The organism is Streptomyces sp. NBC_00986 (genome assembly GCF_045162565.1).
Lineage (GTDB): Bacteria > Actinomycetota > Actinomycetes > Streptomycetales > Streptomycetaceae > Streptomyces.
The window spans coordinates 11024093-11250909 of sequence record NZ_CP108733.1 but is presented as its reverse complement, the minus strand read 5'-3'; the positions used below and the strand labels follow the sequence as shown (position 1 = coordinate 11250909).

Genomic DNA, 226817 nt, shown 5'->3' with positions numbered 1-226817 from the left:
CTCTTCGACATCCAGGCCAAGTACGGCGACGTGATCGACCTCAAGGACGCCGTCGGCTATCTCGACGGAGTGCCGAGGACAGCCCCGTAACCCCGACTACTGCTCTGCCCCCTTGGAGAACCCATGCCCCCACCCACCCGCCTGCTGGCCCAGTCCGCGCTCGCCGATCTCGCCGACGTCCCCGCCACCAGCCGCTGGGTCCGCTCCGGCGGCACACGCCTGCACGTCCTGGACTACGGGGGTGACGGCGTCCCGCTGCTCGTGCTGCCCGGCATCACCAGCCCGGCCGTCACGATGGACTTCGTGGCCCGTGAACTGACGTCTCTCGTACGGCCGTTGGTGGTCGATGTCCGTGGGCGCGGGTTGTCCGACGGCGGTGGTTCGTACGGGCTGGAGGAGTACGCCGAGGACACTGAGGCGGTCGTCGCGGGCCTCGGCCTGCACCGGCCGGTCCTCCTCGGGCACTCCATGGGTGCGCGGATCGCGGCCGTGACCGCCGTCCGGGCCAAGGTGGCTCTGCGGGGCACCGCACTGGGCGATCCGCCGATGAGCGGCCCCGGACGCGGGCCGTATCCCACACCCTTGGACGTCTTCCTCGACCAGCTGGCACAGGCGCGGCGCGGAACCGACGCGGACGAGGTGGCCCGGTCCTGGCCGCGCTGGCCGCGCCGTGAGCAGGAGCTGCGGGCCCGCTGGCTGGCGAGTTGCGACACGGAGGCCGTCACCGCCACGCACCGCGGCTTCGAGAGCGAGGACTTCTTCGACTGGTGGCCGTCCGTTCCCGGGCCCACGGCACTTCTCTACGGCGCGGACAGCCCGGTCGTCACCGCGGAGGGCGCTGCGGAGGCGGCCCGGCTGTTGCCGTCGGCCGTACTGGCGGAGATCCCGGACGCCGGTCACATGCTGTTCTGGGACAACCCGTCCGCCGCGCTCGCGGCCCTGCGCCAGGTGCTGCGGCCGATGCTGGTGTGACGCCGACGCGCGGGTTCCCGAAGATCGCCGGTCCGGCTGCCGACTCGGTCAAGTGCCGTGCTTAAGTGGGCTCCATGGGTGACGAAACCGCAACCCCGACGTCCACGCCCGCCGGGCCTCCCCCGGCGCTCACCGCCGCGCCCGGCTACCAGGTCCGCCGTCTGTACCAGGCGTATCTCGTGGCCTGGATCCGTGCCGTCGACCCGACACTCACCGGGCCCCAGTTCGCGGTACTCCAGGCTGTGGAGGCGGCACCCGGGAGCGACCAGCGGTCCATGGCGGCGGCCGTCTCCCTGGACACGTCGACGATGGCGGACGTCGCACGGCGGCTGGAGAACCGCGGACTCATCGTGCGCAGGACGGCCGCGGACGACGGCCGGCGCAAGCTCCTCCATCTCACGGAGGAGGGCGAGCGGACCCTCCACGACGCGAACCTCCGCGCCCGCCGACTCGACGAACGGCTTCTCGCGCCGTTCGGACCGGAACGGCGCGAGGAAATCATGCATCTGTTCACGTCCCTCGCCGATCACTGGGAGGGACTGGCCGAGGACTCCTGACCCCGCGGTGGCGGTCGGCGGGCCCTCGGCCGCCGACAAACGCGGGTACCTCACCCGCCCCGCACCCCCGGAGGACTCCATGGCCGACCACCACATCGGCATGATCGTGCCCAGCTCGAACCTGACGATGGAGACGGAGCTGCCGCGCATGATGCGGCAGCGCGAGTCCCTCATCCCGGAGGACCGGTTCGTCTTCCACAGCAGCCGGATGCGCATGCGGCACGTGACGCCCGAGCAGTTGCGCGCCATGAACGCGCAGACCGGGCGCGCGGCACTGGAACTCGCCGACGCCAGGCCCGACGTGGTCGTCACGGCCTGCCTCGTGGCGATCATGGCGCAGGGGCCGGGCTATCACTGCACCGCCGAGGAGGAGATCACCGGAGTGCTGCGCGCCGAGGGCTCCCGGTCCCCGGTGGCGTCGAGCGCGGGCGCCCTCCTCGACGGCATTCACGCCCTGGGGGCCCGGCGGGTCGCGATCGTCACGCCGTACATGAAGCCGCTCACGCGGTTGGTGGCGGACTACATCGAGGACGCGGGCGTCGAGGTGGTGGACGCGCTGAGTCTGGAGGTGGCGGACAACCTGGCCGTCGCCCGCCTCGACCCGGTCGACCTGCGCGAGCACTGGCGGCGCCTGGACCTGTCCCGGGCCGACGCGCTCGTCCTGTCCGCCTGTGTCCAGATGCCCTCGCTGCCGTCGATCCAGCCGGTGGAGGACGCATCCGGGCTGCCGGTGCTCTCGGCGGCGACCGCCACGGCGTACCGCATTCTTGTCGAACTGGGCCTGCCCACGGTCGTTCCCGGCGCGGGCAGGCTGCTCAGCGGCCAGGTCGGGGCCGCCGGGCGGACAGGGGAAGATCCGGTGCCTCCGCGACGGACGACAGAACGTCGGTGAACTGTTCGCACATCGTGCGGACTTCAGCCTCGTTGAGTTGCTTCGGCTGATAGCGCACCACCATCGTGTAGGGCGATCCGGGGTAGATCAGCGCCGAGGTGAAGAGGACCAAGGAGCATGCCGGTACTCACCCTCACCGAGAAGCCCCTCAACCGGGCCCTGGCCACGGCACAGGCTGCGGACAGTGAGCACTTTCCAACCTCAGGCCGGGCAGAGGGTGGGGTGACTGGGCTGCACAGAGCCTTGGAACTCCAGGTAGTTGGGTCTATCGCCGAGTAGGTCCATGGAGGCGGCGTGCGGCCGGACGTTTACGTCAGGAACGATCGATCTGGCGGTGGGGCAGCGTGGCCGGCGCAGTCGCATCCAGCGCCTGCTGCAGCACTTGGTGCGCAACGCGGTCGTAGTCGCCGTCGTGGAGCGCACTGGGGTGGAGCTCGACGCGAACGTCATCGGCCAGAAACTCGCCCATTGACTCGTGCATGATCATCAGGAAGTGCCGCTTGGGCGTCCAGCGGAAATTCGGGAAGCAGACACGGTTCTGCTGCTCCAGTCGCTGCGCCCAGTCAGAACCGAACACCTCGTGGACTCCGTAGACCAGGCCACGGGCCAGCGGATGTCCCTCCTGCGCTTCATCGTTCGGGTAGCCGAAGATGCTCTGAGTGCACGCGACGAAGGTGACGTCGAGCACGCCGAGGCGTTCCCGGTCGGGCAGGAGCACGTGGCAGCCATTCTCATCCATCAGGAGCAGGCCGCCTCCGGTGGTCGTGAACTCATGCCCGAGGTCGAGTTCGACGGTGCGCGGGCCTTCTTCCTGGAACATGTATGCCTCCCTGGCACTCACGGCCGGATCGGACGCCAGTATGCGGCCAGGGCGATCACGCTGTGATTACTGAGCCCCTCTGTCCTCGCTCTGAGCTGGTCAGATGAAGGGTGAGGACGGCCTGGACGAGTTCGGAGATCCGGAGCGTCGAACACCGCAGTGTGCGAAGGAGCCTCCAGGACTTGAGAGTTGCGATGGCCCGCTCGACGAGTGCTCGGATCTTCGCGTGGCACCGGTTCACCGCCTTCTGGCCTGCGGAAAGGGTCTCCCACCGACCCCAGTACGGGATGCCGACCGTGCCGCCGGCGCCCCAGTGGCCTTTGTCGGCCCGACACGTGGTGTCGGCCTCGGAGAGGGCGTCGACGATGCCGTGTTCACCGGCCACGCGGACATCGTGGACGCCCCCGGGCAGTGCCGGTGAGGCCCACAGCATCTGGCCGAAGGGGTCTGCAATGACCTGTCGGTTCATCCCGTGCTTCTTGCGCTTGCCGGAGCAGAACGGGCGGTCAGCTGCGATGCGGTCGATCGGCAGGAGCGTGCCGTCCAGGATCACGAAAGCCTTCACCGACGCGGTTCGTACTGCGACGGCCAAGCCGGGGGCGAGGGCGGCCAGGAGCTCGACAGCTTCGGTGGGATAACGGTGGGTCGTAGTGGTTCCGACTCCGAACCCTGCTGCGAGTTGGGCATACGTGTGTCCCACCCGCAGGTGGGCTAGCGTGAGCAGGGCTTGGCGCCCGGCACTCGGACGCCGCCGGCGTGAGCCGATCCCGCGACGATGCCGGCACAACTGCTGCGTGAGGAAGCGCAAGGCAGACCTGGACACGTCAACGCCCGACGGGTGGACAAACACATGAAGCCTCTGATGGAGACGGTTCTCTTGGTCGAAAACCCACCTACCAGGAGCTTCGCCCCGTTCCCAGCCCAACTGCCAGACTCCCAGCCACAGGTTGGAAAAGGCTCAGTGCGCGGTTGACGGACTGTTGGGTGGGTGTGAGGTCGCGGCCCGGCGGGCGTCCAAGGGCTGTCGTCACCCATGGGCCGGCGCCCATGCAGGCGTGGTCGGCGGGGACCGGAATGCCCTGGCGCTCACAGATCCTGATGATCCGGTGGGCGCGGGTCGCAGTGAGGTCGTGTGCGCGGCCGGGCAGTGCGGGCGAGATCCACAGCAGCAGCCCGGCCGGGTCGGTCACCGCCTGCACGTTCACCCCGTGCCGACGGTGCCTGTGGGAGAGGCCGGCCCGTCTGTCACCGACCCGGTCGCATTCCAGCAGGGTGCCGTCGGGCAGGACGTAGTCCGGGGCGGCCCCGCACAGGGTCCGCAGCAGGCCGGGCGCGGTCGGCGAACAGGTGGACCGTGTCGACCCGGACGAGCAGCCTGCGTGCATGGTCCGGGTCGACGCGGTCCACCGGGACGTCCTGTGCACCACGGCGATGACGGCCGCGGTGGACCGCGAGTCAGGGACCTGGCGCGTCGGCCCTCACTGGGGTTGCAGGATGCCGCTCAGGTCGCGGCGCGGTGAGAGGGCGGGGGTCCGGGTGTGCCCGACGCGGACCAGCATCTGGAGCTTCGCGGGCGGGGTGACGTCGGCGAGGGAGTCCATCCGGGCGCGCAGCCGGTCCATCTGCGGGAACTCCTGCAGGGTCTGGCTGAGCGGCTGGAAGCGCAGGTCGTATCCGGCTGCGGTGAGCTGTGCGCGCACGTAGGAACGCCCGGTGGTGATCCAGTCCGCCATGGTGTTCGCCGGGGTCGTCAGGGTGAGCAGCGCCCTGGTGTCCCGGACGGTTTTGGTGAAGGTCCTGAGGTAACCGGACCGGTTGATCCAGCTGTGCCAGTTGCTCGGCCGGGTCGTCAAGCGGGCCGCGGCCAGGGGCAGGCCGGTCATGCCGGCGGTGTCGAGGTTGAGCCCGTCGCCCTTCGTCGCGATCTCGGCGTCGGTGAACCGGAACCACTGGTTGGTCTCCTCGAACGTGCCGTGATCGTCGGCCTCGACGGTCATGCCCTGCACGGCACACTCGATGGCGTCGGCCATCCGCTGCGCGCCGATCCAGCCCGGTTGTAAGCCGGGACGGGTGGCGGCAGCCGATATCGCGGCGCGCTCCTCGTCGGTGAGCGGCTGCGGCGTGTGCGGCAGGCGGCTGCTGCGCCGGTGCAGGATCTGTGCGAACAGCGGGTCCTCGCTCACCTGGGAGTCGGCGACGAGGCTCAGGCGCGCGGTGGGTTTCGTACCGTACTCCGCGAGGGTCATCCCGCCCTCGGGCAGCACGTCGACGTCCGTGCGGTATCCCAGATGGGTGGCGGCGATCGAGGTCATCTCCACCAGAGTGCCGTGGCTGATGTGTACCTGTCGACCGGGCGGGTCGGTGACGGGAAGCAGCCGGGCCGGGTCGAAGTAGACCCGCGCCTCGGTGTCCGACACCACCTCGATCCGCCACGGCTGGGTGTTGTGCGCGCTCGGCGCGGTGATCCCGTAACGCAGCGCCTGCACGATCGGCGGGCTGTCCTGGGCCACCGTCGACAGCGGACGGTCTCCCTCGGCGCCGAGGCGGTAGAGGGTCATCCCAGCTCCCCACTCGGTGCCGAGCCGCCCTGCCCTGGTGGGCTCGTCTTGTGGATGCCTTCGTTCATGCGCCGCCCCCTCAGATCTCTTTCCAGGAAGTATCTTGCGCGGAAGATATTCCGTTCTGCAGGTAAGGTCAATGCCCGTGGGAAACTCTGAGATCGCGCCGACCGCGTTGGCCGCGCAGGTGGAGCGGGTGCTCGCGGAATGGCGGGTGGCCCGGCCCGACCTCGACCCCACGCCGTTCCGCCTGTTCAGCGCCCTCGCCATCGCCGGCCGCCAGGTCCAGGAGTTCTACGACGCCAGCACCGCCCAGCACGGCCTGTCGGGCCCGGATTTCTTCCTGCTCGCCGAGCTGCGTCGCCGCGGCGAGCCCTTCCAGGCCACGCCCGGAGAGCTCACCCAGGTGCTGGTCCGCTCCTCGGGCGGCACGACGAAGCTGCTCGACAGGCTCGTCGCCGTCGGGCACATCACCCGTGTCGCCAACCCTGACGACCGCCGCTCGACCCTGGTCCAGCTGACCGACGACGGCCGCCGCCTGATCGACGTCGCCCTCCAGGACCACCTCGCCGCGGAGGCGACGTTCCTGCAGGACCTCGACCCCGCCGACACGAGTCTGGTCATCGACCTGCTGTGGGCCCTGACCAGCCGCCTACGCGCCTGGACCCATCCGGACTAGGTGTTCTCGTACGCACAAGCCGCGAACGCGACCTCCGTGCGAAGGCGTTCGGGGTTGTCGTCGGCCGTGACCAAGAGCTGACCGGCGAGCTCGCGGCCCACACCGAACAGTGAGCGTTTTCAGCGTGGCCACTGATCAGGCGCCGACGTCGGCGTCCGCAACGGACAAGGCTCCTACGCCGTTGAGGGGTTCGAAGTCTCAACCCACAGGCACAGGAGCCGCGTTGGTTCCGTATTCGGCCGCACTCGACCTGCCCCATGCCCTGGTCGAGGGGGCCACGATGTTCATCGCCAACCGCGAGGGGAACCGCCGCTGCAAGCTTCCGCCGCACCGACGTGCTCTCGTCGGCCTGGTGTGCCTGCGTCGGCACGACACCCTTGCCCAACTCTCGGCCCGCTTCGGCATTTCCGTCGGCACCACCCACCCCTGCACGGCAGCCGCCGTCGACCTGTTCGCCGACCGCGCGCCCGTCCTGCTGCGCGCCCTGCGCGAGGCCGCCCCGGACTACGTCCTCCTCGACGGCGCCCCGGCGGAATGCGACCGGGTCGGTGACAGCCGGGCCGTGACCTCACACCCACCCGACAGTCCGTCAACCGTGCGCTGTCCGCAGCCCGGGCACCGGTCGAGCGCGGCATCGCACGACTGACGTCATGGCGGATCTTCCGCAAAGCCCGGTGCAGCCCGAACCGAATGACGTCCAGCGCGGCCGCCGTCCTCACCCTGGAACCGCACTACCGAAAAAGGTCACAGCTTCACCACCGGACTCCGTCGTCCGAAAGACAACGCCGACGCAACGCCAACCTGTGCGCAACATGAGAATTTGTGTGATCCGCGCAGGCGTGGGCAGACGCCGCCGTTATGAGCACCCTCCATCGGAGCACGGTAGACAAGGCCACGGAGCAGAGCCCTGATGTGCGGGCGGCGGCGCCGCCGCTCGTGCCCGCGTCCGCGGAACGGGGCAGAGGTGGCGGGCGGGGATTTTCGTCGGCGCCGCATGGTGGTGGGCGGGTCGCGGGGCTGGACGGACTGCGGACGGTCGCGGTGCTGCTGGTGATCGTCTACCACGTGGAGCCGGACCTGGTGCCGGGCGGTTCGGTGGGCGTGGACGTGTTCTTCACGATCAGCGGTTTCGTCATCACGCGGCTGCTGGTCGGCGAGTACGCCCGTACCGGCGGCATCGGACTGTGGTCGTTCTACCGGCGTCGGTGGGTGCGCCTGATGCCGGCCCTGCTGCTGATGTGCGCGGTAACCGCCCTGCTGTCCGTGACCTTCGCTCTGCCGCTCTTCCGCGGGGCATGGGTGGCCGCCGCCCTGGCCGCGGGGTCGGTGGTCAATCTCGTACGGGCCGGGAACGACGGGGCGTACTCCGATCTCACCGCGCCCCTCAGCCACACCTGGTCGCTCGGGGTGGAGGAGCAGTTCTATCTCGCCTGGCCGCTCCTGCTCCTCGTACTGCTGCGGCACGCGACGGCACGCGCGGTGCTGGCCTGCGTCGCGGTGCTGTGCGTGCTGCCGGTGCTCTGGCGGACGGTGCTCTGGGACCCGACAGCGGCACACCGTATCTACAACGGCCCCGACACCCGCGCCGACCAACTCCTCATCGGTGCCCTGCTCGCCCTCGTCCTGGCCCGGCTGCGCGCCGACGATCCCCGCCTCGCGTCGCTGCGCCGCTGGGCCGGCCGGCTCTGCTGGCCCGCGATCGCGGTGCTGGGGCTGATCGCCTGGCAGATCCCGATCACCGAGGTGAGCGGGTGGAATCCCGTCTGGTACACGGTCGGTTTCCTGGCCGCCGCCCTGCTGACGGCCTGTGTCGTGGCCGCGCTGGCACTGTGCCCCCGCTCGTGGCCCACCCGCCTGCTGTCGCTGTCCACGCCGGTCTGGATCGGCCGCAACCTCAGTTACGGGATGTACCTGTGGCACTACCCCGTCATCCGGCTGCTGCACGACCTCGGTGTGCGCGGTGACGCCCTGCTCCAGACCGGCCTCGCGGCCACGTTCGCCGCGGCCCTCGCCTCGTACGCCCTCGTCGAACGGCCTCTGCTACGACGCGACCGGCCCCGTGCGCGCCGGCTGGAGCCGGTTGTCGCCGCGGAACCACGGTCATCGGTCCTGTGACCGACGACCGGCCGCCCTCTGTACGCGCCGCCGGCGTTACACCGGATCCGCCGCCGCAGGGCTCGGCGCCTGCGTGTCCGTGCCGCCGAACCTGATCCCCTTGGCCTCCTTGCCGACCGCGCTCAGCACAATCACCAGGACCAGGGCGGGAGTTACGGTCCACGCCATCGCCGTCGGATAGCCGTGGTGCTCGGCGATGGCCTCCTGGATCGGCAGGTTGAGGGCCGCGATCAGGTTGCCGAGTTGATACGTCACGCCGGGATAGAAGCCCCGGATCGTGTCCGGGCTCATCTCGGTCAGGTGCGCGGGGATGACGCCCCAGGCTCCCTGCACGCACAGTTGCATCAGGAACGAGGAGAGCATCAGCCAGCCCACGGCGGAGGACAGCACGAAGAAGGGCACCACGACCAGGCCCGCGGCCGCCGCGATCATGATCGTGCGCCGGCGCCCCAGCCGCTCGGAGTACGCCCCGAGGACCATGCCGCCGATGATTGCGCCGATGTTGTAGACGACGGCGATGGCGATCGCGGTGTCCGGGGACAGGCCCAGGCCCTTCTTGACGAAGGTCGGGTAGATGTCCTGGGTGCCGTGCGACATCCAGTTGAAAGCGGTCATCAGCGCGACCAGATACACGAACCGCCGTAGGACAGCAGGGTTCTTGAACACCTGGTAGGCGGGCGTGCGGTTGAGCTTGACGCTCTTCTCCCACACCTCGCTCTCCTCCACCCGGGCACGCACCCACAGCGAGACCAGGGCGGGCACCAGGCTGAAGGCGAACAACCCCCGCCAGCCGAAGGCGGGTTCGATGACGAAGAACGCCACCGCGGCGAGCAGATAGCCGAGCGAGTAGCCGCTCTGCAGCAGGCCCGACCAGAAACCGCGTCGCTCGGCCGGGATCTTCTCCATGGCCAGCGCCGCGCCCAGGCCCCACTCGCCGCCCATGCCGATTCCGTACAGCAGGCGCAGCACCAGCAGCACGGCGTAGTTCGGCGCGAAGGCGCACGCGAAGCCGATGACCGAGTAGAAGGCCACGTCGACCATGAGCGGGGTACGTCGGCCCTTGCGGTCCGCCCACAGGCCGAAGAGGAGGGCGCCGACCGGTCGCATCACCAGCGTGGCCGTGGTGAGGAAGGCCATGTCGGTGAGGGAGACATGGAAGTCGTCGGCGATCTCGCTGTAGACGAGTACGACGAGGAAGTAGTCGAAGGCGTCCATCGCCCAGCCCAAGTAGGCGGCGACGAAGGCGTTGCGCTGATCCTTGGTGAGTCCCGCTGCCTGCTCCCGGACGGTCTTCAGCATGCCGGCCCTCCCTTGGTCCGCAGGTCAGGGTAGGTGCGCTCGGTGGGGTGGGCAACGCAAGGACCGGCAAAACACCCGCCACAATTAGCCAAAGGGAACGCCGTGACGCGCCCACGCAAAGCGAACGCGTCACGGCGTCACACGGGCAAGGTCAGTTGCCGCGCCGCTCGCTCGCGAAACTGTGGTCGCCCGGGCCCAGGTTCGACACGGTGACCGTTCCGTCGACCACGCTCACGTCACGGCTCGACGCCCGCCGCCCGTCCCACAGCGTCCGCCGGCCGGCGCTCACGCGCAGACCGCGCGCGTCACCGGGGAGGACGACCGAGCCCCGGGTGTGCCGAGGCACATGGACAGTGAGCCGGAAGACACGACTGCTGTTCTCCCACTCGACGCCCAAGGGACCGTGCGGCGTGGGGAGTTGACCCGTCGCCCAGTCGACACCGGCGGGCTGCGGGCGTACCTCCCAGGTGGCGTACCCGGGTGAGGTCGGGCGGGCACCCAGCAGGTTGTTGGTCAGCGCCGGCAGGACACCGGTCGACCAGCCGTGGGCCATGCTCGTGTAGGCGTCCTCGTACAGCGAACCGCCCGGGCCGATGCCCTCCCAGTGGGTGATACCAGGGTCGTTCTTGTCCATCCAGCCGTACGTACGGCGGATCTGGTCGAGCGCGGACCCGGCCTGGCCGCTGAGGAAGCGGGCCTCGATCTCCGGGTACGAGGTGAAGGCGTAGACCCGCTGCGACGCCTGGTCGAAGAGGGTGTCGTTGTCCATGAAGGCGTTCCCGTACGGCCGTTGCGTCGTCGCGTCGAGATGCGCGAGGGCCGAGGTGGCGCGGGCCGCGTCGGCGATACCGGTGACGACGGCCAGGGAGTTGCCGTCCTGCGCGTGCCGTACCGCGCCCGTCCCCGAGTCGAGGTAGGCACCCGCATCCGCGTCCCACAGAAGGGAGTTGACGGCCTGCGCGACCTTGTCGGCCCGTGTGCTCCAGCGGGCGGCGTCGGCCTTCTGGCCCAGCAGAAGGGCCAACTGGGCCGCGTTCTGGAGGGCTTGGACGTAGAGCGCGTTGTAGTAGGTGACGCGGCCCGTGCGGCCCAGGAAGGCGTAGTCGCCGTATCCGCCGGTGCCGTTGAGGCCCTTGCTCAGCAGGCCGGCGTCGTCCGTGACGCTCGGGTACCAGGTGTCCAGCACCTTCAGCAGGTTGGGGTAGTAGCGCGTCGCGTACTCGCGGTCGCCGGTGTACAGGACGTAGTCCCAGCTGCAAGTGACCCAGTACAGCGGGTAGTCGAAGAGCGGGAGGGTGTAGTTGCCGATGGAGGCGGGCGGTATCCAGCCGTCGGCGCGCTGGTGGTCGGCGAGGTCCGCGAGGACGTTGCGGGCCGCGGCGGCCGCGTCGTCGTGGGTGAGGTAGAGGGTGCGCGCGGAGACGGCGAGGTCGCCGACGTACGGGTCGCGGTCACGCTTGGCGCCGTCCTGGAGGACCAACTTCCCTTCCAGCGTGGCGCTCCACGCGTTGCGGGGGTCGACGTCGTCCTGGCGGAAGGTGTCGGTGACGAGTTCGTTGGTGTACGCGGCGCCGTACCAGTAACGATTCAACTCGTCGTCGGAGCACAGGAACCAGCCGCGGTAGGTGCTCGGGGTGCCCACGTACGCGGTGAACTGGAGTGCCACGGAGTCGATTTCGACCGTGCCCCAGGGCTGGGCTGCGGGGCTGTCCGTGGCGAGTGCGTCGAGGCTGATCTTGAGGTAGCGGAATCCGTGCAGGCCGTCCGCGAAGACCTTGTCGCCGGCCTGGAAGCCTTTGCGGTCGGTCCAGTTGGCGCCCTTGGCGGGTACGGCGAACTGGTCGGTGCCCCCTCCGGCGCCGCCCGCCTGATCGGCGCGGGTGAAGTCCGAGCGGTCGGTGAGGAATTGGCGGGTCTCGGAGAACGCCACCCGCACGCCTGGGGAGTTGGTGGAGGCGGAGGTGAACTTGATCTGCGGGTATCCGACCACGACCTTGCCGAAGTCCACGGTGATGGTCGGTATCGGGATCGGCTCGACCGGCGCGGGCCAGACCTCGTTGATCCGGGTGAAGTTGCCGTGCGAGGTGTCCTGGGCGTGGGTCACCGTGATGCGCACGCGGTCGGTGCTGACCTTCTCCGTGAACGGAACGGCCTTCTGTACCGCGTCGTTGCCGGTGACCGTGGCGGCCGTGTGCCAGTCGCCGTCGCTCCACACGTCGACGGTGTAGTCGGTCGGCACGCCGTCGCTGTTGGAGATCACCGTGATGCCCTGCAAGGACGTGACCTGCGGCGCGGTGATGGTCAGGACGTCGGGGAACACGCCCAGCGTGTCGTCGTTCCAGAACGTGTCCGGGTTGCCGTCGATCGCGTTGGTGGCGTCGTAGGTGCGCGGCTGGCCGTCGTTGCCGTTGTTGCCCGCGTGGGCCGAGGAGGCCTCGGCGGTGGTGCCGGCGGGCCAGGCCGGCGCCGCCGCGGGCTGCGGGCGCCGCAGGACGGATCTGGCTCCGCCGGGCTTGAGCAGCGCGTCGGGGTTCTTCACGTCTCCGGTCGACGTGGTGATCCGTACCGGGCGGACCGTGCGCGAGGACGGTCCCTGGACGTAGCGGTGCCAACCGCCGGACCGGCGCGGCGAGTTGCCGGTGACGGAAGCGGAGGCGCCCACCACGGGGAGTGCCTCAGCCGAGGGAAGTCCGGTGGAGAGGGACACCGCGGTGAGCCCGACGGTGCCGGCTGCTGCGAGAGCCACGCGACGGGAAATGCCTTTGCCCGGTGTGCTGTTCGACGCCATGCTGTCCCCTTGAGCGCAATGGATTGAATCGTTTCACTCGGCAGCTGCGTGGTGACGCTATCTCGAACACCGGATTCCCGTACAGCGTTGGGACAGAAGTAGTTCCCGATGCGTTCCGTCCGGAATGAGGTGTCGCACAACGGGCGGACGACCGGACAGGACCCTGATCGGACGCTGACAGGATCTTCATACGTGGACGGCACGTTGACGGCATGTCCTCCTCCAGCCTTTCCCTCCGCCGCCGCGTCACCGCTCCCCTGCTGACCGTGGTCGCCTCGGGTGCGACCCTCGTGCTGCTCGCGGCCTGCGGTGGTGGCGGCACTCATGACGAAGGTGTCGCCTCCATCGCCACCCCTCCGCACATGCGGCGACCACGGCCGACCCGGACGCCGGGCACGTGCGGATCCGTCTCGACGACAGCCAGGAAGACGTCAACAGGCTCTGGGACGCCTGGACTCACTGCCTTGAGGCCCATGGCGTGCCGTCCGGCACGAAGGCTCCGGCCAACAGCCCCGCGCTCAAGGCCTGCGACTCGAAATACCCGCTGCAGCCGCTGGAAATGGACCCGTCCAAGAACCCGCGCTACAGCGACGGCGTCCGCGCCATGGTGCGGTGCATGAACAGCCATGGCATCAAGAGCGTTGTCTCCGACGGGAATTGGGCCATGGTCAGCGGGGACAGCATGAATCTGCCCGACTTCGACAAGTACCGGGTCCAGTGCCAGGTCAAGTCCTTCAAGAACGGCGGCTGACGAACGGGGAAACAGTGCGGGGGAGGCGAACCCGCGTGAGGTGCGGGCCGTACGACTTTGGTCGTTCGTGGATGCGACGAACGGATGCTGTGCGCGCGGGCATCCGTGCATACCGTGGGCGCGTGAACGCGAAGACGATGGCCCTCGGTGTCCGGAGCCGGCTGGGCGCGGCAGGTATGTGGTCCCGGCGGCAGATCGTCGGCGAGACGGTGCTGGCCGTCGTCCTGGCCCTGTCCATGGCCATGACCCAGACGAGCGAGGGCGCTCTGCGGATGGTCGCCGTCGGGGTCGTCGCGGCGGTGATCTCTCTGCTGCGGCGGGCATTCCCCGGCGGCGCGCTGCTCGCCACCGGCGCGGTCTCCGGTGTGCTCGGTGGTTTCGGGTTCGTGCTGATCGTGGTGAGCTGGTCGGCGGGCGCGCGGATCGAGGCACCGCGTCGGGCACTCGCGTTCTTCACGGCCGCCTACGTCCTCTACGTCGGGCTGTCCGTCCCCCGTACCTCGCAGCCCCTGTCCGCCCTACAGGCGCTGGTGTTCATCACGCTCGCGTTCCTGGCGATGGGGGTCGTGCCCGGCCTGGCCAGTCGCAACCGTGCCCAACGTCGCACGCTGCTGCGCGCGTTGCACGAGCACAATGCCCAACTCCTGCGCGAGCGCGAGATGATCGCGTCCCACTCCCGCCTGCGCGAACGCCAGCGCATAGCGCAGGACATGCACGACAGCCTAGGACACCAACTGGCCCTGATCGCCGTGCACACGGGCGCGTTGGAGGTCGACCGCGAGCTGACGGGCGGACAGCGCGAGGTGGTCGGTGTGCTGCGGGAGGCGTCCGTGTCCGCGATGCACGAACTGCGCGAGGCGGTCGGCATCCTGCGTGACGGGACCCCCGATCAACTGCGGGACAACGAGGGTGAGTTGGAGACCCAGGCCCGGGGCGTGGCGGGGATCGACGGCCTGGTGGAGGCATCACGGGGCGCGGGGACGGTCGTAGCGCTACGGCGTACGGGCCGGCCGCGTCCGCTGGCTCCCGCGGCCGACCACGCGGCGTTCCGGATCGTGCAGGAGGCGCTGACCAACGCCCTGAAGCACGCGCAGGGCGCCGCGATCGCCGTCGAACTCCGTTACGAGCCGGACTCGTTGGTCGTCGAGATCGCCAACGGGCCGGTGCCCGCCCTGACTTCGGCCGTACGGCGGCCCGTGGTGAGCGGCGGGCAGGGGCTGACGGGACTGCAGGAACGGGCCCGGCTGGTCGGCGGCATGGTGCACGCGGGGCCAGCGACGGACGGCGGGTTCCGTATCGCGGGCGTGCTGCCCTACGGTCCCGGGTCGCCGCGCGCGGCGGAGAGCGGCCGGTGGCCGGCGGACCCGGGGTCGGACGGAGCGACCTTCGTCGACGCGGCGAACGACTTCCGGGGGCAGAGCGAGGGGGCGGCGCCCGGCGACGGTGGTGCGGACATCGACTGGTCCGGTGCGCCGGACAGGCAGAAGGAGTTCGACATCGCCATGGGACGCAAGAAGAAGGGCTTCATGATCGGATGCGGCAGCGCTGTGCTGGCCTTCGTGGTTCTCGGTGTGCTCGCCGTCGTACTGATCGTCAACCTGGTGGGCAAGGAGGGCGACAAGATCATGCTCGATCCGAAGGTCTACGAGTCGGTCAAGGTCGGGGATTCCGAGACGGCCGTACGGGACAAGCTGCCGCACGGAAAGGCGTACCTGGGCCCGGCCCTGAACGACCAGGCGCCCGCCAAGCCGCGGGGGGCGACCTGCTCGTCGTATCTCTCCAAGAAGAACTGGCCGACAGAAGGAGGGCACATGCCCGCCTTCCGCTTCTGCTTCAAGGACGGCAAACTGATCGAGAAGCGAGCCTTCGCGACCAAGTCGTAGTCTTGGGCCGCCCGTCGCCCCCGTCGCACGTCCAGCAGGAGAATCGTGATCAGAGTCCTCGTCGCGGATGACGAACCCCTCATCCGGGCGGGCATCAGGATGATCCTCACCTCCGCCGACGACATCGATGTCGTGGCGGAGGCGGCCAACGGCCGTGAGGCGGTCGATCTGGTCCGCGCCCACGCCGTCGACGTGGCCCTGCTCGACATCCAGATGCCCGTGCTGGACGGGCTCTCCGCGCTGGCGGAGGTGCGGCGGGTGGCACCGGCCGTACGTCCGTTGATCCTGACGACCTTCGGCGAGCGGGAGAACGTCCTGCGGGCGCTGAGTCAGGGCGGCGCCGGCTTCCTGCTCAAGGACTCGGCGCCCGCCGAACTCATCCAGGCGGTACGGGCGGCCGCGGCCGGGGACGCGTATCTGTCACCGGCCGCCACACGTCACGTGGTCGACCAGCTCGCCTCGGGCCAGGCGGCCGCGCGGGGCGAGGAGGCGCGCCGGCGCCTGGAGTCGCTCAGCATCCGGGAGCTGGAGGTGCTCGCCCTGCTCGGCGAGGGTCTGTCGAACGCCGACGCTGGCGAGCGGATCCATGTGAGCGAGGCGACGGTGAAGACGTACGTCAGCCGGATCCTGACAAAGCTGCGGTGCGAGAACCGGGTCCAGGCGGCCCTGTTGGCGCGGGACGCGGGGCTGGGACCGAGCTGACCGGCGGATCGTCAGCCGCCGGGCCTGGCACCCAACTGCTCCATGAGGGAGAAGAGGTTGGCCACGCCCCAGTGCTCGGTGATCCTCCCGTCGACCACGCGCATCGCGTCGACGGTCTCGAACCGGATCGCCTTGCCGGTGGGGGCGATGCCGAGGAACTCCCCCTCGTGCGTGCCGTGGTAGGTCTTGTACGTGGTGACGAGGTTCCCGTCGGCCGCCTGCCAGTGGATCACCGCGTGGAAGTCGGGGAACGCGCCCCGCAGCACCTTGTACAGCTCCAGGGCACCCGCCTTGTCGGCGGTACGGCCGGGCTGCGGGGTGTGGTCGACGAAGTCGTCGGCGAACAACTCGTCGTACAGCGCGTAGTCACCGCTTCCCTGGACCTCCTCGGTGTTGCGCCGGACCAACTGCTTTGGCGGCCTCGCTCACGTCGGTCGCAGTCATGGGTCTCTCCTTGTCGTGCGGGGAGTTGAGGGGGGGGTGAGGTGCTACCGCTTGCCGACGGTGTACGCCAGGTGGGTCACCCGGGACGACGAGTCCGTGCCGGTCTGGCTCAGCGCGAGGCGGTCGGGGTCCACGCGGTCGAACAGCCGGATGCCGGTGCCGAACAGCACGGGCGCGAGCGCGATGGAGAACTCGTCGATCAGGCCGCTGTCCAGGTACTGCTGGATCGTCTCGGCGCCGCCGGCGATGCGCACGTCCCGGTCGCCCGCGGCCTCGCGGGCCCGGTCGAGGGCGCTCCCGATGCCGTCGTCGACGAAGTGGAAGGTGGTGCCGCCCGGCCGCTCCCACGGGTCACGCCGGGTATGGGTGACGACGAACACCGGGGTGTGGAACGGCGCTTCCTCCGGCCAGGCCAGCTCGCCGCCGTCGAACATGCGCCTGCCCATGACGCTCGCGCCGGTGCACTCGAAGGTCTCCCGCGCGATGTCGTTGTCGCGGCCCTCCTCGCCTCCCTCGCCCACCTTCACGTTCTCCCGGAAGAACCGCAGCGGGAACACCCACGCCTACAGCTCCGACCACTTCGCCATCCAGCGCCGGACCCTCGGATCGTTCTGGCCCTCGGGCGAGAAGACGTCCTCGACGGACACGGCGTCCGGCGCCATGAAGCCGTCCAGGGACATCGTCACGCTGAAGAACACCTTTCCGGCCATCAGCCCTCAGCTCCCGTCAAGTCGGTCTCGTTCCGGGTGAGTTCGGCGACGTAGGCCGCGAGGTTGCTCAGCGTCTGCTCGCCGCCCTCGATCGCGTGGTACTTCTCCGCGGCCTCGTCGCGGAGTTCCTTGGTGGGGAACAGCGTGCGCATCACGATCCGGGTCCCGTCGCCGGTCGGCTCGACACGCTGCGGTGGCTCGTCGGGCAACCCTGGTGCGGCAAGGCGGTCGTGCTCTACGGCGGCAGCTATCTGGGGTTCGCCCAATGGTCGGTGGCAGGCCAACTGCCGCCGCAGGTCAAGGCGTTGATCCCCTCGGTCTCCGAATCCGCCTTCACGCTGGAGTTCTTCCGCAAGGAGTCGTACTGCCTGGAGGCGACCTTCGGCTGGGGCCTCCAGGTCGCGGGCCAGGAACGCCGGGGAGCGATGCTCCGCCAAGCACTACGGCTGCGGAAGGAGCGGCGCGCCTGGCACACGTTGCCTCTCAACGAGGCCGACACCGCCGTTATCGGGCGCCGCTCCGACTACTTCCAGAACACCCTCGACCACGACGCCGACTCCCCGTTCTGGTCCGTGCTCGAACACAGCTCCCGGGTCGCCGATCTCACCGTGCCGGTCAGCACGGTCGGCGGCTGGTACGACATCTTCCTGCCCGGCCAACTCCGCGACTTCCAGGCGCTGCAGGGCTCAGGACGTGAGGCCCGGCTGGCCGTCGGACCGTGGGCGCACATCTCCATGGGCGTCGGCGTGACGGCGACCGCCGAGGCCCTCGACTTCGGTCTGGCCCACGCCCGCGGCGAGAAGCCGTCCGGCCGCGCTCCGGTGCGCCTGTTCGTGATGGGCGAGGAGACCTGGCGCGACTTCCCGTCCTGGCCCCCGCCGGGATACGCCCCGCAGCGCCTCCACCTCCACCCCGCCGGCGCCCTGGCCACCGACCCGCCGGACGAGTCCGCTCCGGACACCTACCGTTACGACCCGGCCGACCCCACCCCTGCCGTCGGCGGCGTCCGCATGGCCGTCGGCGTCAAGTCGGGCCGCGTGGACAACACCGGTCTGGAGACCCGCCCGGACGTCCTCACCTACTCGACTCCCGCCCTGGACAAGGACGTCGAGGTCGTCGGAGAGGTGAGCGCCGAGATCTGGTTCCGCTCCAGCCTGCCGTCCGCCGACGTGTTCGTCCGCCTCTGTGACGTGGACGAGAAGGGCCGCTCCACGAACGTCTGCGACGGTCTGATCAGCCTCACCGACGCCGAGGGGACGACATGCGCGAAGGTCCGGCTCTGGCCGACGGCCTACCGTTTCCAGCGCGGCCACCGCATCCGCGTCCAGATCTCCAGCGGCGCCTTCCCCCGCTACAACCGCAACCTCGGCACCGGCGAACCCCGGGCGACCGCCACCGCGCTCCGCGCCGCCGACCAACAGGTACTCCACACCCCGGCCCACCCCTCCGCGGTGATCCTGCCGATGGGACGACCGAACTGACCTGACCTGGCGGGCCGTTGGCGTATTGGGTGACATCCCGTAGAACCATTCCGGGCATCCCTTACGACCTCAGGCCGATGTGGCTCATGGGACCGGCGGGCTTCAATGGCCACCTCGTCAGAAAGTGACCAACTCCCCGAACAGGTCTGGAACATGCCCGAACTACAGCCACTCCGCGCCGACCACGCCCCGGCGGTCCTGGCCTTCGAGGTGGCCAACCGCGCTTACTTCGCCACCTCGATCTCCGACCGCGGCGACGCCTACTTCGACGAGTTCACGGCCCGCTTCGACGCCCTGCTGGCCGAGCAGAAGGCCGGCGTCTGCGCCTTCTACGTGCTCGTCGCCGAGGACGGCTCGATCCTCGGCAGGTTCAACCTGTTCGACCTCACCGAGGAACACACGGCGGTACTCGGCTACCGCGTCGCGCAGCACGTCACCGGCCGGGGCGTGGCGACCGCGACCGTCGAGGAACTGTGCCGACTGGCAGCCTCCGAGCACGCCCTGCGCACGATCAGAGCGGCCACCTCCCACGGGAACATCGCGTCCCAGAAGGTACTGACCAAGGCCGGCTTCACGCCGGCCGGCCCCGCTCACCCGTCCGACCTCGGCGGCAAGCAGGGCACTTGGTACCGGCGCGACCTGTAGACGACTGTGGTCAGCCCGCGGCGAGGAGTTCGAGCGTGTCGATCACGCGGTTCGAGAAGCCCCACTCGTTGTCGTACCAGGCGACGACCTTCACATGGCGGCCGTCGACACGGGTGAGCGCGGAGTCGAAGATCGACGAGGCCGGGTTGCCGGTGATGTCGGAGGAGACGAGCGCGTCGTCGGAGTACTCGAGGATGCCGGCAAGGGGGCCCTCGGCCGCGGTGCGGTAGGCGGCGAGCACGTCCTCGCGGGTCACGTCGCGGGAGACGGTGGTGTTGAGTTCGACGATCGAGCCCACGGGTACGGGCACGCGGATCGAGTCGCCCGACAACTTGCCGTCCAGGTTGGGCAGTACGTGGCCGATCGCCTTGGCGGCGCCCGTCGTGGTCGGCACGATGTTGACCGCGGCGGCACGGGCACGGCGGGCATCACGGTGCGGCCCGTCCTGGAGGTTCTGCTCCTGCGTGTAGGCGTGCACCGTGGTCATGAAGCCGTGCTCGATACCGGCGAGTCCGTCGAGCACCGCGGCGAGGGGTGCCAGCGCGTTGGTCGTGCAGGAGGCGTTCGACACGATCGTGTGCGTGGCCGGGTCGTAGGCGTCGTTGTTGACCCCGAACGCGAGGGTGACGTCGGCGCCGTCCGAGGGCGCGCTGACGAGTACCTTCCGCGCGCCCGCGTCGAGGTGGACGCGGGCGGCCTTGGCAGAAGTGAAACGGCCGGTGGCCTCCAGCACGAGGTCGACTTCGAGCTCGGCCCAGGGCAGGTCCGCCGGTTCGCGCTCGGCGAGCACCTTGATGCGCCGGCCGTCGACGACAAGGGTGTCCCCGTCGACGGTCACGGGGCGACCGAGCCGGCCGGACGTCGTGTCGAAGGCGAGCAGCCGCGCCAAAGTTGCGGGCTCCGTAAGGTCGTTGACGGCGACGACCTCGAGGTCGGTGTCGCGTTCGAGCAGGGCACGCAGCACATTGCGTCCGATGCGGCCGAATCCATTGATGGCAATGCGAGTCATGAGGTAAGTCCCTTCGGTTCCCCACCAGGCTCGCGCGCGGCAACCGTCGCGGACAGTGGCGCGATCGCCACGGTTCAAAAGGATCCCGCCACACCCCGGGACAGGTCCGGGCTACTCCCCCTGCGCGAAGGTCCGCCGGTACTCGCTCGGCGTCGTACCGAGAAGACGGTGGAAGTGCAGCCGGAGGTTCGCGCCGGTGCCGAGACCGACGTCGGCGGCGATCTGCTCGACACTGCGCTCGGACCGTTCGAGCAGCTCACGGGCCATGTCGATGCGGGCGCGCATGACCCACTGCATCGGCGTGTAGCCGGTCTCGTCCACGAAGCGCCGCGAGAACGTGCGCGGTGAGACCGCGGCCTGCCGGGCGAGCGTCTCCAGGGTGATGGGCTCGCCGAGCCGGTGCAGCGCCCACTCGCGGGTCGCGGCGAACCGTTCACCGAGTGGCTCGGGCACACTGCGCGGCACGTACTGCGCCTGACCGCCGCTGCGGTAGGGGGCCGCGACCAGGCGCCGGGCCGCGTGGTTGGACGCGGCCACCCCGAGATCACCGCGCAGGATGTGCAGACACAGGTCGATACCGGAGGCGGCTCCCGCAGACGTCAGCACACTGCCCTCGTCGACGAACAGCACGTTCTCGTCGACCTGGACGAGCGGGTACTTCGTCGCGAGCGCCCGCGTGTAGTGCCAGTGCGTCGTGGCGCGCTTCCCGTCGAGCAGCCCTGTCGCGGCGAGCGCGAAGGCCCCGGTCGAGATCGCGGCGAGCCGCGCTCCCCGGTCGTGCGCGGCGATCAGCGCATCGAGGACGGCCGTCGGCGGATCCTCCCGGTCCGGAAAGCGGTACCCGGGGAGGAAGACGATGTCGGCCCAGGTCAGCGCATCGAGACCATCGGCGACGTGGTACGACAGCCCGTCGCCACCGGTCACCAGCCCGGGCGCCGCACCGCACAGCCGCACCTCGTACGGCATGCTCGCCCGCGTCGTGAACACCTGGGCGGGGATGCCGACGTCGAGCGGCTTGGCGCCTTCGAGCACGAGGACGGCGACGCGACGCAGACGGGCGGTGGACACGGAGACAGCCTACGCAGGTGAACGATCGCGGTATCGGCTCGCCGCAGGTCAGACCTTCCAGGAACGCAACTGGTCGGCCACGGCGAGGACCCCGACCCGGGTGTCGCGGATCTTGCGGACGAGGTCGGAGAGGGCGCCGTAGGGCGGGTCGATCCCCTCACCGGACTGGCCCATGTACTGGGCGGCGACGAACGCGGCGTAGAGGCTGTTGCGGTGCGGCAGCGGCTCCAGGCGCACGATGGTGTGCATGAGCGCGGCCGCCCGCCAGGCGGCGTCCGGGTCGGCCGCGGCGAGGGTCGGCAGCTTGGTCTTGTGCCGGGACACGGCGGCCACGAGCGCGGAGTAGTCGGAGACCGACATGTCCTCGTGGCCGAGGGCGGCCTCCTGGACGTCGAGCAGCCAGGAGACGTCGATGTACAGGTGCATCAGGCGGCCGCGGCCCCGTCACGCTCGGAAGGCGGCACCTCGTCGGGGAAGGCGTCGTCGAACTCCCCGCGCAGCCGCTCGGCCCACACGGACGCGCCGGTGACGAACTGACCGCGCTGCATCTCACGGACACCGAGGTCGTGCAGATACTGCTTGAGGCTCTTCCCCTCGGCCGCGGCGGCCGCGCGCACTCCCTCGAGTTCCTCTTCGGTGAAGGACACATTCAGTGATGGCATGCTGCGATGGTACCTAGTTGGTGCCATCGGTGCGAGGGGCATGCCACCAATGCCGATACGGCAGGGTTACGAAGCTGTCCACCCGCGTCCGACAGGGGCCCGTCCTGCCCGCCCGGGCCCGGCGCCTAGGCTGCGGTAATGATCTCCAGCGACTACCTCTCCGAACTGTTCTCCCTGGACGGCCGAGTCGCCGTCGTCACCGGCGGCAGCTCCGGCATCGGCCGGGCCGCCGCCGGGGCACTCGCGCGGGCGGGGGCCGCAGTGGTCGTAGTGGCACGCAAGGAGCCGGAACTGGCCGCCACGGTCGACGAGTTGACGGCGGAGGGCTGCCGGGCGGCGTGGGTGAGCGGCGATCTGGGCACCCGGGACGGCGTCCGGGCCGCGGCGGAAGCGGCGGCCGAGGTGTTCGGCGAGCCGGACATCCTCGTGAACAGCGCCGGCGTCAACTTGCGCCCGCCGATGGGTGAGTTGAGCGAGGAGGTGTGGGACACCACGATGGCCCTGAACCTGGAGGCGCCCCACCTCCTGGGCCGGCGCTTCGGCCCCGGCATGGCCGAGCGGGGTTTCGGCCGGATCATCCACATCACCTCCCAGCAGGCCCACCGGGCGTTCGCGCAGAGCGGCGCCTACGGGGTCTCCAAGGGCGCGTTGGAGTCCCTGGCCCGCTCACAGGCCGAGGCGTGGTCCCCGCACGGCGTCACCTGCAACACCCTGGTCCCGGGTTTCGTGATGACCCCGCTCAACGAACGGCTGTCGTCCGACCCGGAGATGGTGGCGGCCCTGGCCGCGCGCACCCTGATCGGGCGCAACGGCCTTGCCGAGGACTTCGCGGGCGCGACGGTGTTCCTGGCGAGCCGCGCCTCGGCCTATGTCACCGGTCAGTCGGTCTTCGTGGACGGCGGATTCTCCGCCCACTAGCCCGACACCGGCTGGACGTCGGCCAGTTGGGAAGCCACCCACCGCTACGACGCCCCGCTCCCCCGCCGCAGAAACCGGATCACGGGATGCCCAGGCTCGTGGCCGATCTCGGCGCGGACACCGTAGACATCCTTGATGAGGGCCGGGGTCAGGACCTCGGTCGGGGTCCCCTCGGCCACCGTGCGGCCGGTGTCGAGGACGAGCAGGCGGTCGCAGTACATCGCCGCGAGGTTCAGGTCGTGCAGGGCGATCACGGTGGTGACCGGGAGGTCGGCGACCAGGTCGAGGAGGTCCAACTGGTGCTGGATGTCGAGGTGGTTGGTCGGCTCGTCCAGCAGGAGTTCGCGGGGTTCCTGGGCCAACGCGCGGGCGATCTGGGCGCGTTGGCGTTCGCCGCCGGAGAGGGTGTGCCAGGACTGGGCGGCCCGGTCGGTCAGTCCGGCGCGTTCGAGGGCCTCGGTGACGGCTCGGGCGTCGGCGGCCGACGCCGGTGACCAGGCGCGGCGGTGCGGGATGCGGCCGAGGGCGACGACCTCGCGGACGGTCAACTCGGTCTGGGTGTGCGTGTGTTGCTCGACGGTGGCGATACGGCGGGCGGTCGCGCGGCGCCCGACTTCGGGGAGCGGGCGCCCGTCCAGCGTGACGACTCCGGTGGAGGTGGGGAGGACCCCGGCCAGCAGCCGCAACAGGGTTGATTTTCCTGATCCGTTGGGGCCGAGCAGGCCGACGGTCTCTCCCGGTCGCAGGACGAGCGTGACGCCGTCGACGATGAGTTGGCCGTCGGTGCGGCGGGCGACCCGGTCCGCGTGCAGGCCGGACTCCGGGGCGGGGGTGCTCATGTCTTCCTCCGGCCCCGGTGCAGCACGACCACGAACGCGGGTACGCCGATCAGTGACGTCACCACCCCCACCGGTACCTCCTGGGGATCGACGACGGTACGGGCGAGGGTGTCCACCCACACCAGGAAGACGGCTCCGGTCAGCGCGGTGACCGGCAGCAGTCGTACATGCCCGGAACCGGTCAACGCGCGGGTGACGTGCGGCAGGACCAGGCCGACGAAGCCGATCGCCCCGGCGCAGCTGACGAGGACGGCGGTGAGCAGGGCCGTGGCGCACAGCAGGATCAGCCGGGCGCGGGCCACGTTCACGCCGAGGCCGGCTGCCGCCTCCTCGCCGAAGGCGAACGCGTCCAACGTGGTGGCATGGCCGAGGCATACGACCAGGACGAGGGCCAACGCGCCCGCGCACAGCACCACTTGACCCCAGTCGGCGCCGGAGAGCGAGCCGAGCAGCCAGAACAGCACGCCCTTGGTGGTCTCGGCGTCGGCCGACGTCAGCACCGTGAACGACGTGAGCGCGGAGAAGAGTTGCATGGCCGCCACGCCGGACAGCACCACCCGGTCCATGCTCGCGCCGAGGCTGTGGCTGAGCAGCATCACCAGCCCGAAGGAGAGCAGCGCACCGACGAACGCGCCCGCCGACAGCGACACGGCCCCGCCGCCCACGCCGAGCACGACGACAGCGACCGCCCCCGTGGACGCCCCGGAGGACACGCCGAGCACGAACGGGTCCGCCAGCGGATTGCGCAGCAGGGACTGCATGACCGCACCGCACAGCGCGAGCCCGGCTCCGCAGACGGCCGCGAGCAGTGTGCGGGGCATGCGCAGGTCCCAGACGATGCCGTCCCGGAGCGGGGCGAGCGAGCTGTCGCCGCCGCCGAGGTGGGCCGCGACCGACGCCCACACGTCGGCCGTGGAGATGTCGGCCGGACCGATGGTCACCGCGAAGGCCACGGAGACCAGCAGCGCGACCAGCCCGCCGCCCGTCAACATCAGGGTGCGGAGAGTCACTTGGCGAGTCCGAAGTCGCGCAGGCCGGCGGCGACCTGCTCGATCCCTTCGACGGTGCGGACGGAGGGGTTCATCGCCTGGCCGCTGAGCAGGATGTACCGCTTCTTCTTGACGGCGGTGAGGTTGCGGGTGGCGGCGTTGGTCTCCAGGAAGTGGATCTTCGCGTTGGCGGTCTCGGCCGTCTGCGACTTACGGGTCAGATCGCCGAGGACGATGACGTCGGGGTCGCGGTCGGCGACGGTCTCCCAGTTGATCTGGGGCCACTCGTCGTGGGTGTCGGAGAAGGCGTTCTCGGCGCCGACGGTGCGGGTGATGGCGCCGGGGGCGCCGCAGCAGCCGGCCAGGTAGGGCGACTGGGAGTTGGCGAACCAGTACATGAGGGAGGTGCCGGAGGCGTCGAGGCCGGCGGTGGCCTTGGTCACCCGCGCCTTCAGCTGGGCCACGAGCTGGTCGCCGCGCGCCTGCACGCCCATCGCGCGTGACAGGTCGCGTATCTCGCCGTAGACGCTGTCGAGGGTGAGCGGTGTGCTGCGCGAACCGTCGCCGCCGCTGTCGTTGTCCTTGCCCGCGCAGTCGGACGGCGAGACGTACGTCGGCACGCCCAGCTTCTCGAACTGTTCGCGGGTCGCGACTCCGCCCTTGCCGAGCGTCGAGACGAAGGAGGCGGTGACGAAGTCGGGTTCGGCGTCGAGGACCTTCTCGAAGGAGGGCGCGTTGTCGGCGAGGCGCGGCACGGTCGCGTTCGCCTTCTCCAGGCCCTTGAGCACCGGGTCGGTCCAGGTGGCGGTACCGACGATGCGGTCGGCGAGGCCGAGGGAGAGCAGGATCTCGGTGGTGCCCTGGTTGAGGGAGACGACCCGATCGGGGGCCGACTTCAGGGTGACCTTCTGCCCGCAGTCGGTGAGGGTGAGCGGGAAGCCCGCGGCGGACTTCTCCGTCTCGCCGTCGGCACGGTCGCCGTCCGATCCGCCGCACGCGGTGAGCAGCAGGGCGGGCGCGACGAGGAGTGCCGCGGTGCGGCGGCGCAGCGGGACGGGGGCGGTACGGATCACGGGCATGCCTTGCCTGTCGGGGCTCGAACGCGGAGCCTGGCCTACGAACTCCCCCTCGCCGAGGGCGAGAAGGCGCCAGCAGGTCTTCGGACTCGGGTTCGTCCGGACGGGGCGCCTTCCCGGCGCGTCACACACCGGCTCCTTCGGCCGGCCCGCGTCGCCCCAGTGGCGTCTGATGCCCCGCCCGTCCCCCTCACCGCTGCGCGTCAGTTCCGGATTTTCACCGGATTCCCTGGCCTCGGTTGTGGCACGACTGGCCCGCACAACCTATCAAGATCGGCGGTCGGCTCCCGCTGCGGGGTGCGGTGGGAAGGTGCCGCCGTACGGACCGCGACGCAGAAGGCGGCGCACGGCAGAATCAGCGCGGCGACGAAGTGGCGGGCGATGCCGATGCGGTCACGTCGCGGTGCGTACGTCCTTGCCCGGTGCGGTGTTGTGCCGCGCCGCACGAAGCCCGACGGCCTCACGGCGGAGCGCCTCCACCGTGGCCGTCACTTCGGGAGCACGGTCGCGGACCGTGACGGCGACGGTGGCGCGGCCGAGCCAGGCGGGGTCGTCGACCTGGACGGTACGCACGCCCGTGGGGACGGCCGGGGCGGTGAGTTCGGGCAGTACGGCGATGCCGAGACCGGCGGCGACAAGTCCCAGGCGGGTGGGCCATTCGCGGGCGGCGTAGGCGATCCGCGGGTGGTCGAGCGTCGGCCAGGCGCCGAACTGGGGGTCGTCGCGCAGGCCCTTGCCGACGATCCAGGCTTCGTCCCTCAGGCCGGTCACGGGGACGGTTCCCCGGCCGGCGAACCGATGGTCGGCGGGCACGGCGAGCAACAGGCCGCCGTCCAGGAGCAGTTCGCGGGAGAGTCCCTCGAAGTCGTAGGCGGGCAGGTCCGGTCCCACGCCGATCACCGCGATGTCGATGCGGTGGGCGCGGAGTTGGCGGAGCTGCGTGGGAGAGGAGGCCTCGCCCAACTCGACGATCAGGCCCGGGTGTTCGTCGCGGAGGCGGGCCAACGCCCTGGGGACGAGCACGGCGGCGGCCGCCGGGAACGCGGCGACGGCGACGCGTCCGGTGAGGTGGTCCTGCAGCCCGGCGAGGTCCGTACCGACCGCGTCGATCTCGTTGAGGACCGTCGCGGCTCGGCGGGCGAGCACCGTGCCCGCCGGCGATGGGGCAACCCCGCGGGCGCCCCGGACGAACAACGGCGCGCCCGCGGCAGTTTCCATCGCCGCCACCTGACGGGACACCGCCGACTGCGTGTATCCGAGCGCGTCGGCCGCGGCGGTGAACGATCCGGTGTCGACCACGGCCTGGACGACACGCAGACCGATGAGGGTGAATTCGGCCATGCCGACATCCTGACACATTCCAGGAACGCATGTCTCATGTGCGAGATCATCGCTGGTGGAATGGCTGGCACGGCAGCACGATGGAGTGGCAGGAGCAAGTGATCCACCACCCACAGGGAGCACTGATCATGGCGAAGACCTGGTTCATCACGGGGAGTTCAAGGGGGTTCGGCCGCGAGTGGGCGGAGGCCGCGCTCGAACGCGGCGATCGTGTCGCGGCGACAGCTCGGGACGTCAGCCGACTGACTCCTCTGGTCGAGCGGTACGGGGACGCCGTACTGCCGATGCCCCTCGACGTCACCGACCGTGCCGCGGTGCATGCGGCGGTGGGGCGTACCCACGCGCGTTTCGGTTCGCTGGACGTCGCCGTCAACAATGCCGGCTACGGGCATTTCGGCATGGTCGAGGAATTGGAGGAGGACGAACTCCGGGCTCAGATGGAGACCAACTTCTTCGGCGCGGTCTGGGTCACTCAGGCCGTACTGCCCTTCATGCGGGCCCAACGATCGGGCAGGATCCTGCAGGTCACCAGTGAGGGCGGCGTACGCGCGTTCCCAGGCATCGGTGCGTACCACGCTTCCAAGTGGGCTCTTGAGGGATTGTCGGAGTCCCTGGCGCAGGAGGTGGCAGCCTTCGGCATCCACCTCACCAATGTCGAGCCCGGCCCCTACGCCACCGACTGGCTGGACCGCGGCGCCCGGCACAGCGAGCCGCACCCGGACTACGCCGAGGTCCGCACGGCCACCGCACCGGATTTCGAGGTCGGCGACCCCCACGCGACCCGCGACGCGATCCTCCGGATCGTCGACGCGGACAAACCCCCACTGAGGATCTTCCTCGGCAGGTCCTTCACCGATGTCGCCGCGCTGTACGAGGAGCGGTTGAGCACTTGGCGCCAGTGGCAGCCGGTCTCCCTGGCCGCTTTCGGCTGAGCAATGGCTCAAGCCCATTCACCGAACAGGCCGTTCGGCTTCTCTCCGGTTCCGTCCGACCCCTGTGCGGCACGCCCCGTGCGGCGGATCGTAGGGTGCCTCGACTCGTACGCGTGGAGGTCCAACGGCCATGTCCCAAACGATCGTTGTCGGTGTCGACGGTTCCCCGGACGGTCGCGTCGCGGCCGACTGGGCAGCGACGGAAGCCGAGTTGCGTGACCTTCCCCTGCGGGTCGTACACGTCTCGACGCTCCCCGACGATCAACTCCTCACCACCTGGCCCTACTTCCGCGAGCCCTCTCCCGACGCTCTCGTCACGTCGCTCACGAAGGACCACCCCGAACTTCGGGCCGAGGTGGTCACCCTCACCGGGGAGGCCGTGCCGACGTTGCTCCCCCTGACCGCCGAGGCCGACTGCACGGTCCTCGGGCTGCGCGGTACGGGCGGTTTCGCGGGCCTGGCCCTCGGTTCCGTGGCCCACGGGGTCGCCGAGCGCTCCGAGCGGCCGGTGGTGCTGGTGCCGAGCGGGTTCGTCCACAGCCGCCGCGGGCGGTCACCGTACGGTGTGACGCTGGGCGTCGACGGCGGCGAACTGCCGGGCGCCGTCGTCGACTTCGCCTTCGACGCCGCCTGCCGGCGCGACACCGGCCTGCACGTCGTACACGCCTGGCGGCTGCCCTCGCCCGCCGAACACTGGATGCCGTACGCGCCGCCCGAGAAGGACCGGGGCCGCTGGGAGGACCAGGAGACGCAACGCTTCTCGGACGCGTTGCGGCCCTGGCGGGAGAAGTATCCGCATGTGGGTGTCTACGAGGATCTCCGCCTCCAGAGCCCGGCGGCCGCCCTGGTCCAGGCGTCGGCCACTGCCTCGGCGGAACTGCTGGTGACCGGCCGCGCGGGCCGGACCCTCGGGCCCACCCTGCACGCCGTACTGGAACACACCGCGTGCCCGGTGGCCGTAGTCCCGCACCGCACATGAGAACAGCTCCGCCCGTTACACTCGCGGGCCTGAACTCGCCTCGTGAAAAAGGCCGTTGGGCAACAGGAGAACCGAAGTGACGGACGCAGGATTCAGCGCGGACGACGTGGACACCGGCAGACCCCAGTCGGCCCGCATGTACGACTACTTCCTCGGCGGCAAGGACAACTACCCCGTCGACTGGGAAGCCGCCGAGAAGGTCATCTCCTTGTTCCCCGCCGTCAAGCAGATGGCGCGGGTGAACCGCGATTTCATGCACCGGGCCTCGCGGCTGCTGGCGGAGCGGGGAATCAGCCAGTTCCTGGACATCGGCACCGGAATACCCACCCGGCCGAACCTTCACCAGGTGGTCCAGGCGATCAACCCCCGTGCGCGCGTGGTCTACGCGGACAACGACCCGATAGTCCTCAGGCACGCCGAGGCGCTTCTTCACAGCACGCCGGAGGGCAGCACCACCTACATCCAGGCCGACGTGCGCGAGCCGGGAAAGATCCTCGCGGCGGCGAAGGAGCAGCTGGACTTCGAGCAGCCGATCGCCCTGTCGCTGGTCGCGCTCCTGCACCTGGTGGCGGACGAGGACGACCCCCATCGCATCGTGGGTGAACTGCTCAACTCCCTTACGTCCGGGAGCTACCTGGCTCTGTCCCACGCGACGGGCGACTTCGATCCGGAGACCTGGGAGCGCGTCGTCGAGGTCTACCGCAGGGGCGGCACGCCCGCCCAAGTGCGGTCACGTGCCGAATTCACCGGTTTCTTCGAGGGACTTGAGCTTGTCGCCCCCGGCATTGAACTCGCCGCAGGCTGGCACCCCGAGCCCGGAGCACAGTCCGGCGAAGCCGACCGGATCCCGCTGTACGTCGGAGTCGCCCGCAAACCGTGAGACCCAAGTCATAGAACGAGCGCGGTGATCGCATCGATCACCGCGCTCGCCGTGGAAGAGGTGGCAGAAGCCGTTACGCCGCGACGGGGTCCGGCTCCTGCGTCGGCGTGGTGGCGTCCGGGCGCGCCGGGTTGAGGAGGCGTTCGGCGAGGGGGGCGAAGATCAGGCCGAGGGCCGTCCAGAGGATGAGCTGCGCCGCGACCGAGTAGAAGCGGAAGTTGAAGAGCACGTCGGCGGGGAAGCCCGGGTAGACGATGTTGCCCTTGTCGTCCTTCAGCGGCAGTGGTGTCTCGGTGGCCTGGTTGCCGAAGTTGGCCTTGTTGTACGAGAGATGGCCCAGCTGCGGCAGGAGCAACATGACGATCCCGATCGCGACGACGAACGCGGCGCCGGCGAGGAGGGTCGCGTTCCAGTTGCCGAAGCGTGCCTGGAGGTGCTTGCCGAGGTAGACGGCGCCCGCGAGGAAGGCGACGGAGCACACGACCATGATCAGGTACAGGGCGCTGCGCTGCTGGATGGTCTCTTCGTGACCGATCGCGGGCGGGTTGGCCGGGTACTTCAGGAACGGCACCAGGTACATGCCGAGGAACCCGCCGCCGGCGACGAGGAGCGCCAGGTTGCGTGCCCGCAGCCCGCCGGTGCGGCCCAGGCAGACGGCGTAGGCGACGGCGAACAGGGCGCCCATCGCCATGCCGAAGAAGATCATGCCGACACCGATGCCGACGTTGGCCTGGATGGTCCGGCTGAACAGGTCGGGGTCGGCGGCCTCGACGGGCAGGCCGGCCGCCTTGTCCAGGGCGTTCTGGGCGGCGTCACGGCCGCTCTCGTAGTCGATGGCCTTGGCGATCTGCGGCTCGGCGAAGATGCGCGCGAACACGAAGGCGAGCAGGCCCGCGACTGCGCCGGCGAGTATGCCGCGCAGTATGAGCTTCTTTTCCATGTCGAGTTGTCCGTACGTCCGGGTGCCGGCGGAGGGTCAGTGGCAGGGGAAGCCGAGGAAGTGGCGGGCGTCGTGGACGAACTCGTGGACGTGCATGTCGTTCCCGAACACCGACACGGCGCCCTGGTCGACACCGACGAAGTAGTAGACGGCCAGCGCGATCAGCGCGGTGCCGACCAGCCAGACGATCGACTTCGAGACCGGCAGGACAACCGGCGTGGACACCGGACGGGAAGTGGAAATGCTGCTGCTCAAGGTGAGCCCTCCTTCGGGATCGTGCGTCCCTTGCGTGTACGGGCGAGTGAAGGTTCAGTGTCTGACTCGCCCTCCACCTACCGGCGGCGGGCTCACAGTGGCGCGACCGTGCTGGATTTCCACCAGCTTCCTTATGCCATCACTACAGGGGGAGAGTACGGCGCGTCTCTCCAGGGCGTCAATCAGGCCCGTTGGCCGTACTGCTCCTGACAGGACCGTCCCCACGCGAGGAGTTGCCCGGCAACACCCCCTCCCGTCACCGCTTCGACGTGAGCCTCAGGTCGACCTCCTGTTCCTGGTCCCCGGACGCCGTGCCCTGCTCGTCCACGCCGAACGCGACGCTCAGCGCTTCACGCAGCTGGCCGACGGCGACGTAGCCGCCCTGGAGCGTGGCGGAGACCGAGCCCTCCAGGGGGATGGGGTCGGTCGGGATCCATTCCTGCGTCGGTTCGAACTCGGCGGTCCATACGGCGGCGCGGTCGCCCGGCTGTTCCTGGGGCACGTCGTCGGCGGGCCGGTCGGTGGGGAACGCCGTCCGCAGGACGCCGAAGACGGTGGCGGCGTCCTCCTTGGACGCTCCGGTGAGGGACACGGTGGCCATCGGGGTCACTCTCCTCGGGGTCATTGGGCAGGGCGAGGGTCGGCCGGATTCAGTAGCCGAGGGCCTTCGCGAGTTGCTGCTTGTTCATCGACGAACGGCCGTCGACACCGCGCTTCTTGGCCTCCGCGTAGAGCTGGTCCCTCGTCGGTCCCTGCGCTCCACGGTGGGAACGCTCGCCGCCGCGCTGCGGGGCGGACTTCGGGTCCCGGGTGGACGTCCTGCTCGCGGTCGCGGACTCGCCGGCGCGGGCACGCTCCTTGTTCACGGTGCGCGCGGCGATCTCCTTCGCCCTGCCTTCGGAGACCCCTCGTTTCTCGGCGCCTTCCTTGATGTGCTCGTACTGACGCTCGCGCTTCGCGCTGGAACCTCGCGGCACGGCGCTCACCTTCCTTTCCTCGCGGACGGGGCTCGGCTCGGCGGGACCCGACCCGTTTTCCGGCGATTTCCCAGGTACCCGCCGTCCGGTGCTTCTCACGCGGGCCCCGGAACACGCTGCTCCCATCTGATGTGCGGCCCGCGCGCGGTGCGAGCAGACAGCCACCGAACGGATGAGCGTGCGGGCCCCGCGGAGGTTCCGGGCGGCGGGCCGGGGTCACACGGGTGGCGTACTCGCGTGGCGTGGTGGCGGGCGGCCGCCTAGTAATGGACTGGATCAGCTTGTTCATCGCGCATCGGGGGGCGATAGCAGCATCACCCTCTTCATGGAGCCGAGCATGACCATCCGCTCTTTCTCGCCCAGCCCGGACCGACCCGACATACCTCACGGCACCGCGGCCCACGCGCTCACGCCCTCCGACGGAGGGCCGGCCGACCGAACGCCGCCGACGTCACGTCCGTCACAAGAGGGTTCCGCCCAGACCGGCCCCGAGGGCGAGAACGTCGATCCGATGCACCGCCTGGTGCAAGCCGCCATCGCCGACCGGCCGCTCGACGAGGTCCTCCAGCTCATCACCTTGCTGGAGCAGTCACCGAAGTACGCGCAGGCCACCGTCGACGCCCTGCGGGCGGTCGGTGAGAGCCGGTCGGTGGAGGACGTCACGCGTCTCGTGACGCTGCTGACCCAGCCGCCGCGCAGTCCCGACTGTGCCGACGAGGCGATCCGCGCGGCCGCCGAGAACCGGCCCGTGGAGGACGTCACCCGGCTGATGGCCCTGTTGCAGCGGGCTCCGCTGGAGCCGCACTGCGGCGAGGAGGCGGTACGGGCCGCGGCCGGCCGGCCCGTCGAGGAACTCGTCCAGTTGATCGGCCGCCTGGCCGAGGAACAGGACGCGTCCGCCCCGGGCCCGGCGGCCGAAAGGTCCACGGCTGCACTGCACGAGTCGCCCGGACAGACCCCGGCGGACACCCACGAGCCGGAACCCGCGGGTGACCGTCCGGCCGCTCGTCAGCGCCGGGCACGACGTCCGCGTACGACGACCCGCCGCGGCGCTCCCCCGGTCTGGCCGAGGCTGATCGCGTCGGCGGCGCTCATCCTGTGCGGGCTGTCGTACTTCCCGCTGCACCGTGACGGAGCCTCCGCCACTGCCTACGGGTTCGCGCTCGGGGTCTCGATCCTGTGTGTGCTGCTGGCACCGGCGCTGGTCCTCCAGGGCGGCCTGTTCGTGCTGGCCGTGTCCGTGGTGGTGCCTGCCGCGCTGGCCGCCCTCCAGTTGTTCGACGGGCGGTTCCACTCCTCACGCCTCTCCCAGGCCTTGCGGATCACCGCCGCGCCGCCCTGGTTCGCGGGGCTGATCGCAGTATTCGCCGCGTTGGCGGCGCTCACGGCGCTGCTCGCACTGCTCGCCTCGCGGAGGTTCGGCCGGCAGCTGGACCTTCCCGGTCCTCCCGATCACCGGGCGCTGGCCGACGCGAACCAGGCGCCTCAGTAGGGTCGGTCCCGCTCAATTCGCGGTGGCGTCGGAGCTGTTCTCGGCGTCACCGCTCGCTGACGGCACGCTCGACGCCGAGGCCACGGGGCTGGAGGCGGCGCTGTGGCTCGGTTTGGCACCGGAGCCGGCGCTGGTCTCCGGCTCCGCGCTCGCCGACGGCGAGGCGGTGCCGCCCGAGTACGACCCCGAACTGCTGGACGTGAGCGGCGTGGGCGTCGGACTGTGTGCGGGTGAGCTCTTTCCGGCCGACCCGCCGCCCAACGACGTTCCGTTGCCGGACTCGTTTCTGACCGCGGCCGCTATCGGCTTGCCCAGGATGAGTTCGCCCGCGGTCACGGTGACCATCGCCAGGGCGAACACCAGGCCTGTGGCGAGGGCGTACTTCTTCCACCCGATGGACTTCCAGAAGGATCCGGACGTGGTCCGGTAAGTGGTCACCGACTCGTCGTCGGCTGAGGCGTCGGCGGGATCATCGGAGGGGGCGTCGGACGGTGACGCGGCACTGGCCGAGGTGCCGTCCCGTAACGCGAACGCCGCCCGGGCGTCGGCGCGTTGGACCTCCCGCTCCTCACTCGGTGTCAGGGCCATCGCCACCGACGGCACCCTTCTGCGGATCCCCTCCCCCGTCCGTCGGAAGGCGTGCTGGAAGACCGCCGCGCCGGTGGTGGCGCTGGCGCTGACGACGGCGGCGCCGATGATCGTCCCGGCCACCCCCAACAGGGACGCGATCACCGCGCCCACCACGGTGGCAAGCGCACTCGCCACCACCTGCACAGCGGTCAGATCGAGCACCTTGCGCTTCGGCTCCTGCTTCTTGTCATCCTTTTTGTGACTCTCCATCAATGTCCTTCAATATCCTTTGACAGTTCCGGAGCACGACAGCCATCGAAGAGGCATGTGCAAGGTGTCGACTGCCCTGTCGGCGGTGTTTCACCTCAACTGGAAGCAACAGGGCTGGACTTCACCGGTGCCGTCAGTCCGACGACTGCCCCGAGAGCGCCTCGGTGAACGGCGTGACCGGGCGTTCCACGGCCTCCCCGTCCACGAAGATGTCCACCGCCTCGTTGTAGAAGGCGAGCAGATCCTTCACGGCGCCGACCGCGGGCAGCGGTTCCGGATAGCTCCAGACGATGTTCGGCGGGACACCGGGAACGCCGGCCTCGCCGCGCCACGACCAGTACGCGGCGGTGCCCTTGTAGGGGCACCCGGTGCTGTGGTCGGTCGGCTCGAACAGGCCGAGGCGGACGTCTTCGCGCGGGATGTAGTACCGGGTCGGCAGGCCGGTCTCGAAGAGCAGGACCGGGCGGTGGGTGTCGGCGACGACCGTGCCGCCGATCTCCACCTTGACGTGACGGCTGCTGAGGATGGCGTCGACCCGTTTGTGCGGGTCGCGGGGATGGATGAAGATCTCTTCCTCCTCCTCGTACCAGTGGTCCAGGCCCCGCCCGACCCGCCGGAACCACTCGAAGGCGATGTACCCGGCCAGGTCGTCGGCCGGGTAGGTCCAGGCCGCGTTCTCCACCAACTGGCCGGCGATCTCAAGGTCGTAGAAGACGCGTGATCCGGTGTGCGCGCCGGTCGGGGGGTTCTGAGCCGGGCGGAGCAGGTCCTCGCGGACCTCGTCGCGCGGGAAGGCGTACGTCGGTACGGGTACGGCCGGCTCCCATACGAGGACGGGGTGCCTGCTGTCCACGACGGTGGTGTCGCCCTTGAGGCCGCGTACCCAGCGTGGGCTCGGCTCCCAGAGGAGGCCTTCGGGGGTGGTCCTGACGTCTCGTGCGGTGGGGAAGGTGCTCATGACCGTTGCTCCCTGATCCGTAGGTCGTGCGGCCGGCCAGGAGGCCGGTGCGGCTGACCACTGCTTGCCAGTTTGCGGTGGCGGAGGGTTCACTGGGCGGGTGCAGACCTTCGCCACCACGCTGACGGGCTTCTGGCCCTCGCGTCGTGTCCACGTCTTCGACGTGTTCTGTTGCCGTGCGCTGTCGTCCCCGACTCCCGCACAGCACGTCTAAGAACACACGAGACGAGAACCGAGGTCCACCATGTCCGTGACCGATGAACTGCTCGCCAACAACGCCCGTTACGCCGAGACCTTCGAGGGCCCGCTTCCTCTTCCGCCCGCCAGGCACCTCGCCGTCGTGGCCTGCATGGACGCCCGGCTCAACGTGTACGCGCTCCTCGGCCTGAACGAGGGCGAGGCCCACGTCATCCGCAACGCGGGCGGTGTCATCACCCAGGACGAGATCCGCTCGCTCGCCATCAGCCAACGGCTCCTGGGCACCGAGGAGATCATCCTCATCCACCACACGGACTGCGGCATGCTGACCTTCACGGACGACGGCTTCAAGGCCGCGGTCGAGGAGGACACCGGCATCCGCCCGTCCTGGGCGGCGGAGGCCTTCACCGATCTGGATGCCGACGTACGGCAGTCGATCGCCCGTATCAAGGCCGACCCCTCCATCGTGCACAAAGACAACATCAGGGGATTCGTCTTCGACGTGGCCACCGGGAAACTCAACGAGGTCGGCTGAGAACCATCCGGCCGAGCTGATCGAAAATGATCGAAGGAGATATAAGACGCCCCTTTAGTCGCTGAATCGGATCGATCCGCGTCGGAATTGGGCGCCCTCTGACCGCGATGTTCAGTACGCAGAATGACTTTGCATGGAGGGCCGGGACAGCTCAACTGCCCGGCCCTGCGCGGTAGTTTCCTTTCGGGCCCATAGAGGACCCGTCCGGGAAAGCGCTCTATCACATCCCGGGGGACGAAGCAGATCGACAAGGAAACAACCAAATGGACCAGCCGATTTGTCGAGGGTGTGACTTTCCCCCTTTCCGCACCCGAAATCGCGGCATTGCGCACCGGGATCGACTCCCCGTCATCGGCGGTTGATCCGGTGATCGCGGATCTCGGCTTCGCGGCCTTCGCCGAACGGAACCGCCCCCGCTACACGCTCTACGCCAGGGCTCGGCTGTCCGCGGTCGCACGTTCCACGGCGGTCGTGGAAGCCACGCTGGTGTCCGCCCACGAACGCTGGCAGTGGCTGATGTGTCAGCCCTGCCCCGCGGCCGAGGTCTGGGAAGAACTCCGCCGTCAGGTCGAGCGACGGGGCGAACGTGCCGCAGTGCAGGACCCGGTCCTGACCATGCTCTATCAGCGACTCCCCAACGCGTGCGCGGACAGTGTGGTGTTGTGCCGCCGACTGGGATTCTCCCTCGCCGAGGCGGCCGAGTTGATGGGCGTCGAGCCGTCCGCGGTCGAAGCTGCTCTCGCCGCCGCGCGGCGGACCTTCCCCCAACTCATCGATGCGGAGGCCCCCTTGAGGCATCGCTGACCCCTCCGGCGTCCCTCCCGGCGTACGCGGTCTCCTTGCGGACGCTCCGATCCGCCACCTTTCGCCAACCTGCGCCACGGTTCACCCGAACCAGCGGTGGTGTGGCCGCGTGCCGCCCTCCTAGGATGGGCAACTCCACTTCGGATGGGGCGGATTCGGCGAAGGGACGGACCGTTGGTGGAGCACAATCATGTCGATCTGTCGTTGCCCAGCGCGGCGCGGATGTACGACTGGCTGCTCGGCGGCAGCAACAACTTCGAAGCAGACCGGAATGCCTGCGAGTTATTGCTGGAGGTGGCGCCCACCTCGCGTGAGATCGCGCTGAACAACCGGTGGTTCCTCCAGCGTGTGGTCCGGGTGCTGGCCGAGCAGCACGGGATAAGGCAGTTCATCGATTTCGGGTCGGGCCTTCCGACGCAGCGCAATGTGCACCAGATCGCGCAGGAGGTCGACCCCGAGTCCTACGTCGTCTATATCGACAACGATCCCGTCGTCCTGTCGCTGGGCCAGTCCCTGCTCGACGAGAACGACAACACGGCGATCCTGTCGGTCGACATGACGGACACCGACACCATCTTCGGCCACCCGGACTTCACCCGGCTCATCGACTTCACCGAGCCGACGGCCGCCCTGTTCATCTCCGTACTGCACTGCCTGCCGGACAGCGCCGGGCCTAAGGCCTTTGTGGAGCGGGTGGTTGACCAGCTCGCGCCGGGCAGCTTCGTCGTCCTGTGCCAGCTCGTGAGCGACGACGCCAAGGTCCGCGACGACGTCACCGAGCTCATGCGGGTCCAGACCGGGGGCAATTGGGGCAGGGTCCGGGAGAAGGCGGACGTCGACGAGATCTTCGACAGGCTCGTTGTGGAGGACCCGGGGCTCGTCGACGTGACCGACTGGCGGCCCGACTCCGAGCTCCAGCAGCGCCGGCGCAGCATCGAGTGGACGGAGTACGGCGGGCTGGGAAAAGTGCCGCCCCGGCAATAGGCCCGACTCACGGACAGCGACAGCAGCTAGGAGTACCGCGCTACGGCCTCGTCCAGCATCCGCCGGCTCTCCATGGGTGAGGCACACGCCTCGCCCTGGATACGCAGCAGGAGTTGGAGGTGCCGCTCGAAGTCGTTCTCCTTCGTCGGCCAGGGTTTCGCCCGCTCCTCGGCGCTCAGCGCGGGCTTGTTGTAGTAGTCGGCCTTGCGGTAGCCCTCGACGTAGACGAGGTCGGGCAGGCCGCCGCGGCCGAACTGGAGGTGGGCCATGCCGCCCGCCATCGACGCCTCGTTGCCCGCGATCATCCGGTCGAGGAGCACGAACCGGACGGTGATGTGCGGGAGTCGGGCCATCTCCCGGAGGTGGAGCATCTGGTCGCGCATCACCTGGTCCGAGCCGGCCCGCCGCAGGAGGACGGACTCGTCCATGAGAAACACGCAGCGGGGCGGCTCGGCCTGGCCGAACACCCGCTCCTGCCGCTCCCGGCGCATGGCGACCCGCAGCGCCATCTCGGGGCTGTCCCACTCCGTGAGGTGCAGGCCCGTGCGGAGGATGCAGCTCGCGTACTCGGGAGTCTGCAACAGGCCCGACACCAGGCGTACGTCGTACGTGGTGAGCCCGATGGCGACGGATTCGAGGCCGAGGAGCCGCCGCAGGTAGTCGGGGGTGCAGTCGTCGAACCTGTTCTGGAACCATTCCGGTTCCTGGGCGCGGGAGAACAACATAGACAACTTTTCCCGTGCCGGACCGTCGAGTTTCAGATAGGCCATCACCGCTTCGACCGTGCGCCTCTCGGGCGTGGAATCGGCATTCTCCAGGCGGCTGATGGTCGAGTTCGAAACGTGGGTGGCCTTCGCCAGTTCTTTCTGCGTCAGACCGACCTCGTCGCGCAAATCCTTGACGGCGAGACCGAACATGATGGTGGCCGCCGTCTTTGTCGTGTCCGGCCCGGCGGTATGCCGGGCCGGACGATTGATCGAAATAGGATCCGGGTACACGCCTTCTCCTCGCAACAGGCAGTCACCTTCACATGATGACACGCCCGGGCCGGAGGCGTTGCCCGAACTTATGTACTCCGAGGCCTAGTTGGGAGTACCGAGGGCATCGAACTCCCCCTTCTTCGCACCGTCGAGGAAAGCGCCCATCTCCTCAGCGGTAAAGATAAGTGCGGGTCCGCCGGGGTCGGTCGAGTTTCGTACGGCCACTCCGCCCCGGGGCAGTGCGGCCAGCTCAAGGCACATGCCGTTCGCTTCGGACATGCGGCTCTTCACCCACGTTCCCGGGATGAGGTTGGCGGCCATTCCGTTCGTGAAGTTCTCCATCAGGGACGAACCCTCTCCGTTCGACAGACCCACTTTTCCGGCCTTTTCCGTCGCGGCCCCGAAACCGCACAGGTGGAAGCCCCATGAAATCCCGTCATGCAATTTCATGGCTCGACGTGAAGGAAATGCTAGCGGCTGGAAATCGAACAATGCCGTCCCACGTACGGGTGGATGGTGTCCCGCCGGGTGGTACGGGTGGCGAAGGAGCGCGCGCTGGTCCGCTCCCGGTCCGACGTGACATGAAGAGGTGACATGAAGCTGTCACACGCGGACCGGAATCCTCCGCCGGGCGGCCGGGGTTGGCACGGGTACGACCCCGCTTCGAGGCCGGGCCTCGCACGACGAAGGAGCGACGACCATGACCGTTGACCTGACCACGACCGACCTCCAGGCCTTCACCCAGGACTGGCTGGAGTGGTACCGCGGGCAGGAGGAACGACTCGCCGCTCCGCACGGTTTCCTGGCGATCACCGGGCTGCACTGGCTCGACGACCGGCCGCAGCGCTTCCCGGACGCGCCCGGCACCTGGTGGACCGACGCCGACGGGGTCTCCGTGGCCCTCGGCGAAGGGGAGGAACTCGTCGTGGAGGGAACGCCGGTGCGAGGTGAGCACCGCTTCGGCGTGCTGCCCGAGCGGGGTGGGGTGAACGCGGTCTGGGGTGATGCCGTGATCGAGGTGGCCAAGCGGGGCGGGAACGACATCGTGCGGCCCCGGCATCCGGACGCGCCGCTGCGCACCGCCTTCGCCGGTACGCCTGCCTACGCGCCGGATCCCCGTTGGGTGGTCCGGGGGCGGTACACCGCCTTCGAGACGCCGCGTCCGACGACCGTGGGCGCGGCGGTCGAGGGGCTGGAGCACGTGTACGACGCGCCGGGCCGGGTCGAGTTCGAGCTGGACGGGCAGTCGTTGGCCCTGACCGCGTTCCCCGGGCGGGGGCCGGGCGGACTGCTGGTGCTCTTCACCGACGCGACCTCCGGGGTGACCACGTACGCCGCGAACCGGGCCCTCGCGCCGGCCCCGCCGGACGCCGACGGCACGGTCGTCCTGGACTTCAACCGTGCGACGAACCTGCCGTGCGCCTACACCGACCTGGCCACCTGCCCGTTGCCGCCGGCGGAGAACCGGCTGCCGGTGTCCATCGAGGCCGGGCAGAAGACGCCCCGTGAGCGGGGAGGACTGGTCTGACCGTCGCCCCGGCCGCGTCCACGGCACCGCCGGGCCGCAGCCGGGCTCACTGAGCCCGGCTGCTCGCCGACACGCGGTACCACCATCCGTTTCCACCTTCGACAACCATGCGCACCCCTCAGTCGTCCCCCTTAATGACGCGCTGGTTCTCGCGCGGCCGTACCCCCCACCGACACTGCACACGGACGACGCGCAGGAAAGAGGCCGCATGCTCCGTATCCACTTCACCTCGCAGGACCTGCAGAGCATCCGGGTGGCCCGCCGGCCCCACGCTCTCTGGGAACTCGTGTGCGGAGTCTGCCGGCTGGACACGCGGCAGGGGGCGCTGGAGTTCGGGCACTGGCGCCGGTCGGTGCGCGAGGGGCTGGCGAAGGATCCACGGGCCCGACGGGCCCTGTTGCCCTTGCAGACGCTGATTCCCCCGGTCGGCTACATCCCCGACTTCCTCACGCCGTCGGTCACGGGCGGCGGTCTGGCCGTCGGCCTCGACCAGGTGCGGGGCACCTCCCGCGCCCGGCTGACCCGTGAGCTGTCCCGGCTCGCCGAGTCGCGTCCGCTGCCGTCCTGGGTGTCCACCCTCAACAGACCGGGCGCCAAGGCCTTGGGGACGCTGACGCACGCCCTGGAACTGTCCTGCAAGACGCTGCTCGAACCGTACTGGCCCCGCATCCAGACCGCCGTCGGCAACGATGTCGAGCTCCGGTCGCGCGCACTCCTCGACGGCGGCACGTCCGCGCTGCTCAACGCCCTTCGCCCACACGCCCGTTGGCACGCTCCGGTGCTCGAGGTGGACTATCCCGTCGACCGCGAGCTGTACCTGGAGGGGCGCGGCCTGCTGCTCATCCCGTCGTACTTCTGCTGGCGCAGGCCGACCGCGCTCGCGGATCCGACGCTCGGGCCGGTGCTCGTCTACCCGGTCGCGAAACAGCCCCTGGAGATCGTCCGGGCGAGCAGGGACGGGCTGGAGCGGCTGCTGGGCCGTACCCGGACGGTCGTCCTGGCGGATCTGGTCCGCCATGGGGCGCGTACGACGTCCGAGGTGGCCACGGCGGCCAACATCGCGCTGCCCAGCGCCAGTTACCAGCTCGGCGTGCTGCGCGACGGAGGCCTGATCGCCAGTCACCGGGAGGGCCAGTTCGTACGGCACTCGGCAACTCCCTTGGGCCTGCGCTTACTTGACGAGCGGTGACCGGACAAACCTCGCCGGTGCCGATTAGAAGGGTTTCGAATTCATTGCTGCCATGTGCCCCGCACCGCCATCGTTTGTGACGGTCGCCGTGGGGGTCACGGCGGCGCGGGGCCGGGACGACCCGGGCGCGGTGGCCACCGGACACAGGGGGACGGTGGGCACCGCGCCCGCGGTGTCGGGGGTCAGCCCGCCCGGCGGCGGTCCGTCGTGGTGCGGTGGGTGAGGGGAGCGCGCAGGTCCAGGTGCTCGCGCAGGGTCGTACCGGTGTACTCGGTGCGGTAGACGCCGCGTTCCTGGAGTGCGGGGACGAGGTGGTCGACGATGTCGTCGAGGCCGTCGGGGATCAGGTATGGCGTGACGTTGAAGCCGTCGACGGCGCCGTGCCGGACGAAGTGGGCGAACTTGTCGGCCAGGCCCTCCGGGGTGCCGACGTGGCCGCGCTGGGGGCCCAGCGCGATGACGGTCTCGCGCAGCGACCACCGATTCGCGTCGGCCTTCTCCCGCCATTCGGCGACGACTTGACGGGGATCGGCGATCCGCCGTGCGCCGAAGGAACCGTCGTTCTCGGCGACGACCGGGTCCTCCTTGGGCAACGGCCCGTCGGCGTCGCGGCCGGAGAGGTCGATGCCCCAGAGGAGTCCGGCGATGCCCAACGCGGTTGCGGGGGTGACCTGTTGGAGGCGGATCCAGCGCTTCTTCTCCAAAGCCTCCTCCTCCGTGGTGCCGATGATGATCTCGGTACCCGGGAGGATGCGCAGGTCGTCGTCGGGGCGGCCGACGGCCCGAAGCCGGCGTCGCAGATCGTCGGCGAAGGCGAGCGCGTCGTCGAAGTCGTTGCCGTGCGCGGAGAAGATGACGTCGGCGTTGCGGGCGGCGAAGTCCCGGCCCTCGCCGGAGTCCCCGGCCTGGAAGATCACCGGGTGTCCCTGGGTGCTGCGCGGCAGGGTGGGTGCCAGGTCGACGTCGAACTGCGGTCCCTGGTGGCGGACTTGGCTTACGGCGCCAGGCGCCGCCCAGGCCGGAGCGTCCGTGGAGCCGGACACGGCCGTGTTCTCCCAGCTGTCCCAGATCGCGCGGGCGACGGTGAGGAACTCCTCGGCGCGGTGGTAGCGGTCGGCGTGGTCGAGATAGCCGCCGCGGCGGAAGTTGGCGCCGGTCCAGGCGTTGTCGGTGGTCACCACGTTCCAGCCGGCCCGCCCCTCGGAGAGCAGGTCGAGGCCGGACAGGCGGCGGGCGAGGTCGGCGACTTCGTTGAAGGTGGTGTTGGACGTGCTCACCAGGCCGATGCGGTCCGTCACGGCTGCCAGCGCGGCGAGTTGGGTGATGGCGTCGGGCCGTCCGGCGACGTCGAGGTCGTGGATCTGGCCGTCGACCTCGCGCAGCCGCAACCCCTCCCCCAGGAAGAACGCGTCGAACAGGCCCCGCTCGGCGGTCTGCGCGACGCGCCGGAAGTTGGCGGGGTCGATCTGGGAACCGCTCGCCGGATCCGACCAGACCGTCCAGTGGTTGACGCCCTGGAAGAAGACACCGAAGTGGAGTTGGGCATCCGGACGGGGGACGTCGAGGGGGTCGGTGCGGGTCATCGGACATCCTCCTGCGCGGCCGCGGCGGCATAGCGGTTGGCGGGCCGGTCGAGACCCAGGTGGGTGCGCAGGGACGCGCCGGGCAACGGGCGTACGGCGTGACGGCGTTCGAAGAGGTGCGGCAGGACGAGCCGGGACAACTCCGGGAGGTCCTCGTCCAACACCAGGGGATGCAGGCGTACTCCGTCCACCACGTCCCTCAACTCCCGCAACAGCGCGGCGAGTCCGGCGGCGGAGCCGATGTGGCGCAGGCGTCCCCGGTCGCTCCAGGTCCCATGCTGCTCGAGGTCGGCGACGCGTTCCTCGGCCGCGGCGTGGGCAGTGTCGAGGGCGACTTCGACCTCGGCGAAGGTGCGCGGCGTTCCGGCACCGGACGCGCTCGCGGTGACGGCTGCGAGGTCGCGGCCCGTGACGAGGGCGACATCGAGTTGACCGCCGGGGACGCGCTCCGGGCTGCCGAGCACGACGAGTTGGCCCTGCGGCGGACGCGGCACGATCGCCGGGCCCTTCACCGTGTAGGTGTCGCCGGTGAAGTCGACGTAGTGCAGCCGGTCGCGGTCGAGGTAGCGGCTGGTGGCGACGGAGCGGATGACCGCGTCGTCCTCCCAGGAGTCCCACAGATCGCGGACGACCTCGACACCGTCACGGGACTCGCGGGCTCGTGCCGCGGCCCCGTCGACGAGCGGGCGCCCCCAGACGGAGGCCGCCTCGGGCCGTGCCTCCTCGCTCACCACCCACCCGGCGCGCCCGACGGAGATGTGGTCCAGGGACGCCAACTGGCTTGATACGTGGAAGGGTTCGGCGTACGTGAGCGGCACGACCGGCGCGATGCCGACGACGCTCGTCGACGCGGCGATGAACGCGGCCCGCTCCACCGCACCGATCCGGCCGACCACGTCGGTGCCGTTACCGGGCGGGAGCACGCCGTCGTCCAGGGTGAGCAGGGTGAACCCGGCGTTCTCCGCCGCGGCGGCGACACCGGCCACCCGGCGTGGGCTCAGCAACTGGTCGGGAGAGTGGGCGGCGCGGCGCCAGGCCGCGGGATGGGCGCCGTCACCGTCGATTTCGAGGGCGAGCCGCAGGGCGGGGCCGGACATGGGAGTTCCTTCCGAGAACACGTCGAGACGGTCGGCCCGAGGGGACCGACAGGGGTCAGGGGCGTGCGGAAGGACAGACGGCGGAGGCGGTGCGGCAGTAGTCGACATGCCGCCGGATGATCAGCCACGCGCCCGGGACGGCACCGTGGGGTGCGGCGTCGCGTACGCGCATCGGGGCCTCCACCCGTCCGGGAACGATCGCCTCAACCTTGGGCGTCGGCCCGGGAAGATGTCAAGAACATTAGATGTACGCGCATGCAGCAGAGCCGAGGCGGAAAAGCGTTGGCCGCGACGACAACCGTCTTGCTACCTTGCCGTTGGCCGTGAACACCGCACGAGGAGGTGAGACCCATGAACGCAGTTTCCAGGTGGGTGCTCCCCCTCTTTTCCACGGTTGGGCCAGCGGCATAGGTGTCGCCGGGAGCGCCTCACAACAAGGCGATCCCGAAAGGCAACACCATGAAACTCACACACCATTCCGTGCAGTTCACCTCAGAGACATCGTCGAACGGTGTCCTCGTCCGCGACTTCACCGTCGGCGGGCTGACCGGCGCGCTCTGGTCCCCCGCCGCCTCCCCCTCCGAACGCGCTCCCCTGGTCCTGATGGGCCACGGCGGCGGCACCGACAGCAAGGCACCGGCCATGGCGGGCCGTGCCGAGCGCCTCGTGAACGGCGGCGGCTTCCACGTCGCCACCATCGACGCACCCGGCCACGGCGGCCGCCCGCGCACACCGCACGACGAACGCGAAATCGCCCTGATGCAAAGGAAGATGGCGGCGGGCGAACCGGTCGGCGACATCGTCGTCCGCTACAACGCCCACCTGGCCGAGCGTGCCGTACCGGAGTGGCTGGCGACCCTGGACGCCCTTCAGGAACTCCCGGAGATCGGCACCGAAGGACCCGTCGGCTACTACGGCCTCAACATGGGCACCGCGATCGGCGTACCGCTGACGGCCGCCGAACCCCGCATCACCGCCGCGGTGTTGGGCCTCTTCTGGTACGACGAGTCGCTCGCCGAGTCGGCGCGGCGGATCACCGTTCCGATCGAGTTCGCGCTCCAGTGGGACGACGAACACATCCCCCGCCCGTCCGGTCTCGCGCTGTTCGACGCCTTCGCCTCGAAGGAGAAGTCGTTGCACATCAACTCGGGCAGCCACAAGGAACTGCCCAGGTTCGAGGCGGACAGCGCGGTCCGCTTTTTCGCCCGGCACCTGACCGTCAACGGCCTTACGGAGTAACCCCTCAACGCGGCTGCGGCCCGGTGCCCTCTCCGAAATCCATGCCCGTCATGAGTTCGGAGAAGGCGCCGGCCGCGGCAGCGGACGTGAAGAGCCGGTCGAGTCGGGCGCGGGCCAAACTGCGGTGAAAGGGACCGGAGTCGGTGGCGTCGCCTGCGTCATGGAGCATGCGGGTCATCCAGTGCGAGAACTCCTGATCGCTCCAGACGCGGCGCAGACACCGCTCCGAGTAGGTGCGCAGGGCGGTGTCGTCGTGGTCGTGGACGGCGTCCCGGGCGGCTCGGGCGAAGAGATCGGCGTCGTAGAGAGCGAGGTTCATGCCCTTGCCGCCCATCGGCGAGACGATGTGCGCCGCGTCGCCGACGAGAAAGAGACGGCCGTACTGCATCGGATCGTGGACCAGGCTGCGGAGCCGGAAGATCTCGCGGTCGGTGATCGGGCCGGAGACGAGGTCCGGGTCGCCGAGCCGGGTGCGCAGCGCGTCCCAGACGCGGGCGTCGGACCACGCGTCGGGGTGGTCGTCCGGCGGACACTGGAGGTAGTAGCGGCTGGCGTACGGGCCGCGCGGGAAGTGCGCGGCGAAGCCCTGCGGGCTGACGGCCAGGAGCGGGTGGGCGGGCGGCGGCGCGTCGGCCATGACCGTCAGCCATCCGATCCCGTGATCGAAGGCGTACGGCGTGAGGGCACCGTCGGGGACCGCGCTGCGGCTGATGCCGTGGTCGCCGTCGCAGCCCGCGACGAAGGAGCAGGTGATCGTACGGAGGTCGCCGTCAGCGGTGCGGTAGCGGACGGCGGGGCGGTCGCCGGTCAGGTCGTGCAGGGAGACGTCGGCGGCCTCGAAGCGCAGGTCGCCGCCGTCCTCCAGGTACGCGGCGGTGAGTTTCTGGACCAGCATCTGCTGGGGGCAGAGGCGGGCCGTGGGGCCCTCGGAGCCGTCGTAGTCGTTCACGAGATGTGTCTCGCCGTCGACGCGGAGCTCCAGGATGCCGTCGTGCGGGACGCCGCCCAGGACGCGGTCGGCCAGCCCCCAGGAGTCGAACATGCGGACGGCGTGGGTCTCGACGATGCCGGCCCGTTGGCGTTGTGCCACGTACTCGCGGGTCTGCCGTTCCAGGACCACGCAGTCGATCCCGCTGCGCCGCAACAGGTTCGCGACGGTGAGCCCGGCCGGGCCCGCGCCGATCACCACCACGGTCGCGGATTCCGGCGGCTCGCTCAACTCCCGTGTGCTGTCAGCCACTTGACCACCTCCGGAATCACCCTACCGACGATCGGGGCCAAGCCGACCGGCCACCGGGTCACTTCACCTCGATCGTCACCTTCCAGGTCTCGACGAGCAGGGGGCAGAGACTGCCGGGGTCGGGGACGCAGCGGCGTTGCGCGGTGACGGTGGCGGCGCCGGCGGATGCCGCGTGGAAGACGGCGGTGGCGTCTCCGGACGGGTAGGTGGCGTCGGAAGCATGCCCGAGCACCGCGGAGTTACCGGACTCCGGAGCGGTCCAGGTATAGGTGAATCCGCGCTCACGGGAGTGGGTGAGCCGGATCTCGACATCGCCACCCGAACTCGCGGGCACCGTCCGGCCGTTGTCCGTGTTGGTGAGGACGACGCGTCCGGCCAGGTGTGCGTGCGGCGTCTGCACCTGGGCGGTGGCCGATGCCGCGACGGCCACGAGGACCAGCCCCGCGGCTCCAAAAGCCGTGGACCACTTCGTTGCTCCCATGATTTCCTCTCCTCGCACCCGCCGGGTGGGCGGTCTCCGGAAGCGGCGAGCGCGCCGCCCAGCGGCACAACGTGGTGGAGGAGGGCGGGTCACAGACAACCACCCGTTCGTGCGGACCTGTGCCCAGACAATGCGTGTGTTATGAATCTTCACGCGTGACCGATATGACAAGACCACAGACAACCGTTCGACCGGCCCCACGGGTGAGGACCGGTCGGGGTCGCCGATGCCGGGGTCCGCTCCCCGGGCTGCGGTGATCTTCCTTCCCAGGAGGACCTCCCGCATGTTTCGACGTATAGGCAACGGGGTCGTCAGACATCCCGTCTGGACCATCGTGGGCTGGCTGATCGCCGCGGTGGCGATTGTCGCCACCGCGCCCGGTCTGCCCTCCAACAGCGACGAGAGCAGTTTCCTGCCCAAGAGTTACGAGTCGATCAAAGCCGCGGATCTGCAGGTGAAGGCGTTCCCCAGCGCCTTCACGCCGTCCGCGATCGCGCTGTACCAGCGCACCGACGGCGGCAAACTGACCGCCGCCGACAAGAAGGACGTCGCCCGGATCACCACCGAGCTGGGCAAGAAGCACATCGACCAGGTGCAGAAGGTGGTCCCCGGCCCGCCGTCCACGGACGGCCGGTACACCATGACCCTGGTCCAGATGGACAGCAAGAACGCCGGTCAGCCGGTGCAGGCGGACGCCGCGAAGGTGCTGCGCGACGACGTCAAACAGCTGACCAAGGGCACGGACCTCGACGTGAAGCTGGGCGGTTCCGCCGCGCAGGCCCTCGACCAGCAGGACTCCTCGAAGCGCGGCGAGGCGCTGATCGGCATCGGTACCTTCCTCATCATCCTGGTGACCCTGCTGATCATCTTCCGGGCGCCGATCCTCGCCTTCCTCCCGCTGGTCCTGATCGGTGTGGTGGCGTCCATCGCCAACGGGCTGATCGCGTACGCCACCAAGCTGTTCGGCCTCCAGGCCAACAGTTCCGTCTCGTCGATCCTGATCGTCGTGCTGTTCGGCGTTGGCACGGACTACTTCCTGTTCCTGATGTTCCGGTACCGGGAACGGCTGCGGGCGGGTGACGAGCCGAAGCAGGCCATGGTCAACGCGGTCGCCCGGGTCGGCGAGGCCATCGCCTCGGCCGCCGGCGCGGTCATCATCGCGTTCCTCGCGCTGGTGCTCTCCACGTTGGGCTTCCTCAAGCAGATGGGTCCGGCGCTGGCCATCTCGGTCACCGTCACCCTGATCGCGGGCCTGACCCTGATCCCGGCCGTGGTGTCGCTGATCGGGCCGAAGGTCTTCTGGCCCTCCAAGTCCTGGCAACAGGAGCCGCAGAACGCCCGGTTCGCCGCCCTCGGCCGCGGTGTGCAGCGCCGGCCCGCGCTGACGGCCGCGCTCTCCGGGCTCGTCCTCGTCGCGCTGTCGCTGGGCACCCTCGGCTACAAGGCCACCTTCGACCTGGCCTCGGGTTCCATGCCCAAGACCAAGGAGTCGATGGTCGTCCAGGACGAGATGCAGAAGGCGTACTCGGCGGGTGCCGCCGCCCCCACCGACGTCTATCTCTCCAGCACCGACGGCAAGCCGCTCGACAGGTCCGCCTTCACCGCCTACGCGGAGAAGCTCGGGGCCGTCGACGGTGTCGCCAACGCGCGGATGAGCCAGGTCAACAAGGACGGCACCACGGCGGACTTCACCGTCACGCTGAAGTACGAGGCGTCCACGGAGAAGGCGATCGACGCCGTGGGCCGGGTGCGGGACGTCGCGCACTCCGCCGCGCCCGACGGCACCGAGGCCCTGGTCGGCGGCATGTCCTCGATCTACAAGGACATCAACAGCGCGGTCAACCACGACTACCGGACCGTGTTCCCCGTGGCCGCCCTGCTGATCATGCTGATCCTGGGACTGCTCCTGCGCAGTGTGGTCGCACCGTGGTACCTCATCGCCTCGGTGGGACTCGGCTTCGGCGCCACCCTCGGCGCGACCGTCTGGATCTTCCAGGACGCGCAGGGACACCCGGGGCTGATGTTCATGCTCCCGGTGATCATGTATCTCTTCGTGGTCGCCATCGGCACGGACTACAACATCCTCATGATCGCCCGGCTCCGCGAGGAGGCCCGCGAGGGCCGCGATCCGCGCGAGGCGGCGAGCATGGCGCTACGGCACGCGGGACCGACCGTGGCCGCGGCCGGTTTCATCCTCGCGGCGACCTTCGCCACGATGATGCTGGCCGGCAACGCGCTGCTCACGGAGATGGGCTTCGCCGTCTCCTTCGGCATCGCCGTCGCCGCCTTCGTGATGGCGATGTTCTTCACGCCGAGCCTCACCGCCCTGATCGGCCACGCCGCCTGGTGGCCGGGCCATGCCGACCGCGCCCAGGAAAGCGCGGGCGCCACGGACACCGGTTCCGACACCTCCGGGACGGTCTCCGGCGGAGGGGACCAGGACTCGGTCAGCCAGGGTCCGGCGGGCCGTCGCAACTAGCAACCAGCAACAATGCGGGGCCTGTTCACCGATCCGTACGACCGGTGAACAGGCCCCGTACCCACATCAACGGTCGGCGTGCCCGCGCAAGCAGTCGATCAGCGTGTTGAGCGACGCTTCAAGGGCGACGGTGTCCCGGCGGGCCTGGGAGAGCAGCAACCCGCCCTGGACGGCGGCGAGCAGCGCCAGGGCGAAGCGGTCGGGGTCGATCCGCTCGGGCAGTTCGCCGCGGGCCCGCATCGCGCGCAGCCCGTCCCGCAGCGCCCCCTCCCAACGGCTGAACCCGGCCAGCAGCTCGGCCCGCGCCTCCGGGGTGGACAGGGACAGTTCGCTGCTCAACCTGCCCATCGGACAGCCCTGTTGCTTCCGCTCGTCCCGGTGGATGCTCAGGACGACGTCGCGCCACGCCTCCAGCGCCCCGATGCTGTCGAGGTCGGCGAGCAGCGGCGCGTGCACCCCGAGCACGCTCTCGCACTGGTGGTTGATGACCGCGCGGACGAGGCCGTGCTTGTCGCCGAAGTAGTAGTAGATCTGCGAGGCGCTCACTCCGGCGGCGGCCTGGACGTCCTCGATCCTCGTGCTCACGACACCCTGGTCGTACATCAGGGCGGCGGCCTCCGAGACGATGCGCCGGCACGTCTCCTGCCCCTTGCGGGTGAGCCGCTGACCGCTTGCCGGTGCCACGACGGGTGCAGTTGCCATGGAATGAAGCTAGCACCGGTTTTGTAGTTGTGACTCCATTTTTTGCCAGGCAGCATTTGGAGGCATCACTCCAAACGCCGGCCCGCCGAGCGGGTCACGGACACGGAACGCAGGTGACCGCCATGGCTCAGCACAAGAGCGAGGTCCGGGACGGGATGCGCGTCGACTGGGACGTGCCGATCGCCATGGACGACGGCATGGTGCTGCGCGCGGACGTCTTCCGTCCGGTGGCCGAGGGGACGTATCCGGTGATCATGAATCACGGCCCCTACGCCAAGGGAATGGCGTTCCAGGAAGGCTTCTCGATGCTGTGGGAGCCGCTCGTCGAGGAGTATCCGGAGATCCTGGACGGCTCCACCAACGCGTACCAGAACTGGGAGACCGTCGACCCCGAGCGCTGGGTGCCGGACGGGTACGCGGTGGTGCGGGTCGACTCGCGCGGGGCGGGACGCTCACCGGGGTTCATGGACATCTTCTCGCCGCGCGAGACCCTCGACCACGCGGCCTGCGTCGAGTGGGCGGGCACGCGGTCCTGGAGCAACGGCAAGGTCGGTCTGCTCGGTGTCTCCTACTACGCGGTCAGCCAGTGGCTCGTCGCGGCCAGGCGGCCGCCGCACCTCGCCGCGATCATCCCCTGGGAGGGCGCGACGGACTACTACCGCGAGTTCACCCACCACGCCGGTCTGCTCAACACCTTTGTGTCCAAGTGGTATCCGGGCCAGGTACGCGTCGCCCAGCACGGGGTCGGAGAGCGCGGTCTGCGCAACCCGAACACCGGGGAGACGATCGCCGGCCCCGACACCCTGACCGACGAGGGACTGGCCGCCAACCGCCGTGACTCCACAGCCGACTTGCTGGCCCACCCGCTCAACGGCCCGTTCTACAGGGAGCGTTCGGCGGACCTTCCGAAGATCACCGTTCCGCTGCTGTCGGCCGCCAACTGGGCGCACGGGCTGCACAGTCGGGGCGGCTTCGAGGGCTGGGCGCAGGCGTCGTCGGAGCAGAAGTGGCTGGAGGTGCACGGCCTCGGGCACGTCACCGAGTTCTACACCGCGCACGGGCTGGACCTGCAACGCCGGTTCTTCGGGCACTTCCTGAAGGGCGAGGACACCGGCTGGGACCGGCAGCCGCCCGTCGAGCTCAACGTCCGTCACGTGGACGGCAGTTTCGAGCAACGCGCCGAGCGGGAATGGCCGTTGGCGCGCACCGAATGGACGAGGTTCCATCTGCACACCGGTGACGGCTCACTGTCCACCGAGTCTCCCGCCGACCGGCGTACAGCCCGATTCGACGCCCTGGGCGAGGGGTTGACCTTCACCACCGAACCCTTCGCCGAGCCGACGGAGATCACCGGCCCGGCGGCGGCACGGCTCGTGGTCTCGTCCAGCACCACCGACGCCGACCTCTTCCTCACCGTGCGCGTCATCGATCCGGAGGGCCGTGACATCCACTTCGTCAGCGCGCTCGACCCGGCCGGTGTCGTCGCGCACGGCTGGCTGCGTGCCTCGCACCGGGCTCTCGACGCCGAGCGGAGTCTGCCGTACCGCCCCTGGCACCCGCACGACCGCCTCGACCCGCTCACTCCGGGGGTGGCCGTCCCGCTGGACATCGAGATCTGGCCGACCTCGGTGGTCGTCCCGGCGGGGTACCGCCTCGCGGTGACCGTCCAGGGCCGCGACTTCGAGTTCCCCGGGGACGGCCCCTGGCCCCGGTCGTACGGCGTGGAGATGAAAGGGCACGCCATCTTTCTGCACAACGATCCCGACGACCGTCCGACCGATCTCTTCGGCGGCGTGACGACCCTGGTCTCCGGCGGCGACGAGCCCTCCTATCTGCTCCTGCCGGTGGTCCCGCGGAGCCCGGACCGCATCGAGGGTGTGCGTCGCGGCCCGGTCCCCGAACGCGCCTGAACTCCTGGACGGGACAAGGCACATCACGCGCGGAACGGATCCGTCTCGGCCCCGACGCCGGATCTGTTTCGGACCCTACGGACGGGGCACAAGCGTGCGCAGTCCAGTGCTTCGGCAAGCAGGCACGCTTTCTTTCCGTGCGAGGAGTGTCATCGTGCCCTTTCCCTCTTGTCGCGACCGTGTGTCGACGAGTCCGGGTTCCACCGAGAACGTGGAGGCCTGACGTGATCGTGCCGAACCCGGCCGTACTGCAGCAGGCGGTCGACCGTTATCTGGCGCTCGCGGCCGACGGGGAGATGGCCGTCGCCGTCCCCCTGCAGAACGCCGCCTACACCCTGTGCGTGCTGACCGGCACCCGCACGGTGGAGGAGGCCATGGCCGCCGTACGCCTGCTGGACTCCCCCGGTGCCTCACGCGGGCGGCGGACGGCCACCGTCACCTCGGGCTCCTCGGGCGAAAGCGCGCCGGGGGAACGGGAGTTGGTCTCGTGACGGAGCGCTCGGGCGGTGTTCCGCTGAGGGTCGGCACGACCGGGTTCGTAGCGCTGGCGGACGACGAAGGGGCCATCGTCGCCGCGGAGTTGGTGTACCGGCCGGACGACTGCCTCGCGGTGCGCCTGGTGTTGCTCGGGCCCGACGGTATGGAGGTCACCTGGACCTTCGCCTGGGAACTGCTCGCGCTGGGCCTGATGTTCCCGGCGGGCGACGGGGACATCGCCGTACGGCCCGCGCCGGGGCGGATCGCGGGCGTCGAGGTGGCCCTCGAGTCACCGTCGGTCGCACGGGTGTGGCTGCCCGCGGAGAAGGCCGCGGACTTCGTGCGGAAGGTGCGGAAAAGAGTCGGCCGCGACCTCGGCGGTATAGCCCCGGCGCTCGACCTCGAACTGGCCGCGATCACGAGCGGGGCGTAGAGCGCGGCCCGCGTCGACATGCCCTACGCGCTCGGGTCCCAGGCCAGGAGCAGGTCGAAGAGGCGTGGATCGCCGTCCACATTCAGGGAGTTCACCGGGATGCGGGCGTACAGAGCCAGGACCAGCTCACCGGCCGTGCCCCGGAGGGCGGCGCCCGCCGCGTCCTCTCCGGTGCCGGTGGCGGGCACGGGGAGTTCGGTGACCCGTGCGCCGTCGGCGGAGAGCGCGAGGCGCCAGGAACGGCCCTCCGTGGCGTGGTACTCGACGGCGGCGGGCTCGTGCGGCCAGGGGTCCGTCCCGGCGCAACAGGTGGACAGGAACTCGTCGACGCCGTCGAGTGCCGCCTCGTCCGGCAGCGGATGCGGGGCACCGAGGGTGATCTGGGCGTCGTAGGTGTGCACCATGGCCTCCTGGACCTGGTGCCGGGCCACGGCTCCGGAGGTCTGCGGAGACCGCGAACCGCCCCACCAGGTCCAGCAGCCGCGATCCGGGCCGAACTCCCCCAGCGCGCCCAGGAGTTGCTCCGTGGACTCGGCCGACCACGCCAGCAGCGCGGCATGTTCCTGCGGCGCTTCCGAGACAGTCACTTGGGGGCGGGCGTCGGCGGGCCCCGCGGCGACGATTCCGGCCCAGCTGCGCTGCACCCCGCCCAGGTGCCGCACGAGGTCCCGCAGCGTCCACTCCGGGCAGGTCGGCACCGGCGCGTCGAGGCTCGGCGCGGAGGCGACCGCGGCCCGGAACGCGTCCGACCGTTCGTCGATCAGCCGCAGCAGGACGGGGAACTCCAAGATCTCTGTCACCCGAAGTGTCTACCACCGTGTTTCGACGACCCGCCAGCGGATTTCCCGGCCGCCCCGACGGTCAGCTCTCTCCCCTCCAACAGTCAACCTTCCAGGGCCAGTTGGACCGTCGGGTGGCAGGCGATGAATCCGTCGATACCGACGAGCTGGATGATGCGCAGCACGGGTGGGGCGGCACCGGCAAGCCGCAGCCAGCCGCCCGCTTCGCCGAGAGTGGTCTGCACGGCGATGAGAATGTTGATGCCGCTGGAGTCCATGAAGGTGACCTGGCGCAGGTCGATGACAACGCGCGGTGCGGCGCCCTCCGGCAGCTCCAGAGCCTCCCTCAGTGAGCCGCCTGTCTCCTGGTCGATCTCTCCGGCAACAGCCACGACCAAGGTGCCGTCGACGATGTCGGTCCTGACCGACAACCGCCCCGGCTGCCCCGCGTGTTCGGTGTCCACCATCTGTCCTCATACACAAGTCGGTGAGCGCTACGGATCAGGAATTTCATCCGAAGTGCTGCCCCGCATCGTACGGTTGATGCTTGTGTCCGGTGGAGCTGTCCGACGGAGCCGGCAGAGATTGACGGAGTGCGCGTTGCTTCACGGGGTATGCGCCGGGCACGCGGAAGGCGGTGAAACGATCCGGATGGAACCAGATTCATCGGAGGACGACGACACAGCGCCGCAGGCCCGGGCCCTGCGGTCCACCGTGGCATTGGACGGGGACGGCTCCTGCATCGCCGAGGCCCGTCGGCTGGCCGCGATGTTCCTCGCCCGGGCCCAGGCCGAATACGGGCTACCGGTGTCGGCCCGTGCCATGGACCTCACGCAGCTGGTCGTCAGCGAGTTGGTCACCAACGCCCGTAAGTACGCACCCGGACCGGTGCTGATGGATCTGCGGATCGTCGACGCCCTGGTCGAGGTGGAGGTGTGGGACTCCGACCCGGTGCTCCCGGTCGCCCGTGCCGCCGACGCCCAACGGGTGGGGCAGCACGGCCTGGAGATCGTACGGGCCGTGGCGCGAGGCTTCGAGGCACAGCGCGAACCCGTCGGCAAACGGATCACCGCCCGCATCCCTCTGACGGACACCCCGGACGGCGAGCCGCAGACGTGACCACTCCGGATCGCCAACGTGCGGGACACAAGTGCCGTATCGCATCGCCGACTTGAGATGCCTACGGCGTCGACGGCACGCGGTAGACGGAGACGTGGTCGCGCGACTCGGCCGTGAACTCGGCGCCGGACCAGTCCTCGTGCCTGCTCTCCAGCTCGAACCCGGCCAGCTGGGCCATGAGATCGAGTTCGGCCGGCCAGATGTAACGGTGAGGGCTGCGGTACAGCCGCGCCTGCTCGGTCTCGCCGATCCGGAAGTGGTGCGACACGGCGTGCTGTAGCAGGACGTCGTAGGTGTCCAGGCCGATGTAGTCGGTGTCGGTCCGCCAGACGGTGGCCTGCTGCCCCGGCGGGAGTCTGCGCAACTCGGGCACCCAGAGCTCGATCACGAACCGTCCGCCGGGCGTGAGATGCCGGGCGGCGTTGCGGAAACACTCGACCTGCTCGGCCTGGGTGAGCAGGTTCGAGATCGTGTTGTAGACGAGATAGACCAGGCCGTACGTCCCGGGCGCGACGGTGGTCGCCATGTCCCCGATGACGACGGGGATCGTCGCTTCGTCGGCCTTTGTGCGCAGTTGCTCCACCATGGGTACCGACAACTCGATCCCGGTGACCGGGACTCCACGCTCGGCGAGCGGCACAGCGACCCGGCCGGTCCCGATGGCGAACTCCAACGCGGCCCCGCCGCCGGTGAGATGCGCGAGGCGATCCACGGTCGGCCCCAGCGTGCCGGGCGCGAACATGCCGGTACCGGGGGTGTCGTACCGCTGGGCAACGTCAGCGCCCCAAAGCGTCTCCTGTCCCATTCCGCCAACGCTCGCCGTCGCCCGAAGCGTTGTCCAACGAATTTCCCCACCGTGTGTCACGGCCCAAGTCCGCAACTACGTTGCCTGGAGCGCCAGTTGAAGACGCATCCCGTCGGCGACCGTGATCATCCTCCGTTGCATACTGGCGCCCATGCAGACAACGGAGCACACACTCAAACGCGCGTGGCAGACCATAGCGGCGGGCTCCGACCTGCTCGACGACGCCATGTTCCCGCCCACCGGCACATCGCGGGACCAGTACATGCAGCGGGTGAGCCGCGCCGGTGACCTCTTCCTCGTGGTGGACGAGGACGGCACCGTGCGCGGTCACCGCGGCTCCGGCCGGGAGGACTTCGCCACCCGGGACCACGACCAGGTGCTGTACTTCGTCGCGGAGCAGGCGGTCCATGATCTCGCCGAACACATCGTGGCCCACTCCCCCGGCCGCGGGCCCGCCGTCAATCTGGTCAGCGGGCAGGCCGAGTTGCTGGACCGGATCAACCCCGCGTGGGGAAGCAGATACCGCGACGGCGGGACGAACGACCTGGACGGTACGCGGACGGACCGGCCGTGCGGACATGACCCGCTGGAGCGCTTCGCCTGGGTCGCCCGCAAATGGCGCGACCAGGACCCCTACACCACCCTCGCCTTCTTCCGCGGTGAGAACGTCAGCGCCGAGCAGGTCGCTCTGCTCCACGGAGCCGATCCGGAACAAGTCGCCGCTGGGACAAGGCTGTTGGATCTGCGCGACAGGGACGACCCCGACCTCGAACGCTGGGAGATCGGCTGGCAGACCTTCTGCTTCGGAGAGGCAGGCGGTTGGGCGTTTCTGATGTACCACGACACACCGGACGGCATCCGGGCCGACAGCGCCGCTCTCGCCCGACTCGGAGTCGCGGAGACCGTGCGGATGACCGCCACCTCCGCGAAGGCCATCTACACCTTCGACTACGTACGCGACGGCCGTCGCATCGACGACGACCGGGGCGTGCTGGAGCTGATCTGGTACAAGCGGGGCCGATCCCCCTACTACCGGGGCGGCCAACTCGACTTCCTCAACCGGGCGTTGCGCCACGCCGAACTGGACCACCCCGAGCTGCTCCACGACTTCGAGCTGTACTTCCACGCTCTGGAGGTCTCACTCGGCCTGCAACTCCCCCAGCAGGACATCGAAGAGGGGACGGCCCGGGCCGCGCAGTGGGCACGCGGCGACGCAGACCGGGGTTGACGATCAGGCTGTCACCGCCTCCACGTGATGGACGAACTCGCCGATGCGGTCGGCGAGTTCGGGCCACAGCTCCCGCGGAAGGCCGTGGCCCATTCCGCCCAGGATCACCAGGTCGGCACCCGGGACGGCGGCGGCCGTGGCGCGGCCGCCGCTGACATCGCACACGATGTCGTCGGCGCCGTGCACCACCAGTGTGGGCACCCGCAGTGACCGCAGCCGTTCGGTACGGTCGCCCGTGGCCACCACCGCGAGGCCCTGGCGCTGGATGCCGAGGGCGTCGTAGCCCCGGTCGAAGACGCGTCCGGCCCGCTCGGCCGCGGCGGTCGCGTCGAGCGGGAAGCCCGGGGACGCGGCAAGCCGCAGGGCGCGCACCTGCCACTCGACGAAGGCCTCCCGGTCCTGCGGCGGTGCCCCCAGTCCGGCGAACACGGAGAAGTCGGCCTCGCCCACGCCGGGCTCGCCGGTCGTGGACATCATCGAGGTGAGCGAGCGGGCCCGCTCCGGGTACTCGATCGCGATCATCTGGGCGATCATCCCGCCCATCGAGGAGCCGACGAGGTGTGCCCCGGTGAGGCCCAGCGCGTCGAGCAGGCCCACCGTGTCGGCCGCGAGGTCGGAGAGTGTGTAGGACGCCGTGGAGAGGTCGCCTGCCAGGGCCGCCGGGAAGTCCGGTACGGGTGCGTCGGGGAAGTGGGTCGAGCGGCCGGCGTCGCGGGTGTCGAAGCGGATGACGTGCAGACCCCGGTCGACCAGTGCCTGGCAGAATTCCTCCGGCCAATTGATCATCTGGGCGCCCGCTCCCATGATCAGCAGGACCGGCGGTGCCTCCGGGTCACCGAAACGTTCGTAGGCGATCTCGATTCCGGACGGGCCGACGTTCCGTGCTGTCAGTTCTGGCATGGCCGAAACGGTAGCCATCGCACGGGCGCGAGAGATCGAACCACGGACTGACGTTTTTCGCCCGACCCCCGGGTTACGGTGGAAACGGCCGGGAATTCGCTCGACACGCGGAAGTGCCTCCCCTCCCCTAGAGTGTTGTGGTCGACGTGCTCATTCCGGTCGCCTCTCACCGCTGACCCGTTGCCGTCGGTTCTCCGTATGACGTACTCAAACAGTCCGATCATTTCGGGAGGAACACACCATGCCCTTCGCCACCAGCTCGGACGGCACGCAGATCTTCTACAAGGACTGGGGATCGGGTCAGCCGGTCGTCTTCTCCCACGGCTGGCCGCTGACCGCCGACGCCTGGGATCCCCAACTGAAGGTGATGGCCGACAACGGCTTCCGTGCCGTGGCCCACGACCGGCGTGGAGGCGGGCGTTCCGGTCAGCCCTGGGCCGGCAACGACCTCGACACGTACGCCGACGATCTCGCGTCGGTCATCGAAGCCCTGGATCTCCGTGACGTGATCCTGGTGGGGCACTCGACCGGCGGCGGTGAGGTCACCCGCTACATCGGCCGGCACGGTTCCGGCCGGGTCGCCAAGGCTGTCCTCCTTGGCGCGATCCCGCCGCTCATGCTCAAGACGGACGCGAACCCGGAAGGGCTGCCGATCGACGTCTTCGACGAGATCCGTAAGGGCGTGGAGACGGACCGTTCGCAGTTCTACAAAGATCTCAGCGCCGCGTTCTACGGCGCCAACCGGGACGACTCGACCGTCACCCAGGGAACCCGTGACGAGTTCTGGCTCTGGAGCATGACCGTGGGAATCAAGGGTGCTTATGACTGCGTGAAGGCATTCTCCGAGACCGACCTCACCGAAGACCTCAAGAAGATCGACGTCCCGACGTTGATCGTGCACGGCGACGACGACCAGATCGTGCCCATCGTGGCCTCCGGCGACAAATCGTCGAAGCTCGTCAAGGACGCGATCTACAAGGTCTATCCGGGCGCTCCGCACGGCCTGGCGATGGTGCCGAAATTCGCCGAGCGGTTCAACGCCGATCTTCTGGAATTCGCCCGGAGTTGATCGCACGGTCCCGGTGCCGAGTCGGCCCGGCGGAGTTTGATTTCGTGCCCGGCGGGGACCCGAACGGTTGGCTCAAGGCACCGCACATTCCACGCAGAGAGAGAAGTTGAAGCGCTGTGACCGCGCGCACCGTCAAGAAGGAAGACCTGCATCTGCCGCCCGAGACCGGTTGGGCGAAGGCCCGTCGCCGCGGCGGGAAGGCCGTACGCACCTGCGTACCGCCCGTCGACGACAACAGCGTGACACCGCCTCCGCAGACACTCACCGAGGGCAACATCGTCAGAGGAGACGACTGACGAGTCGGGGACACAGGGGCCGGAGAACGGGCCGGAGGCCAAGGCTTCCGGCCCGCGGCATGTCGTCGGGGCGACTTCCGGGGTACCCGTAGGCCCGTACCGGAAGGACACCCCCCCGGAAGGACCCCGCCCATGTCCACCAAAGTCTCCGACCACCTCCTCCAGCGCTTGCGCGAGTGGGACGTCACCCACGTCTTCGCCTACCCGGGCGACGGCATCAACGGTCTGCTCGCCGCCTGGGGCCGCGCGGACGACAACCCCCGCTTCGTCCAGGCACGGCACGAGGAGATGTCCGCGCTCGAGGCAGTCGGCTACGCCAAGTTCTCCGGCAAGGCCGGTGTCTGCGTGGCCACTTCGGGCCCGGGCGCCATCCATCTCCTCAACGGTCTCTACGACGCGAAGCTCGACCACGTGCCCGTCGTGGCGATCGTCGGGCAGACCAACCGCAGTGCCATGGGCGGCAGTTACCAGCAGGAGGTAGATCTGCTGAGCCTGTACAAGGACGTGGCCTCCGACTTCTGCGAGATGGTCACCGTCCCCGAGCAACTGCCCAACGTCATCGACCGCGCCATGCGGACCGCCATGGCGCGCCGCTCGGTGACCGCAGTGATCATCCCGTTGGACGTCCAGGAACTCGACTACTCGCCGCCCGAGCACGCCTTCAAGATGGTGCCCTCCAGTCTGGGCATGCCGCACTACACGGCGGTGCCGGACGACGACGATCTGCGGCGGGCCGCCGATGTGCTCAACTCCGGCGGAAAGACGGCCATCTTGATCGGGCAGGGTGCGCGGGGTGCCCGTGACGAGGTGAAGGCGGTCGCCGACCGGCTCGGTGCCGGGGTCGCCAAAGCCCTGTTGGGCAAGGACGCGTTGGACGACGACCTGCCCTATGTCACCGGCTCCATCGGGCTGTTGGGCACCAAACCGTCGTACGAGATGATGCGCGAGTGCGACTCGCTGCTGGTGATCGGGTCGTCGTTCCCCTACTCGCAGTTCCTGCCGAAGTTCGGGAAGGCGCGGGGCGTGCAGATCGACATCGATCCGCACATGGTGGGACTGCGCTATCCCTTCGAGGTGAATCTCGTCGGTGACGCCGCCGCGACCCTGCGCCGGCTGCTGCCGTTGCTGGAGCAGATGGAGGACCCGTCGTGGCGGGTCAAGATCGAGGCCAATGTGGCCCGTTGGTGGGAGGTCATGGAGCGGCGGGCCGCCGTCGAGGCCGATCCGGTCAACCCCGAGTACGTCGTGCACGCGCTCAGCGGGCTGCTCCCGGACGATGTGATCCTGTCCGCCGACTCCGGCTCGGCCGCCAACTGGTATGCCCGGCACCTGAAGTTGAGCGGTGCGATGCGCGGCTCGCTGTCGGGGACGCTCGCCACGATGGGTGCGGGGGTGCCGTATGCCATCGGTGCGAAGTTCGCGCACGGTGACCGGCCGGCCATCGCGCTGGTCGGGGACGGGGCGATGCAGATGAACGGCATGGCCGAGCTGATCACCGTCGCCAAGTACTGGCAGGAATGGGCGGATCCGCGGCTGATCGTCGCCGTGCTGAACAACCGGGACCTGAATCAGGTGACGTGGGAGATGCGGGCCATGGAGGGCGCCCCGCAGTTCCTGCCCTCGCAGTCGATCCCGGACGTCGCCTACGCCGACTTCGCCCGCTCCCTGGGGCTGACCGGCATCCGGGTGGAGAAGCCGGACGAGGTGACCGGCGCCTGGGAGAGCGCCCTCTCCGCCGACCGGCCGTGCGTGCTGGACTTCGTGACCGACCCCGCCGTACCGCCCATCCCGCCGCACTCCTCCCTGGAGCAGATCGAGGCCGCCGCGTCCTCCGTCCTCAAGGGCGACAGCGATCGCGCCGCCATGGTCAGGCAGGGGTTCAAGGCGAAGATCCAGGATCTGCTGCCCGGCGGACGGCCCACATCCCGTTCGTGACGTATCACGCACAAACGGGATGTCTGACCTCGCCGGACAGGGGCACCCGTGACCAGGTAAGGAACCGCACGCCCTACCGAACGACCAGAGGTGAACCATGACCAGGGAGATCAAGGACCTGACCCCGAAGTACACCGTTCCCGGCATCCAGCGCGAGGCCGCGGGCCGACTGATCGGCGTGCTGCGGCTGCGGCTCCACTCGCTGAACGATCTCCACCTGACGTTGAAGCACGTGCACTGGAACGTCGTCGGACCGCACTTCATCGCCGTGCACGAGATGATCGACCCGCAGGTCGACCAGGTGCGCGAGATGGCCGACGACGTGGCGGAGCGCATCGCCGCGCTCGGCGGCGTCGCACCGGGCACCCCGGGCACGCTGATCGCCGAGCGCACGTGGGACGACTACTCCATCGGGCGGGCCGACGCCATCGCCCACCTCGGCGCGCTCAACCTCGTCTACACGGGGCTGATCGAAGACGTCCGGGCCGCGGTCAAGGAGGCGGGCGACATCGATCCCGCGACCGAGGACCTGCTGATCGGGCAGCTGCGCGACCTGGAGCAGTTCCAGTGGTTCGTGCGGGCGCACCTGGAGAGCGCGGGCGGCACGCTCGCCACCGGTGACGCGCACTCCGAGTCCGAGGCCGCCGCGAAGGGCGCCGAACTCGGCTGACCGGCCCCGCAACCTGCACCGAACTTCCCCCGCTCGACCACACGTCGGCACCGACACCCGTGAAACTTGCCGTTTGACAACTATGGCCATGAGGCAAGAAAGTAGCGGGTGTTGTCGCTGCAGGGGGAAGGATCTGGGATGTCCCGGTCGGCGGGGGCCACTCCGTGCACCGGCCACGAACAGCAGACAGCCGCCCGGTGGGCGGCTGTCGGGCGGCTCGGTCAGGCGGTACGGCTGCCGGCGGAGTCGTCGTGGTCGTGTATCTGCGCCGCGGCCACCGCACAGAACGCCTCGAGGCCGGTGAGAAGCGCGCTGCGCCCGGCGGCCGGCATCTGCTCCAGCACCGCTCCGAGCGCCTCCTCGCGCCGGGCCCGCAGGTCCGACAGGAAGGACCGCCCCAGGCTGCTGAGGTACAGACGCACCTCGCGCCGGTCCGTGGGGCTCACCTCGCGGTCGACGAACCCGGCGGCCTGCAGACGGTCGCACAGCCGACTGGTCGAGGGCGGGGTCGAGGCGAGGTGGTCGGCGAGGGTGCGCAGGTTGATGCCCTCGTGGTGTTCCAGGATGAACAGGACCCGCAGCTGGGAGGCGGACGCGGGCGCCGTCGAGGCGCGCCCCCACAGGACTTCCAGCAGTTCCGCGGCCGTGGACGTGACGCGCGCGACCTCGTCGGGTTCGGGGCGGGGGTGGAAGGACGTCACGGTCACACTCTCGCAGGCACAGGGACGGGCCCCAGCCTACTAGGCACGCGCAACGAACACGGATGGACGAGACGACACGCGTCGCCGGGGCCGTACGGCCCACCGCAGAGCGGGCGACGCGTACCTCGGGTGAGAGATTGGCATACCTACGATCGTGAACAGATTCCTGGCTGTCGAGCGCGCCCTGCGCACGGCGGCCCCTCATGAGCTGCCCGACGTCGTCGGCCGCGAGCTGGGCAGGCTGTACGGGGCGGACTCCGTGGACCTGCTCATGGCCGACTACGGCCTGACCGTCCTGCAGCCCGTGACCGAACTGCCGCACACTCTGGCGCCGGTCTCCGTGCACAACACCCCGGCGGGCCGGGCCTTCGGTGCCCAAGAGCCGTTCGTGGAGGGCAACTTGGGCGACGGCAGCGTGCGCGTGCACCTGCCGATCAGCGTGCGCGGGGACCGTCTCGGCGTGCTCTCGGTGACGCTGCCCGGCGGTGACCACGCGCGCGAGTGCCTGCCCGAACTGACCGAGCTGGCCGAGGTGTTGGGGCACGAGGTGCTGGTCGCCGAGCGCGACACGGACCTGTATCTGCGGGCCCGGCGCAAGGACCGGCTCACGCTGGCGGCGGAGATGCAGTGGCAGCTGCTGCCCGGCCGCTCGTGCTCGCGCTCCGAGTTCGACCTGGGCGCACAGCTGGAGCCCGCGTACGCGATCCACGGCGACAACTTCGACTGGTCCGCCACGGCCGACCATCTCACCCTCTACGTCTCCAACGGCATGGGCGAGGGCATAGAGGCATCGCTCCTCACGAACCTCGCGGTCAACGCCCTGCGCAACGCGCGCCGGGCAGGCATCCCGCTCGCCGACCAGGCGGCCCTCGCGGACCAGGCGGTGTACGCGCACTACCAGGGCCGTAGCCATATGTCGGTGTTGATGTTCGACTTCGACCTCACCACCGGGCGGGCGCGGGTGGTGGACGCCGGCTCGCCGCAGACGATGCGGCTGCGGGACGGAGTGGTGGAGCGGATCGCCTTCGACGCGCAGTTGCCGCTGGGCATGTTCGAGGAGACCGACTACATCGAGCAGGACTTTCTCATCGAGCCCGGAGACAGGCTCCTCTTCGTCAGCGACGGGGTGTACGCGGTCGCCTCGCCCAAGGGTGAGGCGTACGGGGACGCGGCGCTGGCGCGGGCGATCCAGCACACGAGGCTGCTGCCGGCCGCCGAGGTACCGAGGGCCGTGCTGCGCGAGCTGACCGGGCACCGCGGCACGCCGACCCCCGATGACGACGCCTTGGTGGTGTGCCTGGACTGGCGGGGGCGGTGAGGTGCGCCCTGTCGTAACCCGCACCCACCGGCGTGGCGCTAGTGTGAAGACACTGAGCCGGAAGGGTGAACGCCGTGAGCACCTCTGAGTCGCTCCCGTCCATGGAGAGCGAGTTGCGATCGGCCCCGCCCAACGCTCTCGTGGAAACGGCCCGCCGCCTCCTCGGTGACCGGGCCGGAGCCCGGGACGTCGCCCTCCTCCTCGCCGACTACGGCCTGCGCGTGCTGCGTCCGGTCGCCCCGCTGCCGGACTCCGGCGAACCGCTGTCGGCCTACGACGGCCCGGCGGGCCGGGCGTTCACCATGCAGACGCCCGTCGTCGAGCCGGCCGAGGACGCGACGGCCACCGCGTACGTGCCCGTCACCGTGCGCGGCGACCGGCTCGGTGTTCTCTCCGCGCTGCTGCCCGCCGCCGGTGCCGACACCGCCGGGGTGCGCGAGCTCGCCGAGTTCGCGACCGCGCTGGGCCACGAGATCGCGACGGCGGAGCGCGACACCGACCTGTACCTTCTGGCCCGCCGCACGCGGCGCCTCACGCTTGCCGCCGAGATGCAGTGGCAGCTCCTGCCGGGGCGCGGCTGCGGTCGCCCCGAGTTCGTGATCGGCGCCCACCTGGAGCCCGCGTACACCGTCGGCGGCGACAACTTCGACTGGAGCACCGACGGCAGCCGCCTCACCGTGACGGTCACCGACGGCATGGGCCGCGGCATCGACGCCTCCCTGCTGACCAGCGTCACGGTGGGCGCCCTGCGCAACGCCCGCCGGGCCGGCGTGAGCCTCTCCGACCAGGCCCGGCTGGCCGACCAGGCGGTCTACGCCCAGTTCGGCGGCAAGGTGTACGCCTCGACCCTGCTGCTCCGCTTCGACCTCGCGACGGGCACGGTCCAGGCCGTCGACGCGGGCTCGCCCCGGCTCTACCGCCGCCGCGGTGACACGGTGAAGCAGATCGAACTGGAGGCACAGCTCCCGCTCGGCATGTTCGAGGAGACGGCCTACGAGGAGCAGATCTTCTCCGTACGGCCCGGTGACCGGCTCGTGGCGGTGAGCACCGGCGTCCACGGGGCCCGTTCCCCGGAGGGCGCCCTGTTCGGCGAGGACGCGCTGCGCCGGGCCCTCGACACGGCGCCGACGCAGGCTCCGCAGGAGGTCGCGCGCTCGGTGGTGGCGAGCCTGGTCGAGCACTTCGGCAGCACGGACCTGACCGCCGACGCGGCGGTGGTCTGCCTGGACTGGAACGGGCGCGGCGCCGACGCATCGTGAAGCGCGGGGTCAGCCGTCCTCGTCGGCCGGCGGATCCCGGAGCGTCGCGACGAACGCCCGCAGGCCCTGCTCCAGAGCCGCGCGGTCGTCCGGTTCCATGCCCCGTACGACCTCGGTCAGCGCCCGGGACCTCAGCTCGGCCACCTCGGCCAGCACGTCCCGCCCGTGCGTGGTGAGAAGCAGTTGTATTTCCCTCCTGTTGTGCGGTGCGGCCTCCCTGAGCAGCAGCCCGGCCGCCTCCAGCCGGTCGCACAGTCTGCTCACCGTGGGCAGTCCGGCGTCGAGCCGTTCCGCCAGCATGGTCAGGTTCGCGCGCGGGGTGGCCTCCAGGGCGTGCAGGGCGCGCAGTTGGTGCGGGGAGAGCCGTACGGACGCCTCGGCCGCCGCCGTGGTCCACAGGTCGGCCAGGTTGTCCACGGCATCGGCGATCCGGCCCGCGAGGACGTCCGTGTCGTCGTCCTGCGCCGGTTTCCGGTCCGCCTCCCCGTGCGCTGCCACGCGTTCGACACCTCAGGGAAGTCGGCAGTGTGGTGATTCGCCGCTCATGGGGTTGGCCTACCCGAGATTCCCACCCCCAAGCGGCCTCGTCGCCGGGAGCTTGGCCGCCCGCTCAGTCGCGGTCGGGGTACAGCACGGCCGAGATCCGCTGGTGCAGGTCGTGCTGGGGCCGGCCGGGTGCCGTGGGGGCGGCCTCGCGCACGGACTGGGCCAGCGTGCGGAGTTTGACGTTGGCGTACTGGGAGTGGCGGCGCAGGACGCGCATCGCGACGTCCGCGTCGATGCCGTAGAGGCCCATGAGCACACCGCGCGCGAGGTCGATGTCCTCCTGTGAGACGCGGGCCCGCTCGATGTCGGAGTCGGCGGCTCGCCGTGCCTCCTCCCGTACGGACTTCGTCACGTCGACGGCGAACCCGCGCAGCACGACCACCTTGCCGTCGTCTCCGGTACGGCCGTCGCCGACCAGGACGACGCTGCGTTCCTCGTCCGGCGTGCCGACCACGCGGAGGTAGCAGCTGAAGGGGAGGCCGGTGGTCCTGCCGTGTTCCAGCGCGCTGTCGAGGCCGGTGTGGTCCTCGGTGTGGACGTGGCCGCGCAGCAGCTTGGCGGCGGGCGTGACGGCGTCGGGTTCGTAGCCGAGCAGGCGGAACATCTCGTCCGACCACCACCAGGTGTCCTCCGGCAGCCTGTGCAGGAACACCCCGGTGATCTCGTCGGCTCGGTCGTCCTCCGACACCATGGCCCTCACCAACTCGACGTCCATTTCATCACCTCGTACCAGTGACCCTAGTACTTCAGCCGAAGCGGTGGGGCAGCCGGACGACCTGTACGAAGAAGTCGTCGATCTGCCGGACCGCGGCGATGAACTGGTCGAGGTCGACCGGCTTGGTGACATAGGCGTTGGCGTGCAGTTTGTAGCTGCGCAGGATGTCCTCCTCGGCCGAGGAGGTGGTGAGGACGACGACGGGGATGTGTGCCAGCTCCGGGTCGGACTTGATCCTCTCCAGGACCTGACGGCCGTCGTACTTCGGCAGGTTGAGGTCGAGGAGGATGAGGTCGGGCTGCGGGGCGTCGGTGTGCTCGCCGCGCTTGTAGAGGAAGTCGAGGGCCTCCTCGCCGTCCCGGACGACGTGCAGGGTGTTGCCGATCTTGTTGTCCTCGAAGGCTTCGCGGGTCATCAGTTCGTCGCCCGGATCATCTTCCACCAGGAGGACGTCGATCGGGGTCGCGTCAGGGAGGGTCATGTCAGGGCCTTCTCGTCTGTGGAGGGGGAGGTGCCGGTCCCGTCGGCGGGTCCGGCACTCTCGGTGGCTTCGATGGCATGGGGCGCGTCGGCGGCTTCGTCGGCGGACGGGAGCGTGAAGCAGAAGCGGGTGCCCTCGCCGACCCGGGACTCGATCCAGATCCGGCCGCCGTGGTGCTCGACGATCTTCTTGCAGAGGGCGAGGCCGATGCCGGTGCCGCCGTACGCGTCGCGGCTGTGCAGCCGCTGGAAGATGACGAAGACCTTGTCGGCGAACTCCTCGGGGATGCCGATGCCGTTGTCGGCGACGCACACGCGCCACATGCCGGGGTTCTCGGGGTCGGGGTCGCAGGTGACGGTCACGTGCGGGGCGCGGTCCGGGTGGCGGAACTTCAGGGCGTTGCCCACGAGGTTCTGCCAGAGCATCGCCAGCAGTGTCGGGTCGCCGACGATCTCGGGCAGGGTCTCGGGCCGGTCGATCCGGGCCTCCGACTCCTCCACCGCCGCCGCGAGGTTCCGCAGTGCCTTGTCCAGCGCCGGGCCGAGGCCGACCCGCTCCCGGGTGTCGTCGAGGCGTCCGACGCGGGAGAAGGTGAGCAGGTCGTTGATGAGGACCTGCATGCGTTTGGCGCCGTCGACGGCGAAGTCGATGTACTGCAGGCCGCGGTCGTCGAGCTTGTCGCCGTAGCGTTTCTCCAGGAGCTGGCAGAACGAGGCGACCTTGCGCAGCGGTTCCTGGAGGTCGTGCGAGGCGACGTAGGCGAACTGCTCCAACTCGGCGTTGGACCGGCGCAGTTCGACGGCCTGGGCGTCCAGTTCCGCGGCCTGTCGGGTCAGTATCTCCTCCTGGTCGCGGGAGGCGTCGAGTTCGGCGACGATCCGTCTGCGCATGCCCTCGACCGCTCCGGCCACCGTGGTGAGGTCGGCCGGGCCTTCCCCGGTGATGTGGTGTGCGAAGTCGCCGCCCGCGACCTGTTCCGACGCTCTGCTCAGCGCCTCCAGGGGACGGGTCACCAGCAGGCGTACGAGTGCGGCGAGGACGACGCCGGTCAGCAGGAAGCCGGCGACCATGGCACTGAGGACGGAGTTGCGTACCGTCCGCTGGTGGGCCAGGTGGGCCCGGCCCTCCTTCACGGCTTGCGCGAGGTCGGCGTTCTGCTTGGCCCAGAGGCTGCGCAGGTGGTCGAACTCGCGCTTGCCGCTGTCCACGGTGGTCTGGTCGACGGCGCCCGGCCGGCCGGGGGTGACGGCGGCGGCGAGGGGCTCGGCGTAGTCCTGCCGCCAGGTGGCCGCCCCGCGCTCCACGGCCCGCAGATCGGCGAGCAGTTCGGGCCGGTCACGGAGTTTTGCGCGCAGCCGCGCGGCAGAGCGGGCCTCGTCCTGCTTGCCGTTGGTGTACGGGGTGAGGAACTGCTTGTCGGCGGCGATCGCGTAGCCGCGGATACCGGTCTCCTGATTGACCAGGGCGGCCTGCAGTCGGTACGCCTCGGTCTGGGAGGGCTGGACCCGCAGCAGCAGATCGTCGGTGACCTGGGCGGTCTGGCTCAGGAGGTTGGCGCCGATCGCGGTGCCGATCACCACCAGGAGCACCATGAGCGACAGCGCCAGGAAGAACCATCCCTGCACTGTCAGCCGGCGCCCGATCCCTGTTCCGCCCGCCATGTACCTCACCGTTCGTCTCGTTTCGACACCCTCTCGTCCCACCTGCTCATTTCCGGCGCGGTGAATCACGTCCGGTGCAGGCGCTTCATGTCCAGTGCAGGTGCATCACGGCCACGTCGTCCGCCAGGCCGCCCTGTGCCTCGGCCAGGCTCTCGGCGCAGGCGATGAGTTCGTCGACGAACGGCTCCGGTGCCAGTCCGGCCCGTTCCCGTGCGAGCCGTAGCAACCCGTCCTCCCCCAGGCGCTCCGAGCCGCGCCCGACATGCCCCTCGAAGAGGCCGTCGGTGAACAGCACCACGGCGGCGTCGGTCGGTACGGCGAGTTCCTCGACGGGCCAGTCGGCGTGGCCGGGGACCACGCCCAGGGCCGGGCCGCCGGGTACCTCGACCCACTCCACGCGGCCGCCGTCCCGCATGAGCAGCCCGTGGTGCCCGGCCCGCACCACGCGGGCCGTGCGCGCGCCGGGTGCGACCACGAGACTGACGAGGGTGGCGAAGACCTCGCTCCGGGCGCGCTCGGCGACCAGGAGTTCCTCCAGGCGGGCCACCTGTTCGGCGCCCGTGACACCGCTGAGGACCAGCGTGCGCCAGGCGATGCGCAGCGCGACACCGAGGGCGGCCTCGTCGGGCCCGTGCCCGGAGACGTCACCGACGACCGCGTGGACCGTGCCGTCGACGCTCTGGACGATGTCGTAGAAGTCGCCGCCCAGCAATGCCTGCGCGCGCCCGGGGCGGTAGCGGGCCACCGCTTCGACGCCCTCGCCGCGCAGCAGGGGGCGGGGCAGCAGTCCTCGTTCCAGGCGGGCGTTCTCCTGGGCCTGCATGCGGCTGGCCTGGAGCGCCACGGCCGCGCGCTCGGCCTGCTTGCGCTGGATCGCGTAGCGCACGGCCCGGCCGAAGAGGCCCGGCTCGACACGGCCCTTGACCAGGTAGTCCTGCGCACCGGCGGCGACGGCGGCCAGTCCGGTCTCCTCCTCGGCGAGGCCGGTGAGGACCACGACAGCGGCCCGCTCGGCGCCCGCCCGGACCCGGGAGAGCGCCTCGAGTCCCTGGGCGTCCGGCAGATGCAGGTCGAGCAGGACGCAGTCGGGTACGTCGACCGCGAGCACCTCGGCGGCCTCGGCCATCGACCGCACCCACTGCAGACGTATCTTCAGCGCGCTGTCGGCGACCAGTTCCTCCACCAACAGCGCGTCACCGGCGTCGTCCTCGACCAGCAGGACGGCGGGCTGCCAGGCCACCCAGGCTTCCGGGCCGACCCCTTCGCCGCCCACCGACAGCAGGTCGTCGGCCCGCGGCTGTGGCACCACCATCGACCTGCCCTCCCCACCGAACCGACTCGCTTGACCATAGTTGCCGTCAGACAACAGTCGAGAGCATACCGGTACCCCGGGACGTCCCGTACGCACTCGCCCCGACCATCGACGGAACGGCCCAACAGGCCCTGTGTTCCGCGTTGTTGAGGGTACGACGGCCACCCGGGAAACCGGCGAGGAACCCCTTCCTCACCGGCCTGTGACCATGCGAACACAGCGGGCGGACGGCGCCGCCCCGCCCGTCCATGATTCCGTGCGACGCGTCGCCAGTGGGCCGGTTGTTGTTTGAACCGGCCCCAGCCCGGTAGCCAGAAGAGGACGGCAGGCTGCCCAACCGCTCCCGGGAGGGTTCGGCAGTGAGCCCGCCACCGGCCGCCCCGGGAGCGATCCCGCGGGGCGGCCGGCCTCCCCTTCCCGACGCGGCTAGGAGGCGTCGGCCAGTACGCGTTCGCGCACCGCGGCACAGGAGTGGGTGATCAGCCGGGAGACGTGCATCTGGGAGACGCCGAGGTGCTCCGCTATGCGGCTCTGGGTCATGCCGCGGAAGAAACGGAGGTAGAGGATGGTGCGTTCGCGTTCGGGGAGGGTCCGCAGGGCGGGCTTGACCGCCTCGCGGTCGACGACCAGGTCGAATCCGGCGTCCCACTCCCCCAGCAGGCCGACGAGCGTCATCCCCGCGCCCTCGCCCGGCGTCTCGGCGTCCAGCGAGAGCGCGGTGAAGCTGTCCAGCGCCTCCAGACCGGCCTGCACGTCCTCCTCGCTCAGCTGCGCGTACTCGGCGATCTCGGCGACGCTCGGGCGCCGGTCCGGCCCCGTCGCGGACAGGTCCCGCAGGGCGACGCGCACCCTGTTGCGGAGTTCCTGGACGCGCCGGGGCACGTGCAGGGCCCACATGTGGTCGCGGAAGTGGCGCTTGATCTCGCCGGTGACCGTCGGGACGGCGTAGCTCTCGAAGGCGTGGCCGCGGTCGGGGTCGTAGCCGTCGACGGCCTTGACGAGGCCGAGTGCCGCGACCTGGCGCAGATCCTCGTAGGGCTCGCCCTTTCCCCGATAGCGGCCGGCGATGCGTTCGGACATGGGGAGCCAGACGCGGACGAGTTCGTCACGCAGGGCGACCCGTTCGGGTCCGGCGGGCAGGTGCGAGAGGCGGGCGAAGGCCCCGGCGGTGCGGGGGGCGTCGTCGTGCGGGTGGCGCTTCCGGGTGGTGACTGTGTCCATGGCGGTGCTCACAACTCCCTCAAGGGGTTGTCGAAGGACGGTCCCCATGGGAGCAGGCACGCACCGACCAGGCGGAACACACCCGCGATCCGGCATACACCGGTTCCCACGGACGTGCCTCCTGTCCGAAGCACTCACTGTGCGCCTTCCCCCGCTCAACCCCCTGAAACAAATGTGCGAAGACGATGACTCCTGGCCGTCATAGCATGACGAAAGGTGACCAATCAGGCGGGCGGACGAGGGGACGCGTCGCCCCCATGGCCCATGCCCCGGGTAGGCGCCGGACTCCCCCGACAGACAGGGAGCGATTCACGGAACGTGGAAGCGACCGCCCGAGCGTCCACCGGGACGAGGAGATGAAGCACGAACTGCAGGGGTGGAACGACTGCCGCACGACGCGCGCTACGCCTCGGCACAGGAACTGGCGGAGGCCGTGGTGGAGAGTGAGTCGACGGGCCGGGGCGACACATGAGCGATGTGCAGACACACGGGCGGTGTGCGCCCGACGGGCCCACCACCCCTGTCACATCAAGGCAGTTGAGGTGTCCGATCGAACGAGGACGTGAATCAGGCGCCAACCGGCCACCTTGAGTCCCCCGACGCCCAACGCCCGGATGGTCGACGACGATTGACGGACCGTCACAGGTTCGTCGATCACCGGCGACCACACACCCCGCCCGACTCGGCGAGTCACTCGGCGAGTCACTCGGCGAGTTCGGAGTCCCGCTCGTCGGCCGGCGCCGTGGACGAGTGCTCGCGCCGATCGTCGTGCCGGGCGAGGGTGGAGAGCAGCGCCTCGACGGTCATCCCGGCCTCGGCCGGATGCCGCAGGATGGTTCCCGGCTGGATGCGGTACGCGTTGGTCCGCCCCTCCCGCGTGTGGGTGAGATAGCCGTCCTGCTCCAGGTCGGCAATGATCTTCTGTACGGCTCTTTCGGTGAGCCTGCATCGCACGGCGATGTCACGGATTCGGGTGCGGTGATCCTCGGCGATCGCGGCCAGCACTCGGGCATGGCTGGTGAGGAACGTCCATCCTGCGTGTGTCTCGGATACTCCGTCCATGCCCCCAGCATAGGGCCCACCTTTCACGTATCCCGAGACACGAAACAAATTTCGTGTATATCTTGACGCGCTAAATCCGGCGGGCGAGACTTGACCGGGCAGAAAACAGGGCGGATGCCTCGGGAGCGGCTGCCATGCAAGAACACGAACGTAGCGCTCCTCTCAGGAGCGGGGTCCGGACGATATGTGCGGTGTCCCCCGTGGCCACGGTGGATCCCCCGTCCTTCGCGGCGGATCCCCCGTCGGTCTCCGCCTCCCTGAAGATCGTGACGCAGCCGGCCGGTACCCGGACGGTCGTCGTGGTCTCCGGGGAGGTCGACATCGACACGGAACAAGCGGTGCAGCGCGCCCTGCGGCTGGCACTCGCCCGGTCACCCGGAGGGCTGGACCTCGACCTGGCCGGAGTCGGTTTCTGCGACTGTGCCGGGCTCAACGCGCTGCTGTCCGTCCGCAGGACCGCCCTGGCGAACGGCAAGACACTCGGCGTCCGGGCCGCCAGCGCGGGGGTCGAGCGGCTCTTCGCACTCACCGACACATCGTCACTGTTCAGTCACGCACCAGATCCCGCGGCCACAGACGCCGTGGTCGACACCTGGCGCGAACATTCCCCCACGACGCACGACCTGATGGAGGAGAACGGCGTGTCCGACGAGGCCGAGGAGCTGCGCGTCGAAGTCGTGCAGCTCAAGCGCGCGATGCTGACGCGGCCGGTCATCGACCTGGCCCGCGGAGTCCTGATGGCCTCCTTCGGTCTCAACCGCGATGACGCCTGGAGCGTCCTGGTCGACGTCTCCCAGCGCACGAACACCAAGCTCCATCAACTGGCCGAAGAACTCGTCGACTCGGTCAACGGAGCGCCGCTGCCCGAGCATCTGCAACAGCGGATCTCGACGGCGGTCGCCGAGATCTCACGCCCGGCGTAGGTCGGCGCGGCTCGGACGACGACCACCCGCCGACGGGTTCCGGTCCACGTTCGCTACCCGCCGGCGGGTCTCGGCTTCGGCACCGGTGCGACCCGCAGGGCGACCGCTCCTGCCGTCTCGGCGTCGTCGCTGCGCCGCGTCATCTCCGTCCACCAGGCCCCGCCGTCCTCGATGTACCGCAGCAGGATTCCTTCCCGGATGCCCCAGGGGCAGACGGTGACGGTCTTGATGCCGGTGAGCTTCATGACCGTGTGCCCGACCACGGCTCCGGCCAGGCTCTGCGCGGCCCGCGGTGCGGAGACACCGGGGAGCAGGGCCCGGTCGGGGGCGGCGAGGACGGCCAGCCGGTCGAGGCCCACGCGCAGGTCCGCCCGCGCCAACCGCCGTTCCACAAAGGGACCTTGGCGTCCGGGAGCGGCGCCGCAGAGCCGGGCCAGCTGCTGAAAGGTGCGGGACGTGACGACGGTGGTGCGGGGACCTTCCCAGCGGATCCGTGCGGCCACGTCCCGCAGTTGGTGCCGTACCTCGCGACGCAGCGCCTTGACCGCGCGCTCGGGCGGCGGGTCCTGGCCGTAGAGGAAGTCCCGGGTCAGCCGGCCCGCGCCGAGCGGCAGGGACGCGACGAAGTCGGGCAACCGGCCGCGGCCGAAGGCGGCTTCGAAGGATCCGCCGCCGATGTCGAAGAGGGCGAGTGGTCCGGCGCGCCAGCCCATCCAGCGGCGGGCGCCGAGGAAGGTCAGCTCGCCCTCGACCTCTCCCGGCAGCGTGCAGAGCCGTACGCCGGTCTCGGCGCGCACCGCGCGTAGAATGTCGAGCCGGTTCGGCGCGCCCCGAACCACCGCCGTGGCAAAGGCGAGTGGGCCTGCCGCGCCCCAACTCCGGGCGGTCTCCGTGGCGGCCGACACCGCCTTCACCAGGTGACGTACGGAGTCCTCGGGGATCTCCCCGTACGGCTGCCCGACCCGCTCGGAGAGCCGTAGCTTCCACTTGGCCGTGTGCACGGGCAGAGGTACACCGTCCTCCAGATCCGCCACCACAAGCCGTACCGTGTTCGACCCCACGTCCACCACACTCATTCGCATGAACCGGTGAGTACCCAGCGGCCGAGCCGTCAGTCGTCCTGGTTGATCTTCGTTTCGAGGCGTTGGTCACTCAACCGCGCAGGTCGGCGAGTCGTCGCCCTGCCGGGGCGAGGGAACGTCCCCGACTCACCAGTCCCGCCCAGGGGTTGGTGCGGGCCTGGTCGACAGCGTCGGTGATGGTCCAGCGACGGGCGTCGAGGTCCGGGTCGTCGAGCTGGTCCCAGCTGATGGGGACGGCGACCGGGGCCCCGGGTTTCGCGCGGACCGCGTAGGGAGCGACGGCGGTCTGCGCGTAGCCGTTGCGCTGGACGTCGAGGTAGAGGCGCTCCCCGCGGTCCTTCTTCCGTGCGGCGGTGGTGAGTTGGCCGGGATGTGCGTCGGTGAGGTGGTCGGCGACGTCCTTGGCGAAGGCGCGTACCGCGTCGAAGTCCTGCTGTCCGTCGAGGGGCACGACCAGGTGCAGACCGCGCGAGCCGGTGGTCATCGGCGCCGACGACAGCCGCAGCTCGTCGAGCAACTCCCGTAGGAGCAGGGCGGCTTGGCGTACGACCGCGAAGTCGTCGCCGTCGCCTCCGTCCGACGGGTCGAGGTCGAAGACCAGACGGTCGGGCCGGTGCAGCCTGCCGGCCCGCGACAGCCAGCGGTGCGGGGTGAGACAGGCCTGGTCGGCGAGGTACACGAGCGTGGCGGTGTCGTCGCAGACGAGGTGCGTGACCGTGCCGCCCTCCTTGGTCACCTCGACGCGTTTGATCCAGTCCGGGTAGTGCGCCGGGACGTTCTTCTGCATGAACCGGGGACCGTCGATGCCGTCCGGGTGGCGTTCCAGCATCAGCGGGCGTCCCCGCAGATGCGGCAGCATGAAGGGGGCGACGGCCCGGTAGTACGCGACGAGGTCGCCCTTCGTGTACTCCTTGCCGTTCCCGTCGGCGGGGAACAGCACCTTGTCGGGCCGATGGACGGCGAGGCTGCGGCGGCCCGCCCGCACGGTCCGGGTGTCGCCCGTGGTGCGGGTGCCGGCCATCAGGAACCGCCGGACCCCTCGTTCCAGCGCGGACGCTCCTGGTTCTCGCTGCGCCGGCTTCCGGAGTGGTTGAGGTCGTGCGGCAGGAGCCGCTCGCCGTCGGGGGTGCGCGGCATCTCGTCCGGCTCCCGCTGTTCCCGGATCTCCCCGACGGCACCGGATTCCGGCAGCCGGGGCTGCTCGTCCGGCCGCGGCGGCGCTGATTCCCGCTGCCGCACGTTGATGCCCAGCCGGACGGCCCACACCAGCAGCGCGACGATGACGAGACCACCGGCGAAGGCCACCACCAGGCCCATGGCGGCACCGGATACGGCGAGGTCCACGTGTTCGTTCTCGGCGATCATCATGACGGCCGAGTACCCCCGCGCGAAGGGGCCAAGCACGGTGGCCGACCGGAGCGCCCGGTCCCGGTGTCACATCCGCGGGCCGGCCGGTGTCTTCATGCCGAACAGCCACCCAGGCACACGTACACCACATACAAGGAGAACACCGTGACGCTTCGCGTTCCCAGGGCCGAGCTTCCCGCCGAGCTGCGCGAGAACATGATCAAGCAGCTCGGGGCCGTGCCCGAGCCCGTCGAAGTGCTGTGGAACCAGCCCCGACTCGCCGCGTCCAACCAGGAGTTCTCCGCCCAGGTGGGCACGTGGGACGCGGCCGACGCGGGTCTCAAGACGTTCGCGCACATGGCTGTCGCGGCTCAGGTCGGCTGCAGCTGGTGCCTCGACGTCAACTACTTCCACGCGCTGAACCAGAACCTCGACCTGACCAAGGCGAGCCAGGTGCCGCGCTGGCGGCAGTCGGAGGTGTTCACACCGCTGGAGCGGGACGTGCTCGCGTACGCGGAGGCCATGACGAACACACCGCCGACCGTCACCGACGAGCTGTCGAAGAGCCTGCTCGACCGGCTCGGCCCGGCCGCGCTCGTCGAACTCACCGTGTTCATCGGCTTCGCCAACATGGCGGCCAGGTGCAACACCGCGCACGGGATCACCTCGCAGGGCTACTCGGACGCGTGCGAGATTCCGCTGGCTTCCCGGGCGGGGCAGACCGGTGCCGGCGTAGCGTCGGCGTCGTGACTGCCGACGGCGTGACCGGGGACCCCTTCGTCGCCCACCGCGGCCTCCTGTTCACGGTCGCCTACGAGATGCTCGGGTCGGCGGCCGACGCGGAGGACGTGCTCCAGGAATCCTGGCTGCGGTGGGCCGACGTCGACCCGTCCCAGGTGCGGGACCCGCGGTCGTACCTCGTGCGGCTCGTCACCCGGCAGGCGCTCAACCGGCTGCGCACGGTGTCGCGCCGCCGTGAGGAGTACGTGGGCGAGTGGCTGCCGGAACCCCTGCTGACCAGTCCCGATGTCGCCGAGGACGTCGAGCTCGCGGAGAGCGTCTCGATCGCCATGCTGACCGTGCTGGAGACGCTCGGGCCCACCGAGCGGGCCGTGTTCGTGCTGCGCGAGGTCTTCGAGCTGCCGTACGGCGAGATCGCCGAGGTCGTCGGGAAGTCCGCGGCCGCGGTGCGGCAGGTCGCGCGGCGCGCCCGGGAGCATGTGGCGGCCCGGCGGCCGCGGGTGCGGGTGAGCCGGTCGGAGCAACAGGCCGTGGTGGAACGGTTCCTGAGCGCCTTGCGGACCGGGCAGTTGCAGGAGTTGATGGAGGTGATGGCGCCGGAGGTGGTGCTGGTGACCGACGGTGGTGGAGTGGTCCCCGCCGCGCTCGCCCCGATCCACGGCGTCGAACTGGTGGCGCCGATCCTGGCCCGCGCGCACCGGTTGGTGGCCGCCTTCGACACCACGCCCGTGTGGCTCAACGGCGAGCCGGCGGGCCGGATCGAGATCGACGGCGAACCGTCCGCGATCAGTGTCGTGGTGGAGGACGGCCGGGTCACCCGGATCTACGTGGTGCGCAATCCGCGGAAGCTGACGCAGCTGGACGAGCCGACCGAACTCGTCAGGTGAGTCCGCCGCCTCTCCTAACTTCCCTCTGCACAGGGTGAGTTGAGGCGGCGGGGCACTACGCTCGACTCGACTGTACGCATCCTGTGCGAAGCCGGTGACAGCCGCGGCGGACGGGGAACCGTCCCGTGCCCGAGCGCATCGGTAGTGGCATGGGGTCGGCCGCGCGGCAGGCCGTGGAGGGGGCGACGTCGTGGCGTATGCCAGAGCACTGCGTGTCGGCGGGGTGGCGGCGGTATGCGGGGGCCTGCTGCTGGGGTGCACGGGCGGTGACGGGGGTTCCGCGTCACCGCCGACGACGTCACCCGGGACGGCCCGGAGCAGTACGGCCGACTTACCGCCCACGGCGTCGGCCACCGCCGCGACGGATCCGCGCAGGGAGCCGAAGACCACGGCGCAGGCCCGGACACTGATCCAACAGGTCATCTCGGGACCGCAGTTGTTCGGGACCGGGGTGGTGCGGGCGACGCCGTACGAGAGTGATCCGGCACGGTGGGCGGTGCTGGGTGACGACTGTCTCTGGCGGCTGCGCCCGTTGCCCGACGACGCGTTGGCCACGCTGACCCGGCACTTCGAGGTGCCCGCATCCGGCGCGAAGGGAGCCGTGCGGCTGTCGGCCACGGTCACCGTGCACCGCACGGCGTTGGACGCGTCGTGGGAACAGGCCAGGATGCTGGAGGAGGACCTCGACTGCACGGAGCAGACCCAGCGGCCGGGTGAACGCCTCACGGGACTGCAGTCGTTGTCGTTCGCGCGCGGCGAGGGCGGCAACACCAGCGGCGACGATCTGCTGCTGGAGACGGGACAGTGCGTCAGCGACACGCTCGGCGGCCCGTACCCGTACTGGTGGCAACAGGCCGTGCTGGGCTCGGTGGTGAGCGGTACGTCCGTGTGCGGCGGGCGCGGCCGCAGCGAGGAGGAGCTCAACTCCCTTGTGGCGGAGGTCCTTCCGAGGATGCTGCTGCGGGTGCAGCAGGAGATCGGCCGCTCCGGCGGGTCGGCGCCCGGTGAGCCGAGTGCGTCCGCGTCCGGCACGAAGGGCGGGTCGTGATGGAGCGACTGCTTCCCTCCGATCCGTCGCGGCTCGGCGGATACCGGTTGTTGGGGCGTCTGGGCGCGGGCGGTATGGGTGTGGTCTACCTCGCGCGCGGTGAAGCCGGGGACCTCGCCGCGGTGAAGGTGATCCAGCCCGAGTTCGCCCAACAGGCGGAGTTCCGGGCGCGGTTCCGGCGTGAGGCGGACTCCGCGCGTGGCGTGGACAGCCCGTGGGTGGTGCCGGTGCTGGGCGCCGACACAGAGGGCCCGGCGCCGTGGCTGGCGACCGCGTTCGTGCCGGGGCCGTCGCTGGCCGAGGCGGTGGCGGAGTGCGGGCCGCTTCCGGCGCGGGTGGTACGGGTGTTGGGCAAGGTGTTGGCGCGGGCGCTGGAGGCCGTGCACCAGGCGGAGTTGGTGCACCGGGACGTCAAGCCGGGCAATGTGCTGCTCGCGCTGGACGGGCCCCGCCTGATCGACTTCGGGATCGCCCGGCCCACGGCGGCCGGGGAGACGGAGCTGACCTCGGACAGCATGGTCGTGGGCACGCCCGGGTTCCTCTCCCCGGAGCAGGCGCGAGCACTGCCGGTGGGTCCGGCGAGCGATGTGTTCTCGCTGGGCTGTGTGTTGGCGTACACGGCGACGGGGCGGCTGCCGTTCGGGAGCGGCGCGGCGGACGCGCTGCTGTACCGGACGGTGCACGACGCGCCGGATCTGGACGGGGTCGAGGACGTCGAGCTGCGGGACCTGCTGGAGCGCTGCCTCACCAAGGAGCCCGAGCAACGGCCCCAACTCGCCGAGCTGGACGCGGAGTTGGTGGAGGACGCGCCGGCCGACTCGATCGACTGGTTGCCCGACCCGGTGGTCCGGATGGTCGCCGACCGGTCGGCGGAGATGCTGGCTCTGCCCGGTATCGAGCCGACCGAGGTCTCCGGCGAGTCGGAACCCCGACGGCCGGGCCGCCGTCGGGTGTTGGCCCTCGCGGCCGGCGGTACGGCGCTGCTCGCGGCCGGTGGTGGTGCGGCGCTGTGGGCGGCCCTGCGGGACAACGACGAGAAGACACCGGCGAGTTCGGACACGCCACGCGCCTGGACCATCGGTGTCCAGGCCGATCTGAGCGGCCCGCTGAAGGCGGCGGGGACGGCACAGGAGCGGGCCGCGCGGCTGGCCGTGGAGCAGTTCAACGCGCGCGAGGACAAGCCGTTCCCGCTCACCCTGCGAGTGCTGGACGACCGGGGCGAGCCGGCCCGGGCCCAGGCAGTGGCCCGCCGACTGACCGGCGACCGCGATGTGTTCGCCGTGCTCGGCCCCACCGGTTACGCCTCGGCACAGAGTGCCGTCGAGGTGTACGAGAGCGCCGGGCTGCCCTTGGTGACGGTGTCCGAACTCTCGGTCTCCGCCGTCCAGTCGGCCCTGCTGGCCAAGCCGCGAAGATACTTCCGGGCCGCTCCGCTGGCCGCGTACTCCGCGTTCGCCACCGTCTCGGCGCTGACCGCGCAGGGGTCCCGCCACCCGGGGCTGCTCGTCGATCGCGCGGGTGGGATCACCGGCATGGAGTCCGTCAACGTCGTCCACAGCGCGACCGGTGCGGGCGGTGTGGCCCTGTACGCCCGGGTCGTGCCCGCGCTCGCGCCCGACGTGTCGACCGTCGTCGCCGACATGCTCGCCCACGGCGTCGACAGCTTCTACTACACCGGCACCGCCGGACGCGCCGCCCCGCTCGCCCGCGCCCTGGCCGCACGGGACTTCACCGGCCCGCGCTTCCTGGACATTCCGTCGGCCACACCCGCCTTCGTCTCGGCGGCGGGCCCGGCGAGCGAGGGCTGGCAGGTCCTGGCTCCGTACATCGACCCGGCCGCGGCGGCCGTACGACCGTTCGCCACCGCCTACCGCAAGCGGTACGACGATGCGCCGGGCGACTGGGCGGCCGAGGCGTACGACGTCACACGCCTGCTGGCCGACCGGCTCACGGCCCTCGCCGGGAGCGCCAAGAAGCGTCCCAGTCGTACCCAGGTCGCCGACGCGCTGGCCAGGGCCCGGTTCAAGGGGCTGGTCACCACGTACGCGTTCGACGCCGACCATCAGCTCGTCACCCGGCAGGTGCAGCACTACCAGGTCAAGGGCGGTCGCTTCGTGTACACCGGCCCGGTGGGACTGTCCGCGTCCTGACACACAGCACGGGAGCAGCGGGATGCAGGCATTGCGGGCCGAGGACCCGGAGGAGCTGGGCGGGCACCGGTTGCTCGCCCGGCTGGGCGCGGGCGGCATGGGGGTGGTCTACCTGGCCCGTACCGCCGACGGTTCGCTGGTCGCTCTGAAGGTGATCCGCGCCGAGTACGCGGCCGACCCCGGCTTCCGTGCCCGCTTCCGGCGCGAGGTGCGGCTGGCCACCGGGCTCGCCGGCCGCTGGGTGGTCGCGGTGACGGCGGCGGACACCGAGGCGCGTGAGCCGTGGCTGGCCACCGCGTTCGTCCCCGGCCCGTCGCTGGCCGAGGCGGTCGACGGCCTCGGACCGCTTCCGGCGGACACGGTCGTGACACTCGGGGCGCAACTGGCGTCGGCATTGGGCGAGTTGCACGCGGTGGGCCTGGTGCACCGGGACGTCAAACCCGGCAACATCCTCCTCGTCCCCGACGGCCCCCGGCTCATCGACTTCGGCATCGCCAAGGGCGTCGGCACGACCGCGCTCACCGCTCCCGACGCGGTCGTCGGCACCCCCGGCTACCTCTCCCCCGAGCAGACCCGGGCCCGCGGCGGCGAGGTCGGTCCGGCCAGCGACCTGTTCTCCCTCGGCTGCGTGCTGGCGTACACGGCGACCGGCCACCGCCCGTTCGGCACCGGCGAGGCGCCCGCGGTCCTGTACCGAACGGTGCACGAACCCCACGCCCCCACCGGCCTGGCCCAACTCCCGCCGCTCCTAAGGACGGTGATCGACACCTGCCTCGCCAAGGACCCCGCGCTACGACCGACGGCCGCAGAGGTCCACTCCGCGCTCACGGACAACAACCCGTCCACAGCACCCGATTGGCTGCCGCCCCCCGTCCTGCGACTGGTCGCCGAACGCTCGGCCCGCGCCCTCGACCCGCCGCCACGCACCGCGGGGCCGCCCGCATCACTGAGCGCCCCTACAGCGCAGGGGTTTTCGCGCCGCCGCATCCTCACGATCGGCGGCTCGGCAGCCGCCGTACTCGCTGCGTCCGGCACCGGCGCGGTCGTGCTGCTGGCGCGGGGACACCCGACCACGAGCGGAACACACCACGACGTCCCCACCCACACCCTTGCCCTGCACGTCGATCTGACAGGCGCTCAGAAGATCCTGGGCAAGGCGCAGATGCAGGGAGCACTCCTCGCCGTCGCCGCCCACAACGCCCGCAAGGACATCAACTACCGCCTCGCGCTTGTCTCGTACGACGACGGCGGCGACGCGGCCCAAGCGCGAACGACGGCCCACCGCGTACTCGCCCAACCGTCCGTCATCGCGGTCATCGGCCCCAGCACACCGGCCGGTGCCCGCGCCGCCGCCCCGCTCTACGCGGCCGCGTCCATGCCGGTGGTCCTGGTTTCGGCCGCCGACGACGCCGCCGGACTGTCGACCACGACCCTGCGCACCCTGTGTGTGACGAGGCGGTCCGACAGCTCACGGACCCTGCCGATCCTCTTCTACCTGACCCGGACCCGCCCGAGTCACCGCACGGCGGTCATCCAGGACGGCGCGGGAGGCGAGACGGCCGTCGACATCACCCGGAACCTGGTCGAGACACCACCCAGCGGCGGCACCGTCACCGTCCACCAAGTGGCGGCCACCACAAGCGACTTCGGCCCGGCCGTCTCCCGGGCACTGACCGCCCGTCCGCAGGCGGTGGTCTACGGCGGCACGTCACCGCGCCGGGCGGCGGCCTGCGCCCGGGCCTTGGCCACAGCCCGGTTCACGGGGGCGGTGACCGGTTTCGAGCCGGTCATGCGCGCCGAGTTCCTCACGGCGGCGGGGCGGGCGGCCGAGGGGTGGGTCTTCGAAGCGCCGTACACCGAAGCGCAGTCGGCCACCGCCCCGGCCGCGAGGGCGTTCACCGCGGCCTTTCGGGCGCGGTTCGGCGAGCAACCGGGCCAGTGGTCCGCCGAGGCGTACGACGCCGTCGGTCTCATCGGCCGAGCCCTGGACGCGCTCGGGACCACCACCGCGATCCAGCCCGCGCAGGTCGCCGAGCGCCTGTTCCACACCGCGTACGACGGGGTGGCCAAGCCGATCCGCTTCGTCCAGGGCAGCACCCACGCGCTGGACCCGGAGAACACCGGGTTCCTGTACCAGGTCAGGGACGGCGAGTTCCGTTTCCTGGGCCGCTACGACCAGGTGCGCGCGGTTCAGTCGTAGGGCGCGAGGGGCTTGACTGGGCCACGCCGTACTCAACCCCCCTTGACTCTCAGGTCACTTGAGATCCCATAGTGCTGGGTGTGAACGAACGGGAGCTCTACTCCATCGGGGACGTCGCCCGCCGCACGGGCCTGAGCGTGAGCGCGATCAGGTTCTACGCCGACGAGGGCGTCGTCACACCCACCGGTCTCACCGAGGGCGGCTTCCGGCGGTACGACGTGCACGCCATCGCCCGGCTCGAACTCGTGCGCACCCTGCGCGACTTGGGCGCCGGCCTGGACGACATCCGCCGGGTGCTGTCCGCGGAGACCAGCCTGCACGACCTCGCCGTCGCGCATCTGCGGCTGGTCGAGGACCAGTTGAGGCGGTTCCGGGCGCGTCGCGCCGTACTCCGGACCATGACGCGGCAGCCCACCACGGCGGAACAGCTGAGCCTGATGCACAGGCTCGTGTCGATGTCCGACGACGACCGTGACCAACTCATCGACCAGTTCTGGGACTTCGTGACCGACGGCCTCGACGTTCATCCCAGTTATGTGGAGCGGCTGCACAGCCTGCGGCCGCACCTGCCCGAGGACCCGTCCACCGAGCAGGTGGAGGCCTGGATCGACCTTGCGGAGTTCGTGCGGGACGAGGAGTCCCGCGTGGCGCTGCGGGACTTCTTCCACCGCGCTTTCGGCACCGAGCAGGGCAAGTTGATGGCCTCACCGGAGATGACGGCCCGCGTCGAGAAGCATCGGAAGCTCCTCCTGGAGGCACGGGCCGCCCAACAGGCGGGTGTGGCGGCGGATTCGCCCGAGGCCCGGGACCTCGCCGAGCGCGTGGCCGCCGATTCCGCCGAACTGGTCGCCACGATGAGAGGGGACCACGACGTCGACGTCGACAAGGCCCGGCACGACATCGCCGGGTTCGACCGGAACGGCAATCCGCCGCAGTGGCCGGCCAGGACGACCGGCTTCAAGCTGCTGACCAGGTACCACTCCCTGGTGGCGACGATCAACGGCACGCCCGGGCCGGGCCCGGCCTCGGACCGGGTCCGGGCTGCGGCCGTCCGGGAGTGGATGGGTGCCGCCCTGCGCCAGTCGCCTTGACCCGCGCCCTAGTTGGTCTCCTGCGCCGCGGCCACCGTCCGGCAGATGCTGAACGCGAGTTGGTGGCGAGCACGACTCGGCGGATCCGAACGCCCCGCCGACGAGGACGAGTTGATCGGCGACCGCGTCGCCTGGTCCGAGCGGGAGTACGCCCGCACCTCCGCCCAGCGGCCCGCGTTCGAGAGCGCGCTGCGAGTGGCCTCCCCCGCCCACCGCGAGAATCCGGACTCCGCCACCGCTCCGGAGCTGTAAAACCCGATAAACCCCCGCCCCCGACCGCACCCGCCATCTACTGTACGAACACGCGGAGTTACCCACCGCAGCCACCCGAGGAGGATTCCTGTGTCATCGCCCTGCGATCCCGCGCACGCTCCCGTCGGTGATGTCGGTGCGGCGATCATGATGATCGACTCCCGGATGAAGACCGTTCACGACGGGAAGAGTTCGACCGATCCCGAACAGCAGGCGTTGATGGACCAGTTCATCGCGACGCTGGGGCCCAAGGGGCTCAACGACATGCTGGACGGCACCTGCACGCTGATCTACATGTTCATGACGTGGCTGCGGAAGGCGCACGAGGAGCACGAGAAGGACGTCATCGAGTACGTGGTGCCCAGCCTCGTGGCCACGATGCGGATGATGCCCAGGAGTGTGCGCCCGGAGGCGATCCCGATGATGGCCGGCCTGGCCATCGCCGCGGGCACCGGGCTGAGCCCGAACCTGTGGCGTGCGCAGTACGGGGACTGGACCAAGGAGGAGATGACTCCGCTGGAGGCCACGGCCTTCCTGCTCGCGGAGCACATCAACCGCATCACCGACGACCAGGACTTCGCCACCCGCCTGATCACCGATGCCCTGTCGGTCGCGGACGGTGACGGAGACGAGGAGGACTGACGGGCCGCGGTCCTCCTCCTCAACTCGGGGCGTCGCGGCCCGACATGGCGTGGGCCAGGCCCCGCCCCGGCTCCGGACAGGTGGCGCGCAGCGCGTCCAGCTTCTCCGCGTCGGCCGTCCCGACCACCGCCGTGTACGTGACGATCCTGAGGTCGGTGCCCGCGGCCATCACGATGTCGAGGTCGAGGTCGATGTTCCCCACCCGGGGGTGCTCGACGGTCTTGCGGTCGCCGACGTTGGTGCGGGCGGTGCCGTTGGACCAGAGGCGGGCGAAGCGCGGGCTGTCGGCAAGCATGCGGTCGACGAAGGCGGCGAGCCGTGCGTCGTGGGGATGGGCGGCCGCCGTCAGCCGCAGGTCGGCGACGAGGTCCTCCTCCTCGACCTCGTCGCCCGCCCAGGACCGCACCGGCCAGGCCGCGATCGGTTCCCGCCGCCGACCGTCGCTGGACCGGAACATGCCGGCGACGAGGTTGAGTTCGCTCCAGCCGTACGTCCGGGGATCGCCGACCGCCTCGGACCACATGGCGTTCCAGCTGATGAGGGTCCAGTCGGCGGCGAACACCGCGGTGGGGTTGCCGGCCAACTGCCCCACCAGCCGGTGCACCCTCGCGGGGACGTGCCGGGACACGTTCCCGGCCGAGGGCGGCGCGAGGTGGGCGCAGCGGAACAGGTGGTCGCGCTCGGACGGTTCGAGGCGCAGCGCCCTGGCCAGTGCGGTGACGACCTGGGCCGAGGGGTTCCGGGCCCGGCCCTGTTCCAGCCGGACCACGTAGTCGACCGACAGGCCGGCGAGCCGGGCGAGTTCCTCCCGGCGCAGGCCGGGGATGCGCCGGTCCCCGCCCGCCTCCAGCCCGCTGTCCTGCGGTGACACCCGTTCGCGCCACCCCCGCAGAGCGATGCCGAAGTGGTTCGTCGTAGCCATGGAGAACATTGTCGTTCAACTGGCGGGCGGCGAACGGATGTTCAGTCTCCGGACGGCGGAGTCTTTACTCTCCGCCGGTCCGTTCCGTCGTTCCTCGTCCGCCTACGACGATGTCCCGGCAGGCAATGTCTCGTCCGGCTTGTCGGCGTCGGCGCCGTCGGCCCACCGGGCCCGGACGAAGGCTCCGGCGGCGTCGAGCGCGGCGGCGCCCTCGTCGAGCATCGCCGCGAACGCCTGGAAGACGTGCGGTACTTCGGGCCAGACCTGCAGTTCGACGTGGACGTCGTGCTCGGCGGCGCGCGCGGCCAGCCGTACGGCGTCGTCCAGAAGGATCTCGTACGAGCCGACCTGGATGAACAGGGGCGCCAGGCCGGTCAGATCGGCGAAGACGGGGCTGACGTGCGGGGTGGTCGGGTCCGTGGTGCCGAGGTAGTCGCGGGCGCGGGTGCGCAGGCCTTCCGGGGTCAGTGAGGCGTCGACCGCCGCCTTGCTCACCGCGCTGTCGCCGGACACGCTCAGGTCGGCCCACGGGGAGAAGACCGCGGCCGAGGCGGGCTGGGGCAGGCCCGCGTCCTTGACGGCGACCAGCGTCGCGGCGACGAGACCGCCGCCCGCGGACTCCCCGACGAAGGCGATGGCGGTGCCGGGAATTCCGTCGTCCAACAGGGCCCGGTACACGGCGAGGGCGTCGTCGACCGCCGCGGGGTAGGGGTGCTCGGGGGCCAGCCGGTAGTCGACGCAGACGGCGCGGGCACCGGTACGGCGGGAAACCTCGGCGGCCAGACCGACGGCGTCGGCCGCCGAGCCGATGACGTAGGCGCCGCCGTGCAGATACAGCAGGACACTCGCCGGGTCGTTCGCCGGTGTCTCGACGGTGACGACCGGTACGCCGCCCAGTTCGCCCTCGGTGGTGGACACGTCGGGCGGCAACGGGATGGACGTCATCATGTCGTGGAAGAGGGCGCGCTGTTGGGGGACGTCCCCTCCGAGGTCGAGCGGGCCGTGCCGCAGCATCTCGTCGAGGGCCTGGCGCTGTTGCCGGGACATGGCTGTGCCTTTCGTGGTTCCGGTCGGTGCGGTGGTGCGGTGGAGCCGTGGGTCAGCGCGGCGGACCGACGATGATCTGGCCGTACATGTCGGCGGCCTCGGCCATGATGTCCCGCGAGATCTCGAAGCCCTCGGGGCGCGGGGTGGTGAGGTCACGTCCCGCGTGCCGGAACATGCCCTCGATGCCGCCGGGCGTGCAGATCATCAGCAGGTCGGCGGTGTCGGACGTGATCCGGTAGCCGTGCGGGACGTTGCGCGGCAGGAAGACGATGCCGCCCTCCGACAGCTCCATCTCCTCGTCGTCGCACCACAGCAGCGCACTCCCCTTGATGAGCATGAAGACCTCGTCCTCACGGGTGTGCTTGTGGTACGGCGGTGCCTCGCCCTTGGCGACGGAGAACCGTCCCACGGTCAGCTGTCCGCCGGTGGCCGCGGCGTCGAGGAGTACGGCGAACTCACCGCCGTCGAGCCACTCGAGTTTCTGCTGCTGCTCGGGCTGTGCGAGATAGGCCATGGTCATGCGGCTGTCCGTTCTGCGCGATCAGCTGTCTCCGGTCGGGGCCGTGCCCTGTCCGTCCGATGATCCTCTTCTTCGCGCGCCGGCCGCCAGCCGTACGGGTAGGACCAGCAGTACCACTCCCCCGGGCCCGGCCCTCGGTGCCGGGCGCGTCCGAGGTGCCCTTCGGCTTGTGGCATTCTCTGCTGCCATGGATGTCTCGACTGATCAAGAACTGCCGTCCGGGGACGAGGACATGGAGGCCCGCGCGGTCTCCGGCGATCGCCTCACGTTCTTCGGGGACGCGGTGGTCGCCATCGCGCTCACGCTGCTGGCTCTGGAACTGCCGGTACCGGAGGGGTCGACCAACTCCGAGCTGTGGCACTCGGCCACGTCGCACCGTGAGAGCTATCTGGCGTTCATGATCAGTTTCGTGGTGATCGCCGCGCACTGGCGCTCCCACCACCGGGTGTTCCGCTACGTCACGGCGACCAACACCCGGTTGACGTCCCTGACCATGTACTGGCTGCTCACGCTGGTGATCACCCCGTTCGCGACCGACGTGATCGGCGGCCACGGAGCATTCCAGGCGCGGTTCATCTTCTACGCCGTCGTGCAGTTCTTGTCCTGTCTCCTGTTCATCCTGATGGTCCGCGAGGTCCCCCGCGACGGCCTCCAGCGCCCCGGCACCCCGCCCGCGCTCTTCGCCCGGGCCATCCGTCGCCTCGGCATGGTGGCACTGGGCTTCCTGATCTCGATCCCGGTCTCGCTCTTCACCCACTGGGCTTATCTCTGCTGGATCGTGGTGCCGGTCGTCGACTCGGTCGTCGACGGGCGCAGGAGCCGTTCCGGGCAGCAGGCCCTGGAGGACTGAGCCGGAGGCTCGCCGGCGACAACGACGTCACCGGCCGGGTGAGAGGCCGTCGCCGGGTTCCTACGACACCGGCTTTCCGGCGGCGCCGTCCGCCAGGTCCAGCCGGGCGGACAGGAACTCTCCGGCCCTGTCGAGCGCGACGGCCGCCTCGTCGAGGAGCGGCTGATAGGCCTGGAAGACGTGCGGGACCCGAGGCGTGACCTCCAGCGTGACCTCGACGTCCGCGGCCGCGGCCTGCTGCGCGAGGCGTACGGCGTCGTCCAGGAGGACCTCGTGGCTGCCGACCTGGATGATCAGGGGCGGCAGGCCGGACAGGTCCGCGAAGACAGGGCTGATCAGGCCGAGAGCGGGATCCTGTCCCGCCGTGTAGTCGGTGACCCGGGGTTCGAGGAGCTCCCGGCTGAGCAGCGGGTCGACTGCACGCTTGGTCTCGATGCTCGCCCCGGCCAGGGTGAGGTCGGCGTACGGTGACATGACGTAGGCCGCGGCGGGCAGGGGGAGCCCGCGGTCGCGGGCGTTGACCAGGGTGGCGACGACGAGTCCGCCGCCCGCGGACTCTCCCGCGAGGACGATGTCCGAGGGGGCGATGCCGTCGTGCAGGAGGGCTTCGTAGGTCGCGAGCGCGTCGTCCACCGCTGCCGGATACGGGTGCTCGGGGGCGAGCCGGTAGTCGACGGAGTAGACCTTGGCGCTGGTCCGGCGGCCGACCTGCGAGGCCAGACCGGCGGCGCTCACGGCATCGCCCAGAACATAGACGCCGCCGTGGAAGTACAGGACGACGTGCCGGGGTTCGACCCCGTCGACCGTGATCGCCGCGACGGGGACACCGCCCAGCGTGGTCGACGTCATCGTCACGTCAGGAGGCAGGGGCTGCGCAGACGTCAACTCACTGAGCAGGCGCCGTTGTTCACTGACGTCACTGCCGACGGGAAGGGCCGACTGACGCAGGATCGCGTCGAGAGTGTCCTGCTGCTCGGTGCTCACGGAACGTTCTCCCTTCGGTGAAGGCTGGTCCGGTCGCACGATCGGCCGGACCACGAGGTCTTGCGGGGGCCGGACTCTGCGTACTTCGAGGAGGTCGAGGCCGAGTGCCTCGACCTCGGCGAGGACGCCGTAGAGCGCCGAGGCGTCCGGCAGCAGCCCGGTGAGCACGGTCTCGGTGCCCTGCTGCTCGGGCGCGAACGCCGGGAACGCCATCAGCAGGGTGGGACCGAGGTGGCCGCAGACCCGGATCTGGTACAGGAGAGGGTCATCACCCATGGCCCCATCGTCGTGGGTGGACAGGTGAGTCCGCGTCGCCGGAATCCGGTGATCGTACGGTCCTCAGCCGCGGCCGTTCGACAGGAGCCGCAGCTCACGGCCGCGCTCTACCGCCGCGGACCGGTCACCGGCGCCGAGCTTGGCGTAGATCCGCCGGATGTGGGTGTTGACGGTGTTGAGCGAGACCGAGAGTTCGCCGGCGATCTCGGGGCGGGTGAGGTTCGTCGGCAGGTAGCGCAGGACGCGCAGTTCGCTCGGGCTGAGGGTCTCGACCGGTACCGACGGCGGCCGGTCCGGCCCGCCGGTTCCGCGGACGACGTCGAGGATGTCGGAGACCAGAGCGGCGTGCGACGTCCGCTGCGGCAGGGTCTCCAGCAGCTCCCAGGCGCCGGTCATCGCGAAGGGCAGGATCATCCGGTCCGCTTCGGCGAGGTTCAGCGCCTGCTCCACGGCCGTTCCCGCCGCGTGCTTGTCGCCGAGGTCGCGGCAGGCGAGCGCGTCCAGGAGGTGGGCCTCGATCGGGGTGAGGAAGGAGTTGACGGGGGCGGTGCCGTCGAGGACCGGCCGGAGTTCGCGGCGGGCGCCGGCGGGGTCCTGCTCGGCGAGGCGGATCACCGCGGCCGCGATGCGGATCTCGCCGGTGGCGGCCCGGCGTTCGTCGAGGGCGGCGAGGGTGGCCCGAGCCTCGTCGAGCAGACCGAGGCGGGCCTGGGTGGCCACCGTCCACGCGGTCACCCGGGACCAGAGCCCGTGCTCGCCCCTCATGTGGGCCTGCACCTGCTCGGCGGCGGTCAACTCGGCCAGGGTTTCCTCGTGTTGACCCCGCGCCGCCGGAAGCATTGCGGAGACCAGATGCACCAGCAGCCGGACGCCGGGCTCGCCCTCGGACCGCGTGGCGCGCCGGGCGCGCTCCAGCCACTGCTGCCCCTGCTCGAACTCGCCCGCGCAAATCAGCGTCCCGGCGAAGGAGACCTGGGCGGGGACGATGACCGGCTCGGCGCCCCAGCCGTACCGGTCGGCGAGCGCCAATGCCTCCTCGCAGCGGCGCCGGACCAGCGTGAAGGAACGGTTGCCGGAGGCGAATCCGAGGTGGGCGAGGCAGGCCACCTCCAGATAAGGGCGGCCGATGTCGTGGGCGAGCGCGGCGCCCTCCAGAAGGTGCCGTTCGCTGTCGTCGAGCCGTAGCGACCAGGCCTCGGTGACGCCCAGGTTGAGCAGGGCAAGGGCTCGTAGGTCGCCGGCGAGCGCGACCTCGGTGGTGGACTGGCCGGTGGTCGGGGACGGCAGGGCGTCGGCCTGCTCGAACACGGCGTCGAAGTGCCCGCGCAGCCGGGCCAGCAGCAGGTCCAGGGACGCGATCGCCAGCCGCAGCCGATGCCTGCGGTCGGGTGGGCTCGTGTCGGCGTACGACCTGGCGATGTCGAGGTGTGCCTGGGCCTCGTCCAGGCGGTGCTGGTGCAGATCGGCGTTGGCGTGCACGAGGGCCAGTTCGGGGCGTTCCTCGCCGGTGCGGGCGGGGAAGGCGTGCAGCAGCGCGACGACGGTTCCGGCCTGTCCGTCCAGGGTGAGGCTGACGGTGTGATCGGCGAGCAGGTGGGCCGCCTCGGCCCAGTCGCCGGCCGCCTGCAGATGCCGGACGGCGTCGGCGGCCTGGGCGTGTTCGGCGAACCAGCGCGCGGCAAGCCGGTGCAGTTCGGGGATGTTCCCGGGGAGTGTGCGGCGCAGTTCCAGCCGGAGCAGATCGCCGAACATGTGGTGGTAGCGGAACCAGGTGCGACCCGGGTCGAGCGCCACGACGAACGCGTTGGCGTCCTCCAGGTCCAGCAGGATGCGCTCCGACCCGGTCGCGCCTGTGAGGAGGTCCGCCAGCTCGCCGTTGACCCGGTCGAGCAGCGAGGTGCGCAGCAACAGCCGCTGTACGTGCGGCGGTTGGCGCTCCAGCATCTCGGCCAGCAGGTACTCGGCGACCGTACGGTGGCTGCCGGAGAACTCGGCGACGAACTTCTCGGGATCCGGGTGCCCGGCCAGCGAGAGCACGGCGAGCCGCAGCCCGGCCGCCCAGCCCTCCGTGCGCTGGTGCAGCCTCTCGGCCACGGGGTCGGGCAGCACGATCCTGGTGGCGGTCAGGAGTTCACGGGTCTCGGCCTCGGTGAAGCGGAGCTGCGCGGCGCGGATCTCGGCGAGTTCACCGGCCAGCCGCAGTCTGTGCAGGCGCAGCGACGGGTCCCGGCGGGTGGCCACGATCGCGTGGACACCCGGGGGAAGGCTGGTCAGCAGCGTGCCCAACTGCTCGACGGCCGCGGCGGATCCGAGCTCGTGGAGGTCGTCGATGACGAGGAAGAAGGGCTTCGGGGACGCCGTGATCTCGGACAGCACCTTGTCCATGACGGCACCGCCGTCGGAGCCGGGCGTCACGGCCGACGGCTCCGCGGCACCCTCACCACCGGCCGCGGCGCGGACCGCGTCCAGCAGAGCGAGCCAGAACAACTGCCCGTCCCGCTGGCCCGGCCGTACGGACACGAACGCGATCCGGCGCTCCTGGTCCGGCCGGTCGGCCCACGTGTGCAGCAACGACGTCTTCCCGCTGCCGGCGGGCGCGGAGACCAGCGTCACCTGCTTCTCGGCGGCACGGTCCAGGGCGGCGACCAGGTCGCGGCGGGCGATGAGTCCGGGTCGGCCCCGGGTCGCCGAGCGGCCCGAATCCGCTACGGCCCGTAGGTCAGGGGTCGCGCGATGTCCGTCAGCCACGCGGTCAGCGTAGCCGATGCGCATCGCTGCGTAGCCGATGTCCATCACGGCATCCCGGCGGCGAACCGTCGCCTGGGCGGCGGTGTTCCTGGCAGGAGGTGAGGGCCGTATCAAGGTGGTCCGTCGGGTGAAGGTGGCGGCGCGCGAACGCGTTCGCATAGCCTCGCGGACATGTCAGATGTGTTTGCGGACGTCCGTCTGCTCGGCCCGCCGGAGACCGACGGCGAGTACATCGCGCTGGGCGAGCGGGAGTTGGTGCACCTGCACGCGTACCCGCGGATCTACGCCGTGCCCGGCCTCTACGAGCATGTCGTCCAGGAGCTGCTCCAGTGCCGATCACCACAGGTCGCGGCGGCGGGCTTCCTGCGCGCGGCTGAGCGCCTCGGGCTGGACCCGGGCTCGCTGACGGTCCTCGACGTCGGCTCCGGCACGGGACTGGTCGGCGAACTCGTGCGGGACGGGGGCGTGGCCCGGGTTGTCGGGGTCGACGCGCTGCCGGCCGCGCGCGAGGCGAGTCTGCGCGACCGGCCTGGCGTCTACGCCGACTACGTGGTCGGCGACTTCCTGCACCCCGACGCACTCCGTGAGGCTCTACGGCCGTACCCGCTGGGCGGGTTGGTGTCGGCAGGAGCGTTCGGCGGCACGCACGCCACACCGCGGGCGCTGGAGAACGCCCTCGCGCTGCTGCCGCCCGGCGCTCCCGTCGCCTTCACGATCGACGAGCGGTGGATGGACGAGTCGGATCCGGACGGGTTCGGCGCGGCGGTCGAGCGGCTGGTGGCCGACGGGCGTCTCGCGGTGCTGGAACGGACAAGGTTCCAGCACCGCGTGACGACGAGCGGCGAGCCGGTCTTCTATGCGCTCCTCGTGGGCCGAACAGGGTGAACAGGGCGAGGTGAACGGCCGTACCGGACGGGCGAGTTGTCGGTCACCACACCTTCATGCCGCCGTCGACGACTAGGTCGACGCCGGTCACGTACGCGCTCTCGTCGGACGCGAAGAACAGGGCGGCGTTCGCCACGTCCTCGGGTCGGCCCACTCGGCCCAGGAGGGTCCGGCCGAGCATCTGGCGGGAGAAGTCGTCGTTCTCCAACTGCTCACGGGTGGCCCGGCTTTCGATCAGGCCGGGCGAGATCGAGTTGACGCGGATGCCGAACTCGCCGCCCTCCATGGCGAGTTGGCGGGTCATGCCGATGATCGCGGCCTTGTTCGTCGTATGGGACAGGGACGGGAAGCCCTTGAAGCCGAGGGAGCCGTTCAGGGAGGCCATGTTCACCACCGCGCCCCGGCTGGCCTTCAGTTGGGGCCATGCGGCCCGGGTGAGGTAGAAGACCAGGTCGACCTCGTCGCGCCGCGCGCCGTCCCAGTCCTCGTCGGTGACGTCCTCGAGCCAGTTGAAGTGAGCCCGGGCGGCGAGGTTGAACAGCACGTCGATCCGCCCGAATTGCTCCACCGCGAAGTCGACGAGCCTGGCGGATTCGGCGGGTTCGTCGAGACGGCACGGTTGCAGCGACACCATCTCGCCACCCTCGGCGCGCACCAACGCGACGGTCTCTTCGCCCGCTTCGACCGTCGCGTCGCACCCGACGATCCGGGCGCCTTCCCGGGCGAACACCAGGGCGGTGGCACGCCCCATGCTCCCGCCGGTGCCGGTGACGACGCAGACTTTTCCGGCCAGTCGGCCTGGCATCTCAGCGCCCCTTCCGGTGTGTTGCGTGGTGATCAGGCATGGACCTGCGAGCCCTGGCCGAGGTCGAGGCGGAGCGATTCGAGGATGATGAACGTCGTGCTGGCCGTATAGACGTCGGCGGCGGCGAGGACGCCGGTGTACTTCTTGATCACCGGGTCGGCGGCGTAGGCGACTTGAGCGGCCTGGTACTCCTTGACCGCGGCCCAGGCGTTGTCCCCGTACTTGGCGAAGTACGGCGTGGGGTCGACCGCCGTCAGCGCCTTCTTGACGTTGTCGACGATGTCGTTCACGTACTGCTGGTAGACGACCATGTCCTGGCGGGTGCCGAGCCGTCCCATGTGTCCGCCGATGTAGTGCTTCCACGGGTACGTCATGGCCTTGGCGGGGGCGGCTATGGACGCGGGGACGTCCTCGTTCAGGTTGAAGCTGTCGAAGGGGACCCAGCCGGGCAGGTTGACGTCGACCAGCATGAGCGTGTCGTGGTCCGGCAGGTGGATGTAGATGTTGTCGGGCGAGTGGTTGGTGCCGTGCCACGCCAGGTCGATGCGCTCGCCGCCCACGCGCAGCGTGTAGCGGTTCTCGAACGTCACGTCGGGCAGCGGTCGCGTCGGGTCGTTGTCGCGGGCCAGCAGCCGCCTGTTCTCGGCGTGTCCGATCCGCACCACGTGCCGGCCGAACAACGACGAGGCGCCGAGGTGGTCGGCGTGGTGGTGGGAGTAGACCAGGTGGGTCACTCTGTTCGAGACGCCGTTGGCGGCGGCGATCTCGTCGATGGCCCGCTGGAGGTTGTGCCCGATGGTGGGCGGCGCGTCGAACAGCACGACACCCTCACGGGTCGTCAGGAACGCCGCCTGGTAGGTACCGTCGGTCACCCAGTACAGATTCCGCTCGACCCGACCGACGTAGTAGCCCTGCGAGTTGACGGCGGGGCCGAGTGCGGACCGCGGGATCGGCGCGTAGTCGGGCAGCGTGGGAGTGGCGGCGGACGCCTGGCCGGCGAACGCTCCGTCGGCGAACGCGGCGACCGTGGGCACGGCCGCCAGGACCGCGCTGCGGGCGAGGAACGATCGGCGGTTCGTCGATGACATGGTGGTTCCCTTCGGGTGGGGGTAAGGCGCGTACGGGGATGGAGATTTACGAGGGGGCCGCGGGGCGTGCAGGGTGTGGGACCTGTCCGGGCTACGCGCCGTAGGCCGGCACGATCGCCCCGCTGATGTCTGCCGCGAGGTCTCCGGCGAGGAAGGCGATGACGTTCGCGATCGCCTCCGGCGGGACGGCGTGGGCCAGCGCCTCCGGAGGGAGCACCGCCCGGTTCTTGGCCGTGCCGAGGAGTTGCGGCGCCACGGCGTTCACGCGGATGCCGTGCGGGCGCAGTTCCAGGTCGAGGATGCGGACGAGGTGGTTGAGCGCCGCCTTGCCGAGGCTGTACGCGGCCATACCGGCGGTCGGCTCGCTCGCCGGCCGGGCGGACACGTGCACGATGGCGCCTCCGCCGCGCCGACGCATGTACGGCGCCACCGCCTGGCTCAGCCACAGCGCGGCGCCGAGGTTGACGTCCAGCATGACCCGCAGGTCCTCGGGGGTCGCGGCGAGCGCGTCTCCCGGGCGGAACGCGCCGAGGGTGTTCACCAGTACCTCGGGAGGTCCGGACTCGGTGGCGATCCGGTCGATGACGCTCCTGGCCACGGCCGGGTCGGTCGCGTCGCCCACCTCCCGGCGGATGCCGTCGGGCAGTTCGTCCAGCGCCTTCTCCGTACGGTCGACCGCCGTCACGCTGAATCCGGCGTCCGCGAGTACCAGCGCGGTGGCGAGACCCAGGCCACCGCCCGCGCCGACCACCACCGCCACACGCTCGTTCATGAGACCGCCTCCTTGCCCGGTGTTGCCGTGGTCCCTGCACCCCAGGTTTGCCGGAGGGCAGGTGAGCGGTCCTCACCGGATTCCGGTGATCTGCTTGATGCGGGCAGGGCACGTCGGCGGCGGGGCGCGCAGCAGAGGGGGCGATGACGGGCGCGGTCAGGTCAGGACCGATGGGCTGCTGCGGCGTCTTGAACTCGCGCCGATCGAACTTGCCCCGATCGAACTCGCGCCGGCGGTAAGGGTGTTGAGCGGGTGGCCGTGCACTGCGGGAGCAGCATCGCCTCGGTCAGGCGACGCCCAGGCGGATCACGGGCTCTTTCATTTCGTACTCGGCGCAGGCCACCCCCGAGTGGCCCCCAACAACTTCCTCGCCCCTTCCAGACACTTCGCCGGGTCCGCCGGCGCCGCCTGCAACCCGGGCAGCAGCAGCATCCACAGGTCGCTCACCGCCTCCTCGATGTTGCGGCGGTCGTCCAGTGCGTCGGAGACCGTGTGCACCCCGAAGAAGCTGGAGACGAGGACGCGTGCGGCGCGCTCGACGTCGGCGCCGGGGGCGAGTTCCCCCGCGTCCTCGGCGGCGGCCAGCATGCGGGAGGCCGCGTCGATCCACCCCACGAAGGGCCGGGGCAGGGAGACGGGGATGGTTCTGCGCTCGCTCCAGAGCCTGTTGCCGGCGCGGACGATCACGTTGTCACGGAATTCCCGGGCCACGGCGAGGCTCAGGCCCACCAACCGGTCGAGTACCGGACCCTCCTGGGATTCCCAGCGCTCGACATATCGCGGCCATTCGGCGAAATGGGCTTCCAGGACACCCCGGGCCAGCCCTTCCTTGCTGCCGAAATGGAAATAGATCGCCCCGCTGGTGTACCCGCTCGTACGCGCCACGTCGCTGATGCTCGCACCGACGTACCCATGCTGTTCGAACAGCACCGCGGCCGTCGCCAGAACAGCCCGTCGGGTGGCTTCCGCACGTTCCTGCATATTCTCGGTCGTCCCTGTCCTGCGTGCCGGATCGTCTTTTCCGGTGAATCTAGCCGACAGGCCGCCCGTTTCCCGTACCGATGCCGGAGAACCATAGCTTCTATTATTTTATGACTGAATCACCTTCTCTCGCGCGTCCCGAAGCCGACCCGGAAGAGCTGGCGCTGAGCTGGGACAGCTGCGTGTCCAGGACCCTCGTACACCGGAACGCGGTCGCCGAAGTCCTGCTCACCGATGCCCGGGCGCTGCCCGACGGCCGTTTCCTCCTCGCCGCGCAGTGGCCGCGCTCGTACGCCGCATCCGCCACGTCCGATATCGCCTCCGATTCCGGTTCCGGATCCGGTTTTGGTTTTGGCGAGCGGCACGATCCGATGCTCGCCGCCGAGACCATCCGCCAGGTCGGCCTGTACATCTGCCAGCGCTTCCTCGGCGCCCCGAGCACCAGCAGGCCGGTCATCAGAAGCGTCGGCTTCCAGCTCGACAACAGCGCGGAACCGGTGGTCGGTTACGGCGCCACCGATGTGCTGTGCCGGGCCGAGACGCACGACGTACGCCACGTCGACGGCGTTCCCTGGCCGGTCGCGCTGAACGTGCGGATCCAATTCTCGGCCGCCGGGCGGGAGTTCGGCTCGGCCTTCGGACGTGTCCGCGTCCTGTCCGGGGAGGAGTACGAGACGTTCCGCGGCTCGAACGCCGCCGCCGACCCCGTCCCGGACACCGTGCATCGGCGCCCTTCACACACCGAGGTGTCGGCCCCTTCCCCCGGCGACGTGATGCTCGTCCGCGACCCTTCCGGAACCCTGCTGGTGGCACCCGCCGACCTCCGCCACCCGCGCTTCTTCGATCACCCCAGCGACCACGTCCCCGGCATGGTCCTCCTGGAAGCGGCCCGACAGGCGGCCTGCCTGGCAGGAGCCTCCCCGGGCCGACTGAACGGCTGCCACATGCAAGCCCTGCGCTTCACCGAGTGGAACGCACCCGTCCACGTCGAGTGCGCACCGGCCGAGGGGGGCTGGGCCTTCCAGGTCACACAGGGCGGCGATACGACGGCATCCGGCACGCTGTCGTTCGCGGCGAAGGGGTAACTCGCCGTCAGGGTCGCGACTTGACGTTCACCCCGTTCAACAGCCCCGCGCCTTCCCACCCGTTGACGGCCCGCGATGGACGCCTGCCCGCTCGAAGGACGGGCGCCCGTCGCACAGCACGATGCGGTGCACCCACCGCTCACGAGCGCACTCGCTCGCGATCAGACCAGCACCGTCTGCACATTCGACGGAACCGCGCTCAACGCCTCGCTGACGGGACAGCGTTGCTCGCGTCGCATTCCGTGGTCACACTGCTCGGCGAGGTCCCGGCCTCCCTGAGGACGTGGGCAGCATCATCGTGAAGCAGGCTCCCTGAGCAGCGGCGATGAGTTCCTCGGGGGACGTCTGCCGCTGGGGCGGAATGCGGCTCGAGAAGCGGATTCTGTACCGAACAGCCGGACGAATAGCCACAGTTGGGGCATATTCACGCACTGTCGACCCGGCGGGCGAGGCGTTCACTGCAGGCACACCAGATCGGACAGCACGGCAGGCGGCAGAGACGGGTTGGCAGCTGCTGCTTCCACTACTCGCCGGTCCGCGTCGGCGAGCAGCTCTACGATGACCGGCGGCGGGAGTGCTGGATGGCCGGCGGCTATGGGTCTGGCCTGTTCGTCCGCGAGGCAGACGAGCAGCGCCGAGGCCGTTGCCCCGCGATGTCGGGCAACCTCACGGAACACCTTTTGCACCGTTGGTCGGTGCCGGACCAGTTCCTCCAGCAGGGCCGGGGGCGCGTCCGGGTTGGTCGCCACCTTGGCCAGGACACGGACGCCGTGTCGGTCGACCATGGCACGCAACTGCGCTTCGGTGAGACCGGGGTGCGGAGCGAGGGCCTTGACCACCTTCGCGTCGGGGTCGTCGGCCAGTCGGTCGCGTATCTCGGGTGGCACATTGCGCAGTTGGGCCACGAGCATTCGGGCAGCCGGGTCCGGTGACTTGGCCAGTTCTTCGACCTCGGCGCGAGAAGAGGCGGCAATACGGGGCAGAAGAGTGTTGCCGATCCTGGCAGTTCGGGCCAGGTGGGTGAGCACGTCGAGCGGTACGCGGGGATGGTGCGCAAGGCTGCGGCGCACGTCGGGGTCACGGTCACCGGCCAGCGCACGGATCAGGGCATCGTCGATCGCGGGATTTTCGGCAAGGTCGGCACGGACACCGGGAGTGGGGTCCGAGGCGAGCCGTGCACACGCCTGCCGGGGCAGGTCCTGGCGGGCGGCGAGCGCCCAGCGCAACAGCATCGACGGATGGTCCACGAAGCCGACGACGACTTCGACGGGGGTGGCAGGGTTACGCAGCGCCGCCTCCCGCATGTCATGGACGGTGGACTCGTGGGAGCCGTCGCAGGAGGCGCCCGGCGGTAGATCGCAGTCGAGCCGTGGGCACTGCGGATCGTGAACGAAGGGGGTCTCCTCGCGGTCACAGACCAGGCAGCGTCGCGCCGCAGGCAGCCCTTCTGCGGTCACCAACGCCGCCAGTACGGCGGGGGGCGTCGCCTCGTTGCCCGCCACCGCGCGGCGCACCTCGGCGTGCGGATGCGCGGCGAGCCTCGCGGCCACGTCCGGGGTGGTCCACAACGCGAGTTCGGCGACGACACGTACGTCCGGGTCCGCCGCGAGCGTGTCCACCACGTCGGACGGCAGGCCGGGGCAGGCTGCCAGCTTCTCCCGGCGCTCACGGACCGGGTCCGCCGCGAGGAGACGCGCCCACTCTGGGCGGCCGACACCGCGGTCGAGCAGGGCGAGGGCGGCATCCGGCCAGACAGAGGGATCGACGTCGGCGGCGGTCAGCCGACCCTCGTGCGCGAGCTGCACCGCGCTCTCGTCGACACGCTCGGCCAACGCGACCGCCTGTGCGCGGCTGAGGTCCGCGCGACAGGCGAGGTCCGTGGCGATGTCGACGTCCGCGATGGATATCAGCCGGTCGACCAGCTCGGACGACAGGGCTGGATTGGCGGCGAGCCCGCACAGGATGTGATGCACAGAGGCATCCTGCCCGGAGCGTGAATGATGAGCTCGGGATTTTCTGACACCAACGAGCTGGCGGGACGCCAGGACAGTCGCGCAGCGCGATACCTGGCGAACGGAGACGTTCGGTGCCCCGCCGGCGACGGCCCATCGCCGGTTCACCGCGTGGACCCGGGCGGGGCTGTGGCGTCGGATCCACCGGGCAGTCCTGGACGAACTCGGTGCGCGGGGCGAGCTGAACGAGGCTTCGGCGATCGTCGATGCCGCCTCGGTCCGGGCCAAAAAAAGGGGGCACGTTGACCGGGCCGAACCGGGTCGATCGCAGCAAGAAGGGCAGCAAGCTGCACGTGTTGTCCAAGGCCCAGGTCATCCCCCTGCCATCGCGGTGTCCGGTGCGAACACCCACGACAGCCTGCCCCTCAAGCCGCTGATCCGATCGAAGCGAGCGAGCGGCTCGGCCGGTACCGCCACAAACGAAAGGAGTCTCACTTCCTCGCCTTCCTCGGTCTCGCAGCCACCCTCACCTGCTGCAAGAAGCTCGCGGAACTCACCACGTGAGGCCCCTCTCAAGAGGCCGATGACCGGCGAATGACGTCCTTCGCGTCCAGCACCCGTCGTGCCTCCGTCGCGCGGGCCGAGCGTACGAAAGCGGTGACGGCCGGGCGGGGTGTCTCCTCCGGCCACGCCAGGGCAAGGCGAGTGGGCGGCAGGTCGGACACCGGTACTGCGGCCACCTCGGCGGGGATCCGTTCGGCGGCGCCCGAACCCACGACGGTGACCAGGCGGCCGAGCACGACCCGGTCGAGGATCTCGTCGAGCCCGAGCGGCGGGCACTCGGGGTCGAAGTTCGCGTCCTGGCGGAGCTCGGCGACCGTCACCGTCGGGCGCCGGGCCAGGGGATGGTCTCGCGGGACCAGCGCGAAGGGTGCCTCCTCGGTCAGGTCGGCGGTGCGCAGCCCGGTGAGGTCGTCGGTGCCGAGGCACAGCAGCGCCACATCGGCCTTGCCGTCTCTGAGGGCGGCCGGGCGGTCGTGTGCGAAGAGGACATCGTGGTTGCCGACCTCGGCGGAGCGGACCAGGTCGGCGATCAGCCCGGACGCGGTGCCGGGACGTACCGCCATCACCAGCCGGCCGGGCTGCCGCACGCGCTGGGCCCGCCGTACGGCCGCGTCGAGCGAGTCGAGCAGCCGTCGGCTCTCGTCCAGGAACACGGCACCCGCGTCGGTGAGTGCGACCCGGCGGCTGGTGCGCTCCAGCAGCCGTACCCCCATCCGGCGCTCCAGACGGCTGATCGCGCGGGACAGCGGGGGCTGGGCCATGCCCAGGCGCTCCGCGGCGCGGCCGAAGTGGAGTTCCTCGGCGACCGCGACGAAGTAGGCGAGTTCGCGGGTCTCCAGACGATCCATACCTTCAGGGTATCCATCCTTTCCGGAACGCTCATAGCTCGCGCCCGTGCTCAGTGATCCACTCGGATCAGGAGCAGTACTCACATCAGCGACACGAAGGGAACGTGCGAAGCATGAGCGACGAGCGCAAGGTCCAGGAGGTCCTGGCCCGCTATGTCCGCGCCACCGACCGACGCGACGGCAAGAGCCAGGGGGCCCTCTTCACCGACGACGCGACCGCCCAGATCTTCGCCAAGACCGGCCTCGACGCCTACGAGGCGGTCGGCGAGCCGATCGTCGGCGGTCCGGGCGTGCAGTACGCGGTCGACAACTTCATGGCGCCGCACCCCGAGGGCGGCTCCAGTCACCACGTCACGGCGGACCACCTCATCGAGGTCGACGGCGACCGGGCACACATGAACGCCCAGTTCGTGGTCTTCGAGGTCAGCGCCACCGCCCGCCCGGCGGGCGGCTGGCCCGAGGGCGTCTTCGGCGCGCAGGGAACGGTCCGGCCCGTCGAGTCCGGTTACTACGACACTGATCTGCGCCGCGTCGACGGGGAGTGGAAGATCACCGCGCACCGGGTCCTGGTGGACATGCCGATGGCGATCCCGGGGGCCTGAGCGATGAGAGCCGTCGTGTACCGCCGTTACGGCGGACCGGAAGTCCTCGAACTCACCGAGCTTCCTGAGCCGAAGACCCACGTGGACTCGGTGCTGATCCGGGTCAAGGCCGCTGGGCTGAACCGTGCCGACGCCGCCATCCAGGCGGGGGCGCTGGACAGTGCCGTGGAGACGTATTTCCCGGTGGTGCCCGGCTGGGACATCGCCGGTGTGGTGGAGCGGTCCGGGCCCGGGGCGCCCGAGTTCGCGACGGGCGACGAGGTGATCGCGTACGTCCGCGGCGATGTGCAGCGTGCGCACGGCGGGTTCGCCGAACTGGTCTCGGCGGATGTGCGCGGCGTGGTGCGCAAGCCGAGCACCATGTCGTTCACCGAGGCCGCGGGGCTGCCGTTGGCCGCGCTGACCGCCTACCAGGGTGTGGTGCACGCGCTCGCGGTGCGGCGGGGCGAGAGCGTGCTCGTGCACGGGGCTGCCGGGGGCGTGGGTTCCGTCGCCGTGCAGATCGCCGTGGCCGGGGGCGCGCGTGTCGTCGGTGTGGGATCGGCCGACGATCACGACTATCTGCGTGCGCTTGGTGCCCAACCGGTCGTGTACGGCGAGGGGTTGACCGACCGGGTGCTCGGGCTGGTCCCGGAGGGTGTGGACGCGGTGTTCGACACGATCGGCGGCGGTGCGCTCGTCGCGTCGGCGGGGGCCGCACGGTCGGGCGGCAGGCTCGCGTCCATCGCCGAACCCGGCGTTCCCGGCTCCACGGACGTCTTCGCCCGCATGGACCGTGCCGACCTCACCGCGGTCACCGCACTGGCCGAGGCGGGTCTGCTCTCCGTGCGCGTCGGCGCGGTCTTCCCGCTGGAGAAGGCCGCCGAGGCGCAGCGTGCGTTCGCCGGCGGGAACATCACCGGCAAGGTCGTCGTCGAGATCGGTTGACCCGTCGGCTCCGGTCCCGTGCGGATCGTCACCGGCCGACAAGGCTCCACGTGTGCGGGGCCTTCTCCAGGCTGTCGATCACGCCGATGGCGTCCGAGTAGGAACCCGGCAGGAAGTCCGAAGTACCCACCAGGTGCAGGGACTTGGTCACCGGGAGGTCCTTGAACGCCTGGAGGGCGAACAGCTTCTGGATGTTGTTGGCGGGGGAACCGTCGTTGTTCGTGCAGTAGACGACGTAGTCGGCGTCCTTGAGCAGGTCCGCCCGCTCGTACGAGACGGACTTGGTGGCGCCCTCGGCGACGGAGGCGGTCGCCGACGCGAACCGTACGCCCAGCTCGGTCAGGATCGCTCCGACCGGTGAATCGGCGCCGGGGATCCAGTAGTTGCCGTTGTCCGCATCTCCGCAGCCCAAGGCCGTAACACCGGGGACTGGTCCGCCATACGTGCATCCCCAGACCAGCGCACCGGGCGCCGATCCGACACCCCCGCGCCCCGGATCGACTACACCGAACACCGATCCGACACCCGCACGTTCCGAGACGACAGCACCGAGCATCGGCCCATCTCCCGCGCCCGGCACGTCTGTTACCCCGAGCACTGGACCAACTCCCGGGCAGCCCGAGGCCACTCGTTCCAGCACCGGCCCAACGACCGCGTACCCCAGCCCCACTCCACCGACCACCGCCCACCCCTCCGGACACCCCGAGTCCGCCGCACCCAGCGCCAGTCCACCTCCCGCGCACGCCAACACCCCCAGGACCACGGCACGATGACCAGCGCACCCGGCACCCATCAGCCCCTCACCCCGGCGCCGGTGCTGCCGGTGGCCATGGCTCGGCAGACGCGGGCCCGACTTCGGGACGTGCTTCAGGGCCGGTGGCTCGTGCTGTGGGCCGCCGTCGCCGCTCTGGGGATCGACAGCGCCCTCGCCCTTGCCGGGCCGACCGCCATCGGCCGTATCACCCAGGCCATCGCCGCGGCGGGCCCCGGCGCGCTGGTCGGTCCGGTGCTGCTTCTGGCGCGGGCCGCCGCGGCCGGTGCCGTGACCGGCTGGTGCGCGGCCGTGCTGCCGGCCCGCCTGGTGCAGCCCGTCGCCGCCCGGCTGCGCGAGAACACCGTCACGGCCGCGCTCGCCCTGCCCGTGGACATCGTCGAGGCGGGCGGCACCGGCGACCTGGTATCCCGGGTCTCCGGTGACGTGGACCGGGTGTCTCAGGTGGCGTCCGGAGCGCTGGGCGCCTTCGTCGCGGCGGCGCTGACGATCGCCGCGACCCTCGTCGGACTGGCCGCCCTGGACTGGCGGTTCGCGCTCGCGGCGCTCCTCGCGGTGCCACTCCAGGCGTACGCCCTGCACTGGTACCTGCGGACCTCGCAGCCGCTCCACGCGGCGGGCCGCACCGCCGACGGACGCCGCCGCCATGCCCGGGTGGAAGAGGCCTCGGCGGAGGCGATGACGTACGAACTGCGGGCCACGCACGCGGTGACCCGGTTCTCCGACCGGCTCAACGGCGCCGAACTCCTCGGCCTGAGCGCGGTGTTGGTCGCCGCGTTCGTCCTGGTGCACTCGAGGCAGGCCGACGCGGGCGGGGCGACCACGGCCGCGCTGTTCTTCGTGGGGCTGTTCGATCCGGTCAACCTGATGCTCGGCAGCTTCGACAGTGTGCAGCAGGCGGCGGCCGGTCTCGCCAGGATCGTCCGCGTCACGCCGGGAGGCCGCGCCCCGGACGAACGTCCGCAGGGGCCGATCGACCGTCCAGGTACGGCACTTGTCGTGCACGACGTCCACCACCGCTACGGCACCGGCCCCGACGTGCTGCACGGCGTCCGGCTCGAACTGCCCGCCGGGAAGCGGCTGGCGATCGTCGGCGCCACGGGGTCGGGCAAGTCCACGCTGGCGAGCCTCGTCGCCGGTCTGCGTCTCCCGTCCTCGGGTCGGGTCACCCTCGGCGGCATCCCACCGCCGACCTGGCCACCGGCACGCCGGACGAACGGCGCCGGATCATGCTGGTGCCCCAGGAACACCACCTGTTCCTCGGGACCGTCGCGGACAATCTCCGAATCGCCCGCCGTGACGCCTCCGCGTCGGACCTCGCCGCCGTAGGAGCAACGGGGTGGATCGACGCGCTCCCGGACGGCGTGGACACCCCGGTCGGCACCGGAGGCGTCGGTCTCACCCCGCGCCAGATACAGCAACTCGCCCTGGCCCGCGTCCTGTTGCTCGACCCCGAGGTGGTCGTCATGGTCGAGGCCACGGCGGAGGGCGGCAGCGACACCGCCCAGGCCCTCGACCGGGCGGCCCTCGCCGCGGCCGAGGGCCGTACCGCGGTCGTCGTCGCCCACCGCCTCTCCCAGGCGGCCACCGCCGACATCGTGGTCGTGATGGACGACGGCAGGGTCGTCGAGCGGGGACGCCCCGACGAGCCGCGGTCGGCGGGCCGGGTCTACGCCCGTCCGTGGGCCGCCTGGGAACGCGGCACCGAGTGACCAGGCACCATCCCCCGTCCCGCTCGGCTCCGCACGACCCCGCCCTGATCGATGCGATCTTGGAGCCGCATATACTCCATGACCACGACATCAGCCGATCCTGACCTCACATCCATACCTGCCCGTCCCGCGCACCCGAGTGCTGAGGACATGGGCAAGGCGGAAACGGGTTGTGGGTGGGGGTGGCGGGCGGCTGCAAACAGCCCGAAGTCTCCCCGCCAGGTCAGGGAGACGGGCGGTTCGGCCACGGCGGAGCCCGTATAGCCCGCGCCGCCCCGTAGGCTTCGTGGTGTCTACGGCGTCACATAGCGGGCGCCAAACCACTGGAGGCAACACCGCATGCTGATCGCTCAGCGCCCCTCGTTGACCGAAGAGGTCGTCGACGAGTTCCGCTCCCGGTTCGTGATCGAGCCGCTGGAGCCGGGCTTCGGCTACACCCTTGGCAACTCCCTGCGTCGTACGCTCCTCTCCTCGATCCCGGGTGCGGCGGTCACGTCCATCCGCATCGACGGAGTGCTGCACGAGTTCACCACCGTGCCGGGCGTCAAGGAGGACGTCACCGACCTGATCCTCAACATCAAGCAGCTCGTCGTCAGCAGTGAGCAGGACGAGCCTGTCGTGATGTACCTGCGCAAGCAGGGCCCGGGTCTGGTCACCGCCGCCGACATCGCGCCCCCGGCCGGTGTCGAGGTGCACAACCCCGATCTCGTCCTGGCCACGCTCAACGGCAAGGGCAAGTTGGAGATGGAGCTGACCGTCGAGCGCGGTCGCGGCTACGTCTCGGCCGTGCAGAACAAGCAGGTCGGTCAGGAGATCGGCCGTATCCCGGTCGACTCGATCTACTCGCCCGTGCTCAAGGTCACGTACAAGGTCGAGGCGACCCGTGTCGAGCAGCGCACCGACTTCGACAAGCTGATCGTCGACGTCGAGACCAAGCAGGCCATGCGTCCCCGTGACGCCATGGCGTCCGCCGGCAAGACCCTGGTGGAGCTGTTCGGTCTGGCGCGTGAGCTCAACATCGACGCCGAGGGCATCGACATGGGCCCGTCCCCGACGGACGCCGCCCTTGCCGCCGATCTCGCCCTGCCGATCGAGGAGCTGGAGCTCACGGTCCGCTCCTACAACTGCCTCAAGCGCGAGGGCGTCCACTCCGTGGGCGAGCTCCTGGCGCGTTCCGAGGCGGACCTGATGGACATCCGCAACTTCGGTGCGAAGTCCATCGACGAGGTCAAGGAGAAGCTGGCCGGCATGGGCCTCGGCCTGAAGGACAGCCCGCCCGGACTGAACCTGTCCGCCGCTGCCGACACCTACGGTGCCGACGACGACGTGGACGCCGGTTTCGTGGAGACCGAGCAGTACTGATGCCGCGCTGCGCCGGCCGGGGTGACACTTCGCGGACGGGGACAGGACACCTCCACACTGTTCCCGGCCCGGAGGGAAACCCCGGCCGGCTCCGCGTCGGCGCACACCCCCTGGACTGTCGGACGTCCGGCTTCAGGGCTCGGGGGTCCATTCCACGGGCGGGGGCGTACGGCTGTAGCGGGCTCCCCTGGTGCCGAAGTGCGCGAGGTGGAGCGTCTCACCGTCGATCTGGAGTTCCGCCGGCGGCGGGTTGGTGACGGACATCCGCGGGTGGGCGTAGGGGTGGCCCTCGATGAAGAGCGGCTCCCGGTTGCTGTTGCGGCTGTCCGCCCAGCTCTGGGCCCGCTCGCGCGTCCACGGGTTCTGCAGGGTCCGCGGGGCGGCCGGGTCGTGCCGGTAGCCGTTGAGGCTGCGGACGAGAGCCTCGCTGTAGACGCCCTTGACCCTGAAGTTCTCCAGATGCTCCGCGCGCACGACCATGCTGACGTACCGGCGGCTGTTCCCGCGGTGTCGGCCCACTGCGGGCCAGCGACCCCAGCCGGGGTCCCAGGGGACGGGCGGGATCCACAGCAGGGCACCTGTGCGGAAGTGCTTCGTGCCGTGCTGGATGTCGAGTCCGCCCTCGCCGTGCGCGGTTTCCCGCGCCACGTTGGCCACCAGGCACCAGCCCAACAGGCCGTCCGGTGTCTCTTCTTCGCTGGGTTCCATGTCCTCCACGCCGAGAATTTTCCGGCACGGGACGGGGCACGGGCAAAGCGTTTGTCGGCTGAGCCGACCGGAGCGAACCGCGTTCGCCTGATCAGGCCTGCCGAACGGTACTCGGCAGGCCTGTCGGTAACGGCCTAGCTCACGGTCCACACCTGGGCCGCGGCCGGGTGCGCGTCGTCGCAACTCCATTGCATGAGCTGGCTGCCGGTACTGCTGACCGTGTCGAGGCACAGAGTGGTGCCCGCGTGCCTGAACTTCGCGCCGACCTTCTGGTCGACGATCGCGGCGGTCTCGACCCACTGTTCCGACGCCAGCCCGTCGCAGAGGTATTCGTCGACGGCCTCTCCCGGAACGCTGGTGCCGTTGTTGACCTCGGCGCAGTACCCACTCGCCTGATTCACCAGGTAGTAGGTGTCCGCCGCACCGGTCGACACGAACGCCCAGTTCTGGGTGCTGGAACCGTTGCAGTTGGCCAGCTGAAGTCTGACGTTGAGTACCCCGCCGGGCGCGTCCACGCATTGGGCGTAGGCCATGTTCCTGATCGTGTGATAGCTGCTCGCAGCCGCCGCGGCCGCGACGCGGGCGGAGACGCCCGGCGTGGAGTCCGCGGTCGGCGTGGCGGCGCTTGCCCCCGTCGCCAGCGTGAGCATGCCCGCGCAACTCACCAACGTCGCTGCCAGAACGGTGATCCTGTTTCGGACCTTCATCGTCGTGACTCCTAGGAACCGTCGACCGGAAACCCGATGTCCCCGAGTTCGTGGACAGCGTGTTCCGCCGACAGCGCACCGTCGCCCCCTGTTCCGCTCAACGGACCGGCCACCGCTGTCGGTACGTCGTGTCAGTGCGATTCACGGCTGGCCTCCGACCCGCTGGACCCGACGAGGAAGTCGAGGTCGGCGCCCGTGTCGGCCTGCAACACGTGGTCCACGTAGAGCCGTTCCCAGCCGCGTTTCGGGGCGGCGAAGCCGGTGAGGGTGGCCAAGTCGGGTGTTCTGCGGGCCAGTTCGGCGTCCGGTACGTCGACGTCGAGTCGGCGGGCCGGCACGTCCAGGGTGATGAAGTCGCCGGTGCGCACGAGGGCGAGCGGTCCGCCGGCCGCGGCCTCCGGTGCCACGTGCAGGACGACCGTGCCGTACGCCGTGCCGCTCATCCGGCCGTCGCAGACGCGGACCATGTCCCGGACGCCCTGTTCGAGGAGCTTCTTCGGCAGGGGCATGTTCGAGACCTCCGGCATGCCGGGGTAACCCTTGGGGCCGCAGCCGCGCAGGACGAGGACCGAGTCGGCGTCGACGTCGAGGGCCGGGTCGTCGACGCGGGCGTGGAAGTCCTCGATGCTGTCGAAGACCACCGCCCGGCCCCGGTGCCGCAGCAGGTGGGCCGAGGCCGCCGCGGGTTTGACGAGGGCGCCGGAGGGTGCGAGGTTTCCGCGCAGTACGGCGATGCCGCCCTCGGCGACGAGTGGTTCGGCGCGAGTGCGGATGACCTCGGGGTCCCAGATCGGGGCGTCGGCAAGGTAGTTGACCAGGGGCTCGCCCGTGACGGTCAGGGCGTCCGGGTCGAGCAGGTCGCGGACCTCGCGCAACACGGCGAGCAGGCCTCCGGCGCGGTGGAGGTCGTCCATGAGGAAGCGGCCGGCCGGCTGGAGGTCCACGAGGACCGGCACGCGTGAGCCGATCCGGTCGAAGTCGTCGAGGGTCAGGTCGACACCGAGCCGTCCGGCGATCGCGAGCAGGTGGACGACCGCGTTGGTCGACCCGCCGACGGCGGCCAGCGCGACGATCGCGTTGTGGAAGGACGCCTTGGTGAGGAAGGTGCTGGGTCGCCGGTCCGCCGCCACCATGTCGACCACCAGTCGGCCGGTGTCATGGGCGGCCGCCAGCAGCCGGCTGTCGACGGCGGGGGTACCCGCCACCCCGGGGACGACCGTGCCCAGGGCCTCCGCCACCACGGCCATCGTCGACGCGGTGCCCATCGTGTTGCAGTGCCCCCGGCTGCGGATCATCGACGCCTCGGACCGGGTGAAGTCCTCCTGGGAGAGCGTGCCGGCCCTGACCTCCTCCGACAGCCGCCACACATCGGTACCGCAGCCCAGCGGCGCACCCCGGAACGTCCCGGTCAGCATCGGTCCCCCGGGCACCACGACAGCGGGCAGGTCCACCGACGCGGCGGCCATCAGCAGCGAGGGGATCGTCTTGTCGCAGCCGCCCAACAGGACAACGCCGTCAAGGGGGTTGGCCCGCAGCATCTCCTCGGTGGCCATCGCCGCCATGTTCCGCCAGAGCATCGCCGTGGGCCGCACCTGGGTCTCGCCCAGCGACACCACGGGCAGGTCCAGCGGGACACCGCCCGCCTCGTACACCCCGTTGCGCACCGAGGCTGCCACCTCGTTCAGGTGCGCGTTGCAAGGGGTCAGGTCCGAGGCGGTGTTGGCGATGGCGATCTGCGGGCGCCCGGTGAAGGCGCTGTCCGGAACCCCGCGTCGCATCCACGCCCGGTGGATGTAGGCGTTGCGGTCCTGGCCCTCGTACCACTGCGCACTGCGGAGACTCACCATGGGGCGCCTTCCGACAATCGACACGACGGTCTAATCTCTGGAACGCCATGGAGGATACGCAGCCGCACCACGCACCGACAGACCTCGGCGACGAGGGTCCAACAGGCCTCGCCAGCAGCCGACTTGTGGGTTCGGACCGAGTCCTCGCCGTCCTCAAGGAACTCTCCCGCTTTTCCGGCGGAGTGGGCCTCGACGAACTGACCCGCGTGATCGGCAGCCCCAAGCCGACCGTGCACCGGGCGCTGGGCGCGCTGCGCCGGGCCGGTCTCGCCGCCCAGGACGACCGCGGCCGCTACGTCCTGGGCGACGAGTTCCTCCGCATGGCCTTCGCCCACCACGAAGCCCGTCCCGAACACGTGCGGCTACGACCGCTGCTGGACGCGTTGGCGGCTCGGTTCGGCGAGACCGCGCACTACGCGGTCCTGGACGGGCGCGAGGTCGTCTACCGTGCCAAGGTCGATCCGCCGACCGGTGCCGTCCGGCTGACCTCGACCGTGGGCGGCCGCAACCCCGCGCACGCCACCGGCGTCGGAAAGCTGCTGCTGGCCCACGAGTTGGGCACCCTCGAAGATGTCGAGGCCTGGATCGGCGACTCCCCGCTCGAACGCCGTACACCCCAAACCCTGTGCGCCGCCGACGACTTGCACCGGGACCTGCGCACCGTTCGCGTCCGGGGCTTCGCCTGCGACGACCAGGAGAACGAGATCGGGGTCAACTGCCTTGCCCTGCCGGTGTACGCGACCTCCCCGACAAAGCCCTCCGGTGCCGTGAGTGTCAGCGCGCTGGCCTACCGGACACCTCTGTCCGTCCTGCTCGACGCCCTCGACGAGTTCCGTGCCGCACTCGGGCCGCTGGGCGAACCGCACCCCTGAAACCCCGCCGACCCGACGCTGGAGACCTGGAGAGCGAATCGTGCGCCTGATCCGTGCCTTCGTACTGACCGCCCCCGGAAAGTACGCCGTTCAGGACGTCCCGGCACCGGTCGCCGCACCCGGCGAGGCCGTCGTCGACGTGGAACGGGTCGGCGTGTGCGGCACCGACATGGAGTTCTACACCGGCGCGATGGCCTACCTCCACCAGGGGCACTCCTCCTACCCGATGCGGCTCGGGCACGAGTGGTCCGGCCGGGTCGCGGCGGTGGGCGCCGGGGTCGACCCGGTGTGGGTGGGGCGACGGGTCATGGGTGATACCATGCTCGGCTGCGGTGTCTGCCGTCGCTGCCGCCGGGGTCACCAGCACGTGTGCGAGAAACGGCAGGAGGTGGGCATACGCGGGGAGCGGGCCGGCGCCCTCGCGGAGCAACTCGCCATGCCTGTCTCGTCGTTGCACGTCCTGCCCGACTCCGTGGACGCCGTGCTGGGCGCGTTGGTCGAGCCGGGTGGCAACGCCCTGCGCGCGGCACGGGCCGCAGCGGTCGGATCCGGCGACCGGGCTCTGGTGCTGGGTCCCGGGACCATCGGGCTGCTCGTCGCGATGTTCCTGCGGGCCGCCGGTGCCGAGGTGCACCTGATGGGCCGTGGCGACAACTCCCCCGCCTTCGCCCGCGAGTTGGGCTTCGGGCACATGTGGACGGAGGGGTCGCTCCCGGACCTGCCGTTCGACGCGGTCGTCGATGCCTCCAACGCCGTCCAACTGCCCGGTCTGGCACTGGAGTCGGTCGAGCCGGGCGGACGGCTCGTGTACGTGGGGCTGGCCGGTGGACCCAGCAGGATCGACACCCGCACGCTCGTGCTCAAGGACGTGACCGCGGTGGGCATCCTGTCCGCCTCCCCCGGCCTCGACGACACCATCCGCGCGTACGCCGACGGCTCCGTCGACCCGAGACCGCTGGTCGCCGCGACCGTCGGGCTGGAGGAGGTCGGGCCCGTCCTCGCGGGTGAGCGTCCGGCCGGGGCCGGGCCGGGGCCGAAGATCCATGTCGACCCGCGGTCGGGCTGATGCCGTACGACTCCGTCAACCGGCGGGAAGATGAGGTGAGGTGCTGAGGTCGGGCCGGCGATCGCCATGTCGGTGTCGCCGGGCAGGGCGAGAGCGCCGCAGGGCGAGTTCAGTACGGCCGCACAGAGCATCGGTAGCGCCTTCCCCTGGAGCAGGATGAGAGGGCGGCCGCGAGGTTCCCGGCGGCGGACCGCTCTCCGTACACAGGTAGAGGCCGGCCAGGAGGGAAGCGGGCCGGTTCCCCGTGTACGGGCTCTGCGCTTCTGCCGGACCGACGCCCCCTGGAGCGCCGACTGAACCTCCGGCGCGGGCGGTGCGTATCCATTCCGCGGGGACGGATCCGGTCCCCGCCACGGGACGGAAGGAGAGCACCGTGTCCACACCTCCCGCATCCGACACACCGGACGACCGCACCGCGCTGGAGCCCATCCACGTGGTGCGCCCGCGCCGCACCGACGCGCTGGCCCAACTGCTCGAAGAGATACGCCAGGACAAGGACTACCGCACCCACACGACCGAGGTCGTCCTTGTCCCGCACACCCAGACCGGCGGCGACACAGGCGATACGGAGGAACTCCCGCCCGTCCCCGGCGGCAGGACGGAGGACCTCCCCGCACACGGCCGCGGCGTCCGGCCGCCGCGCACGGTGGACCGCCCGCGGCTGGGGCCCGGTCAGCGCCGGGCGGCCGTGGTGATCGCGGTCGCCGCGGCGGCCGTCGCCGGATTCGGCTGCTCGCTCCTGATCCCCAGCCCTACCGAGGCCACCCCGGCCGCACCCCCGGCAAGCGCCTCGCCCGCTCCTACGTCGGCCGCCCCGAGCGCGGCCGGTGCTGCCGACGTGCTGACCAACCCCGGCTTCGAGTCGGGCGGCGTCTCGCCGTGGAGCTGCGCCGGCAACCCGGGTTCGATCGTTGCCTCCCCCGTCCACGCGGGCTCCAAAGCCATTCAGGGCAGGGTGAGTTCGAGCGACATCGCGCAGTGCGACCAGACCGTCGCGGTACGGCCGGACACCACCTACTCGCTCAGCGGCTGGGTCCGCGGCTCCTACGTCTACCTGGGCGTGACCGGCGGCACCTCCACCTGGACCACGTCCCCCTCCGCCTACAGCCCGCTGACCGTCTCCTTCACCACAGGCGCGTCCCAGACCAGCGCGACCATCTATGTGCACGGCTGGTACGCACAGGGCACGTACTACGCCGACGACATCACCCTGAACGGGCCGACCACGCGAACCCCAGGTCAGAGCCCCACTGGTGGGCAAGCCCAGCCCCGCAAAAAGTAATGCCCAGTATGTACAAGGGAAAATCCAGTTCATCAGTCCGCAAATCGATCACTGGATCGGTGTAATCGGCACATACGCCGCACCGCTCGGCGATCTAGCGTCGGAGTGCACGGGGCCGCACGGACCAGAAAGGCATCCAGACACTCATGCCCATCCCGCATACCGACGTCATGCCCGAAGCCGAGTTCGACACCCTGACCGTTTCTCGCGCCGGCGGTCTCCCGCCGGCCGTCGACCTCCTCCAGCCCGTCGACGAGCTGCCCGAGTTCGCGTCGGAGCCCGACCTGGTCTGCCGCCGCGTACGCGACGAGCTGATGCTCGACGGCAACGCGCGCCTCAACCTCGCCACCTTCGTGACGACCTGGATGGAGCCGCAGGCAAGGGAGTTGATGGCGGAGACCGCCGAGAAGAACCTCGCCGACCGCGCCGAGTACCCGCAGATCACGGCGATGGAAGAGCGCTGCGTACGGATGCTCGCCCGGCTGTGGCACGCGCCGCACGCGGAGCAGGTGCGCGGCTGCTCGACCACCGGCTCCAGCGAGGCAGCCATGCTCGGCGGGCTCGCGCTCAAGCGCCGCTGGCAGGAGCGCCGCCGCGCCCAGGGCAAGGACACCGCGCGCCCGAACATCGTGATGGGCGCGAACGTCCAGGTGTGCTGGAAGAAGTTCGCCAACTACTTCGAGGTGGAGCCGCGTTACGTCCCGATGGAGCCGGGGCGCTACCACCTCACGGCCGACACCCTCACCGCCTACTGCGACGACAACACCATCGGCGTGGTGACGATCCTCGGGTCGACGTTCGACGGTTCCTACGAGCCCGTCGCGGACATCTGCATGGCCCTGGACGGCTACCAGGCCGCCACCGGCACCGACATCCCCGTGCATGTCGACGGCGCGTCCGGCGCGATGGTCGCCCCGTTCCTCGACCCGGGCCTCATGTGGGACTTCCAGCTCGAACGCGTCGCCTCCATCAACACGTCGGGGCACAAGTACGGCCACGTCTTCCCCGGCCTGGGCTGGGCCCTGTGGCGCAACGCCGAAGCCCTCCCCGACGACCTGGTGTTCGAGGTCGACTACCTCGGCGGCAGCTCCCCCAGCTTCACCCTCAACTTCTCCCGCCCGGGCGCGCATGTCGTCGCGCAGTACTACAGCTTCCTCCGCTACGGCGTCGAAGGGCTGCGCAATCTGGCGTCCCAGAGCCGCAGCACGGCCCGCGCGCTCGCCGCCCGCATCGAGGGCATCGCACCCTACGAGTTGATCACGGACGGCTCCGAACTCCCGGCGCTCGCCTTCCGGTTGACGCCCGGCACGCGGGGCTTCACGGTGTTCGACGTCTCCCACGCGATGCGGGCGCGCGGCTGGCACCTGCCCGCGTACGACTTCCCCGCGCCCTGCCAGGACGTCTCCGTCCTACGCCTGGTGGTACGCACCGGGTTCACCGCCGAACTCGCCGGCATGTTCATCGCGAACCTCACCGAGGTCACCAGGAACCTCCACGAGACCCGTCCGACGCTCGCGCCGCCGCACCAGCCGCTCGTCACGGCCTGACGACACGCCTCCGCTCTCCGCCGCACCTCCGTGGCGGCCAACTCACCTTTCCCTGCGCCGAATTGCGCGTCGGTCGGTACGCGGTCCGCGGCGACACCCGTCAGTGGGTGTGGCGGCGGACCGCGTCCAGCAGTTGGTCGATGTCGTCGGCACTGTGCGAGAACGCGGTGACGAAGCGGACGATGCCCGGCTCCCACCGGTCGTGGTAGAAGGCGTAGCCCTCCGCGAGAAGTCCTTCGGTGACCGGCTGAGGCAGGCGGCAGAAGAGGATGTTCGCCTGCGGGGTGGCCAACAGGCCCGCCCCGGCAATGGACTTGAGACCGTCGCCGAGGCGGGTGGCCATGGCGTTGGCCTGGCGGGCGTTGCGCAGCCACAGGTCGTCGGTGAGGTACGCGTCGATCTGGGCCGTGTTGAAGCGCATCTTGGAGGCGAGTTGCCCGGCGCGCTTGGCGCGGAAGGCGAGTTCACCGGCGAGGGCCGGGTCGAAGCAGACGATGGCGTCGGCGGTCATCGCACCGTTCTTGGTGGCGCCGAAGGACAGCACGTCGATGCCGGCCCTCCACGTCATCTCGGCCGGGGTGGCGCCGAGTTGGACCAGCGCGTTGGCGAAGCGCGCCCCGTCCATGTGGACGCGCAGGCCCGCGTCCTCGGCGATGGCGGACAGTTCGCGGATCTCGTCCAGGGTGTAGACGCTGCCGCTCTCGGTGGCCTGGCTGATGCTCACCGCGGACGGCTGCACACTGTGCACGTCACCGGCCCGCCGGCGTACCGCTGCCCGCAGCGCGTCGGGGTCGATCTTGCTGTCGGCGCCCGGGACACCGACGAGCTTGGCCCCGTTGGTGAAGAACTCCGGCGCGCCGCATTCGTCTGTGTTGATGTGGCTGTCCGGGTGGGAGAGCACACTCCCCCACGGCGGGGTGAGGGCGGCCAGGCTCAGGCCGTTCGCGGCGGACCCGGTGGACACGGGAAAGACATCGACGTCCCGCTCGAAGATCTCGCCGAGCCTGCGGCGGGCGCTGTCGGTGAACGGGTCGTTGCCGTACGGCAGGACCTGCCCGGCGGCCGCGTCGGCGACGGCGCGGGCTATCTCCGGGGACGCCCCGGCCATGTTGTCGCTGATGAAGGCGCGGCTGGAGGGGGTCGTGGCGATGGCGGAGGTGCTCATGAGCGGGGGTTCCTCGGTCTCAAGTACTGCTGAAGTCTTGGCTGTTGATGAGGTCTTGGCCTCTGCTGACGGTGCCTCAGGTACTGATGGGTGAGGCGAAGACGACGGTGATGTCGACCTCCTCGGCGCCGGTCCGGTAGAAGTGCGGGGCGTCTCCGGCGAAGGCGAGCATGTCGCCGGGGCCGAGGTCCTGCGGGGCGTCGACAGGGCCGGCGGTGACGTGCCCGGTGGCGATGAGCAGGTGCTCGATGGTGCCGGTGGCGTGCGGTACGCCGGCCAGCTCCGTCTCCGGCGGAATGCGCAGCCGCCAGATCTCCAGGCTGTTGCCGCTGCTGATCCGGCGTAGCAACTCCCGTGAGACCTCGCCGGGTTCGATGTCCGTGCCCGGCCGGAAGACCGGCCCGGTGTCGGCGTCGCGCGCGAGCAGGTCGGCGATCGGGATGCGCAGGGCGATCGCGATGGCGTCCAGGGTGTCGATCGTGGGATTGCCGTTCCCGGCCTCCAACTGCGACAGGGTGGCCTTGCTCAGCCCGGCCCGTCGGGCCATCTCCGCGGCACTCATCCCGCGCTGCTGACGGCGCAGCCGGATCTTCGCGCCGACCGCGGCCGCGGTACTGCTCACCGGCCGACGGCCGGACGGCGGGGGTGTCATCAACGGCTCCGGTGGGTCGCGGTGTAGGACACGCGGATACGGCCCTTCTTGACCTTCAGCGTCGGCAGCACCACGTCGGCCAGGTCACCGAGGCTGCGCACATGCGTGCCGCCGCACGGTGCGGAGTGCAGCGCGCCGAGATGCACCACGCGCCGCCCATCGGGGAGGTACCGCGCGGAGACGGGCAGATCATCGGCGACCGCGGCCGCGACGGCGGCGCGCAGCTCGGCGGTCACCTCCTCCCGCCCGTCCGGGTCGGCCAGCCGTGCGTCCGCGTCCGGCGCCTGGAACTCGATCCGAGCCTGACCGGGAAAGTGGATGCTCCCGGCCATCTCCCACCCCTGCGTCCGCCCGACCGCCTCGACGAGATGCCCGGCCGTGTGCAGCGCGGCATGCAGCATGCGGACCTGAAGATCGATCCGAGCCCGCACCGACTCCCCCACGGTGAGGTCCGGAAGATCACCGCCCTCAGCCGCCGTAGCCACAACGAGTCCCGACTCCGGCTCCCGGACCGGCACGACCTCCGCATCCCCCAACCACCCCCGGTCGGCGGGCTGTCCCCCGCCCTGCGGATGAAACAGACAGTGCTCTACGGCAGCCCAGGGCGCCCCGTCCGTCTCGCCGACCGCGATCACGCGCGTGTCGACCTGTTCCAGGTAGGTGTCGTCGAGGTAGGCGCTGATCTGTGCGCCGACCCGAGAATCCGTGATCGAGTGAACCATGCGTTCACTATACCGAACCAGAGGAGGAGTGACGAACGTGTCGTTCATTTTAATAAACGGCTCCGTCTACCGGGCCAGAAATCGACGGATGCCCGAGAACACCCGAACCCCGGGAACCCTTCCAGCATCGACGCGTCAGGAATCACGCCAATGTCGGCACGCGGCACCTCCCATGCAGCAGGCGCACCAGCACCCCCACGCGCCCCACACGTCCGCCCCACGCAGTGCACGTACGCGACTCGAGTGATCACTTCACGCGTCCACCGCATCCCCGCCACACCAGAAGCACATTCAGCCGATCCACGGTCCGGCCTCTCCCCGCGGGGCAGACGGCTCGCGCGCGGCGCGCCTAGCCTCCCGGCCCATGCGATCACCACGTATGAGACGCCTGGGTCTCGCCACCGTCCTCGGTTTCCTCCTCGCCGTCTTCGGACTGGCCCCGAGTGCGAGCGCGGCGGACGCCGACCTGACCTTTGCCACCGACACCGCCACCACGACGCCCGGCGGCGCGGTGAAACTCTCGATGACGCTGACCAACAACAAGACCTACGACGTCCTGTTCGTCTACCAGACGATCGAGCCCACCTGGCTGACCACCCAGCGGCCCGACCTCAAGTACAGCTTCACCGACTGCGCCCTGACCACGGACACCGGCAGCACCCCCTGCACCGGCGTCGGGCCCACCGACCTCGGCCCGGACTACGGCGCCACCATCCCACCCGGGCAGAGCCGGACCGTGACCCTGACCCTCCAGGTCGCCGCCGACTCGGGCTGCAACGGCAACATCGGCTTCTACTCGTACTACTACTCCGAGTTCAGCGACTCGACGAACGTCAGCGGCGGTCCGGTCTACACACCGGAGACCCGCGTCCTCTGCGCCTGACACCCGACCGGCCCGTCGTCCTCGAGCCCGTTCCCTCGCCCCGCCGGTCGCCCGACCGGCGGGGCGCAGCGCATCCCTCGTTTGCGAAACCGAAGGCCTCGAACCACACGAATGAGACGAACAGCAGGCGGGTTACGATCGATTGGTAAGTAGGCACTCTTGAGTGCGTTGCGCTCCTGACGGGAGAACCAGATGGCCGCCAAGGCGAAGCAGGCACCCAGGATCGAGCCCGGCACGTACGAGGCGTACATGCACGACTGCCCCGCGGTGGCCCTGCTCTCGACGATCAGCAACCGGTGGGTCAGCCTGACGATGTGCACCCTCGGCTCCTTCGGCGAGCCGATGCGGTACAGCCACATCAGCCGCGAGATCCCGGGCGTCAGCCAGAAGATGCTCACCCAGACCCTGCGCATGCTCGAACGCGACGGCATGGTGAACCGGACGGTCACGCCGACCGTGCCGGTACGCGTCGACTACGAGTTGACCCCGCTCGGGCAGGGCCTCTACGGCCTGCTGTCCCAGGTGCGCGACTGGGCCGCCGAGAAGACCGACGAGGTCGACGAGGCGCGCGGACGCTACGACGCCCGGCAGACCGACCAGTGACGGCAGGCGACAAACACCGGTCCGGGCCACCCAGCGGGCTGTAACGCACTTTAAAGTGCCTACTTACCAATCGATCGTAACCCGCCTAGCGTTTGTGGCGTTCGGATACGCAAACGGAATGGCGGACGTCATGCGCGCTGTAGTCGTCAAGAAGATCGGTGGACCCGAGGCCGTCGAGGTCCTGGAGGTTCCTCTCCCGGAACCGGGCCCCTTCGAGATCCGCGTCAAGGTCGCGGCCGCCGCGCTCAATCCCGCCGACGCCGCCGTGTGGGGCGGGTTCTTCGGTCCGTTGGACGGGGTCGAACACACGGGTCTCGGTCTGGACGCGGCCGGGACGATCGACGCGGTCGGCACGGGCGTCCTCCTCGATGTCGGCACGCCGGTCATCGTGTTCCACTCCGCCGTACTGCGCCCCACCAAGGCCCAGGCCGAGTATCTGGTGACCGACCTGAACTCCATCGCCGCCGCCCCCGAGGGCATGGACCTGACGCTCGCGGCGACGATCCCCCTCAACGCGATGACCGCCTCGATGGCCCTGGACCACCTCCCGCTACACCCTCGCGACACTCTGCTCGTCACGGGCGCCGCCGGGGCCGTGGGCGGCTACGCCGTCGAGTTGGCACGGACGCGGGGCGTACGGATCGTCGCGCAGGGGCGGCCCGATGACGAGGAGTTCCTCCGCGAGCGCGGCGCCACCTGGTTCGTGTCGCGCGACGAGCAACTGAGCGACGCGGTACGCCGGTTCGTGCCCGACGGTGTGGACGGCGTCCTCGACGCGGCGGCACTGGGAGCACCCGCACTGGCGGCCGTCCGCGACGGCGGCACCTTCGTGAGCGTGCGCGTCGACGTGCTGCCGACGCCGGAGCGGGGCGTGACCGTACACAACACCACCGCCGGCCCCGAACCCACCCGTCTCGCCCGCCTCTCCGCCCTCGCCGAGGTCGGCGTCCTGACGCCACGCGTGGCGCAGACCTACCCCCTGTCCCTGGCCGCCGAGGCCCACGCCCAGCTCGCCCGGGGCGGCCAGCGCGGCCGGATCGTGCTGGTGCCGTAGACCCCGGGACCGCCCTACGGCAACGGAAAGAGCCCCGATCACGTGCGGTACGGCGACGGCTTCCTCCGCGGAAGTGGAGGAAGCCTCTCCATGTCCATTGACGTTTTTTTACGACGGTGACAGGATCGCTACATGGAACCTGAGATCCCGTCCGTTCCCAAGCTCCCCGTGCCCATGGCCAGCACCATCGCCCCGCCGGACCTCGCCGACAGCACCTTGCTGAAGGTCGGCGCGAGTCCGCAGATGACCCTCGGCACGGTGGAGATCGAAAGCCGTCCTGACGTCACCTTCAGCACCGTGGATCTGCCCAACGGCGAGTCGCGTGCCCTGAAGGCCGACATTCTCCGGCCCGCGACGGGAGACCGGCTTCCGCTGGTCCTCTTCCTTCCCGGTGGCGCGTTCCTTCGCTGCAACAAGGCGATGGCGCTCGACGTGCGTCGTCACGTCGCCGAATCAGGATTTGTCGTCGCCAGTGTCGAATACCGCGTCGCGCCCGACGGTGGTACCTACCTGGATTCCGTCCACGACGTGCGGGCCGCCCTCACCCATCTGCGGCAGCACGCAGACGACTTCGGTATCGACCCGCGTGCGGTTGCCCTCTGGGGGGAATCAGCCGGTGGTCATGTTGCGGCACTGACGGGTGTCACGAATGGCCTGCCCGAGTTCTCCGGAGACTCGGCTCCCTCCTCAACAGGTGCCGTGCAAGCCGTGGTTGACGCCTTCGGCACCTCCCTGCTCTCGGCGATCGCCGACGACTTCGACGAGGCGGCACGACTCCACTACGAGCGCACGGCCACGCATTTCTCGGCCTACGTCGGCAAGGCAGGCGCCCTGTTCTCGGAAATTCCCGAGGCGGTCGGTGCCGCGGATCCCGCAACCTACGTGACGGCTTCGGCGCCGCCGTTCCTCCTCCTCCACGGCAGCGACGACATGCTCGTCTCCCCCTCCCAGACGCAGCACGTGCACCAGGCTCTTCTCGCCGCCGGTGTGGACAGCACGCGCTATGTCGTGGCCGGGGCAAATCACGGGGATTTCGGAGTCCTCGCGGATTCGGACGCTGCCCTCGCCTGGTCGTCCGCGACCGTCATGAACGTCATCACCGAATTCCTGCACCGCCATCTCGACAGCGCCGACCTGCCGAAGTAAGCGAGTTCCCTACCTCCGAAACCACGGGGCGAGTGGCTCACCGGGTCTGCTCGCTTCCGGCGAACATGTCGAGCAGGCTCTGCGGCGCGTTGTCGCCGAAGAGCGCCTCGTTGAGGTCGGCGCCGTCGACCGCGGCCGCGGCGCTGCGGGGGAAGAGGGGCTGCTCGTATGCGGTGAGGGCGGCTTCGGGGTCGTCGGGGTGGGCGGCGAGGGCCTTGCCGAGTTCGGCGCCGTCGTACATGGCCAGGTTGGCGCCTTCGCCGTTCGGGGCCGAGAGGTGGGCGGCGTCGCCGAGCAGGGTTACGCCCGGCACGCGGTCCCACCGGTGCTCGATGGGGAGCGCGTTGAGGGTTCGCAGTACCAGCGGGGTGTCGCTGTCGGTGATCAGGGCGGTGAGTTCGGGGGCCCAGCCGTCGAATTCCCGCGCGATCCGTTCGGCCGCCGTGGCGGAATCGGTGAAGTCGATGTCGGCGAACCAGTCCTGCGGCCTGGACAGCGCCACGTAGGTGTGGAGGGTGCCGCCGCTCTCGCGGTGTGCCTGGATCCCCTTGCCCGGTGCTAGCGCGAACAAGGACCCGCCGCCGACTGCTTTCGCGACCGCGGGGTGGCAGGTGTCGGCGTCGTACAGGTAGGTCTCGACGTACGACTTGCCGGTGTATTCGGGTGCCGCGCCGGACAGCAGCGGTCGGACCCGTGACCATGCGCCGTCCGCGCCGACCAGGAGGCTCGTGGTGACGGTGGTGCCGTCGGCGAAGGTCACCTCGTGGCGGCCCTCGCCGAGAGCGCGGACGCCGCTGACCTTGTGCCCCCACCGGACGGTGCCGGGCGGGAGCGAGTCGAGGAGGATCCGTCGCAGTTCGCCCCGCAGCACCTCGGGGCGTCCGCGCGTGCTGTCGTCGTCGAACAGGACGGTTCCGTCCGGGGCGAGGACCCGTGTCGCCTCGCGGCCCTCCAGGACGAGGTCGCGGAACTCCTCGGTCAGGCCTGCCGCGGCGAGGGCCGGCTGGCCGTTGTCCTCGTGGATGTCGAGCATCCCGCCCTGGGCACGCGCGGTCGGGGCGGGCTCCGCCTCGTAGACGGTGGCCGGGATGCCGTGGACGTGCAGGACGCGGGCGAGCGTGAGGCCGCCGAGTCCGGCGCCGATGATCGTGATGTGCGTGTTCATGGTGATCCTCCTTCGTGATCCGGGCGGCCGCCCGATGGCTCCGGCCGACCTCTCTGGAATGCCATTCCATTGTTGGAACGGCGCTCCAGATATGTCAAGATGGCCGCATGGCAACGCGGACTGGCAGGTCACAGCGGCGCACGGAGGCGCTCTCCCGCGAGCGCATCGTCGAGGCCGCCGTCGAGCTGCTCGACGCGGTCGGCGAGGACGGCCTGACGTTCCGGACGCTGACCGAGCGCCTGGCCACCGGGCCCGGGGCGATCTACTGGCACGTGGCGAACAAGGGTGAACTGCTCGCCGCCGCCACCGACGCCGTCGTCGCCACGGCCCTGGCCGTCGAGCCCGCCGGGCCTCCGGACGCGCCGCAGGACGGTATCCGCGCCGTCGCGCTCGGGCTGTTCGACGCGATCGAGGAGCATCCGTGGCTCGCCACACAGCTCGCGACGCAGTTCTCCCACAGTCCATGGGGACCGGTGGCGCCGCGGATCTTCGAGAGCATCGGCCGTCAGGTCCGCGCGCTGGGCGTGCCCGAGGCCGGCTGGTTCACCGCGACCTCGGCGTTGATGCACTACATCCTCGGCGCCGCCGGCCAGAACGCGGCGAACACCGTCAGCGCCGGCACTCTCGGGCCCGACGTGGACCGCACCCAGTTCCTCGACGCCGTATCGACGGCCTGGGAAGAACTCGACCCCGACGACTACCCGTTCACCCGGGCCGTCGCGGACCAGGTGCGCGGGCACGACGACCGTGAGCAGTTCCTCGCCGGGATCGACCTCGTCCTCGCGGGCGTCACCGCTCTCCACACGACGGACGGTTAGGTCTGCCGACGGCCTCGGCCATCACCACCCAGGGCAGGATCGTCACGTCGCTCGTCGCGTGACCGAGGCCCTACTCGACAGACCCGATCTCATCAGCGGCGCCCAACACACCGCCCCCGGCGCCGAGTTGCTCCCGTACGACATCGCGGCGACCGCATCCCGCCTGAGCGCCGCCCGCCGAAGTGTCGCCCTGAAAAAAGTCCATGTTCATCCGGTTGTTCCCGAACCCCACCGGCACCCCTGCCTATCGTGCGCCGGAACAAAGCGTTCCGCCCCCGAACCAGAATGCCCGGAGCAACCACCATGCCCAGCCGGACCCCTGGCCGTTCAGACAGCCCCGCCCGCCTCGCCACCTCCGCTCAGCCGACTCGATCCACCCGGTCCGCGCGGAGCGCCGCCGCACTGCTGTGTGCCGCCACCCTCACCACGGCCGCCACCGCCTGCTCCTCGTCGTCCTCATCGTCCGCGTCGGTCGGCGGAGCCGCCGCCCATCACCTCACCGCCTACGTCAGCGGTGACACGAACATCCAGAAGTTGTGGGAAGACATCGTTGTCCCTGCCTTCGAGAAGGCCAATCCCGGTTACCAGGTCAAGGTCGTCTTCTCCGCGCACGGCACCGCCGACGCGACCACGCTCGCCAAGCTCCAGGCCGCCGCGAAGACCGGCCGGGACCCCGGTTACGACCTCATGGAGTCGTCCGTCACCCTCAACGCGGCCACCGCCGGGCTGCTCACCAAGGTGTCGACGAAGAACGTGCCGGATCTCAAGGACGTCGACTCCGCACTGCTCGGCCCGGTGGCCAACTCGGCCGTGCCGTACCGCGGTTCATCGGTGGTGCTGGCGTACGACGCGGCGAAGGTGAAGACGCCTCCGAAGACGTACGACAGCCTGATCTCCTGGATCAAGGCCAACCCGGGCAAGTTCGCGTACAACAGCCCGGCCACCGGCGGCTCCGGCGGCTCGTTCGTCGAGACGACGCTCGACCGGCATCTCGACGCGAAGACGCTGAAGACCTTCCAGAACGGCTACGACGCCTCCCTCGAATCCAAGTGGGACCCGGGGTTCAAGGAGTTGAAGGCCCTGAACAAGGACGTCTACGGCAAGGGCGTCTACCCGAACGGCAACCAGGCCGTGCTCGACCTGCTCGCCAAGGGCCAGATCGAGCTGGCCCCGGTCTGGTCGGACCAGTACCTGTCGGGCATCCAGAACCACACCCTGAACTCCGGCATCAAGTTCACCCAGATATCGGACCCGACGTTCACCGGCGGCGCCTCCTACCTCGGCATCCTCAAGGCGAGCAAGAAGCAGCAAGCCGCCCTGAAACTGGCCGACTTCTTCCTCCAGGCCCAGCAACAGGACGCGATCGTCAAGCGGTTGGGCGCCTACCCGGTCATCCCGGCGAGCAAGCTGCCCGCCGCGACGGCCGCCCGGTTCAACGGCGTCGACGTCGGCAACCTGCGCGCCGGCTACTCCGGCCAGACCAGCAGCGACATGAACAACCTGTGGCAGCAGAAGGTGCCCGGTCAGTGACAACGACGAACACTACGGCTCCTACGACGGCCGGGGCGGCGGACGGTGCCGGTGCGCGCCGCCGCGGTTCCCCGGCCGGGGCGAGAACCGGAGCCGTCGGCACCCTCATGGTGCTGCCGCCTCTCCTGGTCGTCGCCCTCTTCGTCGGCATCCCGGTGATCTCCGGAGCCCTGTACACCCTCGGCCACTTCGGCGGCCTGAACTCCGTCATCGCCTCGATCGGCCTGCACCAGCACTCCGCCGACCACTGGTGGGGCACCCTGGCCGCCTACCGTGAGGTCCTCACCAGCGACACCTTCCTGCGCAGCCTGACCGTCACCGTCGAGGTGACGCTGGTGAGCGTCGTGGCCGTCTTCGCGCTCGGACTCGCCGTCGCGCTGTACGCCCGGCTGTCCGGCGGCCGAACCGCCCGCTTGGTCACCGCACTTGCGGTCACTCCACTCTTCCTGCCCGCGGTCATCGGCTCGTACGCGATCCTGACCTTCTACGCCGGTGACGGCGCCCTCACCACCATGGCGCACGCGGTGGGCTGGTCGTCCGCACCCCGGCTGAGTTACACGACATGGGGCGTGATCGTCGGCCAGGTGTGGACCAACCTCCCTTTCGCCGTACTGGTGTTGACCTCGGGACTGGCCGCCGTGCCGGACGCGCTGATCGAGGCCGCGCGTGACGCCGGGGCGCGACCCGCGCAGGTCGTGCTGCGTGTCCTGCTGCCGATGACGAGTGTGCCCGCGGTCATCACGGCCACGTTCACCAGCATCGCGGTGCTCGGCAGTTTCACCGTGCCCTATCTCGTCGGACCGACCGCGCCGACCATGCTCGGGGTCCAACTCGCCAACGCGTTCCAGTCGTTCAACCAACCGCAGCAGTCCCTGGTGATGGCCGTCGTCGTCTTCGCGCTCGCCTCGGTGGTGGGCGTGGCGTACGTCCGGTCCAACGTCCGCGAGGCCCGGCGCGCCGCGTCGGTGACGCGGTGAAGGGCCAGCCGATGACCGTCGTGACCGTGGTCCGTCGCGCGGGCGGTGCCGTACTGGCCGCGCTGCTCGCCCTGTTCATCCTCGGCCCGCTGCTGTGGCTGCTCCCCCACGCCTTCGCGGACACCTGGCGCTACCCCGACCTGCTGCCGCAGGGCTGGACCCTGCGCTGGTGGACAACGGTCGCGGACAACCCGGACCTGGTGGCGGCGGTGCGCTGGAGCTTCGTGTTCGCGCCGGTGGTGACGCTGCTCTCGGCGGTGATCTGTCTGCCCGCCGCGTACGCGTTCGCCCGCCGCGACTTTCCGGGGCGCCGCTTCTTCCTGGTGGCGCTGTTCTCCGTCAACGCGTTCCCGAAGATCGGTCTGTACGCGGCGATGGCCTCCCTCTTCTACACGTTGAACCTGATGACGACGTTCTGGGGCGTGGTCGTCGTGCAGTTGCTCGGCACGGTCGTCTTCATGACCTGGCTGCCGGCGGCGGCGTTCGCCGCGGTGCCGCGCAGTCTGGAGGAGGCCGCCCGGGACGCGGGCGCGGGTCCGCTGACCGTCTTCTGGCGGGTCACCCTGCCCCTCGCCCGACCCGGCATCCTGGTGGCGCTGATCATGTCGTTCCTGGCCGCGTTCGACGAGGCCCAGGGCACCCTGCTGGTCGGCGCGCCCACGTACACCACCATGCCCACCGCGATGTACAGCATGGTCACCAACTACCCCGAGGGCGTCGCCGCGGTCTTCTCCCTCCTGCTGTCCGTGCCGTCCGTCCTGCTGATGCTCGGCGTACGGCGGCACATCATGGGCGGCCACCTCGCGGAAGGGTTCCAACTGCGGTGACCAGCACCACTGTTCACACGGCCAGCGCCGGACTCGTGCTGTCCGGCCTCACCAAGACCCTCGGCGGCAGGACGGTCGTCTCCGGCCTGGACCTGCACGTCGAACCCGGCGAGATGGTCTGCCTGCTGGGCCCGTCCGGCTGCGGCAAGACCACCACCCTGCGGATGGCGTCCGGGTTCCTGACCCCGGACTCCGGCCGGGTCGAGATCGGCGGCACGGACTATGCCGCCGTGCCGCCCGAGCGCCGTCCCACCGCGATGGTGTTCCAGAACTACGCCCTGTGGCCGCACATGACGGTCCGTCAGAACATCGGCTTCGGCCTGAAGATGCACAAGGTGCCGCGCGCCGAGGCCGACCGCCGGGTCACCGAGGCGCTGGAACTGGTCGGTCTCGCCCACCACACCGACAGCCGACCGGCCCACATCTCGGGCGGCGAACAGCAACGCACGGCACTGGCAAGGGCGTTGGCCCTGCGCCCCCAACTCCTTCTCCTGGACGAGCCGTTGTCCAACCTGGACGCCAAGCTCCGTGAACGGGTCCGCGAGGAGATCCGGGACATCCAGCAACGCCTCGGCATCACCACCCTGTTCGTCACCCACGACCAGGACGAGGCGCTCAGCATCGCCGACCGCATCGCCGTCATGAACGCCGGCCGCATCGAGCAGTACGCGTCCCCGGACGAGCTGTACCGCACCCCGGCCACGCTGTTCACCGCCGAGTTCGTCGGCAGCCTCAACCGCCTGGACGACGCCTTCGCCGCACCCGGCACGGTACGGCTCGGCCACATCACCCTGCCGTGCGCGGAGTTGACCGGCCCGGCGGGATCCGGACTGACGGTCGGTATCCGCCCGGAGGAGGTACGCCTCGACGGCACCTCCGAAGGAGCCTCCGCCCGCGTCGAGAAGGTCCTCCCGCGCGGCCACTTCACCGAGGTGGTCGTGGAGTTGGCGGGCGGCCCGCGGCTGCGGTCGTACGTCTCCGGCGCTACGGCGCCCACTCGCGGCGAGGTCGTACGGGTGCGGGTCGGTCAGGCCCTGTCGTACGCGACCGCCCCAGCCGTAGAAGCAGCAGCGGAGGCGGCATGAGGGCGGGAGGGCCGTTGGCCGTGGCGCACCGGGGCGACCCCCGGGCCGCGGTGGAGAACACCCTGGAGGCCGTGCGGCTGGCGGCGGGCGCGGGTGCGTCCGCGATCGAGGTGGATCTGCGGTGCACGGCGGACCGTGTCGTCGTACTGCATCATGACGACGACCTGCGGCGTCTGTGGGGGCGTCCGGAGTCGGTCGCGGCGCTGACACTGGCCGAGTTGCGGGAGCTCGCGCCGGCGGTACCGACCCTGCGGGAGGCATTGGAAGTCGCCGACGGGGTGCCGCTGCTGCTGGACACCGGGGACCCGGTGGTCGCGACGGCGGCGCACGCGGAGCTCGGTCGGCTGGGGGCGGTGGCCATGTTCTGTGGCGCGGCGGAGGCGATGGCGGCGGTGCGGGCGCGGGACGAGCGGATCACGCTGTTCCTCAGTTGGTACGGAGAACTTCCGCCGTCCGAGGGCGTGTTGGCGGCCGTACGCCCGCAGTATTTCAATCCTGAACACCGGTTCCTGGACGAGGAGTCGGTGGCGTACTGGCATGCCCGGGACGTGCTGGTGAGTTGCTGGACGGTGGACGACGCGGACCGGCGCGGCGAACTGCTCGCCTGGGGTGTGGACGCGATCATTGGCAACGACCTGAACGGGGTGGTGAAGAGCTGTGCCGAACGTGCCGAACGGACATGACCTGGACGGTGCTCTGCGGGTGGCCGTGGAGTTGGCCGAGTGGGCGACGGAGGCGATCCGTGGCGGGAACCGGGGAGGTACGGGGCCGGTCAGGGAGAAGGCGAGCCCGGCCGACATCGTCACCGACACGGACGAGGCGGTGGAGCGGCACGTACGGGCGGTGCTGCGGCGGGAGTTCCCCGACTGGGGCATCGACGGCGAGGAGTACGGCGCGGAGGACGGCACGTCGGCCGACGCACCGCACTGGGTGATCGACCCCGTGGACGGAACGACCAACTACGCCCACGGGCTTGGCTGGTGCTCCTTCTCCCTGGGCCTCGCGGAGCCGGACGGCTCGCCGCTGCTCGGCCTGGTGGCGGACCCGTGGCGGGGCGAGGTCTTCACGGCGGTACGGGGCAAGGGCGCACACCTGAACGGGACCCCGATCCACGCGGCGGACCACACCACACTCACGGGCCATGTGTTCCTGACGGAGTGGGCGGCCCACGCGCACTGGCCGGGCCTGGACGCCCTGCTCGCGAAACTGGCCGAACGGCACTGCACGGCCCGCGTCATGGGTTCGACCGCGCTGTCGTTGGTCCAGGTCGCGGCGGGCCGGGCGACGGCCGCCGCGATCGGCGAGTTCCACCCGGTGGACGGCCTGCCAGCGCTCCTCATCGCGACCGAGGCGGGCGCGGTCGCGATGCCTCAACTCCCTTCGTACGGTGAGCCGTTGCTGCTCGTGGCGCCGGACGCGGCGGCAGAGACCGGGGAGCTGTGGCGTACGACGGTGGGTGCCGCCTAGCGAGTCGGACGGCGGCCGCCGGTGTCCCTACGCCAGGGGCATCACCTTGCGGTAGGTGACCACCGCGGCCGTCGCGACCGCCACGTGCATCAGGAGCAGCGCCCCGACACCGGTCGCGCCACCGTCGCCGTAGAGCAGGAAATCAGGGACGAAGGACACCACGACGAGGGTCGGTACCAGCCGACGCACCAGCGTCCGGGGGTCCTTCGAGACCTTGCGCAGGATGGCCCAGCCGAGGGCGCCGGCGACTGTGCCGACCGTCGTCAGGAAGATGTACGACGGTGCCTTGAGAGGCTGGAAGTCGTCGGGCGCGCCTGCGGCCAGGGCGAGTTGGGCGATCACGGTGTCGGCCGCGGAGGCCAGCACGATCGCGGCGAGGACACCTCCCGCGACGACGAGCGGACCACGGCGGACGACGACGGCATCAGAGGCGAGTGACATGACAACTCCAGGGAGGGATATTTCGGGCAGAGCCCAAAGAGGCCCGAGACGGACCTGATCGTTTGAACTCTCAAGCGAGAGTCTGACCGACTCCGTTTGAAACTTCAAGCGCGCCTGGACGGCGCCTGTCGGCGGAATCCTTACGATTCGCGGGTCGAGGCCGGGATCCGTCATCGTTCAGTGAAGTGACGTGAACTTCCGGAGGGGAAGGTCACAGCACCTGACGGACGGAGTGAGGGGCATGTACAACCTGCGCCGCCTGGAGGTGCTGCGGGAGTTGAAGTACCGCGGCACGCTGGCCGCCGTCGCGACGGCCATGTCGTACAGCCCCTCGGCCGTCTCCCAGCAGCTGGCCCTCCTGGAGTCCGAGGTCGGCGCACCGCTGCTGGAGCGGGAGGGGCGTGGGGTCCGGCTGACGCCACAGGCCGAAATCCTCGTCGCCCGTACGGAGAAGGCCCTACGGGAACTGGAGCGCGCCGAGACGGAGATCGCGGCCTCGCTGCGGGAGGTGTCCGGGACTCTCAGGGTCGCGGCCTTCCAGACCGCCATGCTCGCGCTGCTGCCCGCCGCACTGACCTGGCTGCGCGAGCACCACCCTCGGATGCGGGTGGAGGCCACCCAGGCCGAGCCCGACACCTCGCTGCCCGGCCTGCTCACCCGGGACTTCGACCTCGTGATCGACGAGACCTTCCCCGGTCACCCGCGACCGGCCCGCGCCGCGGAGGTCCGGCACCACCCCGTGTACGAGGACACCATGCGGCTCGCCTCCCCCGCGCCCGTGGCGAACGTCGCCGAACTCGCCGAACACCCCTGGGTGATGGAACCCGCCGGCACACCCGCTCGCGCATGGGCGACCGGCGTCTGCCACGCGGCCGGCTTCGAGCCGGACGTCGCCTATGTCTCCGCGGACATGCTGACCCACGCGCGGCTGGTCGAACAGGGCCACGCGGTGGCCTTCCTGCCCGACATGCTCTGGTTCGACCGCACGCCCCGGCTGGCGCTCGACACCTCCGCCGTCCACGTCCGCACCGTGCTCGCGACCGTGCGCGCCGGTGCCGCGGAGCATCCCCTGATCCGGACTTTCCTCGCCGCTCTGGGGTACGCGGTCGGCAGGCTGCCCGCGCGCACGGGGTGACCGCTCCAGACAGATCCCGACGGCCCCGGACGGCCCATTCATCAGCTTTCTTGGCCTTTCACCTCCAAAAACATTCGCTTTACTGAACGGGTGCGGCTTGAGAACGTCAGGGAAAGGGTTCTTCGGACAGACGGGAAGCACAGGACATGGACATCGAAGCGCTCCGCCAGGACACCCCGGGCACCGCGAACCGGGTACACCTCAACAACGCGGGGGCCGGTCTCCTGTCCCGTCGGACGCTGGGAGCCATGACCTCCCACCTGGAGCTGGAGGCGGCCATAGGCGGTTACGAAGCCGCCGGCCAGGAACGGGACCGCATCGACGCCACCCACGCGGACATCGCCCGGCTGGTGGGCGGACAGGCGGACGAGATCGCGCTGTTCGACAACTCCACCCACGCGTGGAACGCGGCCTTCTACTCCATGACGTTCAAGCCCGGCGACCGCATCCTCACCGGCCGGGACGAGTACGGCAGCAGTGTGCTCGCCTATCTGCAGACCGCCCGGCGCCACGGCGCCGAGGTCGTCGTCGTGCCCGACGACGAGGACGGACAGCTCGACACCACGGCCCTGGCCGACCTGATCGACGAGCGCACCAGGCTCGTCGGCGTCACCCACATCCCCACCAGCGGCGGCCTGGTCAACCCGGCGGCCGAGATCGGCCGGATCACCCGCGCGGCCGGCGTCCCCTTCCTGCTGGACGCCACCCAGTCCGTGGGCCAGTTCCCCGTCGACGTCGCCGAGATCGGCTGCGACATGCTCACCGCGACCGGCCGCAAGTTCCTGCGGGGTCCGCGCGGCACGGGCTTCCTGTGGGTACGTCCCGAGGCCCTGGAGTACCTGGACCCGCACGTCGTCGAGATCGAGGCCGCGACCTGGGACGGCAGGCGCGGCTTCACCTGGCACGACGGCGCGCGGCGCTTCGCGACGTGGGAGATGAGCTACTCCAACGTCCTCGGGCTGAGCGCGGCCGTCCAACAGGCCCTGGAACTCGGCATGGACGAGATCGGCCGACGCACCGTCGCCCTTGGCGCGTATCTGCGTGACCGCCTCGACGCGCTGCCCGGTGTCAGCACCTACGACCTCGGTCTCGACAGGTGCGCCATCGTCACCGCGAAGGTCGACGCCCTCCCCACGGCCGATGTCGCCGCTGCGCTCTCGAAGCAGGGGATCAACGTCAGCACGACCTTTGCCGAGCACACCCAGTTCGACACCGAGAGCCGGGGTGTCCACCCCTTGGTGCGGCTGTCCCCGCACTACTACAACACCGAGTCCGAACTCGACCAGGCCGTCGACGCCATCGCCGAACTGGCCCGCACCGCCGGCTGACACGCCGAGGCCGCCCGAGGTTCACGGCAGCCGGACCGCGGCCGGCGGCCAGTCGGGGGTGGCGTAGGGACGTCGGAACGTGTGGCGTCCCGAGCCGACCTCGAACGGGGCGCTGCCGTCCGGTAGTTGGACCTCGGCGAGCGTGTTCGCGGGGACCAGCGTCTCAACGACGAGGACATCGCCCTTGCCGCCCTTGACGCTCTCGATGCGCCAGCCCGCCTCGGCCCTGCCGTACGGAGTGTCGTGGGCCGCCTTCGCCCAGGTCAGGTCGCCGCCCGGGACCGGGGCGATGCGCAGTCGCCGCCAGCCGGGTTCGGCGGCGGCGAGACCCGCGACCGTACGGTGCAGCCAGTCGGCGACGGCGCCGAGGGCGTAGTGGTTGAAGGACGTCATCTCGCCGGGGTTGACGGTGCCGTCGGGGAGCATCGAGTCCCAGCGCTCCCAGACGGTGGTGGCGCCCATGGTCACCGGGTACAGCCAGGACGGGCAGTCCTTCTCCAGGAGCATGCGGTAGGCGAGTTGGGGTTCGCCCACCGCACAGAGGGCGTCGCAGATCAGCGGCGTGCCCGTGAAACCGGTGGCGATCCGGAAGGACGCGCGGCGCACGATCTCCGCCAACCGCTCGCCGGCGCCACGCCGTTGACGCTCCGTCGGCAGCAGCGAGAAGGCGATGGCCAGGGCGTAGGCGGTCTGGGTGTCCGAGGACAGCCGGCCGTCCGGCGTGACGAACCGGTCGGTGAAGCGTTCACGTACGGCCCGGGCGTGCTCGCGGAAACGGGCAGCGTCCTCCTTGCCGTCCAACTGTCCAGTGTCGTATAGGAGTTGAGCGACCTCGGCAAGGACCTCCGCGGAACGGACGACGTACGCGTTGGCCACGAGGTCGCCGTCGGTCCGTGCCTCCCCCGGACGGTCCGGTGGGGCCTGCGGGTCGAGCCAGTCCCCCAGTTGGAAGTCCTGACGCCACAGTCCGTCGCCCTCAGCGGTGAGCCGGATCGTGGCCTCGACCCAGGCGCGCATGCTCGGGTACTGGGCGCGCAGCACCTCCAGGTCGCCGAACCGCTGGTACAGGGTCCACGGCAGGAGCACCGCGACATCGGCCCACACGGCCTGAGCCCCTACGCCCTGGAAGGCATCCGGCAACACATCGGGGACGACGAGGGGCGGCACGCCGTCCGGTCGCGCCAACTGCTCGGCGGACAAGTCGCGCAGCCAGCCGGTCAGCATGCCGGAGCAGTCGTGGAGGAAGGACGCGGCGGGCGCGAAGACCTGGATGTCGCCGGTCCAGCCCATGCGTTCGTCGCGCTGCGGGCAGTCGGTGGGGATGTCGAGGAAGTTGCCGCGCATGCCCTGCACGATGTTCTCGTGCAGCCGGTTCACCAGGGCGTCGGAGCACTCGAACCAGCCGGTGCGGGCCATGTCCGTGTGGAGTACGACCGCTTCGACGTCGGCGGGGTCGAGCGGGCCGGGCCAGTTCCCGATCTCGGCGTACCTGAATCCATGGAAGGTGAAACGGGGTTCGTAGGTCTCGCCCCGCCCATCTTCATCTGCTGCCACGCCTTCTCCGCGCAGGACGTACGTGTCCGTCGCGGCGGCGAACCGCAAGGGGCGGGTGCTCAGTTCGCCGTGTTCCAGGACCTCCGCGTGGCGCAGGCTGATCTCGTGGCCGCCAGGGCCCTCGACGCGGATGCGCAGTCGCCCGACCAGGTTCTGTCCGAAGTCCAGGACGGTCTTCCCCGACGGCGTCGTGATGACTTCGACAGGGGCGACGGTCTGGGTGCGGCGCACGGGCGGACCAGTCGGGGCCACCAACTCCGCGCTAGGGAGCGGCAGTTCGCGAACGCCGGTCCAGCCGGACACCTCGTGTCCCGGCGCGGACCACCCCGGCCGCTCCCGCCGCGCGTCGTACGCCTCGCCGTCGTAGATCTCCGAGCGCAGCACGGGGCCGGTCGTCGTAAGCCAGTGTTCGTCGGTGCGGACAGTATGGGTCGTGCCGTCGGCGTACGTGATCTCCAACTGGGCCAGGAGCGCGCGATGTTCACCGTAGATGGTGCGGCGACCGCCGTGGAAGCCGAGGCGTCCGGTGTACCAACCCTCGCCGAGCAGGGCGCCGATGGTGTTCTCACCGGTTCGCAGCAACGGCGTCACGTCGAACGTCTGGTAGCGCAGGCGGTGTTGGTACGAGGTCCAGCCCGGGGCCAAGACCTCGTCGCCCACGTGCTCGCCGTTGAACTCGGCCGCGTAGACGCCGTACGCGGTGATGTACAGCCGGGCGGAGGCGACGGGACCGGCGAGGGTGAAGTCGCGGCGGAGCAGCGCTACGGGGAGCGGTTCCTCGGTGGGGGCATCGAGGTCCGGGGTGACGGGCCGGGCCGTCCAGTCGGCCGCGTTCAGGAGCCCGGTCTCGGCGTACGCGTTCTCCGACCAGGGCGACGGCTCGCCCTCCCCCTCACCCCAGACGCGTACTCGCACTCCGACGCGTTCACGGGAGCCGAGGTGCGGCCCGGGCCAGGGGACGAGGACGGACTCGGCGGACTCCACGCGCCCGGTGTCGGCGAGGACCGTGCCGTCGGCGGCGGTGATCTCCACCTGGTGGGCAGCCTGGTGCCAGTCCCCGGCGTCGGTGACCGTGCGCCAGCTGAGGCGGGGAGTGGATTCGCCGATGCCCAGAGGTTCGCGGTGGTGCTCGAATATGGGCGGTGTGACGTGCACGGGGATCAACTCCGGCTCGGGTCATGGCAGATGTACACCCGCGGCGCACCGCCCTCGTCGGGTACGGGTGCTACGGCGGTGGCGCGCACGCCCTCGCGGACGGTCTCGCCGGTTCGGGGGTCGATCACCCGGTAAGGGAGCGGGACGTTCTCCGGGTCGGTGATGAACAGCGGGCCGCCCTCCTCCGCGTAGCAGAGGTACAGCGCGCCGGGGACGGACAGGCCCCGGGGCGCCAGGGCGGAGCGCCAGTCGGGTCGCATGTCCGTCAGGGGAAGGCCGTCGAGGATGCGGGAGATCAGCCCGACGTGGCGCGAGCCCTCGAAGTCCAGTGCGTCGCGCCAGTCGGCGTCCTCGGCCAGGAAGAACTCCTCGTGGCCGGGTTCGGCGGCGTGCAGGCGCCACTGCCACAGGCCGGCCGCGCCGTAGACCACGCCCATCGTGCCGCCGGCGCAGAGGTTGCTCCAGGCCTCGTGTCCCTGCCACCAGCCCGCGGCGCGGCCGGGGCGGCCGGTGTTCTCGTACGTCGGCTCGGCGTTGGCGACCGCCTTGGCGGGGGTGTTGCGCCACATGTCGGCGACCCGTTCCTGGACGTGCCCGCCCGTGTGGCCGGTCTGGCACCACTGGAAGTGCAGCCAACTCTCGCTCTGGTGGGCGGAGTTGTCGGCGTGCGGCCGGTAGTGGATGCCGCAGGGCTGGCCGTAGTCGTCCCAGCGGCCGACTTCCGCGCCGCCCGCCGCGATCTGTGGTTCGTGGCCCTCGCCGTCGGCGCCGACCAGGTAGACGACCGGCCCGGCGCCGTAACGCGCCACCAGATAACGGCAGTAGCGCGCGTACTCCTGCGGCGGGACCACCGGACCCGCCACCCGCAGACCCTTCCAGCCGAACCCGTGGAAGAGCGGCTGCAGCACGGGGACGATCCCGTGCTCGCGGAGGATCCCCAACAGCCGGTCCAGGTACTGGAAGTACGCCGGGTTCAGCACGGTGACGTGTCCGGTGGGCAGGTCCTCGAAGCCGACGTCGAATCCCTCGTCCACGGTGCGATCGCGCGGTCCGCGCGCGTCCATGTCGGGCTGGACGCTCATCAGCAGGGCCGCGTTGAAGCCCTTGGCTTGCCGGTCGGCGGCGTACTCCGTGACCTGCTCCTCGGTGGCGCGCCAGGGCAGGGCCCAGGCGGTGTCGCCGACCAGCAGCGTGGGGGTCCCGTCGGCGTGCACCAGGCTGCGTCCGCCGGGCGACATCCGCCAAAAGCCGTGCCGGTGGAAGGAGTTGGCGTCGTCCGCGGCGGGACGGAGGACCAGCGCTCCGCCCTGCCCTGACAGTCCTTCGTCCGTGACGGAGCTGCCGCTGCGCCAGGTCCAGCGGCCGTCCGTCTCCGGGGAGGCGAACCGGACCTTCCAGACCCGGCCGCCGTCCCAGAAGGCGGGGCGGCGCAGGACGGTGCCGGATTCGTGGGTGAACTCGGCCCATACGTCGATGTCGGTGTACGGGTTGGCATGGTCACGGACCCCGGTGAGGGTGATCTCGGTCTGCCGCCAGGGGGCGACCACCGGGTCCGCTTGCGGCCGTGCATCACTCATGAGGTGCCGACGACGATGTCGGCGGCCAGCGGAAGCGTCGTCGAGGACGGACCGGCTTCCAGGGTGAAGGTCCCCGACTCGACTGCCCAGCCGCCGACTTCGATGTCCCAGTGCTCGAAGGCCCGCGCGTCCACGGTGACCGTCGCGACGGCCTCTTCGCCGGGTGCCGCCTCGACCACGGCGAACCCGGCGAGCCAGCGGACCGGGCGCTCGACGGCACCGCCGGGGCGGCCGGCATAGACCTGCACGACCTCCTTGCCGTGCCGTGTACCGGTGTTGCGTATCCGTACTTCTACGTCGAGATCGACGCCCGACCGCACCTCGCTGGGGGCGTCGATCGTAACGAAGTCCCAGGTGGTGTAGCCGAGTCCGTGGCCGAAGGCGTAGCGGGGCGGCTGGGATCCGGTGCGGCCGTCGCCCCGGTAGCCGATGAACAGGCCCTCGTCGTAGGCGAGTACGCCGTCGATCGGCTCGGTGGCGGGCAATCCCTGTTCGGACGCGGGCCAGACGGTCGGCAGTCGGCCACCCGGTTCCGCGATGCCCAGCAGGACGTCGGCGAGCGCGTTGCCGAACTCCTGGCCGGGGAACCAGGCGAGCAGCACCGCCGCCACCTCCTCGGACCACGGAAGCAGCACCGGGGCACCGGAGTTGACCACCACGACGGTACGGGGGTTGGCCTCGGCGACCCGGCGGACGAGTTCGTCCTGCCGGCCGGGCAGGGCCAGGCTGTCGCGGTCGAAGCCCTCGCTCTCGACCTCCTCGGTGGTGCCGGCCACGACCACGGCGACGTCCGCCTCGCGGGCGAGTGCCACGGCCCGCTCGATCTCCTCGTCGTCGCTGCCGTGCGGCGGCTGGACGTTGAGCTGGAACATGGTGACCGCGTCGCCGAGGGCATCGTCCGTCGAGTCGACGTCGTGGGTGACTGTGTCGTGGGAGGTTGTGTCGTGGGTGAGGACGACCTCGGTTTCCTCGCCCTCCGCCAGATCGACATGGTGGAGGCGTTGCGGCGGAGTCATCAGACCCTCCACCAGGTCGGCGCCCGGCGGGAGTTGGAGGCGTACGTCGAAAACCTCGGCGCCCGCGACGGACAACCGGAAGCGTCCGATGCCCGAGCCGCCGATCGCGTACCGGCCGGCGTCGGTCGCGCGGATCACGGTGCGCACCTCCACCCGGGCGACCTGACCGACGGGCACACCGGGGCCGTAGGACCCCATCCAGGTGTAGGCGCCCCCGGCGCGACGCTCGGAGCCCAGCAGGGTTCCGTCCTCGGACAGGAAGTTCACCTCCACTCCCTCGCCGGAACCGTCGGGGTGGCGGAGGTGGGCAACTGCCGCCGCGGGTACGCGGGTTTGCGGGGTGACGCCGACGCCGTGGGTGACCTCGACGTCGTCGCCCAGGGCGCCACGGATGCCGTCGAGCGGTGAGACGGTGTAGGGCGGGAAGACGGTGGCGCTGCCTCCGCCGAGAGTTCGGGCCACGGCGGCGTTGGGGCCGAGAACCGCGACCCGGTGCAACGAACCACGCTCTAGGGGCAGTTGGGCGTCCTCGTTGCGGACCAGTACGAATCCGGCGGCGGCGGTTTCTCGCAGGAGGGCCGCCACGGACGCGGCGTCGTAGTGGGGCGGGCGGGCGGCGGTGGGTATGCCGCTCAGCGCGCCGACCCGGGCGGCGAGGCGCAGCAGCCGTAGCACCTTGTCGTCGACGAGCGACTCGTCGACCTTGCCCTTGCGTACGGCGGCGACCAGGGCGTCGCCCCAGGGGCCGATCGGGCCGGGCATCACCAGGTCGAGGGCTGCGCGTGCGGACGGTTCGGTGGTGCGGGCGGCGAACCAGTCCGACATCACCAGGCCGTCGAAGTCCCAGTCGTCGTGAAGGACTTGGCGCAGCAGCGGGCTCTCGGTCATCGGGTGTCCGTTGACGCCGTTGTAGGCGGCCATCACGGCCCAGACCCGGCCCTCGCCGACGATCCGCTCGAACGGCGCCAAGTACAGCTCGCGCAGGGCGCGTTCGCCGATCCGCGCGTCGAGCGTCATGCGCTGGGTCTCCGAGTCGTTGCCGACGAAGTGCTTCACGGTGGCCGCGACACCGCCACTCTGGACACCTCGGACGTAGGCGACACCGATGCGGGCCGTGAGCAGCGGGTCCTCGCTGAAGCACTCGAAGTGCCGTCCGCCGTAAGGGGTTCGGTGCAGGTTCACGGTGGGGGCGAGGAGGACGTCGACGCCCTTGGCACGCGCCTCGTGGGCGAGGAGCCCACCGAGTCCTTCGATCAGCGACTCGTCCCAGGTGGCTGCCAGTGCGGTGGGCGAGGGCACGTTGGCGGAAGGGCTGCGTTCGTCCCACAGCTCGCCCCGGACTCCGGCGGGTCCGTCCGAGACGACCAACCGGCGTAGCCCGACTGCGGGTTCGGGGTGGAGGGACCAGAAGTCCGCGCCGGTCAGCAGCCCCACCTTCTGTTCCAGGGTGAGCACGCCGAGGCGCCTGGCGAGCTCTGCTTCATCGGTGGCGGAGGGGGCAGAGGGGGCGTCGGTGGTGGGCTGCCGGGTCACGGCGTCCTCCTCAGTGAAGGTGAAAGTGAAAGTGACGGTGCGGGTGAAGCGGGGTCGCCATCGCGCTCGATGAGCAACCGGACGTCCCAGGGCCCGAGTTCGAGCGCGGTTCCGGCGGCGAGGCGCTCACCGGTGAACAGGTCGCGGACGTCTCCCGGCAGGCGGTAACCGACCGGATCCCAGGCCCAGTTGTGGACGAAGCGCAGGACGGCGCCGTCGGCGGTGGTGGCCGATGTACAGGTGACGGACGCGGGCCGGTCCTCGCGCCAGGCGTCACAGGGGAGGGAGACCGTGGTGACCCAGTCGGCGAGGCTGCGCGAGAGTTCGCGGTCCGGGACCGTGCCGACGTAGGTCACACGGCCGTCGCCGTACTCGTGGGTCGTGATGGCGGCGAACTGGCCGAGGTGCGGATGGTCGTACCCGGCGAGGACGGTGGCGCCTTCCGCGATCAATCCATCGGCCCAGGCGGTGGCGTGTCCGTGCAGAGCGGGGCCCTTCGAGTCCTCCTGGGTGATCGTGACCGGGGCCAGCACATTGGTGAACTCCTGATAGCGCGCGCCCACGGCAGCGCGCAGCACTCCGGGCATGACCGTGTGCCGGGCGACGGCCTCCTCGTCCGCGTAGCCGGTGCGCGGGGTGAGGACGAGATGGCCGCCCGCTTCGCCGTACCGGCGCAGCAGGTCGAGAGTCGCGTCGTCCGCGATGTACAGCGCCGGGACGACCAGCACCGGCCATCGGTCCACCAACTCCTCCGGACTGGAGGGAAGTTGCTCCGGGGAAACGATGTCGACGGACAACCCGGCGTCGAACAGCCCTCGGTAGAAGGCGGCGACGATGCGGTCGTAGGACTGCGGATCGCCGAACCAGGCAGGAGTGTTGCCCCTGAGCGGTGCCATGAACTCCATGGCCCAGCGACTGTCGGCGGACAGGAGCATCGCCACGTCGCTGCGGGGCCGCAGGCCCTCGATCGCGCTGCCGGCCTGCTTGAACTCCCCGGCGATCGCGGAGAGTTCGTCGTACGTCCGGCCTGGTTCCAGGCTGTGGCCGAGGATGCCGCCCCAGTAGGTCTCGGCGCCGTAGTGCAGGGAGTGCCAGTGCCAGTACTCGATCATTCTGGCGCCACGCGCGACCATGCTCCACACGGCCTGGCGGGCCTGACCCTTGTAGAGGGGGAAGTTGTCCGCGGAGCCGCCGATCGAGGTGGCGTTGGTCTCCATGACGAGGAAGGGTTCCTGGCGGATGCCGCGTGCCATGTCGTTCTGGAGGTAGAGCCAGGCGGGTCCCGACCAGGCGACGAAGAACGGGTACAGGCCGCCCTCCGGCTCGTCGGAACCCGGCAGCGCCAACCCTTCTTGCGTGGCGTAGTAGATGTTCGCCCCGGCGACGTCGAGGGGCCGGCCGATCGTCGAGATGTCCAGGCCCTGTTGGCCGAGGGCGACGCAGGTGGTGACGAAGTGGTGCTCCGGTACGAGGCCGCGGACCAACTCGGCGTGCCACGTGATGTATTCCTGCGTCAGCTGCGATTGATAGCGGCGCCAGGCGAGGTCGTACGACGGGGTGGTGTTGCCGTCGGGGGTCCACAGGTCCGCCCAGTCCTGCAGGCGGTGGGACCAATAGGTCAGCCCCCAGCGGCGGTTGAGGGTCTCGACGTCGCCGTAGCGTTCACGGAGGTGGTCGAGGAAGCCCTCGAACACCGAGTCGTTGTGGAAGAGCCTTAGCCCGGGTTCGTTGTCGACCTGCCAGCCGATGACCGCCGGGTGGTCGGCGTAGCGCCCCACGATCTTGCGGACCAGCCGCTCGGCGAGATGCCGGAAGGCGGGGTGCGAGTAGTCCGCGTCCTGCCGCATGCCGTACGGGATGGGCTGCCCGGTGCCTGAACGGGCCGCCGTTTCCGGGTACTTGCGGCGCAGCCAGGGCGGGACGGCGTAGGTCGGGGTGCCGATGATCGCCTTGATGCCTCGGTCTTGGGCGGCGTCGAGCACCGGTTGCAGCCAGTCGAGTTCGAACCGGCCCTCGCGGGGTTCCCAGGTCGACCAGACCGACTCGCCGACCCGGATGACACTGAACCCGGCCTCGGCCATCAGATCGAGGTCCTGCGTGAGCCGCTCGTACGGCTGGTACTCGGTGTAGTACGCGGCTCCGAAGAGCATGCGTGAGGAGGAAGTGCCCATACGGTGCTGGTGACTTTCTCTCAGGTGCCGGTCGGCTGTCGTGGGCGGGGCGGAGGCGTCAGTCCTCGCCCCGGTACCTGAACTGGTCGAAGGCGACGGCCCCTTCAGCGGCGTACATGCCGACGACTCGACCGGTGAAGGACGCGGCGGTCTCGGCGGAGACGTAGCGGCCGTCGAGCACGGCGAGTTCGACCGGTCCGGTGCCGGTGTCGGTTTCGACGGACAGTCGGACGAGGTCGGGGCCCAGCGCGTCGAGGCCCATGCCCCTCACCGGCTCGGTCTCGATCCGTACGGTCACCGGTCCCGGCCCCGTGGGGAGCGGCTGCTCCCAGGTCTGGCTCAGGCCGCCCACCCGGGCGCGGGCACGGGCGATTCCGGCCCCCACCTCGATGTCGTAGTGATGGCGTTCGTCGATCCGCAGGCTCAGCCCGCCGACTCCCCCGGCGCTGTCCACGCGGACCGAGAAGGCGGCCGCCTGGTGCTGCTGGCGGCGGCCGACGAACCGTGGCCGCGGGTCGTCCATCGTGGAACCGTCGGCATGTACGACGAGGTGGCCCGGTCGTTCGATGAGTGAGGACCAGTCGGCGGCCGGGGTCCGTATGGAGAGCCACTCCGGGCCGAGTTGGGCGCCGGTGAAGTCGTCGTGGTGTTCAACTGGCGCGGTGGGCGGGGTGAGTTGGACCGGCTGTACCACCGGCCAGCCGTCGACCCATTCCAGCGTCGTGCTGAACGTCTCCCGGCCCATGGGAGAGAAGGCCCTCGTCAGACCGCCGGGCCGCATCCCCAGCAGGAACAGTACCCAGCCGCCGTCGGGAGTGCGTACGAGGTCGGCGTGACCGGTGTTCTGGACCGGACGGGCGGTGCTGCGGGCGCTCAGCACCGGGTTGGCCGGACAGCCCTCGAAGGGACCGTCGGGGCGGGTGCCGCGGGCGATGCTCACGGAGTGCCCGCGCTCGGTGCCACCCTCGGCGATCAGGAGGTACCAGGTGCCGTCGATCTCGTAGAGATGCGGCGCTTCGGGGAACATCAGGCCGGTGCCCGACCACAACGACCGTGGTTCTTCGAGGGCTCGGCCCGTCTGCAGGTCCATGCGGACCTGCTGGATGCCGAGGTGCTCACCTGCGTGGTCTCCGTCGAGTTGGAGACCCGAGTAGGTGACGAGACAGGTGCCGTCGCTGTCCCAGGCGAGGTCCGGGTCGATGCCGTTCATGCCCTGCATGACGATGCCGTCGGACCACGGCCCCTCGGCCCGTTCGGCGCTGAAGATCAGGCTCCCGCGCCCCATCGCGTCGGTGACGACCAGCCAGAAGCGGCCGTCGTGGAACCGGATGGTGGGCGCCCAGGCACCGCCGAGCGTGGGTACCTTCTCCACCGCCAACTGCCCCGGCCTGGTGACCACGTTGCCGATCTGCTCCCAGTGCACCAGGTCGCGGCTGTGGAACAGCGGTACGCCGGGGAGGTACTCGAAGCTGGAACAGGCGAGGTAGTAGTCGTCGCCGACGCAAGTGATGCTGGGGTCCGGGTGGAAGCCGGGGAGGACGGGGTTGGGCAGGGTCATGCTCGGTCTCCCGACGTCGAGGCGGTCGTGGATACGGCTGTGGTGGCGCCCGGGGATACTGCTGTGGCCTCGGCCAACCGACGCCGTTCGGCCCGGCGTTCCGCCTGCCGTTGCGGGTCCGGCACCGGCGCGGCGAGCAACAGGCGCTGGGTGTAAGGGTGTCGGGGTGCGGTGGTGACGGTCGCCGCGTCCCCGGTCTCGATGATTTCTCCGCCCTGCATGACCGCCACCCGGTGGCTGATGTGCCGGACGACGGACAGGTCGTGGGTGACGAAGAGGTAGGCGACGCCGGTGCGTTCCTGGATCTCGACGAACAGGTCCAGTACCCGCGCCTGGGTCGACAGGTCGAGTGCGCTGACCGGTTCGTCGCAGACGATGACGCGCGGGTCCCGGGACAACGCCCTTGCGATGGCGATGCGTTGGCGCTGTCCGCCGGAGAACTCCCGTGGCAGCCGCTCCCCCGCGTCGGCGGGCAGCCGTACTTGGTCGAGCAGGTCCCGCACCCTCTTCTCGGCCTCCGCCCGAGGGGTTCCCGCGACGCGCAGCGGTTCGCTGAGGATGTCGTTCACGGACATCGCCGGGTTGAGGGAGGTGTACGGGTCCTGGAACACCACCTGGATGTCGCTGCTCAGCGCCCGGCGGTCCTTCGCGCCGAGACCCGAGATGACCTTGCCGTCGTAGCGGACGGTGCCGGAGGCGATCGGGGCCAGTCCGAGGACGGCCCGGCCCAGTGTGGTCTTGCCCGATCCCGACTCGCCGACCAGTCCGAGGGTCTCGCCCGCGCCGATGGTGATCGACACGCCCTTCAGCACCCGGAACGGTGGCCTGCGCCAGCCTTTCGCCGGGTACTCCACGACCAACTCGTCGGCGACCAGCAGGGGTTCGGCCGGGAGTTCCTTCTTCACTGTCCCGTTGATGGTCCCGGTCATGCCGGACCCTCCTGACGTGCGGTGTTCGTGACCCCTGCGGCGCTCGTCGACACGGTGCGACTCGGGCTCAGCGCGGACCGCGGCTCCGCGTCCTCCAACGTGGACGAGAGGAGCATGCGGGTGTACGGATGCTGCGGATCGGCGAACAACTCCGCCACGGGCGCGGACTCCACGACAACGCCGGTCTGCATCACCGCCACGCGGTCGCAGATGTCGGCCACCACACCGAAGTCGTGGGTCACCAGGATCACGCCCATGTTCCGCTCGCGCTGAAGGGACCGCATCAGGTCGAGCACCTCGGCCTGCACGGTCACGTCGAGGGCCGTGGTCGGTTCGTCGGCGATCAGCAGGTCCGGTTCGCAGGACACGGCGCCGGCGATGAGGACGCGCTGCGCCATACCGCCGGAGATCTGGTGCGGATAGGAGCGGAAGACCCGTTCGGGGTCGGAGATGCCGACCCGCTCCAGCAGGCCGAGCGTCTTCGCCTTCGCCTCGGTGGCCGACAGCCCGAGGTGTCGGCGTACCGGTTCGACCAGCTGGGCGCCGATACGGAAGGAGGGGTCGAGGTTGGACATGGGTTCCTGCGGGACGTAGGCGATCCGGTGGCCGCGGTAGCGGTTCATTGCCGCACGGCCGAGGCGTCCCAGTTCGGTGCCGTCGAACTCCAGCCGCGCGGTGGCGACTTGGGCCTCCCGGGGCAGCAGTCCGAGCACGGCGAAGGCGGTTTGGCTCTTGCCCGAGCCCGACTCCCCCACCAGTCCGAGGACTTCACCCCGGCGCACTGTCAGGGAGACGCCGTCGACGACGGTCTTCTCGCCCTGGGCCGTCGGATAGGAGACCGTCAGTCCTTCGAGAACGAGCAGGGCGTCATCCGTCTCCCCCGCCCCGACGATGACGGGCGATGCCTTCTTGTCGGCGACCGGCCTACGGGCCGTAGCACCGCGCGAAGGCCTCCGCCCGCCCGTCGCACTCCCGTCCAGCGCGTCCCGCAGGGCGTTGCCCAGGAGGCCGAACGCGGCGACTGTCACCGCGAGCGCCACTCCGGGCCAGACCATCAACTCCGGCTTGGTGTAGATGTTTCCGAAGGCGTCGTTGAGCATGGAGCCCCAGCTCGCCTGGGTCGCCGAGCCCAGGCCGAGGAACTCCAGACCGGACTGGATGACGATGCCGAGGCCGAGCATCTGGGCGGCCTGGATGATGGTCGGCGCCTGTACGACGGGCAGGATGTGCCGGCGGATGATCCGGGCGTCCGTCAGGCCGGACACCCGTGCCGCGTCGACGTACAGCTCCTCTCGTACGGAGATCACCGAGGCGCGGATCAGCCGGAAGACGCCCGGTGACATCAGCACGCCGAAGACCGCCATGGCGAGGTACGTGTTCTGGCCCACCGCGGACATCACGACGAGCAGCACGATGATCGCCGGCACGGCCATCAGCAGGTTGGACACCCAACTGCTCACCGCGTCGAACCACTTGCGGTAGTAGCCGGCCACCAGACCGGCGGGCACGCCGATCACCACGGCGACGGCCACCGCGAGCAGGGCGCCGAGGAGGCTGGTGCGGCCGCCGTAGAGAAGTCGGGCCAGGACGTCGCGGCCCACGCCGTCGCCGCCCAGGGGGTGTTTGCCGCTCATCGGCGCGAGGCTGTCGGTCAGTGAGGTGTGGGCCGGGTCCTGGCTGGTGAGGAGCGGTGCGAACAGGCTGGCCAGGGAGATGAGGGCGAGGAGCACCAGGCAGGTCACGGCCACCGGGTCGCGCAGCAGTCGGCGCAGGAGTCCGGCCCGTCCCTGCGCGGCTACGGCCGTGGCGACCGCGCCCGCCGGTTCTTCGGACTGGGGAAGCGTCATCCGACACGCACCTTCGGGTTGAGCCAGCCGTATGCGAGGTCCATCAGGATGTTGACCACCACGACGAGGGCGACCATGACCACGACGACGCCCATGACCACCGGGGTGTCGCCCTGGGAACCGGCGGTGGTCGCCTGGCTGCCGATGCCGTTGAGGCCGAAGACCTTCTCGACGACCACCGCGCCACCGACCAGGCCGATGAACTGCAGGGCCAGCACGGTCAGCGCGGCCGGGGCGGCGTTGCGCAGGGCGTGCCGGAACAGCAGGCTCCGCTCGCTGATGCCCCGGCTGCGGAGGGTGCGTACGTAGTCGGCGCGCAGGACGTCGACCATGGAGCCGCGCACCTGTTGGGCGGTGGCGGCGATCGCTCCGACGGACAGCGACAGCGCGGGCAGGGTGATCGACCGGAGCCAGCCACCCGCCGAGTCCGCCAGCGGCACGTAACCGGTCGCGGGCAGCCAGCCCAGGTCGACGCCGATCACGACGGCGAACACCAGGGCGACCAGGAAACTGGGCACGGCGAACCCCAACACCGCGAGCAGTTGCACCACTTGGTCCAGGGCGCCCCGGCGGACCGCGGCGGCCACGCCCAGCACCGTGCTCAGTACGGCCGACACCAGGAGCGCGGCCAGCACGATCGACAGGGTGACCGGCAGTTTGTTCTCGAGTGAGCTCGTCACGGACTCGCCGCTGAACCACGAGCTGCCGAGGTTGCCGTGCACCGCGTCCGCGAGCCAGTGGCCGTAGCGGACCACGAAGGGCTGGTCCAGGCCGAGTTCGGCGGACTTGGCGGTCACCTGCTGCTGGGTGGCGGTCTGCCCGACGATCTGGCGGACGGGGTCGGAGCCGGTGAGGCCCATCAGCGCGAAGGTCGTGGTCGCGATGACCAGGACCAGGACCAGCCCGGCGGCGATGCGCCGGACCAGGAAAACGATCATCTGTCTCTCCCTGACCGTGTGCGTCGGCGGGCCGGGTCAGCCGGCGGGCTTGAAGTTGTAGATCGGCGGGACGGCGGCGAACGTCTGCGGGGTGAAGGTGACGTTCTTGGTCGTGGCGTAGGTGTTCTCCACGGAGTCCCAGGGCGCGTTCCACGCCTGGTCGACGAGGTAGGTGTTGAGCTGCTTGAACAGCGCGTCCTGGGCGGCGCCGGTCGCGGACTGCGCCTTGGTGACGAGGTCGGTGACCTTCGGGTCGGAGCTGTGCAGCGGGTTCCACAACGCGCTCTTCGCGACCTCGATCTGGATGGTGTCCCAGGGCCGGAAGGAGGCCAACGTCATGTACGACAGCGGGTACTTGCCCGCGAGGAGGGCGCTGATGAACTGGGTGACGGGGATCTTGTCGACCTTGACCTTGATCCCGATGTCCTCCAACTGCTGGACCATGGCGGCCTGTTGGTCCGGGAAGACCGACGACACGTCCGGAACGGTGACCGAGAAGCCGTGCGGATAGCCGGCCTCGGCCAGCAACTGCTTCGCCTTCGCGGGGTCGTAGGAGTACTTCGAGTCGAGCGAGCTGTCGAAGGCCGAGCCGCCCGGGTTGAAGATCTGGGTCGTCGCCTTGCCCAGTCCCTGCTTCGCCGTCTTGACGATCGTGGAACGGTCGAAGGCGTAGTTCAGGGCCTGACGCACCCGGACGTCGCCGAGCGCCTTGACGATCTTTCCTTCGCGGTCCCAGATGTAGACGCCCTCGACGTCACCGGAGGTGTACTTGGTGACGTTCAGCCCGCTGCTCTTGGCCGGCGCGACGTTCTTGGCGCTGGCCAGCAGCGCGCCGTTGACCTGGCCCGAGCGCAGCGCGTTGAGCACGGCCGTCGGGTCGGTGAGCGGCTTGAGGACGATCTTGTCGAAGGGGAAGGCGGCCTTGTTCCAGTAGTCCTGGTTGCGCACGAAGGTGTACGTACTGCCGTCCGTGGTCGCGGACTTGTCGAGGGTGTACGGCCCCGAGCCCACCGGTGTGGTCTTGATCGTCCCCGCGGCGATGGCCTTGGGGCTGGCGATCATGCCGGCCACGTTGCCGAGGTTCGGGACGAGGGAGGGGTCTGGGGCGGAGAGCTTGATCGCGACCGTGGTGGCGTTGACGACGTCGACGCCGGCGATGCCCTTGAGCTGGCCCGCGGCCTCGCTGGTGCCCTTCTCGGTGTGCAGCAGGTTGGTCTTGACCGCCGTCGCGTCCAGAGCGGTGCCGTCGGTGAACTCGACCCCGGTGCGCAGGGTCAACGTCAGGACCGTACGGGCCGCGTTGTACGACCACTTGGTGGCCAGGTTGGGCTTGACGTCGGCTGTCGGGGACAGCCGGAGCAGCGAATCGTATACGGGCTGGTAGTACTGCGCGTTGTTGCCGAGACCGGCGTCGGCCAGATCCCACGGCTGGGCCGCGACCAGGGGGGCCAGGGTGAGGGTGCCGCCGGTGGCCGCCTTGCCCGAACCGGTACCCGATCCCGAGCCGCACGCGGCCGCGGACAACATCAGGACAGCCGATACGGCGGTCAGCGCGATTCTTCGCATGGGTGCTCCGCTGGTGAGTGGTTGACCGGACGGCATCGCGCGGCGAGCCGCCCTCAAGGGCCTCGGAGGGAGTGGGAAACCAGGTCCTGACGCGGCCTGGACCGTTCTTGGCGGTCAGCCGTTCCTGGCGGAAGGGGGCTATATGTCCACCGTTTTTCGGTGGGTCCGAAATCAGCCACTGATACGTACAAGTGAAACGTATGCGTAACGTAGCCCCGCGTCTGGTGGACCACAAGGGCCGTGCAACAGCTTTTCGGAAAGGGGGAATTCGGACGAACAGCGACGGACGGCGGAGCCATGGCGCACGGGGCGCCGGGGCGATGGCGCGCGGGGAGTCTGCGCCATGGCGCGCCGGGAGCCGGGCTCACCCCGGAATCGGGCGAAGACGCCCTGGTCGGACCGGCCAGGGTCAGGCGGACTCGCGCACGACCAGCGTCAGCGGGGTCACCTGGGGTGGCTGCGGCTGGGACTGGCCGGTCACGCCGCTGACGATCATGCGGGCGATGCGGCCCACGGCGACATCGAGGTTGTTGTCGATCGTCGTGAGCGGCGGTACCGCGAAGGGCGCCAGCTTGTCGTTGTCGACGCCGATCACGGCCAGGTCGCCGGGGGCGGCGAGGCCCACCCGGCGCATCCCGGCGAGGAGGGCGAAGGCCGTCTCGTCGTTGTAGGCACACACACCCGTGACGGCGGGCACGGAGGCGTGCCACTGCTCCGCCGCAGCGGCGGCCGCCGAGATGTCGAGGGGTACGTCCAGCACGACGGGCGGCTCAAGTCCGCGCTCCGCGCAGGCGGTTCGGGCGCCGTCGAGCCGCAGCTCCAGGAAGTCCCGGAGCCGGGGGTCCCCGGGAGCGGCGTAGCCGATGCGCGTGTGTCCCGTCGCCGCGAGCCGCTCGACCTGCATCGAGCCGATCAGGGTCTGGGGGACGGTCAGGACACCCGGGGCGACCGCGGGGCCCATCCCGGCGCTGACCACGTGGATGCCGGACGCCCGCATGCTGGCCACGTCGTCGGCGCCGACCTCGAAGGTCGTCATCACGGCCGCCGGCATGAGCTCACGCCACAGCGACTTGAGGGGGGCGTGCCGCTCGCGCCGGGTGACGAGGTTGAGGCCGTGCCGTTCCAGTTCGTCGCCGAGCAGTTCGACCAGGGCGGTCAGACTGCCGCCGACGGGAACGTCCGGGAGGAACAGCAGCACGAGATCGCTGCGCCCCAGGCGCAGGGCGCGTGCGGCGGCCGACGGTTCGTAGCCCAGCTTCGCCACCGCGTCGAGGACTTTGCGGCGGGTCTGGTCGGAGATCTTCTGGTGCGACACGTCGTTCAGCACATAACTGACCGTGGTCTGGGAGACCCCCGCCTCCTTGGCGACGTCGGTCGCCGTCACGCGGCCGGTCCTGCGCGCCATGGGAGTCTCCTGGGGAAGGTCTCGGGCAGTCCTGATCGCGGGGCGATTGCGGGGCGTCGACTGAGCTGCGAACTCTACTGAATCGTAACAGTGAGCATGCGGGATGTCCGATACTCCGGACACCCCGGACCGTGAAAATCCCGTGCGCGCCACCGTCCGGCCGACGTCCGCCTCACGTGTTGTCGATGCTCCAGGCCCACATCTTCCCCGTGGCGATGCGCTTGAGAAGCGTGTTGAAGTCGGCCTTGACGGCTGCCGGGGTCTTCTCCGGCGGGAACAGGGGCTTGATCGGCTGACGCTCCAGGGGCAGATCCTGGGAGAGGCGCGCCTTGTAGGCGTTGTAGACCGCCGCGATGTCCTTGCGGATCGACTCGCCCTCGCCGTTGCCCAGGATCGGCATGCCGCGCATACGGTTGTCGTTCGTCGCGGCGATCGACGCCACGTCCATGAGGAAGCAGTCGATCAGGTCGGTGACGTCCTGCTCCCGGGCACCGTCCTCCTTGTTGCGCACGTCCCGCAGCAGCAGGTCCGCCATCTCCAGGGTGACGTCGCGGTAGACGGTGTACCGCGGGCTCCCGGGGATGACGCCGAGCACATGATCGGCCTGCTGGGCGGTGTCGGAGTTCATCGACGCGAATCCGTCGGGAACGTCCTTCCCCTCAAGACCCGGCACCGGGTACGGCAATCCCCGGAAGTTCCCCTCCTCCTCGTGCATGTTGGGGGCGGCCTGCGCCATCGGATGCATTCCGAACTCATGGCACAGCATGCCCACGATGTAGCCGATGTCGTAGTTCTCGAGGTAGTAGGAGGCCAGCGTGACGAAGACGCCTTCGGCCCCCTTGTCGACCACGTTCGCCGGCGTCTCCGTCGTCCGCTTCTCCAGCGTGATCCGGCAACTCCGGTCGCCGAGAAAGGACTTGACCTTCGTGTTGGAGGCCAGGAGTTCCAGAATCCGCGTGGCCTTCCCCTGCGATTCCGGGTACTTGAGCGACACATTGGTGAACGAGATGTTCCCGTGCGACAGCTTGCTCCGCTGAACCACCGCCCGCTGCACGACGGGAGCGGGATCAGCAGCCCGCCCGGCCCAGGAGTGACCCCCTTCGCTGAGCATCTGCACGACCCCGGCATTGCCCGCCCTGCCCTGGAGCGACAACAACGCGTGCGAAGGCGTGGCGGTGTTGACGGTATTGACTGCGGGAGCGCTCACCGAGGTACGCCGGGCTCCGGCATCCTTCGGGCGGGCTTCGTCTCGGGCGTGCACGTGCTCACTTCCTGGCCTGACATCGCGATCATCGCTGTCTAACCGCAGGCCGGACGCCCCCACCAGGTCCTTCCGGGCAATGATCTCCGCCGAAGATCCACTCCAACTGCCCGTAAGGGCACGGAGGTTCAAGGGGGGTGAGCGTTCAAGGGGTGCGCCGCGCGAACCTGGCGCGGGCGTCGTCATGGGCGCCGCGCAACAGCTCCACGACCAACTCCCCAGTCTTCTCACCGGGATTGACGACGCAGATCCAGCCCAGTGCTCCGTACACCGGGTGCGGCAGCACGGTGTCGGTGACCGTGTGGTCGTAGGGCAGATCGAGACGGCGCGACTCCCCCGTGAGTTCACGGAACGCCGTACGACCGACGTGGATGTTCACGCGCCAACGCCCCGCAGGGTCAAGGTCGGACGCGACATCGTCGGGGTAGTTCTTGGTGACGACGGTGCCGTACGGCTGGACGTTCCGCGGCAGTTGACCGTCGGGGGCGTAGTAGAAGAAGGCGTCTCCCCAGGCGAGTTCGGGAAACGCGCTGCCCGGTTCCGGTACGAGTACGAGCGCGCCGGTGAAGTCTCGTACGGTCGCGATGATCTGTTCCATACTCATGGTTCAAGCATGACCTTCAAGTGCTTATGTGGGGTTGGGCGATGAGTGAGCCGGAGAGCGGTCCGCGACGGGCACCGCTCAGGACCGCCGATGTGGCGCGGGAGTCGGGGTACTCGGTGCAACAGGTGCGCGACCTGGAGCGGCTGGGCGTCATCCCTCCGGCGACCCGGTCGAGCAACGGCTACCGTTCCTACGCGCCGCTGCACGTCCACGCCCTTCGCGCCTATCGAGGCCTCGCAGGTGCGGTAGGACCCGTGGTGGCACGGCAGTTGCTCGCGGAGCTGCGCACGGGCACGATCACGGAAGCGGCCTCGGCGATCAACGAGGTCCATGTGCGGCTCGCGCGCGAACGCGAGGAGGCGCTGCGCGCCCGGCGGGCGTTGCGCGCGATCCAAGCCGAGGCGGACACACCGGAGTTCGAGCACGACGCCGAGCGGGACAGCGACGCGATGACGATCACCGAACTCTCCAGAGCCCTCGGCGTACGCCCTTCGACCCTGCGCTTCTGGGAACAGGAGGGACTCGTCACCCCCGAGCGGGTGACCTCCCTCCAGGCCCGGCGCTACGACGTCTCCGCCATCAGGACGGCCCGCGTCGTCACGGCGCTCCGCAGCACCGGTTACGGCATTCCGGCGGTGCGCGAGATCGTGGTGTCCCTGCATCGACTCGACGGCGCCGAGGAGGCCCAGCGCGTCCTGGGCGCACGTCTCGACCAGATCGCGCAACGGACCGTAGGGCTGCTCCGGGCGGGGACGGACCTGGCGGCCGTCGTCACCGATCCTCGCCGCGACCGAACCTGACGTGGGCGAAGAGTCCGAGGACGTTGCCGAAGACGAACGACTCGCCCTCGCCATAGCCCTCGAACTCCCCGACAAGCCCGGTGACCGTGGCCAGGCCGTCACCTCGGACCTTGTCGCCTGGCCTCGTCCGTGCGCACCGTCTCATCCCCCAGGATCCACCTGACAGCCCCGACCCAGGACATCTGTCACCGAATTCGCGTACCGGCACGGTCAGTTCACCGTCAAGTACCTTGACAGACGATTGGTCTAGTCCAAATATGGTCGCTGTTCGTCCCGGTCAGGGGCGGCTTCTCTCCTCTCAGCATGGGAGCGTCAATGAGACGACCTGGGCCTCTTCGCGCGTCGCTGTCCTGCGCGGCCGTAACCGCCTTGTCCGCGGGGCTTGTTGCCGCCGGCGGGGGTGCCGCGGACGCCTCGCACCGCGCCCGGCCCATGCCGGACCATGTGGCGGCGCCGTACTTCGAGGCGTGGACCGGTGAGAGTCCGGCGGCGCTCGCCGCCGCGTCCGGGAACAAGTACCTGACGATGGCCTTCCTGCAGACCGAGGCGGCCGGTTCGTGCACGGCGTACTGGAACGGTCTGCCCGCCCAGCCGATCGCCAAGTCGACCTTCGGCAAGGACATCGCCACGATCCAGGCGCGCGGCGGCAACGTCATCCCGTCCTTCGGCGGCTACAGCGCGGACACCACCAACACCGAACTGGCCGACAGCTGCACCGATGTCGACGCCATCGCCAAGGTCTACGAAAGCCTGGTCACGACCTACGGGGTGAGCCGCATCGACCTCGACATCGAGGCCGACTCCATCAACAACACGGCGGGTATCGACCGCCGCAACAAGGCGATCGCGAAGGTACAGCGCTGGGCCCAACGCACGGGCCGAAGCGTGGAGTTCTCCTACACGCTGCCGACGACCACCACCGGTCTCGCGCCCAACGGCGTCGCCCTGCTGCAGAACGCGGTCGACAACGGCGCGCGCGTGGACGTCGTCAACATCATGACGTTCGACTACTACGACGGCGCGACGCACGACATGGCGGAGGACACCAAGACCGCCGCGGCCGGCCTGCACTCCCAACTCGCCGCGCTCCACCCGAAGAAGAACCCGGCGAAGCTGTGGAAGACGATCGGCGTCACCGAGATGCCCGGCATCGACGACTTCGGTCCGGCGGAGACCTTCACCACGCAGAACGCGGTCACGGTGAGGAAGTGGGCCGCCGCCCGGGGCATCAACACGCTCTCGTTCTGGGCACTTCAGCGCGACAACGGGAATTGTGTGGGCACCGGGGGCGCCAACAACTGCTCCGGGATCGCCCAGGACACCTGGTACTTCAGCCACACCTTCGCGTCGTTCACGCGTGGCTTCGGCTACCACCACTAGCGGCTCGGCGGACTGCGTGTCGCCGCCTCCCCCGAGGCGGCGTCGCGTCAGTCCTGCATCATCTCGCGCACCAGCGGCGCCACCTTCGTGCCGTAGAGCTCGATGTTGGTCATGAGGGTGCCGTGGGGCATGCCGGTGATCCCGTACTTCAGGTTGAAGCGGGTCGCGTCGAGGGTCCTGAGGGTGTCCGCGATCTTGCGGGCCACGGTCTCGGGTGATCCGACGTGCAGGGCGCCGCCGGGGCCGACGTCCCGCATGAGGCTCTCGCGGGTCGGGGTGCGGAAGCCGCGCTCCCGCGCCACGCTCGCGATCAACTGCTGGAAGGCCGGCACGAATTCCTCCACCGCCTGTTCGTCGGTGGCGGCGACATGGCCGGGCGCGTGCACGCCGATGGGGCGTGCGGGGTGGCCGAACTCGGCCAGCGCCCGCCGGAACAGCTCGGAGAACGGGGCGAAGCGGGCCACGTCGCCGCCGATGATCGCCAGCATCAGGGAGAACCCGTACTGGGCGGTGCGGACGACCGACTGGGGGCTGCCGCCGACGCCGATCCAGGTCGGGATCGAGCCCGTCTCGCTGTGCGGGTACACGGAGACGCCGTCGAGGGCGGCTCGGGTGGTGCCGGACCAGGTGACGGGCTTCTCCTTGAGCAGTTCGGCGAAGAGGGCGACCTTCTCCTCGAAGAGCTCCTCGTAGTCGTTCAGGTCGTAGCCGAAGAGCGGGAAGGACTCGGTGCTCGATCCTCTGCCGAGGATGACCTCGGCGCGGCCGGCGGAGACGCCGTCGAGGGTGGCGTAGCGCTGGAAGACGCGGACGGGGTCGTCCGAACTGATCACGGTCACGGCCGAGTTGAGGCGGATGTGCTCGGTGCGTGCGGCGATGGCCGCGAGGACGATGTCGGCGGCGGACAGGGGCATCGACTCGGTGTGGTGCTCGCCGATGCCGAAGTGGTCGACGCCGACCTGGTCGGCGAGGACGCCTTCCTCGACGAGGCGGCGGATGGCCTGGCCGTGGGTCAGCGGCTTGCCCTCGGTGTCGTTCGTGACGTCACCGAAGGTGTCCAGGCCGAGCGTGATGTCGAAGGGGGTGGCCGGGGTGGTCATCTCATGCTCCTTGGGTCTGCTCGGTGGGTCAGGTGGCGATACGGCGCATCACGCCGAGGAGCCGGGTCAGGTCGGCGGCGTCGACATGGTCGAGGACATGGCGCCGGACGCTGGAGAGGTGGGCGGGCCAGGCCTCCTGGAGGCGGGCGAGGCCCTGGTCGGTGAGGACGGCGTTCCAGCCGCGCGCGTCCTCGGCGCACCGCTCCCGTCCGACCAGCCGCTGCGTCTCCAGACGGGTGACGATGCGGGTCATGCCGCTCAGCGAGAGGCTGCAGACGGACGCCAGCTCGCTCATGCGCATGCGCCGGTCCGTGGCCTCGGAGAGGTGCATGAGGGTCGTGTACTCGGACAGCGGCAGGCGCTGCTCGCGCATCATGTCGGCGTCGACGGCCCGAGGCAGCACGAGCATCACCCGCGCGAGTTCGCGCACCAGCTCTTCCTCGGGCGGGCTCATGGGGCGCAGTGGCTGCTCGGGCGTGGTCATGCCACCAGTTTACTTGATTGACGAAACAAGCAAATAGGCCGATCGGTACGGCCGCCTCGGGCCTCCCGTGCTCACCGGACGGACGGCTCGTCCCCCGTCGTGGACGCGTGGCCGTGATAGCGCAGCAGGAGCATCGCGGCGTCGTCGTGGAGCGGTCCGGCCGTGTGGCGGACCAGGTCCTCGCGCAGGGAGTCCAGCGCGCTCTGCGCGTCGGGCTCCTTCAGCAGGTGCGCCCGCGCGCCCAGCGGATAGAACGTGCCGTGGTCGTCGCGGGCCTCGGTGACGCCGTCGGTGTACAGCAGCAGTTGCTCGCCCGGCGCGAAGCGTACGGAGAACGGCTTGGGGCTCTCGCTGCCCTGGGCGCCGCCGAGGCCGAGCGGCGGGGCGTAGGAGGGCGGTACGGGGAAGTCTGCGGTGCCGTTGCGGCGGACGACCATCGGGGGCGGGTGGCCGTAGTTGAGGAAGAGCACCTCGTGGTCCGCGCCGATCTCGGCGAGGACGGCCGTCACGAACTTCTCGTCGGACAGCACCCGGGAGACGCTGCGCTCCAGGCGCTCGCCGAGTCCGACGAGGTCGGGTTCGTCGTGCGCGGCCTCGCGGAACGCGCCGAGCACCACCGCGGCCGTCTCCACGGCGGCCAGGCCCTTGCCCTGCACATCGCCGACGATGACCCGCACGCCGTGCGGGGAGGCCACCACCTCGTAGAGGTCACCGCCGATGCGGGCCTCCGCGACGGCCGAGGTGTACGACACCGCAGCCTGGAGGGGTCCGGCGGTCAGGGGCACGGGTCGTAGCAGAACGCGCTGCGCGACCTCCGCGATGGAGCGCACGCTGGCGAGTTCGGCCTCGCGGCGGCCGCGCATCACGGCGGCGGCGATGCCCGCGCCGGTCACGCCGACCACCGACACCATCGCCAGGAAGCCCCGGCGTTCCTGGAACAGGCCGTCGTAGAGCCCGAGTCCGACGCACAGGGCGAGGGCGGCCGCGCCGAACCAGGCGGTACGGCGCCAGCCGCCGACCAGTCCGGCGAAGGCCGGGCCGAGGGAGGCGAGCGGCAGGAAGCCGAGGCCGGGGCCGGTGAGGATGTCGCCGACCGCGACCACCGCCATGACCGCGGCGGGCAGCCAGGTCAGCACGGAGAGACTGCGCTGCGGCTTCGCTGCGGCCATGGTCCACTCCAAGGGCGTCGCGGCTTTCGGGAGCCGCCTTCCGCAGGGGCCCTCCCCCACCTTTGGACATCGCAAGGTTGCCAGGCAATCCCCTCGACGTGCCCGGCGCTTTACCCAATTGAGTCCGAGAACGGACATTTCCTGATCGGCGACAACCAACTGGCGCCGTCCGGTTGCCGATCACGGACTACGGGCAAGTGAAGTGTGTAGGACCGGCCGCGCAAGGTCTGCGGCGGCCCCGGTGCGGTGGCGCCGCGGGGATACCGGGTTGTCCTAGGAGGGGAAGTGATTCGCCATGCGTACGCATCGGCGTACCCATAGGCGTTCCGTACGCGTGGAGTACCTGCTGCCCGACGAGGCCGCGTCGGCCGGTCAGGCACGGAGGCTGACCTCGGAGTTTCTCGCGCGTTCCCGCCATCAGCTGGCGCGGGTGGACGCGGAGCAGATCGACGACGCGACGCTGATCGTGTCCGAACTCGTCGCCAACGCGACCGAGCACGGCCGCGGCGAGTGCCGGCTGCGCCTCCAACTGTCCGACGAACGGGTCACGGTAGAGGTCTACGACGACAATCCGAGCCCGCCCCGCGTACGGCCGATGACGGTCGAGGGCGAGAGCGGACGCGGCCTGGCCATGGTCCGCTGCCTGGCTCACCGCCTCGACGTCACCCCGCTCACCGGGGGCGGCAAGCGGGTGCGGGCGATCCTGGCCATCTGAGCCGGCCTCACGCGGAGCCGTTCAGCGGACGACCAGCGGTGGTACGACGGGCACCTCCGGGGCCGCTTCAATGTCGGCCTGCGTCATCCGGAACTCGACGGGGTACGCCTCGCGCCGGGTGCGGCGGTCGGGTTCGGTGGTACGCCACATGTAGAGGCAGCGGGCGCATTGGAGTACGTCCCATACACCGGGGACCGGCGAGGTGGTCACGGTGTCGACCGTGTCGTGGGCGCAGCGGGGGCAGATCATGACGGGTAGCTCCTGAGGTCGGTGCGCTGGGCGTTCAGCGGGCGGCGATGAGGGCGCGCAGCCGGTCGGCCCACTCGGGGGTCTCGGGCAGGTCCCGTACCGGGGTGTCGAAGTGGCCCCGGTTGTCCGGTGCGACCGGAGTCGTCGCGTCGATGATCATCTTGCTGGTGACTCCCGGGGTGTTGGCCGCCGGTGCCAGCGCCATGACCGACAGGTTGGGGACGATGATCACGTCGTCCTGGGGGTTCACCTTCGCGGACATCGCCCACATCACCTGGGGCAGGTCGAACGGGTCGACGTCCTCGTCCACGACGATGACCTGCGTGACGTAGCCGAGGCCGTGCGGGGTGGTCATCGCGCGCATTCCGACCGCCTTGGCGAAACCGCCGTAGCGCTTCTTCGTCGAGACGATCACCGCGAGGCCGTGGGTGTACATGGCGTTGACGGCCTGCACCTCGGGGAATTCGGCGCGGAGTTGCTTGAGGAGGGGGACGCAGGTGTTGGGGCCGACGAGGTAGTCGACCTCGGTCCACGGCATGCCGAGGTAGAGGGACTCGAAGATCGGGTTCGTGCGGTAGGAGATGCGGTCGATACGGATCGTCGGCATGCGTCGGCCGCCGGAGTAGTGGCCGGTGAACTCGCCGAAGGGGCCCTCGATTTGGCGCTTACGGCTCTCGACCACGCCTTCGATGACGACCTCGGAGCCCCAGGGGACGTCGAAGCCGGTGAGGGGCGCGGTGGCGATGGGGGCGGGGGCTCCGCGCAGGGCGCCGGCCATCTCGTACTCGGACTGGTCGTAGCCCATCGGCATACCGGCGACGATCGCGATGACCGGGTCGTTGCCGAGGGTGATCGCGATGGGCAGGTCCTCGCCCAACTCCTCGGCGGCGTGCAGGTGTTGGGCCACGTCGTGCATGGGGACCGGCTGGAAGGCGAGGCGGTCGCGGCCGATGACCTCGATGCGGTAGGTGCCGACGTTCTGCTTGCCGAAGTGGTCCGGGTCGCGCGGGTCACGGGAGACCACGGCGGCCTTGTCGAGGTAGAAGCCGCCGTCGCCGTCGTTGAGCCGGAACAGCGGGAGGACCTTGAACAGGTCGATGTCGGCGCCCTGTTGGGTGTTCTCCCGCCACGGCGCGTCCTCACGGCGCTCCGGTGCGACCGGGAAGGCGTCCCAGCGGCGGGCGAACTCCTCGACCTGCTCGCGCACGGAGGTGTCCGGGGGCAGTCCGAGGGCGAGGGCGTGGTTGCGCCAGGAGCCGTGGACGTTCATCGCGATCCGGGCGTCCGTGAAGCCCGTGACGTTGTCGAAGTAGAGGGCGGGGGCGCCTTCGCCGATACGTCCGGCCGCGTTGGCGGCGGCGGCCAGGTCCGGTTCGGGGAGGACCTGTTCGGTGATCCGCAGGAGCTGGTTCTCCTTGTCCAGAGTGTCCAGGAAGCTGCGGAGGTCGTCGTAGGGCATGGGGGCTCCGTACGTGAAAGGGCGTGTGGCGCAGGCGTGTTGGGCGCCTTGGATGTCTCGGGTGGTGTCTCAGGCGGCGGGGTGGATGCGCGCGCCGCGGGCGGGTCGCATGCCCTCCCAGCGCTTGGCGGCGGGGGCGGGCAGGTCGAGCTGGTCGAGGACGCGGGAGGTGATGTGGGTGACGATGTCGTCGACCGTGGCGGGGTGGTTGTAGAAGGCGGGCATCGGGGGCACGATCCTGACGCCCTTGCGCGCGAGGTCGAGCATGTTCTCCAGGTGGATCTCGCTCAGGGGTGTCTCGCGGGGGACGAGGACCAGCGGGCGGCGCTCCTTGAGGATCACGTCGGCGGCCCGTCCGATCAGTCCGTCGGCGTAACCGGTGCGGATGCCGGCCAGGGTCTTCATGGAGCAGGGCACGATCACCATGCCGTCGGTGCGGAACGACCCGGAGGCGATGGTGGCCCCCTGGTCCTCGGGGCTGTGGACCACGTCGGCCAGCTCGGCGACCTCGCGGGCGGTGCGTCCCGATTCCAGCTCGACGGTGGTCCGGGCCCAGCGGCTGAGGACGAGATGGGTCTCGACTTCGGGCAGCTCGGCCAGCTGCTCCAGCAGCCGGACACCGAGGACGGCTCCGGTCGCTCCGGTCATCCCCACGATCAGTCGCACGTCGCCAGCTCCTTGCCCAGTCCGGTCTCTGTGCTTTCGACCGTAGGAGCGGTTCGTTGCCCGACAGGGGTAGGCTCGGGACTCACCATGGGAAAAAACGGTCAGCATCGGCCCGAGATCACGGACGTGTCGTACCGTCCGTCACTCGGCGCGCCCATCGGTATGGACATCGTGGGATTCACCGACCTGCTGGCGCGCGGCGAGCGTCGAGGCATCGATCTGTCGGCACCGCAACGGCCGGACTTCCACCACCTGATCCATGTCACGGAGGGCACGCTGCGCCACCGGGTGGACTTCACGGACTGCGCGGTGGAGGAGGGCGGCTGGCTGTGGGTGAGCTCGGGGCAGGTGCACCAGTACGTCCCCGCCGACCTGACGACGACCCGGGGCACGATCGTCATCTGGCAGCCCGGCTTCGTCCCGGCCGATCCGCCCTTCGACCAGTCTCCCCTGCTCCCGACGGGCCCGCACGCGCGAGCGGCACGCCTGACACTCCGTCATCTCGCCCACGAGTACGCCGACTTGGCCTCGCTCCCGCTCGACGCCCACCTCCAGACGCTCCGGATGCTCCTGTCCGTCCTGCTGCTCCGCCTCTCCCACGTGCGTCCGGACCCGGTGTCGTCCGCCCCGGCCGACGACACGTTCCGCCGTTACAGCGCCGCCCTGGAACGCGACTTCCGCACCAGCCACCAAGTCGCCGACTACGCCGCCGCGTTGGGCTACAGCCCGCGCACCCTCACCCGGGCGACCCTCGCGGCGACCGACACGACCGCCAAGCAGTACCTCGACGCCCGCATCCTCCTGGAGGCCAAGCGCCTCCTCGTCCACACCGACGCGACGGCGGCGGACGTCTCCCGCACGCTCGGCTTCGGCGAGCCGACCGACTTCGCGAAGTTCTTCCGCACACGGGAGGGGCGTACACCGTTGGAGTTCCGGGCGGTGGCACGCGGGCAGAGATGAGTCACCCGAGCAACCGGAGGTGGGTATGCGGGAGTTCCAGCCGGGTGAGACCGCCGTACGGCGTGATGTGTTCCGGCGGAAGGTGTGGAGCGCCCATGCGTTGCGGGTCGTCGAGGACACCGCGGAGGCGCTGGTCCTGGGGTGCCGGCCGGGCGCCGAGTCGCTGGCCCCGACGACCTGGATCGAGTCGCTCCTCACCGGCGACGAGACGGCCCGCCTGCGCGCCCTGCCGAACCTGGCCGACGGCAACTGGCAGCTCGGTCGGTGGACTTGGCGGGACACCACCCATCTCCAATGGGTGCCGCCCGGCAGGTGGTTCAGCGTCAACGCGTTCTTCGACGCCGCGGGCGACGGTCGGCTCACGCGCTGGTACGTCAACTTCCAGCGTCCGATGCGCCGCACGCCCATCGGCTTCGACACCTTCGACCTGCTGCTGGACCTGGTGGTCGCGCCCGATCTGTCGCGGTGGGACTGGAAGGACGAGGACGAGTATGCCCACGGCCGCCGCTTGGGGGTGGTGAGCGAGGCCGATCACCGGGAGGTGGAGAGGGCTCGCGAGGAGGTGGCCGCGATGATCGAGGGGAGCGTCGGACCGTTCGCCGCGGAACGGGGGTTGGGGACATGGCGTTACGAACCTCACTGGCCGGATCCCCAACTGCCCACCGGCGCGCTGGACTTGGACTAGTCTGCCCCGCCCGGATCTCCTGACGGGCCGATACGCACCGGCAGTTCGCTCAAGCCCCGCAGCAGTGTGCTCGTCCGCCACGTCAGTGTCCCGGGGTCGGCGGCGAGGGCGAGGTCCGGGCAGTGGTGCAGGAGGAGGCGCACGGCGATGGTGGCCTCGGTGCGGGCCAGGGGAGCTCCCAGGCAGTGATGGAGGCCGTGCCCGAAGGCGAGGTGTCCGGGGCCTCGACGCCGTAGGTGGTAGCGGTCGGGTTCGGGGAAGTGGAGGGGGTCGCGGGAGGCCGCGGCCAGGGAGATCTGCACCGTGTCCCCGGCCGGGACGCGGGTACCGGCGAGGTCCAGGGACTCGGCCGCGAAACGGAACGCGGTGGCGTGGACCGGCGAGTAGTGGCGCAGCGCCTCCTCCACGGCTGCGCCGGCCAAGTTCGGTTCGGCACGCAGCAGTTCGAGCTGATCGGGGTGGGTGAGCAGGGCGTGGACGGTCGCGGAGATCAGATTGACGGTCGTCTCGTGCCCGGCGACGAGCAGAAGGAAGGCCATCCCGAGGAGTTCCTCGGAGGTGAGGGGCGACTCGGTGGCCGGTTCGCGCGCCGCGGCGACGAGATCACCGAGCAGGTCGGCCTCGCGTGTGCCGCGCTTCTGGTGGATCAACTCGGCCAGGTAACCGCCCAGGGCGGCGGCGGCCGAGGCACCCGACTCGGGCGAGGCGGGCATGACGAGCTCGTTCGACCAGGCGTGGAACACCGTACGGTCGGCGGCGGGCACCCCGAACAGATCGCAGATCACCGTGACGGGCAGCGGCAGGGCGTACCGGCCCACCAGGTCCACCCTCCCCCGAACCGGCAGCTCGGCGAGCAGATCGGCGCCGATCTCCACGATCCGCGGCCTGAGGGCGGCGATCCGCGCGGGCGTGAAGTGACCCGCGACCAGCCGCCGTAGACGCGTGTGGTCCGGCGGATCGGTCTGCAGCATGTTGCGCCCGAGCGCGTGGCCGCCGTCGTCCTGCCAGGTCGAGGAGTGCCGGATGTCGTTGCACAGCCGCGGGTCGGCCAGCGCGGCCCGGGCCGCGTCCCGAGTGACGACCAGCCAGGTCTCACCACTGCCCGGTACCAGGACCCGGTGCACGGGCCCGCGCTCACGCAGGGCCGCGTAGACGAGATGGGGATCGGCGGTCAGATCGAGGCCGTCGGGGGTCAGGTCCTGGAGGGTGGGTGCCGGCACGGCACTCCTTTCGATGGTCACCGGGAATGTGCGGGCGTGGTCGGTCGGTACGGCAGGTGGCACGGGCGGCATGACGACCGGCCCGCCGGAATCCGGGGCCTTGATGTCACGCCCCGCCGCGCCACACGGCGTGCACCGCGTGCGCGAGGGCGGCCGCCCGGGCGTGGCCGGCTCGGACGGCGGAGGGGCGGAGGGGCGGAGGACAAGGTGCGGCCCACCGCGTCTCGAGCCGCGCGATCGGGGGTCCGGCACGGCACTCCTTTCGTTGGCCACGGGGCACTCGGGGTCGGGCGGTCATGCGCCGCCGCGCCACACGGGAAGCACCGCGTGCGCGAGAGCCATCGCCTGGGCACAGTCGGCTCGGGCGGCCACCGGGCGGCGGGCGTCGGCGGTCAAAACGCGGTCCGCATACCCGGCCGCGCGATCGGAGGTCCGGCACCGCGCTCCTTTCCCTCGATACGGGCCGCTCAGGGCCTGGCGGTCATACAGCGCCGCGCCACACGGCATGCACCGCGTGCGCACGTGCCATCGCCTGGGCATGGCCGGCCCGGGCGGCCGCCGGACGGCGGGCGTCGGCGGTCAGGTCTCGGCCCATCGCGTGGCGGGCCGCGGGGTCGGGGGTCAGGAGGGTGATCTCGGCTCCCTGGGCGGCGAGTTGAGCCGCCTGGACCTGGGCGCTGGGGTGCGGGCCGACCGCACGCGGGATCGGTGCGACGGCCAGGATGTGGTGATGGCCGGCGGCCAGGTGAAGGTTGGCGGTGGAGCGGCTGCCGCCGTCGATCCAGCGGCGGCCCGCGGCTGTGACGGGCGGCGAGACGAGGGGGACGGCGCAGCTCGCGGCGACCGCTTCGAGGAGGGGGACTCTCGAGTCGGCGTCGAACGTCTCCAGGGTTCCGGTCGTGGCGTCGACGGCCGCGATGCGCAGGGCACGGTCGGGCCAGTCCCGTGCGCCGCGGAGCAACTCACCGACCGCGTCGAGGAGTTCGGACTCGGGTCCGGTGCGGGCGGCGAGGGCGGCACGGCCCAGCCGTTGTACGGAGCGCTGCGGATCGCGGGATCCCAGCGCCGCCCACAGGAAGCGCAGCGTCTGGGCCGTGGTGACCCGCAGCTCCACCTTGTCGGCGCGGGTCACCTGACGTTCGTACGACTCCCCCGGTGCCTCCCCGGCCGCGAGCCGGGCACCGAAGATCGCGCCCACGGAGGTACCGATGATCACGTCCGCCCGGTCGAGGGCGACGCCGGCCTCCGCGAGACCCGCGAGCACGCCCGTCATCCACGCCCCGCCGACGGGCCCACCACCACCCAGGACCAGTGCCGTGCCGTGCATGACGCCACCCCCTCACCGTCAAAGTGGGGACTACTCCCCACTTGATGGATCGACGATAGCATCGCTACCGGGGAGCACTCCCCACCAGCTCGGAGGACGATGATGACGGGCCCGAACGACGCGACGGCACCTGGCCGACGGCGCGATGCGCGGCGCAACCGGGAACTGCTGATCGAGGCCGCCCACGCCGTCTTCACCGAGCAGGGGCTGCACGCGCCGATCGACGTGATCGCCCGCCGCGCGGGCATCGGCAACGCCACGCTGTACCGGCACTTCCCCACCCGCGCCGCGTTGGTGGACGCGGTCTTCCGCGACCTGCTCACCGGCACGATGACCGTGGGCGAGCAGGCGCGCGCCGCCGACGACGCCTGGGCGGGCCTGACCGGTTATCTGGAGACCGTCTTCACCGGCCTGGCCGCCGACCGCGGCACCAACGACCTGATGACCACCCACCTCGACGGCGTCGAATCGCTCCAGGCCGTGCACGCCCACAACCGCCACACCGTGGAACTGCTGCTGAGCCGGGGCCGCGATCAGGGGACGGTCCGTGCGGACGTCACCCCGGAGGACGTTCTGTTCTCGCTCGCCGCCCTGGGCCGCACCGTCCCCTCCCTCACGGCGGCCGCCGGCCCCGACGCCTGGCGCCGCCCGCTCGCTCTCCTCCTCGACGGCCTTCGTGCCGCCCCCGCCGCGACCCCGCTCCCCTCCCCCTCCCTCACCGCAGCACAGCTCAACGACGCGCTGCAGGGCCTCGGTCCGCGCAACTGAGCTGATTGCGGCGCGAGTTCAGCGGCGCAGAGCGGTCTACGGCCGTGTGTCGACCGCACTTGGCCCCGATCCCCGTCCAGGATCGGCACCCCACGCCCCGAAGAGCCGCTGCCCACCCGGGCGTTGACGGCCGGACAGCACGCTGCCCGGCACAGACGACCGATCCCTCGGTCCTCCGGCGCCGGGCAGCACACCCCCGTACGTTCAGCCCACCGAGGTCAGGACTCGACCCCCGCGTCCTCCAGCGCGCCGACCGGCTCGGCCTTCTCCTCGGCCGGCGCGGCTGCCCGTACCGCCGGGATCGCCGCCGCGACGAGGGCCGCCAGGAGCGCGACACTGCCGCCGATGACGAGGCCCGTGCGGAAGCCGCCCTCGGAGGTGAAGGTGTAGCCGCCTGCCGTGGTGGTCATCTGGGCGAGGACCACGCCGATCACCGCGGCGCCGATCGAGGTGCCGAGGGAGCGCATCAGGGTGTTGAAGCCGTTCGCCGCGGCGGTCTCGGAGAGGGGGACCGAGCTCATGATGAGGGCGGGCATCGCGCCGTAGGCGAGGCCGACGCCGCTGTTGATGACGATGCAGACGACCATGAGGCCCCAGGCGGAGCTCATCAGGCCCATCGACAGGGCGTAGCCGGCGGTGATGACCAGGACGCCGCTGATCAGGGTGAACTTCGGGCCGCGGGCGTTGGTGAGCTTTCCGCCGAGCGGGGAGACGATCATCATCATGATGCCGCCGGGTGCCATCCACAGGCCGGACGCGAGCATCGACTGCCCCAGACCGTAGCCGGTGGCCTCGGGGAACTGGAGCAGCTGCGGGACGACCAGCATGCTCGAGTACATGCCGACGCCGACGAAGACCGAGGCGATGTTGGTGATCAGGACCCGGGGGCGGGCCGTCGTCCGCAGGTCGATCAGCGGGTCACTGGTGCGCAGCTCCCAGACGCCCCAGGCCAGGAAGGCCACGATCGCGACGGTGAACAGGCCCAGCACGGTGGCCGAACCCCAGCCCCAGTCGGCCCCCTTGGAGATGCCGAGGAGCAGGCAGACGAGGCCGACGGCGAGGCCGAGGGCGCCGGGGGCGTCGAAGCGCTGGCCCTTGGCGGCGGCCGGTACGTCCGGGATCAGGAACCAGATCAGCGTGGCGACGACCGCGGCGAGGGCGGCCGAACCCCAGAACAGGGCACGCCAGTTGGCGTACTGGGCGACGGCCGCGGCGATCGGCAGGCCGAGGCCGCCGCCGATGCCCATGGAGGCGCTGACGAGAGCGATGGAGGGGCTCAGCCGCTCCTGCGGTACGACGTCCCGCAGCAGGGCGATGCCCAGCGGGACCATGCCCATGCCCATGCCCTGCAGACCGCGTCCGACGATCATCGGGACGACGGAGGAGGAGAGGGCGCAGACCACCGAGCCCACCATCAGCGGGACGGAGCAGGCGAGCAGCATGCGGCGCTTGCCCAGCAGGTCGCCGAGGCGGCCGACGACCGGCACGCAGACCGCGGCCACCAGCAGCGTGGCGGTGATCACCCACGCGGCGTTCGAGGACGAGGTGTGCAGCATCTCCGGCAGGTCGGCGATGAGCGGGGTGACCAGCGTCTGCATGATCGCCGCGGTGGTGCCGGCGAAGGCCAGCGTGGCGATCACGCCGCCTGCGCGGGCTGAAGGCTGGGGGGCGTCCATGACGGGACTCCTCGGCATGTCTGTTCAGTCGGGACGTGAAGGAATATGCATCGTACACATCGTATGTATCGGCCATGTGATGGGGATGATGCATACCGTCGTGCGAGGATGGGCCGGGCCGCTCCGGAGCGCAGGACACGGCGGCGGCATCGGCAGGAAGCAGGAGGCAGCGGACCGATGGACAGGCGCACGCGCGAGGTCGAGTACGAGCAGATGCTTCTCAGCCGGCACGGGCTGCTCGCGCAGAAGGGCGGACGCCGCAAGGACGGCGTGCTGGAGCGCAGCGCCTACATCCTGCTGAGCCGGATCCGCGTCCAAGGGCCCATGTCCATCGGCGAGTTGAGCGACGCGTTCGGTCTCGACACGTCCACCCTCAACCGGCAGACGGCGGCCGCCATGCGCTCCGGGCTGGTGGAGCGCATCCCCGATCCGCAGGGCGGCATGGCCCGCAAGTTCCGCATCACGGACCAGGGCGCACGGATGCTCGACGAGGAACGCGAGGGTCTCGTCCAGTCCCTGGACCAGATCATGGACGACTGGTCGGACGAGGACATCGACGCCTTCGCGGCTTTCCTACGACGCTTCAACACCGACATCGAACGGATCGGCGGGCGCCCCTGGCCACGGCCGTGAGCCCCGCCCCGTGACAACTCACGGGGCGGGGCGGTCAGTTCACACCGGGCGTGGCTGCGTCAGGAGGAGCGACGGGCGCGGCCGGCCGCGTAGACCCCGCCGGCGCCCAGGGCGATCACCAGGGCGGCACCGCCCGCTATGAGACCGACCGGCGCGTTCGAACCGGTCTCCGCCAGCGGCTGGTTGCCACCGTTCGGCGTCGCCTTCGGAGAGGGCGAGGGCGACGACTTCAGCGGCGGGACGTGCGCGGAGGTGGGAGGCGTCGTCGACGGCTTGGGGCTGGCCGGCGGGGTCGACTCCTCGGCGGGAGGCGTGCTGTCGGCCGGGGTCGACGGCGTCACGGGCGGCGCCGAGGCGGGCTGCGTCGGCGTCGGGGTGGGCGAGTCCGGGGTGCTGGGGGTGCACTCCTTGTCGCCGCCGTTCCAGGCCGCGATGAGGTGGTACGGCGTCATGATGTTGTCGGGCTCGTACGGCAGGGGGCCGTGGCCCTCACCCGTACCGCCGTCGTAGGTGACGTCGTCGCCGTACAGGTCGATCTGGCCGTAGCAGTCGGGGGACTTGACCTTCAGCTGCTGATAGGTCTGCTGGGCGTCGCTCGCGCCGGCGACGTCCTTGGAGGTCAGGTAGACCGTGGCCTTGTCGACCATGGCCTGGTGGCCGGAGTTGTACCAGTTGGGGCCCTCGGTGGTGTACTCGGCGAGGGAGACGGGGTACTTGCAGCTGTCCCCGACGCTCTGGTCGGGAGCCAGCCGGACCTGGACCGTGCCGGGGATGGTGTCCCACTGGAGGAAACCGCCCTGCGAGGTCCAGTCCGCGCCGACAACGTTTCCATCGGCACCGACGATGCGGTACTGCACCGTGGCGGACTGGCAACCGGCGGAATCGGCGGCGCTCGCCGGACCGGCCACGAGCACGGGCGCGGCGGCCGCGACGAACGCGGTGGCGGCGAGGGCGGACAGTGATCTGAGGTGTTGCGAACGTGACAAAGTGAGCCTCGACGATGGGTGAAAGGTGTGGGAGGTGGCAGAACGCGAACGGCGGGCGCACGAAAGGAAACGATCGATGGCGTGCGCTACCGGACCGCTCGCGGTGCTTCGCTCAGCTTAGGCACAGCGAAGCAAGCTGAATTCTTGTCACCTTTCACAACTCCCGTCAATCCTTCACCAGTTGGCCACAGGTCAAGATCAGGGCATCACCGCGAGTAGATGCCGGCGCAGGCCGTCCAACTCGACGTAGAGGCCGGGGTCGATCAGTTCGTCGCCGTCCCGGTCGTAGGTCGAGTCGGAGAGCAGTTCGGTGAGTTGGCGGGGGCCGCCGCGCAGGTCGGTCCACGGGAGGCGGACCCGGCCCTGGGCGGGCTGTTCGGAGAGGTTGACGACGACGAGGTGGCGGCTGGATTCCGTCGTCCAGGACCAGGCGATCAGGTTCTCGTGGGTGGGGTTGTCCGGCCAGCCGGTGCAGTCGAGCAGCTGCCACTCCCCTCCCGTACGCATGCCGGACGCGCCGACAACTGCGAGCAACTGGTGGTGGAACGCGAGGAGTTCCTTGTCGACGGGCTCCTCAGGCCGACGGGCGAGGAAGACCGGTGGGCGTACCCGTCGCCCCTCGAACTGCCCCTCGTGCCAGAGCGTCGCGCCCGGCAGGGTGGCGATGGTGACGGCCGCAGCCCGTTCCCGCTCGGGTGACAGGGTGGCGGCGGCCCGGGGTTCGTCGTGGTTCTCCAGGAAGCGGACCAGGCCGCGCTGGTAGCGGACGTCCGCCTGCAGATGACCGCGCACCGATTCCGCACCCTCGTGCAGCAGCCGGTCGTAGAGCCGTTTGTCGTAGCAGTGGTCGAACCCCTGTTGCTGCAGCGCCCATTCGAGGTCCCAGTACGCCTCGGCGACGAAGAGGAAGTCGGGGTGGCGCTCGCGCACCTTGGGGATCGTGTACGGCCAGAAGTCCTCGGCCGGTGCCGTGCCCGCCCGTTCGCCCCAGGTCTTCGCGAAGACGTCGGTCATCAGCAGCATGGCCATGTCGCAACGAACGCCGTCGGCCTGGTCGGCGATCGAGGCCAGGGTGTCGACGGCGGCCGTGCGCAACTCCTCGCTGAACGCGTTGAGTTGGACGACGTCCGGCCACGGCGCGAAGTACGGGTCGCGGCCTCGGGCGAACACCTTGCCACCGGCTTCGAGGAAGGCGGCGGGGTCGCGGGCCAGGTCGTCCTGGGTGCCCTGGACGAGGCAGCCGGGGCGTTCCGTCAGCCAGGGGTGGTCGGGGGCAACGTGATTGGGGACGTAGTCGAGGATCAACCGGACGCCGCGGGCGGCCAGTTGGGCGCGGGCCTCCGCCAGCCCCTCCGGGCCGCCGAGGGACGCGTCGACGACGTAGTTGCGGACGCAGTACGGCGATCCGGCGACGTCCTCCGGGCGGAGGTCGGGCAGCGCGGCCCGGAACGACGCCTGGAGCGAGGCGTCGCGCAGCGCGATCTCCAGTCCGGCCGGGCTGCGTTCCCACACGCCCATCAGCCAGACGGCGTCGACGCCGGGGAGCGCGACCTCGTCCCAGGCCGACGCGGGCACCTCGCCGAGGGTGACGGTACGGCCGTAGCGGGTGCTCAACTCCCCCAGCCAGATCAGGGTGTTGATCTCGTAGATCACCGGGTGCTCGGGCCAGGCGGTCATGACAGGGGCTCCTCTCGGTCGCCGGTCGGGCGCAGGCTCTCGCGGCCCCGGGTCGACCACTCCTGGTCGCCCAGGGTGCGGAAGAGGGTGGCGGTGACCGCGGACAGGCCGGTCCAGCCGGTCTGGTGGGAGGCGCCGAGGCCGGCGCCGTTGTCACCGTGGAAGTACTCGTAGAAGAGGATCAGGTCCTTCCAGTGCGGGTCCTTGGCGAACTTGGCCTGGGCGCCGTGCACCGGGCGGTGTCCGTCGGCGTCGCTGAGGAAGGTGGCGGTGAGCCGGTCGGAGATCTCGCGGGCGACCTCGTAGAGCGTGAGCCGCCGGCCCGATCCGGTGGGGCACTCGACGGTGAACTCGGCGCCGTGGAAGGCGTGCAGGTTGAGCAGGGCGCGGATCAGCAGCAGATTGACCGGGAACCACACGGGGCCGCGCCAGTTGGAGTTGCCGCCGAACATCCCGGAGTCGGACTCGGCGGGCAGATAGCCGACGCCGTACGTCTCCCCGTGCACCTCGAAGGTGTACGGGTGCTCGGCGTGGTACCGGGACAGGGAGCGGATACCGTGCGGGCCGAGGAACTCGCCCTCGTCCAGCATCCGGGACAGGATGCGCCGCAGCCGGTCCTCGCCGAACAGGGCGAACAGATAGCGGCCGTCGGCGTTCGGGCCGAGCGCCTCGTGCGAGGAGATGGTGGCCTCCACGGCCGGATGGCGTTCGAGGAACTCCCGTGCTCCGGCGACCAGTTCGGGGAACCGACGGTCCGCCCAGCCGCCGACCAGGCTGGTCGCCGCGAGCGGGATCAGTCCGACGAGGGAACGCACCTTGAGCCGGGTCGCCGTGCCGTCGGGCAGCCGCAGCACGTCGTAGAAGAAGCCGTCCTCCTCGTCCCACAGGCTCGCGTTGTCGGCGCCGATGCGGTTCATGGCGACGGCGATCCACGCGAAGTGCTCGAACAGGGACTGTGCCTGCTCGATGTAGACGGGGTTGTCGACGGCCAGCTCTATGGCGATCTCCAGGAGGTTCTGGCAGTACAGCGCCATCCACGCGGTGCCGTCCGCCTGGTCGAGGTGGCCGCCGGTGGGGAGCGGGGCGCTGCGGTCGAAGACGCCGATGTTGTCGAGGCCGAGGAAGCCGCCCTGAAAAACGTTGTTGCCGTCGGTGTCCTTGCGGTTGAGCCACCAGCTGAAGTTCTTCATCAGCTTCTGGAAGGCGTTCTCCAGAAAGGCGCGGTCGGCCTTGCCGGTGCGGTGCTTCTCCAACTCGTAGAGGAACAGGGTGGCCCAGGCGTGCACGGGCGGGTTGACGTCCCCGAAGTTCCATTCGTACGCCGGGATCTGGCCGTTGGGATGGAGGTAGAGGCGGCGCAGCAGCAGGTCCAACTGGCCCTTGGCGAAGGTGAGATCGACCATCGACAGGGCGACGGTGTGGAAGGCGAGGTCCCAGGCCGCGAACCACGGGTACTCCCAGGTGTCCGGCATCGACATGATCTCGTCGTTGACCATGTGGTACCAGTTGCTGTTCCGCACCCGGGGGTCGGAGGCGAGCGGGTCGACGCCGTGCTCGGACAGCCAGCGTTCGACGTCGAGGTAGTAGTACTGCTTGCTCCAGAGCATCCCGGCCAACGCCTGCCGCACCAGGCGCCGTTCGTCGGCCGAGGTGTCGGGGGTGGTGATGCCGTCGTAGAACTCGTCCGCCTCGGCTCGCCGTTGGGTCATGACCGTGTCGAAGTCGCCGCTCCAGTCGGGCAGTTCGGCGGCGGTCAGGCGCAGGCGGACGGTGGCGCTCCGGCCGGCCGGGATGGTCAGCACGTGGTGGACTGCGGCCTTGGTGCCGGTCCGGTCGGGGTTGACGGCTCCGGTCTCGCCTCCGACGACGTAGCGGTCGATGCCGTCCTTGACGTACGGGGAGGAGTTCGAACTGCCGAAGATCTTCTCGTTGTTGGTGTCGTTCTCGGTGAACAGGGTCTCCGCGCCCGCGTCGCAGTACAGCCGGCGCGGGCCCAGCTCCTCGTGGTCCGCGCGGAGTTGGCCTCCGGGTTCCTGCTGGATGGACGGTACGGCAGTGCCGCCGGCCCAGGACCAGGTGTGCCGGAACCACAGGGTCGGCAGCAGGTGCAGGGGTGCCTCGTCGGGGCCGCGGTTGTGCGCGGTGATCTCGATCAGCAGGTCGTCGGGGCCGGCCTTGGCGTACTCGACGAACACGTCGAAGTAGCGGTCCTCGTCGAAGATGCCGGTGTCGAGGAGTTCGTACTCGAAGTCACCGCGCCCACGGGCCTGGTTGGTGGCCTTGAGGTCCTCGTACGGGAACTCCGACTGCGGGTATTTGTACAGGTACTTCATGTACGAGTGCGTGGGCGTGCTGTCGAGGTAGAAGTAGTACTCCTTGACGTCCTCGCCGTGGTTTCCCTCGGAGTTGGTGAGGCCGAACATCCGCTCCTTGAGGATCGGGTCGCGGCCGTTCCACAGCGCGAGCGCGAAGCACAGCCGCTGCTTGTCGTCGCTGACGCCCGCGATGCCGTCCTCGCCCCAGCGGTAGGCGCGGGAGCGTGCCTGATCGTGGGTGAAGTACGACCAGGCGTCACCGCTGTGGCTGTAGTCCTCCCGTACGGTCCCCCACTGGCGCTCGCTCAGATAGGGACCCCAACGGCGCCAGGGCACCCCGGAATCGTCGGCCTCGGCCAGCCGTCGCCGCTCGGCGTCCGGCGTGTCACCGCTCGTCCCCATCGTGTGTCCTCCTCGTGGCCCGGCACCTTCCCCAAGACTCCGGTGTCTTGCGCGCGACGGCAACGGATACCGGGCCGATCATGCGGATGGTCCCCTCTCGTTCATCTCCGGGTCCGGGCGGAGTGCGCGAGGACCGCGGTGATCGCCAGCAGCAACGCCACTGCCGCCGCGACCGGCGCCACCAGGAACGCGCCCGCGCTGCCGTGCCTGTCGGCGAGGTACCCGGCGAGTGCCTGCCCGGTCGCGGTGCCGAGGGGGCCGCCCGCGCACAGGATCGTCAGGGCGACGGTCGCCCGGTCGGCGGGCGCGAGGCGTTCGGTGAGGGCGTAGAGGCTGATCAGGTACGGCGCCACGGTCACTCCGGCGACGGCCATGGCGGCGGGGAGTACGTGCCCCCGCTCCCCGGCGACCAGGGTCAGCGTGCCCAGCAGCAGTGTCGCCGCGAAGGTCACGTACCGGCGGCGGAGGCCGAAATGCGCGGGGAGCCAGGCGCAGGCGGCGCCTGCCATCGCGCTGCCGATGCCGAAGACGGCGTAGAGGAGTCCGGCGCTGCCCGGGTGACCGCTCTCGTTCGAGTAGGCGGTGACACCGGTCTGTACGGCGCCGAATACCGTGCCCACCGCGGCCATGGCGAGGAACATCGCGGCAAGTGGCAGTCGGGGCAAGGGAGTTCGCGCAGTGCGCGTGCCCTTGCGGTCTTCGGTGCTTCCCTGGGTCAGGGACAGGGCGAAGGGCAGGGTGGCCAGGAGGAGCAGGGCGATGGCGGCCAGGGTCGGGGCGGTCGGGCCGAGGGCGGTGAGGAGTCCGACGAGCGCGGGACCGGCGACGAAGCTGATCTCGTCGGCGGTCGCCTCGTACGAGAAGGCGGTCGGCATGAGGTCGGGCCGGGCGCGGGCGTGCAGCAGGCGGGACCAGTGGACCCGGATCAGGGGGCCGACCGGGGGTTGGGTGAGTCCGGACAGGGCGGCGGCCGTCAGCATGCTCGCGCGGCCGGTGTGGCTCGCCGCGACGAGGGCGGTCAGGGCGGCGGCGTTGGCGAGTGCGGTGACCGTCCCGACGAGGCGGTGGCCGTGGCGGTCGGCCAGTGCCCCTGCGAAGGGGGCGCCGAGCGCGTTGGCGATGCCCTGGGCCGCCGCGGCGAGCCCGGCGAAGGCGTAACTGTCGGAGGCGGCCCGGACGAGGACGAGCGTCGCGAGCGACGAGGTCGCGTAAGGAAGACGGGCGAGAAAGCCCAGCGGGAAGAAGGCCGCGCCGGGCACACGCAGCAGGGATAGGTACGCCATCGGCGTCTCCCGTGAACACGTCGAAGAGACGCGCCACCCCAGCCACCAACGCGTGGACAATCCCTGTTCTGCCGCGCAGCCTAGCGAGCGAACGGGCCTGTCACCAGAGCGTTTCAGTCCCTTCCGTGATCACCGAAGGCGGTAACAGACAGGAAGCGGACGGGGAGTTCGACCAGTTCCTGGGGGCCGTGCGCGCCCTCGCCGTCGAGTTGGAGGGCGTCGCCGGGGCGCATCGTGTAGGCCGCCTCCCCATGGCCGTAGACCATGACACCTTCGAGCATGAACAGCAGCTCGGTGCCGGGGTGTTGGAAGAGGGGGAAGACCTCGCTGGACTCGGTGAGGGTGACGAGGACGGCTTCCATGCGCTTGTGGGGGCCGCGCAGGGCGCCGAGGAGTTCGTAGAGGTGGCCGACCCGGCTGCCGCGGCGGATGATCTGGGCGCCGTGACCGGCGGGGACGTAGACGGCCTCGCGTTCGGTGTCGACGCCTCGGAAGAGGGCGGTGACCGGGACGTTCAGGCCGGTGGCGAGGCGGCCGAGAGTAGTGAGGCTGCACGACGTGTTCGCGTTCTCGATCTTGGAGAGCATCGCTTTCGAGATGCCGACCTTGGCCGCCATCTCGGCCACCGACAGACCGGCGGCGACCCGGTAGCGGCGTACCTGGCGGGCGATCGCGGTCTCCAAGTCCACTGGCCCGTCGGCCTGTTCGGGGGTGATCTCCCGGTCGGGCAGCGCGGCTGTCCGGTCGTCGTGGTCGGTGCCCATGGCGGTCATTCTGCCTGATGGGCGGCGGTCAACCGGGACTTGCGGAGCGCGAACCGTGGATGCGGCTCGGCGCGGCCCAGGGCGAGGTCCGCGGCCATCGCGCCGATGAGCGGCGTGAACTTGGCGCCGTGGCCCGAGCACGGCGAGACGACGACGAAGGGACCGGTCCGGTCGAGCACGAAGTCCTCGTCGGGGGTGGTGGTGTAGAGGCAGCTCGCCTCGGCGACGGGTGTGGGGTCGAGGCCCGGCAAAGTGCGTTCCACCCATGCGGTGACCTTGTCGCGCGAGGCGGGGTCGACGATGCCGGTGCGGGTGTCCGCGGTGGTGGGTGTGCCCTCGTCGTGCTGGGCGACCTTGAACGCCGGGAGCGGTCCGCCGTCGCTGCCGGACGGGAGGCCGTAGAGGTTCAGTTCGTCCTTGTGGACGAAGACGGGCCAGTTCGCCGACGGGTCGCGGCGACGGAAGTGGAAGACCTGCTGCTGGGTCACTCGGAGGGGCGGCAGGGGTTCCACTATGCCTAGTGGGGCGGCGAGTTGGGGCAGCCAGGCGCCGGACGCGATGACGACCGTGTCGGCGACGACAGTGGGGCCTTCCGAACTCAGGGCAACGCGGCCGTCGTTGCGGATCTCCGCGCCGGTGACGCGGACGCCGGTGAGGACACGGGCGCCCAGCTCGGCGGCCCGCCGTACCGCGGCGGCCACCGTCGCGTCGGCGTCGACCGTGCCCGCGTCCGGGTGATGGAGCACAGGACCGTCGAAACGGAACTGCGGCCAACGGTCCGTTGCTTCGGCCGCGGTGAGCAGTTCGTGCGGTACGGCGGCTGCGGCGAGGACATCTGCGATGCCCTCCGGGTCACGGCCCGCGCCGAAGTCCAACCCCTCGGTGCGGCGAAGGAGTTGGGTGCCGGCGTCGCGCTCCAACTCCTGCCAGAGTTCGCGGGCCTCGCCGGTCAGGCGGACGTAGAAGGGGTCGGCGTACGCACGGCGGTAGATGCGTGAACTCCCATGGGAGCTGCCGGACTTGTGGCCGATCTCGTACGCCTCGACGACGGTGACCTCGTGGCCCTGGCGGGCTAGTTGCCAGGCCGTGGCCGCGCCCATCAGGCCTGCTCCTACGACGGCGATCACAGGGCGGCTCCGCCGGTGCCGGGAATCCAGTCGGTGCCGGCGAGGGGGACGCGGGCCATGGCGGCCGACTCGATGGTGAGGGCGACCAGGTCCTCGGGTTCCAGGTGGTGGAGGTGGGCCTTGCCGCAGGCGCGGGCGAGGGTCTGGGCCTCCATGGTGAGGACGCGGAGGTAGTTGGCGAGTCGGCGTCCCCCTTCGACCGGGTCGAGACGGGCGGCGAGTTCCTCGTCCTGGGTGGAGATGCCGGCCGGGTCGCGGCCGTCCTGGAAATCGTCGAAGTAGCCTGCGGCCGAGCCGAGTTGACGGTACTCGGCGTCGTGGTGCGGGTGGTTGTCGCCGAGGGCGATGAGGGCTGCGGTGCCGATGGCGACCGCGTCCGCGCCGAGCGCGATGGCCTTGGCGACGTCGGCGCCGGTGCGGATGCCGCCGGAGACGATGAGTTGGACCTCGCGGTGGACGCCGAGTTCCCGAAGTGCCTGCACCGCCTGGGGAATTGCGGCAAGGGTCGGGATGCCGACGTGCTCGATGAACACCTCCTGGGTGGCGGCGGTGCCGCCCTGCATGCCGTCGACGACCACGACGTCGGCGCCCGCGTGGACGGCGAGCTTCACGTCGTAATAGGTGCGTGTGGCGCCGACCTTGACGTAGATCGGTTTCTCCCAGTCGGTGATCTCGCGGAGTTCGCCGATCTTGATGGTGAGGTCGTCGGGGCCGGTCCAGTCCGGATGCCGGCAGGCGCTGCGCTGGTCCACGCCGACCGGCAGGGTGCGCATCCCGGCCACCCGGTCGGTGATCTTCTGACCGAGCAGCATGCCCCCGCCGCCGGGCTTGGCGCCCTGTCCGAGGACCACCTCGATGGCATCGGCCTTGCGGAGGTCGTCGGGGTTCATGCCGTAGCGGGACGGCAGGTACTGGTGGACGAGGTGCTTGGACTGGCCGCGTTCCTCCGGGGTCATACCACCGTCGCCGGTGGTGGTGGAGGTGCCGGCCGCGCTCGCCCCGCGCCCGAGTGCCTCCTTGGCGTTGGCGGAGAGGGCTCCGAAGCTCATGCCGGCGATGGTGACGGGGATGTCCAGGTGCAGCGGGTACTTGGCGTTGCGCGCGCCGAGGACGACGTCGGTGTCGCAGCGCTCGCGGTAACCCTCCAGCGGGTAGCGGGACATGCCTGCGCCGAGGAAGAGCAGGTCGTCGAAGTGCGGGAGGGGTCGCTTCGCGCCCCAGCCCCGGATGTCGTAGACGCCGGTCGCGGCGGCCCGTTGGATGGCGTGGATGGTGGCGCGGTCGAAGGTGGCCGACTCGCGCAGGCCGCGGGATGCGAAGTCCATGCCCATGTCCCTCACTGTGTCCTTGCCTTTGTCCCGGCCCGTGTCGCCGTCGTTGTCCCGGCCCGTGTAGCCGCCAATGTCCTGGCGGCCCTTGTCGCTGTCCATGGCGGTAGCAACTCCCTCAGTACGTCGTCGAGTTGTCGACCGTGAAGTGGTACAGCTGCCGGGCCGAGCCATAGCGGCGGAAGGCGGCCGGATCGTCGTCGAAGTCCGCCGCCTTCAGCAACTCGGCCAGTTCCGCGAGGTGTTCGTCCCGCATCTCCTTCTCCACGCAGTCCGCGCCGAGGGACTTGACCGTGCCCTTGACGTAGATCCGGGCCTCGTAGAGGGAGTCGCCGAGGGCATCACCCGCGTCGCCGCAGACCACCAGCCGTCCCGCCTGCCCCATGAACGCGCTCATGTGACCGACGTTCCCGCCGACGACGATGTCCACGCCCTTCATCGAAATCCCGCACCGGGCGGCCGAGTTGCCCTCGATGACCAGGAGTCCGCCGTGTGCGGTGGCCCCGGCGGACTGGGAGGCGTCGCCGCACACCCGGACCGTGCCGGACATCATGTTCTCGGCGACACCGACCCCGGCGTTGCCGTGCACGGTGACCGTGGCGTGCTGGTTCATGCCGGCGCAGTAGTAGCCGACGTGGCCCTCGATGTCGACGGTCACCTCGTCCTTGAGACCGCAGGCGACGCTGTGGGCGCCTCGGGGGTTCAACACCCGCCAGGCTGGGGCCGGTCGGGGGGCGTGGAGCGCCTGGTTGAGATCGCGGACGGAGGACATCGCGAGGTCGGCGACTTCCACCCCGGTCAGCGCTGCCATACGTACACCTCTTCCGGCTCGGGCTCGAAGATGCGGGCGTGCTCGATGCCCGGCAGGACGTCCAGGGCCCGGTACTCGGAGGCCATCGCGACCCATTCGGCCGTCTCCGCGACCAGGGCCGGCTTGCAGGCGATGGCGTCGCGGACCACCGCGAAGGAGTCGGTGGTGGAGACCAGCAGCGTGTAGAAACCGTCGAAGCGCTCGCACAGGAGCCGCAGCGCCTTCTCCAGGTCGGCGCCTCGGGCGAGGTGGTGGGCGACGAAGCGGGCACCGACCTCGGAGTCGTTCTCGCTGTCGAACTCCACGCCCTGGGCCCGGAGTTCGCGTCGGATGGTGGCGTGGTTGGCGAACGACCCGTTGTGGACCAGGCATTGGCCGGGGCCCACCGAGAAGGGGTGCGCGCCCTCAGGGGTGACGGCCGACTCCGTGGCCATGCGGGTGTGGCCGACGCCCTGGTAGCCGGTCACTCCGGCGAGCCCGAACGACTCCGCCAACCGGACTGGATTTCCAGTGCCCTTGAGTACGGCGAAGCCCTCCCCCGAGCCGATGACGGTGGCTTGCGGTAGCGCGGTCGCGATGGCGGCGAGCAACTCAGGAACGGGCGAGTCCGCGTGGACGACCGTCGTGGCGTCGGCGGCGACAACCCCCGCACCCGGCAAGGCGGTTGACGCCTCCTCCGGGGTCACTCCAAGCAGCGATACGACAGCGCGCCCGGCCGGAGACAGTCGCGGGTCGCCGTAGACCGCCACGCCCGCCGAGTCCGGGCCGCGTTCGACGACTTGGCCCAGCATGGCACTGAGCAGTTCGCCGAGCCGGGGTTCGAGGGAGGGCTCGCGCAGATGGAGCCCGACGATTCCGCACATGCGGCTCTCCTCATCAGGATGCGACATGAGATGTGACACGGGATGTGACAGGTGGGTCAGAAAGCGGTGAGGTAGCGGTCCAACTCCCAGGCGCCGACCGTGCCGTGCCAGTCGAAGAACTCCTGCCGTTTGACCTCACCGAAGTACTCGCTGACGCCTGGTCCCGCCGCGTCGAGGGCCCCGCCGATCACCGGGTCGGCGGCCAGTGCCTCCACGGCGTGCAGCAGGGTCGGCGGCAGTTCGGGGCGGGCCGCCGTGACCGCCGCGTCTCCCGGTTCACCGGGGTCGAGGGCGCGCTCGATGCCGTCGAGTCCGGCGGCCAGGGCGGCGGCTGCCGCGAGGTAGGGGTTGGCGGAGCCGTCGCCGCCGCGCAGTTCGACACGGTTGCCGTCGGGGACGCGGATGAAGTGGGTGCGGTCGTTGCCGCCGTAACCGGCCTTGCGGGGTGACCACGTCGCGCCCGAGCGGGTCGAGATCGCGCCGGTGCGCTTGTACGAGTTGACGGTGGGCGCGATGACGGCCTGGAGGGCGCGGGCGTGGTCGAGGATGCCGCCGACGAAGGAGTAGGCGAGCGGGGACAGGCCGAGGCCCCGGGTGTCGGAGGCGTCGGGGAAGGCGGGTTCGCTCCCCCGCCACAGCGACAGGTGCATGTGCATCCCGGAGCCGGTGCGGTCGGTGAACGGCTTCGGCATGAACGTGGCTGTCATGCCCCGCTGTTCGGCCAGTACCGACACCAAGTACCGCATGGTGATGACCCGGTCGGCGGTGGTGAGGGCGTCGGCGTAGGCGAAGTTCTGCTCGAACTGGCCGTTGCCGTCCTCGTGGTCGTTGGCGTAGTTGCCCCAGCCGAGGGAGTTCATCGCCTTGGAGACGGCGGTGAGGTGCTCGTACATCCGGGTCAACCCGCGTGCGTCGTAACAGGGTTGGGCTGCCGTGTCGCGGCTGTCGGCGACGGAGAGCGTGCCGTGTTCGTCGCGGTTGACGAGGAAGTACTCGATCTCCGCGCCGACCGCGAGGGACAGTCCGAGCTCGGCGGCGCGGGCCAGGACCGCGCGCAGGATGATCCGGGGCGCGTAGGGCCATGGCCTGCCCTCGACGTGCGGGTCGCAGTGCACGAGGGCGAGTCCGGGGCGTACGAAGGCCAGCGGGGTGTAGGAGGCGGGATCCGGGATCGCTATGACGTCCGGGTCGCTGGGCTGCTGGCCGAGGGCACCGGCGGCGTAGCCCGCGAATCCGACGCCGTCGGACTGGAGTTCCTCGACCGCTTCGACGGGGACGAGCTTGGCGCAGGGTTTGCCCGCGAGGTCGACGAAGACCGCGAGCACGAACTCGATGCCGTCGGCGCGGACTTGTGCGGCGAGGTCGGGTGCGGGGCCGGACTCGTGAGTGGGCTCGGTCGTCGGTGCCTGGTCGGTGGTCGTGGGCGGTGCGGCTGCGGTGTCCATCGCCATGGGAGGCTCCCGGCATCCGTGGGTTTCCTGATGTGAATCGCTATTTCCCATCAGGAAACTCGATCGCGATTACACCCCCATTTCCCGCAGGGAAGCACTCTGTTGCCGGTGCCGAGCGACTCAACTCCGGTCTCCCGTCGCGGATATGGCGTTCTCAAATAGTGAGAGGTAGCCTCTCCATCGATCGCCACGTCTCAGCACGTCTCGCCGGGGAGGCCGTCATGGCAGGCACGATGCAGGGCAAGGTCGCCGTGATCAGCGGAGGTTCGACCGGCGTGGGGCGGGCGGTCGGGGCGCTGCTCGCCGAGAACGGGGCGCAGGTGGTGCTGCTCGCCCGGCGCGCCGACCGGCTGGAGGCGGCCGCGCGGGAGATGGCGGGGCCGGTGCTGACGATCCCGACCGACGTCAGCAGCGGCGACAGCGTCCGCGCGGCGTTCGCTCAGGTCGAGGAGCGGTTCGGGCGGGTGGACATCCTGGTGAACAGCGCCGGCGTCGCCCGTATCCGCGCCATCGAGGACACCGCCGACGAGGACATCCACAGCTGCATCGGCACCAACCTCCTGGGCCCGATCCACACGACCCGCTCGGCGGTGCCGCTGCTGCGGGCGGCGGGAGGTGGTGACATTCTCAACATCTCCTCCGAGATCACGCTGGACCACATGCTGCTGATGGCGATGTACGCGGCCAGCAAGCACGGCCTGAACGGCTTCACCGCCGCGATGCACAAGGAGCTGCGCGGCGACGGCATCCGGGTCGCCCTGGTGATCCTCGGCTCGATCTCGGACAGCGCCTTCTTCGAGAACTTCCCCGGCGAGGACCGGCAGCGCGCGGCACCCGTCTGGGAGGCGGACGGCTATCTGACCAGGGTGGGAGCCATGAAACCGCTCCCCTCGGCCACCGTCGCCCGGGTCATGTTCCAGCTCCTCAGCACCCCGCCCGAGGTCGTCCAGGACGTGGTGCACATTCGCCCGGCGGGCTGAAGCCGGCAGTCCGGCACGCGTGTGCCACACTCGGCCGACCCGCGCGTCGACAACCGACTCATGCGTCAAGCTTCGCCACCCCATAAGTCGTCCTTATGAGGTCATAGACGGGACCCGCATACCGACTTAGGCATGCCTTAGTTTAGGCTTCCCGTCGAGTCGCTTGTTTTCGCTCGAAGGGAACCTGATCATGCCGCGCCCCCTGCGGGTAGCCATCGTCGGAGCCGGCCCCGCCGGGATCTACGCCGCCGACGCCCTGCTCAAGTCCGAGGTGGCCGCCGAACCCGGCGTGTCCATCGACCTCTTCGAGCGGATGCCCGCGCCCTTCGGCCTGATCCGGTACGGCGTCGCCCCCGACCACCCGCGCATCAAGGGCATCATCAACGCCCTGCACCAGGTCCTCGACAAGCCGCAGATCCGCCTCTTCGGCAACATCGACTACCCGACCGACATCAGCCTGGACGACCTGCGCAGCTTCTACGACGCGGTGGTCTTCTCGACCGGCGCGACGGCCGACCGCGAGATGTCCATACCGGGCATCGAGCTCGACGGTTCCTACGGCGCCGCGGACTTCGTCTCCTGGTACGACGGCCACCCGGACGTCCCGCGCACCTGGCCCCTGGAGGCCGAAAAGGTCGCCGTCCTCGGTGTCGGCAACGTGGCCCTCGACGTGGCCCGCATCCTCGCCAAGACCGGCGACGAGCTGCTCCCGACCGAGATCCCGCCGAACGTCCACGAGGGCCTCAAGGCCAACAAGGCCCTGGAGGTCCACGTCTTCGGCCGCCGCGGCCCGGCGCAGGCGAAGTTCTCCCCGATGGAGCTGCGCGAGCTGGACCACTCGCCGAACATCGAGGTCATCGTCGACCCCGAGGACATCGACTACGACGAGGGCTCGATCACCACCCGGCGCAGCAACAAGCAGGCCGACATGGTCGCGAAGACCCTGGAGAACTGGGCGATCCGCGATGTCGGCGACCGCCCGCACAAGCTGTTCCTGCACTTCTTCGAGTCCCCGTCCGAGATCCTCGGCGAGGACGGCAAGGTCATCGGCCTGCGCACCGAGCGCACCGCGCTGGACGGCACCGGCAACGTCAAGGGCACCGGCGAGTTCAAGGACTGGGACGTCACCGCGATCTACCGCGCGGTCGGCTACCTCTCCGACAAACTCCCCAAGCTCCCCTGGGACATCGACTCGGGCACGGTCCCGGACGAGGGCGGCCGGGTCATCCAGGAGACCGGCGAGCACCTCCAGTCGACGTACGTCACCGGCTGGATCCGGCGCGGCCCGGTCGGCCTGATCGGCCACACCAAGGGCGACGCCAACGAAACGGTCGCGAACCTCCTCGACGACCACGCCAACGGCCGTCTGCACACGCCTGTCTCGCCCGAACCGGAGGCCGTGGAGGCGTTCTTCGCCGAGCGCGACGTCCGCTTCACCACCTGGGACGGCTGGTACCGACTCGACGCCGCCGAGAAGGCGTTGGGCGAGCCGCAGGGCCGCGAGCGCGTGAAGATCGTCGAACGTGAGGACATGCTGCGGGCGAGCGGCGCGTAAGCCTCACCCCTGCATACGCGTAGGCCTCTCCCCCGCATACGCGTAAGCCTCACTCCCGCACAGCTGAAACCGAGGGGCCCGGCGGCCGTACCGCCGGGCCCCTCGCGCATGTCAGCGCGCCGCCCTCCCGTACCGCGCGAACACGGTGTGGGCCGTCTGCTCGATCTCCTGGCACTCCAGGTGGAGGGGCGGACCGCCCGCCGGGAAGAGCCGTTCGCCGGTGCCGAGGACCGTGGGGAAGGTGATCAGCCGGTACTCGTCGACCAGGTCCTCCGCCATCAGCGTGCGGACGACGGGCAGGCTGCCGATGACGATCACATCCCGCTCCTCGCGCTTCACGGCGTCGACGAGGTCGCCGTCGAGGACGCTCGAATTCGCCCACGCCGACACATCGGTGAGGGTGCGGGACGCGACCAGCTTCGCCCCGGCGTTCATGCGCGCGGAGAACTCGTCGTCGCGGCCCGGCCACAGCCGCGAGAACGCCTGCCAGGTCCTGCGGCCGAGCAGCATGACCCCGCCGTCGAGGGTGCTGCCCAGTCGGAACTTGTCGCCGTCGATCTCCTCACGGCCGTAGCGGAAGATCCAGCCGCCGTCCTGGGTGCCCTCGGACCCGTCGGGGTCGGAGACGATCCCGTCCAGGGTGGTGAACTGGATGACGATGACGCTCATGATGGGTGTCCTTTCGGTCGGTGCTCACCGGTACGTACCGGTGGCGCCGGCCGGACTCATCGCCACGAGCGGGGTCAGTTCGAGGAGATCCGTCGTGGCAGGTCGAAGGTGTCCAGCACCTGCGGATCGGTGAAGACGACATTGCGGGTGACGCGTCCGCCGGTGACCGTGAACACCTGGACGCTGTGCAGCCATCGGGTTCCGTCGGGGTCCGACGCGTAGGCGGCAAGCGCCGGCTGCCCGTTGGCGACCAGGCGCCTCAACGCCCAGTCCGCGCCCCGGAGTTCGAAGACCCTGCGCATGAACGCGCCGTAGTGCCCGGTGCCGCTGAACCAGAGCGGGACCGGCGGCATCTCCAGGACCACGGCGTCGGCCAACAGCCGTACCAGGGCGGGGACATCGGCCGCTTCGAACGCCCGCAGGTAGCGGTCGACGACCTCGCGTGCCCCGGGGTCGTCCGGTTCGGTGATCGCGTCGTCGTCGCCGACGTCCGTGAGGGCGGCGCGGGCGCGCTGGAGCGTGCTGTTGACGGCCGGGACGGTGGTGTCGAGCTGGCTGGCGACCTCGACGGCGCTGAACTGGAGCACCTCGCGCAGCACGAGCACGGCCCGCTGCCGCGCGGGCAGCCGTTGCAGGGCGACGACGAGGGCCAGCCGCATGTCGGCGCGGGCCTCCAAGTCGTAGCGCGCGTCGGGGAAGGGCTGCAGCCAGGGGATGTCGGTGGCGGGCGTGAGCGGTGTTCCGGGGTCCTCGCCCGGTGCGCCGAGGCCGGACGGCAGGGGGCGGCGCGCGCGTCCTTCGAGCGCGGTGAGGCAGACGTTGGTGGCGATGCGGTAGAGCCAGGTGCGCACGGACGCGCGTGCGGGGTCGTACCGGTCGCGGGCCTTCCACGCGCGCAGCATCGTCTCCTGCACCAGGTCCTCGGCCTCGTGGAACGAGCCCAGCATCCGATAGCAGTACGCCACCAACTCGCCCCGGTACGGCTCGAAGTCCACCCACCCATCATGGCGTACGGGCCTGCTGACGTCCCCCGGTGTTCTCCCTCCTCGAACCCCCGTTCCTCAGCCGTCCGCGCGACGCGCGCCGGATCCTCGTCGCCGGTGCGGGCGGCGGCTTCGACGTCTACGCCGGGCTGCCGCTGGCCCTCGCGCTGCGTTCGGCCGGCAAGGAGGTGCACCTCGCGAACCTGTCCTTCGTCGATCTGTACGGCCTCGACCAGGAGGTGTGGGTGGACCAGGACGTCGCCGCCGTACGCCCGGACACGGAGGCCCGGGGCGACTACTTCCCGGAGCGGTCGCTCGCACGGTGGCTCGACCTGCACGACATGCCGTCGACCGTGTACGCGTTCCCGCTGACCGGTGTGGGGCCGCTGCGGGACGCGTACCGCACGCTGATCGGGCAAATCGGCGGTGTCGACGCCGTCGTGCTGGTGGACGGCGGCACCGACATCCTGATGCGGGGCGACGAACACGGGCTGGGGACGCCGGAGGAGGACATGGTCAGCCTCGCGGCGGTGAACGGGCTCGACGAGGTGCCGGTGCGGCTGGTGGCCTGCCTCGGGATCGGTGTGGACGCGTATCACGGGGTCAACCACTCGCTGGCGCTGGAGAACCTGGCCGCGCTCGATCGTGAGGGTGCCTATCTCGGCGCGTTCTCGCTCCCGCGCGAGAGCCGCGAGGGGCAGCTGTATCTCGATGCGGTGGCGCACGCCCAGGAGTCCACGCCGGACCGTCCGAGCATCGTCAACGGTTCCGTGCCGGCGGCCGTACGCGGGGACTTCGGTGACGTCCGTTTCACCGAACGCACGCGCGGCGGGGAGCTGTTCATCAATCCGCTGATGGCGCTGTACTTCTGCGTGGACGCGCCGGGTCTCGCCCGCCGGAACCTCTACCTCGACCGGTTGGAGCGGACCGCACTCATCCGCCAAGTGAGTTCGCTCATCGAGGAGTTCCACGACGAACGGCCCCGGCAGCGGCCGCCACGCGCCCATCCCCACTGACCGAACCGAGCAGCAGGTGCCCGCTCGCGCCCGCGAGAAGCAGGCCGGTCAGCATGCAGACAAGGCTCAGGGCCGGTCCGGACGACCAGTTCACGCTGGACGCCCGAAAGGCCAGCACTACGGCTCCGGCGATCACCGTGCCGGGAAGTGCGAGCAGGGCAGGGCGAGTTCGGTCGAGGTCGTCCTCGGCCAGGGCACCGAGGACACCGACGCCCAGCGCAAGGGCCCAGACGCCGAGGGCCTGGGCGTCGACCCGGTCCACGGTCCACGGAACGAAGTCCGACCAGAAGCCGGGCCGGGTCAACAGCCCCGCCCCGATACCGAACCAGGCCGACCCAAGCACGGCGAGCGGCGGTTTCGACCATCCCGGGAGCGGGGCCGCGCGCGGCGATGGCGGGTCGGCCGGGGTGAGGTGCTGCCAGGTCAGGGCGATCAGCGCGGCCACGCACAGCAGGCCCAGCGTGAACAGCCAGCCGAGGCTGAACAGGACGGGGATGATCGAGCCGCCGCGCGCGATGTACAGCCGGCCCGCGTTGAGCAGCGTCACGGCGAAGAGCCCGACGAGCACGACCCCCAACGGGTAGACCAGCGTGCGCACTTCCTCCCACGCGCGTGCCTTGGCAACCGTGAACAGACCCGGCGCGGTGCCCAGCATCGCGGCGCCGATCAGGCCCGGGCTCACGGACTCGGGCGAGGGCCACGCACCGAAGACATGGCCGGTGAGACTCACCGCCGTCAGGAGTCCTCCGACGAGGAGGCTGACGACCGCAACAGCCGTGGCCAGCATGGCGACTCCGGCCGTGAGCGGACGTCCGGCCGCCGGTGTGTTCGTCATGGGCGGCCCTGCGCAACCGGCGTGGGCAGAGGGGGCGTTGGGGCGGGAGCCGCGAGCGCGGTGCGCTTCAGCAGTTCACGGCCGTACATCACGCGCAGGCTCACGACAGTCGTCGCGGCGAAGGCCAGCATCCCGCAGCCGATGGCAACCCCGGCCGACAGAGCCGTCAACCGGTCGAGACCCAGAGCGCGTCGAAAGACCGGAGCCGCACCGATCGACAGCACCGGCGCCAGACACAGGGCCGTCAGATGCAGTCGCCATTCCTCCCGGGCCCAGATCCGACCCTGGCGTCCGGCGCGGCGGGCGTTGACGGCCATCACCGCGTAACTGACCGCGTAGGGAAGGAGATAGGCCCACAGCAGTCGCCGTCCGGTCGCGCCGAAGTCGAGATACGAGCGCGCGATCCACAACAGAGCGGCCGCACCGGCGAGTTGCGCGACGGCGAGTACGGGCAGCGGCGCCCAGGAACGCGACACGCCCTCCATCGTCGTACGGCGGTCCCGTGCGCGCGAGGCGATCAGCGCGCCGAACACGACCACCGAGCCGAGGTGCGTGATCGCGACCTGGTTGATCTGTTCCATGGTCAGCCCGGGCAACAGCCTTGGCAGGAAGCCCCATTCGAGGCGCAGCAGCGGTGCGGTGAGGAGGAATCCGTAGCAGAGGAGCATCCAGCGCTGGTGCAGGTCGGGGAGTCCGCCGACCGCAGCGAGGATGCCGAAGGTCACGCTCAGGACGGTGCCGACCAGGAGAGTGGCGAGCACGATCCAGAACGCGGGGCCGCTGAACGCGTCCTTGGGGGCCGTGCGCGCCAGGTAGATCCCGGCGCCCGCCATCGAGACGTACACCGTGACCGCGAAGACCACGCCCAGCGTGCGGTGCAGACGGGTGCGTCGGCGGGCGGCGGTGAGGAGTTGGGCGGGGCCGAGGAGCATGAGGGCGCCGCCGAGGACCGAGTGCACGATCATCGGGACGAGGCTGTGGCGGTAGGGCGCGATGCGGCCCGCGAGGGCGTCGGTGACGTAGCGCGGGGAGACGACGCGGCCCATGACCCACTCGCCGAGGGCGGGGGCGCCGGGGCGGGCGTACGGCCAGAGTTCGGTCATCGCGATCGGCGCGTAGGCCAGGCACACGGCCGTGACCGCGATCATCGTGGCGCGGCGCCAGGTGCTGTTCGGCGGACGACGCACGGCGGCCCCCTTGCTGGGTCAGGGCCTCGGTCCGGCCCTCAATAGTCTCGTCTGGACTATCGAGACGGTAGGGCCGACCGTCGTCGGGGTCAACGGTCCTGCGCGCGTTCTTCGCGGTGTCGCACCCACTGCCAGAAGTCGACCATCATCCGCTCGTACCGGATGCCGAACTCCAGCGCCTCGCGCTGCCCCGGGGTAAGCAACTCACCCACTTCGTCGGCGAGTTCCTCGTAGCTCTGCAGGGTCTTCTCGTGCTCGCCGAGCTGGACCGGGGCGAGGACGTCGGGCCGGCCGCCGAACCACAGCTTCAGAATGCCGCGCTCCCTGGCCTCGACCGGCACGAACTCCGAGTCGTCGAGCCAGCTCCGGAGGACGGAGCGGCCCTGGCCGGTGAGGGTGAGCACCCGGCGGTTGCGGCCGCTCTCCTGCCGTACCTGGGACAGCAGCCCGGCCTCCAGAAGCCGGTCGCACTGGGCGTACACCTGCGCGTGCGGCACGGACCAGAACGGCGCGACGGTCCGCGCGGCCTCCGTTTTCACGTCGTACGGGCTCGCCTCGCCGAGTTTGTCGATGATGCCGAGGACGAGGAAGGAGGAGGTGGTCAGCCGCGCGTCAGACATGCGCCGACGGTATCGCGGTGTCGAACGAATACTTGGGGTCCGCAAATGATGTGAACTGCCCCACGACGGGTAGTTCTTAACTCAGCTAGCCCTTAACTCAGCGCCTCTTCCGCGTGAACACCTCCACTCAAAGGAACTGTGGTCTTGGCTCTCGCGTACCCTGACGCCCCGTCAGCCCGTCGACCCGGGCGTACCTGGACTATTCGCATCACAGGTCACCGCGACCGTACCGCCTCGGTCAGCTGCTCCTCCGGGTGCGGCATGCCCGCCCGGTCGCGCGACATCGCGGCCCTGCGCCGCTTCGCCGAAGCCCATGCGGCGGCCCACGTCAGAGCGGCCACCGTACGCCCCGACGCGGCCTGCGGCTGCCGCCGTCAGCGGTGCGCGGCGCACGAGGGGACCCGGGTCGACTGCTCGGGCTCGGTGCTGCTCGTGCTGCGCCACGATCCCGCGGTCGGCCAGGTGTGGACCCTGGCCGAGGTCTGCACGGCCTGCGCCTCGCTGATGACGCACACCCGCGTCGTCGGCAAGCCGCTGCCGCGCACCCGGTCGCCGCGCGAGGAGACGGTCGTACCCCTGGAGGCGCCGTCCGCGCCGGGCGCCCGTTCGGTACCGGCCGGCTTCAGCGCGCCCCCGCCCGAACCGGGCGTCCCGTCCCGGCCGGGCGCCGCGAACAGGCGCCGGGGACGGTGAGACCCGGTGGCACACGGAAGGGACCCGCCCCGAGCGGATGGTGGGCGGGTCCCGTCCGCTCCACCATTCTGCGGACAGGTCCACGTCAGAGGCACGCGTGAAACCCGGCCGCCCGGAGTGAACCGATCACACCCCGCGCGTAAGCTCGCGCGGTATCCCAGAAAAAACGGGCATACGACTCTCTACGACCCCTGCTCGACCCCCCGCTCGACCCCCCGCTTGACCCGCCAAGATCTCCGACGGTGATACTGGTGGGTCAGCACCGCCCCCGCCCGCAGATTGGCCTATGTCGAACTCCTCCACAGCTCCGCCCACGATCCCCCACACGGTGTGGCTGGCTCGCGGCCGCCACGTCGGGTCCGCCGACGCCGCGGATGTCGTACGGCGACAGCTGCAACGGCTCAAGGACCGCGAGGTCATCGACGACCACCTGGAACCCGACGAGGACCAGCACGAGGATCCGCGCGAGCGGGTCTTCGAGGCCCGGTGGCGGGTGGAGGGGACGGTGACCGTACGGGCGCGGCTGACGTTCCCGCCCGCTCCGGAACCGGGTTCCGCCTCTGGCGCCTCCGATACGACGGAGGGGCGGGAGTGGCTCCTGGTCGCGGAGGCCGAGCGGGTCTGGGATCCCCGGTGGCCCTCCCCCGCGACCATGTTCTGGCCCGAGGACACGGATGCGGACTGGGACCACGTGACGGTGCCGGGGCTGCGCTTCCGGCAGGTCAATCCGCTGCCGTCCGACGAGAAGGAACTGCGGCGCCTGTTCCGTAGCTGTGCGCAGGACGGCTGGAGCATCCACGTCGTCGTGCACGAGGCCATGACCCCGGACGCGCACGGCCGAGGGCCCCTGGCCCGGCTGCTGCCCGCGAGCCTCCAGCACTGCGTGGTGGAGCACCGGGCCACACCCGACCAACTACGCTCCGTCAACTGGGCGTTGCTGCGCGAGTTCGACTTCCAGGTGCCGCGCGGCGGTGCCGTGGTGCTGCCGACCAGCCCGGTGGCCCCCTCCTACGACGTGCGCGAGTTCTCGGTGCGCAGCGTCTTCCTCGACGGCTCCGAACCCACCGAACTCGTGGACGTGCTCTGCCGCTACGGCGCCGCGCGCCCTCTGCCGGACGGCGGCCAGGAGGCGGTCACCGCACTGCGCGAGCAGTGGAAGCTGATGACGATGGAGGAGGAACTGGCCCGCGAGCGCAGGCTCGTGGCCATGTACGCCGAGGCGCTCGAAGCGATGACGAAGTCCCGGGACCTGTACCGGGAGTCCGCGGACCGGGCCAACGAGGCACTGGCCGCGCTGCGCGACTCGACCGGTGCCGCCGTGCCCGGGGCGCCGTCCCGGCCGGGCGGGTCCCCGTTCCAGCGGACGTTCGGTCGATGGAGGGACGCGACGAAGGCACTGCGCCCCGCACCGCCGACCGACAGCGAGCATGCCGATCCGCCGAGTGACGGTGGTCGCTCAGCCGAAGAGCAGTAGGCAGCCGGGGCCGGGGCCATGGCAAACGTCGTCACGCAGATGACGTCCTGGCCCCTCGGTCGCGCCGCAGGCCCACGCAGCGCAACGCCGATGGTGAGAATCGACCACCAGTGGTGATCACCGCCCACGCGCCTCCCGCACCCGCCGCCCCAGCTTGGCGGCATGCCGATGCAACCCTGGTTCCACGATGCCAAGTTGGGCATCTTCGTCCACTACGGGATCTACGCCGTCGACGGTGTGCCGGAGTCCTGGTCCTTCTACTCGGGCCAGGTCCCGCACGACCAGTACATGCGGCAGCTCGACGGGTTCACCGCCGCGCGCTACGAACCGCGGGCCTGGGCACGGCTCTTCGCGTGGGCGGGTGCCAAGTACGCGGTATTGACCGCCCGTCACCACGACGGCGTGGCCCTGTGGCACTCGGCCCACGGTGACCTGGACGTGGTCCGCCGCACTCCGGCGGGCCGCGATCTGATCGGGCCGTACGCGGAGGCGCTGCGCGAGGAGGGTCTCAACGTCGGCCTGTACTACTCCCATTCGGACTGGAACCACCCCGACTACGCCAGCACGGTGCACCCCCAGCCGCCCGACGAGGAGATCCGCACCAACCCGTACGCCTCCGCACGGCCCGGCCACGAGACCCGGCCGCCTGGGCGCGCTACCTCGCCTACCGCGACGGCCAGGTCGGCGAGTTGGTCGGCCGTTTCCGGCCCGACCTGCTGTGGTTCGACGGCGAGTGGGAGCGCAGCGAAGAGCAGTGGGGCATGCCGGAGTTGGCGGAGCTGATCCTCGCCGGGAATCCCGACACCGTCCTCAACGCCCGCATGCTCAGCTACGGGGACTACGCGACGCCCGAGCAGGGGGTGCCGTTGCAAGCGCCGGACGGGCCTTGGGAGTTGTGTCTGACGGTCAACGACTCGTGGGGTTTCCAGCACGGGGACGAGCATCACAAGTCGGTGCGGCAGCTGGTGCGTTACTTCACGGAGACGATCGGAATGGGCGGCAATCTCCTGCTCGACGTCGGCCCGAGGGAGGACGGGACGACAACGCCCGCGCAGACGGACCGGCTTGAGGGTCTCGGCGCATGGATCGCCCGGCACTCCGAGGCCGTGTACGGCACGGTCGCCGGTCTGCCCGCCGGGCACCACTACGGCCCCAGCACCCTCTCCGCCGACCGCCGCACGCTGTACCTGGTGTGCTTCGATCCGCCCCGCGAGTCGGTGTCGGTGCGCGGCCTGCGTACGCCGGTCAAGCGGATCACCGTCCTCGGTACCGGCGCCGAACTCGGCCATGACGTCATCGGCGGCCTCGGTGACGTGCCGGGCGTGACGTGGATCGACGCCCCGGGCGCGGCCGACGTGGACGAGTCGGCGACGGTCCTGGCGGTCGAGCTCGACGGGGAGTTGGACCTCTACAGGGGTGCCGGCCGGGATTGAGTCACGAGGTGCCGGCCCGAACCGCCCTGGGTGAAGCCCCCAGTTCGCGCCTGCACGCCTTGTTGAAGGCCTGGAGATCGCCGATGCCGACGGCGGCCGCGATCGCCGGGATGGAGAGGGTCGACTCGCGCAGGAGGTGCCGGGCGCGTTCCATGCGGCGGTGCCGGAGGTAGGCGACGACCGTGGTGCCGGTCTCGGCGCGGAACAGGCGGATGAGGTGGTTGTGCGAGACGCCGGCCGCGTGCGCCACGTCGGGGACGGTGAGTCGGGCCGCGAGGTTCGACTCGATGTGCGCCATGGCCAGGGCGAGCGCCGGGTGGGGACCGGCGGTTCCGCCCGCGGCCGGGGTCGCCAGGTCCGCCACGCGCCACAGCACCGTCCACAACTCGGCTGCCGCGCGGGCGGAGTTGCGCGGCGCCGCCGCGACGGCCCGCTGGATCAGGTCGGTCAGCACGGGCGTCTGCGTACCCGCGTCCTGCATCACGGGCACGGTCAACCGCTCACCGGCCGACGGGAGTTCCAGGTGGGCGAAGAGATGCTCGGAGCGGCCCCGGTAGTGGAACCGCACCAGCGCGCCGGGCGGCACCAGACTGACGTACCCGGGCCTGATCGCGTGGGCCACGCCATCGACCGTCAACTCGGCCTCGTAGCGGTAGAGATGAAGCTGCCACAGGTCCGGCAGCCGGAACACGTCACGCGGGCTCACTGTGCCGTGCACGCCGACCCCGAGGCCGGCCACGCGTGGTGGGGCGTCGAGGCCGATCCGTACGTGGGTTCCGGGGCCGTTGGTCGTGCTCACGGTGAAAACGTACCAGCGCCTGACAAGGGGTCAACGGCTGTCAAGACTCTTCGGAGCGTTCGGGTGTGATGTTCCCCTCCTCGGCCATACCGGGGCCGTAACAGGGCATCCGGATAGGGCACATGCCGTGCGGCCGGACCGGAAAAAGGGGCGCCAGTGGACTCGACCACGACCGTGATCGTCATCGTCGCGGTGCTCGCGGTGATGCTGCTCGCCGTGGCCGTCGGAGTGCTGGTGCGGCTCGTCCGTACCCGGCGCTCCATGCGGCGCGCAGGGCTTCCGACCGGCCCCAAATGGGTTTTCTGGGGTGCCGTCCTCTACTTCGTGCTGCCGACCGACCTGATGCCCGATCCCGTGTATCTGGACGACATCGCCGTACTTCTCCTCGCTCTTCGCACGATGCGCAACTCCCTCGGCGAGCAGGAGAAGGGGCTGCCGGGCGAGCTCGACTGACCCCGGTACGCGTGGCGCGCTCCTTACTCTGACTACGCAGAGTAAGGAAACCATTCACTCGTTCGATTCGTATAAGTCTCTGGAAGCAGACGGAAGTCAGCGGGCCAAGCGACCTCGCAGGGTGGCCACCGCTTGCACGAGGCAGTACCGACGAGGGAGAGACGATGCAACCGTTCGCGCTCAACTACGCTCGCCCGGCAGCACAGTTGGAGCTCACCGCTCCGTACAGCTACGACTCCGGACTGCAGTTGAACGTGCTCGCCGACGGACGGGTCGCCGCCCATGATCTCGCTCTGCTGAGAGAACTGGGGACCACGACGTCCACCGCGGGATCGAAGACTCACTTCGACGACTGAACACGGAACGACGAAAATGACCGTCCTGGTCCTTACCTGCGAAGAGGACGTCACAGCGGACATGGTGGTGGTCCACCTCCACGCGTCCGGCGTCCCCGTGGTCCGGATCGATCCCGCCGATCTCACCGGCGGGGTCGCGCTGTCCGGTGAGTACGTGCACGGAGCCTTCCGCGGCCATCTGTCCGCCGGGGGGCGGCTGGTGAGTGTGAGCGGGCTGCGGTCCATCTGGGTGCGCAGACCGGGCACCCCGGCGACCCGCGCACCCCAGCCCTCCGCGTGGCTGACCGAAGAGGCCTCCCAGGCGCTCTACGGCATGCTCCGCGGCTCCGGCGCCCGCTGGATGAACCACCCCGACGCGTCCCGCCGCGCCCGGCACAAGCCCTGGCAGCTGCGCCTCGCACAGCGCAGCGGGCTGCCCGTGCCGGCCACCCTCATCACCACGTTCCCGCAGGCCGCCCGCGAGTTCTCGCAGCGCTTCCCTGATCTGGTGGTCAAACCGGTCTCCGGCGCGCATCCGCAGGATCCGCCCCGCGCGGTGCCGACGAGCCGGGTCGCGCCGGACACCGACTTCGCCGCCGTCGCGTTCGGCCCGACGCTGCTGCAACGCCGGGTCGCCAAGCGCGCCGACATCCGGCTCACCGTGGTGGGCGACCGGATGCTCGCCGCCCGCACGGCGACGGCCCCCGACGCCGACCCCTCCGAGGTCGACGTCCGTTTCGCCACCTCCGCGCAGCCCTGGTGCCCTGTCGAGGTCCCGCCGCGCATCGCCGATGCCGTCCTGACGTACATGCGCGATGCCGAACTGGCCTACGGCGCCTTCGACTTCGCCGAGGACGGCGACGGGACCTGGTGGTTCCTCGAGTGCAACCAGTCGGGCCAGTTCGGCTTCGTCGAGGCGGAGACAGGCCAGCCCATCGCCCGGACGATCGCGGAGTGGCTGGCCCTGCCCGCCGCCTCGGAACGGGAGGGCCTCGTCAACGGGTCGGACAGTGCGGTCAGTTGAGCAGTAACGGTTCGCCTGAGGCGGATGGGGTGAGCGCCCCGCGTCAGGAGTGGCGCTCTGCCCCGTATGTCCCCAACAGGCTGCACACGGCGTCCTCCTCGACCGCGCGCACCTTGGCCAGCAGTTCCGGGTTCCCCGCCTGGTTCACCTGAGTTGTCAATGAGAAAGTGAGCGAGCGTCGACCGTCGGGCGTCGCCGCGATCAACTGTGTGTAACCGAGGGTGTTCCCGGTATGTCCGAGTACGACCCCGCACCGGGTGTCGTAGCGGAAGAGGGCGAGTCCGGCGCTGTTGCGGCCCGGGCCGGCCGGTTCGGAGGCGCCGGGGATCCAGTGCCGCTGCTCCCGTACGACCGCCTTCGAGGTGAGGGCCCCGGCGGCGTAGCCGCTGATGAACGCGGTCAGGTCGCGGGGCGAGGAGGTGATCCCGCCCGAGGCCCACACGCCGGACATGCCGATCGCCTCGCTGACGTCCTCCGGTCCAGCCGGTCCGCCGACGACGTAACCGTGCATGTACGGCTCCGGCATCTCGTACCCCTGCGGCAGGCTCGTGTCGCGCAGCCCCAGCGGCTTGTACACGTCGTGGCGCAGCAGGTCCTCGTAGCGCGTGCCCGTCGCCGCCTCCGCCATCAGCGCTACGGCGATGTTGTCCGAGTTGGAGTAGCGGTACTGCGAGCCCGGCGTGAAGCGCAACGGCTCGCCCGCCACGAAGTCGAGCAGGCGCCGCGAGTCGAAGTGCCGGTGCGGGTCGGCCTGGATGAGGCTGCGGAAGCGGGTGCTCTCGCTGAAGTCCGGGAGGCCGCTGGTGTGTTGGAGCAGCTGGCGCAGGGTCACCTTCCGCCAGGCCCGGGGCTGGTGGGGCAGCCGGGTGCCGATCGTGTCGTCGAGGGAGAGCCGGTGCTCCCGTACGAGGCTCAGGGCCACCGCTCCGCTGAACGCCTTGCTGGTGCTCGCGGTCCGGGTGTGGTCGTTCGGTTCGAGGGGGCGGCCGGTGCTGATGTCGGCCGTGCCGGCGCTCAGGACGCGCTGGTGGTCGCCGTCGCGGAGGACGACGATCACGCCGGGCGGGCCGTCGGGGGCGGCGACCAGTTCGTCGAGGCCGCGCTGGACGGAGTGGTCGTCGGCCGCAGCGGGCGAGGCTGGGACGAGGGCGCCCACGCAGGTGGCGACCAGGAGGGAGACGAGGCGGAGCGGCAGGGGCATGGAGTGTCCTGGGGGCAGTGGGGTCGGGGCACGACCAGAATCCGGGGGCCCGCCGGTGTCCGCGCGGGCGCGTGCTCCATACGGCCCCCTTCCCCTGTTCACCTCGCGCGGTGTTGCCCCGCGGGGCGTGCTGTGCCGTAATCGGATGACCCGTGATTCGGATCTTGGCGGTGCCGTGCCGCGCCGGAAGGAGCGGCTGGGATGGACGCTTACGGTGCCGGGGACGGTGTGTCGGCCGCCCCGGGCGGGCTGCTTGACCTGTTGCGGGTCGCGGCGGTGGTCCTGGACGCGGGCGGCTACATCACACTGTGGAGCCCCGAGGCGGAGCAGTTGCTCGGCTACTCCCCCGAGGAAGCGCTGACGCAGCGCGCGGACCGGCTGCTGGTGTCGCCCGACGACCGGGTCAGGGCGCGGGAGCTGTTCGCCCAGGTCGGTACGGGCGCCCGCTGGGCCGGGGTCTTCCCACTGCTGCACCGGGACGGCACGGAGCGGCCGGTGGAGTTCCGCACGATGCGGCTGCGCGACAGCCACGGTCAGCCGCATCTGCTGGGTCTTGCGGCGGACGCCACGACGGTACGGGGTGTGGAGCGGGACCTGGCCCTGTCCCACAGCCTGGTGCGGCAGACGCCGGTGGGCATCGCTGTGTTCGACACCGACCTGCGGTGGGTCGGGGTCAACCCGGCCCTGGAGCGCATCAACGGCGTGCCCGAGGAGCAGGTCGTCGGTCGCCGGGTCGGTGAGGTGCTGCCCGGTCTCGACGTCGCGGCCATCGAGGCGCGGATGCGGCACGTGCTGATCACCGGGAAGCCGCTGCTCGACCAGCAGACCGTGGGCCGGACCGCGGCCGACGTCGTGGACCGGGCGTACTCGGAGTCGTACCACCGCATCGAGGACGCACAGGGCCGGGTGCTCGGGCTGGCGATGGCCGTCCTGGACGTGACCGAGCGGGAGCAGGCGGCAGCCGAGGTCGCGCAGGCGCGCCAGCACCTGTCCGTCGTGGCGGAGGCCGGGGTGCGGATCGGGACGACGCTGGATCTCCAGCAGACCGCGCGGGAACTGGCCGACGTCGCGGTTCCGCACGTGGCCGACCTGGCCGCCGTCGACGTACTGGAATCGGTCGTCACGGACGGCACGATCACCCCGGTGACCGAGGACGCGCAGGTCGAGTTCCGCGCGCTGGCCGTCGCCGCCGGATACCTGACCGACGCGATCCACGCGGCGGACCCGGTGGGCGAGTTGGCGACCTACGGCCCCAACCGCATCATCACCCAGTGCGTCCGCGAGGCCGGCCCGATCCTCGTCGAACGGGTCGACCCGCCGACGATGCGCCGCATCGCCAGGGACGGCCGCGCCGCCCAGACCCTGCGCACGGCGGGCGTTCACTCGTACCTGGCCGTCCCGTTGATGGCCCGCGGCGAGGTCCTCGGCACGCTGAGCCTCTACCGCACCGTCAACGAGCGCCCCTTCGACGAACAGGACCGCGTCCTCGCCACGGAACTCGCCGCGCGCGCCGCGATCTGCATCGACAACGCCCGCCTCTACGGCCGCGAACGCACCACCGCGCTGACTCTCCAGCGCAGCCTGCTGCCACCGGCCCCGGCCCGGCAGGAGGGCCTCGACATCGTCGCCCGCTACCTCCCGGCGCTGAGCGAGGTCGGCGGCGACTGGTACGACGTGCTTCCGCTGGGGCCGGGCCGCACCGGGCTCGTCGTGGGCGACGTGATGGGCAAGGGCGTCCAAGCCGCCGCCATCATGGGCCAGTTGAGCACCGCGACCCGCGCACTGGCCCGACTCGACCTCCCACCCGCCGAGTTGCTGCACCACCTCGACGACCTCACCGGTTCCCTCGGCGACGCGATCGCGACCTGCGCGTACGGCGTCGTCGACCTCGGGCGCGGCACCTGCGAACTGTCCAGCGCAGGGCATCTGCCACCGGTCCTGATCCACCCCGACGGCAGCGCGGAACTCCTCGACATCCCTGGCGGAGTCCCGCTCGGCGTCGGCGGGGTGGAGTTCGGGACCGCCCAAGTCGACTTCACCACGGGCGCGTTGCTCGCCCTGTACTCCGACGGGCTGGTGGAGAACCGGGGCGAGTCCATCGACGTGGGACTGCACGCGCTGACACGGCTGTTGCAGAGTTCCCGCCGTCCCCTGGAGCAGACGAGCGACATGCTCCTCAACGCGCTGCGCCCGGAGCCCGACGACGACGTCGCGCTCCTGCTCGTCCGCGTCACCGGCTGACCGGTCAGGCGCCCGTGGTCGAACCAGGGCGAATGATCATGAGGACGGTGACGGTCGCCCACAGCAGGTTGAAGATGCCGGTGAACATGGCGAGTTGGACGGTCCCGGAACGCTCCACGGGCCGCTGCGCGCCGAGTTGCTCCAGCAGTTCGTCCTGACGCGGCAGCACGAACGCGATCAGGATGCCGGCCGCCACCGCGGTGAGCGTGATGGAGGCGATGAGCCAGCCGCTGCCCAGGACGCCCATCGCGGAAGCGGTCGCGAAGCCGAAGAGGGGCACCGCCAGTCCGACGGCGCCGTAGACACGGCAGATGCGGTGCAGCAGTCGTACGGTCGTCACGCCCGCGTCGGGTCCGTCCGCGCCCGTGAGAGCGCGGCGGGCCGCCGGTGGGAACATGCTGGCCGCGACGGTGACGGGACCGACCGCGACGATGGCGGCCAGGACGTGCAGAGTGAGAAGGATCTTGGTCACCGGCCCAGATTAGGGACGACCGGCGCGAGAGCACAGAGGCTGAAACGACAGCTTCCAACGGATTTTCGCCACCGGCACTCACCAGGCCATCAGGACGAAAGGGCATGTGACACCTCTGGCGGGAATCCGTCTATCGTGGTGTTCATGCACACCGTCGCGATCCTCGTTCTCGATCATGTGGTGCCGTTCGACATGGCGACACCGATGGAGGTGTTCGGCCGTACCCGGCTGCCGGACGGCCGGAACGCCTACCGGGTGCGGGTGTGCGGGGAGACGCCGGAGGTGCGGACGGACGGGTTCGCGCTGCGGGTCGACCACGGGCTCGAAGCGCTGGCGGACGCCGACACCATCATCGTGCCGGGGCGCTCGGAGCAGGCCGCGCCGCCCTCCGCCCGGGTGCTGGCGGCCCTGCGGGAGGCGGCAGCGGCGGGTACCCGGATCGTGTCCATCTGCGTGGGCGCCTTCGTGCTGGCCGAGGCCGGGCTGCTGGACGGGCTGCGCGCCACCACGCACTGGGTCGCCGCCGACGCGTTGGCCCGGTCCTACCCTCTGGTCGAGGTGCAGCCGGGCGTGCTGTACGTCGACAACGGGCAGATCCTCACCTCGGCCGGGGCCGCCGCCGGGCTCGACCTGTGTCTGCACCTCATCCGGCGGGACTACGGCTCGGCGGTCGCCGCGGACGCGGCCCGGCTGTCGGTCATGCCGCTCGAACGCGAGGGCGGGCAGGCCCAGTTCATCGTCCACCAGCACCCGCCGGTCCCACAGGGCTCGACCCTCGAACCGCTGCTCCAGTGGATCGAGGACAACCTCTCCCACGAGGTCACCCTGGGCGCTCTGGCGACGCGGTCGGGCATGAGCGAGCGGACGTTCAGCCGCCGTTTCCGTGAACAGACGGGCAGCACACCCCTCCAGTGGCTGCTACGGGCCCGTGTACGGCGCGCCCAGTACCTGCTGGAGAACAGCGACCACACCGTCGAACGCATCGCCCAGCAGGCCGGGTTCGGCTCCCCCACCGCGTTCCGCGAGCGCTTCCGCCGGGTGGTCGGCACCAGTCCGCAGGCGTACCGCTCGGCGTTCCACTGCAGGAGGGTCCCCGAAGTGGCGTTCTCCTGACAGATCTACGCCACGGCGCGGCCGTCCGCGACCACACCGCCCGGTGTGCTGCGCGCCGCGGCCAGCAGGGCGTCCGCCTTGACGATGGCTTCCCGGATGCCGGTGGTGCCCATCATCACGCAGAGGGTGTAGACGACGTCGTTCAACTCGGCGGCCGCCTGCGGTCGGTGGCGCTCCGCCTGGGAGATGCGCAGCACCGCGTACCGGGTGAGCAGTTTTCTGACGGCCTTCGGGTCCGGCACCAGCACGGAGCACCTCTCTCTCGCTTTTCGCTCCGAGTGCCCGGCCTGCGCCGATCCAACCAATGGGCCGCGAGATCAGGTCAGGCGACCTGCCCGCTGTGCAGCGCCGTGTACGCCCCGCCCCGGCGCAGGAGTTCGTCGTGCGTGCCGACCTCCAGGATCTCCCCGTCGCCCATCACCACGATCCGGTCGGCGCCCCGGACGGTGGACAGCCGGTGCGCGACCACGAAGGTGGTACGGCCGCGCAGCAGCCGGGCGAGCGCCTGCTGGACGAGGGCTTCCGAGCGGGTGTCGAGCGCCGAGGTCGCCTCGTCCAGGACGAGCACCTTGGGGTCGCGGATCAACGCCCGTGCGATGGCGAGGCGTTGACGCTGGCCGCCGGACAGCCGGGCCCCGCGTTCGCCGACCAGGGTCTCCACTCCTTGCGGCAACTTCTCCACGAACTCGAGGGCGTTGGCGTCCCGCAGCGCCGCGCGCACCGACTCCTCGTCGGCGTCGTCCATGCCGTAGGCCACGTTGTCGTGGATCGTGCCGTCGAAGAGGATCGACTCCTGGGGGACGACCGAGACGAAGCGGCGGTACGTGCGCAGGTCGAGGGTGCTCATGTCGGTGCCGTCGAGCAGGAGTTGGCCGGTGGTGGGGCGGATGAAGCCGATGACGAGGTTGAGCACGGTGGACTTGCCCGCGCCGGACGCGCCGACGAGGGCGACGGTCTCGCCGGGTGCGACGGTGAGGGTGAAGTCGTGCACGGCGGGCCGGAGTTGCTCGTCGTAGGTGTGGCCGACGTGCTGGAAGGTGACGGCTCCGCGTACCTCGGTGACCTCCGCCTTGCCCTCGTTGTCCTCCAGCTCGGGTGCCTGGAGCACCTCGCCGACCGAACGGACCGATTCCAAGCCCTTGGTGATGACCGGGGCCAGGGTCGTGAGGGAGGTGGTGGAGTTGGTGAGGGTGGTCAGGAAGGCGCTCAGCATGACGACGTCGCCGGCGGTGACGCCCCAGACGCCGTAGTACGACACCAGGGCCGCGCCGGCGAGGACCAGGACGCCGACGACGTTGAGGACGACCCAGGCGAGCGAGCCGAAGCGGCCGTTGAGGAGGTCGAGGCGGTTTCCGGAGGTGAGGAGTCGGCGCAGGGTGCCGTCCATGCGGCGCAGGGCCTTGCCCTCCAGGCCGTGGGCGCGGGTGACCGGGATGAGGCGGGTCATCTCCGTCACGCGTGAGGACAGGGTCTCCACCTCGTGGCGGAAGTGCTCGTTGTGGGTGCGAAGGCGCGCCCGCAGCCGGGACACGAGGAGCGCGGCGACCGGTACGACGACGATGAAGACGGGCACGAACTCCGGTGTGCGGAAGGCGATGATGACCAGGCCGCCGGTGAGTACGGTGATCGCGCCGAGTCCGGTCTCCGCAGTCTGCTGGACCATCTGCTCGACCGTCTCGACATCCCGTACGACCTTGGCCTGGAGGACTCCGGCACTGACCCGGGAGTGGTAGCCGATGGAGAGCTGCTGCATGCGGGTGCACAGGGCCGAGCGCAGGTCGGTGCCCATGCGGCGGACGCTGCCGTAGAGGAGACGGACGTACAGCACGTGCAGGGGGTAGTTGATCAACAGGATGAACAGGATGATGCCGGTGCTCGTCCAGAGTCTGCTGACCGGCTGGTGCTGGACGACGGTGTCGATGATGGACGCGGTGATCAGCGGGAGCAGCCAGATGGGGCTGTGCTTGACCGTGAACACGACGACGGCCAGGGCCAGTTGTCTTCGGTCGGCGTGGAAGAGGTAGGCGAGGGTGCGGATCGGGTGTTCGTCGCGGTAGCGGTGGTCGAGCGGTTTCTCCGTGGTCGATGCCATCGGTGGTGGTCCTCCCCCTGTGACCGGTCGGCCCCCTGTGACCAGGTGGCGGGCAAGCGCTTTCTGCCCTTGCCCGCCCTTACTACACCTCAGACATCAGGCTCTTCTCAAACGGCGTCCAGTTCCGCGACCTCGTCGGCGGAGAGGCTGAGTTCGGGTGCGGCGGCCGAGTCGCGGATCGTCTCGGGGCGGCTGGCGCCCGGGATCGGTACGACGACCGGGGACTTGGCGAGCATCCAGGCCAGGCAGACGCGCTGCGGGCTGACGCCGTGCTTCTCGGCGATGGTGGCGAACGGCGCGTAGGCGGAGCCGAGTTCACCGGCGCGGGCGATGCCGCCGAGGGGGCTCCAGGGCAGGAACGCGATGCCGAGTTCGTCGCAGAGGTCCAGCTCCGGTTCGCTGGAACGGAAGGCCGGGGAGAACTGGTTCTGCACGGAGACCAGCCGGCCGTCGAGGATCTCGTTCGCCAGCCGGATCTGCTCCGGGTCCCCGTTCGAGATGCCGGCCAGGCGGATCTTGCCCTCGTCGAGCAACTCCCGTACCGCGCCGACCGATTCGGCGTACGGCACCCTCGGGTCGGGGCGGTGGAACTGGTAGAGCCCGATGGCCTCCACACCGAGCCGGCGCAGGGATGCCTCGCAGGCCTCCTTCAGGTACGCGGGGCTGCCGTTCAGGGTCCAACTGCCGTCCCCGGGGCGGAGATGGCCGCCCTTGGTGGCGACGAGGACGTCCGCGCCCCGGTCGTGGGAGGCGAGGGCCTTGGCGATCAGGGTCTCGTTGTGCCCGATGTCGTCGGCGTGCAGGTGGTAGGCGTCGGCGGTGTCGATCAGCGTCACGCCCGCGTCGAGTGCGGCGTGGATGGTCGCGAGGGAGCGTGCCTCGTCCGGCCGTCCTTCGATCGACATGGGCATACCGCCCAGGCCGATCGCACTGACCTCGACGTCACCGATACGGCGGGTGTCCATGCGGGTGCTCCTCCTCCGGCTGTCACGCGGAAACGTGCCGTCCCGCACCGCTGGAGCCCGGACCCGGTTCTCGGATCGGGGTCACGACGGGCAGAACGCATCCTCCAGCCTGTCCGGCCCGGGTCCGCAGGTCCAATAGAAGAAATCGAACGGATCCAGCAGCGGGACTGCTCAATCCGGATCGCTCAGGTGGGACCGGTCGGGACCGGTCGATTCGGGACCGCTCAACGAGCGGCGACCCTGGCGATGAACGCCGTGACATTGGTGACGGTCCGCCGGATCTTCTCCTCCAGGGTGAGCGACTCGGGCATCCGGGCGCCGACGCCCGCGTCCTTCTTGCCGCGCACGTACAGCGGGCAGGCGAGGTCGCTGCATATGTAGGCGCCCACGGAGTTGCCCTGCTGCCCGGCCTTGCCCGCCTTCGCGGCGGCCATCAGCGAGACGCCTCCGGTGTGGGTGGTCATGCACATCGAGCACATGCTGCGCCGCGTCTGCCAGGAGGCGACGCCGGGAGAGCGCAGGGCGACCGCCGTCGGGCGGCCGTCCAGCTCGATCGCGAGGTAGGCGCGGTCCGGGGCCTGGGGGTCCCGCCAGCCGAGGAAGTCCAGGTCGTCCCACGGCCGTTCGGCCAGGTCCCGGGGTACGGACAGGCGCTTGGCCTCACCCTTGGTGCAGTTCACGAAGGCGGCGCGGATCTCCCGCTCGGTCAGTGGTGTCATGAACGGCACGCTAGTTTGCCTAAAACCTTTAGGCAAATGCATAATGGTTATCGCCGAACGGGAGGAAGGCTATGGCCAGAGCAGGACTGACGCCGGAGCGGCTGACCCTGGCGGGGGCGGAGCTGGCCGACGAGGTCGGCTTCGAGCAGGTGACCGTCTCGGCGCTCGCCCGGCGGTTCGACGTCAAGGTCGCGAGTCTCTACTCGCACCTGAAGAACTCCCAGGAACTCAAGACCAGGATCGCCCTGTTCGCGCTGGAGGAACTCGCCGACCGGGTCTCCGACGCGGTGGCCGGGCGGGCCGGCAAGGATGCCCTGGCCGCCTTCGCGGACGCCTACCGCGACTACGCCCGGGAGCACCCCGGCCGGTACGCGGCCGCGCGGCTCCGGCTCGATCCCGAGACGGCGGCCGCCAGCGCCGGGGTGCGGCACTCGCAGATGACACGGGCGATCCTGCGCGGCTACGACTTGGCGGAGCCGGACCAGACGCACGCGGTCCGGATGCTGGGCGGCGTCTTCCACGGCTACGTCAGCCTGGAGCTGGCCGGGGGCTTCGACCACAGCGCGCCCGACGCGCGCGAATCCTGGGCCTGGATCGTGGATTCGCTCGACGCGCTGCTGCGGAACCGGGCCGCGCCCCACATCTGACGCGTTCCTGATCCGGCGCATCCCGGTTCCGGCTCCGACGTACTCCGATTCCGGGTCCGGCCCCTTCCGGTTCCGGGTCCGGCCCCTTCCGGTTCCGGGTCCGGCCCCTTCCGGTTCCGGGTCCGGCCCCTTCCGGTTCCGGGTCCGGCCCCTTCCGGACATCTTGATCAACAGGCTGAGGCGATGAGCACCGAACACGACACGATCACCACCCCTGTCACCACCGACCTGCTGCGCGGCTTCCTCGACGTGGAGACGACCGCGCACGGTCTGCTGCCCCATCGGCTGCCCGCCCGGGCGCGCCGCCAGATCCCCGACGACCAACTAGCCGTGGCCGAGGCACAACCCTCCGGGGTACGGCTGGTCTTCCGCACCCGGGCCACCATGATCGAGCTGGACACGCTGCCCACCAAGCGCGTCTACCGGGGGTTCCCGGCGCCGGCTGACGGCGTGTACGACCTGCTGGTCGACGGCCGTCTCACCGCCCAGGCCACGGTGGCCGGCGGCAACGTGCGCACGATCACCGACATGGCGACCCAGTCCTCCGAGTTCACGGAGGGGCAGCCCGGCACCGCCCGGTTCACCGACCTGCCGCCCGGTGACAAGGACATCGAGATCTGGCTCCCGCACACGGAGACCGCCGAGCTGATCGCCCTGCGCACCGACGCCCCCGTCGAGAAGGCGACGGACAACGGGCGCAAGGTGTGGCTGCACCACGGCAGTTCGATCAGCCATGGCTCGAACGCCACTCACCCGACGGCGACTTGGCCCGCCCTGGCTGCCGCCGAGGGTCACGTGGAGCTCGTCAACCTGGGGTTCAGCGGCAACGCGCTGCTCGACCCGTTCACCGCCCGCGCGATGCGGGACACCCCGGCGGACCTGATCAGCGTCAAGATCGGCATCAACATCGTCAACGCCGACGCGATGCGCCTGCGCGCCTTCACCCCGGCGGTCCACGGATTCCTCGACACCATCCGCGAGGGGCATCCGACCACACCGCTGCTGGTCGTGTCCGCCATCCTCTGCCCGGTCCAGGAGGACACGCCCGGCCCTCTCATGCCCGACTTCGACGGCGGAACCCTGCTGTTCAAGGCCACGGGCGACCCGGCTGAACGCCCCCTCGGACGCCTGACCCTCAACGTCACCCGCGAGGCACTCGCCCGCGTCGTGGAACAACGGGCGGCCGACGACCCGAACCTGTACTACCTCGACGGTCGTTCCCTCTACGGCGAGGAGGACTACGCCGAACTCCCGCTCCCCGACGCGGTTCATCCCGACCCGGCGGGACACCGGCGCATCGCCGAGAACTTCGGGCGGTCGGTGTTCGGCGAGGGCGGCGCTTTCGCGTCCGGGACCGGGACCGGGACCGGGACCGGGACCGCCTGAGGCTTTCGCACACCGGCCCAGACCGGCCGAGCAGCCTCACGGTTGCGCCACAGCCCAACTGGGCAGTCCCGAGCCCGACTTGGAGGCGGTCGACAGAACCGGTCGAGGACATGGCCGGTCTCTTTCGACACCGGTGAGCGAGCAGGCGAGCCTGTTCAGAACGTCCCGTCGTCGCGCGTGTAGTTGGGGCTGAGCTTCAGCAAGGCAGCGACGGCGGGGCTCGGTTCGCGGCCCGCGCGGACCGCGAACGACAGGGCGAGCGAGGGCACGGGACCGGACACCGGCTTGACGACCACCCCGGCCGTACCCACCGGCTCGTAACGGGGAACGACGGCGGCGCCACCGATGGCTCGCACATACGACGCGGCCGAGGCGATGTCCGTGATCTCGACGGACACGCGGCGCGTGATGCCGAGTTCGCCGAAGGCCCGGTCCATGGCGGCACGCGACCCGAAGCCCCTTGCCCCCGAGACGAAGTTCTCGTGGGCGAGGTCCTTCAGCGCGATGTGGTCCCGCTGTGCCAGCGGATGCTCGGTCGGCAGGATCACCACGTACGGGATCGTCGCGAACTGCCGCAGGTCGAGGTCGTGCGCCTCGGAGGCAGGCAGGGCCACGACGCCGACGTCCAGGCGCCCGCGTCGCACGTCCTCGGCGATTCCGCCCGCTCCGGATCCGGAGACCTGGATCCGTATGTCCACCAGCGGGTGGCGCTGACGGAAGGCCCCCACCAGGCGCGGCAGGTCGAGAGCCGTGATGCGGGTCATCGTGCCGACGCGCAGGCTGCCCCGCAGGGTTCTCGACGCCTCGCCGACCACTTCCCTCGCACGCTCCGCGGCCGCGACGACCGACTTGGCCTCCGGCAGGAACAACTCGCCCGCCGAGGACAGGGCCACCGTCCTGGTCGACCGGTCGAAGAGCGAGATCCGGAGCTCTTCCTCCAGGGCGCGGACAGCTGCCGACACGGTCGACTGGGCTGCGAAAAGGCGCGCCGCAGCGCGGGTGAAGCTGAGTTCTTCGGCCACGGTGATGAAATAGCGTAACTGCCGTAATTCCATCAGCCAATTATCGATTTCTTCGATAACAGCTGTCAATGTTTTTCGTTGGACTCGATATACCTTCTGCGTCAGGCTGTCATCGACAGCAACTCCCGCTGTCCGACGAAAGGTTGGTCATGAGCAAGCAGGTTCTGATCGTCGGAGGCACATCCGGTATCGGCCGCGAACTGGCCGCGGCCTATGCCCGGCAGGGCGCCTCCGTGATCATCGCCGGCCGCGACAGCACGCGCGCGGAGGAAGTGGCCGCGGAAATAAATACCGAGGTGGATTCTCAGCACGTGCGGGGCATTGAGGCCGATCTCTCCAAGCCCGAGATCCTCAAGGACGCGCTGGGCGGCATCGAGCACATCGACTCGATCGTCCTCGCCGGCATGCGACGCGACAACAACACGATCGCCGACTACGACATCGCCGGGGCGACGGAGTTGGCGATCGCCAAGATCGTCGGCTACACCACGGTCGTCCACGCACTGCGGTCGCGCATCTCCCCCACCGGTTCGGTGCTGCTGTTCGGCGGCCTGGCCAAGGACGTGCCCTACCCCGGATCCACCACGGTCACCGCCGTGAACGCCGGTGTGACAGGCCTGGTGGCGACGCTGGCCAAGGAGCTCGCGCCGGTCCGCGTCAACGCGATCCATCCCGGCATGGTCGGCGACAGCCCGCACTGGGCCGGCAACGAGCTCGTCCTGGAAGCAGCACGTGCCCGCATCCTGACCGGTGTCATTCCCACGATGCGGGACATCGTCGAGGGCTCCGTGTTCCTGCTGGAGAACCCGGCGGCGAACGGCGTGAACCTCGACCTCAACGGCGGCCACGCATGATCGACGCCCTGCCCACGCTGGCCGTGATCGGCATCGGCCGCATCAGCCGCCCCATGGTGGTGCGCCTGCGTCGGGCAGGGCACAGCGTGACCGTGACCAACCGGACCCGGGCCCGCGCCCTCGACGTCGCGGCAGACACGGGCGCCCGCGTGGTCGGCACCCCGCGCGAGGCGGCCTCCTCCGCCGACATCGTCATCGTCTGTCTGACCGACGACACGGCGGTGGGCGAGGTCTACCACGGGCCCGACGGCATCCTCGCCGGGCTACGCCCGGGAACAACCGTCCTGGAGACCAGCACCGTCGCCCCGCAGACGGTCAGGACCCTCGCACCACTCGTTCTCGAACGCGGCGCCACTCTCCTCGACACCCCCGTGTCCGGTTCCGTCGAACTCGCCACACGCGGCGAACTCACCTTCCTGGTCGGCGGCCCCAAAGAAGCACTCGACCGTGTGCGTCCCGTCATGGACGTGCTGGCCACCCGCGTCCTTCACTTCGGGGAACCAGGCAGCGGCAACATCATGAAGCTCGCGATCAACTCACTCCTGCTGTCCATGGCAACAGCCTTGTCCGAGGCGCTGGTTCTCGCGGAACGCGCCGGCATCGACCGCGCCGCCGCCTACGACGCTTTCACCCAGAGCGCGGCCGCAGCGCCCTTCGTGCTCTACAACCGCGACAACTTCGTACGACCACACGACGCGGCCATCCACATGACGCTGTCCCTGGTCGCCAAGGACCTGGCACTGATCGACGCCCTGGCGTCCTCCGTGGGAGCGCCCATGGGCCAACTGGACGCGAACCGCAAGCTCATCGACCAGGCCATGGCCGCAGGACTGGAAGACCGCGACGGCGTCTCCGTGCTGGCCGAACTCCTGCGGCACAACGCCACGGCCCAGGCACGACAGCAGCCAGGACAGCCGAGCCGCAGTCGTTGATGAGCATGCGCCGAGGGGCGGGAAGGGCTTGCGCACCTGCCCTGTTCATGTGGCACGCTCACCGGCGACCGACCGGTCGCAATGACTCCGGTCGCGTCACCAGGTTCGACCGTGGAAAGGCACCGCTATGCGCATCGGACTGCTCGGCACCGGCCCTTGGGCTCGGATGGCACACGCCCCCGCCCTGAGTGAGCACCACGCGTGGGACTTCGCGGGCGTGTGGGGCCGCCGCCCCGACGCCGCCAAGGAGTTGGCCGACCAGTACGGCGTACCGGCCTACGACGATGTCGACGCTCTGCTCGCGGACGTGGACGCCGTCGCCGTGGCGCTGCCGCCGTCGATCCAGGCCGAGTTGGCGGTGCGGGCCGCGCGGGCGGGGCGGCATCTGCTGCTGGACAAGCCCCTCGCGCCGACGGTCGAGCAGGGGCGGGCCGTGGTCGACACGGTGCGGGAGGCCGGGGTCGCGTCGGTCGTGTTCTTCACCACCCGCTTCCAGCCGGAGACCGAGGCGTGGATCACCGAACAGGCAGCCGCGGAGGGCTGGTTCACGGCCCGGGCCGAGTGGCTCGGGTCGGTGTTCACCAGCGACAGCCCGTTCGCCGCCTCGCCCTGGCGGCAGGAGAAGGGCGCGCTGTGGGACGTGGGCCCGCATGCCCTGTCCGTGTTGCTGCCGGTCCTCGGTGACGTCCGGCGAGTGGCCGCCGCCGTGCGGGGTCCCGGCGACACGGTCGTGCTGGTCCTGGAGCATGTCGGCGGTGTGTCCAGCACGCTGACGCTGAGTCTCACCGCGCCGACCGCGGCGGCGGGAGCCACGGTCGAACTGCGCGGCGCGGCCGGGGTGACCAGCTTTCCGGACAGCTCGGGCAACGCGGTGTCCGCCCTGGTGCGGGCCGCCGACGCGCTGAGCGAGGCCGTCCGCACGGGTCGGCCGCACTCGTGCGACGCGGTCTTCGGGCTGCGGGTCACCGAGATCCTGGCCGAGGCCGAGGCGATGGTGGACAGCGACGAGCCTGCCTGATCACTCACTGTGGTCAGTCTCCTGATCACACGCCACCGGGCGGCTCCTCGTCCTCGTCGAACGGCTCGTCGCTCCACCGGAACCAGGCCCGCTCCCCCTCGATGTGCAGCAGGAACTCGGGCACTGGCCCGTCCGGCGAGGTCAGCGTCACCTGTCGGCTGATCTCGCCGTAGGCCTCCTCCCACCGCTGCCAGTCGGCGTCCCCCTGCGTCAGGGCGAGTTCCCGCGCGAACAGCTCCCGTACGGCCTCGAACGCCGGACCGGCGGTGAACTTGCCCGACAGCCAAGGGAAGTCGGCGTCGTCGATCAGGATCTCCCCGACCGACTCCTCGCCCTTGTGCACCTGCCAGACCTCGCCGACGAACCCCATGCCCGCCTCCATCCCGCCGTGGATCGACCTGCCGCCAGCATGGCACCCGGCACTGACAATCGCCCCGGACCGCATCGCGAGCGGGCCGAGGCGACTGTCCTGTCCGCCTACGTTCCGTCGCGCTTACTCGACGACATGGAAGTTGGCCCGCTCCCGGATGACCGGATAGCCGGCCTTCGCGAAGTGCGCGGCCATCGGGAAGTTGCCCTGGTCGGTGGCGGCGGCGATGAACTCGGCGCCGCGCTCGACGAGATAGTGGGTGCACTCGGCCAGCAGGTCGCGGGCATAGCCGTGGCCGCGCTGTTCCGGTACGACTCCGATGAAGCCGATGCACGGACCCGACGGGTTGTGGGCCGGGATGTGGATGCCCACGAGGTCTCCCTCGGGAGTGCGGGCGATCTGCCACCACTCGCGCGGGGACGGGCACCAGCGAAAGAAGTCGATCTCCTCCTGTGCGGCCTTCTCAACTCCCCCCTGCCGAATGGCCAGTTGGGCATGGCCGTCGAGGGTGACGGAGTGGATGCGGCGCAGCGCGTCGAAGAAGACGGCGTCGTCCGGTTCGGGGGCGAAGACGAGGCGGCCGGGGCGCTCGGGGAGGCCGCACTCCGGGGTCCACCGGTAGATGAATCGCTCGACCAGGAGCTCGTACCCGGCCGCGCGCAGGGCGGTGAAGCGTGTCTCGGCGGCGGCTCGGATCTCGGGGTTGTCGCGCCAGCCGACGGGGAGGTTCAGTTCCGCGCCGACACGCCAGGGTGCGCTGCGCAGGAGTTCGGCCCCCGCTTCCTCCTCGCCCTCGATCACGTCGAAGCAGTCGACGGTGAGGGGTTCGGTGTCGTTCGGGCCGCCCCACCAGGCGCCACGCGCGACGACCGTGCCGTCACGCAGGGCCACCCGCTGCCAGTCGGGCCGCCAGGTGGTCAGGCGGTGCTCAGCTCGGGCGCCGAGGGAGTCGGGAAGGGTGTCGAAAAGATGGGCGTCGCTCTCGTCGAGCGCGCGAATGACCAGATCGGTCATGGGTTTCCTCCGGGAGGGGTACTGCGTGGAGCGCTCCCGGTCAGGTCACACGTGGCACACCGGGTCAACGGGGAGGGAGCGCTGGGGTGTTGTGAACCTCATGGCACTCGCCTCCTTCCGCTGGTCTCAGGGCGTGCACGCACACGGTAGATGGTTGATCTCCCGCCCGTCCACCGTATTTCCGGGCCGGCCCGGCGGAGCGTGACTCCGCCGGGCCGGTGTGCGTCACTTCGGGAGTTGTCCCGGGTCGGTCGCCCAGCTCGTGTTGGGTTCGGTGGCCAGGCGGAAGTCCAGCCTGCCGCCCTTGAGGGTCAGGCCGGCGCCGGTCCACGCGCGCGTGAGGTCACGTCCGTCGAGGCGTACGGCGTCGACGTACTGGTGGGTGTCGTCGGCGTCGGGGGCGGTGATGACGAGGTCCGTGCGGCCCGGACGGTCGACGACCGCCTTCGGGAAGAGCGGTGCGCCGAGCAGCAGGTCGGCGCTGCCCGGGGTGCGCGGATAGATGCCGAGGGCGGAGAGGACGTACCAGGCGGACATGGTGCCGAGGTCGTCGTTGCCGGGCAGGCCGGTGGGTCCGGTGCCGTAGGCGGTGTCGAGGATCTGGCGGACGGTCGCCTGGGTCTTCCAGGGCTGGCCGAGGGAGTTGTAGAGCCACGGCGCGTGGATGTCGGGTTCGTTGGTCGGGTCGTAGCGCAGGGCGTCACCGCCCCGGACCGACCAGGCGCCGTCGGCGGTGTGGAAGAAGCCGTCGAGCCGGGTGGCGGCTGCCTCACGTCCGCCCATCGCCTCGGCCAGTCCCTGGACGTCCTGCGGGATCATCCAGACGTACGCGGCTGCCGAGCCCTGTGCGAAGCCGAGGTCGCTGGCCGGGTTGAACGGGCCCACCCAGGAGCCGTCGAGGTTGCGGGCCTGGATGTAGCCGGTGGCGGGGTTGAAGACGTTGCGCCAGTAGGCGCCCCGCTCGGTGAAGGTCTTCGCCTCGGCGGTACGGCCCAGCAGCTTCGCCCACTCGCCGAGGGCGGAGTCGGCGACCGCGTCCTCCAGGGTCTCGGCGGCGCCGCCCCAGCAGTGACAGGCGTCCTGGGCGGCGTAGTGGGAGGTCATGTACTGGGCGAGGTTGGGGCGTTGGCCCACACACTGGCCGGGGCAACCGGCGTCCGACAGTTCGTCCGGGTTCGGGACGGTGGCCTGGTGGACGAGGGAGTCGAAGGCACCCTCGTAGTCGAAGTTGCGCACGCCCATGGCGTAGAAGGTGGCCAGGGTCGCTGCGGTCGGGTCGCCGGTCATGACGTGGGTGGCACCGCTGATGTGCACCCAGCGGTCCCAGATTCCGCCGTTCTGTTTCGAGAAGTTGTAGAGCGACTGGGCGAAGTCGCCCGCCACTGTGGGCTTCAGGAGGGCGAGCAGTTGGATCTGGGCGCGGTACTGGTCCCAGCCGGAGAAGTTGCTGTACTGAGCCCGCTGCCCGCGCGCGAGTCGGTGCACGGCCTGGTCCATGCCCCAGTAGCGGCCGTCCTCGTCGCTGATCAGGTTGGGCTGCATGAGGGCGTGGTAGAGCGCCGTGTAGAAGGTCTGGCGGCGTGCGGGGGTGCCGCCGTCGACGCGTACGGTGCTCAGTTCGCGGTCCCAGGCGCGGGCACCGGCCTTCGCCACGTCGGCCACGCGTGCGTGCGGGGCGATCTCCTGGCGCAGGTTGGACTCGGCGCCCCCGAGGCTGACGTAGGAGATGCCGATCCGCATGCGGACATCGTTGTCAGAGCTGGTGTCGAAGCCGACCCAGCCGCCGGAACCGCGTCCCGCGCGGTCGGCACCGGTGGCGTATCCCTCGCCTCCGGAGGCGGTCGTCGAGCCGGGTGACACGGTGCTGTCGTGCCAGGTGCCGACGGAGGAGAAGGCGCGGTCGAAGGAGGCGCTGAAGTAGAGCTTGTAGTAGCTCTTGCGGTTGTTGACGCCGCCGTTGGCGCGGCGCCCGCAGAAGGCTCCCGTGTACACCCAGCCGGTCACCTTCTGGTGGGCGGTGTCGATGTCGACGTGTGCGTCCTGACTGCCGTTGAGGGAGTTGGAGACGCGGAAGAGCAGGCTCGCCGGGCGGTCGGCGGGGAAGGTGAAGTCGGCGACCCCGGCGCGCTTGCTGACGGCGAGGTCGGCGGTGGCGCCGGAGGCGAGGCCGAGGGTGTAGCGGCCGGGGGTGGCCTTCTCGTCGGTGTGCGAGAAGTTCGACGCGTACACGGCGTCCTTGGTGTCGGCCGAGGGCGACGAGGTGACGTCGCCGACGAACGGCATGATCGGTACGTCGCCCGCCGCGCCCGGGTTGCAGCCGGCGCCGTTGACGTGGGTGAGGCTCAGGCCGCGGATGCGGGTGGCGCCGTACTCGTACCCGTTGGCGGCGCCCGTGCTGGTCTGGTCGCCGGTGGTGCTGGTCGGGGACCAGGCGATCATGCCGTACGGGAGGGTGGCGCCGGGGTAGGTGTTGCCGCCGTTGCCGGAGCCGATCAGCGGGTCCACGAGCGAGGACGGCCGGGCGGAGGGGGCGGTCGCCGCGACGGCGGGGAGCGGGGCGGACGCGGCGAGCGCGGAGGTGACCGCCACGGCCGCGACTCTGACACCGAACCGTCTTGTCGTGCCGAGGAGTTGGTGACGCATGCGTCAGGTCGCCTTTCGAGGAAGGGACATGGAGACGGAAAAAGACAGGGGGCGTCGTGAGGCTAGGAGGCCGCGCGATGGGAGGGAAGAGGCGCCCGGATACGGGTGATGAAGCACGGGTGAACGCTTCGTCGGACGCTTAAGTGATCCTTAAGTGGGGGTTAAGCCACCCATCTCGTCACGTCTCCGCAGGTCAGCGCGGTGACGGCTTCATGCAGAACCGTTGGCTCAGCCCGTGCCCGTGCGTAACATCGGGCCTCGGCGGCGGTGTCGGCGCACGCTGTGAGAGCGCTCTCAATGCGTCGGCGCCGTCCGCTCCGAACAGCCCGACTCGTCCGGAGGTCCCCCCACATGACTCCCCGTCACCAGCGCCCGCTCGGCCGCCGCAAGCTCCTCTTCGCCCTCGGTGGCGCGGCCGTGGCCGCCCCCGCCGTCGCCGCGCTCGCACCGCACGCCCTCGCGGACACCAAGTCCACGGAGACCAGCGCCGATCAGGCGGGCGCCCTCCCGCTGACGCTGGTCAACAACAGCGGCTCGTTCGACAACGCGAACGTGCACGCGTACATCGTAGGAAACGTGGACGGCAAGCAGGTGCGGGTCACCCCCGACGGGACGATCGCGCCGATCGCGCTCTCGGACAACGGCGCGGACGGTTTCACCGACTATGCGATCAGCCTCAACTCCGGTGCGGAGACGACGATTTCGCTCCCTTACCTGTCGGGCCGCATCTACGTCTCGCTCGGCGCGAAACTCAAGTTCAAGGCCGTGGCGGACGGCAACGGCAACCCGGCACTTCAGTACCCGGCCGGCTGGGTGACGTCCGACCCCAACTACGGGGTGCTGCACGACTGCGCCGAGTTCACGCACAACGCGTCCGGCATGTTCTGCAACACGACGATGGTCGACATGTTCAGCGTGCCGCTGAGCATCCGGCTGACCGGCGCGCAGGACCAGACGACGGGCACCCTGCGCGACGGCGGCCGGGCGTCGGTGTTCGACGCCGTACGGAAGGTCGAGGCGTTCGCCCCGCTGATCGTGGACGACACGCGGGTGATCGCGCCGGGGCACGGGCTGGACGCGGGCCTGTTCGCCGCGGACTACTTCCAGCCCTACATCGACGAGGTGTGGAGCACCTACACCGGCAAGGACCTCACCGTCACCACCAACGCGGGCGCCTTCACCGGGCGGGTGCGCGCCGGCCAATTCACCTTCACCGGGCCTGCCTCGGTCTCGTTCGCCAAGCCGTCGACCCGGGACGTGCTGTTCTGCGACGGCAATCTGGCCGCCCCGAACGACGGCACCACGGGCCCGGTCGCGGCCGTCCTCGGCGCCGGCTTCAACCGCTCGACGCTCCTGTCGAACCCCGCCCAGCCCACCACCGACGCGTCGAGCTTCTACGCCACCGACCTCACGAACCACTACGCGAAGGCGATCCACGCGGCGACCGCCGACGGCAAGGCGTACGGCTTCGCCTTCGACGACGTGGCGGACTTCGCGTCGTACGTCCAGGACACGGCGCCCACGGGGATACGGCTGACGCTCACGCCGTTCTAGGCGCTCGGCGTGCGGGGCCGGTCCCGCCGTAGGAGCGTGGTGGTGTGGGAAAGGTGCGCGTTCCGTCGTTCCGCCGGGTCCGGGAGCCGGCCCGGCGGGGGTGGCTTCGGGGCGCGCCGGCGCCGGGGTGGGTGCGGGTGCTGCCGTGGGCACTGGTGGTGGGCGTGGGTGTGGCGACGCTGGTCAGCCCGGACTCGCTCGACATCGGCTTTCTGCTGGGCGCCATTCCGCCGCTGGCCGGGCTGTCGTACGGTCCGCTCGCGACCGCGCTGATGGGCAGCGCCACGGTCGCACTGCTGACCGTCCCGGCGTTCCATCTCAACGATCCCGGTGAGACCGATCTGCTGACGGTCCTGTTCGTCGCGGTGCTGAGCGTGTTCGTGTCCTTCGTGCGCAGTCGCCGCGATGCCCAGCTGGATCTGGAGCGCACGGTCGCCGAGGCGGCGCAGCGGGCCGTCGTGCCGCCGCTGCCGGAGCGGGTGGGGCCGGTGGGGTGCGTGGGGCTGTACCGGGCGGCGCAGCGCGGGACGCTGGTCGGCGGCGACTTCTTCGACGTACGGGCCGGGCCGTACGGGGTGCGGGCCGTCATGGGCGATGTGCAGGGGCACGGGCTGTCGGCCGTCGCTACGGTCGCCTCGCTGCTGGGCGCGTTCCGGGAGGCGGTGCTCGACCAGCCGGACCTGGAGGCGGTCGCGGCACGGCTGGACCGGCGGCTGGTGGTGGACTCGGCTCGGTCGGCGCACGCGGAGCTGTTCGCCACGGCGGTGCTGCTGGAGTTCACGGCGGACGCGGGGGCGGTGCGGATCGTGGCCTGCGGGCATCCGGCTCCGGTGCTGCTGCGCGGCGGCCGGGTCACGGAGATCGACATCGAGGCGTGGACGCCGCTCGGTCTCGGCCTGTCCGATGGCGGTCCGCTGAGCGGGGTGACCGTCCAACTGCGGCCAGGAGACCGGCTGTTCCTCGCCTCGGACGGGGTGTGGGAGGCCCGGGACGCGGGCGGTTCCTTCTATCCCTTCGCCGAGCGGCTGGTCCAACTCGCCGACGACGAGCCGGCGTTGATGGCGGAGCGGGTGTGGGCCGACCTGCTGCGGCACTCGCCGGAGATCCGGGACGATGTGACCATGCTCGTGCTCACGCCCCGGACTCCGTAAGGGAGTTGAGGCTCACGGCTACCGCTCGTGGTCGCCCTCGGCGTCGATGTGCGGCAGGATCCGGTCCAGGAAGCGGGGTGTCCACCAGGCGTGCCGCCCGAGCAGGGTCATCACCGCCGGGACCATGAGCAGCCGTACGACGGTCGCGTCGATCAGCACACTGACCGCCAGGCCGAGGCCGAGCATCTTGACCACGATGTTGTCGCTGACGACGAAGGCCGCGAAGACGCTGACCATGATCAGGGCGGCGCAGGTGATGACGCGCGCGGTGATCTCCAGGGCGTGGGCGACGGACGCCTCGGCGTCGCCCGTGCGCAGCCAGGCCTCGTGGACGCGGGAGAGCAGGAAGATCTCGTAGTCCATGCTCAGGCCGAAGATGATCGCGAACATCATCATCGGGACGTAGCTCTCGATGGGGACCTTGCCGGAGACGCCCAGCGCGGGCCCGCCCCAGCCCCACTGGAAGACGGCGACGACGACGCCGTAGGAGGCGGCGATGGACAGCACGTTGAGGACGGCGGCCTTGAGGGCGACGAGGAGGCCGCGGAAGACGGCGAGGATGATCAGGAAGGCCAGGGCGACCACCACGCCGATGATCAGGGGCAGCCGGCTCGACACGATGTCGCGGAAGTCGACCTGGGCCGCGGTGGTACCGGTGACGTAGCCCTTGGCCGTGGTGCCGGAGACTGCGTCCGGGAGCGTGTGGTGGACGAGCCGGTTGGTGAGGTCGGTGGTGTCGGCGCTCTGCGGGGACTGCTTGGAGTAGACGGTGCCGACGAGGACGTCGCCGTCCTTGGTGGTCGTCAGCGGGGAGACCTTGGCCGCGCCCTGCACCCCGTCGAGGGTCTTCTGGGCCTGGCTGGAGAGGTCCGAGCGCTGGGAGGTCGGGACGCCCGTCTGGTCGATCACGATGGTGAGCGGGCCGTTGGAGCCGGGGCCGAAGGCATCGGTCATCAGGTCGAAGGCGCGGCGGTCGGTGAACGAGGTGGGGTCGGCGCCGTCGCCGATGTGGCCGAGCTGGAGCGAGAACACCGGGATCGCGAGGACGACCACGGCCGCTACGCCTGCCGCGAGGAACGTCCACGGCCGGTGTTCCACGCGCTGCGCGTACCGGTGCCAGGTGCCCGTCGGTTCGGCGCCCGGCGCGGCGTCGGTCTCGGCGACCGGGCGGCGCACCCGGTAGCGGTCGATCCGCTTGCCGAGGAGTCCGAGCAGGGCGGGTACGAGGGTGAGCGCGCCGATGACCGCCGACACGACCGTCACGGCGGCCGCGAGCCCGAGTTTGCCGATGAAGGGCACGCCGGACACGAACAGGCCGGCGAGCGCGATGATCACGGTGCAGCCCGAGACGAGCACCGCCCGGCCGCTGGTCGCCGTGGCCTGCCCGGCGGCGCGCACGGGATCGGAGCCGTTCATGAGGTTCTGCCGGTGACGGGTGATCAGGAACAGGGCGTAGTCGATGCCGACCCCGATGCCGATCATCGTCGCGAGGGTCGGGGACACCGTCGCGAAGGTGAACGCCGCCGCCAGCAGTCCCAGGCACGCGAGTCCGCCGATCACGCTGATCAGCGCGGTCACCAGGGGCATCGCGGCGGCGACCACGCTGCCGAAGCCGATCAGCAGGACGACGATGGCCACGGCGAACCCGATGAGTTCGCTGATCCGGTCGTCGGCGGCGGGCCGGGCGAGTTCGCCGAGCGGTCCGCCGTACTCGACCTCGGCGCCGGCCGCGCGCAGCGGCTTCACGGAGGCGTCGACGCCGTGCAGGTAGCCGTCGCCGAGGGTGGACGGCTGGACGTCGAAGCGGATGGTGATGTACGCGGTCTTCGCGTCGGAGGAGAGGGGGCCGACGTTCGGGCCGGTGGACGTCGGTGTCTGCGTCCCGGGCTGGGGCAGTGGGTTCTGCACCGACAGGACGTGCGGGAGTTTCTGCAGGTCGCCGACGGTCTCGGACATCTGCGAGTTCAGGGAGGTGAGCTGCTTGTCCTTGTCGTGCAGGACGATCTGGCTGCTGTAGCCACCGGCCGCCGGGTCGTGTTCCTTGAGGACCTGCAACCCGTGCTGGGACTGGACGCCGGACAGCGAGAAGTCGTCCGAATAGTCGCCCCCGAAGGACCTGTTGACGACCTGGAGCGCGGCCAGCGCGACCAGCCAGGCGACGATGACGATCACGAAGTGCCGTGCGCACCACTCCCCCAGCCGCCGCAGCGCCCCCTTGGCAGCCGTCCGGCCGTCCCCTGCGCTGGATTCCGTGGGCGCCATGGCCTCGGCCTTTTCCGCCGGGTGACATTTCCGACATCCCCATTAGACGCCCGTTGGATCACTCCGGCATCTCGGGCCCGCCCTCAAACGGAGGCCGGCCCGCGTCCCACCAGGAACCGGTGCGTGTGTCGCCGTCCACCTCGGTGCCGAGCATCGCCATGACCTGGCCGCCCATCGTCATCGGGTCGGTCACGCCGATGACCTGAACTGCCTTGAATCCAACAGGCGTTGGAGCCGCTGCCGGGCGGCCGACGGGGACAGACCCACCTTCAGTCCGAGGCCGGCGTAGGCGATACGGCCGTCGGTCTGCAGCTCGCACGGTCGTCCACCCCCCCTGCTCACGGACGAGCAGTCGCGCGCCGGGAAGATCAGCGACCGTACGGTGGGCGAACCGAACGGCTGACGTCCGCCGGGAAGTGCAGCAAGTCCCGCCCGATCCCCGGGAGTTCAGCCACGCCCGTCAGGCGCATCGTCTCGACCAGTTCCGCCGTCAGCTCCCCGACCAGCCGGGTCACACCCTCCGCACCGGCCAGGGACAGCGCCCACAGGGCGGGACGGCCGACGAACACCGCCCGGGCCCCGAGGGCGAGCGCGGCGAAGACATGGGCGCCTCGGCGCAGTCCACCGTCCACGTACACCTCGGCGCCCGTCCCGGCGACGGCGTCGACCACCTCCGGCAACGCCCAGGCGGTCGGCACCAGCCCGTCGAGCTGGCGGCCGCCGTGGTTGGAGACGATCAGCCCTGCGGCGCCCGCGTCCACGAAGGCGCGGGCGTCGTCGCCGCGCAGGACACCCTTGACGACGACCGGCAGCCCGGTCAGGTCGCGCAGCCGGCCGATGACGTCCGGCGTGAGGTCGGGAGCGTGTTCGGCGGCCGCCCGGTCGGGCGTGCCGGTGACGTTGCCGTAAAGGTCCTCCGGGCCCACGAAGTCGGCGACGTGCGCGCCGGGTTTGCCGTGCGAGCCGATGACGGGTGTGTCTGCGGTCAGTACGACGGCCCGGGCGCCGGCCGCCACGGCTCGCCGGAGCGTCTCCTCGGTCAGGGACCGGTCGCGGGCCACGTACACCTGCACCCACCACGGCGCGCCCGAGGGCTCCAGGGCCGAGAACGGGATCGCGGTGTTCGAGGTCACCACCAGCAGCGACCCGGCACCGGCCGCACCGAGCGCGGTGGCCGCCTCGCCGTCGGGATGGGCGCGGCGTTGCAGGGTGCTCGGGGCGATGAGGACCGGTGTGTCGACTGCCGTGCCCAGTACGGTCGTTGAGGTGTCGCACCGGGACACGTCCCGCAGGATGTGCGGTCGGAGGCGCAATCCGTCCCAGGCGGGGGCGGCTTCGGCAACGCTGAGGCCCTGGCCTGCACCTCTGCGGAAGTAGGCGTGGATCTCCGGCGGAAGGACACCGGCCGCCTGCTCCTCGATGCCGTCCAGCCAGCGCGCCACGCCCGTCACACCGCTCCCCCTTCGTGCGTGATGCATCGACCTTAGCGACTCAACTCTCTTTTCCCACAGGCCATTTCAGACACTTGCCACAGAAGCGAACAGAGGCCGGTCAGTTTCGAAGGGAAGTCCTGTTACACCGTGCGAGAGCGGTCGATGACGGTGTGTACTGTGCTCCGGGCGCCCCGCCTGAGGGGCCCGGACCAAGGCTCAAGGTCCCCAACTCAGCCCTGCCCGACTTCGCTTGGACTCGATTCGATGACCGAATTACCGGACCTGGTGGCCGGTGCTCTCGCCGCCGGCACGCTGTCCGCGCTGGCGCTCGGTGCCGGGCTGATGCGGTCTCGGCGTCAACGCGCCCTGCAGCGCGCCGAGATAACCGAGCTGCGGGACCGACTCGACAGTGTTCAGGCGGCGTTGGCGGCCGAGGTCGAGCATCTGGCACTCCAGCGGATTCCGGCCGCCGCCCGGCATCTCACGCATCCGCGGGTCGCCGTTCCGGGGCCCGGGCAGCCGCAGTTCATCGGCTCGCCCCTCGGGATCGCCCTCGAAAGCGCGCTCAGCTCGGCGCGTTCGGAACTCGCCGCACAGCGCACCCGCATCGACGCCGCAGCACAGGCCGGGATGCGCGGGGCAACCCGCGAGATCCAGGCCGCGCTGTACCGCTTGCAGGACGCCCTGCGCTCGCTCCAACAGCGGTACGACGACCCCGAGTTGGCGCAGACCCTGTTCATGCTGGACCACGAGAACGAGCAGTCGCTGCGCCGTGCGCAGGTCACGGCCGTCGTGTGTGGTGCCTGGGTCGGGCTCGCGCGTGAGGAGTCGCACCTCGTCGAGGCGGTCACCGGTGGCCAGGCCCGGCTCGCCGGGTACCACCGGGTGCGGGTCCACAACCATCTCGAAGTCGGTACCGCGCTCGTCTCGCATGCCGTCGAACCCGTCGCGATCATCGTCGCCGAGCTCCTCGACAACGCGCTGCGGCACTCCTCCCCGGACACCGACGTCTTGGTCAACCTGGAGCACGTGCACCACGGCGTCTGCGTCACGGTCGACGACGCGGGGGTCGGGATGACCGAGGACGAACGCGACCGCGCCCGGCGGATGGTGGCCGGTTCCGACCCGATCCTGCTCACCGACCTGGGCGACCCGCCGCGCATGGGGTTCGCCGCGATCGGCCGTCTGACCCGGCAGTTCGACCTGAGCGTCGACGTGTCCTCGCCCTCCCCGTACGGCGGCGTCCGCGCGGTCCTGCGCATCGACAGCCATCTCCTCAGCCGTATCGACCCCGAGCGGCGGCCGCCCGCGGCCGGCGCCCCGCGCTCGACCCGCCGGGCCCCCGCACCCACCCGCACGCCCGCCCCCGCACCGGCCCACTCCTACGGCTCCGAGCGCGACGAACGTGCCGTAGCCGATGCGTCCGGGCATCACGCCGTACCCGATGCGGGCGGCCTGCCCCGGCGTCGTCGCCGGACCCCGGCCGCCGCACCGGCAGTACCGGTCGCGCCCGAGGCACGCCAACCCGAGCGCCGTCCGGAGCAGGCCGCCGCCGCGCTCGGCGCCCTCCAGTCCGGTACCGCCGCCGCGCGCGCCGCGATGGACGACGCCGGGACCGCCGCGGCGGAGCGGGCCGCGGCACCCGAAGCAGTGACAGCGCACGAGACACATCAGACCGACTACGAAGGGGGAGCGGCTAGATGATCAGCCGCGATGGGGGCGACACGGCATGGGTGCTCGATCCGATCCTGGAGGTGCCGCATGTGGTGGCGGCGGTGCTGTTGACCCGGGACGGGCTGGTGCGGGGGTACACCGACGCACTGTCCCAGGCCTCGGGCGAGCGGGTCGCCGCGATCACCAGCACGGTGCAGGGGGCGTGCCGTACCGCCGCGGCGGCGTTCGCCGACCGGGAACGGGCCGAGATACGGCAGGTGGTCATCGAGTCGGACCACGGCTATGTGCTCATCGTCCCGACGGATCACGGGACTTGTGTGGCGGCCTACGGCGACACCGAGGTGCGGCTGGATCTGCTGGCGCACCGGGTGCACTCGCAGGTGGCGCGGCTGGCTGAGAAGGCGATGGCCGCCGCTCCGCGGGGAGTTGACGGCGGCGCACCGGCATGACGGGCCGCCGCGGCGGCCGTCCTCTCGTTCCCGCGTATCTGTCGACCGGCGGTGTGGCCCGGCCCAGCCGCCCTCATCTGGAACGGCTGACGGTGCTCAGCGGCAGCGGCGAGCCCGTCCCGGCCGACCTGCCCGCGGCTCAACTCGCCCTGCTGGACGCCCTGTACGGAGGTTCGCTGACGGTGCTGGAGGCGGCGGCCCTGCTGGAGCTTCCCGTGTCCGCGGTGCGGGTCCTGGCCGCCGGTCTTCTCGACCGGAGCCTGGTGCTCGCACGTGCCCCGATCCCGCCCGCCGAACGCTTCGACCCCGACCTGCTGAAGAGAGTCGCAGATGGCCTACGCGCCCTCAAGCACCACTAGCGGCAGCCCGACCGACGGCCTCCATCTGCCGGACACAGCCCGGGAGTTGGTCAAGATCCTGATCGCGGGACCCTTCGGGGTGGGCAAGACGACCCTCATCGACTCCGTGTCGGAGATCCGGCCGCTGCACACCGAGGAACGGCTCAGCGAGGCGTCCGTCCACGTCGACGATCTCGACGGGGTGCGGGAGAAGTCGACGACGACCGTCGCGATCGACTTCGGCCGGATCAGCCTGCCGGGCGGGATCGTGCTGTACCTGTTCGGCACCCCCGGGCAGGAGCGGTTCCGGGCACTGTGGGAGGACATCGCTTACGGCGCGCTCGGGGCGCTCGTCCTGGTCGACAGCCGTCGCGTCGACGCCTCGTTCGACGTGCTCGGCCTGGTGGAGGAGAGCGGCCTGCCGTACGCCGTCGCCCTCAACACCTTCCCGGACGTGCCCCGGCACCACACCGAGCAACAGCTGCGCGCCGCCCTGGACTTGGCGCCCGGCACACCGCTGGTGACCTGTGACGCCCGGGACGCGGACTCGTCCCTCGACGCGCTGCTCGCCCTGGTCCAGCATCTGATCGACCGCGACCCTCCGGAGCACCGGTGACCACTACTTCCCCCGTCGGCCCCGCCCGTCCCATCCGGCTGTGGGAGGACGGCTTCGCGCTGGATCCCTACGGCTACTACGCCGCCCTGCGCGCCCAGGGTCCGGTCGGCCGGGCCGAACTCGCCCCGGGCGTACCGGCGTTCGTCGTCACCGAGCGGCGGGCCGCGCTGGAGCTGCTGCGCGACACCGACACGTTCTCGCACGATCCCCGGCCGTGGGAGACGACGGTCGCCGAGGACTCGCCGGTCCTCGGGATGATGCGCTGGCGGCCCAACTCCCTGTTCGCGGACGGCGCGGCGCACGTCCGCTACCGTGGCGCACTGATCGACGCCTTCGAGCGGATCGAGCCGCACGACCTGCGGGCGCGGGTGCACCGGGCGGTGCATGTGCTGGTGAGCCGGATCGGGCCGCGCGGACAGGCCGATCTGGTGGGCGATTTCGCCCGGCCGCTGATGGCGCTGGTCTTCAACAGCCTGTTCGGGCTGCCCGACAGCCAGAGCGAGCGGCTGGACCGGGCACTGGGCAAGATGATGGAGGGCGGCCCCCAAGCGGCCGAGGGCGAAGCCGAGTTCGGCGGCTACGTGCTCGAACTCATTGCCGCCAAGGCCGAGTCGCGCGGCGACGACCTCCCGAGCTGGCTCCTCGACCATCCGGCCGGACTCACCCCGGAGGAGGTCACCTGGCAGGTTTTCCTCACCCTCGGCGCCGGGCACGAGCCGACCGCGAACCTGGTGTCCAACGCCCTGTCCCGCATCCTCGGCACCTCGGTCTACTACTCCACCCTGACCAGCGGCGCCCGACCGGTCATGGACGCCGTGGTGGAGGTCCTGCACCACGAGACCCCGCTGGCCAACTACGGGATCCACTACGCCCGTTCACCCGTGACGTTCCACGGCGCGCGGATCCGTCCCGCGATCCCGGTCGTGGTCTCGTACGGCGCGCTCGCGCACTTCGCCGAGCAGGAGGTCGTCACCGGCCGGCATCCCAAGGACGCCTCGCACCTGTCGTGGTCGGCGGGCCCGCACACCTGCCCGGTCGGACAGCACACGCTGCTCATCGCGACGGAGGCGATCGAACGGCTCACCCTGTGGCTGCCGGACCTCGAACCCGTCGTACCGCGCGAGGAGTTGACCTGGCGCCCCGGTCCCTTCCATCGCTCGCTCACGTCGCTGCCCGTGCGGTTCAGCCCCCGCTCCCCCGACCAGCCAGGAGACCTGTCGTGACCGTGTCCGACCGCATCGCCCTCGACCCGTTCGGCGCCGACATGGCCGCCGAGAGCGCCAAGTTGCGTGCCCTCGGCCCGATCGTGCCCGTCGAACTCCCCGGAGGCATCCCCGCCTGGGCGCCCACCGGCTACGACACCCTGAAGGAACTTATCCTCGACCCGCAGGTCAGCAAGGACCCCCGGCTGCACTGGAACCTCTGGTCGGAGATGGGCGAACACCCGTCCTGGGGCTGGGTGTTGGGCTGGATCGGCGTCATCAACATGCTCTCCACCTATGGCACCGACCACACCCGCCTGCGCAAACTCGTCGCGCCCAGCTTCACCCACCGGCGTACCGAGGCGATGCGCGCCCGGGTCGAGACGATCACCGTAGAACTGCTCGACGCGATGGCGGCGGACAACGCCGAGGTGGTCGACATCAAGGCAGCGTTCGCGCACCCGCTGCCGATGCGGATCATCTGCGAACTGTTCGGTGTGCCCGACGAGTTGGTGGACGACACCGGTCGGCTGATCGCGGCCATCATGGACACCTCGGACCCGTCCCCGGAGCACGCGGCGTTCGTCCAGCAGCAGATCGGCACGGTCCTGCCCGCACTGATCGCCCACCGCAGTGAGCACCCCGGCGACGACCTCACCACCGAACTGATCCGGGTCCGCGACCAGGACGGCGACCGGCTCAGCGACGAGGAACTGCTGTACACACTGCTGCTGGTGATCGGCGCGGGCTTCGAGACGACGGTCAACCTCATAGGCAACGCGATCGTCGCCCTGCTCCGCCGCCCCGAGCAGTTGGCGGACGTACGCGCCGGGAGGATCGGCTGGGACGCGGTCGTCGACGAGACCCTGCGCGTCCACCCGTCGATCGCCTCACTCCCGCTGCGGTTCGCGGTCACCGACCTCACCGTCGGCGAGGTCACCGTCCCGGCCGGGGACGCCATCATCACGACGTTCGCCGCGGCGGGGCTCGACCCCGCGCACTACGGCCCGGACGCGGACGTCTTCGACGCGGCCCGCGGTGCCGACGACCACCTGTCCTTCGGCATCGGCGTGCACCGCTGCATCGGGGCGCCGCTCGCCCGGGTGGAGGCCCTGACCGCGCTGCCCGCGTTCTTCGACCGCTTCCCGGCCGCCCGGCTCGCCGTCGACGCGGACGAGCTGCGCCAGGTGCCGTCCTTCATCGCCTTCGGCTGGCAGGAAGTGCCGGTACGGCTGCGCGGCTGAGCCACGCACAAGGGCGGAACCGCCCCGCCGCGGCCACAGGGGGGTGGGCCGCGGGCGGAGCCGGTCCTGCCCGGGTTCGGGGGAGAGACCCGAGCGCTCTCGTCGGCTTCCCCTGATTCGCCGGGGTACACACCGGTCGGGCTGTCCGCCCGCAATGGGCCCGCGCGGCGACCCGCGCGCCCACGGCATAAGCTCGACAGGTGGCCAAGTACTTCGACGTGCATCCGGACAATCCGCAGCCCCGCACCATCTCCCAGGTCGCGGACAGCGTCCGCTCGGGTGCGCTGATCGCGTACCCGACCGACTCCTGCTACGCGCTGGGCTGCCAGCTGGGCAACCGTGAGGGCATGGAGCGGATCAAGACGATCAGGCATCTGAACGACCGGCACCACTTCACGCTGATGTGCCAGAACTTCGCCCAGCTGGGCCAGTTCGTGCACATCGACAACGACGTGTTCCGCGCCATCAAGGCCTCCACGCCCGGGAGTTACACGTTCATCCTCCCGGCGACGAAGGAGGTGCCGCGCCAGCTGCTGAACACGAAGAAGAAGACCGTGGGCGTGCGCATCCCCGACCACGTCGTCACCCAGGCCCTGCTGGCAGAGCTGGGCGAGCCGCTGCTGTCCAGCACCCTGCTCCTGCCCGACGAGGAGGAGCCGATGACCCAGGGCTGGGAGATCAAGGACCGGCTCGACCACGTGGTGGACGCGGTGGTCGACTCCGGGGACTGCGGCACGGAGCCGACGACCGTCATCGACTTCTCGAACGGCGAGGCCGAGATCGTCCGCAAGGGCGCGGGCGACGTCTCCCGCTTCGAGTGACCCCGGTTCCTCTTCGGGTGACCCCGGCGGAGGGGCCGTAGGCGAGCGTGCCACGATGATCGGAACACGCCGCTCCGGGCCGGCTGTCGGCCCGGCGCCCATCCGCAGGGAGGCACCCCCACCATGACCGCCGTACAGGGCACAGCCGTGGACATCCCCACCGAGGACGGCATCGCGGACGCCTATCTGGTGCATCCCGGTGACGAGACTCCCCGTCCGGCCGTGCTGCTCTACCAGGACGCCTTCGGGCTGCGTCCGCACCTGAAGTCGATGGCCGACCGGCTGGCCGAGGCCGGCTACACGGTCCTGGTGCCGAACGTGTTCTACCGGCAGGGGCGCGCGCCGGTGGTGGAGCTGCCCGAGTTCATCGACCCGCACGAGCGCCCGGAGATCTTCGAGAAGCTCGGCCCGCTGCTCATGGGGCTGACGCCCGACCTGGTCGAGCGGGACGCCGGCGCGTATCTGCGCTGGCTGGCCGAGTCACCGTTCGTCGCGGACGGGCCGGTCGCGATCACCGGGTACTGCATGGGCGCCCGGCTGGCGCTGTACACCGCCGGCGCCTACCCGGACCGGGTCGCGGCAGCGGCCGGTTTCCACGGCGGACGGCTGGCCACGGACGACCCGACGAGCCCGCACCTGGCCGCCGAACACATCACCGCCGAGCTGTACTTCGGCCACGCCGACCAGGACTCCTCGCTGCCCGAGGACCAGATCAAGCGGTTCGAGGACGCGCTCACTGCGGCCGGTGTCCGGCACCGCTGCGAGGTCTACCCGGGTGCGCAGCACGGCTACACGCAGGCAGACACCTCGTCGTACAACGCGGAGGCCGACGAGCGTCACTGGGTCGCGCTGCTCGACCTGCTGGACCGCACGTTCTGATCGACGGACCGCTTTCACTGAATCAATCCAGGTGCCCACGGCGCGAGTTGCCGTGGGCACCTTTCGTTCAACTCATTGACATGCCCGCGCCTCGGCGCGACTCTGAGAGCGCTCTCACGCAGGTACGGACCAATTTTCGTACACCCCCCACACGGAGGTGAGTAGTGCTCGCCAGACTCATGCGACGGCTGGGTGCCGCGACCGCGGTGGCCACGATGATCGCGCTGGCCACACCGTTGACGGCGGACGCCGCGGTGCCCGCCACGATCCCGCTGAAGATCACCAACAACTCGGGCCGCGGTGACGCGGTCTACATCTACGACCTGGGCACCAACCTGACCACCGGCCAACAGGGTTGGGCCGACGCCAACGGCACCTTCCACGCGTGGCCGGCCGGGGGCAACCCGCCCACTCCGGCGCCGGACGCGTCGATCGCGGGTCCGGCGTCGGGGCAGTCCACGACCATCCGGATCCCCAAGTTCTCGGGCCGCCTCTACTTCTCGTACGGCCAGAAGCTGGTGTTCAAACTGACCACCGGCGGTCTGGTCCAGCCGGCCGTGCAGAACCCGACCGACCCGAACCGCAACATCCTCTTCAACTGGTCCGAGTACACGCTCAACGACTCCGGACTGTGGATCAACAGCACCCAGGTGGACATGTTCTCCGCGCCGTACGCGGTCGGGGTGCAGCGGTCCGACGGGAGCACGGCTTCCACCGGGCATCTCAAGTCGGGCGGTTACACCGGGTTCTTCAACGCGCTGCGCGGGCAGCCGGGCGGCTGGGCCAACCTGATCCAGACCCGGTCCGACGGCACGGTTCTGCGAGCGCTCTCACCGACGTACGGGATCGAGACGGGCGCTCTACCGAGCACCGTGATGGACGACTACATCAACCGTGTCTGGTCGAAGTACTCGTCGTCGACGCTGACCGTGACGCCGTTCGCCGACCAGCCGAACACGAAGTACTACGGCCGGGTGTCGGGCAACGTCATGAACTTCACCAACAGCTCCGGGGCGGTCGTCACGACGTTCCAGAAGCCGGACGCGGCCAGCATCTTCGGCTGCTACAAGTACCTCGACGCCCCCAACGACCTTGTGCGCGGGCCGATTTCACGCACGCTGTGCGCGGGCTTCAACCGGTCCACACTCCTGGTCAACCCCAACCAGCCGGACACCACCACGGCGAACTTCTACGTGGACACGGTGACCAACCAGTACGCGCGCAAGATCCACGCGCAGATGGCCGACGGCAAGGCGTACGCGTTCGCGTTCGACGACGTCGGCGCCCAGGAGTCCCTCGTCAACGACGGGAACCCGCAGCAGGCCTACCTGACGCTGGACCCGCTGAGCTGAGAGAAACCGGAACACCCCGCACGCCTGGGGGCGCGTGCGGGGTGCCGGACTCACGGGTGGATCAGCTGGTCGTGACGGCGGTGTCGTCGATGACGAAGCTGGTCTGGAGCGAGGAGTCCTCGACTCCGCTGAACTTCAGGGCGACCGTGGTACCCGCGAAGGCCGACAGGCTGAAGGACTTCGCGACGTACCCGCTGGCCGCGTTG

General features: G+C 70.3%; 216 protein-coding genes, 5 pseudogenes and 2 riboswitches (2 of these 223 running past the window's edge). Of the genes and pseudogenes, 103 read left to right on the top strand and 118 right to left on the bottom strand.

Translation table 11 applies throughout. From position 1 onward, the window contains the following. The 4 genes from OG504_RS50810 to OG504_RS50795 all read left to right on the top strand — a co-directional run. Positions 1-90, top strand: partial view of an isochorismatase family protein gene (locus OG504_RS50810; RefSeq protein ID WP_405995959.1) — the final stretch only. It extends 573 nt beyond the left edge of the window; only the last 90 of its 663 coding nucleotides appear in the window; its start codon lies beyond the left edge, outside the window; the stop codon is at positions 88-90. 33 nt (positions 91-123) lie between these two features. Beyond that, positions 124-972, top strand: a complete 849-nt coding sequence (locus OG504_RS50805; RefSeq protein WP_405995958.1) for an alpha/beta fold hydrolase — start codon at positions 124-126, stop codon at positions 970-972. Between the two features lie 74 nt (positions 973-1046). Beyond that, entirely contained in the window at positions 1047-1529 is a 483-nt protein-coding gene (locus tag OG504_RS50800) for a MarR family winged helix-turn-helix transcriptional regulator (protein ID WP_405995957.1), read from the top strand. Between the two features lie 79 nt (positions 1530-1608). Continuing rightward, positions 1609-2421, top strand: a complete 813-nt coding sequence (locus tag OG504_RS50795) for an Asp/Glu racemase (protein WP_405996626.1) — start codon at positions 1609-1611, stop codon at positions 2419-2421. A 313-nt stretch (positions 2422-2734) separates the two neighbouring features. Here OG504_RS50795 and OG504_RS50790 read toward each other — a convergent pair whose 3' ends face one another. The 4 genes and pseudogenes from OG504_RS50790 to OG504_RS50775 all read right to left on the bottom strand — a co-directional run bounded on the left by OG504_RS50790 (position 2735) and on the right by OG504_RS50775 (position 5799). Further along, positions 2735-3241 (bottom strand): hypothetical protein, encoded by a 507-nt coding sequence (locus OG504_RS50790; protein WP_405995956.1) that lies wholly within the window; start codon positions 3239-3241, stop codon positions 2735-2737. 55 nt (positions 3242-3296) lie between these two features. After that, complete coding sequence (locus OG504_RS50785; protein WP_405996625.1) at positions 3297-4091, bottom strand: transposase family protein; 795 nt, start codon at positions 4089-4091, stop codon at positions 3297-3299. A 106-nt stretch (positions 4092-4197) separates the two neighbouring features. Then, a pseudogene (locus tag OG504_RS50780) lies at positions 4198-4578 on the bottom strand (transposase family protein); the annotation flags it as partial. 141 nt (positions 4579-4719) lie between these two features. After that, positions 4720-5799 carry an Acg family FMN-binding oxidoreductase gene (locus OG504_RS50775; protein WP_405995955.1) on the bottom strand — a complete coding sequence of 360 codons (1080 nt, stop codon included), beginning with the start codon at positions 5797-5799 and terminating at the stop codon, positions 4720-4722. A 145-nt stretch (positions 5800-5944) separates the two neighbouring features. Here OG504_RS50775 and OG504_RS50770 point away from each other — a divergent pair, with 145 nt between their 5' ends. From OG504_RS50770 to OG504_RS50760, 3 genes and pseudogenes are all read left to right on the top strand, one after another. Next, positions 5945-6478, top strand: coding sequence for a MarR family winged helix-turn-helix transcriptional regulator (locus OG504_RS50770; protein WP_405995954.1), 534 nt, complete (start codon positions 5945-5947; stop codon positions 6476-6478). 223 nt (positions 6479-6701) lie between these two features. Further along, positions 6702-7204: pseudogene (locus tag OG504_RS50765) on the top strand (transposase family protein); the annotation flags it as partial. Positions 7205-7336: 132 nt separating this feature from the next. Continuing rightward, positions 7337-8593 carry an acyltransferase family protein gene (locus tag OG504_RS50760; protein WP_405995953.1) on the top strand — a complete coding sequence of 419 codons (1257 nt, stop codon included), beginning with the start codon at positions 7337-7339 and terminating at the stop codon, positions 8591-8593. Positions 8594-8629: 36 nt separating this feature from the next. Here the strand turns inward: OG504_RS50760 and OG504_RS50755 are convergent, their stop codons facing one another. After that, entirely contained in the window at positions 8630-9892 is a 1263-nt protein-coding gene (locus tag OG504_RS50755) for an MFS transporter (RefSeq protein WP_405995952.1), read from the bottom strand. Positions 9893-10043: 151 nt separating this feature from the next. After that, positions 10044-12638, bottom strand: coding sequence for an alpha-L-rhamnosidase C-terminal domain-containing protein (locus OG504_RS50750; RefSeq protein ID WP_405995951.1), 2595 nt, complete (start codon positions 12636-12638; stop codon positions 10044-10046). A gap of 439 nt (positions 12639-13077) precedes the next feature. On the opposite strand from OG504_RS50750, the gene OG504_RS50745 reads away from it, so the two are divergent. From OG504_RS50745 to OG504_RS50735, 3 genes are all read left to right on the top strand, one after another. Further along, positions 13078-13431: a hypothetical protein gene (locus OG504_RS50745; protein WP_405995950.1), complete on the top strand. Its 354-nt coding sequence runs from the start codon at positions 13078-13080 to the stop codon at positions 13429-13431. Positions 13432-13553: 122 nt separating this feature from the next. Beyond that, positions 13554-15314, top strand: coding sequence for a sensor histidine kinase (locus OG504_RS50740; RefSeq protein ID WP_405995949.1), 1761 nt, complete (start codon positions 13554-13556; stop codon positions 15312-15314). 45 nt (positions 15315-15359) lie between these two features. Next, positions 15360-16016: a response regulator gene (locus OG504_RS50735; RefSeq protein WP_405995948.1), complete on the top strand. Its 657-nt coding sequence runs from the start codon at positions 15360-15362 to the stop codon at positions 16014-16016. Positions 16017-16027: 11 nt separating this feature from the next. Here the strand turns inward: OG504_RS50735 and OG504_RS50730 are convergent, their stop codons facing one another. The 4 genes from OG504_RS50730 to OG504_RS50715 form a co-directional block, all read right to left on the bottom strand. Continuing rightward, complete coding sequence (locus OG504_RS50730; RefSeq protein ID WP_405995947.1) at positions 16028-16423, bottom strand: ester cyclase; 396 nt, start codon at positions 16421-16423, stop codon at positions 16028-16030. An 81-nt stretch (positions 16424-16504) separates the two neighbouring features. Continuing rightward, the gene (locus OG504_RS50725) at positions 16505-17017 is read right to left on the bottom strand and encodes a dihydrofolate reductase family protein (protein WP_405995946.1); all 513 of its coding nucleotides are present in this window, start codon (positions 17015-17017) and stop codon (positions 16505-16507) included. A gap of 6 nt (positions 17018-17023) precedes the next feature. Further along, entirely contained in the window at positions 17024-17170 is a 147-nt protein-coding gene (locus OG504_RS50720) for a hypothetical protein (protein WP_405995945.1), read from the bottom strand. Next, positions 17170-17379, bottom strand: coding sequence for a hypothetical protein (locus OG504_RS50715; protein WP_405996653.1), 210 nt, complete (start codon positions 17377-17379; stop codon positions 17170-17172). Before OG504_RS50715 ends, OG504_RS50720 begins: the two co-directional genes overlap by 1 nt. Here OG504_RS50715 and OG504_RS50710 point away from each other — a divergent pair. After that, positions 17359-18651, top strand: a complete 1293-nt coding sequence (locus tag OG504_RS50710; RefSeq protein WP_405996624.1) for a CocE/NonD family hydrolase — start codon at positions 17359-17361, stop codon at positions 18649-18651. The genes OG504_RS50715 and OG504_RS50710 overlap by 21 nt on opposite strands. A gap of 153 nt (positions 18652-18804) precedes the next feature. Then, a complete protein-coding gene (locus OG504_RS50705) occupies positions 18805-19296 on the top strand; it encodes a GNAT family N-acetyltransferase (RefSeq protein WP_405995944.1) in 492 nt (163 codons plus the stop codon). Positions 19297-19306: 10 nt separating this feature from the next. Here the strand turns inward: OG504_RS50705 and gap are convergent, their stop codons facing one another. The 4 genes from gap to OG504_RS50685 form a co-directional block, all read right to left on the bottom strand. Further along, entirely contained in the window at positions 19307-20305 is a 999-nt protein-coding gene (gene gap / locus OG504_RS50700; RefSeq protein WP_405995943.1) for a type I glyceraldehyde-3-phosphate dehydrogenase, read from the bottom strand. Positions 20306-20416: 111 nt separating this feature from the next. Further along, positions 20417-21373, bottom strand: coding sequence for a GlxA family transcriptional regulator (locus OG504_RS50695; protein ID WP_405995942.1), 957 nt, complete (start codon positions 21371-21373; stop codon positions 20417-20419). Positions 21374-21421: 48 nt separating this feature from the next. Continuing rightward, complete coding sequence (locus OG504_RS50690; protein ID WP_366492810.1) at positions 21422-21799, bottom strand: toxin Doc; 378 nt, start codon at positions 21797-21799, stop codon at positions 21422-21424. Further along, complete coding sequence (locus OG504_RS50685) at positions 21799-22035, bottom strand: hypothetical protein (protein ID WP_405995941.1); 237 nt, start codon at positions 22033-22035, stop codon at positions 21799-21801. The genes OG504_RS50690 and OG504_RS50685 overlap by 1 nt, the downstream gene beginning before the upstream one ends. 138 nt (positions 22036-22173) lie before the next feature. On the opposite strand from OG504_RS50685, the gene OG504_RS50680 reads away from it, so the two are divergent. Beyond that, positions 22174-22953, top strand: coding sequence for an SDR family NAD(P)-dependent oxidoreductase (locus OG504_RS50680; protein WP_405995940.1), 780 nt, complete (start codon positions 22174-22176; stop codon positions 22951-22953). Between the two features lie 44 nt (positions 22954-22997). Here OG504_RS50680 and OG504_RS50675 read toward each other — a convergent pair whose 3' ends face one another. The 4 genes from OG504_RS50675 to OG504_RS50660 form a co-directional block, all read right to left on the bottom strand. Continuing rightward, on the bottom strand, positions 22998-23792 hold the full coding sequence (locus tag OG504_RS50675; RefSeq protein ID WP_405995939.1) for an ABC transporter ATP-binding protein: 795 nt from the start codon (positions 23790-23792) through the stop codon (positions 22998-23000). Then, positions 23789-24802 (bottom strand): FecCD family ABC transporter permease, encoded by a 1014-nt coding sequence (locus tag OG504_RS50670; RefSeq protein ID WP_405995938.1) that lies wholly within the window; start codon positions 24800-24802, stop codon positions 23789-23791. Before OG504_RS50670 ends, OG504_RS50675 begins: the two co-directional genes overlap by 4 nt. Then, entirely contained in the window at positions 24799-25860 is a 1062-nt protein-coding gene (locus tag OG504_RS50665; RefSeq protein WP_405995937.1) for an ABC transporter substrate-binding protein, read from the bottom strand. Before OG504_RS50665 ends, OG504_RS50670 begins: the two co-directional genes overlap by 4 nt. Before the next feature lie 53 nt (positions 25861-25913). After that, positions 25914-26127, bottom strand: a riboswitch (cobalamin riboswitch). A 123-nt stretch (positions 26128-26250) separates the two neighbouring features. Beyond that, positions 26251-27198 carry a LysR family transcriptional regulator gene (locus tag OG504_RS50660; RefSeq protein WP_405995936.1) on the bottom strand — a complete coding sequence of 316 codons (948 nt, stop codon included), beginning with the start codon at positions 27196-27198 and terminating at the stop codon, positions 26251-26253. 128 nt (positions 27199-27326) lie between these two features. Here OG504_RS50660 and OG504_RS50655 point away from each other — a divergent pair, with 128 nt between their 5' ends. From OG504_RS50655 to OG504_RS50645, 3 genes are all read left to right on the top strand, one after another. Beyond that, positions 27327-28130: an SDR family NAD(P)-dependent oxidoreductase gene (locus tag OG504_RS50655; RefSeq protein ID WP_405995935.1), complete on the top strand. Its 804-nt coding sequence runs from the start codon at positions 27327-27329 to the stop codon at positions 28128-28130. 130 nt (positions 28131-28260) lie between these two features. Next, positions 28261-29109 carry a universal stress protein gene (locus OG504_RS50650; protein WP_405995934.1) on the top strand — a complete coding sequence of 283 codons (849 nt, stop codon included), beginning with the start codon at positions 28261-28263 and terminating at the stop codon, positions 29107-29109. A gap of 76 nt (positions 29110-29185) precedes the next feature. Continuing rightward, complete coding sequence (locus OG504_RS50645) at positions 29186-29989, top strand: SAM-dependent methyltransferase (RefSeq protein WP_405995933.1); 804 nt, start codon at positions 29186-29188, stop codon at positions 29987-29989. 73 nt (positions 29990-30062) lie between these two features. Here OG504_RS50645 and OG504_RS50640 read toward each other — a convergent pair whose 3' ends face one another. From OG504_RS50640 to OG504_RS50625, 4 genes are all read right to left on the bottom strand, one after another. Then, positions 30063-30929: a CbtA family protein gene (locus OG504_RS50640; RefSeq protein WP_405995932.1), complete on the bottom strand. Its 867-nt coding sequence runs from the start codon at positions 30927-30929 to the stop codon at positions 30063-30065. A gap of 36 nt (positions 30930-30965) precedes the next feature. Beyond that, positions 30966-31184, bottom strand: coding sequence for a CbtB domain-containing protein (locus OG504_RS50635; RefSeq protein ID WP_393048529.1), 219 nt, complete (start codon positions 31182-31184; stop codon positions 30966-30968). 57 nt (positions 31185-31241) lie between these two features. Beyond that, positions 31242-31315, bottom strand: a riboswitch (cobalamin riboswitch). 125 nt (positions 31316-31440) lie between these two features. Then, positions 31441-31785 (bottom strand): hypothetical protein, encoded by a 345-nt coding sequence (locus OG504_RS50630; RefSeq protein WP_405995931.1) that lies wholly within the window; start codon positions 31783-31785, stop codon positions 31441-31443. A 49-nt stretch (positions 31786-31834) separates the two neighbouring features. Beyond that, entirely contained in the window at positions 31835-32161 is a 327-nt protein-coding gene (locus tag OG504_RS50625; protein WP_405996623.1) for a plasmid stabilization protein, read from the bottom strand. A gap of 337 nt (positions 32162-32498) precedes the next feature. On the opposite strand from OG504_RS50625, the gene OG504_RS50620 reads away from it, so the two are divergent. Further along, entirely contained in the window at positions 32499-33653 is a 1155-nt protein-coding gene (locus OG504_RS50620; RefSeq protein ID WP_405995930.1) for a hypothetical protein, read from the top strand. A gap of 12 nt (positions 33654-33665) precedes the next feature. On the opposite strand, the gene OG504_RS50615 is transcribed toward OG504_RS50620, so the two are convergent. Together OG504_RS50615 and OG504_RS50610 are read right to left on the bottom strand one after the other, a co-directional pair. Further along, positions 33666-34493, bottom strand: a complete 828-nt coding sequence (locus tag OG504_RS50615; protein WP_405995929.1) for a hypothetical protein — start codon at positions 34491-34493, stop codon at positions 33666-33668. Between the two features lie 133 nt (positions 34494-34626). Next, the gene (locus tag OG504_RS50610) at positions 34627-35451 is read right to left on the bottom strand and encodes a DUF427 domain-containing protein (protein WP_405995928.1); all 825 of its coding nucleotides are present in this window, start codon (positions 35449-35451) and stop codon (positions 34627-34629) included. Positions 35452-35695: 244 nt separating this feature from the next. Between OG504_RS50610 and OG504_RS50605 the strand changes: the two genes are divergently transcribed. From OG504_RS50605 to OG504_RS50595, 3 genes are all read left to right on the top strand, one after another. Further along, the gene (locus OG504_RS50605; RefSeq protein ID WP_405995927.1) at positions 35696-36184 is read left to right on the top strand and encodes a beta-class carbonic anhydrase; all 489 of its coding nucleotides are present in this window, start codon (positions 35696-35698) and stop codon (positions 36182-36184) included. Positions 36185-36472: 288 nt separating this feature from the next. After that, on the top strand, positions 36473-36988 hold the full coding sequence (locus OG504_RS50600) for a sigma factor-like helix-turn-helix DNA-binding protein (protein WP_405995926.1): 516 nt from the start codon (positions 36473-36475) through the stop codon (positions 36986-36988). A gap of 177 nt (positions 36989-37165) precedes the next feature. After that, positions 37166-37972 (top strand): SAM-dependent methyltransferase, encoded by an 807-nt coding sequence (locus OG504_RS50595; RefSeq protein WP_405995925.1) that lies wholly within the window; start codon positions 37166-37168, stop codon positions 37970-37972. A 26-nt stretch (positions 37973-37998) separates the two neighbouring features. On the opposite strand, the gene OG504_RS50590 is transcribed toward OG504_RS50595, so the two are convergent. Both OG504_RS50590 and OG504_RS50585 read right to left on the bottom strand, forming a co-directional pair. Next, on the bottom strand, positions 37999-38970 hold the full coding sequence (locus OG504_RS50590; protein ID WP_405995924.1) for a helix-turn-helix domain-containing protein: 972 nt from the start codon (positions 38968-38970) through the stop codon (positions 37999-38001). A gap of 84 nt (positions 38971-39054) precedes the next feature. After that, positions 39055-39444 (bottom strand): DUF397 domain-containing protein, encoded by a 390-nt coding sequence (locus OG504_RS50585; protein WP_405995923.1) that lies wholly within the window; start codon positions 39442-39444, stop codon positions 39055-39057. Positions 39445-39652: 208 nt separating this feature from the next. Here OG504_RS50585 and OG504_RS50580 point away from each other — a divergent pair, with 208 nt between their 5' ends. Continuing rightward, a complete protein-coding gene (locus OG504_RS50580; protein ID WP_405995922.1) occupies positions 39653-40480 on the top strand; it encodes a DUF1684 domain-containing protein in 828 nt (275 codons plus the stop codon). Positions 40481-40688: 208 nt separating this feature from the next. After that, on the top strand, positions 40689-41669 hold the full coding sequence (locus tag OG504_RS50575; RefSeq protein ID WP_405995921.1) for an ArsR/SmtB family transcription factor: 981 nt from the start codon (positions 40689-40691) through the stop codon (positions 41667-41669). A 182-nt stretch (positions 41670-41851) separates the two neighbouring features. Here OG504_RS50575 and OG504_RS50570 read toward each other — a convergent pair whose 3' ends face one another. After that, the gene (locus tag OG504_RS50570) at positions 41852-43252 is read right to left on the bottom strand and encodes an NtaA/DmoA family FMN-dependent monooxygenase (RefSeq protein ID WP_405995920.1); all 1401 of its coding nucleotides are present in this window, start codon (positions 43250-43252) and stop codon (positions 41852-41854) included. After that, positions 43249-44349, bottom strand: a complete 1101-nt coding sequence (locus tag OG504_RS50565) for an LLM class flavin-dependent oxidoreductase (protein ID WP_405995919.1) — start codon at positions 44347-44349, stop codon at positions 43249-43251. The genes OG504_RS50570 and OG504_RS50565 overlap by 4 nt, the downstream gene beginning before the upstream one ends. Positions 44350-44808: 459 nt before the next feature. Here OG504_RS50565 and OG504_RS50560 point away from each other — a divergent pair, with 459 nt between their 5' ends. Next, complete coding sequence (locus OG504_RS50560; protein WP_405995918.1) at positions 44809-45588, top strand: alpha/beta hydrolase; 780 nt, start codon at positions 44809-44811, stop codon at positions 45586-45588. A 4-nt stretch (positions 45589-45592) separates the two neighbouring features. Here OG504_RS50560 and OG504_RS50555 read toward each other — a convergent pair whose 3' ends face one another. Together OG504_RS50555 and OG504_RS50550 are read right to left on the bottom strand one after the other, a co-directional pair. Continuing rightward, a complete protein-coding gene (locus OG504_RS50555) occupies positions 45593-46828 on the bottom strand; it encodes a 4-hydroxybenzoate 3-monooxygenase (protein WP_405995917.1) in 1236 nt (411 codons plus the stop codon). A 58-nt stretch (positions 46829-46886) separates the two neighbouring features. Beyond that, positions 46887-47309 (bottom strand): hypothetical protein, encoded by a 423-nt coding sequence (locus OG504_RS50550; RefSeq protein ID WP_405995916.1) that lies wholly within the window; start codon positions 47307-47309, stop codon positions 46887-46889. Positions 47310-47592: 283 nt separating this feature from the next. Between OG504_RS50550 and OG504_RS50545 the strand changes: the two genes are divergently transcribed. Beyond that, positions 47593-49788, top strand: coding sequence for an MMPL family transporter (locus tag OG504_RS50545; protein WP_405995915.1), 2196 nt, complete (start codon positions 47593-47595; stop codon positions 49786-49788). Positions 49789-49854: 66 nt separating this feature from the next. Here OG504_RS50545 and OG504_RS50540 read toward each other — a convergent pair whose 3' ends face one another. Beyond that, positions 49855-50490 (bottom strand): TetR/AcrR family transcriptional regulator, encoded by a 636-nt coding sequence (locus tag OG504_RS50540; RefSeq protein ID WP_405995914.1) that lies wholly within the window; start codon positions 50488-50490, stop codon positions 49855-49857. Between the two features lie 122 nt (positions 50491-50612). Between OG504_RS50540 and OG504_RS50535 the strand changes: the two genes are divergently transcribed. From OG504_RS50535 to OG504_RS50525, 3 genes are all read left to right on the top strand, one after another. After that, positions 50613-52400 carry a CocE/NonD family hydrolase gene (locus tag OG504_RS50535; protein ID WP_405995913.1) on the top strand — a complete coding sequence of 596 codons (1788 nt, stop codon included), beginning with the start codon at positions 50613-50615 and terminating at the stop codon, positions 52398-52400. A 224-nt stretch (positions 52401-52624) separates the two neighbouring features. Further along, the gene (locus tag OG504_RS50530) at positions 52625-52891 is read left to right on the top strand and encodes a DUF5133 domain-containing protein (RefSeq protein WP_405995912.1); all 267 of its coding nucleotides are present in this window, start codon (positions 52625-52627) and stop codon (positions 52889-52891) included. Continuing rightward, a complete protein-coding gene (locus OG504_RS50525; RefSeq protein ID WP_405995911.1) occupies positions 52888-53310 on the top strand; it encodes an SsgA family sporulation/cell division regulator in 423 nt (140 codons plus the stop codon). Before OG504_RS50530 ends, OG504_RS50525 begins: the two co-directional genes overlap by 4 nt. A gap of 23 nt (positions 53311-53333) precedes the next feature. On the opposite strand, the gene OG504_RS50520 is transcribed toward OG504_RS50525, so the two are convergent. Continuing rightward, the gene (locus OG504_RS50520) at positions 53334-54110 is read right to left on the bottom strand and encodes a maleylpyruvate isomerase family mycothiol-dependent enzyme (RefSeq protein WP_405995910.1); all 777 of its coding nucleotides are present in this window, start codon (positions 54108-54110) and stop codon (positions 53334-53336) included. Positions 54111-54193: 83 nt separating this feature from the next. Beyond that, positions 54194-54556, bottom strand: coding sequence for an STAS domain-containing protein (locus OG504_RS50515; protein ID WP_405995909.1), 363 nt, complete (start codon positions 54554-54556; stop codon positions 54194-54196). 184 nt (positions 54557-54740) lie between these two features. Between OG504_RS50515 and OG504_RS50510 the strand changes: the two genes are divergently transcribed. Then, entirely contained in the window at positions 54741-55208 is a 468-nt protein-coding gene (locus OG504_RS50510) for an ATP-binding protein (RefSeq protein WP_405995908.1), read from the top strand. A 61-nt stretch (positions 55209-55269) separates the two neighbouring features. Here OG504_RS50510 and OG504_RS50505 read toward each other — a convergent pair whose 3' ends face one another. Beyond that, complete coding sequence (locus tag OG504_RS50505; protein ID WP_405995907.1) at positions 55270-56013, bottom strand: class I SAM-dependent methyltransferase; 744 nt, start codon at positions 56011-56013, stop codon at positions 55270-55272. 151 nt (positions 56014-56164) lie between these two features. Between OG504_RS50505 and OG504_RS50500 the strand changes: the two genes are divergently transcribed. After that, the gene (locus OG504_RS50500) at positions 56165-57241 is read left to right on the top strand and encodes a hypothetical protein (protein WP_405995906.1); all 1077 of its coding nucleotides are present in this window, start codon (positions 56165-56167) and stop codon (positions 57239-57241) included. Positions 57242-57244: 3 nt separating this feature from the next. Here the strand turns inward: OG504_RS50500 and OG504_RS50495 are convergent, their stop codons facing one another. Next, positions 57245-58141, bottom strand: a complete 897-nt coding sequence (locus OG504_RS50495) for an alpha/beta fold hydrolase (protein WP_405995905.1) — start codon at positions 58139-58141, stop codon at positions 57245-57247. 241 nt (positions 58142-58382) lie between these two features. Between OG504_RS50495 and OG504_RS50490 the strand changes: the two genes are divergently transcribed. The 4 genes from OG504_RS50490 (at position 58383) to OG504_RS50475 (ending at position 62111) form a co-directional block, all read left to right on the top strand. Further along, on the top strand, positions 58383-59210 hold the full coding sequence (locus OG504_RS50490; protein ID WP_405995904.1) for an alpha/beta fold hydrolase: 828 nt from the start codon (positions 58383-58385) through the stop codon (positions 59208-59210). A gap of 116 nt (positions 59211-59326) precedes the next feature. After that, entirely contained in the window at positions 59327-59506 is a 180-nt protein-coding gene (locus tag OG504_RS50485; protein ID WP_405995903.1) for a hypothetical protein, read from the top strand. 132 nt (positions 59507-59638) lie between these two features. Next, the gene (locus tag OG504_RS50480; protein WP_405995902.1) at positions 59639-61441 is read left to right on the top strand and encodes a thiamine pyrophosphate-requiring protein; all 1803 of its coding nucleotides are present in this window, start codon (positions 59639-59641) and stop codon (positions 61439-61441) included. 97 nt (positions 61442-61538) lie between these two features. Beyond that, positions 61539-62111 carry a Dps family protein gene (locus tag OG504_RS50475; RefSeq protein ID WP_405995901.1) on the top strand — a complete coding sequence of 191 codons (573 nt, stop codon included), beginning with the start codon at positions 61539-61541 and terminating at the stop codon, positions 62109-62111. A gap of 221 nt (positions 62112-62332) precedes the next feature. Here the strand turns inward: OG504_RS50475 and OG504_RS50470 are convergent, their stop codons facing one another. Further along, positions 62333-62818 (bottom strand): MarR family transcriptional regulator, encoded by a 486-nt coding sequence (locus OG504_RS50470; RefSeq protein ID WP_405995900.1) that lies wholly within the window; start codon positions 62816-62818, stop codon positions 62333-62335. 148 nt (positions 62819-62966) lie between these two features. On the opposite strand from OG504_RS50470, the gene OG504_RS50465 reads away from it, so the two are divergent. After that, positions 62967-64130 carry a PP2C family protein-serine/threonine phosphatase gene (locus tag OG504_RS50465; protein ID WP_405995899.1) on the top strand — a complete coding sequence of 388 codons (1164 nt, stop codon included), beginning with the start codon at positions 62967-62969 and terminating at the stop codon, positions 64128-64130. 65 nt (positions 64131-64195) lie between these two features. Further along, complete coding sequence (locus OG504_RS50460) at positions 64196-65389, top strand: PP2C family protein-serine/threonine phosphatase (protein WP_405995898.1); 1194 nt, start codon at positions 64196-64198, stop codon at positions 65387-65389. Between the two features lie 9 nt (positions 65390-65398). On the opposite strand, the gene OG504_RS50455 is transcribed toward OG504_RS50460, so the two are convergent. The 7 genes from OG504_RS50455 to OG504_RS50425 all read right to left on the bottom strand — a co-directional run bounded on the left by OG504_RS50455 (position 65399) and on the right by OG504_RS50425 (position 72387). Then, complete coding sequence (locus OG504_RS50455; RefSeq protein ID WP_405995897.1) at positions 65399-65887, bottom strand: MarR family winged helix-turn-helix transcriptional regulator; 489 nt, start codon at positions 65885-65887, stop codon at positions 65399-65401. Between the two features lie 112 nt (positions 65888-65999). Continuing rightward, on the bottom strand, positions 66000-66650 hold the full coding sequence (locus OG504_RS50450; RefSeq protein ID WP_405995896.1) for an ANTAR domain-containing protein: 651 nt from the start codon (positions 66648-66650) through the stop codon (positions 66000-66002). Positions 66651-66681: 31 nt separating this feature from the next. Then, a complete protein-coding gene (locus OG504_RS50445) occupies positions 66682-67131 on the bottom strand; it encodes a response regulator (RefSeq protein WP_405995895.1) in 450 nt (149 codons plus the stop codon). Continuing rightward, positions 67128-68792 (bottom strand): ATP-binding protein, encoded by a 1665-nt coding sequence (locus tag OG504_RS50440; protein WP_405995894.1) that lies wholly within the window; start codon positions 68790-68792, stop codon positions 67128-67130. The genes OG504_RS50445 and OG504_RS50440 overlap by 4 nt, the downstream gene beginning before the upstream one ends. 85 nt (positions 68793-68877) lie before the next feature. Beyond that, positions 68878-70104 carry a PP2C family protein-serine/threonine phosphatase gene (locus tag OG504_RS50435; RefSeq protein ID WP_405995893.1) on the bottom strand — a complete coding sequence of 409 codons (1227 nt, stop codon included), beginning with the start codon at positions 70102-70104 and terminating at the stop codon, positions 68878-68880. A gap of 426 nt (positions 70105-70530) precedes the next feature. Next, positions 70531-71325: a SigB/SigF/SigG family RNA polymerase sigma factor gene (locus tag OG504_RS50430; RefSeq protein WP_405995892.1), complete on the bottom strand. Its 795-nt coding sequence runs from the start codon at positions 71323-71325 to the stop codon at positions 70531-70533. A gap of 702 nt (positions 71326-72027) precedes the next feature. Continuing rightward, positions 72028-72387 (bottom strand): helix-turn-helix transcriptional regulator, encoded by a 360-nt coding sequence (locus OG504_RS50425; RefSeq protein ID WP_405995891.1) that lies wholly within the window; start codon positions 72385-72387, stop codon positions 72028-72030. 191 nt (positions 72388-72578) lie between these two features. Between OG504_RS50425 and OG504_RS50420 the strand changes: the two genes are divergently transcribed. Continuing rightward, positions 72579-73310 (top strand): ANTAR domain-containing protein, encoded by a 732-nt coding sequence (locus OG504_RS50420; protein ID WP_405995890.1) that lies wholly within the window; start codon positions 72579-72581, stop codon positions 73308-73310. Positions 73311-73363: 53 nt separating this feature from the next. On the opposite strand, the gene OG504_RS50415 is transcribed toward OG504_RS50420, so the two are convergent. From OG504_RS50415 to OG504_RS50405, 3 genes are all read right to left on the bottom strand, one after another. After that, a complete protein-coding gene (locus OG504_RS50415) occupies positions 73364-74392 on the bottom strand; it encodes a Ppx/GppA family phosphatase (RefSeq protein WP_405995889.1) in 1029 nt (342 codons plus the stop codon). A gap of 70 nt (positions 74393-74462) precedes the next feature. Continuing rightward, positions 74463-75413 (bottom strand): non-homologous end-joining DNA ligase, encoded by a 951-nt coding sequence (gene ligD, locus OG504_RS50410; RefSeq protein ID WP_405995888.1) that lies wholly within the window; start codon positions 75411-75413, stop codon positions 74463-74465. Further along, positions 75413-75796, bottom strand: a complete 384-nt coding sequence (locus OG504_RS50405; protein WP_405995887.1) for a DUF6479 family protein — start codon at positions 75794-75796, stop codon at positions 75413-75415. The genes ligD and OG504_RS50405 overlap by 1 nt, the downstream gene beginning before the upstream one ends. Before the next feature lie 108 nt (positions 75797-75904). Between OG504_RS50405 and OG504_RS50400 the strand changes: the two genes are divergently transcribed. The 8 genes from OG504_RS50400 to OG504_RS50365 all read left to right on the top strand — a co-directional run bounded on the left by OG504_RS50400 (position 75905) and on the right by OG504_RS50365 (position 84750). Beyond that, positions 75905-76489 carry a carboxymuconolactone decarboxylase family protein gene (locus OG504_RS50400; RefSeq protein WP_405995886.1) on the top strand — a complete coding sequence of 195 codons (585 nt, stop codon included), beginning with the start codon at positions 75905-75907 and terminating at the stop codon, positions 76487-76489. Between the two features lie 11 nt (positions 76490-76500). After that, complete coding sequence (locus OG504_RS50395) at positions 76501-77367, top strand: RNA polymerase sigma-70 factor (protein WP_405996622.1); 867 nt, start codon at positions 76501-76503, stop codon at positions 77365-77367. Positions 77368-77557: 190 nt separating this feature from the next. Then, a complete protein-coding gene (locus OG504_RS50390) occupies positions 77558-78415 on the top strand; it encodes a hypothetical protein (RefSeq protein WP_405995885.1) in 858 nt (285 codons plus the stop codon). Continuing rightward, a complete protein-coding gene (locus OG504_RS50385) occupies positions 78415-80565 on the top strand; it encodes a bifunctional serine/threonine-protein kinase/ABC transporter substrate-binding protein (protein ID WP_405995884.1) in 2151 nt (716 codons plus the stop codon). The genes OG504_RS50390 and OG504_RS50385 overlap by 1 nt, the downstream gene beginning before the upstream one ends. A gap of 22 nt (positions 80566-80587) precedes the next feature. Continuing rightward, positions 80588-82765, top strand: a complete 2178-nt coding sequence (locus OG504_RS50380; protein ID WP_405995883.1) for a protein kinase domain-containing protein — start codon at positions 80588-80590, stop codon at positions 82763-82765. 80 nt (positions 82766-82845) lie between these two features. After that, positions 82846-83856, top strand: coding sequence for a MerR family transcriptional regulator (locus OG504_RS50375; protein ID WP_405995882.1), 1011 nt, complete (start codon positions 82846-82848; stop codon positions 83854-83856). 45 nt (positions 83857-83901) lie between these two features. Then, positions 83902-84108: a hypothetical protein gene (locus OG504_RS50370; protein ID WP_405995881.1), complete on the top strand. Its 207-nt coding sequence runs from the start codon at positions 83902-83904 to the stop codon at positions 84106-84108. 90 nt (positions 84109-84198) lie between these two features. Further along, a complete protein-coding gene (locus OG504_RS50365; protein WP_405995880.1) occupies positions 84199-84750 on the top strand; it encodes a hypothetical protein in 552 nt (183 codons plus the stop codon). Positions 84751-84769: 19 nt separating this feature from the next. On the opposite strand, the gene OG504_RS50360 is transcribed toward OG504_RS50365, so the two are convergent. From OG504_RS50360 to OG504_RS50350, 3 genes are all read right to left on the bottom strand, one after another. Continuing rightward, complete coding sequence (locus tag OG504_RS50360) at positions 84770-85672, bottom strand: helix-turn-helix transcriptional regulator (RefSeq protein WP_405995879.1); 903 nt, start codon at positions 85670-85672, stop codon at positions 84770-84772. Between the two features lie 102 nt (positions 85673-85774). After that, positions 85775-86719, bottom strand: a complete 945-nt coding sequence (locus OG504_RS50355) for an alpha/beta hydrolase (RefSeq protein WP_405995878.1) — start codon at positions 86717-86719, stop codon at positions 85775-85777. 52 nt (positions 86720-86771) lie between these two features. Then, positions 86772-87239: a cupin domain-containing protein gene (locus OG504_RS50350; protein WP_328685773.1), complete on the bottom strand. Its 468-nt coding sequence runs from the start codon at positions 87237-87239 to the stop codon at positions 86772-86774. A gap of 187 nt (positions 87240-87426) precedes the next feature. Between OG504_RS50350 and OG504_RS50345 the strand changes: the two genes are divergently transcribed. Further along, complete coding sequence (locus OG504_RS50345) at positions 87427-88089, top strand: TMEM175 family protein (RefSeq protein ID WP_405995877.1); 663 nt, start codon at positions 87427-87429, stop codon at positions 88087-88089. Between the two features lie 60 nt (positions 88090-88149). Here OG504_RS50345 and OG504_RS50340 read toward each other — a convergent pair whose 3' ends face one another. Together OG504_RS50340 and OG504_RS50335 are read right to left on the bottom strand one after the other, a co-directional pair. Next, positions 88150-89349 carry an alpha/beta hydrolase gene (locus tag OG504_RS50340; RefSeq protein ID WP_405995876.1) on the bottom strand — a complete coding sequence of 400 codons (1200 nt, stop codon included), beginning with the start codon at positions 89347-89349 and terminating at the stop codon, positions 88150-88152. Between the two features lie 63 nt (positions 89350-89412). Then, positions 89413-92097 (bottom strand): LuxR C-terminal-related transcriptional regulator, encoded by a 2685-nt coding sequence (locus OG504_RS50335; protein ID WP_405995875.1) that lies wholly within the window; start codon positions 92095-92097, stop codon positions 89413-89415. A gap of 171 nt (positions 92098-92268) precedes the next feature. Here OG504_RS50335 and OG504_RS50330 point away from each other — a divergent pair, with 171 nt between their 5' ends. Then, on the top strand, positions 92269-92982 hold the full coding sequence (locus OG504_RS50330; protein WP_405995874.1) for a hypothetical protein: 714 nt from the start codon (positions 92269-92271) through the stop codon (positions 92980-92982). Positions 92983-93025: 43 nt separating this feature from the next. Here OG504_RS50330 and OG504_RS50325 read toward each other — a convergent pair whose 3' ends face one another. From OG504_RS50325 to OG504_RS50310, 4 genes are all read right to left on the bottom strand, one after another. Beyond that, positions 93026-93787, bottom strand: coding sequence for an SDR family NAD(P)-dependent oxidoreductase (locus tag OG504_RS50325; protein WP_405995873.1), 762 nt, complete (start codon positions 93785-93787; stop codon positions 93026-93028). Between the two features lie 32 nt (positions 93788-93819). Beyond that, entirely contained in the window at positions 93820-94875 is a 1056-nt protein-coding gene (locus tag OG504_RS50320) for an MBL fold metallo-hydrolase (protein WP_405995872.1), read from the bottom strand. 91 nt (positions 94876-94966) lie between these two features. Continuing rightward, on the bottom strand, positions 94967-95647 hold the full coding sequence (locus OG504_RS50315) for an SDR family NAD(P)-dependent oxidoreductase (protein ID WP_405995871.1): 681 nt from the start codon (positions 95645-95647) through the stop codon (positions 94967-94969). Between the two features lie 318 nt (positions 95648-95965). Next, entirely contained in the window at positions 95966-96628 is a 663-nt protein-coding gene (locus OG504_RS50310; protein WP_405995870.1) for a ScbR family autoregulator-binding transcription factor, read from the bottom strand. 110 nt (positions 96629-96738) lie between these two features. On the opposite strand from OG504_RS50310, the gene OG504_RS50305 reads away from it, so the two are divergent. After that, a complete protein-coding gene (locus OG504_RS50305; RefSeq protein WP_405995869.1) occupies positions 96739-97713 on the top strand; it encodes a ScbA/BarX family gamma-butyrolactone biosynthesis protein in 975 nt (324 codons plus the stop codon). Between the two features lie 455 nt (positions 97714-98168). Here the strand turns inward: OG504_RS50305 and OG504_RS50300 are convergent, their stop codons facing one another. Beyond that, positions 98169-99686 (bottom strand): hypothetical protein, encoded by a 1518-nt coding sequence (locus tag OG504_RS50300; protein WP_405995868.1) that lies wholly within the window; start codon positions 99684-99686, stop codon positions 98169-98171. A gap of 551 nt (positions 99687-100237) precedes the next feature. After that, positions 100238-101077 (bottom strand): LysR family transcriptional regulator, encoded by an 840-nt coding sequence (locus OG504_RS50295; protein WP_405995867.1) that lies wholly within the window; start codon positions 101075-101077, stop codon positions 100238-100240. Positions 101078-101190: 113 nt separating this feature from the next. On the opposite strand from OG504_RS50295, the gene OG504_RS50290 reads away from it, so the two are divergent. Continuing rightward, entirely contained in the window at positions 101191-101679 is a 489-nt protein-coding gene (locus OG504_RS50290; protein WP_405995866.1) for a nuclear transport factor 2 family protein, read from the top strand. A 3-nt stretch (positions 101680-101682) separates the two neighbouring features. Next, positions 101683-102606, top strand: coding sequence for an NADP-dependent oxidoreductase (locus tag OG504_RS50285; RefSeq protein ID WP_405995865.1), 924 nt, complete (start codon positions 101683-101685; stop codon positions 102604-102606). A gap of 28 nt (positions 102607-102634) precedes the next feature. Here OG504_RS50285 and OG504_RS50280 read toward each other — a convergent pair whose 3' ends face one another. Further along, positions 102635-103018: a hypothetical protein gene (locus tag OG504_RS50280; RefSeq protein WP_405995864.1), complete on the bottom strand. Its 384-nt coding sequence runs from the start codon at positions 103016-103018 to the stop codon at positions 102635-102637. Positions 103019-103375: 357 nt separating this feature from the next. On the opposite strand from OG504_RS50280, the gene OG504_RS50275 reads away from it, so the two are divergent. The 3 genes from OG504_RS50275 (at position 103376) to OG504_RS50265 (ending at position 106452) form a co-directional block, all read left to right on the top strand. After that, complete coding sequence (locus OG504_RS50275; protein ID WP_405995863.1) at positions 103376-104707, top strand: ABC transporter transmembrane domain-containing protein; 1332 nt, start codon at positions 103376-103378, stop codon at positions 104705-104707. Further along, complete coding sequence (locus OG504_RS50270) at positions 104608-105090, top strand: hypothetical protein (RefSeq protein WP_405995862.1); 483 nt, start codon at positions 104608-104610, stop codon at positions 105088-105090. Before OG504_RS50275 ends, OG504_RS50270 begins: the two co-directional genes overlap by 100 nt. A gap of 339 nt (positions 105091-105429) precedes the next feature. After that, complete coding sequence (locus tag OG504_RS50265; protein ID WP_033280953.1) at positions 105430-106452, top strand: DNA-directed RNA polymerase subunit alpha; 1023 nt, start codon at positions 105430-105432, stop codon at positions 106450-106452. Between the two features lie 132 nt (positions 106453-106584). Here OG504_RS50265 and OG504_RS50260 read toward each other — a convergent pair whose 3' ends face one another. The 3 genes from OG504_RS50260 to OG504_RS50250 form a co-directional block, all read right to left on the bottom strand. Next, positions 106585-107160 carry a hypothetical protein gene (locus OG504_RS50260; RefSeq protein WP_405996621.1) on the bottom strand — a complete coding sequence of 192 codons (576 nt, stop codon included), beginning with the start codon at positions 107158-107160 and terminating at the stop codon, positions 106585-106587. Positions 107161-107294: 134 nt separating this feature from the next. Further along, positions 107295-107867, bottom strand: coding sequence for an RICIN domain-containing protein (locus OG504_RS50255; RefSeq protein ID WP_405995861.1), 573 nt, complete (start codon positions 107865-107867; stop codon positions 107295-107297). A 131-nt stretch (positions 107868-107998) separates the two neighbouring features. After that, entirely contained in the window at positions 107999-109714 is a 1716-nt protein-coding gene (locus OG504_RS50250; protein WP_405995860.1) for an IlvD/Edd family dehydratase, read from the bottom strand. 47 nt (positions 109715-109761) lie between these two features. On the opposite strand from OG504_RS50250, the gene OG504_RS50245 reads away from it, so the two are divergent. From OG504_RS50245 to OG504_RS50230, 4 genes and pseudogenes are all read left to right on the top strand, one after another. After that, on the top strand, positions 109762-110586 hold the full coding sequence (locus tag OG504_RS50245; RefSeq protein ID WP_405995859.1) for an IclR family transcriptional regulator: 825 nt from the start codon (positions 109762-109764) through the stop codon (positions 110584-110586). A gap of 40 nt (positions 110587-110626) precedes the next feature. After that, complete coding sequence (locus OG504_RS50240) at positions 110627-111652, top strand: zinc-binding dehydrogenase (protein WP_405995858.1); 1026 nt, start codon at positions 110627-110629, stop codon at positions 111650-111652. Positions 111653-112391: 739 nt separating this feature from the next. Beyond that, a pseudogene (locus tag OG504_RS50235) lies at positions 112392-112904 on the top strand (carbohydrate binding domain-containing protein); the annotation flags it as partial. A 176-nt stretch (positions 112905-113080) separates the two neighbouring features. Then, a complete protein-coding gene (locus OG504_RS50230; RefSeq protein WP_405995857.1) occupies positions 113081-114481 on the top strand; it encodes a glutamate decarboxylase in 1401 nt (466 codons plus the stop codon). A 100-nt stretch (positions 114482-114581) separates the two neighbouring features. On the opposite strand, the gene OG504_RS50225 is transcribed toward OG504_RS50230, so the two are convergent. From OG504_RS50225 to OG504_RS50215, 3 genes are all read right to left on the bottom strand, one after another. Beyond that, a complete protein-coding gene (locus OG504_RS50225) occupies positions 114582-115646 on the bottom strand; it encodes a threonine aldolase family protein (protein WP_405995856.1) in 1065 nt (354 codons plus the stop codon). Between the two features lie 76 nt (positions 115647-115722). Further along, positions 115723-116268 carry an XRE family transcriptional regulator gene (locus tag OG504_RS50220; RefSeq protein ID WP_329551050.1) on the bottom strand — a complete coding sequence of 182 codons (546 nt, stop codon included), beginning with the start codon at positions 116266-116268 and terminating at the stop codon, positions 115723-115725. 29 nt (positions 116269-116297) lie between these two features. Continuing rightward, positions 116298-117020 carry a metal-dependent hydrolase gene (locus tag OG504_RS50215; RefSeq protein WP_405995855.1) on the bottom strand — a complete coding sequence of 241 codons (723 nt, stop codon included), beginning with the start codon at positions 117018-117020 and terminating at the stop codon, positions 116298-116300. 379 nt (positions 117021-117399) lie between these two features. Here OG504_RS50215 and OG504_RS50210 point away from each other — a divergent pair, with 379 nt between their 5' ends. The 4 genes from OG504_RS50210 to OG504_RS50195 all read left to right on the top strand — a co-directional run bounded on the left by OG504_RS50210 (position 117400) and on the right by OG504_RS50195 (position 120706). Next, positions 117400-117903 (top strand): hypothetical protein, encoded by a 504-nt coding sequence (locus OG504_RS50210; protein ID WP_405995854.1) that lies wholly within the window; start codon positions 117400-117402, stop codon positions 117901-117903. Positions 117904-118095: 192 nt separating this feature from the next. Continuing rightward, on the top strand, positions 118096-118506 hold the full coding sequence (locus tag OG504_RS50205) for a winged helix-turn-helix transcriptional regulator (RefSeq protein ID WP_405995853.1): 411 nt from the start codon (positions 118096-118098) through the stop codon (positions 118504-118506). 130 nt (positions 118507-118636) lie between these two features. Beyond that, positions 118637-119560 carry a zinc-binding dehydrogenase gene (locus tag OG504_RS50200; RefSeq protein WP_405995852.1) on the top strand — a complete coding sequence of 308 codons (924 nt, stop codon included), beginning with the start codon at positions 118637-118639 and terminating at the stop codon, positions 119558-119560. Positions 119561-119734: 174 nt separating this feature from the next. Continuing rightward, positions 119735-120706 (top strand): alpha/beta hydrolase fold domain-containing protein, encoded by a 972-nt coding sequence (locus tag OG504_RS50195; protein ID WP_405995851.1) that lies wholly within the window; start codon positions 119735-119737, stop codon positions 120704-120706. 37 nt (positions 120707-120743) lie between these two features. Here the strand turns inward: OG504_RS50195 and OG504_RS50190 are convergent, their stop codons facing one another. Further along, the gene (locus OG504_RS50190) at positions 120744-121871 is read right to left on the bottom strand and encodes an FAD-dependent oxidoreductase (RefSeq protein ID WP_405995850.1); all 1128 of its coding nucleotides are present in this window, start codon (positions 121869-121871) and stop codon (positions 120744-120746) included. Positions 121872-121978: 107 nt separating this feature from the next. Here OG504_RS50190 and OG504_RS50185 point away from each other — a divergent pair, with 107 nt between their 5' ends. The 7 genes from OG504_RS50185 to OG504_RS50155 all read left to right on the top strand — a co-directional run bounded on the left by OG504_RS50185 (position 121979) and on the right by OG504_RS50155 (position 128575). Beyond that, positions 121979-122689 carry a TetR/AcrR family transcriptional regulator gene (locus OG504_RS50185; protein ID WP_405995849.1) on the top strand — a complete coding sequence of 237 codons (711 nt, stop codon included), beginning with the start codon at positions 121979-121981 and terminating at the stop codon, positions 122687-122689. Positions 122690-122992: 303 nt separating this feature from the next. Beyond that, positions 122993-124219 (top strand): extracellular solute-binding protein, encoded by a 1227-nt coding sequence (locus tag OG504_RS50180; RefSeq protein ID WP_405995848.1) that lies wholly within the window; start codon positions 122993-122995, stop codon positions 124217-124219. Continuing rightward, positions 124216-125196, top strand: a complete 981-nt coding sequence (locus OG504_RS50175) for an ABC transporter permease (protein WP_405995847.1) — start codon at positions 124216-124218, stop codon at positions 125194-125196. Before OG504_RS50180 ends, OG504_RS50175 begins: the two co-directional genes overlap by 4 nt. An 11-nt stretch (positions 125197-125207) precedes the next feature. After that, positions 125208-126023 carry an ABC transporter permease gene (locus tag OG504_RS50170; protein ID WP_405995846.1) on the top strand — a complete coding sequence of 272 codons (816 nt, stop codon included), beginning with the start codon at positions 125208-125210 and terminating at the stop codon, positions 126021-126023. Next, positions 126020-127108: an ABC transporter ATP-binding protein gene (locus OG504_RS50165; RefSeq protein WP_405995845.1), complete on the top strand. Its 1089-nt coding sequence runs from the start codon at positions 126020-126022 to the stop codon at positions 127106-127108. Before OG504_RS50170 ends, OG504_RS50165 begins: the two co-directional genes overlap by 4 nt. Next, positions 127105-127791 (top strand): glycerophosphodiester phosphodiesterase, encoded by a 687-nt coding sequence (locus tag OG504_RS50160; protein ID WP_405995844.1) that lies wholly within the window; start codon positions 127105-127107, stop codon positions 127789-127791. Before OG504_RS50165 ends, OG504_RS50160 begins: the two co-directional genes overlap by 4 nt. Beyond that, positions 127775-128575 carry an inositol monophosphatase family protein gene (locus OG504_RS50155; RefSeq protein WP_405995843.1) on the top strand — a complete coding sequence of 267 codons (801 nt, stop codon included), beginning with the start codon at positions 127775-127777 and terminating at the stop codon, positions 128573-128575. Before OG504_RS50160 ends, OG504_RS50155 begins: the two co-directional genes overlap by 17 nt. A 27-nt stretch (positions 128576-128602) precedes the next feature. Here OG504_RS50155 and OG504_RS50150 read toward each other — a convergent pair whose 3' ends face one another. Continuing rightward, complete coding sequence (locus OG504_RS50150) at positions 128603-129016, bottom strand: DUF6069 family protein (protein ID WP_405995842.1); 414 nt, start codon at positions 129014-129016, stop codon at positions 128603-128605. A 241-nt stretch (positions 129017-129257) separates the two neighbouring features. Here OG504_RS50150 and OG504_RS50145 point away from each other — a divergent pair, with 241 nt between their 5' ends. Together OG504_RS50145 and OG504_RS50140 are read left to right on the top strand one after the other, a co-directional pair. Further along, positions 129258-130151, top strand: a complete 894-nt coding sequence (locus OG504_RS50145; protein ID WP_405995841.1) for a LysR family transcriptional regulator — start codon at positions 129258-129260, stop codon at positions 130149-130151. 146 nt (positions 130152-130297) lie between these two features. After that, on the top strand, positions 130298-131479 hold the full coding sequence (locus OG504_RS50140; RefSeq protein ID WP_405995840.1) for an aminotransferase class V-fold PLP-dependent enzyme: 1182 nt from the start codon (positions 130298-130300) through the stop codon (positions 131477-131479). Positions 131480-131500: 21 nt separating this feature from the next. On the opposite strand, the gene OG504_RS50135 is transcribed toward OG504_RS50140, so the two are convergent. The 12 genes from OG504_RS50135 to OG504_RS50080 form a co-directional block, all read right to left on the bottom strand. After that, a complete protein-coding gene (locus OG504_RS50135; RefSeq protein WP_405995839.1) occupies positions 131501-134188 on the bottom strand; it encodes a family 78 glycoside hydrolase catalytic domain in 2688 nt (895 codons plus the stop codon). Positions 134189-134193: 5 nt separating this feature from the next. Continuing rightward, on the bottom strand, positions 134194-135765 hold the full coding sequence (locus tag OG504_RS50130) for a DUF4038 domain-containing protein (protein ID WP_405995838.1): 1572 nt from the start codon (positions 135763-135765) through the stop codon (positions 134194-134196). Further along, the gene (locus OG504_RS50125) at positions 135762-138314 is read right to left on the bottom strand and encodes a beta-glucosidase (RefSeq protein WP_405995837.1); all 2553 of its coding nucleotides are present in this window, start codon (positions 138312-138314) and stop codon (positions 135762-135764) included. The genes OG504_RS50130 and OG504_RS50125 overlap by 4 nt, the downstream gene beginning before the upstream one ends. After that, positions 138311-140485, bottom strand: coding sequence for a beta-galactosidase (locus tag OG504_RS50120; RefSeq protein WP_405995836.1), 2175 nt, complete (start codon positions 140483-140485; stop codon positions 138311-138313). The genes OG504_RS50125 and OG504_RS50120 overlap by 4 nt, the downstream gene beginning before the upstream one ends. A gap of 58 nt (positions 140486-140543) precedes the next feature. Next, a complete protein-coding gene (locus OG504_RS50115) occupies positions 140544-142043 on the bottom strand; it encodes a glycoside hydrolase family 43 protein (RefSeq protein WP_405995835.1) in 1500 nt (499 codons plus the stop codon). Further along, entirely contained in the window at positions 142040-142972 is a 933-nt protein-coding gene (locus tag OG504_RS50110; RefSeq protein WP_405995834.1) for an ATP-binding cassette domain-containing protein, read from the bottom strand. Before OG504_RS50110 ends, OG504_RS50115 begins: the two co-directional genes overlap by 4 nt. Next, on the bottom strand, positions 142969-144819 hold the full coding sequence (locus OG504_RS50105) for a dipeptide/oligopeptide/nickel ABC transporter permease/ATP-binding protein (protein WP_405995833.1): 1851 nt from the start codon (positions 144817-144819) through the stop codon (positions 142969-142971). Before OG504_RS50105 ends, OG504_RS50110 begins: the two co-directional genes overlap by 4 nt. Then, positions 144816-145757: an ABC transporter permease gene (locus OG504_RS50100; protein WP_405995832.1), complete on the bottom strand. Its 942-nt coding sequence runs from the start codon at positions 145755-145757 to the stop codon at positions 144816-144818. The genes OG504_RS50105 and OG504_RS50100 overlap by 4 nt, the downstream gene beginning before the upstream one ends. A gap of 36 nt (positions 145758-145793) precedes the next feature. Next, on the bottom strand, positions 145794-147323 hold the full coding sequence (locus OG504_RS50095; protein ID WP_405995831.1) for an ABC transporter substrate-binding protein: 1530 nt from the start codon (positions 147321-147323) through the stop codon (positions 145794-145796). A gap of 409 nt (positions 147324-147732) precedes the next feature. Further along, entirely contained in the window at positions 147733-148728 is a 996-nt protein-coding gene (locus tag OG504_RS50090; protein WP_405995830.1) for a LacI family DNA-binding transcriptional regulator, read from the bottom strand. Positions 148729-148900: 172 nt separating this feature from the next. Then, positions 148901-149935 (bottom strand): hypothetical protein, encoded by a 1035-nt coding sequence (locus tag OG504_RS50085; protein ID WP_405995829.1) that lies wholly within the window; start codon positions 149933-149935, stop codon positions 148901-148903. Between the two features lie 199 nt (positions 149936-150134). Continuing rightward, positions 150135-150587, bottom strand: a complete 453-nt coding sequence (locus OG504_RS50080; RefSeq protein WP_405996620.1) for a DUF6194 family protein — start codon at positions 150585-150587, stop codon at positions 150135-150137. 47 nt (positions 150588-150634) lie between these two features. On the opposite strand from OG504_RS50080, the gene OG504_RS50075 reads away from it, so the two are divergent. Next, on the top strand, positions 150635-151393 hold the full coding sequence (locus tag OG504_RS50075; protein ID WP_405995828.1) for a MerR family transcriptional regulator: 759 nt from the start codon (positions 150635-150637) through the stop codon (positions 151391-151393). Here the strand turns inward: OG504_RS50075 and OG504_RS50070 are convergent. Further along, the gene (locus OG504_RS50070) at positions 151365-151538 is read right to left on the bottom strand and encodes a hypothetical protein (protein ID WP_405995827.1); all 174 of its coding nucleotides are present in this window, start codon (positions 151536-151538) and stop codon (positions 151365-151367) included. The two genes, OG504_RS50075 and OG504_RS50070, sit on opposite strands and share 29 nt — an antisense overlap. Before the next feature lie 170 nt (positions 151539-151708). Here OG504_RS50070 and OG504_RS50065 point away from each other — a divergent pair, with 170 nt between their 5' ends. Then, on the top strand, positions 151709-152773 hold the full coding sequence (locus OG504_RS50065; protein ID WP_405995826.1) for a chitinase: 1065 nt from the start codon (positions 151709-151711) through the stop codon (positions 152771-152773). A 47-nt stretch (positions 152774-152820) separates the two neighbouring features. Here the strand turns inward: OG504_RS50065 and OG504_RS50060 are convergent, their stop codons facing one another. The 3 genes from OG504_RS50060 to OG504_RS50050 all read right to left on the bottom strand — a co-directional run bounded on the left by OG504_RS50060 (position 152821) and on the right by OG504_RS50050 (position 155526). Further along, positions 152821-153873, bottom strand: coding sequence for an LLM class flavin-dependent oxidoreductase (locus tag OG504_RS50060; RefSeq protein WP_405995825.1), 1053 nt, complete (start codon positions 153871-153873; stop codon positions 152821-152823). Between the two features lie 28 nt (positions 153874-153901). Next, entirely contained in the window at positions 153902-154357 is a 456-nt protein-coding gene (locus OG504_RS50055) for a MarR family winged helix-turn-helix transcriptional regulator (protein WP_405995824.1), read from the bottom strand. 71 nt (positions 154358-154428) lie between these two features. After that, positions 154429-155526, bottom strand: a complete 1098-nt coding sequence (locus OG504_RS50050; protein ID WP_405995823.1) for a PP2C family protein-serine/threonine phosphatase — start codon at positions 155524-155526, stop codon at positions 154429-154431. 295 nt (positions 155527-155821) lie between these two features. Here OG504_RS50050 and OG504_RS50045 point away from each other — a divergent pair, with 295 nt between their 5' ends. Next, complete coding sequence (locus tag OG504_RS50045; RefSeq protein WP_405995822.1) at positions 155822-156241, top strand: ATP-binding protein; 420 nt, start codon at positions 155822-155824, stop codon at positions 156239-156241. Between the two features lie 21 nt (positions 156242-156262). Here the strand turns inward: OG504_RS50045 and OG504_RS50040 are convergent, their stop codons facing one another. From OG504_RS50040 to OG504_RS50030, 3 genes are all read right to left on the bottom strand, one after another. Next, positions 156263-156490 (bottom strand): non-oxidative hydroxyarylic acid decarboxylases subunit D, encoded by a 228-nt coding sequence (locus OG504_RS50040; protein WP_405995821.1) that lies wholly within the window; start codon positions 156488-156490, stop codon positions 156263-156265. Between the two features lie 34 nt (positions 156491-156524). After that, complete coding sequence (locus tag OG504_RS50035) at positions 156525-157949, bottom strand: non-oxidative hydroxyarylic acid decarboxylases subunit C (RefSeq protein ID WP_405995820.1); 1425 nt, start codon at positions 157947-157949, stop codon at positions 156525-156527. Positions 157950-158018: 69 nt separating this feature from the next. Beyond that, positions 158019-158615 carry a non-oxidative hydroxyarylic acid decarboxylases subunit B gene (locus tag OG504_RS50030; RefSeq protein ID WP_405995819.1) on the bottom strand — a complete coding sequence of 199 codons (597 nt, stop codon included), beginning with the start codon at positions 158613-158615 and terminating at the stop codon, positions 158019-158021. Positions 158616-158702: 87 nt separating this feature from the next. On the opposite strand from OG504_RS50030, the gene OG504_RS50025 reads away from it, so the two are divergent. Together OG504_RS50025 and OG504_RS50020 are read left to right on the top strand one after the other, a co-directional pair. After that, positions 158703-159575, top strand: a complete 873-nt coding sequence (locus OG504_RS50025) for a helix-turn-helix domain-containing protein (RefSeq protein WP_405995818.1) — start codon at positions 158703-158705, stop codon at positions 159573-159575. A 25-nt stretch (positions 159576-159600) separates the two neighbouring features. Further along, positions 159601-160260, top strand: coding sequence for a DUF402 domain-containing protein (locus OG504_RS50020; RefSeq protein ID WP_405995817.1), 660 nt, complete (start codon positions 159601-159603; stop codon positions 160258-160260). On the opposite strand, the gene OG504_RS50015 is transcribed toward OG504_RS50020, so the two are convergent. Together OG504_RS50015 and OG504_RS50010 are read right to left on the bottom strand one after the other, a co-directional pair. Then, positions 160257-161480, bottom strand: a complete 1224-nt coding sequence (locus tag OG504_RS50015) for a cytochrome P450 (protein WP_405995816.1) — start codon at positions 161478-161480, stop codon at positions 160257-160259. The two genes, OG504_RS50020 and OG504_RS50015, sit on opposite strands and share 4 nt — an antisense overlap. A gap of 481 nt (positions 161481-161961) precedes the next feature. Beyond that, entirely contained in the window at positions 161962-162807 is an 846-nt protein-coding gene (locus OG504_RS50010; RefSeq protein WP_405995815.1) for a patatin-like phospholipase family protein, read from the bottom strand. A gap of 99 nt (positions 162808-162906) precedes the next feature. Between OG504_RS50010 and OG504_RS50005 the strand changes: the two genes are divergently transcribed. Beyond that, positions 162907-163575 (top strand): TetR/AcrR family transcriptional regulator, encoded by a 669-nt coding sequence (locus tag OG504_RS50005; protein WP_405995814.1) that lies wholly within the window; start codon positions 162907-162909, stop codon positions 163573-163575. Positions 163576-163793: 218 nt separating this feature from the next. On the opposite strand, the gene OG504_RS50000 is transcribed toward OG504_RS50005, so the two are convergent. After that, complete coding sequence (locus OG504_RS50000) at positions 163794-165251, bottom strand: MFS transporter (RefSeq protein ID WP_405995813.1); 1458 nt, start codon at positions 165249-165251, stop codon at positions 163794-163796. Between the two features lie 177 nt (positions 165252-165428). On the opposite strand from OG504_RS50000, the gene OG504_RS49995 reads away from it, so the two are divergent. After that, positions 165429-165884, top strand: a complete 456-nt coding sequence (locus OG504_RS49995) for a MarR family winged helix-turn-helix transcriptional regulator (RefSeq protein WP_405995812.1) — start codon at positions 165429-165431, stop codon at positions 165882-165884. A 59-nt stretch (positions 165885-165943) separates the two neighbouring features. On the opposite strand, the gene OG504_RS49990 is transcribed toward OG504_RS49995, so the two are convergent. From OG504_RS49990 to glnT, 10 genes are all read right to left on the bottom strand, one after another. Beyond that, positions 165944-166870 carry a hypothetical protein gene (locus OG504_RS49990; RefSeq protein ID WP_405995811.1) on the bottom strand — a complete coding sequence of 309 codons (927 nt, stop codon included), beginning with the start codon at positions 166868-166870 and terminating at the stop codon, positions 165944-165946. Positions 166871-167068: 198 nt separating this feature from the next. After that, positions 167069-168547, bottom strand: a complete 1479-nt coding sequence (locus OG504_RS49985; protein ID WP_405995810.1) for an alpha-amylase — start codon at positions 168545-168547, stop codon at positions 167069-167071. Further along, the gene (locus OG504_RS49980; protein WP_405995809.1) at positions 168544-171264 is read right to left on the bottom strand and encodes an MGH1-like glycoside hydrolase domain-containing protein; all 2721 of its coding nucleotides are present in this window, start codon (positions 171262-171264) and stop codon (positions 168544-168546) included. The genes OG504_RS49985 and OG504_RS49980 overlap by 4 nt, the downstream gene beginning before the upstream one ends. A 101-nt stretch (positions 171265-171365) precedes the next feature. After that, positions 171366-172547, bottom strand: a complete 1182-nt coding sequence (locus tag OG504_RS49975; RefSeq protein WP_405995808.1) for an MFS transporter — start codon at positions 172545-172547, stop codon at positions 171366-171368. Between the two features lie 113 nt (positions 172548-172660). Continuing rightward, the gene (locus OG504_RS49970; protein ID WP_405995807.1) at positions 172661-173311 is read right to left on the bottom strand and encodes a helix-turn-helix domain-containing protein; all 651 of its coding nucleotides are present in this window, start codon (positions 173309-173311) and stop codon (positions 172661-172663) included. Positions 173312-173316: 5 nt separating this feature from the next. Beyond that, positions 173317-174438, bottom strand: a complete 1122-nt coding sequence (locus tag OG504_RS49965) for an FAD-dependent oxidoreductase (RefSeq protein ID WP_405995806.1) — start codon at positions 174436-174438, stop codon at positions 173317-173319. Then, positions 174435-175868, bottom strand: a complete 1434-nt coding sequence (locus OG504_RS49960) for an FMN-binding glutamate synthase family protein (protein ID WP_405995805.1) — start codon at positions 175866-175868, stop codon at positions 174435-174437. Before OG504_RS49960 ends, OG504_RS49965 begins: the two co-directional genes overlap by 4 nt. A 16-nt stretch (positions 175869-175884) precedes the next feature. Next, positions 175885-176577: a glutamate synthase gene (locus OG504_RS49955; RefSeq protein ID WP_405995804.1), complete on the bottom strand. Its 693-nt coding sequence runs from the start codon at positions 176575-176577 to the stop codon at positions 175885-175887. Continuing rightward, complete coding sequence (locus OG504_RS49950) at positions 176565-177440, bottom strand: glutamine amidotransferase (RefSeq protein ID WP_405995803.1); 876 nt, start codon at positions 177438-177440, stop codon at positions 176565-176567. The genes OG504_RS49955 and OG504_RS49950 overlap by 13 nt, the downstream gene beginning before the upstream one ends. 56 nt (positions 177441-177496) lie before the next feature. Then, positions 177497-178891, bottom strand: coding sequence for a type III glutamate--ammonia ligase (gene glnT / locus OG504_RS49945; protein WP_405995802.1), 1395 nt, complete (start codon positions 178889-178891; stop codon positions 177497-177499). Positions 178892-179112: 221 nt separating this feature from the next. On the opposite strand from glnT, the gene OG504_RS49940 reads away from it, so the two are divergent. Together OG504_RS49940 and OG504_RS49935 are read left to right on the top strand one after the other, a co-directional pair. Continuing rightward, entirely contained in the window at positions 179113-179871 is a 759-nt protein-coding gene (locus OG504_RS49940) for an SDR family oxidoreductase (RefSeq protein WP_405995801.1), read from the top strand. Between the two features lie 190 nt (positions 179872-180061). Then, on the top strand, positions 180062-181426 hold the full coding sequence (locus tag OG504_RS49935; protein ID WP_405995800.1) for an FAD-dependent oxidoreductase: 1365 nt from the start codon (positions 180062-180064) through the stop codon (positions 181424-181426). Positions 181427-181537: 111 nt separating this feature from the next. Here OG504_RS49935 and OG504_RS49930 read toward each other — a convergent pair whose 3' ends face one another. Together OG504_RS49930 and OG504_RS49925 are read right to left on the bottom strand one after the other, a co-directional pair. Further along, positions 181538-182095 (bottom strand): dihydrofolate reductase family protein, encoded by a 558-nt coding sequence (locus tag OG504_RS49930; protein WP_405995799.1) that lies wholly within the window; start codon positions 182093-182095, stop codon positions 181538-181540. Positions 182096-182169: 74 nt separating this feature from the next. After that, positions 182170-183090, bottom strand: coding sequence for a sigma-70 family RNA polymerase sigma factor (locus OG504_RS49925; protein WP_405995798.1), 921 nt, complete (start codon positions 183088-183090; stop codon positions 182170-182172). 38 nt (positions 183091-183128) lie between these two features. Between OG504_RS49925 and OG504_RS49920 the strand changes: the two genes are divergently transcribed. Next, a complete protein-coding gene (locus tag OG504_RS49920; protein ID WP_405995797.1) occupies positions 183129-184094 on the top strand; it encodes a DUF1152 domain-containing protein in 966 nt (321 codons plus the stop codon). Here OG504_RS49920 and OG504_RS49915 read toward each other — a convergent pair. The 3 genes from OG504_RS49915 to OG504_RS49905 form a co-directional block, all read right to left on the bottom strand. Next, the gene (locus OG504_RS49915; RefSeq protein WP_405995796.1) at positions 184033-184929 is read right to left on the bottom strand and encodes a hypothetical protein; all 897 of its coding nucleotides are present in this window, start codon (positions 184927-184929) and stop codon (positions 184033-184035) included. The two genes, OG504_RS49920 and OG504_RS49915, sit on opposite strands and share 62 nt — an antisense overlap. Then, on the bottom strand, positions 184926-186116 hold the full coding sequence (locus OG504_RS49910; RefSeq protein WP_405995795.1) for a DUF2306 domain-containing protein: 1191 nt from the start codon (positions 186114-186116) through the stop codon (positions 184926-184928). Before OG504_RS49910 ends, OG504_RS49915 begins: the two co-directional genes overlap by 4 nt. Before the next feature lie 89 nt (positions 186117-186205). Next, positions 186206-186736 (bottom strand): helix-turn-helix transcriptional regulator, encoded by a 531-nt coding sequence (locus OG504_RS49905; protein ID WP_405995794.1) that lies wholly within the window; start codon positions 186734-186736, stop codon positions 186206-186208. A 261-nt stretch (positions 186737-186997) separates the two neighbouring features. On the opposite strand from OG504_RS49905, the gene OG504_RS49900 reads away from it, so the two are divergent. From OG504_RS49900 to OG504_RS49890, 3 genes and pseudogenes are all read left to right on the top strand, one after another. Beyond that, the gene (locus tag OG504_RS49900) at positions 186998-187429 is read left to right on the top strand and encodes a hypothetical protein (protein WP_405995793.1); all 432 of its coding nucleotides are present in this window, start codon (positions 186998-187000) and stop codon (positions 187427-187429) included. A 286-nt stretch (positions 187430-187715) separates the two neighbouring features. Beyond that, on the top strand, positions 187716-188903 hold the full coding sequence (locus tag OG504_RS49895; RefSeq protein ID WP_405995792.1) for a hypothetical protein: 1188 nt from the start codon (positions 187716-187718) through the stop codon (positions 188901-188903). Positions 188904-189065: 162 nt separating this feature from the next. Then, positions 189066-190336, top strand: a pseudogene (locus OG504_RS49890) (alpha-L-fucosidase). Position 190337: 1 nt separating this feature from the next. Here OG504_RS49890 and OG504_RS49885 read toward each other — a convergent pair. Next, positions 190338-191135, bottom strand: a complete 798-nt coding sequence (locus OG504_RS49885; protein ID WP_405995791.1) for a helix-turn-helix domain-containing protein — start codon at positions 191133-191135, stop codon at positions 190338-190340. 156 nt (positions 191136-191291) lie between these two features. On the opposite strand from OG504_RS49885, the gene OG504_RS49880 reads away from it, so the two are divergent. The 3 genes from OG504_RS49880 (at position 191292) to tgmB (ending at position 192947) form a co-directional block, all read left to right on the top strand. Next, a complete protein-coding gene (locus OG504_RS49880; RefSeq protein WP_405995790.1) occupies positions 191292-191588 on the top strand; it encodes a YkvA family protein in 297 nt (98 codons plus the stop codon). Positions 191589-191752: 164 nt separating this feature from the next. Further along, positions 191753-191944, top strand: a complete 192-nt coding sequence (gene tgmA, locus OG504_RS49875; RefSeq protein ID WP_033283043.1) for a putative ATP-grasp-modified RiPP — start codon at positions 191753-191755, stop codon at positions 191942-191944. 16 nt (positions 191945-191960) lie between these two features. Continuing rightward, positions 191961-192947 (top strand): ATP-grasp ribosomal peptide maturase, encoded by a 987-nt coding sequence (gene tgmB / locus OG504_RS49870; RefSeq protein ID WP_405995789.1) that lies wholly within the window; start codon positions 191961-191963, stop codon positions 192945-192947. A 43-nt stretch (positions 192948-192990) separates the two neighbouring features. Here the strand turns inward: tgmB and OG504_RS49865 are convergent, their stop codons facing one another. Next, on the bottom strand, positions 192991-194148 hold the full coding sequence (locus OG504_RS49865; RefSeq protein WP_405995788.1) for a serine hydrolase domain-containing protein: 1158 nt from the start codon (positions 194146-194148) through the stop codon (positions 192991-192993). A 201-nt stretch (positions 194149-194349) separates the two neighbouring features. Here OG504_RS49865 and OG504_RS49860 point away from each other — a divergent pair, with 201 nt between their 5' ends. Beyond that, positions 194350-196389 carry a SpoIIE family protein phosphatase gene (locus OG504_RS49860; protein ID WP_405995787.1) on the top strand — a complete coding sequence of 680 codons (2040 nt, stop codon included), beginning with the start codon at positions 194350-194352 and terminating at the stop codon, positions 196387-196389. Between the two features lie 4 nt (positions 196390-196393). Here the strand turns inward: OG504_RS49860 and OG504_RS49855 are convergent, their stop codons facing one another. Continuing rightward, positions 196394-196861 carry a hypothetical protein gene (locus tag OG504_RS49855; RefSeq protein WP_405969600.1) on the bottom strand — a complete coding sequence of 156 codons (468 nt, stop codon included), beginning with the start codon at positions 196859-196861 and terminating at the stop codon, positions 196394-196396. Positions 196862-197005: 144 nt separating this feature from the next. Between OG504_RS49855 and OG504_RS49850 the strand changes: the two genes are divergently transcribed. After that, positions 197006-197974: a GlxA family transcriptional regulator gene (locus OG504_RS49850; RefSeq protein ID WP_405995786.1), complete on the top strand. Its 969-nt coding sequence runs from the start codon at positions 197006-197008 to the stop codon at positions 197972-197974. A 5-nt stretch (positions 197975-197979) separates the two neighbouring features. Here OG504_RS49850 and OG504_RS49845 read toward each other — a convergent pair whose 3' ends face one another. The 4 genes from OG504_RS49845 to OG504_RS49830 all read right to left on the bottom strand — a co-directional run bounded on the left by OG504_RS49845 (position 197980) and on the right by OG504_RS49830 (position 201750). Continuing rightward, the gene (locus OG504_RS49845; RefSeq protein ID WP_405995785.1) at positions 197980-198222 is read right to left on the bottom strand and encodes a DUF5133 domain-containing protein; all 243 of its coding nucleotides are present in this window, start codon (positions 198220-198222) and stop codon (positions 197980-197982) included. Positions 198223-198296: 74 nt separating this feature from the next. Continuing rightward, positions 198297-200066 (bottom strand): ABC transporter ATP-binding protein, encoded by a 1770-nt coding sequence (locus OG504_RS49840; protein ID WP_405995784.1) that lies wholly within the window; start codon positions 200064-200066, stop codon positions 198297-198299. A 107-nt stretch (positions 200067-200173) separates the two neighbouring features. Then, on the bottom strand, positions 200174-201031 hold the full coding sequence (locus OG504_RS49835) for an aldo/keto reductase (RefSeq protein WP_405995783.1): 858 nt from the start codon (positions 201029-201031) through the stop codon (positions 200174-200176). Positions 201032-201255: 224 nt separating this feature from the next. Beyond that, positions 201256-201750: an FBP domain-containing protein gene (locus tag OG504_RS49830; protein WP_405995782.1), complete on the bottom strand. Its 495-nt coding sequence runs from the start codon at positions 201748-201750 to the stop codon at positions 201256-201258. A 71-nt stretch (positions 201751-201821) separates the two neighbouring features. Here OG504_RS49830 and OG504_RS49825 point away from each other — a divergent pair, with 71 nt between their 5' ends. Both OG504_RS49825 and OG504_RS49820 read left to right on the top strand, forming a co-directional pair. Beyond that, positions 201822-202397, top strand: a complete 576-nt coding sequence (locus OG504_RS49825; RefSeq protein ID WP_405995781.1) for a TetR/AcrR family transcriptional regulator — start codon at positions 201822-201824, stop codon at positions 202395-202397. A 183-nt stretch (positions 202398-202580) separates the two neighbouring features. Continuing rightward, complete coding sequence (locus OG504_RS49820) at positions 202581-203783, top strand: GDSL-type esterase/lipase family protein (RefSeq protein WP_405995780.1); 1203 nt, start codon at positions 202581-202583, stop codon at positions 203781-203783. 155 nt (positions 203784-203938) lie between these two features. Here OG504_RS49820 and OG504_RS49815 read toward each other — a convergent pair whose 3' ends face one another. Then, on the bottom strand, positions 203939-204838 hold the full coding sequence (locus OG504_RS49815) for a LysR family transcriptional regulator (protein WP_405995779.1): 900 nt from the start codon (positions 204836-204838) through the stop codon (positions 203939-203941). A gap of 116 nt (positions 204839-204954) precedes the next feature. On the opposite strand from OG504_RS49815, the gene OG504_RS49810 reads away from it, so the two are divergent. From OG504_RS49810 to OG504_RS49800, 3 genes are all read left to right on the top strand, one after another. Beyond that, entirely contained in the window at positions 204955-205659 is a 705-nt protein-coding gene (locus tag OG504_RS49810; RefSeq protein ID WP_405995778.1) for an SDR family NAD(P)-dependent oxidoreductase, read from the top strand. Beyond that, entirely contained in the window at positions 205656-206591 is a 936-nt protein-coding gene (locus tag OG504_RS49805) for an NAD(P)-dependent oxidoreductase (protein ID WP_405995777.1), read from the top strand. The genes OG504_RS49810 and OG504_RS49805 overlap by 4 nt, the downstream gene beginning before the upstream one ends. Before the next feature lie 127 nt (positions 206592-206718). Further along, positions 206719-207609, top strand: coding sequence for a Gfo/Idh/MocA family protein (locus OG504_RS49800; protein ID WP_405995776.1), 891 nt, complete (start codon positions 206719-206721; stop codon positions 207607-207609). A 25-nt stretch (positions 207610-207634) separates the two neighbouring features. On the opposite strand, the gene OG504_RS49795 is transcribed toward OG504_RS49800, so the two are convergent. The 3 genes from OG504_RS49795 to OG504_RS49785 all read right to left on the bottom strand — a co-directional run bounded on the left by OG504_RS49795 (position 207635) and on the right by OG504_RS49785 (position 211636). Continuing rightward, positions 207635-207979 carry a hypothetical protein gene (locus OG504_RS49795; protein ID WP_405995775.1) on the bottom strand — a complete coding sequence of 115 codons (345 nt, stop codon included), beginning with the start codon at positions 207977-207979 and terminating at the stop codon, positions 207635-207637. A 123-nt stretch (positions 207980-208102) separates the two neighbouring features. Further along, the gene (locus OG504_RS49790; RefSeq protein WP_405995774.1) at positions 208103-208993 is read right to left on the bottom strand and encodes a GNAT family N-acetyltransferase; all 891 of its coding nucleotides are present in this window, start codon (positions 208991-208993) and stop codon (positions 208103-208105) included. 225 nt (positions 208994-209218) lie between these two features. After that, positions 209219-211636, bottom strand: coding sequence for a GH92 family glycosyl hydrolase (locus tag OG504_RS49785; RefSeq protein ID WP_405995773.1), 2418 nt, complete (start codon positions 211634-211636; stop codon positions 209219-209221). Between the two features lie 351 nt (positions 211637-211987). On the opposite strand from OG504_RS49785, the gene OG504_RS49780 reads away from it, so the two are divergent. Both OG504_RS49780 and OG504_RS49775 read left to right on the top strand, forming a co-directional pair. Further along, positions 211988-213190, top strand: a complete 1203-nt coding sequence (locus OG504_RS49780; protein WP_405995772.1) for a glycoside hydrolase family 64 protein — start codon at positions 211988-211990, stop codon at positions 213188-213190. Positions 213191-213234: 44 nt separating this feature from the next. Then, positions 213235-214341, top strand: coding sequence for a PP2C family protein-serine/threonine phosphatase (locus tag OG504_RS49775; RefSeq protein ID WP_405995771.1), 1107 nt, complete (start codon positions 213235-213237; stop codon positions 214339-214341). A gap of 18 nt (positions 214342-214359) precedes the next feature. Here the strand turns inward: OG504_RS49775 and OG504_RS49770 are convergent, their stop codons facing one another. The 3 genes and pseudogenes from OG504_RS49770 to OG504_RS49760 all read right to left on the bottom strand — a co-directional run bounded on the left by OG504_RS49770 (position 214360) and on the right by OG504_RS49760 (position 218054). Then, positions 214360-216603, bottom strand: a complete 2244-nt coding sequence (locus OG504_RS49770) for an MMPL family transporter (RefSeq protein ID WP_405995770.1) — start codon at positions 216601-216603, stop codon at positions 214360-214362. Positions 216604-216724: 121 nt separating this feature from the next. Next, positions 216725-216945: pseudogene (locus tag OG504_RS49765) on the bottom strand (Lrp/AsnC family transcriptional regulator); the annotation flags it as partial. Positions 216946-216971: 26 nt separating this feature from the next. Next, a complete protein-coding gene (locus tag OG504_RS49760; RefSeq protein ID WP_405995769.1) occupies positions 216972-218054 on the bottom strand; it encodes an alpha-hydroxy acid oxidase in 1083 nt (360 codons plus the stop codon). 246 nt (positions 218055-218300) lie between these two features. Between OG504_RS49760 and OG504_RS49755 the strand changes: the two genes are divergently transcribed. The 9 genes from OG504_RS49755 to OG504_RS49715 all read left to right on the top strand — a co-directional run bounded on the left by OG504_RS49755 (position 218301) and on the right by OG504_RS49715 (position 226611). Further along, entirely contained in the window at positions 218301-219740 is a 1440-nt protein-coding gene (locus OG504_RS49755; protein ID WP_405995768.1) for a sensor histidine kinase, read from the top strand. Next, entirely contained in the window at positions 219737-220159 is a 423-nt protein-coding gene (locus OG504_RS49750) for a roadblock/LC7 domain-containing protein (RefSeq protein ID WP_405995767.1), read from the top strand. Before OG504_RS49755 ends, OG504_RS49750 begins: the two co-directional genes overlap by 4 nt. Then, positions 220156-220518 (top strand): DUF742 domain-containing protein, encoded by a 363-nt coding sequence (locus OG504_RS49745; protein WP_405995766.1) that lies wholly within the window; start codon positions 220156-220158, stop codon positions 220516-220518. The genes OG504_RS49750 and OG504_RS49745 overlap by 4 nt, the downstream gene beginning before the upstream one ends. Then, positions 220490-221113, top strand: coding sequence for a GTP-binding protein (locus OG504_RS49740; protein ID WP_405995765.1), 624 nt, complete (start codon positions 220490-220492; stop codon positions 221111-221113). Before OG504_RS49745 ends, OG504_RS49740 begins: the two co-directional genes overlap by 29 nt. After that, positions 221110-222336: a cytochrome P450 gene (locus OG504_RS49735; RefSeq protein ID WP_405995764.1), complete on the top strand. Its 1227-nt coding sequence runs from the start codon at positions 221110-221112 to the stop codon at positions 222334-222336. The genes OG504_RS49740 and OG504_RS49735 overlap by 4 nt, the downstream gene beginning before the upstream one ends. Continuing rightward, positions 222333-223559: a cytochrome P450 gene (locus tag OG504_RS49730; RefSeq protein WP_405995763.1), complete on the top strand. Its 1227-nt coding sequence runs from the start codon at positions 222333-222335 to the stop codon at positions 223557-223559. Before OG504_RS49735 ends, OG504_RS49730 begins: the two co-directional genes overlap by 4 nt. A 200-nt stretch (positions 223560-223759) precedes the next feature. After that, positions 223760-224380, top strand: a complete 621-nt coding sequence (locus OG504_RS49725; protein ID WP_405995762.1) for an L-threonylcarbamoyladenylate synthase — start codon at positions 223760-223762, stop codon at positions 224378-224380. A gap of 123 nt (positions 224381-224503) precedes the next feature. Continuing rightward, on the top strand, positions 224504-225259 hold the full coding sequence (locus OG504_RS49720; protein ID WP_405995761.1) for a dienelactone hydrolase family protein: 756 nt from the start codon (positions 224504-224506) through the stop codon (positions 225257-225259). 164 nt (positions 225260-225423) lie between these two features. Next, complete coding sequence (locus OG504_RS49715) at positions 225424-226611, top strand: glycoside hydrolase family 64 protein (RefSeq protein WP_405995760.1); 1188 nt, start codon at positions 225424-225426, stop codon at positions 226609-226611. Between the two features lie 61 nt (positions 226612-226672). Here the strand turns inward: OG504_RS49715 and OG504_RS49710 are convergent, their stop codons facing one another. Continuing rightward, a protein-coding gene (locus OG504_RS49710; protein WP_405996619.1) for a M4 family metallopeptidase crosses the window boundary here: on the bottom strand, positions 226673-226817 show its final stretch. It continues 2231 nt past the right edge of the window; 145 of the gene's 2376 nt are visible here — the last part of the coding sequence; the start codon falls outside the window, past its right edge; the stop codon is at positions 226673-226675.

Bases quoted from the DNA above. Each gene is read 5' to 3' on its own strand.
- OG504_RS49955 (WP_405995804.1), bottom strand. From the start codon at position 176,577: ATGGCAGCGCTGACCGGGGTGGAAGTCGCCGACCTCGCGATGTCCTCC.
- OG504_RS50565 (WP_405995919.1), bottom strand. From the start codon at position 44,349: ATGTCCGGCCCCGCCCTGCGGCTCGCCCTCGAAATCGACGGTGACGGC.
- OG504_RS50295 (WP_405995867.1), bottom strand. From the start codon at position 101,077: ATGGATCGTCTGGAGACCCGCGAACTCGCCTACTTCGTCGCGGTCGCC.
- OG504_RS50450 (WP_405995896.1), bottom strand. From the start codon at position 66,650: ATGGACGTCGAGTTGGTGAGGGCCATGGTGTCGGAGGACGACCGAGCC.
- OG504_RS50255 (WP_405995861.1), bottom strand. From the start codon at position 107,867: ATGAAGGTCCGAAACAGGATCACCGTTCTGGCAGCGACGTTGGTGAGT.
- OG504_RS49865 (WP_405995788.1), bottom strand. From the start codon at position 194,148: ATGCCCCTGCCGCTCCGCCTCGTCTCCCTCCTGGTCGCCACCTGCGTG.
- OG504_RS50025 (WP_405995818.1), top strand. From the start codon at position 158,703: ATGGGAAAAAACGGTCAGCATCGGCCCGAGATCACGGACGTGTCGTAC.
- OG504_RS50370 (WP_405995881.1), top strand. From the start codon at position 83,902: ATGCTGAACGCGAGTTGGTGGCGAGCACGACTCGGCGGATCCGAACGC.
- OG504_RS50355 (WP_405995878.1), bottom strand. From the start codon at position 86,719: ATGTCCCGGCAACAGCGCCAGGCCCTCGACGAGATGCTGCGGCACGGC.
- OG504_RS50265 (WP_033280953.1), top strand. From the start codon at position 105,430: ATGCTGATCGCTCAGCGCCCCTCGTTGACCGAAGAGGTCGTCGACGAG.
- OG504_RS50305 (WP_405995869.1), top strand. From the start codon at position 96,739: ATGACTGAATCACCTTCTCTCGCGCGTCCCGAAGCCGACCCGGAAGAG.
- OG504_RS49755 (WP_405995768.1), top strand. From the start codon at position 218,301: ATGACCGAATTACCGGACCTGGTGGCCGGTGCTCTCGCCGCCGGCACG.
- ligD (WP_405995888.1), bottom strand. From the start codon at position 75,413: ATGGCCGGCACCCGCACCACGGGCGACACCCGGACCGTGCGGGCGGGC.
- OG504_RS49780 (WP_405995772.1), top strand. From the start codon at position 211,988: ATGACTCCCCGTCACCAGCGCCCGCTCGGCCGCCGCAAGCTCCTCTTC.
- OG504_RS50510 (WP_405995908.1), top strand. From the start codon at position 54,741: ATGGAACCAGATTCATCGGAGGACGACGACACAGCGCCGCAGGCCCGG.
- OG504_RS50360 (WP_405995879.1), bottom strand. From the start codon at position 85,672: ATGGCTACGACGAACCACTTCGGCATCGCTCTGCGGGGGTGGCGCGAA.
- OG504_RS50070 (WP_405995827.1), bottom strand. From the start codon at position 151,538: ATGAGACGGTGCGCACGGACGAGGCCAGGCGACAAGGTCCGAGGTGAC.
- OG504_RS50170 (WP_405995846.1), top strand. From the start codon at position 125,208: ATGACCGTCGTGACCGTGGTCCGTCGCGCGGGCGGTGCCGTACTGGCC.
- OG504_RS50320 (WP_405995872.1), bottom strand. From the start codon at position 94,875: ATGTCATCGACGAACCGCCGATCGTTCCTCGCCCGCAGCGCGGTCCTG.
- OG504_RS50095 (WP_405995831.1), bottom strand. From the start codon at position 147,323: ATGCGAAGAATCGCGCTGACCGCCGTATCGGCTGTCCTGATGTTGTCC.
- OG504_RS50090 (WP_405995830.1), bottom strand. From the start codon at position 148,728: ATGGCGCGCAGGACCGGCCGCGTGACGGCGACCGACGTCGCCAAGGAG.
- OG504_RS50230 (WP_405995857.1), top strand. From the start codon at position 113,081: ATGCCCATCCCGCATACCGACGTCATGCCCGAAGCCGAGTTCGACACC.
- OG504_RS50130 (WP_405995838.1), bottom strand. From the start codon at position 135,765: ATGAGTGATGCACGGCCGCAAGCGGACCCGGTGGTCGCCCCCTGGCGG.
- OG504_RS50685 (WP_405995941.1), bottom strand. From the start codon at position 22,035: ATGCCATCACTGAATGTGTCCTTCACCGAAGAGGAACTCGAGGGAGTG.
- OG504_RS49785 (WP_405995773.1), bottom strand. From the start codon at position 211,636: ATGCGTCACCAACTCCTCGGCACGACAAGACGGTTCGGTGTCAGAGTC.
- OG504_RS49850 (WP_405995786.1), top strand. From the start codon at position 197,006: ATGCACACCGTCGCGATCCTCGTTCTCGATCATGTGGTGCCGTTCGAC.
- OG504_RS50550 (WP_405995916.1), bottom strand. From the start codon at position 47,309: ATGGGAGCAACGAAGTGGTCCACGGCTTTTGGAGCCGCGGGGCTGGTC.
- OG504_RS50075 (WP_405995828.1), top strand. From the start codon at position 150,635: ATGAGTGAGCCGGAGAGCGGTCCGCGACGGGCACCGCTCAGGACCGCC.
- OG504_RS50575 (WP_405995921.1), top strand. From the start codon at position 40,689: ATGCTCCGTATCCACTTCACCTCGCAGGACCTGCAGAGCATCCGGGTG.
- OG504_RS50775 (WP_405995955.1), bottom strand. From the start codon at position 5,799: ATGACCCTCTACCGCCTCGGCGCCGAGGGAGACCGTCCGCTGTCGACG.
- OG504_RS50535 (WP_405995913.1), top strand. From the start codon at position 50,613: ATGGCTCAGCACAAGAGCGAGGTCCGGGACGGGATGCGCGTCGACTGG.
- OG504_RS49900 (WP_405995793.1), top strand. From the start codon at position 186,998: ATGCCCGCCCGGTCGCGCGACATCGCGGCCCTGCGCCGCTTCGCCGAA.
- OG504_RS49745 (WP_405995766.1), top strand. From the start codon at position 220,156: ATGACGGGCCGCCGCGGCGGCCGTCCTCTCGTTCCCGCGTATCTGTCG.
- OG504_RS49980 (WP_405995809.1), bottom strand. From the start codon at position 171,264: ATGGGGACGAGCGGTGACACGCCGGACGCCGAGCGGCGACGGCTGGCC.
- OG504_RS50680 (WP_405995940.1), top strand. From the start codon at position 22,174: ATGATCTCCAGCGACTACCTCTCCGAACTGTTCTCCCTGGACGGCCGA.
- OG504_RS50705 (WP_405995944.1), top strand. From the start codon at position 18,805: ATGCCCGAACTACAGCCACTCCGCGCCGACCACGCCCCGGCGGTCCTG.
- OG504_RS50385 (WP_405995884.1), top strand. From the start codon at position 78,415: ATGGAGCGACTGCTTCCCTCCGATCCGTCGCGGCTCGGCGGATACCGG.
- OG504_RS50610 (WP_405995928.1), bottom strand. From the start codon at position 35,451: ATGAGCACCTTCCCCACCGCACGAGACGTCAGGACCACCCCCGAAGGC.
- OG504_RS50660 (WP_405995936.1), bottom strand. From the start codon at position 27,198: ATGGCCGAATTCACCCTCATCGGTCTGCGTGTCGTCCAGGCCGTGGTC.
- OG504_RS50285 (WP_405995865.1), top strand. From the start codon at position 101,683: ATGAGAGCCGTCGTGTACCGCCGTTACGGCGGACCGGAAGTCCTCGAA.
- OG504_RS50250 (WP_405995860.1), bottom strand. From the start codon at position 109,714: ATGGTGAGTCTCCGCAGTGCGCAGTGGTACGAGGGCCAGGACCGCAAC.
- OG504_RS50380 (WP_405995883.1), top strand. From the start codon at position 80,588: ATGCAGGCATTGCGGGCCGAGGACCCGGAGGAGCTGGGCGGGCACCGG.
- tgmA (WP_033283043.1), top strand. From the start codon at position 191,753: ATGCAACCGTTCGCGCTCAACTACGCTCGCCCGGCAGCACAGTTGGAG.
- OG504_RS50415 (WP_405995889.1), bottom strand. From the start codon at position 74,392: ATGCGAATGAGTGTGGTGGACGTGGGGTCGAACACGGTACGGCTTGTG.
- OG504_RS50325 (WP_405995873.1), bottom strand. From the start codon at position 93,787: ATGCCAGGCCGACTGGCCGGAAAAGTCTGCGTCGTCACCGGCACCGGC.
- OG504_RS50290 (WP_405995866.1), top strand. From the start codon at position 101,191: ATGAGCGACGAGCGCAAGGTCCAGGAGGTCCTGGCCCGCTATGTCCGC.
- OG504_RS50800 (WP_405995957.1), top strand. From the start codon at position 1,047: ATGGGTGACGAAACCGCAACCCCGACGTCCACGCCCGCCGGGCCTCCC.
- OG504_RS50620 (WP_405995930.1), top strand. From the start codon at position 32,499: ATGACCATCCGCTCTTTCTCGCCCAGCCCGGACCGACCCGACATACCT.
- OG504_RS50570 (WP_405995920.1), bottom strand. From the start codon at position 43,252: ATGACCCGCACCGACCCCCTCGACGTCCCCCGTCCGGATGCCCAACTC.
- OG504_RS49800 (WP_405995776.1), top strand. From the start codon at position 206,719: ATGCGCATCGGACTGCTCGGCACCGGCCCTTGGGCTCGGATGGCACAC.
- OG504_RS49915 (WP_405995796.1), bottom strand. From the start codon at position 184,929: ATGACGAACACACCGGCGGCCGGACGTCCGCTCACGGCCGGAGTCGCC.
- OG504_RS49820 (WP_405995780.1), top strand. From the start codon at position 202,581: ATGAGCACCGAACACGACACGATCACCACCCCTGTCACCACCGACCTG.
- glnT (WP_405995802.1), bottom strand. From the start codon at position 178,891: ATGGCGATGGACACCGCAGCCGCACCGCCCACGACCACCGACCAGGCA.
- OG504_RS50640 (WP_405995932.1), bottom strand. From the start codon at position 30,929: ATGGAAAAGAAGCTCATACTGCGCGGCATACTCGCCGGCGCAGTCGCG.
- OG504_RS50080 (WP_405996620.1), bottom strand. From the start codon at position 150,587: ATGGAACAGATCATCGCGACCGTACGAGACTTCACCGGCGCGCTCGTA.
- OG504_RS49970 (WP_405995807.1), bottom strand. From the start codon at position 173,311: ATGGGCACCGACCACGACGACCGGACAGCCGCGCTGCCCGACCGGGAG.
- OG504_RS49895 (WP_405995792.1), top strand. From the start codon at position 187,716: ATGTCGAACTCCTCCACAGCTCCGCCCACGATCCCCCACACGGTGTGG.
- OG504_RS50340 (WP_405995876.1), bottom strand. From the start codon at position 89,349: ATGGGTGATGACCCTCTCCTGTACCAGATCCGGGTCTGCGGCCACCTC.
- OG504_RS50040 (WP_405995821.1), bottom strand. From the start codon at position 156,490: ATGATCTGCCCCCGCTGCGCCCACGACACGGTCGACACCGTGACCACC.
- OG504_RS50480 (WP_405995902.1), top strand. From the start codon at position 59,639: ATGTCCACCAAAGTCTCCGACCACCTCCTCCAGCGCTTGCGCGAGTGG.
- OG504_RS50205 (WP_405995853.1), top strand. From the start codon at position 118,096: ATGGCCGCCAAGGCGAAGCAGGCACCCAGGATCGAGCCCGGCACGTAC.
- OG504_RS49720 (WP_405995761.1), top strand. From the start codon at position 224,504: ATGACCGCCGTACAGGGCACAGCCGTGGACATCCCCACCGAGGACGGC.
- OG504_RS50805 (WP_405995958.1), top strand. From the start codon at position 124: ATGCCCCCACCCACCCGCCTGCTGGCCCAGTCCGCGCTCGCCGATCTC.
- OG504_RS50440 (WP_405995894.1), bottom strand. From the start codon at position 68,792: ATGGCGGGCGGAACAGGGATCGGGCGCCGGCTGACAGTGCAGGGATGG.
- OG504_RS49840 (WP_405995784.1), bottom strand. From the start codon at position 200,066: ATGGCATCGACCACGGAGAAACCGCTCGACCACCGCTACCGCGACGAA.
- OG504_RS49940 (WP_405995801.1), top strand. From the start codon at position 179,113: ATGGCAGGCACGATGCAGGGCAAGGTCGCCGTGATCAGCGGAGGTTCG.
- OG504_RS50655 (WP_405995935.1), top strand. From the start codon at position 27,327: ATGGCGAAGACCTGGTTCATCACGGGGAGTTCAAGGGGGTTCGGCCGC.
- OG504_RS50755 (WP_405995952.1), bottom strand. From the start codon at position 9,892: ATGCTGAAGACCGTCCGGGAGCAGGCAGCGGGACTCACCAAGGATCAG.
- OG504_RS49805 (WP_405995777.1), top strand. From the start codon at position 205,656: ATGATCGACGCCCTGCCCACGCTGGCCGTGATCGGCATCGGCCGCATC.
- OG504_RS50150 (WP_405995842.1), bottom strand. From the start codon at position 129,016: ATGTCACTCGCCTCTGATGCCGTCGTCGTCCGCCGTGGTCCGCTCGTC.
- OG504_RS50245 (WP_405995859.1), top strand. From the start codon at position 109,762: ATGGAGGATACGCAGCCGCACCACGCACCGACAGACCTCGGCGACGAG.
- OG504_RS50060 (WP_405995825.1), bottom strand. From the start codon at position 153,873: ATGACCACCCCGGCCACCCCCTTCGACATCACGCTCGGCCTGGACACC.
- OG504_RS50185 (WP_405995849.1), top strand. From the start codon at position 121,979: ATGGCAACGCGGACTGGCAGGTCACAGCGGCGCACGGAGGCGCTCTCC.
- OG504_RS50675 (WP_405995939.1), bottom strand. From the start codon at position 23,792: ATGAGCACCCCCGCCCCGGAGTCCGGCCTGCACGCGGACCGGGTCGCC.
- OG504_RS49825 (WP_405995781.1), top strand. From the start codon at position 201,822: ATGGCCAGAGCAGGACTGACGCCGGAGCGGCTGACCCTGGCGGGGGCG.
- OG504_RS49795 (WP_405995775.1), bottom strand. From the start codon at position 207,979: ATGGGGTTCGTCGGCGAGGTCTGGCAGGTGCACAAGGGCGAGGAGTCG.
- OG504_RS49835 (WP_405995783.1), bottom strand. From the start codon at position 201,031: ATGGACACCCGCCGTATCGGTGACGTCGAGGTCAGTGCGATCGGCCTG.
- OG504_RS50650 (WP_405995934.1), top strand. From the start codon at position 28,261: ATGTCCCAAACGATCGTTGTCGGTGTCGACGGTTCCCCGGACGGTCGC.
- OG504_RS50110 (WP_405995834.1), bottom strand. From the start codon at position 142,972: ATGACCGGGACCATCAACGGGACAGTGAAGAAGGAACTCCCGGCCGAA.
- OG504_RS50545 (WP_405995915.1), top strand. From the start codon at position 47,593: ATGTTTCGACGTATAGGCAACGGGGTCGTCAGACATCCCGTCTGGACC.
- OG504_RS50045 (WP_405995822.1), top strand. From the start codon at position 155,822: ATGCGTACGCATCGGCGTACCCATAGGCGTTCCGTACGCGTGGAGTAC.
- OG504_RS50020 (WP_405995817.1), top strand. From the start codon at position 159,601: ATGCGGGAGTTCCAGCCGGGTGAGACCGCCGTACGGCGTGATGTGTTC.
- OG504_RS50350 (WP_328685773.1), bottom strand. From the start codon at position 87,239: ATGACCATGGCCTATCTCGCACAGCCCGAGCAGCAGCAGAAACTCGAG.
- OG504_RS50495 (WP_405995905.1), bottom strand. From the start codon at position 58,141: ATGCCAGAACTGACAGCACGGAACGTCGGCCCGTCCGGAATCGAGATC.
- OG504_RS50615 (WP_405995929.1), bottom strand. From the start codon at position 34,493: ATGGAGAGTCACAAAAAGGATGACAAGAAGCAGGAGCCGAAGCGCAAG.
- OG504_RS50035 (WP_405995820.1), bottom strand. From the start codon at position 157,949: ATGCCCTACGACGACCTCCGCAGCTTCCTGGACACTCTGGACAAGGAG.
- OG504_RS49810 (WP_405995778.1), top strand. From the start codon at position 204,955: ATGAGCAAGCAGGTTCTGATCGTCGGAGGCACATCCGGTATCGGCCGC.
- OG504_RS50720 (WP_405995945.1), bottom strand. From the start codon at position 17,170: ATGGCCGGAAAGGTGTTCTTCAGCGTGACGATGTCCCTGGACGGCTTC.
- OG504_RS50515 (WP_405995909.1), bottom strand. From the start codon at position 54,556: ATGGTGGACACCGAACACGCGGGGCAGCCGGGGCGGTTGTCGGTCAGG.
- OG504_RS50445 (WP_405995895.1), bottom strand. From the start codon at position 67,131: ATGACCCTCCCTGACGCGACCCCGATCGACGTCCTCCTGGTGGAAGAT.
- OG504_RS50140 (WP_405995840.1), top strand. From the start codon at position 130,298: ATGGACATCGAAGCGCTCCGCCAGGACACCCCGGGCACCGCGAACCGG.
- OG504_RS50345 (WP_405995877.1), top strand. From the start codon at position 87,427: ATGGATGTCTCGACTGATCAAGAACTGCCGTCCGGGGACGAGGACATG.
- OG504_RS49930 (WP_405995799.1), bottom strand. From the start codon at position 182,095: ATGAGCGTCATCGTCATCCAGTTCACCACCCTGGACGGGATCGTCTCC.
- OG504_RS50225 (WP_405995856.1), bottom strand. From the start codon at position 115,646: ATGAGCACCTCCGCCATCGCCACGACCCCCTCCAGCCGCGCCTTCATC.
- OG504_RS50315 (WP_405995871.1), bottom strand. From the start codon at position 95,647: ATGAACGAGCGTGTGGCGGTGGTGGTCGGCGCGGGCGGTGGCCTGGGT.
- OG504_RS50065 (WP_405995826.1), top strand. From the start codon at position 151,709: ATGAGACGACCTGGGCCTCTTCGCGCGTCGCTGTCCTGCGCGGCCGTA.
- OG504_RS50505 (WP_405995907.1), bottom strand. From the start codon at position 56,013: ATGGGACAGGAGACGCTTTGGGGCGCTGACGTTGCCCAGCGGTACGAC.
- OG504_RS50055 (WP_405995824.1), bottom strand. From the start codon at position 154,357: ATGACCACGCCCGAGCAGCCACTGCGCCCCATGAGCCCGCCCGAGGAA.
- OG504_RS50435 (WP_405995893.1), bottom strand. From the start codon at position 70,104: ATGGTGGTGCCACAGCCGCGGGCCGACGACCTGCTGTCGGTGGGCGGC.
- OG504_RS50215 (WP_405995855.1), bottom strand. From the start codon at position 117,020: ATGGTTCACTCGATCACGGATTCTCGGGTCGGCGCACAGATCAGCGCC.
- OG504_RS50330 (WP_405995874.1), top strand. From the start codon at position 92,269: ATGTCAGATGTGTTTGCGGACGTCCGTCTGCTCGGCCCGCCGGAGACC.
- OG504_RS50275 (WP_405995863.1), top strand. From the start codon at position 103,376: ATGACCAGCGCACCCGGCACCCATCAGCCCCTCACCCCGGCGCCGGTG.
- OG504_RS50115 (WP_405995835.1), bottom strand. From the start codon at position 142,043: ATGACCCTGCCCAACCCCGTCCTCCCCGGCTTCCACCCGGACCCCAGC.
- OG504_RS49905 (WP_405995794.1), bottom strand. From the start codon at position 186,736: ATGTCTGACGCGCGGCTGACCACCTCCTCCTTCCTCGTCCTCGGCATC.
- OG504_RS49950 (WP_405995803.1), bottom strand. From the start codon at position 177,440: ATGTGCGGAATCGTCGGGCTCCATCTGCGCGAGCCCTCCCTCGAACCC.
- OG504_RS50795 (WP_405996626.1), top strand. From the start codon at position 1,609: ATGGCCGACCACCACATCGGCATGATCGTGCCCAGCTCGAACCTGACG.
- OG504_RS50210 (WP_405995854.1), top strand. From the start codon at position 117,400: ATGAGACGCCTGGGTCTCGCCACCGTCCTCGGTTTCCTCCTCGCCGTC.
- OG504_RS50145 (WP_405995841.1), top strand. From the start codon at position 129,258: ATGTACAACCTGCGCCGCCTGGAGGTGCTGCGGGAGTTGAAGTACCGC.
- OG504_RS50005 (WP_405995814.1), top strand. From the start codon at position 162,907: ATGATGACGGGCCCGAACGACGCGACGGCACCTGGCCGACGGCGCGAT.
- OG504_RS50580 (WP_405995922.1), top strand. From the start codon at position 39,653: ATGACCGTTGACCTGACCACGACCGACCTCCAGGCCTTCACCCAGGAC.
- OG504_RS50790 (WP_405995956.1), bottom strand. From the start codon at position 3,241: ATGTTCCAGGAAGAAGGCCCGCGCACCGTCGAACTCGACCTCGGGCAT.
- OG504_RS50605 (WP_405995927.1), top strand. From the start codon at position 35,696: ATGTCCGTGACCGATGAACTGCTCGCCAACAACGCCCGTTACGCCGAG.
- gap (WP_405995943.1), bottom strand. From the start codon at position 20,305: ATGACTCGCATTGCCATCAATGGATTCGGCCGCATCGGACGCAATGTG.
- OG504_RS50430 (WP_405995892.1), bottom strand. From the start codon at position 71,325: ATGGACACAGTCACCACCCGGAAGCGCCACCCGCACGACGACGCCCCC.
- OG504_RS49815 (WP_405995779.1), bottom strand. From the start codon at position 204,838: ATGGAATTACGGCAGTTACGCTATTTCATCACCGTGGCCGAAGAACTC.
- tgmB (WP_405995789.1), top strand. From the start codon at position 191,961: ATGACCGTCCTGGTCCTTACCTGCGAAGAGGACGTCACAGCGGACATG.
- OG504_RS50475 (WP_405995901.1), top strand. From the start codon at position 61,539: ATGACCAGGGAGATCAAGGACCTGACCCCGAAGTACACCGTTCCCGGC.
- OG504_RS49985 (WP_405995810.1), bottom strand. From the start codon at position 168,547: ATGACCGCCTGGCCCGAGCACCCGGTGATCTACGAGATCAACACCCTG.
- OG504_RS50000 (WP_405995813.1), bottom strand. From the start codon at position 165,251: ATGGACGCCCCCCAGCCTTCAGCCCGCGCAGGCGGCGTGATCGCCACG.
- OG504_RS49830 (WP_405995782.1), bottom strand. From the start codon at position 201,750: ATGACACCACTGACCGAGCGGGAGATCCGCGCCGCCTTCGTGAACTGC.
- OG504_RS49960 (WP_405995805.1), bottom strand. From the start codon at position 175,868: ATGGACAGCGACAAGGGCCGCCAGGACATTGGCGGCTACACGGGCCGG.
- OG504_RS50425 (WP_405995891.1), bottom strand. From the start codon at position 72,387: ATGGACGGAGTATCCGAGACACACGCAGGATGGACGTTCCTCACCAGC.
- OG504_RS49975 (WP_405995808.1), bottom strand. From the start codon at position 172,547: ATGGCGTACCTATCCCTGCTGCGTGTGCCCGGCGCGGCCTTCTTCCCG.
- OG504_RS50630 (WP_405995931.1), bottom strand. From the start codon at position 31,785: ATGGCCACCGTGTCCCTCACCGGAGCGTCCAAGGAGGACGCCGCCACC.
- OG504_RS49995 (WP_405995812.1), top strand. From the start codon at position 165,429: ATGGACAGGCGCACGCGCGAGGTCGAGTACGAGCAGATGCTTCTCAGC.
- OG504_RS50195 (WP_405995851.1), top strand. From the start codon at position 119,735: ATGGCCAGCACCATCGCCCCGCCGGACCTCGCCGACAGCACCTTGCTG.
- OG504_RS50690 (WP_366492810.1), bottom strand. From the start codon at position 21,799: ATGCACCTGTACATCGACGTCTCCTGGCTGCTCGACGTCCAGGAGGCC.
- OG504_RS49770 (WP_405995770.1), bottom strand. From the start codon at position 216,603: ATGGCGCCCACGGAATCCAGCGCAGGGGACGGCCGGACGGCTGCCAAG.
- OG504_RS50180 (WP_405995848.1), top strand. From the start codon at position 122,993: ATGCCCAGCCGGACCCCTGGCCGTTCAGACAGCCCCGCCCGCCTCGCC.
- OG504_RS49750 (WP_405995767.1), top strand. From the start codon at position 219,737: ATGATCAGCCGCGATGGGGGCGACACGGCATGGGTGCTCGATCCGATC.
- OG504_RS50490 (WP_405995904.1), top strand. From the start codon at position 58,383: ATGCCCTTCGCCACCAGCTCGGACGGCACGCAGATCTTCTACAAGGAC.
- OG504_RS50540 (WP_405995914.1), bottom strand. From the start codon at position 50,490: ATGGCAACTGCACCCGTCGTGGCACCGGCAAGCGGTCAGCGGCTCACC.
- OG504_RS50200 (WP_405995852.1), top strand. From the start codon at position 118,637: ATGCGCGCTGTAGTCGTCAAGAAGATCGGTGGACCCGAGGCCGTCGAG.
- OG504_RS50105 (WP_405995833.1), bottom strand. From the start codon at position 144,819: ATGACGCTTCCCCAGTCCGAAGAACCGGCGGGCGCGGTCGCCACGGCC.
- OG504_RS50500 (WP_405995906.1), top strand. From the start codon at position 56,165: ATGCAGACAACGGAGCACACACTCAAACGCGCGTGGCAGACCATAGCG.
- OG504_RS49860 (WP_405995787.1), top strand. From the start codon at position 194,350: ATGGACGCTTACGGTGCCGGGGACGGTGTGTCGGCCGCCCCGGGCGGG.
- OG504_RS50665 (WP_405995937.1), bottom strand. From the start codon at position 25,860: ATGCCCGTGATCCGTACCGCCCCCGTCCCGCTGCGCCGCCGCACCGCG.
- OG504_RS49935 (WP_405995800.1), top strand. From the start codon at position 180,062: ATGCCGCGCCCCCTGCGGGTAGCCATCGTCGGAGCCGGCCCCGCCGGG.
- OG504_RS49740 (WP_405995765.1), top strand. From the start codon at position 220,490: ATGGCCTACGCGCCCTCAAGCACCACTAGCGGCAGCCCGACCGACGGC.
- OG504_RS50160 (WP_405995844.1), top strand. From the start codon at position 127,105: ATGAGGGCGGGAGGGCCGTTGGCCGTGGCGCACCGGGGCGACCCCCGG.
- OG504_RS50050 (WP_405995823.1), bottom strand. From the start codon at position 155,526: ATGGCCGCAGCGAAGCCGCAGCGCAGTCTCTCCGTGCTGACCTGGCTG.
- OG504_RS50190 (WP_405995850.1), bottom strand. From the start codon at position 121,871: ATGAACACGCACATCACGATCATCGGCGCCGGACTCGGCGGCCTCACG.
- OG504_RS50270 (WP_405995862.1), top strand. From the start codon at position 104,608: ATGCTGGTGCCCCAGGAACACCACCTGTTCCTCGGGACCGTCGCGGAC.
- OG504_RS50760 (WP_405995953.1), top strand. From the start codon at position 7,337: ATGAGCACCCTCCATCGGAGCACGGTAGACAAGGCCACGGAGCAGAGC.
- OG504_RS50010 (WP_405995815.1), bottom strand. From the start codon at position 162,807: ATGCACGGCACGGCACTGGTCCTGGGTGGTGGTGGGCCCGTCGGCGGG.
- OG504_RS50120 (WP_405995836.1), bottom strand. From the start codon at position 140,485: ATGGGCACTTCCTCCTCACGCATGCTCTTCGGAGCCGCGTACTACACC.
- OG504_RS50260 (WP_405996621.1), bottom strand. From the start codon at position 107,160: ATGGAACCCAGCGAAGAAGAGACACCGGACGGCCTGTTGGGCTGGTGC.
- OG504_RS50310 (WP_405995870.1), bottom strand. From the start codon at position 96,628: ATGCAGGAACGTGCGGAAGCCACCCGACGGGCTGTTCTGGCGACGGCC.
- OG504_RS49790 (WP_405995774.1), bottom strand. From the start codon at position 208,993: ATGACCGATCTGGTCATTCGCGCGCTCGACGAGAGCGACGCCCATCTT.
- OG504_RS50560 (WP_405995918.1), top strand. From the start codon at position 44,809: ATGAAACTCACACACCATTCCGTGCAGTTCACCTCAGAGACATCGTCG.
- OG504_RS50100 (WP_405995832.1), bottom strand. From the start codon at position 145,757: ATGATCGTTTTCCTGGTCCGGCGCATCGCCGCCGGGCTGGTCCTGGTC.